A 230,686-nucleotide genomic window follows, 5' to 3' on the forward strand; every position below is an offset into this window, starting at 1 on the left:
GGGATGAACTGCAACCAGGGTGCAGAATCCGTAATCTGTTACCTTATGGCTTTAAATTCAATAAATAAACATTCGGATAGGGCATATGGCACACAATTCAAGCCAGCAATTGAAGAAGTTTTGCCCAAAAGAAAGAGCCTGCTATCAGCAAATCAGGTTGAGTGAGTGGGTGATATGGTAATCTGGAAAGACCACGGGGAACTGTTTGTAAGATATAAAAAGAATCCTATACTTACCGTTGAGGATTGGCCTTACCAGGCTAATTCGGTTTTTAATCCTGCAGCCGTAATAGTTGATGGTAAAACTTTATTACTTGTGCGTGTAGAAGACCACAGGGGTTTTTCTCACTTTACAATAGCCAGGAGCAATAACGGGGTAGATGGCTGGGAAATTGATACCGAGCCAACTTTTGCCCCGGATCCTGTAAACTATCCTGAAGAGATATACGGCATTGAGGACCCGCGTATAACTTACATAGATGAGATGGGAAAGTGGGCTGTAGCATATACGGCTTTTTCGGATTCCGGCCCCTTAACATCCCTTGCATTTACAGAAAATTTCCGTACCTTTGAAAGAATGGGGCCTACCATGCCTCCAGAAAACAAAGATGCTGCTATCTTTCCTGTAAAATTCAACAACAGGTGGGCAATGTTACACAGACCTGTATCAAATATTGCGGGTGCAAAAGCAAATATCTGGATTTCTTTTTCCCCGGATATGAAATACTGGGGAGAACATGAGGTTCTTCTGTATGCCAGAGAAGGAGGATGGTGGGATGCGCGTAAGATAGGTTTATCCCCGCAGCCGATCCGTGTGTCTGACGGATGGTTAATTATGTATCACGGGGTACGCCAGACAACATCCAAAGCTAGTTACCGCCTTGGGATGGCTCTTCTTGACCCTGAAGATCCCAGGAAAGTGCTCCACAGGTCAGAAGGCTGGGTTTTCGGGCCTCGTGAACTCTATGAGCGCAGTGGAGATGTTAATGATGTTGTTTTCCCCTGCGGATGGGTCCTGGTAGGTGATGAGATCCGTATTTATTATGGAAGTGCAGATACCTCTGTATCCCTGGCAACCGCAAAAGTTTGTGATGTCCTGAATTATATCCATCAATGCCCTGAGGAGCAGTGCCCTGAAGATTACTGCAGATTTTTTGAAGAGCACAAGCATGTTACACCATGAGTAAAAGTTGGAGAATTGGGAGCATATGAATAATAAAATACTGGGGGGATCTTTGTCAGAATTGCTATGTTATCTCCGATTGCCTGGAGCACACCGCCTAAAAAGTACGGTCCGTGGGAGTCAATGGTATCCTTATTAACTGAAGGACTGGTAAAAAGGGGTATTGACGTTACACTTTTTGCAACAGCTGATTCGCACACTGCAGGCAAGCTTCATGCAGTGTGCCCGAGACCATACGAAGAGGATAAAAGCATTCTTGTGAAAGTGTACGAAGGCCTGCATATCTCAGAAGTTTTTGAAAGGGCAAATGAATTTGATATAATCCACAATCATTTTGATTATCTACCTCTTACTTACAGTAAGCTTGTGGACACGCCTGTCGTAACGACCATACACGGCTTTTCTTCGCGAAAAATTCTGCCTGTCTATAAAAAGTACAATAACAGTACCTTTTATGTCTCCATAAGTGACGCCTACAGGTGTAATGAACTGGATTATATAGCAACGGTTCGGCATGGAATAGATACCGAGACTTTTCCTTTTAATGACAGACCAGAGGATTATCTTCTTTTTATATCACGCATTCACAGAGATAAAGGCACAAAAGAAGCAATAGAGGTTGCAAAAAGGTCAGGAATGAAGTTAAGAATGGCTGGCTTTATTGCTGACCCTGAATACTTTAAAAAAGAAGTCGAGCCCCATATAGATAACGAACAGATAATTTACGAGGGGCACGTATTCCAGGTGCGCAAAAAAGAGCTTCTATCAAACGCCCGTGCTCTTTTGCATATGATCAATTATGAAGAAGCCTTCGGGCTCGGTGTGGTTGAAGCCCTTACCTGCGGGACGCCTGTAATTGCAGTAAACAAAGGTGCAATGCCTGAACTGATTATGGACGGAGAGACCGGATTCCTTGTAAGCGGCGTAGATGAAGCTGTAAATGCTGTACAGAAGCTTGGTTCCATTTCCCGCAAAAAATGCAGGGAAAGTGTGGAAAAACGCTTCTCCGTTGACAGAATGGTAGAGGATTACATTAAAGTATACGAAACAATCCTAGAAAAACGCAAGCGTGAAGAAAAAAGACCCTGGGGCTTCTATGAAATACTTACCGAAAGACCGGGATATAAGGTCAAACGTATAACTGTCCTGCCTCAGGAAGAAATCTCACTTCAGCGTCATGCCCATAGAAACGAGCACTGGTACATAGTTAGTGGCGAAGGGCTTGTAACTAAAAACAGCGATCAGATAAGGGTACTTACCGGAGATTCGGTTGACCTGCCGGTAAATGAGATACACCGTGTTAGTAATATAGGTGGCCAGAACCTGGTATTCATTGAGATTGCACAGGGAGATTATATGGGAGAAGACGATATCGAAAGGTTTGAAGACAAATACGGGAGAGCATAAAAAAGCTTATCCGAATTTATTATTCGGACCTATTTCGACTAAAACCTTAATAAGCTAACTACGATTCAGAGTTGATAATAACTTTATAGCTAAGGCAATGATACTTATCTGAACTCCAGATCAACCCGAGTATCAAAGTATCAGAGCCTTTTTTCAGTTTGATTCTTGTTTATTTCTTTTCCTTTTTTCTTTTCCTTTTTTCCAGTTCCATCAGGTTTTCAGGAAGGACATTCGGAGTCTTCATATGCCTGTCTGACCTGGACTGCAACATCTTTACCCAGCCTTTCGGATACATTTTCTACGAAGAGAACGAAATAATCAAAAGGTATGCAGCCCAGGCTTTCTTCTCCTGACAGAATGAGCCTGATAAGGTATTCAAGGTCATATCTGGACAGCAACTTGATCCTTCTCAGGAAATCGTCTGCATCTTTTGAGTAATGGTTTGCCAGAGGTGGAAGGATAGAACGGTAATTAACTCCTGACCCTGAACATAGATACCCTTCGCACTCCGGAGCAACCGTCTTTAAGATTCCGATATCTGTTTCTGAAAGTATTCTTGCCATTATGATCACCACATTTAAGCAAAATCTGGTTTTATGAGATATTCCTGAACAAAAGATGATCTATGTTTCTGCTATTTAATAGATGAGGCTGCGGAGCTTTCTGTTTCTCCTGCCGGCTTTGACGCTTAAAGGTTAGAATATCTTTATTCATTCTGTTTCAGCAAGAATGGATCTGAATAAAGGAATAAGAGGGGGAACATCCTGCTGTACAGTATCCCATAAAATTATCAGATCTACGCCAAAATAGCCATGAATTAGCCTGTCTCGCATGGTAGCCATATCTCTCCATGGAATAAAACTGTATTTCTCTCTCATCTCAAGGGGCAAATTTTTAGATGCTTCCCCTATGATTTCTATGGCTCTGATCACAGCATATTGTGTTTTTCTATCGTTGACAAACTGGTCATAGGAGTATTCGGCGGTGAAATCCTCAATATCGAGCAGAGCACTAAGTATATCTTCTATATAGTCTCCCGTTTCCCTGCTTTTCATATCTCGACTACCTCTGAAAGAACACGTCTACCTATTCTGGGTTTCAGGGCAGTTTTTGATACAAGATCAACCTTGACCCCTAGCTCATCCGATAATTCATTCTCAAGCCTGGCATAACCCAATAGTGTGATGGACCCATTAAACTCCACCAGAATATCCAGATCGCTTGATGGACTCTGCTCTCCCCGGACATATGAACCAAAAACTCCCATATATTTAATAGGGTATTTTTTTTTCAATTCCGGAAGAATTTCCTGCAGTTTTTTGATATATATGTCAACGTCATGCTGGTTCTGCAGTCTCATAGTATTTTGAATTTATGGACGTTTGTATATAAATTAATGGTTGAGGATCCTTCATCCTTTTAACCAGTAAGTAAATCTCTTAAAAACACGCTTAATTATTTATTTTTTTATTAGGGAAGCTCTAAAGAATTTATATGAGTGTCTTGGAAAGAGAAGAAGATGAAAATTAATTTTTGAGAAGTCCATAATTTTCTTATTATTCTCGATTCTCTTCCTTTTAGTCCTGCTCATCAAGTGTATAGCTCTAAAGTGAATTAGTCCTCTTGAGCGAAGCGAAAAGGACAGCGCACTGCAGAGCCGCAACTCTGCTGGCGAAGAAAAACTCGGAAAGAGAAATTAGGGCTTTATAGTTCAAGCCTCATGAGGTCTTCTGCAAGGATAATTTCGCCTTCAACATAGTCCTTGAGGCGGTGTATTGCTTCTTTTTCGTGCCCTCTCATTTCGGGGTAGAAGTGGGTGAGGCAGATACTTCCTATCTCGTTGTTATAGTCCTCAAGCATTTCAGCCAGAGTACTTGGAGTTGTATGATTTGTTACTTTTGTACCGGCAGGGAATGAACACTCGTGAATAAGAAGGTCAGCTTCAACTGCCAGGTCCATTATATCCCTACAGGGTGCAGTATCTCCTGAGTATACGAATTCTCCGTCTTCTGCAGTCACGCGGTATGCGAGAGTAGGAACACTGTGGTCAGTAGCTGCGCAGGTTATTTCGCAGTCAAATCCCTCAGGCGTGAATTCCTTCCCCGGTGAGAGCTCTATAACGTCCACATCAACTCCATCCAGGATATACTCGTAAGCCCCAAGCACCCTCGAAAACCAGTCTTCTGTCCCGTCGGGCCCATAGACCCTCATATCAGTCTTTCCTCTAAGCCAGTTAGCCTTCAGGAGGGGGATCAGGTCAGCTACATGGTCAAGGTGAAGGTGTGAAAGAAGTACGGTATCAACATTCGTATGTGAGACTCCGGCGTCGGGAAAACGGCTCAGAACGCCGCTTCCGCAGTCAATAAGCAGAGGTTTTTCCTCAAGACTGACAAGTACTCCGGACTGTACCCGACCCTTCTGAGGGATCGCAACTCCAGTGCCAAGAAATGTAATCTCCATAGGGTAAAGAATAAACTTTAAATATTTTAACTTTATTTAAAGCATGTCCGCGTAACAAACTTTTTGCGGCTCAAAACCAGCCAGCTTTTTTCCAGGCGCGAGGGTTGCCCAGCCAGGCCAAAGGCGTCGGACTTAAGATCCGATATCGAAGGATTTCGTGGGTTCGAATCCCACCCCTCGCATCTGTTTCTAGGGTTATAGATATAAGGAAAAAAAGCAACGCATGTGTAAGATTTCTGCACAACCTCTAATTTTAAGAATTTGCCTTAACAAAAAAACTACGATTTTCATAAACTGGATTTAATAAAAAAATCAAATTTTAGTATGTTGTTTTATGAGAGTTTTGCACAACAATTGATTTTTTAGATTTTGTTTAACTTATTTGTTGTTTAACTCAAAAATACAAATTATTTATATCCATTTATTTGAATAATTATCTCGAATTTTTTTTGTATCTATTTGTGTAAAATAAGTGGTTATCAAAAGTAACCTTTCAAAAGATTTCCTGTGCAGATTGTTTTGTTATTTATCACTTGATTTTATTTCAATAATAATGTAAGGGCACAAGAGAAGGAGTAATTTTCTTTAGGCAAATTTTAGTATATGTCCCAAAAAATAGCAGTTAAAGTAAATATAAATAGCATGTTTATTGAAAATAAGTAAAAATTAATATATAAGTTTAATCTTTGAATAAATATATGAATTCTAACCTAGAAACTTTAAAAAGAATAAAAAATAAAATTTGTGTTCTTCACTATTCTTCTTCTGACATGAAAAAGCATCCAGTGAAAATATCTGCCATCACATTATCAGAATATGGTAATGATGAAGCTATAACTTATTCAAGAGCATCTAAAACAGAAGAAGAAATTCTCTCTGCTTTTTTTAAATACGTTGAAGATAATCCAGACAAAATTTATGTTGGTTGGAATTTAAAGAACATTTCGTATGGAACACAGGTTCTTGAAAGAAGATATAAGGAGTTACTAGGAAAAGAACCTCCGATAATTAAGAACGTTTTTGACTTAGATGGAATTATAGAAGAAAGATACGGCAAAAAATACATTGGGCATGAGCCTCAAGGGAAATTGTACAACTTGTTAAGTTTAAATAATGTATCTTGTATTTATTTTTTACAAGGAAAAACTGAGGCTGAATTATACGAAAAAAATGACTTTCGGGAAATAGAAATGTCAAATTCCTGCAAAGTTTTAGGAATAAAAAAAATATTAGAGTTAATATTTGACAATAAACTTAAAACAAACGCAAGTTTATTATGGAAAATAAATTACAAAATTGATAACAGTCAGTTTTTAAAATTCGTAGGATTTTTCTTTGCAGTTGCAGGTTTTTTTATTAGTTTTTTTGGATTAATACTAACCCTATATGCAATGTATAAATAAGCTTCTTACCTTTATTTTCATTGTACAACTTAAGGTTAATTTTTTTGATTTTTTTGTTTTTAACAAATTTCAGTCAAAAGACGGGTTTTCATGATAAAGCGGTTCCAGTTAATATTAATGCTTACTTTATATTTTTTAATAAATTTAAGTTTAATTTTTTAATTTTCTATCAAATTTATGCATCACCGCCTTTTTCCTAAAATGCCTTAAATCTAAATAGATATTGTTATTATAACCTGATTTATATAACATTCAAAATTTTTGTACTTTATTTTAAGGATAATGTATAAGTATTATTTTTCAAAATTTTCTCCTTAAAATAAAAGTTTTTTAATAAATAACCTAGATTTTAGGATGTTATTATAATCTCTTACATTTTTTGAAGATATTCTAAATGCTTTTTAATTCATATATTTTTTAAAAACGTCCTTATTCTTGGATTCAAACTATTTAGGAATGTTTTTAAAGAAAAAAATTAAACTTTAGAGCTGTATGTGGAGAGAGGATTTAAAACAACATATTAAACCTATAATTCTCGAAGTTATTATAGGAATTTTTCTAATATTAGTCTCTGTTTTTGTAATTGAGTCATATAACGATAACCTAGAAACAAAACAGGAAATTGATTATCGTTTTGATCAAGCAAATCTTTTTTCCAATACCAAACAACTTGAAAAAGCAATTGAACAATATAACGATATTCTTAAAATATCATATAAAAAATTTCCTTCCGATTATGCAAGGGCTCAAAGTAATCTTGGGCATATATATCAGGATTTAGCTGAGGTTAGAGATAAGGAAAATAATGCTCAAAATGCTATTAACGCATATCAAAAAGCTCTAGAAGTATATACAGTTGAGAAATGTCCTTATAACTATGCACATACTCAAAATCGTCTTGGGAATGCATATAGATGTTTGGCTGAGGTTAGGGATCAAGAAGCAAATGCTCAGAATGCTGTTGATGCATACCAAAAAGCTCTAGAAATATACACGTTAGATAATTATCCACTTGACTACGCCATGGTACAAAATAATCTTGGAAATGCATATATACGTTTAGCTGAAGTCAGAGATAGGAGCAGTAATGTACAAAATGCTATTGATTCCTTTCAAAAAGCTCTAGAAATATACACGTTAGATAATTATCCACTTGACTATGCCATGGTTCAAAGTAATCTTGGAAATGCATATCTGTACTCAGCTGAGGTTAGAGACAAGGAAAAAAATGCTCAAAATGCTATTAATGCATACCAAAAAGCTCTAGAAGTATATACAGTTGAGCAATATCCAGTTGATTATGCGGGGTCTCAAAGCAATCTCGGATATGCATATTCTATTTTGGCTGAGGTTAGAGACAAGGAAAAAAATGCTCAAAAAGCTATTAATGCATACCAAAAAGCTCTAGAAATATATACAGTTGAGAAATTTCCAATTGATTATGCCATGGTTCAAAATCATCTTGGGAATGCATTCGGGTGTTTGGCTGAAGTAAGGGATTATGAGAATAATTCTCTAAATGCTATTAATGCTTTTCAAAAAGCTCTAGAAATATATACTTTAGATAATTATCCACTTGACTATGCCATGGTTCAAAGTAATCTTGGCGACGAATATAGGTGTTTGGCTGAGGTTAGAGATCAAGAATCAAATGCTCAAAATGCTATTTATACTTGTCAAAAAGCTCTAGAAGTATATACAATTGATAAATATCCACTTGACTTTGCAAATACTCAAAATCATCTTGGAAATGCATATAGATGTTTAGCTGAGGTTAGAGATACGGAAAATAATGCTCAAAATGCTATTAATGCATACCAAAAAGCTCTAGAAATCTTTACAATTGAGGAATATCCACTTGACTATGCACATATTCAACATAATCTTGGGAATGCATATAGATGTTTAGCTGAGGTTAGAGACAAGGAAACAAACGGTCAAAAAGCTATTAATGCATACCAAAAAGCTCTAGAAATCTTTACAATTGAGGAATATCCACTTGACTATGCAGAAACTCAAAAGGATCTTGAAACAGCAAAAGGATTTTTTCTTTAAAGATAATTAAGACGTTAGGTATGTTGATTGTTATTTTTTATTTAAGAGTAAAAATATATTATATTTTTCATTTTTTGGCGTTGAAATTTAACTTTTTGTTTTTTTATTTTTCTTATATATTTTATATCGCTTTTACTAATTCCTTTTTTATATTTTTTCGGGTGTTATTGTTAAAGCTTTCTGTTTAATTTCTTCCATATTAACAAAAGTCTGTGACTTGATTATATTCAAAAGGCTGATCTTCAATATTATTAGCTTCCTTTCCAATGTAGATCAGCCCAACAACCCAAACCTGTTTTCTCCCTAAGACTCCAATATCATCCTAGAATGTGTGCTTAAAATTTTGGGTGAGTAAAAACAAAATTAAAACAATAAAACTGCTATAAATTAAAGTATTTTTAGGTTTAAGTGTTCTTCTAACCTTCTTTTATGGTTGTAATAATTAGTTATAAGTTCTGTGGTTTTACATGACGAAAAATAGCTGGGTTTATAAAAGAACACCTTAAGTACTGAGGAAAATATTTTACCGTTTTGGGTTAGATCTAATGATCTCATGGCTTGAGTGCATATTCAAGGTCTTTAAGTTGCTTTTCTATTAGACTTGGAGTTAACTCAAATGTAGGAGGAGGGCGCACTTCAATTTCAAATTGGCTACCTTTGAAATGTTGAATATTGGGTGATGATAAAATAAAAAGTAATATTAGAGTTAGAAACGTTAACTGGGTTGTATTTTCTTTCCAATCGATTGCAGAAAAAAAACTACTCGCGAAAAGCTCGCCAATTTGAGCTGGTAATAAAAGTCCAATTAAAGAAAGTGTAAGTATTATAAATGTAACCCCCTTGAAGAAACGGTTTGTTGGAGAGTACAACCACCATTTCCAAATTGAAGGTCTTATTTTACTATTCCAAATATTATCTAGAGTATCACTAGCCAATTTCTCTATTTTCTTATCTGGAGTTAAACTTTTGCATTTCTTAAGATAATCAATTGCTGTAAAGTAATCATTAATTTTGTAGTAAAAGCATCCTAGAAAATAATAGTTATAAGCTGTAATTGTTGACCTTTCCAATTTGGTTAATAGTGGGTTTATCTTTTCTACCAACTTTACCGTTGATTTCTCGCTCATATCAAAGTAAATTGCAATTTTCTTTATAAGTTTTAGTAAATATATGCCCAAAATTTTTAATCTGCGAGGAACTATCTTTATGTTTGTACTATATTTTTGAGAATAGTAGATATCTACCTTTTCAAGTTCTCTTATGATTGCAAGTATCATATCTTGGTATTTTTTTTCATCCGATGCAAGTTCTGATTCTGCCATTAAATATTTTGCATAAGAATGCCACAGAAGGTATCTTGGGTTTCTTAAATTAACAGAAATAGCTTTTTTAAAATACTCCATTGAAGTGGCATAATCATGTTCTTCAATTTTGATCTTGCCCTTTATACACAAAGAGGCATCATTTTTTTTATCTATTAACAGGGCATTTTCTGCATATTTGGAAGCATTTATTAGATCTCCAAACATCAAATAATATTCAGCTAAAATATAAGATATTTCAGCATCTTGAGGGCTAAGATTTAAGGCTTGTTCTAATACTTGCAAACATTCAGTGTATTCTTTGGCAAAATAAAGGGCTACACCTTTACTTATCCATGCACGAGTATTTTTCGGGGAAAAGGCTATTACTTCATCATATGCTTTTAATGCACGACTGTAAATTCCTAAATAAGTCAGTAAATTGCCTTTGTTAATCCACGCATCCACATTTTCTGGATCAATTTCTATTGCTTTCTTATATGCTTCTAAAGACTTTTCGTATTCTCTCCAGGTCCACAAAATCCAAGCTTTATTAATCCAATCATTTACTTTTTTCGGCTCAATTGTTATTATCTTTTCACGGGCTTCCGAATAACCCTTATACTCTCCCCCCATACTTAATAAAATACGTTCTTTATTGATCCATGCATCTATATTTTCAGGTTCAATTTCGTTTACCTTTCTATATGCTTCCAATGCTTCTTTACATCTTTTAAGATTTTTTAGAATATTTCCTCTTTTAAGCCACAGATCTGCATTTTTGGGTTCAATTGATATTGCTTTATCAAAAGCTTCAAGAGCATCTTCATATCTTTTAAGATAATATAGAGCATTCCCTTTTTTAGACCATACATCTTCATTTTCTGGGTCAATTTCTATCGCTTTATTAAAATCTTCAAGAGCTTTATTATACTCCTTGAGATGAATTAAAACGTGACCTTTATTGACCCATGCTTTTGCATTTTCAGGCTCAATCTTTGTTACCTTTTCAACAGCTTCTAGTGCCTCATTGTATCTTTCAAGGTTATCTAAAATGGCCCCTTTGTTAACCCATGCTTTAGAATTTTCTGGCTCAATTCTTATTGCCTTTTCGTATGCCTCTAAAGCCTCTTCACACCTTCTAAGATAAATTAGAACAATTCCTCTCTGAAGCCAATTATCTACAATTTCGGGGTTTATTTCTATTGACTTATCAATGACTTCTAGAGCCTCTTCGTATCTTTTAAGATCAATAAGAGCACTTCCTTTATTTGTCAAAGGTACCAAATTATCTGGGTCAATTTTTATTGCTTTTTCATACGCCTCAAGAGCCTCTTCATACTTTTTCAGCTCAAAAAGAACATATCCTTTATTGATCCATACATCTACATTTTCTGGGTCTATTTCTATTGCTTTGCTAAAAGCTTTTAGAGCCTCTTCACGCCTTCTAAGAAATATTAGAACAGTTCCTCTCTTAAACCAAGCACCTGCATTTTCAGGTTCAATTAATATTACTTTGTCAAAAGCTTCCAAAGCTTCTTTATATCTTTCAAGGTAAATCAGCGCATATCCTTTATTGAACCAAGCTTTTGCATTTTCTGGCTCAATCAATAGTAACTCGTCAAAAGCTTCCAGTGCTTCTTTATACCTCTTAAGTTCGTTGAGGATATTCCCTTTATTAAACCATGCATCTACATTTTCAGGTTCAATTTCTATTACCTTTATGTATGCAGTTAGGGACTCATCAAACTTTTTGATATGGCTGAGAACAGATCCTTTATAAATCCATGCATTTATATTTTCAGGTTCAGTTTCGATTACCTTTCCATATGCTTCCAGAGATTCCTTATATCTTTTAAGATAAAATAAAACATTTCCTCTATGTATCCGTGCATCTGCATTTTCCGGATCTATTTCTATTGCTTTGTCAAAAGCTTCTAGAGCCTCTTTATATCTTTTAAATTCATATAGAAAATTTCCTTTATAAAGCCAAACAGTTACATTTTCTGAATCTATTTTTGTTGCTTCATCAAAAACTTCAAAAGCCTCATTATATCTTTTTAGAGTACTTAAAATAATCCCTTTCTGTAGATGCAAGTTTACATTTCTTGGTTCAATTTCTGTTTGCTTTTCAATTACGTTAAGAAATTCTTCAAACTTTTTAAGAGAGAGTAGAATTTTCCCTTTACTAGCCAATATTTCTTTATTTTCAGGATCAATTTCTATCGCTTTGTCAAATGCTTCCAGAGCTTTTTCGTATCTTCGAAGGTCTTCTAGAATACACCCTTTATTGATCCATGTTCGTACATTTTCAGGGTCAATTTTTATTGCCTCTTCATACGCTTCAAGAGCTTCTTCATACCTTTTGAGATAAAAAAGAACATACCCTTTATTGTTCCATATATCTACATTTTCTGGGTCTATTTCTATTGCTTTGCTAAAAGCTTTTAAAGCCTCTTCTAATCTTTTAAGGTATATTAGAACAATCCCTTTTTTGAACCATATCTCCGAATTTTTAGGCTCAATTAATAGTGCTTTTTCAATTGCTTCAAGAGATTCTCTATACTCCATCTGAAGTAACAATATATCTGCTCTATTAATCCATGTAGTTACGGTTTCTGGTTCATCATAGTCCATATAACTATTTTAGTTAAAATTAATAGATATCAAACTTTCGAAATTTAGTTTTTAGCTCGTGATAAACATCAGATGATTAAAACTAAACTCTATATAATTTTTAATTATAGATAGTTAACATTTTATGGGAAAAAGAAAACTTATTCCTTGAATTTTCTCTTTTTTACGTTATATTGTCTAAAATATAATATATAGTCGAATTTGGAAGAGAACTAACAAGATATAAATATCGTTGTTTAACTTCAATGTTGTTTAACTCAAAATTAGGAAATTCTTGGTTTTAACGCTTATTCCATTTACAAACTGTTCTTTTTGATTACAAGAATTCATGAATAACTTGTCTTGAATTTTTTGGAAAAACAATTCTTTAAAAAATGTTAAAAAGCTTTGAAAAAAAACATTTATTTTTCGCTAACTCCCTTAACTTTAGAACTTAAAACTTTTAAACCTTAACCTGCCCCCCAGAAACTAAGTTTTCCCAAGCTTTAACTCTCTCTAAAACATGGCTGTTGAGCGTGAAAGGCTTATCATTTTTGGCATTTTGCTTCATGTAATGTAAAGTTCCTTTGGAAAAACCTAGTTTTTTCCAATCAACATAAGAAATGTTAAGGATTTTTTGCCTTATTTCTTGAGAATCAACCCTAAAAACCCCAAACTCAGGATTAACAAATTCAAGTCTTTTGGTTTTTCCTGTTAAATAATGGCTTAACTCCCTGGTTTTTAAAAGTAAAACAGACCCCCAGGTTGTTTGTTTATTATCATAACTCACAGTTTTGTTTAACATATTAGAAAACTCATTAACTATTTTTTTGGCCCCAGAGCTTCTTAATTTTAAATTATAACTGTCAGTTATAATAAAATCTTTCTTATCCATCGTGTTATTTTCTATTAGGTTGATAACAGCCAGATCCACAAGGAATCTAAAAGGCTCCTGAAGGTCATAGGCTAAACTGTTCTTGCTAGGGTTCATTTCGTGTAAAAACCCTACATGAGGATCTAACCCGACTGAATTAATGGCTCTCAAGCATTCAGCTTCAAGCAAAGCATAGCCATAATTAAGCATGGTGTTTACCATATCTCCTGAACCCATAGGCCTTCTATACTGATCTATTCTTGAACAGAACTCATACTTTTCTGGGATTGCTTTTGAAAACTCATTCCAGTATCTCCAGGCCAAACCCCCTTCAACTCCCATAATTTCTTTAACGGCCTTGACTCTTTCTAATTTTTTGAGTTCATCTGATACATCAAAATTAATTTCGGGATATCTTAATTTAAGATAATCAAGGACTGCCTGAGATTTTTTAAATTTGGCTTCGATGAACTTTTTTGCGATCTCAACCCTTTTTTCCTGATCTTCAAAAGCATGGTACTGAGCGAATTTTGTTTTCACATTGGTACTTTCAGGAGGAAGCATTGTTGTCAAAAGCTTACCATCCCAATTAAGAATGGAAATCTGAACATTGTGCTTAATCAGCCATCGAATAGCATCTAAGGTAAGATTTCCTTTTCTGCCATAAATGATAATACTATCAATGTCTATCCTTTTTGGAAAGAAAACATATTCTTTAGGCTCTTCACATGTTGAGGACCTGCCTTCTTTAATGTAAAGCTTACCCCCATCAACACGCATATCTATGCCATACCCATCCAATAACAGAAGTTTCATTTTTAACCCCCCATGTCTTTGTATTGGGCCAAAAAATTTAAGCATTTTTACTTTATTTTTTATCCCAATATTTTTTGAGCCCACCCATATTTGGTTTTTCGCCTGTCTCGCAAGGTCCAGACTTAAAAAGTTCATCCATTTCTTTTTGTGTTTCAGGTACCTCCTCGGCCCAGTCTCTAAGGTCAGCAAGAATATCTGCGGTTTCTGTGTCTCCTTCTCTTCTCAGACTATTTTCCAAGTTAAATAATTTTATTTTTGATTTTTTAATGACCTTAGCTGTAGTCCAATCAAAATAGTCATTTTTAAATTCTGATAAATTACCTACTTCACAATCTTTAATCAACTGTTCAATAACAGCATTATCATCATAATCTCCAAGAAGCCGGATAGCGTAAGTTCTTATCATTGTATGTTTTTTATGTCCTTCAGGATATCTTTCTAATACTTTCTTTAATTTTTCCACCAAATCCTCTTTATTTTGTGGTTTAATTTCCTTTTTCGTAATATATTCATGAAGAATACGCAAAAAACCTTCAACTAATTCAGCATCTTCAGTATCTAATTTCGATGCCAAAGCATCAAGTTGATTTGGAAGCAAAATATATCTTTTGCAACGGTTTATTTCACGTAAAATCATTTTTTTATCAAGATCATCCCCTTTAATGTGACTATCAATTATCTTATCTAATTCGCCATCCCTCTCGATAGTTTCTTTTAGAACAAGGTATTTGGCTCGGCCATCTTTTTTCTGTCCATCTGTGATCTTTATCCCATACTTTTTGAGTTGCTTTTCTGTTAAAGCGGCAATTATACCGTCTTTTTTTAACTTTTGAATTCTTCTCTGAATTGTTCTCTTACCTTTCTTGTTCTCTTCATTCACCTTGAAATCTATTTCCTTACTCTCACTTTTCTTAGAATCTTCTTTTACGATTCCGTTATTCTCGGCGTTTGTATCTTCATTAAACTTTTTATCTTCTTTACTCTCACGCTTCTTTGGGCCCTCTCTTGCAAAATTGGCAATAATCTCTATAGACTGCACATAGGGCCTTCCCCTCATGAAATTTACAATTTGAGTGTCAGTATCTGCGTCATTTTCGTTCATTATTTGCCTTCTATATAAATGAATGATGTCATAATTGATGTATAATTAGATGACATCGTATATATAACATTTTACCTTTTTAGTAGTTGATGACTAAGAAAAAAACCAAACACAGAATTGTGATAACAATTCCTCCTTACCTTAAGAGGAAACTTGCACAGAAAGCAGAAGAATTCGGTTGCTCTCAAGCTGAAGTCCTGAGAACTTCTTTTATCAGGCTCCTGGAGGCTGATAAATGAGTCGGCCAAGGTTCTCCAAAGACCATAGAACATACGGTGGATGGAAGAAAGCACAGCCCAGAGATTCAAAGTATGCTAAGGAAATCATCCGAAAACATGAGTATTTTCCTGACAGAAGCCTGAGTCAGCTTAGAAAAGCCAGGATAGAAGATTATGAATTAAGCAAACGTGCTTGGGACAGTCTTTCAGATCAGGAGAAGACAGATAGGCTACTATCTCTCGAAGTTTTAAGGGGACTGCGAAAAGGAGAAAACCTTTCTTCTGTACTTGAAAAAATGGGCTTAAGAACAGAATTTGCACTCAAACATCTTGGAAAGAACCTGTACAAATCAGGAGGAACTTGGAAGGTTACAAAAACAGATTCAATTCAGGCAGAAATGAGGATCTATTCCACTGAAGGCCTGATAAGTATTGTAACGGCTAATTCAAAGGATAGATCCTTACTCGCTCAATATCCTAACAGGGTAACTAGAGCGTTAAAAAACAATGATCCTTCAATACTTGACAAATTCAAAGATTTAAAAATCATTGATGCTAACGGCAAAGAACATAGGTTTGAAACAGATCTCCAGGCCCTTTATGAGATCATGGAAGCTCAAGAAGAGCCCGAATTTCAGGAACTTTATGTACACTAAATAGGTGAAAACATGAGTAAAGAAATTTATCAAAAATGTGTAAGAGAAGATATAAGGAATGGAATATCGGTTCCTCGTTGTGTAATGTGTGGAGAAGAAGATCAAGTTGTATTAGAGAAACATCACAATTTTACAAGAAATGCTTCCGAAGAGATAGTATTACTCTGTAAAAACTGTCATGCCAAAATCACCAACGAACAAAACAAAGTAAGCCCTAAATCCAGGTCAACAGATGCTTCATATCTTGAAAAGATTGCTTATCAGCTAGTTACCATTGGAGCCATGTTAAGGGATACTGGAAAACAGTTAATCAAAATTGGCCACGAGTTGATACATTATGTCCAAAATTGTAGTTCGAAGCTTTACTAAAAAAGTTAAAAAGCCTAAGGGACCTAAAATTTATGGACCTCTAAAACATTCAAGAATAATGGCCTTTGACACTGAAACTGTACCAGACGAAAAACAAAATCTTAAAATTGGGTCCTTTAAGATTTCGCAGGATGGCTATTATTACAAGGGCTTATTTTATGATCCTTCTGCTTTGAATGAAAGGGAAATAAGCATTATAGAAAAATACGCTAGGGAGCACGATATAGATCTTTATCTCAGGGATGAGTTTGTAGACAATGTATTCTATCCAGAAGTATTCTCGAACCATACTCTCTGTATAGGATTTAACTTACCTTTTGACCTTAGCAGGATAGCAAAAAGATCAGGAGATTCAAGAGGAAGAAATAGGGGAGGATTTACCCTCTCCCTTTCAGATAACCCTTTCAATCCATCCATAAAAATCAAAAAGCTTGGAGAAGCCTACAGCTTCAGTTTTTCAAGAACCAAGCAGAACAAAGGAGAGAATTATTTCAAAGGGTACTTCCTCGATGTTCAAAATTTTGCTGAAGTTCTCCTTAAAGAAGATCGGATTTCTCTGGAAGAAGCTGCAAAGAGGCTTAACACTCCTACACAGAAGATGAAAGGGGTTGAGCATGGAAAAGTCACTGAAAAATACATTGAGTACAACATTATAGACGTTCAAGTTACTTGTGAAGTATATGAGGCACTTGTTAAGGAGCTTGAGGTTTATCAGATTGACATACCTCCAACGGAAATCTATAGCTCTGCTTCCATTGGAAAACATGCTCTTGAGCAGTTAGGAGTAAAACCATTCCGGGAAATTAACCCAGACTTTCCGGAGCAAGTTATTGGACATATAATGACCTCTTATATTGGGGGAAGAACTGAATGTAAGATCAGAAAAGTACCAACAAAGGTTACAGTTCTTGATTTTACAAGCATGTATCCTACAGTTATAATGTTAATGGGAATCTGGAAATATATCACAGCTGAAAGTTTGGAGATCCAGGAGGTTACAGACGAAACCATAGAGCTCCTTTCAAACCTGAAACTTTCAGACCTACAGAATCAGGATATATGGAAAAAACTTGTAGTCATGGTTAAAATTCAACCAGATGAAGATATTTTGCCTGTTAGGAGGGACTACAAAGAGGATAATTCAGTGTATAACGTAGGAGTGAATTATCTAACTTCCAGTTATGAAATGTGGTATTCGTTGCCTGATATTGTAGGGTCCTATCTTTTGACTGGTAAGGTTCCCAAGATCATAGAAGCTGTGAAATTTGTTCCTGAAGGAGTACAGAAGGAATTAAGGAAATCCAAGATTCTTGGAACTGATATTGATCCAAAAAAAGATAATGCTGTCCAGATCCTTGTAGAAGAAAGGCAGAAGATTAAGGAGAAATTAAAGAGTATAGATAAAAATCACCCTGAGTATCAGCATTTATCGAGCAGAGCCCAGGCTATGAAGATCCTTGTAAATGCTCTAGGCTATGGCATCTTCATTGAGCTTAATCCCGAAGATCAAAAAAGTGATCTTGAGGTTTATGGGCTTAAGAAATTTGTTACTAAGGAAAACAGATATGAAGAGCCAGGGAAGTATTTTCATCCTCTTCTCGGAGCTATGATAACTTCAGGAGCCAGGCTTTTCTTAACAATGGCTGAAGCCAGATTAAAAGAGCTTGGAACTATTCACGCTTACATGGATACTGATTCGGTGTTCGTGCCTCCTGAAAAAGCTCAAAAGATTGTGGATTTCTTTCAGCCACTTAACCCATATAGTGTCAATATTCCATTACTTAAGCCTGAAAAAGAAAATCTCTGGTTTTATGGGATCTCTTCTAAAAGATATGCTCTGTACTATTATGAGAATGAGAAAATTAGCTTTATGGAAAAAAGATCTTACATGCTTCATGGGCTTGGACATTTAACAAACCCTTTCCATAAAGTAGTTAAGGATTGGCATGGTGAAATCTGGCAAGATATACTTAAACTGCATTATGGTCAAACAACTGAAGATGACATTGAAGAGAAGTATTCTAGCTTTTCTGCAATCTCTCAGCTTACAGTTACCACTTCCAATGTATTGAGAAAATTCAAGAAACTGAATAAGGGAAAGCCCTGGAAAGAGCAGATTAAGCCTTTTAACTTCTGCCTTGTAGGCACTCACGCATTTGAAGAAAATGGTAAGGTCGTCAAGCCTTTAGCCCCTTTCACTAAAAATTCTCAGAAGATAGTACATGAACCATTTATTGATTATGAAACAGGAAAAATCAAACAAGGTTCCCAGTATTTTAAGGCTCTAAGTAGAACCATCTTACAGTATATTGAGCATCCAGAAAGCAAATTTGATGGTGATATTGGAGTTTTAGAGAGAAAACACATTCAGGCTACTGGTCTGATCTACATTGGAAAGGAAGCCAATAATATTGAGGATCAACCTTTGGATGTAACTAAGCCACAGGTTTTCAACAATATGGAAGAGGTTAAGGAGGCAATTCTACCAATAACCCCTGAAGAAGCCAGAAAGAAAGGAGTTAAGCATAGGAGTACATTGAAGAGGGTGAAAGATAGGATTAAGAAAAAGGGAACTATAAATTTGAAAACAAAAGCGGTAAAGAAACTTCTGAATGCTAAATAAATTAGTTAATATCCGGATTTAAAAACAAAACAAATTAAATTAGAGAAATCAGGTACAATATGCGAAGGGTAATATAATCCCTTCAAATTTTTATCAAATAGCAAATTCTATCTAAACTATGCCAAAAGTTATAAGCCTATCACTATTTAAACCGATAGAATTAATGGAGTAATTCAATAAAATGTCTATACAAGATGTGGCTAGAGAGCAAATAGAAACCACCAAAAAGGTTTATCTTCTAAGTCCTGAACGTATGTTTTCCGAATATAACGGTGAAAAAGAAAATGTAAAAAATTATAATGGACGCCAGTTACTTGAAATGATTCAAAATGCAGAAGATGCGGCCATTGAAGCAAAAGGAGAGAAGAAGGTACTAATTAAACTTCAAGAAAACCAACTAACCATAGCAAATACAGGTTATCCTTTTTCAAATGACGGCTTGATTTCCATTTTCCATAGTCATCTTAGTCCAAAACAGGCACAAAAAGATCAAATTGGGAATAAAGGTTTAGGGTTTAGGTCTATTTTAAGTTGGGCGAATAAAGTAACCATTAAAAGCCACGATTTATGTGTAGCATTTTCGAAGGAGTACAGCAAAAAAGTTTTAGATGACTTGTTAAGAAATCCTGAGTTTGCAAATAAATGTAATAAATTTAATGAGCGAACTAAGGAAGCACCAATTCCTACTTTAGCTTGTCCGGAAGTAATTACAGCTGACACCAACAAATATGTAGCCTATTCAGAATTTGACACCATCATCCAAATAGATTTGAAAGAAACAGCTCTAAAAGAAGTAAATCAACAAATTGAAAAAGATATAGATGGAGAAGTATTGATATTTCTGAATCATCTTGAAAGAATAGAATTGAATATTAACGGCGCTATCACAATATATGATAAAAAGATTTTTGGTTCGTTGGTTAGACTTACAACAATAAAAAACAGCGACACACCAATTATACGGTTTTGGAATATTAACACACAAAGTGGCAAGTTTGAAGACTTAGATAGAGATTACCAATTAAGTGTAGCGTGGAAAGATGAACTGGATGATAAAAAGGATATTGTTTACTCTTACTTCCGAACTAAAGTCCCATTTCATTTTTCAGGCATATTACACGGCACATTTGACTTAAATGCTGATCGTAATGACATTATCACTGATGAAGAAGGGTACAATCAAAGATTAATAGATTTAATACCCGATTTAATAGCAGATACGGCTGAAAAAATCGCAAAAAAAGAAACACAAGTAAATTATAAGGCAAGAAGTTTTACGATTTTCGAAAATAATGCTTTACCAAAAATTATACAGGAATCAGGCTTTGAAAATAAACTCAAAGATGCACTATATACTAAAGAAATATTTCCAACCATTTCCAATAAGTATATTTCATTAAAGGATAAGCCTGTATATTTCGAGTACGGCCATGACGTTTTCGCAAAACTCCTCCCAAAAGATGTTTTTCCAAACATACTAGTATTCTGCAACGAAGAAAAAATTAGGAAATACTTGCCTAAATTTAAAAATGATACCCATGCCTTTCAATCATTATGCAGTGCAATATCTGCAAAAAGAAAAGAGTATTCAATGGAAGAAAATGCTTTATTAATTAAGGTATTTACTGAACTTTTTGATACAGTTAAAGACAGTGATTCATGCTTATTTTTTGATTCGGAGTTTAATCCATTACCATTTAATAATAATATTTTCTTACCTCCTAAAGGAAATGAATATGTGTTGCCACCAGAGATTGGCATTCAAATAATTCATCCTGAGCTTGCCAAAAAATTGGAAAAGGCGTTAGTAGCTAATAGTTATGAATCGTTATCATCTAAACTCTATAAGTTTCAAATAAAAACATTTGATTTCACTACAACTGTTAAGCTATTGATAAGTCATTACTATTCCAAAAATCCCAATAAAGCGGAAATTGAAGACATAAAAAAACTAAACCAAATCATTTTTAGGTTATATCAAAGAGAAAAGTCACAATCAACAAATTGGCAAGGACCAGTAGTTCCGTTAATTAATAAAAATAATAAAATTGAACTTGCTAACAAGCTGTATTTTGGAAAAGAATATGGAAATATCACGACAGAAGCAATTTATAATTACAATAAAAGTAAGTTAGTTAATTCGCCAAAAGGATATGGGATTGATGAGAGTGACTTCAAAACATGGAATTTTTATTTGAAATGGCTTGGAGTTGCTGAGTTTCCACGAAAAATACAAGTAGAAGGTACAGAAGAATTTGCTGAATATGCCATGAAGCATTATAATTTTAAAGACCCAATAGACGGTCAATACTTTAAGGATTTTAGTGAATTTAAAAATAATCTAACCTTATATTCTGAAATAAAGGTCACTAGTGTTGATGACTTAGATTTAATTTTAATAAATAACAGTAGCGAAAATATACTTTCATGGTTAAATTCAGACAGTGAATTATTGAGACAGATTGACAAAGATGAAGAGAGTCCGACAAGTAAAATTTCCTTCTTTTTATACAGAAAGATAAACATTAGGATCCTCCAAGGGCTTAAATTTAGAAATTTCTTAAAATGGAAACTGTCAAATACTGCCTGGTTAAACACAAAAAGTGGAGTTAAACAATCTCCTCGCTTATGCACTACATCGGCTACTATAGCAGATGAACTTAGCCCATTCATTGAAAAACCTAATGTTGATTTTGATGCTACAATCTTTAGAGGCAATAAGATCAGACGTGACAAAATAGATTATCTGTTGAACTTGGTAGGAGTCAATAAAACTATCTCTTCATTCTCAACAAATACACTTTACTCAATTTTATTAAAACTTCCTGAAAATGATCCAGAAGGAAAAAAAGCAAAGTCTTTCTATCGGGAGTTATCGGCAAATTATGAAGAGAAGAATTTGGATACCACCGATGATGAGTATAAAAATTTTTTATCAAGAGGTCTGGTCTTTTGTAAAAAGGAAGGAAAAAATAGTTACGAAAAAGCAAGTAATGTATTTTACGTAAATAACAAAAGGTACGGCGAAAGTATTACAAAACAATTCTTCACCCTTGAAGCTGATCGCAGAAGAGGGATAAGAAAGATTGAAAAAATCTTTGGTGTGAAGCCGCTTAAAGGTTTAGAATTAAATTTAACTGGTCAACCAAACTTTCACAACTTGAATAGCAGATTTGAACAGGAAATTGAAGCATTTAAGCCTTATGTGTATATTTATAGGCAACATTTAGATAGTACAAGAAGAGAAAAAAATCTTATAAAAGATGTGAAGTTTAAATTAGTAAACACATTAAATATCTCATTAGAGCTAGAAAATAAAAGTTTGGAGATTAAGTTATCAGATTATGAATATTTTTACCAACATGACACTAATACTTTTTTTATAAAAACTCCCATATATTTGGATACAGAAAAGGAACTAAAAAATGATATAAACTTTTGCTCTGCTATAGCTGAAGCATTTTCAGCCTTGATTGATGTAGATGCACAAAGACAGCAAATAAGAGAGCTGTTTTCAAACTCCTCAACTAACAGGGATGACATTATCCGTGAAGAATTTGATGACAGGCATCTTGAAAAACTAATATCAGCTAAAGATAAGCTAGGCATAACAAATGATACAAAATGGAATTTTTGGAAGTCTTTTGTAAAATGCTTCCCTTCTAAAAAAATTAATCTATCATGTGACGCTGACGAAATTTTGTTAGAAGAGTTAAAACGCCTTTTCCCCGACAATAGCGAACAAATAATTATAGCAATGGATAAGATTAACTATGATAACTATAACGAAGAAAAATCGTTACGTTTAATAATCGAACTATTGAAAAAAACCGGTTTATCCATTGATGATTTTAATGAATATGTTTATCCTTCGATTGATATTTCTGAAATATATGAGCTCGATTTTAAAAGGATAAAAGATAGCAAGAAAAAAGAATTTAAGCAAGTTTTTTATTCAAGTTTTATAGACTCTGAAAAAGACAAAATGGAATTTTTAGACGGAATAAATAAATACGATTCAATTAAAGGGTACTCTAGAAACACAATTGATTATAATGTTGAAGAAGACCTAGTTTCAAGAGTGAAAGATCTATTTCAGCTCGATTTGCTTAATGTAAAATCTGATTTAGATATCGAATCTATATATTTTAACAATAAAACTAAATACGAAAAAAGAGTTGAGGAAGAGCAAATTTCTAAAGAGCTTGGTAGTCGCTTTCTCTATGAAAATTCAAATTTAGAAAGCTTACTATATTTTAAAGACGAAATCGAGAACCTGATAATACGTCTTAAAGAATGGACTCCAGTATCTAGCAGTACTAGTTCATCTAAGAGCAATAATGGATTGGAAAAAAATAATAGTTTAATAATTGGTGATACTACCTTTCTTTATAACGATTATTGTGAGTTATCTCATCAATTAAAAACTGGTTTCGACAATGGCAATTTTCAAATAAATCTCTCAAAAGTTGAGATTAAAAAAGCTGATATTTCTGATCGAAAAAATGGAAAAGGCAATTATTTAATGAATTATTCCAAAACCACCAAAAAGCAAAAAGAAGGCCTAGGTTTTTTGGGTGAATTCTTGGTCTATAATTACCTCCGCAAAACAATAAGCATTAAGGAAAATGTCAAATGGGTTTCCGAGTATGCAAAAGTAGCCGAAATAAATTTGGATGGAAAAGATGGTAAAGGATATGATATTGAATATATACCAGATGGTGAAGAATACCCAAAATATGTAGAGGTCAAAGTAGTAGGAAAGGACAACGCTTTTCATATTACTTCAACTGAAATTATAGAAGGGGAGAAACTGGGAGGACGTTATGAAATATTTATGGTTAGAAACATAACCGATCATGAAAATATTTCGATTGAAGTTATTCAAGGCCCATTTGATTATAAAGGTCAAGAAAGCTTTAATGATAATAAACTATTCACGGTACTAAATGACAGCTTTATATTGAAATTTGAAAAAACAGATGAAAATAACAAGAAAATCTTATCATCTTCATTTAAGTAAATTTATATGTAATTTTAAAATTTAGCATTATACTAGAATAAACACTTAGAAAATTGTGCTGTAAGTTTATTACAAATACATACTAAAAGTTTAACTTATTTTTAGTCAGATTGTATAACGATTTATCATGTTACTTTACCAAAACGTAATATTACTTTTTTATAGTCTATAAAAAAATTAATTTTTCATTAAAATACCATAACAAAAAAAATGCTTTTTGGTTGAGGCTACTTTAGGATAGAATTGGTTGTGCGTTATTTATACAAAATAGCGTTGCTTTTTTTCCTTATATCTATAACCCCGCATCTGTTTCTAAAATCCTGTTTCTTTATAGATAACATCAAGTCAATACTCCTTTAGTGAGTAATTCCAAAACCAGATTTTTTAATTAGTGGTTTTGTATACTGCAGTGCATTAGATCACGTTTATCAGCTATGAACGAAATAGTATGACAATATTTAACCAAATTCTTTTAGTATGTAATAGGAAAAATTTTAGTGTTATGTTATTTCCTCAATATTCACAAAAATCAATGTCATTTGGCTTTTGTATCCAAAAAAATTACAGACTTTGCATCATAAAATATAGTATCTTTATGTGCTAAATTACCAGAAAAGGTTGAGTTTATTAAATGACTAATATTAACTCTTTCATGAGGTCATTTTAATCTGATTAGTTCAAATGCAAAAAAATGCGTTTTATCCAGTACCACCCGTAACAATAAACTCAAGATATAATCAGGAAGACTAGTGAATAGTTAGACTAATCAGATAATTTGGCAACAGACGGGAGTAACCAAGTGGTTAACGGTGTGCGACTCAAAATCTTATTGCGCAGGCGTTAAGGGATTAGAATTCCTTCTCCCGCACCAAAACATAATAATCTTTTCTATTACTGTCTATTCTGCTTTTTGCTCAATATCTCATATCCTATTTGGGTATATTCTAGCCAAATTCTGATCAATTTCTGTATTAATTACTTCATATGTTTGAGGCCTCAATTTTAATTTCTTATGAATTCAAAGATTCTAAATTGAAACTAAGTTTTGAAGACTGAGAACAGAAGAACCAAGGACAAATATATATGGATTTTCAGATATTTTCACATTAAATTACTCTCTAGAGATTCCTCATTATAAAAAAATATTGATTTTTGTTTTAAAGTGGATACATTTCCAAAATTTCTAAATACCAGTTGATCAAACCTCAATCGGTAAGTTCTCCCTTATAACCCACTTCTTCAAATGCCGCAGCTCAGAAGAAACATAAAAAGCTGAAAAATAACTAAGTTTTTTCACCATACTTATTGTAATAAATATTTATTGGTAGCTATATCTTATTTTAAGAAAGTTATAAGTTAAAGTTGAATAAATTAAGCTTTAAAACTCTTTCTTTTCTGTTCAATTTTGTTATATAAATTAGCTAATTTATTTTCATCACTCTTTTTTAATATTAACAAGTTCATAGGTTGTATGTGAATTTATAGGAGTCTCCCGATAGAGCTTTTCTAATCCAATTTCTTCATACAGATCAGAATAATCTGTTTTTACTATTTCCTTTGTGTCGTATTCTGATTTGACTAAAAATCCACCTTTTAGGTCTACCCAACTCTCCCCCAATGTATTTCCAGTTGTGTTTACATAAATAGTTTTATTTAAGGCCATTGTTGCCGTATTTAATGTGAAATTTGTATCACTTTTGATACCGATACAATCAAAATATTTTGCATCGAGATAAATTGTTTTTAGACCTAAACATTCGTACTTAGTCACATAAGTCAAATTATAATTAGTTGATCCTTCATCTGATGTATAATTACCAAATTTATCAAGAGCTGTTATCCAAGTATCATCTTTTTTAATTTCTTTCTCAGGGTATGTCAATGTGTTTGGTAACTCTGAATGTATTATTGGTATCGTCGAGTTTTTAGAGCTTAATTCCATAGAACTTCCATGAGATGTCATGTTTATATAATAGGAATCTTCAGTTTTATTTCCATTTATCGTGGCAGTTGATATTGCTTGAATAGTGATATGGTTTTTTCCAACATCTGAAACTAAAATGTCTATGTTTTCTGAGATTGTATTTTTTGGCTTTTCGATTGAAGATACGCTTTTGTAGTTGAATTTGTCACCTTTCTCAAAGTTATATGTTAGATTATAACTAGTTTGTGGGCTTTTTTGAGTATTAACAGTGTAAGCAGCTCCCACTAACGATATTAGAATTACTACTGCGAGTACAAAGATTTTTAAGTTCATAAACATCACATCGATATCATAGATTTTAAATGCTTAATATAATCTAATGTAAAAACTATAAGCACTGCAAGACCCAATACCGCAAAATACTGGTTTTGTATGAGAATTGCCTGCACAAAAACTGCTAAAACAATACATAAACCAGCCGCAAATCGTAGTATAGGCAGATCTTTTTTTGCACGCATTTTGATAGACGAAAATAATGCTGCAAAGCTCATCAATATGATAGCAGTAGAGTAATTGCTTTTATATATAAGAAAGTCTAATATACCAAATGACATCAGTAAAAAAGAAAGAATGAGGCAAATATTACCCCATTTTTTCATATTAACCCTCGTATTTTGTACATTATCAACTTTTGGCATAGATTTCACCCATTATCTGCAAATATTGTTATACGAGTTACAAGCGGTAGAATATCCTGCTGCACAGGCACAATCATAGCAAGGGCATAAAGCTATAGTTGCTGCAGCTACTATGCAGGCTACGCAAGTGGCTCCCATAGTAAGAACTCCCGAGCTTACACAAACTCCAGTACAACCAATGCCACCGCCTACAATTATTGCAAGACATTCAGCACATGACCAAGCTCCTGTCACTACTAATGTCTCGTCAGTCTTCGTATTGTAGGCATAACTTATCTCTTTAGTCTCGTAATTAGATGATTCAAATTGAAGTGTAACAACCTGAATATCAGTTACAGACCCATCTTTTAATGTTACAGGTAAAGTATACGCTTCGATGTTTTTTTGCTTAAATCCTTCTTTTTCCAATTCTTCTCTATATTTTTTGACTTGGTCATTTTCTTGAGCTGTCTTAATCAGTTTATCCTTATCTTCGTTTGTTAGTTCTACAGGCTTCCCAACACTTGAGTCATTCCCACAACTTGTTCCTGGTGGGCACGCTAACACAGGCATAGTCAATACCATACCTATAATAAGAGTTGTCATGACAAGCCCGCTTATTCTTTTAGCTTTGCTATTTAATGTCACCTAGTATCACCTCTAATTCGTTTAAGAGGCAAGAAGCAAATATTTAAATAATTTTTAGATTATATGTTTCTTGCCTCTTGGCATGTGGAGTTTAAACTTAGTTTTGGTTTCAGAAGAGATTGTTTAACTCCACAGATAAATTTAACACCACATCATATAAAACTTTCTTATGTTTGGCTTAAATGAACTGTTCAAGAGTTTTTCCAAACTCATGACTATTCTCCAATCTTTAAACATCGAGAAGTTTGCCAATAAAATTATATAGTTGATTTTACCTTAACAGGTTTAACTAGTGGATGCTTTTTTCCTAAAAAAGAAATATGTTCTACAGTCAATTTAAAGCATTATCCAGAAACCAAGTAATATAAGCACAAATCCGCTGATTTTCTTCAGATACACTTTATATGAACGGATCTGTTTGGACAAAGTATAGCCCCCTATCATGCCAATCCCAATAAAAGGCGTCAATACACCTCCGCTGAAAGCAAGCAATAGAGCCAGATCATTAACCGTCCCGTTTGTAATAGTCTTGTTGAGCAGCACAAGGAGCATTGGAGCAGTGCAGGGAACTTTTACAAACGAAAACAATATCCCAAGAAAGAAAACTCCACTCAGAGTGCCTGCATACTTCCTGGCAGAACTCTGAAAATAATTATCCAGAACTAGAGGAGATTTTAAGACCCCCAGAAGGTTTAAGCCAATGAGAATTACAACGATGCCTGTAACAAAAGAAAAGCTTTCCAAATCGGGAATTGACTTTCGGAATGAAAGCAGACATAAGCCCAATAATAAGTAAGAACCCACCAGCCCTAATCCAAACACTGTTGAACGTACCATTCCACTTTTCGCACTATTGCTCGTCCCTGCAGTAAAGCTTAAAAGAAATCCAAGTATGGCCATCAGGCAGGGTGAAAAACCTGCAAAAAGTCCGAGAGAATAGGCAAATGGCAAATTCAGGTTTGTGTTTATATACTCGATTTCCTGTTCTTTTCTCGTTACCTCTTCTGTAGTATATTCAGTAATATTTTCCTCTTCCACAAGATATTCATCAATTAAAGTTTTTAACTTTTCTTCAGTAATTTCTTCTTTGGGAATTTTTGTTTCATTGTTTATCACAATAGCCGGGACTTCAAGAAAACCATATTTATTCCATTGATTAAAACCATCAGCAGTACTAGTTTCGGTTTCTGATATAACAATAGTATTATTATATTGAGCTTCTATTCGATCGACAATTGGATCGGTTATCTCGCAATCATGGCAACCTTTTTGATGAAAGTATTGGATTGAGATAGGTTCTGCGCAGGCTATTGGTATAGAAAAGATAACTAGCCAAGAAATGCACATAATACATATTATATCAGGTACAGCCTTCATAATAATCTCCCTAAGTTATACTTTTTACCCCTGACCACTTATTTTGACAATCTAGGTGCCTCAACTGTCTCACTTTTTTGCAATAAACCAAAATCCAAAAAATCTACTTATAATATAAACTAAATATTTCTATATGCCAACAGCATTCTGCCAACAGCGTCTAAAACATTAAACAGTTTCCGAATAGATTCCTAAGTTTATTTTCTCTTTACCTTTAAATGTAGTTTTAATTTTTTCAAAAATTAAGTATTCTCTTCAAATTCTAGGGTGATTTTTTCAACCTGAAAAATATGCAACGTTTTGTAATACCGCTAGAACGTTGAACACGTCGTACAAGACTGTTTTTAGACTTAATCGAATCTTAAATTTTCAGCAAATATGTGAAATTTACTTCTACCATACAAGTTGAGGTAGTGGTTGCGAGTAATTGAAAAACATATACATAAACACTCTCTGTATTTTTCATAACAATGGATATACTTGATTTTTTCTGAATTTATCAATAACTCAAGTACATCCAACAATTTGAAGAGGATATAAATTTAACAATTACTTAGCCACTTAATTAATAAACAAAATACTATTACTTGTCTTAATTTATTGAGATGTTCGTCCTTATATAAATAAGTTTCATTAATTAATATAATTTAGTCTCTTGTTTGTATTTGATTTCTTTAAGGTCTTCAAGGTATTTTACACAACATAAGTAGTTTTCAGTTTACATTTTCATCATTCTTTAAATGATCATTTATTTTTCTTCTGCGTTTTCAAAGTCTACAATAAATTTCCCAGTTTTTAGATCAATGACCCATAAAACCTTAGTTTTTCCTTTTGTAACATCAATCCCCCTAAGAAATAATAAATTCCTTGGAACAGTTGTTACAAAGGAATTTGAATTACCTCTTTTAGAGAGTGAGGTTTTTATTTTCATTTTATTTTTCTGTGTTTCTCTCCTATACTTTTTTACGGGAAATTTATAATTTCATGTTAAACACTACTAATTATTTTTTACTTAAAAACCTCAACAAACTAACAGGAAAAATTCAAAAACGCTGTCTTCAAAGCTTCAATGTTTAGAAGATACTTCAAATGAATGTACGAACAATACAAATATATAAATACAGACATTGACTAAATATTTACTATGACGTTTGTGAAAAAGATAACATGCGCTTTAATAGCTATGCTTATGGCTACTCTCTGGTCAGGTTGTGTTGAATCGGCTGAAGAGGTTACCAGTGAATCTGAAGACATAACCATAGGAGCACTTTTACCTCTTACAGGAAGCGTTGCCTCTATCGGAGAAGCAAGCCAGACGGCACTTGAAGTATCAGCTGAGGATATCAATGGCTATTTCTCAGGACTTGGTTCCGGAAAAAACGTAAAAATAATTATAAAGGATACAGAAAGTGACTCTGAGACGGCTCTGGAACAACTCAAAGAACTTGACGAAATGGGGATAAAGATCGTTATCGGCCCGCAGTCAAGCAATGAAGCGGAAGCTGTCCTGGATTATGCAACCCGGAATGGCATCATCCTTCTTAGTACTGCATCAACAGCTCCATCTTTAGCGGTCTCTGACGATAATCTGTTCAGACTTGTACCTGACGACACCAACCAGGGAATTGTTCTGGCAAGACTGATGACAAATGAAGGAATCGGTACTGTAATCCCTATGTACAGGAGTGATATATGGGGCAAAGGACTTGCTGATGAAGTCGAGAAGAGTTTTGAGGCTCTTAACGGTACTGTGCTTGATGGAGTCAAATATGAATCCGAAAATGCAAACCTTTCCGCAGAAGTAGAGGAACTCAATGAAAAAGTAATAGCAGCCACTTCGGAAAATGATAAGGAGTCCGTTGCTGTGCTTCTCTGTTCCTATGGAGAAGTAACAGAGATCTTTGATTTAGCCCGGAACTATCCTGCCCTGTCAAAAGTCAGCTGGTATGGCACTGACGGTATGGCGCTGAACAGAGGACTGATCAACGATGATAATGCAGCCAGTTTTGCTGCAGTAATCAGTGTCAAGGCGCCAATATACGGATACGTGGGAGAAAATGATATATATCAGGCTGTTGGACCCAGAATCGAAGAAAGGCTTGGAAGGCTTCCTGAGTCTTACGCATTGACAGCTTATGACGCTCTCTGGATAGCTACATTTGTTGATCTGGATGCCATTCCGGATAATGATGAAAGCTTAAAAATGGCAGTGAATACTCTTACAGACACATATCATGGAATTAGCGGATGGACAATACTCAATGAGAACGGAGACAGAAAATACTGGGACTATGACATCTGGACAGTCACTGAGGAAAATGGAAGTTACCAGTGGAAAAAAGATGAAAGGGTTATTATGCGAGATGAAAAACTGATATTTATTCAATAAATGGTGTGTGTTCGCACCATCAATTATATTTTTATTGCCCGCCTTTTTGGCGTCCTCTTCGTGTCTCAGGGATTGATATTTATTCTTGAAGGAATTATCAGAAATAATCTGGCACTTTCTTTTAGAAACGACTGACGTTCTGCTGCTGGTATAGTCCTGATTCTTTTTGGTTCTATCATATATCCGATTCTGGGATACTTCCTGGGCCATATTTACCCAAGTTCTTCGATTTTTGGTCTTCCCTGCCCGACAACTATCTTCACCATCGGTGCCCTCCTACTTGCCAGCAAACAGCCCAGATATTATGCAGCGGTAATTCCTCTGTTGTGGACAGCGATCGGTTTTCTGGCCGCGGTATCTCTGGGTGTAATGGAAGACACATCTTTACTCATAGCTGGGTTGATCGGGATTGGCGGTATTATGTTCAGACGGGAAAAGATAGCTGAAGTTAAGGAATCTATTTGAAGATTTTACTCAAGTAGATCTCTTTTCTTCAGGTCTAGTCCCAGGAACAATCTGTCATGTCCCTGCCCGTACTCATTCTTTCGGTATTCTACAAATTCAAATCCAAATTTATCACAATAAATATGACGAGCCCGTAAATTACTTGGATCAACAGTTAAAGTAACAATGGATAATCCATTCTTTTTAAGATGGAGCAGGGATTGCAATAATAGATAAGATCCGTATCCTTTTCCCTGGCTCTCTCCCTCTACTGCTATCTCAACCATATAAGCAAGTCCGGGATTGTCCCACGCCCTCATGAATATAGCAAAGCCCTTCAAGGAATTACTTTCGAAGAGACCGAAAGCCTGTCCGAATCGAATAAAAGGCACCAGTGACCAGTTACTAAGTAAGTTCTCATTGAAGGCATCACAATCGATTTTAAACATTGCCTCTATATTTTCTTCACTTTTCTGGATTAATTTAACCTTAAGTTTCTGCTCGTCTATGTCACTAATAAATCCAACTCCTCCATTATTAGGAAATTGTTCAAAAGGTTAGATTTTATTTAAATTACTCATAAAACATTTTCAAAAAGCCTGTTAAACTTCCAGAGTGCGTGATAAATTACTGTAGTTCTATTAATCAGAAAATTATCCTTCAAATTTGATGATGTTATACAAGTTATATTTGCCTTATCCCCTACATTTATACCATATCTGTCGGATAGACCTCCGTTTATTTCCAGAACATAACTGGCATTTTTCCCGGGATCAAAAGATGGGCAATAACCCGAAGTACATGGCTGAGCATTTCTTTCAATATAGACAATGTCCCGGCTTGAGTTTATCCAGATAATATCCAGAGGTATCAGGGTGTTTTTCATCCAGAAATGGTGAACTCCTTCTTCTTCAAAAAAAAATAACATCCCTTTGTCAGGATCGAGATGTTCACGGTTCATGAGTCCATACTGTCTCTGAGATTGATTTGCTGCAATTTCGACTGAGAAGCAACTATCCTTAATACAAACCTGACCAGATTCAGTACTCTTAACTTCAGTAGTACTCTGTCCCGGTAACCCTGCTCCAACGCTGACCACAAATAAAAGGATCAGAAATGCAATCAAAATCCATTGCTTATCTATCTGTATCGTCGTATCCTTTCGCTCCCCTAAATTAATTACAAAAAATCTAAACAACTAGTTCTTTCTGCAAAATAGGAAGTTTTTCTTCAGTTCTATGTGGTAGAAACTAATAAAAGACCAATCACGATAATTCACAATTTGGCTTTCTTGAGCATCTTCTAACATTTCCTTTTTAAATGCTGAAAACGATGCCTACCTATAAAAGTGATGTGTATAACGATGATAGTCAAAGATTTGTCCTAAAAGAGTAACAATATATTCCATGTCTCGTTCTATTCCCGTGTACACCACCCTCAAAGACTGGATTCTACATGAAGCGATTCCTTTCTCTATCGATTCGTCCGAAACCTTCGACACCTCCGTAGACAGGGTCATAGCCTCACTTGATGATTCAGTGGAATTGCTTGGCTTTGGAGAAGCACTCCACGGCAGCGAGGACATTCTTATACTTCGCAACCGGCTCTTCCAGCGCCTGGTGGAGAAGCATGGCTACAGCGCCATTGCAATTGAGAGCAGTTTCCCCAGGGCGCATATAGTAAACGAGTATGTGAACGGTCGAGGGCCGGAATCTTATGAAGCTGTGCAGGATACAGGATTTAGCCACGGCTTCGGCCGACTCGACGCTAATCGAGAACTCGTGGAGTGGATGCAGGAGTACAATATCGATCCTTCCCATCAGGTCAAACTCCAGTTCTATGGCTTTGATAGTCCGACTGAAATGACCGGTACAGATAGTCCACGCCAAGTCCTGCATTTTGTTCTCGATTACCTCACCTCAATTGATAGTGCCAGTAGCCAGGAGTATCGCGAACGTATAGACTCGTTTCTTGGAAAGGACTCTGATTGGGAGAACCCCGCTGCAATGACCGACCCGACTAAATCAATAGGTCTGTCACCAGCTGCAACTGCTTTGCGAATTGAGACTGAGAACCTTATTTCAGAACTATGCGTTCGCCGTCCCGAACTGGTGGCTAAAAGTAACAAAAACCGCTATCTGGAAGCTGTGCATTATGCAACGGTCGCACGGCAATTACTTAACTATCATGCCGCATTGGCAAGAAATTCAGAGCTGGGTAAAAGGCTTGTCGAGGGTCTTGGCCTTCGGGACCTTATGATGGCAGATAATCTGGCGTACATGGTGGCCCGTGAGCATAACCGAGGGAAAGTGCTGGCTTTTGCTCACAACAGCCACCTACAGCTTGAAAAGGCACAATGGGAACCACAGTGGGAATTAAGCACTTACGTATTAACATGGTGGCCTGCAGGAGCACATCTCCAGGAGATGCTCGGCTCTCGCTATGTCGTTATCGGTTCGGCAGTGGGAATTTCTGATGCCAATGGAATTGGTCAGCCCGAAGCCGGCACCCTTGAGAAGCTGTTAACTGCAGCACCGGGTCCTGTGAGGTTCATTCCAACTCATAAAGGCAGAGGGCTGCCAAGTTCGGAAATCGTAGCGCTTCCTACTCGCTCGAGCAGTATGAAGAATCCGACCTACTTTGCATTAACTCCTCAAAGCATCACTGATTTCGACTGGCTGGTTGTCCTGGATTCAACGAAATATACCCGCGGTGGACAGTCACTGCAATAATGAGATCCTAAACCCAGGCAGTAACACTCTCCAACGTTCTGACAGCCGTAAGTAACTCAGGAATTCGGGCCGATTGGACGAACGATCGAAACCGGACCTCGGTGGCTCTATTGAAATCCTTCCCAAAATTTCATGCTGAGACGCTCCGAAGTCTGAGACGCTCCGAAGTATCTGTACTCCTCACCAATCGGTGCCAGATTCTCGCAACGCTTCAGGATAATAGTCCAAAACATTTCTCAACATAGCCAGAATAGCCATAGTTGAATATCTTTTTGACAAACTCTCTGATCAATAACCTTTCCATACTTATTTATCTTAAATAGAACTTATACTTCTTCCGAAACGAATCTTGAAAAGTAGACTTTAGAAAGTCCAAATCTACTCAAAAAAAGGTAAAATTAGATAGTGGGATCAGTTATCCCTACCATCTAACTGCAACTTATTCAAATTCAGTTTATTTTCTTCTATACAGGAACACTCCAAGCAGCCCGAGAATACAGTAAATCATTTCGAAACCAGGTAGACCTGTTTTATTATCAGAAGTTGAATTGACTTCGGATTCTGTACCGTTTTTATCATCCTGTGTTTCAGGTTTAGGTGTAATTCCGTCTTTTATTTGGCCTATTTCATTTTCTGTCATCTTACCTGTTATTGCAAAGAATGAATAACCCGGGACGCTGGATTTGAAATACAGATATTTATTGTCTTCTCCTGAAAGGCTTGCTGGCAGCTTCTCCCATGTTTTGTTGCTGTACCTGTTTAGAGTGATTGAATCCTTATCTATGTTTTTATCCTTGATCCATGCTTTTTCAACCTTGAAGCCGATTACCGGGTTTTCAATATTCGCGGACGTTGCAAACCCACTGTTTCCTACCCAGACATTGAAGTACTTGTAGACAACTCCATCAGACAGGTTGGAGACAAGAGTAGATTTATTTTTTAACTGCTCAACAATGGTCGTGGTCTTTCCAACAGTCTTCTTAGCGTCAAAGCCTACAGACACAACGCATGTTGCGTTCTTTGTGAAATCAAACTGTACAGCCTTACCGTTTGTGATAGATACCTGTGAAAGCTCCTTTACTTCAACGTTTCTTGCAGGTTCAGGAGAACCTCCGCCACCACCGCCGCCACCGTTGCTTCCTCCGCTGCTCTTCCGGTCTGCGATTATCTGAGCAGTTGTTGAATTTTCACCGTTTGCATTTTTTGCGGTCAGTTTAACTGTATAAGTTCCAGCTGATGAGTATTCATGAGTTGGATTCTGATCGGTTGAACTCGCTCCATCCCCAAAGTCCCAGGTCCAGCTGGTTGCGTATTGCGAAAGGTCAGTAAAGGTAACTGAGAGAGGAGCATCGCCGCGTGTAACACTCATACTGAAGTTCGCTACAGGAAGCACATTACTTTCGTTAAGTACGGTTATTGTAGCAGTTGTTGAAGTCGTGCTGTTCAGGTTGCTTACCGTCAGGTTAACTGTATAACTTCCTGCTGCAGAATAAGTATGCTTTGGACTCTGCTCGGTTGAATTATATCCGTCTCCGAAGTCCCATAACCAGGATGTTGGTGTCGGAAGTCCGGTTGATGCATCCGTGAACGCTACATCAAGCGGCGCAAGACCGGTTGTCAGATTACTGGTGAAATTAGCAACTGGAGGTGTCGATTGAATGACCGTAATTGTTTTAGTGATCGATTGGTTGGAAACGTCATTTGTTACCGTTAAATTAACCGTATAAGTTCCTGGTGTTGTGTATTTATGAACAACATTTGCAGTACTGCTGTTAGAACCGTCACCAAAATCGAGCAGTTGAATGGTGTGGTTGACACTATAATCCGCAAAAGTCACATTTTCCCCTGTATATACATTATCTGAAGAAACTGTGAAATTTGCAATTACATTAGAAAACCTGCCGGATGGAACCCAGGACGAATTACCCAGCTCTCCCATGAGATAGAATGTTCCGTTCTTCTGGTTGGTATAATTCAGAATTGATTCCAGTCTTGAGACTGAAGTTTGATATTCTCCGGGAGAATCTGAAGAATTAATCGCATGTCCGTATAATATTAATACATAATCATTATCTATTGCATAATCAATTCCATATTGTATAGACTCAAGACTAACATTAGACCGATCATCTATTTCAACACCATATACAACTCGAGCATCGTCCCACTTGTAATAAGCGTTTGAGGCATTTACATTCACTGTTTCGAAATTCGTCGATCTGAGTGTCCTGAAATATGGAGCCAGTAACGAATCAGTAGTTTCACTTCTACTTGAATAGGGATATGCAAAGGAATAAACCGGATAACCATAACCGGTTATCTCTACGATGTTAGGGAATATTTCCTGGTTCAGCCACTCTTCAGAAGTGCTATTGTTTAGAAATGCAATTGAGTCTGTGTGATTGTACCCGTGCGCAGCTATTTCCCATCCGGCATTGTGCAGTGCAGCCAGTTGAGCTTTTGTGCTATCTGAACTCTCATTTAATGTGTTTACATTTATAGTACAAACAGCATTATACTGCTGGAACTTTGTTAGATTCAGATAACACGGCTCAATGCTTCCTACATCGTCCCATGATAGAGCAATGCCTCCTTTATCAGTAGCTGCATGAGCATTACCAGCCAGACTAATTATTAGTAAGAGAAATAATCCATATTTTGCATATGGTTTAAATTTGTAAAGTTTCATCGTGATCAAACCTCTCTAATGAGATAAATTAACCGTTTTTCCCTTAATTACTGATTTTAAAAACCTCCTTTTTTCAATTATCGCGCAATGGAATTTATTTTGACTAACAGAGCAAAGATATTCATTCTGTAGTTCATTATAACTCAAACATTATTATCCTCCGAGTATGTACTGATATAGACCCCGTTTTTGTACTTTGATATGTTTAAAAAAATGCTCCTTTAACCAGAATATTATTCTGAAAATGTACGTACAGTCTGGTCTTGAGAGGCAATTTAACCACAAAAGAATAGTGCTTATTAGACAGAATATTATGACTTTCTAATATTTATAGTTAAGTTAGCAACGTATAAATCATATTTATGGCGTGTTGACGAGAAATCAGCTTAAAAAAACAATATGGATGCAAGTGTAAGCGTTCATGTTTAACCGCATGATAGCTTTAGAATGTATAATGTTCTCAGCACGGAGAAAACGGAAAGACACGGAAAAACACGGAAAAACTTTCCCTGTACTATTGTGCCCACATATATACGAAAAAAAGGTAAAATTAGATAGTGGGATCAGTTATCCCTACCATCTAACTACAACTTATTCAAATTCAGTTTATTTTCTTCTATACAGGAACACTCCAAGCAGCCCGAGAATACAGTAAATCATTTCGAAACCAGGCGTAATTTTACTATCCCCATCCGGTTCAATTCCTGGTTCCGTATTATCTTGTTCCTGTGTTCCCGAGTTAGGTGTTGCTTCTCCTGTATGGCTTTCATCTTCTTCGTTTGATGTCATCTTACCTGTTATTGCAAAGAATGAATAACCCGGGACGCTGGATTTGAAATACAGATATTTATTGTCTTCTCCTGAAAGGCTTGCTGGCAGTTTCTCCCATGTTTTGTTGCTGTACCTGTTGAGAGTGATTGAATCCTTGTCTATGTTTTTATCCTTGATCCATGCTTTTTCAACCTTGAAGCAGAGGGCTGGGTTTTCAATATTCGCGGACGTTGCAAACCCACTGTTTCCTACCCAGACATTGAAGTACTTGTAGACAACTCCATCAGACAGGTTGGAGACAAGAGTAGATTTATTTTTTAACTGCTCAACAATGGTCGTGGTCTTTCCAACAGTCTTCTTAGCGTCAAAGCCTACAGACACAACGCATGTTGCGTTCTTTGTGAAATCAAACTGTACAGCCTTACCGTTTGTGATAGATACCTGTGAAAGTTCCTTTACTTCAACGTTTCTTGCAGGTTCAGGAGAACCTCCGCCACCACCGCCACCACCGTTGCTGCTTCCTCCGCTGCTCTTCCGGTCTGCGATTATCTGAGCAGTTGTTGAATTTTCACCGTTTGCATTTTTTGCGGTCAGTTTAACTGTATAAGTTCCAGCTGATGAGTATTCATGAGTTGGATTCTGATCGGTTGAACTCGCTCCATCCCCAAAGTCCCAGGTCCAGCTGGTTGCGTATTGCGAAAGGTCAGTAAAGGTAACTGAGAGAGGAGCATCGCCGCGTGTAACACTCATACTGAAGTTCGCTACAGGAAGCACATTACTTTCGTTAAGTACGGTTATTGTAGCAGTTGTTGAAGTCGTGCTGTTCAGGTTGCTTACCGTCAGGTTAACTGTATAACTTCCTGCTGCAGAATAAGTATGCTTTGGACTCTGCTCGGTTGAATTATATCCGTCTCCGAAGTCCCATAACCAGGATGTTGGTGTCGGAAGTCCGGTTGATGCATCCGTGAACGCTACATCAAGCGGCGCAAGACCGGTTGTCAGATTACTGGTGAAATTAGCAACTGGAGGTGTCGATTGAATGACCGTGATTGTTTTAGTGATCGATTGGTTGGAAACGTCATTTGTTACCGTTAAATTAACCGTATAAGTTCCTGGTGTTGTGTATTTATGAACAACATTTGCAGTACTGCTGTTAGAACCGTCACCAAAATCGAGCAGTTGAATGGTGTGGTTGACACTATAATCCGCAAAAGTCACATTTTCCCCTGTATATACATTATCTGAAGAAACTGTGAAATTTGCAATTACATTAGAAAACCTGCCGGATGGAACCCAGGACGAATTTCCAAGATCTCCCATGAGATAGAATGTTCCGTTCTTCTGGTTGGTATAATTCAGAATTGATTCCAGCCTTGATGTTGAAGTTTGATATTCCCCGGTAACATTTGAAGTAATTGCATGCCCGTATAACACCAATACGTACCCATGTTGCATCGCGTAATCAATTCCGTATTTTATGGACTCAAGACTAACATTGGACTGGTCATCTATTTCAACACCATAAACAACTCGAGCATCGTCCCACTTGTAATAAGCGTTTGATTCATTTACATTTACTGTTTCGAAATTCGTCGACCTGAGTGTCCTGAAATATGGAGCCAGTAACGAATCGGTAGTTTCGTTTCTACTTGAATAGGGATATGCCAGGGAATAAACCGGATAACCATAACCGGTTATTTCTGCGATGTTAGGGAATATTTCCTGGTTCAGCCACTCTTCAGAAGTGCTATTATTTAGAAACTCAATAGAATTTAAGTGATTGTACCCGTGCCCAGCTATTTCCCATCCGGCATTGTGCAGTGCGCTCAGGTTATCTGTTGTACCTTGCCCCCAGGCACTCAAATTATTTATATTCATAGTACAGCTGGCATTATACGTCTGGAACGTTGCTAGATTTTCATAACATGGACCAATATTTTGCACGTCATCCCATGATAAAGCAACACCTCCGGTTCGACCCGTAGTAACTATAATTGTTTTAGTTATCGAGTGGCTGTGAATGCCATTTGTTACCGTTAAAACAGCATTATAGGTTCCTGGTGTTGCATATGTATGAGTGACATTTGCACTAGTGCTGCTAGTACCATCTCCGAAATCTAAAAATTCAGAAGTCTGGTTGATGCTGTAACCTACAAAAGTCACATCTCCTCCTGCAACAATAGTATCTGCAGAAATTGTGAAATTTGCAGTCACATTAGAGGTTGCGGAGGACCAGGACGAATTACCTAGGTCTCCCAGGAGATAGAAGTCTCCGCCCTGTGCTTTGGTATAACTTAGAATTTCTTCCAGTTTCGAGGTTGAAGTCTGATATTCGGCGGGTGTACCTGAGGTAATTACATGCCCATATAACAGCAGTACATATTCATTAGCTATTGCGTAATCAATTCCAGCTTTTATGGACTCCAGACTAACATTGGACTGGTCATCTATTTCAACAGCATACAGAACTTGAGTATCGTCCCACTTGTAATAAGCGTCTGGTGTGTCATTTACATTCTGTCCGTCCATAGTTTCGAATTCCGACGATCTAAGTGTCCGGAAGTATTGAGCCAATAATGCATCAGTATTATTATCTCTACTTCCGTAAGGATATGCAAAGGAATAAACTGAAAAACCTAAAGCATTTAGTGCGTCGATGTTCGAAATTATTTCCTGGTTCAACCACACATCAGAAGTGTAATTGTTTAGATATGCAACTGAATCTTCGTGATTATGCCCATGTGCAGCTACTTCCCATCCAGCAGAATGCAGTGCACTCAGGTTATCTTTTGTACCCTGCCCAAAGGTACTTAGATCATTTGAATTTATATTGATAGTACACGTAGCATTATACTCCTTAAATAGTTCCAAATTTTGATAACACGGATCAACACTTAATACATCGTCCCATGATAGGGCGATACCTCCTGTATGACCCGTAGCTGCATTAGCAGTACCAGCCAGACCAATTAACAGAATGAAGAATAATCCATATTTTGCACATGATTTGAATTTATAAAATTTCATTGTGATCAGACCTTCTTAAAGAAGGCATTTAATGCCTTCTTTTTCCTAAACAAGCAATTTAAATGCCTTTTTCAAATTTAACATAAAGAAGTTCTACTTTGATTAGTGGGGTAAAATATTTTTTATGTACTTAGTTACGACTCGAACATCATTATCCTCCGAATATGTCTGGTATGAACCCCGTTTTTGGAATTTTTCATGTTTCAAAAATACTCTTTTAACCAGAATCGTAGATTTCAAAATGTACGTACAGTCTGGTTTTGAGAGGCAATTTAATTTATAACAGAAGAATGTTAATTAAACAGAACATATTACTACATTCTAATATTTATAGTTAAGTCATTTGAATTTATGTTGAATTCAAAATAATTATATTTACAAACTGATATTATTTTGAGTTTAAGCGTTCATGCTTAAGCCGCATGACAGCTATGTTGTTATAATGCACAACCGTTGCCTGCACGGAACTACTGAAGAGAAACGAAAAAATTGTCTCTGTACCATATGGTCATAAAGTAAGAAAAATTAACTTTATCAAGAAATTTAAAGATAAAAGTGTCAATAAATTCTAAAAATAAAAAATTAGTGGTATAAGTCATAAAGAAACCTGGCACCAAAATAAAAGTAGAAGAGTTATAATTTTGGAGTTTTGCTTCATACTATGAATATCTCCAGAATAACCTGGCTTGTTCCAGTCAAATACAAAAAAGACTTTGAGAATGTGAAAACTTAAATTAACCAGGAAAAAATTCAAGAGATTAGACAGCAGGGATCAGTTATCCCTACCATCTAACTGCAGTTCGTTCAGTTTATCTTCTTCCACATTCAGTTTATTTTCTTCTATACAGGAACACTCCAAGCAGCCCGAGAATACAATAAATCATTTCGAAGCCCGGAGCACGTGTTCTTCTCACAGAAGTTCTGTTAGCTTCTGCTTCAGTATCATTTTTATCTTCCTGAGTCTCAGGTTTAGATGTTATTGCATCTTCTGTCGTCTTACCTGTTATTGCAAAGAATGAATAACCTGAGACGCTGGATTTGAAATACAGATACTTGTCGTCTTCCCTTGAAAAGTTTGTTGGCTGCTTTTCCCAGGTTTTGTTATTGTATCTGTTAAGGGTGATTGAATCCTTGTTTATCTTATTATCCTGGACCCAGGATTTTTCAACTTTGAAGCAGAGCGCAGGGTTGTCAATATTCTCGGATGTTGCAAACCCGCTATTTCCAACCCAGACATTGAAGTATTTATAGACCTTTCCTTCAGGCAGTCCGGAAACAAGTGTAGACTTATTCTTCAACTGTTCAGCAATAGCTGTTGTCCTGCCAGCAGTCTTTTTAGCATTGAAACTAATACACACGACACATGTTGCGTTCTTTGTGAAATCAAACTGAGCAGCTTTGCCGTTTGTAATGAAAGCCTGCGAAAGTTCCTTTACTTCAACATTCCCTGCAGGTTCAGGAGAACCCCCACCGCCGCCGCCGTTGCTGCTTCCTCCGCTGCTCTTCCTGTTTACAACTATCGTATCAGTTTTTGAATTTTCGCCGTTTGCATTGGTTACGGTCAGTTTAACTGTATAAGTTCCAGCCGATGAGTAGACATGTGTTGGACTCGGTTCATCTGAAGTCGTTCCATCCCCAAAGTCCCATGACCAGGATGTTGGAACTCCGGTTGATGTATCTGTAAATGCTACATTCAACGGTGCAACTCCAGTTGTGGGATTACTGGTGAAACTAGCTACTGGAGGTATCGGGTCAGTAACCGTAATTGTTTTAGTGATCGATTGGTTGGAAACGTCATTTGATACCGTTAAATTAGCGATATAAGTTCCTGGTACTGAATATGTATGAGTAACGTTTACAGTACTGCTGTTATAACCATCACCAAAATCTAGCAGTTCACTGGTCTGGTTTACGCTGTAATCCGCAAAAGTCACATTTCCCCCCGTTAACACTGTATCTGAAGAAACTGTGAAGTTTGCAGTCACATTAGAAAATCTACCAGGTCTTACCCAGGCGGAATCACCCAGCTCTCCCATGAGATAGAATGTTCCGTTCTTCTGGTTGGTATAATTCAGAATTGATTCCAGTCTTGAGGTTGAAGTTTGATAAGGTCCGGTAACATTTGAAGTAATAGCATGCCCGTATAAAACCAGTACGTACTCATTAGCTATTGCATAATCAATTCCATATTGTATAGATTCAAGGGTAATACCAGTCTGGTCATCTATTTCAACAGCATATACAAGTTGAGTGTCGTTCCACTTGTAATAAGCGGCTGACTCGTTTACATTCACCGTTTCGAAGGCCGTCGCTCTAAGTGTTTGGAAGTATGGAGCCAGTAGTGCATCAGTAGTTTCATTCCTTAACGAGTAAGGATATGCAAAGGAATAAATCGGATAACCATAACCGGTTATTTCTACTATGTTAGGGAATATTTCCTGGTCAAGCCACTCGTCAGGAGTGCTATTGTTTAGAAATTCAGTTGAATTTTTATGGTTGTGCCCATGTGCAGCTATTTCCCATCCAGCTTTATGCAGTTCATTCAATGCAGTTCTTGTACTATTTGGGCTCTCACTTACTGAGTTTATATATATAGTGCATGTAGCATTATGCTGCTGGAACATTGTTAGGTTTTCATAACATGGCTCAATATTTCCTATATCGTCCCAGCATAGAGCAATACCTCCTGTGTGATTCGTAGCTGCACTAGCGGTGCCAGCCAGACTAATTACCAGTATGAGAAATAATCCATATTTTGCATATAGTTTAAGTTTATGAAATTTCATCGTTATCATGCCTCCTCAATGAAGACAATATTGAATGTCTTCTTCTTAAACAATAATTTAAAAACCTCCTTTTTTTCAATTTAATAACAGAACTTCTTCTTTTTGCGGATAAGACAGGATTTTCCTTTTTCATTTTGCAGCAGTCTCATTATTATCCTCCTAGTATGTATTTATATGAACCCCGTTTTTGGACTTTGATATGTTCAAGGTTGCTCCTTTAACCAGAACACTTAACCTAAAAAATAAACAAAGCCTGATTCTGGAAACAATCCACCTGTAAAAAGTATCAATTTATTAAGCAGAATATATTACAACGTTCTAATATTTATAACTAAGTTGTCTGGACTTATGACAGGTTGTATATGCCAGCATACAGCCTTATTGCAGTGCTAACCATATTGCCTCTTGCCAATTTACTCTATAAAAATTCAAGGCAGGTTCTCTATAAAATATCTTCTCCCTGGTGCCGGTTCGATGGGAGGGATCCTTTCCTGCTCTCAGGCCCGGTTGTGATCTGGCTCACCCCTTTATGTACCAGAAACGGGCTCACAGGATAATTCTCAAATTAAGGGGACTTATTAAAAAAGATCAGGGAAACACTATTAAAGAAATATTTATAATTTTTGTTTCCCATCGTGTGAATCTGCTCTTTTGTTTTCACACTCAGGATTAAAATATCAGATTATCTGTTTTTTTCCTGCAGGGTGATGGGCTAACTTACTTACCTTTAAGAGTAAGAGGAAATTTAAGTTATATTGATCAGGATTTATCTCTTGTGAGAAACAACTCCAGAAGGTGAATTAAACTCCGTTCTTGACGTAGGCTGCGGAACAGGGCGGCAGGCTGTGAATGTCTCGGAGATTATAGGGCATTTCGGGAAGCTCACAGGTATTGACCCTTCCTCATATCGTATTGAATTTGCGCGGAAAAAGTTTGGTGAAGACTCCACCGGAAGCGTCCGTTTTTTTGTGGGACAGGTTGAGGATCTTATTGCCGTTCCGGACAATTCAATCAATCATTCATATTTTTGTTCCTCATTCCACTGGGTTGACGACAAGAAAACCGCCCTCAATGAGATATACCGTGTACGATAGGAGATTACTGAAGAATTCGTGAAGGTAGAGGCCCCGACAGGTGTCTATTTTGAAAACATTATGCTGTTTGCGATTGCAACAAAACCAAACGAAAGGATGTAAACCAATGGCTGAGCTTTTTCTCAAAGTTTTGATGCGCTGGCAGCTGATCCATAAATTTTAACTGGCAGAATCTTAAAATCTAACATCTTAACCCGAATAGGTCCCATAAAACCGGTCTTTCTCAGGTCCTAACTCATTCCAAAACTTTGTTGGTAAGGACGAAAAACTTATCACTTTTGGCGTTTTGCTTCGTGTAGGTAAGTCCACCTAGAAAACCCCATTTTTTCTAATAAAAGCATTCTGAATTTTCCCTGATTTTTAAGAATCGTCCCTTAAAAACCCAGACTCGAATTAATAATATCCACTTTTTTGTTTCTACTTTTAAATTGTGAACTGATTCTCAGTTTAATATGTAATACTAAATATAATTAAAGCATAATTTAACGTAAACACCGAAAGTACCATAAACCAGGCCTAACCGGATCAACAGGTTGCTGAAAACTTATGATAAAATCAGGTGGCTCTTTTTTCTATAAGGGATATCGATGCACTATCGGCGCTGTAATCTCACTAAAAGGATTGCCTTATATGGTCACAGTTTCTCATATATTTCATCGGGGAGAAGGAGATCATTTGACTGTGGATGGAATGAAAGTTGCCGTTACAAGCATTCTGAAACCTTTTGATTTAGCTTTGATAGAACTTCCTTCTAACTGCATGTTTCAGATCACAGAGCTTGGCAGTGCATCTGAGCTGGAGCAAGCTTTGCTTGTCAATGATATTCGTGCTATCAAATGCAGGGTAGTTAATGCCGGGACTTCATTGCTTTTCCTGGGCTTCCAGTGCTATAATATGCCAGAACCCGGAGATAGCGGTTCCCCTATCCTGCAGTCAGGGAAGGTAATAGGGCTTATATCCTCGATAACAATGGACAATTGCATGGGAACTGCAATTTCGTCCAGCGTTATCCGCAGTATGGAGGATTACGAAGATAAGAACAAAGACGAAACAAATAAAGTTCTTTTAAGGAAACAAAAATCTTTTAAAGAGACAAAGCTTTATAAAGGAATAAAGTCTCTTTTAAGGTTCTCCAATAATCTGCAGCACGATTTTTCTTACTATTTCAATCCTGTCAAAGTTTAGTATAAGAATACATTAAAAAAGATTGGAGAAAAGCCCAAAGGAATTATGTTTCTTTCCCGTGCCCCCCCGAACACAGGAACTAATATCTTCTAGGCAATTCTTATTCGCACCATTAACGGTTATTCAATCGTTAGTCCTCACCCATTTCCTTTCTAAATTCAATGAAATCTCTCTCGACCTCTTCTAGTTCGTGTTCCATTTTATACCCCCATTTTCAGTTGTGATAAAACTTACGCAGTGGAACTGAGATTAGATTTTCTCTATCTCTCCCAATTCAAATTATAATACTACTATGGTTACTTAAAATTAATTCTACAAAAAATTGCATAGTATCAAAACATCCCTTTGTATTAAAAGTTTCAAAGCCGATGTCGAACTCTGTATGAGAAGATTACTCGAAAGGAAGAAACTATAATTGTGAGTTCATCCTAAAACTTGATTTAACATCGTTATTGCTGCTAAGATCATAACTCCCAGGTATGATATTTCTTTGATTTCATATCTTGGAAATACCTTTTTGCATGATTCTATCCAGCTAGAAAAACTTTCTATTGCACTTTTCTTTTTGAATTCGCCCCAATCTACCTTTATTGGTCTCCCCCTCTTCTTTTTCTTTCTATTTCTTGTGTTTACTGGTATATTGGACTTTATTCCTCTTCTTCGATTAATCTGGTAAACTTTAAAGGACATAACTCCTGAGCTTAACATCCACGACCCAATGCTTTTTCTGGTGGTTTTAGCCGAGATTCCAAACGGATTAAAGTCAGGTACTAAAGAAAAATTGAAAACGAAGTAGAGTAGTTTTTTGGAACTACATCAATTCAAAAACATAGAAAAGTCAGGTTACATGCAGCCCTTACATTTTGAACAATCGCCGCAGGTTGTAGTTTCCGTATAATCGCCACCTGTGATTTTAAATATACATTCAGATATACTATATTCAGTTGCTCGCATACCGTCATCTATGGTTACGGAATCCTCACCAAAGAACAGTTTTACTGGCACTTTTTCATAATCTTCCATCAAACCCGGTTTCAGCTTCGGGAAGATGATTTTCCTTTCACCGTTGCTTTTCTTGACAGAAATGATGTCAAAGGTAGCAAGAGAGGTTAACCTGCCGTTTCTGTCAAAGCCCAGGGAGTTTTTATCCGCATCGATGCCCAGTGCATTTGCATCATACACATTAATCGAGCCAATGGGAGTTTCAACAGGAACTGGTTTTGCCGGTTCTACGGACTCTATGCTTCCATCTTCAAAAAGTTTGAATCCTGTTCGAATGGGAATTTTTCCTGCAGGAGTATTAATTGTAATTGTTTCGGTAGGCCACAGGATCAGGCTTCTGACTTTTCCTCCCGGATAAAAGCGCAACCCGATTATTTTTACATTGAAACTCCCGAACGGGAACGTAAAATCATATTTCTGTGCCAGAGCCCCTTCATCTTCTTCCGACCAGAAACCGCTGATTTGCCCGTTTAGGGGAAACAAACTATTGAGCGAACCGTCTTCAAAAAAAGTTACCAGTTCGGCAGGGAATGTTCCTATTGATGTGTTTACTTCAGTTTGCTGCTCTAAAGAAATGCTTTTAACTTTTCCGTTTTTATAGAAGGACAGAGCTTTTAACTGTTTTCTTCTGATTCCTGGATCTCCGTACTGCGGAACAAAGTCACCGTATTTTGTGTGGATCAAGTTGTAATCATTAAGCTTGCACTCATTCAGTTCGCCGTTATCATATGTAGTAAAGCTCGTTATTCCTTTGATTCCGCTTAGTTCAACAGTTGACATTGTTATCATTCCTGATTGAAAAATAGATTCAGTTCTTAATTTTAACTCAAAAATTTACTTTAACCCAAGTTCTCTACTTTTTACTCGATGCTGAAAGAAATACTGAATATTAATAATAAAAATCTAATTGCATGTCATTAAATTTCTGGGATATACCATATATTAATGCTCCCTTCCTAATTTCGTTCGTCTGCGCGATACTTTCACATATGCAGCTCCTGCTCAGGAAAAATAATTTTTTTGAATGTTTATAGAGATCACCCCAAAATTAGCTTTATCTTCACATCAGTAAAGTTTCATAATTATCTTCATAATCGAAAACTCAATTGTCTATTTAGAATTTGAAATTTAGAGAAGTAATTTTGAATTTCAGGATAAACTCATAGAGCTCATAGTAGCTTAATGTAAATATTTTCTAGGAGTCTTTTAATTTTTATCAGATTTTCATTTACTGGCTTTGCAAAAATCTGTTCCTGGTAGACGTGATAATTAGTAAAATAAATATATCAATAAAACCATAACTTAATAATTAAATTATTTCAGTTGACAGATCATACTAAATCATATAAAATCGTCAGTCAAGACTCGCAATGCATATATTACTCCATAAGTGGAGGAAAAGCCATCATAATAGGGTTAGAATAAGTAATTGTGATAATTTTGGGTTATAAATTTTTATTTCTAGCGAAATAGACCAGAAAAATAAATCGGGACTAAAGGAGGGAAACTATGACCAGAAAAACAGATGAAGTTATGTGTCCAAATCCAAAATGCGGATATTATCTTAAAGCAGAAGGAAAAGCCATAATAAAACGTGGAAAGTACAAAACCGGACATCAGAGATACTATTGTAAACACTGCAATAAGTTTTTTATGGATACAATAGGCACGGCTGTATATCGTAAACATCTGCCTAAAGAAGAAATTAGGCTTATATATCGACTTTTTCTCGAAAAAAATGGGATTAGAAGCATTGAACGGATAACAGGGCATCACAGAGATACCATAAGCAATCTGTTAAAAGATACAGTGAAAAATGAAAAAACAGAAGAATATCTGATCAATCAAATTGGACTGACAGCTGAAGAATGCGAGAAATTGTGGGCACTTTTAGAAGTAAAGAGAAATTCTTCCCGAAAGTCTCCTTAAAATGAAAAGACAGTATACATAAATAATTTATGTAATTCAATCCATCCAGAAGTCCTGTTCTATTACATTCTTTTTTAATTTTTTGTGGTTAAAGCACAAAGATTTGCCAAAGTAATAAGTATTTTATATAGGGCCATATATCCATTATGGAACTTATGCATCCTATAAAACAGGAAGATGTCCGATAAACAGTTATGGGGAGTCGTTGTATGTAAAGTGGTTTACTTTGCACCACTGATTCTCAGCTAATCATCGCAGACACTCAAGAAGCCGGAGTGCTTTGGTTACATGTGCGCTAAAGTATTCCTAACTGAAGTGCATGAGGTTTCGAAACTTAACATTACTAAAACACAAAATAAAACAGATCAAACCAGATAATTTTTAGGTGTAATATGTAAATAAAGGGTCAAAAATACAAAAAGGAGTTGGAAATATGAGTAAAAGCACATTCTTGAGGGCAATGTCCCTATTTTTAGGGGTACTGCTTTACCTGGGGTCGATACCAGCTGCATTTGCTCAAACAGAATCAGCTAGTACCTCGACTTCAAATGAAACCATAATACATGAAATAAGTCCCGGCTATTATGACTTGTACCTGCAGCAGGGGGAAAGCAGTAGCTTTAGTATAACTTTCACAAATAATGGTAAGAAAGCTCTTGAAATAGAACCAAAAGTTGTACCCATATGTTGCAGTTATGACTTTGACGAAAACTGGATAACCATATCCCCGGCAAACGTGGAGGTAGGACGAGGTGCAGAGCAGGAATTTACCGTTGAAGTTAATATTCCTGAGGATGCGGATGGTGGGAGTTATGAAACCTACATAGCTTTTACAGACGATGTAGACCTTTACTCCCAGTTTATCAATGGAATGTACCTTTACATTACGGTCCCGACTTATCAAAAAATAGAGCTTCAAACATATTACATCTCTGATTCCGTTGAGGCTGGAATAGAATATGAGTACACGGTAAAAATCAAAAACGTAGCAGCCAAAAATATAACTATCGACCCAAAGGTAACCGAAAATTACTACGATAGCTCTTTTGATGAATTTGATATTGATGACAAAATAGAAATCATTGCACCGTCAACATTAGAACCGGGTCAAATTGCTAATATGACTATCCGGGTTTCTGTTCCGGAGGATGCAACAGGAACTTACGATGGATATATTGACATGAACGTTAATGGGAACGATAATGACGGAAATGAGCCGCAACTGGAGCTTTACTTGACGGTTCTACAGCAGCCTTCAGTTCCTTATGTGAAAACCTTCAGTACCAAGACTGCCGACCCCATAACAATTGAAGTCTCAACTTATGTGTATAGCTCGGATTCATGGTTGCGTATTCCACCTCAAGATGAAATCCCATCGTTTGAATTGAATCTGAAGTTTGATTCCAGTCCTGTTGATATGAGCCCTGTAAAAACAACGCAAAGAGGCAATGTAGGTATTGGGTGGAATTATTTCCCAACCTGGTCAGAAGAAGATGGCGTAATCTATCAAAATTACGACAGGTATTATATTGAAAGGTATACAGTACCCGGAGCGATCGGAGATTGGGAACTTGAAATCCTTCCTAGAAACGCAGAAACTTTTGAATACTCGATAACTGTTGGAAACTCAAATTAAAAAGTAACAGGTTAAAGGGAGATTACAAAAAGCTAGCAGGATCTGATTTTCTTTCTTCCAGAGTCCTGTTACCCGTTTTTGGATTTTCTATTTCTCTCTATTTAAGGGGGTAGGACTGTTATTATAAGTCTCCTGCCTGCATTTCTGTAATATAAGGATCATAAGCAGCCGTTGAGCGGCCTGAAACGCGTGCATTATAATAGTCTGCAGCAATTGAAGCCTGCTGCTCACGATTATAGTTACGAAAATGAGGTTTTGCACCAAGAACGTATCCGTATCCTTCTGTCGCTCGTGCATAAGATGCCTCGATCATATATCTTGAGCCGACATGCTCCATCTGTGATACATGGGCTAATTCATGAATAAGCCATTTCATGTTTTGATTCCCAGGAGCAGCCTTAATCCTTTTATTGAAGTTAATTGTACGAAAAGAGGTAATACCCATACCCGAACACTTATGTTTCTTTGCCCCCAACCAGGCAAACAGTGAATTTTCGTCTATGCGCACTTTTCGATAATTGATACTGTCACCAAATACCTTTCTGGCCTCCTGCTCTTCTACCTGGGTTAGCTTTCGAGTACCGGGTTTTACAGTCTGCCATAAAAAGTCCATAAACTCAGGAAAACTGCAGATGTCAAGAAGTTTTGCCATTATTCTGCCTATCAGGACAGTAAGGAACAGCAGACTCTCCCATAAACTTTTATGATAATACTTTCCTTTTTGCCCATTCCGAGTTGTTACACATTTCAAATCATCTCACCCATTTATTAGCTTTGTAAAGTCATAGTTTCAGTTCTTATAGTTTCCTCAGTTTGATATTACAGACTTCTTTCATCTTTATTCGGGTAGATAATAAATTCGGTAAGGCAGGGCAAATAAGTAAGTAAGAAATTGGAAAGAAAGGACGGAAAAGGCCAGCTCATAAGGGTAAGTGAAAATAAAAGAAGAGAAGGCAGTGTAAAGAACAGGAAAGGAAGAGAAGACAGGAAATCAAGAAATAAGACAGCAAGGGCGGAGTAAGAAAACGCCCGAAAGCACTTTGTTCCGACTGTAGCCCCCGATACAGTTGTCCCAGAGATACGCTCCCCCAAGCGCATTGACCCGAAACAGGAACGATGACTTTCGGGCAATTCTTTTACTTACTCATTCATACCCGTTACTCACTCGTTCTATCCGTTCACTCCTGGTTGCAAATATACAATTGACTCTTAATTATTTTAAATTAATTATATCAAAAATTACTCGCGAACGAAATATATTTTCACGCAAAATATTTCAAAACCAGAAATCGTGCTTGTTTACACGAAAAATTTGCGTAGAAGACTATTTGTATTCGAGTTTGATCGAATAAACAGGATAAGTTAAAATATTTTAGGAATTTGAATTTGAGAAATTAAAACAGAAAGTTTCGGCTACAGCACAAACAGAAAAATCACAAAAACTTACATTCAGGAAATTTTCTTTGAAAAACGCTTCAAAAAAGATATGAGGCATGCGGTTGTATACTTAGGTTGAGGGGAAATTAAAACAGCTTATTCCGGAGAACCTTTACAGGCAAAGGGTACGGTTCTAGTGAGAGTATAATTCCAGCCTTAATTTAGATTTACAGAATTATTGCATTTAATTTATTGCATAAATATTGAAACTACTGAGGGGCTAATATGATATTTGAGCGCATTAAGTCTGAAGGGCTGGCTCATCTTTCTTATTTCGTTGGTTCTGGAGATGAAGCCATTGTTATCGATCCTCGGAGAGACTGTCAGATCTATTCCGATCTTGCCAGAAGAGAGGGCATGAAAATTAAATATATTTTTGAAACGCATAGAAACGAAGACTATGTAATTGGCTCTCTGGAACTGAAGGAGCTTACAGATGCAGAGCTCTACCACGGGCAGGGAGTGGACTTCAAGTATGGAAATTTTGTTCGTGACGGGCAGGAGTTTGATTTTGGATCAATGAAGCTGGCTGCCCTGCATACTCCCGGACATACCGACGAAAGCATGTCCTATACTCTCGCTGATCCCGATGCAGGCAAAGAACCTTTAATGGTTTTCACAGGAGACGCCCTGTTTGTAGGCGAGGTAGGGAGAACCGATCTATATGGACCTGAAGAAGCTCCAAGGATGGCAGCAAATCTGTATGACAGTATTTTTAATAAAATTCTCCCACTGGGAGATAGGGTAATACTCTGCCCTGCCCATGGCGCGGGTTCGCTTTGCGGAGGGGCTATCTCCAAGCGGGAGTACAGTACCCTGGGCCTGGAGCGAATCCAGAGCCCTGCTCTGCAGAAGACTGACAAAGAAGAGTTTGTAAAGTTCAAGCTTGAAGAGAAACTCGAGTTTCCGCCTTACTTTGAGAAAATGGAGGAATATAACCTCCAGGGCCCTCCTTTGCTGAAGGGGCTGCCAGTGCCTGAAATGCTTTCTCCAGAAGAGTTCAGAACAAGAATGGAAAAGGGAGCTCTGGTCGTGGATACACGCATGTCCCACTCTTTCGGAGGAGCACATATAAAAGGTTCATATGGCATCTGGCTGAAAGGTCTGCCTTTCTTTGCCGGTTGGATTCTTCCCTACGATAAGCCCATACTTCTGGTACTTGAAGAAAAGGATCAGCTGGAAACTGCTGTAAGGTATCTGGTCAGAATCGGATATGACAATATAGCAGGCTTCCTGAACGGCGGAATTGCAGCATGGTACATGAAAGCCTTACCTGTAGACGGCTTGAATCTTATATCAGTCCAGAGTCTGAAAAAGAAAATCGAAAAGAGTGAGGAAATGATACTTCTGGACGTCAGAAGCGACGAAGAATGGGGCGAAGGACATATTGAAGGAGCAAAACACATATACGTCGGATATCTGGAAGAGAACCTGGATAAAGTTCCCAGAGGTTGTCCAATAGTTGTTTACTGCGACTCATCACGGCGTTCAAATATAGCGGCTTCGATTCTGAAAAAGAACGGGTATAACGAAGTATACAACGTCCTCGGGAGTATGACTGCATGGAAAAACGCAGGATATGAAATTGTAAAATAAACTAGCGTTTTAACCCAATTTATTTTTTTTGGTTTTCGAATTTAGAGTTTAGAAATCTTTATATCTCCTCTCTATTTTTTTATTAACCATGATATTACACGTTCCTCACATTCTTCTCCCGGAGGATAACTGGAAAGAATGGGCAGTGATTGCCTGTGACCAGCATACTCAGGACAGAGAGTACTGGAAAAGAGTAGAAGAATTTGTTGGAGATGCTCCATCTACTCTTAATTTAATTTACCCTGAAATCTATCTTCCCTTAGATGAAAATAGAGTAAATAATATTCATGAAGCAATGCACAATTACAGATCCATTCTTGTTAATCACGGACCCTGCTTTATTCTTGTAAAACGTTCTGTTTCAGGGAGTGAAAGGACAGGCCTGGTCGTTGCGGTTGACCTGAAAGGGTATGAATATAACGGGTCTGAATCTTTTATCCGGCCAACCGAAAAAACAATTAAAGAAAGGCTCCCTGCGAGGGTAAAAATAAGAGAAAACGCAGAACTGGAGCTTACCCACGTCCTTGTTTTATACGATGACCCTGACTTTTCCGTCCTTCCCAGAGACACGTCCGATCCTGTTTATGAAGGGAACAGGATTTATGATTTTGATTTGATGGAAGACGGCGGTCATATAAGAGGATTTAAGATCAGTGACGAAAAGACAATTGAGGAGATTTCGGAAAGAATTCAGGCACTTGGAACCCTTCTTGTCGGAGACGGAAATCACAGCCTTGCTGCAGCAAAAAGTTTCTGGGAGAAAATTAAAGAGACAGTCCCCGACAACCATCCGGCAAGATACGCACTTGTAGAACTCGTAAACGTTCACGATCCAGGGCTTACCTTTGAGCCTATCCACAGGCTTGTAAGAAGGGTCGATCCTGAGAAACTACTACAAAAATTCAGTGCAAGAATTGTAGAATCTCCAGTCGGAAATCCGACTGCTATTTCTTCTTTTTGTAATATTGAGGGCCATTCAATCGGCTTTATTACAAAAGACAGGCAGGGAATCCTTGTCTTTGATAACCCCGTGCATGACCTTGAGGTTGAAACTCTTGATGAGATTATTGACGATTATCTGGTTGAATACGAACATGACCCGGAAGTTGTTGAGAAACTTGGAAAAAAGCCTGAAAGTATTGGTTTTTTCCTTCCCTGCTTAAAAAGAAGTGAATTCTTTTCCCTTATAAAAAAGAAGGGGATTCTCCCGAGAAAATCCTTTTCTCTTGGAAAAGAAAACGAGAAAAGGTATTATATTGAAGCTAGAAGGATTATACAGTAATTCTTCCAGGCAATATTTTTTCCGATCGTTTCAGTAGTTTTTGTTTCCAATACTTTCATTCAGCCGTCAAGTACAAGCTGTTGCATTAAATTCAAGAGGATTTTAACAAAATTTTTAGGTTTTAAAGATTGTATTATCGTAACCATATAGCTGATTGCTTGAAAATAAATACTAAAGATATAAAAAGCTCTTTGGGAAAATCAATTTCTGCAAAAAAAAAGCTATTAAACACCTGTTTTTTTACTCAGGGCAAAAGAAACCTTATCAGAAATTTTGAGTTTTCTGAGATAGTTATAATCATTTTACTTTCGTTACGGCAGCTCTCAAATAGATATTTTCCCAGATCCAAAGTCTTCAACCAAAGCAAGTACTAACTTTTTTGAGACTCATGGATCTATAGTTCGTTACCGGAAATTTCAAAAACCACAATAATTAGTAATAGTATATTTGTCCTGGCATCTTCCAGGCAAATGCGGAAAAATCTCAGGGGAAGGAAAATTCTGCAATAACTGCGGAGCATCCATTACCCTCATAAAATGCCCGAATTGCGGAAATAAAGTATCTATTGGCACCAGGTTCTGCGAAGACTGCGGAACAAAACTGGTCTGAAATAATAGAAAAGGGGTCCAGTTTCATGCAGGTTTGCCCCTATCTTTTGATTTTTTGACGAATCTGCTATGAAAAAATATTCAAGTATTTTTGAATAAGAGGTTTTCTTGTTTTTATATTAACGAATATGCTACAGTTTCCTTTGATCATTTATTTAAGGTGTAATGAGCATATAATTCGCTCAATTATAGAAACCATGAATGTAATAAAAAGTAAGGAAATAAACTAATTAAGAAAGCATGATTTCAAAAAAAATATCTTAATTAAAACGTCAATTTGCCGAATTCGGGAGAGAAAATATCATTATATGTAAAAACGAGTTACTTTGACAGTCAAATTATAAATACCTTTAATCTAATAAACAATTTATCAGTTAAATGAACATTGGGGGAGTAAAATATGCCGGACTTGATCGGATTAGCAGTGGTATTTTTAATTTTAGCACTAGTTGCATACATTTTGGGCGCACGGGGAATTGCCGGTTTCTCTATGGAGATCGCAAAGTGGCTTGTTATAATCTTTGTTATACTTGCGATCATTTCGCTAATTTTGTGACGGTAATTTCCTGTAACAGTAGTGCTAAAAGACAATAAATGGGCATAAAACAGCTTTATGCCCGTCATTTTTATCTTAAGAATAAGAGTTTGTCTTGAGGATCAGAACCTGTTTTAAGGATCAGGAAAAAGAATAAATTAAAATATCAAATCAACTTTTTCTAATAAATATAATTTATGAATTGCATATATTCCTGAAATTTTTCAGAAGTTCGTCAAGTTTCTAAGTATCTGAGTTAAGTAATTATCAGATATTAAAAATGCATAGACATAAAATACTATTATAGATGTGAATACTCTATCAATAAACTAATAATTATTAAAACGAAAAAACGAACATAGTAGCTCAGGCAAAAAAATAGTTCATAATTTCTTGTTTTAAAAGCAGTTTTATTTTTTATCTTAATCCAAAGTATAATTCTTAATAATTTTTTTATCAATTATATTACTTCAAAATATATCTTTTTATTAATATTTATTTATATCAGTATACTTATATTGCATATTATAAGATTCTATTTAATTAATTAATTAATTAATTAATTAATTAATTAAAGTATCACCCATACTTTTCTAACTTAAGGAGGAATGAGAATAAAAAAAACGAATAACATTATTGGCAGCTATTTTCATCCTGATATCAGGCTCGGGTCTCGTGACTGCAGCTGAAATTTTGTCCAGCCGGGAGATTCGATACAGACCGCGGTGAACAACGCAACCTCAGGCGATGAAATTATACTACAACCTGGGACCTATACAGAAAATATTGTTATCAGTACAGGCAATCTGATGATCAGATCCAAGTCCGGAAACCCTGAAAATACAATCATCAAAGCCAAAAGCTCAAGTGCCAGTGTACTTTCCTTACAGGCAGATTCCATAAAAGTCAGCGGGCTTGAGATTACAGGAACAAAGTCAAGCTATGCAGGGATCAAGTTGTCCGGGTGCGGTAACTGCGTCATTGAGAACAATTTACTTTCTAACAATGGTTACGGAATTTATCTTCTGAGTTCTAAAGGAATCACCATCTCAAACAACGATATTACAAATAATAGTGATTTCGGGATTGTGCTTGCAACCTCAAACGATAATACAATCTCAGGCAACACAGCTTCCAGTAACAAAGGGCGTGGCATTCACCTGGGCACTTCTGATGGCAACACGGTCTCAGGTAACACAATCACCTTAAACGGCGTTAGCGGGCTTTATGTATGTCCAAGAAGTGATAATAATCTCGTTTTTGATAACTATTTTGTTAACACTGTTAATGGAGAAATTAAGAACGGGACAGGAAACGCATACAGTACTGCAAAAACCTCAGGTACGAACGTTGCAGGCGGCCCTTACATCGGTGGGAATTTCTGGGGAAAACCTGACGAAACCGGCTTTTCCGATACCGCAACAGATGCCGACGGAGATGGTATTGCCGATGTCGTGTACAGTTTCGAGAACAGTACTTATGCAGACTCTCTTCCTCTCGTATCTACCACCGAAAAAGCTAATGAAGAAACCAACGAAGAAACCAATGAAGAAACCAATGAAGAAACTACATCTGTGGTTCCGGTTGCAAACTTCGAAACCAATACCATCAGTGGCCCTGCTCCTCTGTCAGTTCAGTTTGCCGACCTATCGGAGAACGCTGAAGGAAGGGAATGGGACTTTGACAGTAACGGACAAATTGACTCTATTGACCAGAACGCGGTCTATGAATACACAACCCCAGGAACCTACATTGCCAAACTAACCGTAACCAATTCAAACGGCACTAATTCGAAAACTGCTACGATTACAGTTACGGAAACGAAAGAAGATAATTCCATTGACAATGTAAACGGCGAAAGTGAAGTTGCGGATGATAGTTCTGTAGACAGTGAAATCACAGATGATGGATCTGGAGACAAAGAAGACAGCAGTAGAAGCAGCGGAGGAAAAAGCCACAGAAGCGCAGGCGGCAGTGTTAGTGGTTCCCCTGAACCTGCAAGTAATATTGAGGTAAAAGAACTTTCCCAGGCCTTTATCACAAACGGCAAAGCTACTCAGTTTGAATTCCCAAGGAACGCAACATGTGTCGTTTATGTGAGCTTCGACTCAAAGAAGACTGCTGGCAAAACAACAACAATTGCCGAGCAGTTAAAAAACAAATCTACCCTTGTTTCCGATCTTCCTTCGGATAAAGTCTATAAGTCCTTTAATGTCTGGGTAGGAAACAGCGGGTATGCAAGCCTAAAGAATATTGAGAGTTCTGTCATCTGCTTTAAGGTTGAAAATGACTGGATGCAGGAAAGCATGGTAGACAACTCTTCCATTACCCTGAACAGATACGACGATGGAGAGTGGGAACAACTCCCTGTCACGGTACTGAAAGAAGATAACGAATTTACGTATTTCACGGCCGAAACAGCAGGCTTCTCTTTCTTTGCAATAACTGGCAAAGAAAGCGGTTTTTCGGAAAATGTAACTGAATCGGGTTCTGGTCCGGAAACTCGTTCCGTAGACATGAAGGATAAGGAAAGCACAGGGTTCACAGCTGAGATGTCAAAGCAGAGAAAAAGCACATACATCCATGGCTCTGAAGTGATTTCCGAAATTGCTGCCCTGTTTTCAGAATGGATTGAGTACATAAGAGATTGGGCGAAAGTTTGAGATTTTCTCCCACTTTTTATCCTTTTTTTCACTTCTTCCACTCCCTTTTTACATTATTTATTTTGACAAATAAGTATTTATATAATAATTCTAGTATAATAGTCTGCAATAGGGGAGCACTGTTTTGGAAATTTTCGCTTAAGATCAAAAGAATAATCATAATGATAAATTATGATGTTTTTGCGGTTTTTTTGCGTTAGTTTGCTTTTCAGGATAGATGCTTTTATCTTCTTGCCTTTATACAAAAAAGGCAAGAAAATAAGGTTCTTGAGCCCGAAATCTCTGACATGAGAAATAAGTTTAGAGATGTCCTAAAAAGGCAAATCAGACATTCTGGACTTAAAACCGTATTTTTTCGGCTTATTTTCGGAAACAAAGCCGAGATATAGCTCTAAGTTCAACTTCTGAGTGCCGGCTTAAATCTTCGGAGTCAGCCTTCTACCCGATCTTTAGAAAAGGACATTGTAAATGACTTTTCGCTCAGGTACCAGTTTGACCCGATTATGATAACAGGACATTAGTTCCAAAATGCTTATATACTTAGTCGAGCAGGTACTTCTAATAAAATTGAGGGAAACTTTCAATTAAATTTAATAAGTTGGGATTTCTCCGATTTTAAGAAAAACAATATCAAGATTACAAAAAGTACCCTGCTGCCTTCCAGTAGCCGTCAGGTATCCAACCTGCTGTGAATGTATTGAAGCAATGGCTCAAATCCCTAAGCAGCCGTTGTGCAAAAAAGGTAGCAGCTTTCAAAAACAGATTTACTCCAATCCATCGAAAACGGAAGAGTAGATATCCAATTAAAATCCGGTGAGCCAGACCCAAAGCCACCGGTATAAAACCCAAAACCCACCCTAGACCCAATTAAGGATCCGGCGGAAAACCTGACAGGGTCCTGCCAGGATCCGGCTTCGAATTCGGTTTCGATTCGAGCTCAATCCCGATTTGTTCCAACCAATCGGGACCCTACCAAGATTCAACCCAACCTACGGGGCACTACCTGAGAAGATCCACCCAACCCACAATTTCTCGGTACTGCCATGAAGTCCAGCTATTATTGAGTGCTCAGATACTCAACCACAAACAGAATCCCGCGGGAAATCCGTCCCGTGATTCTATCATACCCTACCTGGACTCCAGCCCCAATACAATCGAAGACCTACCTTTAATCCAACCCGAAAGGTCGTAAGCGAACCATGTCGATTGTTAAAGAGAAACCCCGGTTAGACCTTGTCCTGGCTCACCCTGGAGCAACTGGACAAGAATTCGAGCAAAAAGACAGACACAACGACGCACTCAAGACTTACAGCTGTTTTAAGGAATTTGAAACGGCAAACTTTGAAACCCGAAACCCTGAAATGAAATTGTTTATCCATCCCGGTACTTATTTCACTCCATCAAATGTCAGATCCCTATCTGGTAAGATATGCAAGGTTGAAGAATCAGGCTTATGTTTCCTGCAGACTGCAGAAAGAAACTATCAGAACTTTAACCTGCTAACCGAGAGTTATTCGTTCTTAACTGGCAGGGCATCAGAACTCTGTTCTTGCCCGGAAGCCCCGGAAAACAGAAATTAAGGTGGGGAGTCTCATGTCAGTTAACGAATCGATTAACCGGATAGTGGGCGGTTCCGGTGTAATACTTGCAGGAACCTTCCTCGGGATGCTTCTCGATATCCTGATTAAAAAAGTAATGACATCACACCTCTCGCCAGCCGACTTCGGCACATATTCCCTCGCACTTACAGTAATATCAATTTCAGGTGCAGTCGCAACTCTCGGACTTAATGAAGGAGTGCCCAGATATATTGCGTTCTTCAGGGGCAGGCAGGAGGAACAGAAGGTACATGAATTAATACTATCAGCTATACTTATGGGCATTATTGCAGGCCTGCTTGCGATTCTGGTTTCGCCTTCACTGTTCGAAAAACTGGCAGGAGAGGGATTTGATGCACAGGGCCAGATCCTGTCCATAGTTAAGATCCTGGTCTTTGCTATTCCGTTCACCATACTCCTGAACCTGACAGTAGCGATCTACAGAGGATTCGACCGTACGAATGTTAATATGTATTTCTATAACATCATAAGGCCGGTATCCCTGCTCGGATTTGCTTCAACGGCCGTATTCTTCGGTGCTTCTCTGAAAGGAGTCGTGTTTGCAGACCTGCTTTCAATGGTATTTACTTTCGGCATAATGTCGGTGTACTTTATAAAGAAACCGCCAGTTAAACCGGAACTGAAGTTTAAGTTCAGCGAACCAACCCGGCAGCTGATAAGGTACTCATTCCCGCTCCTGATAACTGCAACTCTGCTGAACCTCATGAGCTGGACAGATACCATAATGCTCGGCTATTTCAAGCCGGCTGAAGTTGTAGGGGTTTACAATGCAGTGTATCCTCTAGTAGGGTTCCTGTCCCTGGTAATAGCTTCCATGGGCTATGTGTATGTTCCTGTGGCATCAAAGCTATGGGGTCTGAACGAAACTCAACCGGTTGGTTCGATCTATGCGGTAATGACCAAATGGTGCTTCCTGCTTACATTCCCTATCTTTGCACTGATATTTGTGTATCCTGAGTTTCTTATTACGAAGCTCTACGGAGCGGAATATATAGGGGGTACCACTGCCCTGCGCGTCCTTGCCATGGGATTCATAGCAAACTCATATTTCGGATTCAACTACCACACTTTACTGGCATCCGGAGATTCTGACTTCCTGATGAAGTGTTCGGTTGCAAGTGCAGGAATTAACGTCGTAATTAATTTCACGCTTATACCTGACTATGGCATGGTAGGCGCGGCTATAGGGACTGCCGTATCTTATGCATCGATAGAAGTCTTAATGACCTTAAGAGCCTGGAAGAAGCAGAATATGCATCCTTTCACTTCTATGTACAGAAAGCTGACCCTGGTTTGTGTCATCTTGACTGCATTCATGCTCGCTATCAAGGAAGTAATTCCGCTTTCCGGTGCAGCCTGGGAATACGCAGTCTTCATCATTGCGTACTTTGCAATCGTTCATTATGCAAACATACTGGACAGAACTGAAGTAAGCATGATAGGAGAGATAAGAAAAACAATCCGGCAAAATGTCAGTGGCCACATTCCTCAGGCAATCAGGACACTTGCATCATAATTTGCCTGGACGTAAAACAACCGGCATATCTCTTTGAGATATGTCGAACCCCTATTTTTCACTCAATTTTTAAAATGAAAAACTGCATGTATCCAGATGCAGCCAAATTTCAGAGTGTTACCAGCCGTTTTCTTATTCTATTTCCACGGTTTTTTTCTCCCGATAGGTTAATCTTTGTTACTTGTTAACATACTACACATTATCATGGATTGCGAGTTAACTCGTTGATTCGACTGGAGATAAAAAAATGCTCGGAATTATTGATCCCCAGATCTGGATTGCATATATCCTGTGTTTTGTTAGCGCTCTTGGATGCATTGCATATGGCATTTTGATGTGGAATGCCGGTGCTGAAGAGGAGGTTGTGCAATAATGGTTGTAAGCACTCCTGTTCTCGGACTGGCGGTTCTGATCTACCTGATGGTGATATTTTACCTGGGATGGGTAGGATACAAAAAAACGAAAGACATAGACGACTACATGATTGCAGGGAGGAAGATTCATTCATACGTACTTGCCCTTTCTTATGGGGCAACTTTCATAAGCACGTCTGCAATAGTGGGGTTCGGCGGGGCAGCCGGAGTCCTCGGGATGGGGCTTTTGTGGCTCACATTCATGAACGTTTTTGTAGGGATATTCATCGCCTTCGTCATATTCGGGTCAAAAACCAGGCGTATGGGTTTAAATCTCAGGGCTGTGACTTTTCCGGAGTTAATGGGAAGACGCTTTGAATCAAGATTCATACAGGGCTTTTCAGGGATTCTGCTGGGTATATTCATGCCTCTTTATTCCGGAATAGTCCTCATAGGAGCTGCAAGGTTCCTTGAGACTACACTTGGAATTAATTATGATGTCGCGGTTTTAGTCTTTACAGTTATAATTGCAGCCTATGTGATAACAGGCGGTTTAATAGCTGTCATGTACACCGACGCACTTCAGGGAGCCCTAATGTTTGTAGGTATGGGAGTTTTAATGTTCCTGACCTACTCAAAACTTGGCGGCATTACGGAAGCACACAGAATGCTAACCGATATGGCTCCGCTTGTTCCGGAATCCCTTGTACAGGGAGGACACCTGGGGTGGACTGCGATGCCTGCGTTCGGTTCAACTCTGTGGTGGACCCTTGTCTCAACTCTTGTCCTGGGAGTTGGAATAGGAGTCCTTGCCCAGCCGCAACTTGCAGTCAGGTTCATGACGGTTAAGGATGACAGAGCCCTTAACAGGGCAGTCCTTGTAGGCGGGCCTTTCATTTTCATGATGACAGGAGTCGCGTTTACCGTAGGTGCGCTTTCAAATGCCTACTTCTATAAGACACAGAACCTGATCTCAATTGCAGTTGCAAAAGGAAATACCGACCTTATAATTCCCGAGTACATTAACAGCTCCATGCCTGACCTTTTTGTTATCCTTTTTATGCTTACCCTGCTTGCTGCCGCAATGTCTACATTGAGCTCACAGTTCCATACAATGGGCACGGCAATAGGACACGACTTTTACCGCGAGTACCTTATGAAAGGAAAATCCGGCAAAACCGTTACCATAACAAAACTGGGTATCGCAGTAACAATTCTTGCAAGTGTGATTCTTGCATATATGCTTCCGATAAGTATTATTGCAAGTGCCACAGCAATTTTCTTCGGGCTCTGTGCAGCAGCTTTCCTTCCGATGTATACAGGCGCCCTTTTCTGGAAGCGCATGACAAAAGAAGGAGCTATTGCAAGCCTTATTGTCGGGACGTTTAGCAGCCTTTTCTGGCTTGTTTTCGTGCACGCAAAAGAAGCCTCCCCTCTCGGTATCAGTCAGGCTCTTTTCGGAAAAGCTACCCTCCTGACCGGAACCTGGACTGTTATTGATCCCATACTTGTTGCAACTCCACTTGCTATACTAGCAGCCGTTGTTGTAAGCCTTGTAACCAGCCCTCCGTCAAATGAACATCTTGAAACCTGTTACGGAAAGAAGGCCATAAACAGATAAGAATACTGATAAAGGGGTACTGATTTAAGCAGGTAAGATTAGTACCGACTTTCATGGGCTGAATCACTTCAGACGTTCAGCCCATGAGCCTATTTTAAATAGTGAATGTTAAAGAACAGCTGTTTACTTTTTTTCGAGATATTTTTTAATTTCTGTTAAGTGGACTGCTCATTGGTCTTAGCTACCAGATATAATTAAAAGTTTTGAAAATAAAAAATTAAAACTGTATTAAAATAATTAATAAGTACTTTTTTTAGACATTCATGTCTAAAAAAAGAAAGATTTATATGCAGTGTAAGCGTATAGAACAGTGTTAAATAATTTACAGAATCATCAAGTATAAAAATAAGAGAGTTGAAAAGGGTGGGGACCATGAAAAGAAATAAGTTTTCAGGAACCAGAAAAAAGAAAACCAAATGTACAGCCTGTATAGAATTAATTTCTTCATCAAGAATATGCTCTTTTTCAAACATAAGGCAGAACAAACCAGTTTCAGAAAGGAAAAAGTCGATGATCACCGAAAATGAAGCTCTTGAAGCAGGATCTTCCATAAGTAAAATTTATGATAATGTAGTATGCAAAACTCCAGTATTTTTCTTTCCCTCTCTGATAAGAATAAGAGCTACTGATGGGGAAGGAAATACTATTGAAGTTACATATTAATCGACTAAGCGTCAGAAAGTGCTGTGAAGGATAAAAAGGCGAAATTAAAACCTTCATGGATTTTTACCCATGTTTATCTGCTTTTATGAGATTTCATCCGGTTAAACCAGTAAGAAATAAATAAAGAAACGAGAAACAGAACGGAACGTGAAGAAAAATAAGTTTATTTCTGTCTCAAAACTCTTTTTCAAAAACTCTTTTTCAAAAACTCTTTTTCAAAAACTCTTTTTTCTTCTTTTCATTTTATCTCTTCTTTTTTACCTGCCTCCATCCAGGCTGACAGGGTCTTTCCTGAAACGTAAAAATTAAAGAGTTTTTTCCGAAATTAAGTAGGTGTTTCTCAGGCAGAATGGTATATAATCTGATGAAATCCATTGCATATTTATTGATTTTTCCGACCGATACTTTATTTAAGTCTTGCAGAAAAGGATTTGGTAAAATTTTGATAAGAGCTATTTAATAAAATGGATATATAATATTGTAATTTGGGGGAGAACGTGAATTTGAAACATGTAAAAGATCTGGTCAAAGGGACAATAAAGGAGTGGATTGAAGATGATGCACAGGCTTACAGTGCTGCGCTGGCCTTTTATTTTGTGTTAAGCCTTCCGGCCCTTTTGTTGTTTTTAGTATATGTAGGAAGTATTTTCTTAATATCAGAAGAGATCCAGAATAATATAACAGACTATCTGCAGGGACCCGTTGATCAGAGCGTGATTGACATGATATCTGCAATTTTTGAAAATATTCCGGATTTCAGTTCCCTCTCAATAGGCGCATTAATTGGATTTTTGTTCCTTCTCTGGAGTGCAAGCAATATTTTCAGACAATTGAAAAATTTCCTTGAGAAAATCTGGAATATCAAGCCCGCTGAGTCCAATACTATTAAAGACTTTACAAAAGATGCAATTGTTTCCTTTTTTATAGTCATAGGTCTTGGAGGACTCCTTATACTTAGTATAATTATTGAAGGAGTTGTTTATGCAGTTTCAAGCATATTTCAGGGTTTTTTCCCTTTTTCGCCTTCTATTGCCCAGTATACAGGTTCCATAGCCAGCTTCCTGATCCTTGTGCTGTTTTTCATGCTTGTATACAGGGTGTTGCCCGATACAAAGCTTGATTTGAAGCCTGTTTTTATAGGATCACTCGTAACAGTAATTCTCATAACCATAGGCAAGTACGCAATGGGCCTTTATTTATCATATAGCAACCTTACAAGCATCTACGGGGCAATCGGGTCAATCATAGGGTTATTTCTTCTGATTTACTATTCTTCAATTATGATTACAATTGGTGCTGAGTTCACAAAAGTCTACTCTGAATCACGAACTTCTCCCTGAACCGGAAGGTTTGTCCAGCTGTAAATCTTCTCTTCAATCGAGGTCGAGATGGTTTTTTCGTATTCTCGATCATGTTTGTTTCTTTAGCATGCTTCAGCAAACCCCATCCCGAAATGAGTCTCTTTTCATGGTATAAGGTTTTGTGCATTTACAACGATAAGTGCTGTTTGTTTTCTCTTTACGCTTATTGTAATTTACCAAATCTTTTAAACATACTTTAGGGATTTATTTCTTTTCAACTTTTTCTTCCTTCAGCACCTTCTTTGCGATGATAAAGACTGCGAATGCAATTATAGCGAAATTTATCAACTCTGCCAGAAAAGCTCCCCAACTTATTACTATTGACCCGATCTCAAGGGTTGCTGTCTCCCAGCCCCCTCCAGGAACAAAAGGTGTGATAATCGGCATGATGACATTATCCACGAGTGACTTTACAAGAGCTGTGGATGCTATTCCCATGATAAAAGCAACTGCAAGGGGAATTACCTTGTATTCGTAAAGGAATTCTTTGAATTCGCTTAAAAGACCCATACTTTTCCACCGTATAAATGAAATAATATAAATTGTCGGAATAAGTTCTTAAAAAAATATGAAACAATGATCAGAAAAAAAAAATTGAAAATCAGTAACAAAAGCTAAAAACCAGAAGTAAATCTAAAATCAGGGTTAAAGTCAGAACAAACTCTTAAAAAAATCTGCCGTTTCCAGGGAAAAAACTATTTCTTAAGGAAGCCAGAAAGTTACTTTTTGCGTGGTTTGCATCTTCAGCCCTCATTCTGGCTTCAATCATCATCTGTTCTGCTTCTTTATTCCCTGATATATCCGAAATGATCCCATGATGCAGATAGTTTTTCCAGTCTCATCCATTACAAGACTTGCTGAAAGGTGGACATGAAACTCAGTTCTGTCTTTTCTCCTGCAGCTTAGTTCTCCTGCCCAGCTTCCTCTGGAGAAAAGTTCATTTATAACAAGAGTAATCGTCTTACCCGAAGTCCCCAAATCTCTGACTGATTTTCCAAGGACCTCCTCTTCATTGAAGAAGTCCCAGAGTTTCACGAAAGCCGAATTAACATAAGTAATATAGCCTTCAGGGTTGGCTATAGCTATGGCAGTGAGGGAAGAGTCCATAGCCACACTTCTGACCTTCATTTCTTCCTCTACTTTTTTGCGTTCAGTAATATCTTCCCCGGAACTCAGGGTTCCGATAATTCTGCCTTTTTTGTCCTTCAGAATGCTGTTATACCACCTGATTATACGTTCCTCGCCATTTCGGGTTAAAACAGGATTTTCAAAGTGTTCAAAAGACCCAAGGTTTCCGGAGATTAACTGTAAATAAACCTCTTTTGTTTCCTGCCTGCATTTCTCAGGTATGAAGGTATCAAACCAGTTTTTTCCAAGAATGTCCTTTTGATGATAACCAAGAAGCTCGGAACTTTTTTTGATTATAAGCGCAACTTTTTGTTCGGTATCAATAGCAATTATTATTGTCCCTGCAATATCCAAGTAATTCTGTACACGGTCCCTTTCATACTTTAGCATTTGTTCGGCTTTTTCGTTTTGTAAGATCAGCTACAATCGAAAATATAGCCTGTTTACCTTTGTATTCGATAAGCCACATACTCAGCTCTACAGGTAAAATAGCACCACTTTTACAGATAGCCATAACCTGTACTGCTGCCTGCCCATTCCGATACAGCTCTCTTACCTTCTCAGCAAAAACCTTTGAGGATTTCAAGATGATAAACTCAGTTGCTGTTTTATTTAGCAGTTCATCTCTTGAGTACCCCAATTTATCACACAGTATCTGGTTAGCTTCTAAAAAATTGCCTACCTGCTCATTGATAGCTACACCGTCAGTTGAGTTTTCGAAGATGGAATCAAAACTTCTTTCAGGAACTCTGGAAGAAATATCAGCTTTCTTTTGCCTGGTTATATCATCTATCTGGAAAACTACAAAATTAGGTCTGTTATCGGAATCTATTACAAGATATGGTGATACGCTTATCCATATCCTGTTTCCATCTTTTTTTAAGGAATCCATCAGCTCACACTCCAAAAGCAATTGGATTTAAAAAATAATATACAAGCCATTCTAATTTATATATAAATATTTTAACTGAACATAAATTTTATAATTTTATAATTTATATAAATTACGAAGTGTAAGTAAAGTTTTTATTATACTTCAGGATGCCAGCGCTCCATATGCTTTCTATGAGTTTCAAGATAGGCTCCTTTTTCATAAAACTGATCATAGAACTCAAGGTCAAGGTGATGTGCCTGAAGATAGGGCATGACAAAAATGCTCGGAACTGTGCCCGGAAACTTTCCGAAGCTGTCATAGATATACTGTGCCTGCAGGGCAACGCATTCCCTGAACTCTTCATTGTGCGGTACGGCGCTGCTCCTGACTGCCTTCGTATCTCTGTAATAACCAGGAGTGTCAGGATTGAAAGGCCCGCCTTTGCCGAACTTTCTTTCGGTAAGGGCGTCCACCGCCTTGCGCATGTCCCTATAATGAGGGGGAGTATAGCCTTCAAAAACTCCGGAAAGTCCGGTTGGATTAGGAAGGGCCCAGCGCTCATCGGAATCGTATCGGAAGCCGAGTCCGGGAACTTCGGAGTTTCCGCTTGCTCCCAGAACTGCAAAAGGATCCACACCGTTAAACATCCAGCCTCCAAGACCCATAGCCTGAAGCATTAGCATACCCGCATAGCAGGCAATAGAAAGCTCCGCAGTTACCTCGGATAAAGACCACATCTCAAGAAAACTTAAGGGCAAAGGATTTTCCGTATCAACGAGATTACCGAACTTCTCAAGCCCTTCTATTCTTTTCCCGTGTACATCATCATAAAAACAGACCCCGTTCTGCGTATAGTAGCAGATCCCAGCGAGTACGTGCTGGGCAAGATCTGCTACCGGAATTATCAGGGTTGTCCCCGGATGGTTGACTACCCAGGTATTGTGGGCTTCTACGTAAGGCGTCTCCGGAGGAAGTTTCAGCCTGCCCTCGGAAATCTTACGAATTCTTGCTCTGTGGGCTTTAATCAGGTCCTCTACATCAAAAGTTCCGCCTTCCGAACGTGTCGTCATTTCCGGGGCATCCCGGGTATCGAAAAAGTAAACTCCGGCATCGTCGGTAAAAAAAAGTTGACTCGTATGAAAGCCTGCCGCCGAGGGAAATGTTCGTCCTCCGGCACTGCAAGCATAATTCGAAAGAGCAGGTGCATACCTTTCCCCGCGCATTATCAGGTTATGCCAGCCTGTATTGCCTGCCGCTGCAGACAGGACTGCAATTTGCTCCCATTCCGTAAGAGGCAGAGGATCATGTTTTGATGTGTACTTAAAATAACCGTCCGGAATTGAAGCCCCCATAAAAAAACGGCGTGCTCTTCTCCCGAAAAGTGCGTCCATGAGCCTGAAATCAAGAGTGTCTGTAAAACCCGGTGGAATGTTTTCCATATCCATATTCGACTCCCCACTATAGAGTATGGAAAAAGTGTAAAAAAAAGTTACGTTACAATAAAGAAGGAATTTTCTCAGAGTTCTGGAGGTTTGATTTTTAAAAGATGACAGAAGATATAGAAAGGGGGTTTTAATGGGTACGACAAAAACAATGGGATTTTATGCTGCGACTTCGATAGATGTAGGGGCTATGGTTGGAGCAGGGATTTTTTCAATTTTCGTGCTATGCAGTAACTTTCCTGTCTCAGGGCTCAGCTAATATCTGGACCAATGCTTTTGCTACAGCAATAATTCTCATTTTTACGGCTATTAATTTTACAGGAGCAAAAGCCGTTGGAAAATCCGAGTTTTTCATTGTTTCAATAAAAGTCGGTGTTTTGCTGTTTTTTGCAGCAGCCGGTATTTTTTATATGAATCCAGGAAACCTCTCAATTTCTACCTGGCCAAGTTCCAAAAATATCTTTTTTGGGGCAGGAATGGTGTTTCTTGCATACCAGGGTTTTGGGTTGATAACCAATGCCGCAGAAGATATGGAAAACCCGGAGAAAACCCTTCTAAAAGCTCTTTATTTGAGTGTCATGCTCGTCATTTTCATTTATATATCCGTCAGCCTTGCAGTAACGGGAAATCTTTCAGTCACTGAGATTGAAAATTCAAAGGACTATGCCCTTGCAGCTGCTTCAAAGCCTTTCCTGGGGGCTATAGGTTTCAAAATAATGGCTTTAGCTGCTCTTTTTTCAACTTCTTCCGCAATTAATGCCGCACTCTACGGCGGTGCAAACATAAGCTATCTACTTGCAAAAAATGGTCAATTACCTTATTTTTTTGAAAGAAAAGTCTGGAACAGAAGCCCAGAAGGACTTTTTATTACATCAGGTCTTGTTATTCTCTGTGCAAATTTTCTTCAACTAGAAGGAATAGGTATGCTTGCCAGTGCTTCCATTATTCTTATTTACACAGCCGTTAACGTTTCTCACCTTCGGCTGTTAAAAGAAACCGGAGCAAAACCTTACATAGTATGGGCTGCTCTTCTCAGCAGCCTTGTTATCTTTGGCATCCTTATATACTATGAATATATGAACTCGAAGACAACACTTTCTCTACTAGGGTTTACTGTTTTTCTCTGTTTTGCTGCCGAATGGACTTATAGAAAATAATCCGGCAGAGTAATAAAAGAAAGGACAGGATGAATCGGAAAAGTGTAAAAAATGGAATTCTTAAAAATTGAATTAAAAAATAAAATAGGATTAAAAAAGAGAGTTCAAAATCAAAGTTTTTAACATTTCTTCTAACCTTCCTCTTTAATATCTTCTTAGACTACGATAATCCGAATTTTATTCTGTGAACCCACAGGTAAGCTAGAGACCATACAAGGAGTACAGGAAAACGGCTCTTCAGCATATAAAACATGGATAGGAAACCGAATTGTCCTGTTGTCAGATACTCCGAATAAACTAATCATCTGATCAGGATCAATCTTCTTTAAAAGCAGTTTCACTCTATGTACTCATCCCTCCTCGGAGAAAAAACTTCGATGGCTACGGAGTCTTCCAGAGCTTTGGCACTGTGAGTTATACCGCCAGGAATGTTCCATGAATCCCCAGGGCTCACTTCAAATGTTTCGCTGTCAAGAGTCAGGAGAATTTTTCCTGATACCAGATAGCCGGTCTGTTCATGGATATGATCATGAGAAGGAAGGGTACTTCCGCATCTCAAAAGGAATTCGGTCATCAGGGTATTTTCCCCGTAGACCACCGCTTTCATCCTGATTCCGGGAAGAAGTTCTCTATACCCGTTTGAATCGCTTTTGCAAAACATAAGAAATCCTCTACAATTTTTTCTAAAAATCAAATCAATAAGCTAGCTCTGGCAGAGTTTTTATCTGAAATTATCTCTTTTGTTATTTTAGAATTTCCGAGTTTGAGTTTAAACTTTGAATTTTATATTTTCAGATTAGCTTTGAAATGCATCTTTTTTTAGATAAGTGATACTTCTATGGTTGATCCGGTACGGTTTCATTGATCCAGTATGGTTTCTTGATAACATTTGACTGGAATACATTATAGCCATAATTTTATATAATAGCAGCTATTATTATTTATCAGGGCATCTGAAAAAACTCTTTTCATACCCAACAGCTTTTACACCCCCACTCCCAAACCACTCCAAACCTCAGATGCCCATTCCCCCACATTTTTACATACCACACTCTCTGGAGATTACTTACCAAAAAGATTATCTCTAAAAAAACCTTAATCTGTTGCATGCCTCTTATTTTTTTTCCTATCAGCACCGAAAGGCTGTGCTTAGTTCCTGCAAGTGTGAAACTTTATCTTCTGGAACTGCACGACCGTCAGGCTTTTGCTTCATCTCTCAAAGCTAATGTTCCGGCGGGATGGCCGCCTGATCAGATAACCCCTGAGGTAATCGAAGAATTCATAGGAAGGATGAAGACAAGAGACCGAAAAATTTGGAGTTTCTACTGGCTTCTACACCAGAAGGCTTCAGAATTGCCTGTCCTGATAGGAAGTGGAGGATTTCTTGCTCACGAAAACGGGACTCTTGAGATAGGATATTCCGTCCTTTCTGATTACCAGAATAAAGGGTATGCAACGGAAGCGGTCCGATCTATGCTGCATTGGGCTCTGTCCAGTCTTAAACAAGACTGCATTATAGCCAATACATACCCACACCTGAAGGCTTCGATTCGTGTACTGGAAAAAAACAGTTTTCTTTTTAAAGGAGACGGACCTGAAGAAGGAACAATAACTTATGAGTTTCGACGAAGAAATGGAAATCTCTGAACCATACCGAAGTTTTTACGGAGCTGTTGTAGCATCATATTGATTTTTGAATGTATGAGATAGTAACTGCATTAAAATCATAGGCACAGTACTACAGGATGCTGCGAAATTATTAAAATTTAAATTATTAAAATATAATTTATTAAAATAATTAGGGTACTTCTAGAAAAGGATGAAAAAGGCAGTGTAAACTTAATCATATATTTATAATTATTATATCCATATCGGGTATCTGAAAACCTCTTTTGAAGTACCCTACTTTCCTATCCCCAAATTATGACCTCAACGAAAAACAGATGCCCCTCTCCTTCAAACCGCGTTTTCTAATCACACATTCTTCGTAAAATATACTTTTTCTTAATAGTCCGTTTTTGCACTGCATATAACTGTCTTCATACGCTACTTATTTACAGTTTTTTCTATTATTTCCAGTCCTTCTTCTACCACAATACAATTCAGCTATTTTTTCCGTTCACGAAGCCAGCTATCTTTTTCGTTCATGAAACTGAAAAATAAATAGAGTGATAAGTAAACAGAATAATATATATAGACAATAATAACAAAATAAAAAAAACATACAAGTGCTTAACCAGAAGTAATAGATGTAACCAAAATTCTGGAACAGCTTATAAGGAGACGATAAATTGTCAGAAAATCCCTTGCAGGTTATAATGGATAAAGACCCTGAATTTTTCAAACTTCTCGAAAGTACTCGCAGACTTGCATTTTCAGAAGGTGGAATGCCAATGAAATACAAGTTCCTCATTGCAATGGCTCTGGATGCAGCTAATGGTGCAGTTGATGGGGTAAAAGTCCTTGCAGTTCAGGCGATGCAGGCAGGGGCTACAAAAGAAGAGGTTATGGAAGCAATAAGGATAGCCCAGTATATTTTTGGAGTTGGAAGCGTTTACACGGCTGCAAGAGCTCTTAACGATGTTTTATAAGCTCGATTTACAGACAGAGTTCAGGTAGAAAATTTTACCTGAACTTGCTTTTCCTAATTATTAGCATCCTGTTAAATTGCCAGTTCATTAATAGATGCGAGTCTTTGAGAGTTCATCAATCAGATTTTATCAATTATACTAACCAAGATCATCAATAATATTAGCATAACCAACTTTATTGTCTAATTTTATCTACCACTTACTTTTGCTGTCTTTATAATGATATTTGTGGAAAGTAAATAACGATAATTTCACTATTTTTATATGCGATGGAAGACTAAGTAACATAGGGAACAGGGCATCTGAGAAAACTCTTTTTCTCAATATATATCCCAAACTCATATCCACCTAAACTCAATCCCAAGAACCAGATGCCCTTCCCCCAATTTGAAAGGTCTGGCTAAAAATTAATTTTTTCATCGATCTATGAGTGATCAGTCAATCAAATATGAAGATTAATTGACCGATTAATCTAAAAAATAAGTAGTCAATTATAATTAAGCAGTAAATCATAGGCAATGTATCATACATAGTAGATCAAAAGATCGTTCCGGAAAGATAAAGCAGTTAAAAGTTGCAAGGAGAAAGAAAGATGCTTTACAGAAAGATGCCAAAGAATGGAGACGAACTCTCCGTACTGGGGTTCGGGTGTATGCGCCTGCCAGTAAAAGAAGACGGCACAATAGATGAAAGCAGGGCAATGAGCCAGGTACGTTATACAATCGATCACGGAGTAAACTACATAGACACTGCATGGCCTTACCATATGGGAGAAAGCGAACCTTTTGTAGGAAGGACTCTTGCTGATGGATATCGGGAAAAAGTTAAACTTGCTACAAAATTGCCCTCCTGGCTCATAGCGAGCAGAGAAGACATGGACCGGTACTTAAATGCCCAGCTTGAGAGGCTAAGGACAGATCATATAGACTACTATTTAGTCCACGGTCTCGCAGGAGAGGTATGGGACAAACTGGAAGCTCTTGGTGTGACCGATTTCCTTGATAAAGCAAAGGCTGATGGCCGTATTATCAACGCCGGCTTTTCTTTCCACGGGTCAATAGAGGACTTTAAACGGATTGTAGATGCATATCCCTGGACCTTCTGCCAGATCCAGTACAATTTCATGGACGAAAACCACCAGGCAGGAACTGAAGGGCTTAAGTATGCAGCTTCAAAGGACCTGGGTGTTATTGTCATGGAGCCTCTGCTCGGAGGCAATCTGGCAAGTCCGATACCTTCTGAAGTAGAGGAGATATGGAACGAAGCGGCGGTAAAACGCACGCCTGTAGAATGGGCACTCCGCTGGGTGTGGAACCATTCTGAGGTTACGGTTGTGCTCTCTGGCATGAATGAAGAGTCTCAGGTTGAAGAGAACCTGAAAATAGCAGATGAAGCCTATCCGAACTCTCTGACTGAAGCAGAAGTACAGCTTGTCAATAAAGTTGAGCAAAAATACCGTCAGCTCATGAAGATTGGCTGCACGGGTTGCAAGTATTGCATGCCCTGCCCTTCAGGAGTTGACGTCCCTGAATGCTTCAGTATTTACAATAACCTGCACATGTTCGGGAATGTGGAGGGGGCCAGATTCAAGTATGCAGTCACGATGAGCGGAATATTTACAAATACCGAACCAGGGGGATTTGCTTCTCAGTGCATTGAGTGCGGTCAATGTATGGAGAAATGTCCCCAGGGTCTGAAAATCCCTGAGCTTCTCAAAGCTGTGGTAGAAGAGCTGGAGGGACCTGACCTGGAGCAGAGGATAGCCATGGCTAAGCGGATCTTCAAGAAGGGTTAACTGCATAACAAAATCTAATAATCAATGCCAGTATATTATTAATCAGCTAATAAAAAATTAAAAACTTGATCAAAGCTGAAGGAAATCAGTGACTAAAATAATTAAGTCATTGTTCGGAACAAACGATAAAAATGAAAGAGAATAGAAAATTGAAGTAACGGCAAAAAATAATTTGTAAAAGCTGTTCTTCTTTCGTTTTTTTTGGTTTTTTAGATCAATTTGACAAGTGGATACCAATCATATCTCCGGAATACTATCGAAATAATGTTAGTCCAATGAGATAATTATTTATAGTAAGTATATCTAGTTTATATCAACGTACAATCAAAAAAGAACTTAATAGTGGGGAAAAAATATGAGAATAAGAGTGGTTAGTTCAAGAGAAGAAATCTTTACACTCAATCCTAATGAGCGTCTTGTTCACCTGGCTTTCAGGCCTTCAAATAAGGATATTTTTGGATTGGTAGAGACCTGTCCGAAGATTGAGGTAATTCAGTTACCCAAATCTTATATGGCTACAGTTTCAAAATCCATAGAAATGTTCCTGCAGATGCAACGAGTCCAGCTCCTGGAAGGAGATGTCTGGGGACACAGGAAAGACATAAACGAATACTACGCAATTCCCTCTTCAGTGATTGAAAAGATTAAGGAAATGAAAACCGAAGGTAAAGCAACTGAGGAAATTGAGAAAAAGGTTTCAAGGGAAAGCAAGCTTAACCCTGAAATGGTCGCTTATATCCTGAACAAGGAAGTCTCTGCCTGAATTCAAATGCAATAAAAATTTTAGTGGGTGTTTTGCTGGAGATTAGAGGATAGAAATGGGTTGCGTCTCCCGTTATCTAATCTCCAACTTAAATTTTGAGACTTTTTTCTAACATTCTATGAAATCGTCAAAATTAAAATTAAACCTCTGACAATTCTTTCTCACTATAGTATTAATCAGCTTGCAGGATTATAGATTTTATTATCCAATGTCATTTGAATTCCTGAAATATAAATACAGGAGAATTTCGGGAAAGAAGCAGGCAGATACTAAGTGGAAATGATCTTCTTTGGAAATTAAAGTTTTATTTATTCAAAGACTCCAGTAATTTCTTCACATAAAATGGATAATTTTTTTGAATAATCTTACTCTCTTGAATTATTTCTATATTTGCATGTTTTTTCATATGCTGTCGTCTACAGAAATATTAATGTATATTTTTCTATTGTAAACTCAGAAATGAAAAAAATGAAAGATAACAGCAGATTTCCATAGACATATTACGCCATTTTTATGCACATATTTTAAAAAAATAGCTGAGAGCATTGATTCTGAACTGAAAACCGTTATTCTAAATATATCCTATAATCTAATTTTGAAATAGGAATCTAATCTTGAGATGCTATTTTGAGAGATGTTAAAGGCGGAAATTGACAAAGTCTATTCATTTTTCAGTCAAAAATAAATCTGAAATTAGGTACTTTGACTGCCTGAGAATTAAAATCGGTCATTGTTACGAACTTTGGAGGACAAAAAGAGCACTTGCGGTTATCTCATAAGAGAAGGAGAAAAACAGGAAAAGGGGAAACAAGGGGGGAAATAAATACTCTATAGAAGGATGCCTGAGAATGGGGATGAACTTTCAATACTGGGTTTGGGGTGCATGAGGCTTCCTGTTAAAGACGGAAAGATTGATGGAAAGAGAGCAAAGAGCCAGGTCCGTCACTTAATCGATCACGGAGTAAATTACCTTGATACAGCCTGGACATATCATATGGGAGAAAACGAGCTATTTCTGGGAAGTGTTCTTGCTGACGGATACCGCGAAAAGGTCAAACTCGCAACAAAACTTCCTTCCTGGATAGTGAAAAGCAGGGAAGATATGGACAGGATTCTCGATGCCCAGCTTGAAAGGCTCAGGACAGATTATATAGATTACTATCTCCTGCACAATCTTACCGGAGCTTTATGGTATAAAATGAAAAGTCTCGGTGCACTGGGATTCCTTGATAGGGCAAAGGCTAATGGACGAGTCATAAATGCCGGTTTTTCTTTCCACGGCTCAGTTGAGGAGTTTAAGCTCATTGTCAATTCATATCCCTGGACTTTCTGCCAGATCCAGTACAACTTTCTGGACGAGAAGAACCAGGCTGGAACGGAAGGACTGGAATATGCCGCTTCAAAGGGACTGGGCATAATTGTTATGGAGCCTTTGCGCGGAGGTAAGCTCACCAGTCCGGTGCCTCCTGAAATAAAAGAGATCTGGAACGAAGCGGCGGTAAAACGCACACCTGCAGAATGGGCTCTCCGCTGGGTATGGAACCATCCGGAAGTTACTGCTGTGCTCTCCGGCATGAATGAAGAATCTCATATTGAAGAAAACCTGAAAATAGCAGATGAAGCCTATCCGAATTCTCTGAACGAAGAGGAACTCAGGCTTGTAAAAAGAGTGGAGCAGAAGTATAGAGATCTTATGAAAACAGGCTGTACAGGCTGCAGATACTGTATGCCCTGCCCTTCAGGAGTCGATATTCCGACCTGCTTTGAGGTATATGACAACCTGTACCTTTCAGGGAATGAAAAAGAAGCAAAACTCATGTATGCGGCAAAAGCAGGTGGAATAATAAGAGGAGATATACCTGGATATGCTTCGCGGTGCATGCAGTGCAAGGAGTGCCTTGAAAAATGCCCGCAGCACCTGGATATACCCGGCCTGCTTAAAGTTATTGCAGAGAAATTTGAAGGTCCTGATCTGGAAACATGGAAAGCCGCTGCAAGACAGACTTTCAGGGTAGACTGAATGTTAAGAAACAAGTAAAATTAAGGAACGATTAAATTTAAAATCCATTTAAAGTGCAGAAACCCTTAAAAAGCAGGGAAACAACTTAAAGCTGTAAGGTGATGGAAATGCTGTACAGAAAAATGTCAGGAAATAGAGACGAACTTTCTATATTAGGATTCGGATGCATGCGCCTTCCTCTCAAAGAAGGAAAAATAGACGAGGAAAGAGCCAGACAGCAGGTGCGCCATGCAATCGATCATGGAGTAAACTACATAGACACAGCATGGCCTTACCACATGGGAGAAAGTGAGCCTTTCGTAGGGAGAGCTCTTGCTGACGGATACCGCGAAAAGGTCAAACTCGCAACAAAACTTCCTTCCTGGACAGTGAAAAGCAGGGAAGATATGGACAGGATTCTCAATGCCCAGCTTGAGAAGCTCAGGACAGATCATATCGACTATTATCTTGTTCATGGGCTCGTGGGAGCATTATGGGATAAAATGGAAACGCTTGATGTTCTTGGTTTTCTTGACCAGGCAAAAGCTGACGGACGAGTCATAAATGCCGGTTTTTCTTTCCACGGCTCAGTTGAGGAGTTTAAGCTCATTGTCGATTCATATCCCTGGACTTTCTGCCAGATCCAGTACAACTTTCTGGACGAGAAGAACCAGGCTGGAACGGAAGGACTGGAATATGCCGCTTCAAAGGGACTGGGTGTAATCGTTATGGAGCCTTTGCGCGGAGGTAAGCTCACCAGTCCGGTGCCTCCTGAAATAAAAGAGATCTGGAACGAAGCGGCGGTAAAACGCACACCTGCAGAATGGGCTCTCCGCTGGGTATGGAACCATCCGGAAGTTACTGCTGTGCTCTCCGGCATGAATGAAGAATCTCATATTGAAGAAAACCTGAAAATAGCAGATGAAGCCTATCCGAATTCTCTGAACGAAGAGGAACTCAGGCTTGTAAAAAGAGTGGAGCAGAAGTATAGAGATCTTATGAAAACAGGCTGTACAGGCTGCAGATACTGTATGCCCTGCCCTTCAGGAGTCGATATTCCAGGCTGTTTTGAAATTTATGATAACTTTTACCTCTCAGGGAATGAAAAAGAAGCAAAACTCATGTATGCGGCAAAGCCCGGAGGAATAATAAGGGGCGATGTTCCGGGATATGCTTCTCAGTGCGTGCAGTGCGGGCAGTGTATTGAAAAATGTCCCCAGCATCTTGATATACCCTCAATCCTTAAAGCCGTTGCAGATGAATTTGAAGGAAAAGATTTCAAGGGATGGAGAGTTATGGCGAAAAGAGCTTTTGGGAAAGAGTAAAGACAAAGTAACTCTGCCACCAGTGTCTTTTTAGAACCCGGAATTTTTATTCAACCTGATCTCTGTGGCATTAAGCTTTCTAACCTTAATTTCCTTCTACCCGAATCAGTCGGGCTGATTTTTAAAGCCAGCTGTAGAGCTATTAGATATAACTAAAGCTAATACTACTATGGAACTACAATGAAAACTATAACTGAAAAATCAAGTTTTTTTATTCCAGTCTTTGTTTTTTGCAGATCCAACAGGGCTTTTTACTCAGCCTGCAAGAATTCTTGGGAATTGCCAGTTTTTAAATCCGCCTTATTTAGCACACCAGCTACAACTTTATAGAACAGTTTTGTCGGATAACGAGCAAAAAGGTACCAAGCAATAGAAAGTATAGATAAAATTTTATTCTTCAGATGCTATTATAGTATATCAGGAACACGGAGTAGATTCACAAAATAAGTTTGTGCTCAAAGAGAACTAAAAACGGATATAGAAATTTTTGCTATTTTTTAAAAAAGACAATGAACTTACTTTTCAGTACAGAGCAAGACAGAAAGCATCCACCTAGTCAATGAAAAAATTTTGATACTGCCTGAGGATGGAACTATAATGAGCTATTCAGGTACAGTTTTTGATACTACTGACAGAATAAAGTCGATGGGCTCAATAAGGCACAAGCTGGAGATCGAAGAAGTATTACTGGAAATCTCCAACATGTTTACCATTCCAGCCAATCTTGAAAAGGATATTAATCTGACACTCGAGAAAATAGGAGTTCTCTGCGGAGCTGGCAGGAGTTATATATTTCAGATCCGAGAAAACGGAAACATAATGGACAATACCCATGAATGGTGTGCTGAAGGTGTGGAACCTCAGAAAAACAACCTGCAAAACAATTCTTCCAACAGATGCCCCTGGTGGATGAAGAAACTTCATAATGACGAAATAATTCATATAACCGATGTTTCGGCTCTGCCTCCAGAAGCAGCAGCAGAAAAAGAGGTACTTGGGAAGCAGGGAATCAAATCCCTCATTGTTTTACCTTTTTACGCAGGTGGAAAGCTCGCAGGCTTCATGGGAATGGACAATGTAGTCAATACGGGAAACTGGGGAAAAGACAATATATCGATACTCAGGATAGCTGCAAACCTGATAGGCATGGGAATACAGCGCAGACAAGCTGAAAAAGCAATACATACAGGGGAAGAAATCTACAGATCCATGTTTCAGAACGCTGCTAATCTGATTACTCTGGTGGATGCAGCCGGGATTATTGTTGACTGCAATTCCAGGGTAGAGGAACTCCTTGGCTACAGGCAGGAGGAGTTTATAGGGCAGCCCATAAGCAGCTTCATATTTTCAGATTACCTGCAGAAGCTTCGAGAATCTTCAGAGGAGATAGAGAAGAGAGGTTTTTCCTTCAGTAAAGAGTGCAGAATGGTTCGAAAAGACGGGAAGCCTGTAGATGTTAACATCAATTCCTCGGGTTTAAAGGATGAAGAAGGAAACCATGCTCAGACGATCTACATAATAGAAGACATTACTGAACGCAAACAGGCTGAGAAGCTGATTAAAGAAAGTGAAAGCAGATACCGTTCTCTGTTTCAAAACAACGGCGCTGTAATAATGCTTATTGATCCTGATACGGGAGATATATGCGATGCAAATCCGGCTGCCTGTGCTTACTACGGATATACCAGAGAGAAGATGCTCAACCTGAATATTGCTGACATTAATATACTTCCAAAAGATCAAATCCTGGAAAAACTGGAACAGGCAAAGTTAAGGGATATGAATCACTTATTTTTCACTCACCGCCTATCAAACGGACAATTGCGGAATATTGAAAATTACAGTTATCCTATTCTGCTGAACGGGAAAATATTTCTGTATGCAATAGTTTCAGATATAACAGATACTAAAAAAATGCAGGACGAACTTGTTAGAGCAAAAATGGAAGCTGAAACTGCCAATAAAGCAAAAAGCGAATTTCTTGCAAGTATGAGCCACGAACTGAGAACACCACTGAATTCAATTATAGGTTTCTCAGATATGCTGCTCACCCAAAATTTCGGCCCGCTTAACGAAAAACAGGCAAAATATGTAAGAAACATCTCAGCTAGCGGGGTTCATCTCCTGAAACTGATAAACGATATACTGGATCTTTCAAAAGTTGAAGCCGGTAAAATGGAGCTCTATGTAGAGAAATTTTCAATATCCAGTTCAGTTTCTGAAGTTAAGACCTTATTAACACCTCTGGCATCAAAGAAAAATATTCAGATTCTGAACACGGTTGATGAAGAGCTTGCGACCATTAAAGCTGACAGGACAAAATTCAAGCAGATACTTTATAACCTCATTGATAATGCAATAAAGTTTACACCTGAAGGAGGTAACGTTACTATCGATGCCAGAATTGCAGAAGATGAAGCAGAAATTACTGTTAGGGATACAGGCATCGGAATATCTGAAGGAGAAGCTCGGAAAGTCTTTCAGCCTTTTATACAGCTCGATAACCCTGAATTAGGAGGCCAGGCAGGGACAGGGCTCGGGCTCTCCCTTGTCAAAAAATTTGTGGAAATGCATACAGGTAGAGTCTGGGTTGAAAGCAAGTCTGGTGAAGGAAGCAAGTTCTTTTTCACCATACCGCTTAGTTTAAACAATTAATTGCATAGTTTTTATCCCTGAGATAACCTGCCTCATGGGTTTTTTCGGGTTATTTCGGTTGTGGGTTATTCTGACCCATAATTTTCTTATATATTCACTGTTCACGGCTTCATGATTTTTTTGCCTATCGAAAAGGCTTTTCCGAGATTGCACCCGATGCTGTAATAGCTTCTGTTTCCTGTCCCGTATATAACGGGCTTAATCTTCTCAACATCAGGATTTCCGTTTTCATCGAGTACGGATTCTTCTACCTTGATGTCCACTATCTCCCCTACAAACATAGTGTGAAGCCCTACTTCAAGGCTGTGGAGAAGCCTGCACTCAAGGACAACAGGAAACTCTCCTATATATGGAGCAGGCACAAGCTCGCTTCTTACAGGTGTAAGACAGGCGCACTCGAACTTATCTTCATCCCTTCCACTTGCAATACCGAAGTAATCAGCCTCTTTTACAAAATCCTCAGAAGGAATACTTACAGTGAATGCCTTATTTTCAATAATGCCGGCATAGCTGTAGGTAGCCTTTCTTAAAGACACGCTAATACATGGAGGGTTCGAACAGCAGATCCCTGCCCACGCTACAGTCATTGCATTGGGTTTTCCGTTCATATCATAGGTACCGACAACCCAGGTAGGAGTCGGAAATGCAAGCGGTTTTGCTCCGATTGATTGTTTCATGGTTTAATCTTCTTTTCGATAAGGTTTATAATTTTCCGTATTATTTCCATTAATAAAGTTAAAAAGTAACTGATTTTATAACCATATTTAGAAAATATAGTTAGAAATAAGAAAGTTGATGAAGCTATCGGCTCAATATGGCAATGTTTGAATGTAGGATTGGGTGTAAAGATGCCCGTGAGGCTGACGCTGTCGAGTAGCCTGTGAAGCCTGCACTGTTTTCAGGATAAAAAGGTAAAGAAGTTGTTTTTAATTGAGTGTAGAGGCTTGTGTGAATGGTTGCAGGCAAGAAAGAAAAGAGGGGTTAAGAGGGGAGACTATTTGGGATAGTTGAGGGAGTTTGGAGTTGGATTTTTAGGGATTTTTTTGGTGTGAGTGGGGGGATAGAAGAGGCTGACACCTATGAAAGTGCATAGAAGGTCATTCAAGTACACTTTCAGTAAGCTAGTACATTTGAATGCACATTAAATATATATGAATCACCTTATATAAACTAGTCCAAATTATGCATTATATTGAGTCGTTAGAGGAGAAAGAAATGGAAGAACAAACAGAAAAATCCAAGATGGAAAAACTAACTGAAGAACTAAAAGAGATGGCTTTGACCCTTGGAGCCTTTAAAGTGGGCATTGCGACAACAGAAACTCTTGCAGGTGGCCCTCCTTCAACTGATCTTACATACGTGTTGCCAGGGGCAAAATCAGCAGTCGTTTTTGCTCTGGCTTTTGACCAGAACCTTATTGAACCTTACTTTAAAAAAATAGATCATAAATCTCTCGACACTAATAAGGTGCGGACCACTACCCTTGCAAACGGAGTAGCTCTCGAAATGGCAGGGTTTTTGCAGCAGTATGGTTACAAAGCTGTTCCCCAGCTGGCAAATTTTGTTTACCGTCAAGACTCGGAAAACTGGTTACTGGATATGCACCCTCCTATTTCCCACAGGTACCTTGCAGTCCGCTCTGGAATAGGGCATTTCGGATATTCAGGGAACATTATCACCAAGGAATATGGATCAGCAATTGTACTGGCGTCGGTAGTTACTGATGCAGAACTTATACCAACAGATCCCCTGCCAGAAGAAGAAAATTATTGTGATGAGTGCAAGATCTGCCTTGCTGTCTGTTCGTCTGAATACGTGGATCCGCTTGAGAAGGTTACAGTGACTCTTGGAGGAAAAGAGTTTAGCTACGGGAAGAGGAGAAGTAATAGCCGATGCTTCCTTGTCTGTGGTGGGCTTACAGGTTTAAACGCCTCGGGAAAGTGGTCCACCTGGTCTCCGGCTCGCTTTGAGATCCCAAAAAAAGATGAAGATTTTATTGCTGCGTTACCCAGTACCATCGAAGCATACTTAGAAAGGCCTAAAATTAAAGGTGGATTTTTTATATGCCTTATCCCGGGAAATAGAATGGAATATACATGTTCTAACTGCCACTTTGTTTGCCATCCTGATAAGGAAGTTAGGAAGGCACGTTATAAAATGCTCACTGACAGTGGCGTGATCATACAGGAACCTGATGGAACTCTTAAAGCGGTATCTCCAGAGGAGGCAAAAAAATATATCGAGTCCATGACTCCGGAAAGGAAAAAACTGTACGAATCGGTTCCGGAGGAGCAATCTGTATAAAACAAAATTCACTTTTTATATATAAAAGAAAATGAGAAATTTCACTAACAAAGTAATGAGAAAAACAGATTTTATTTATAGAAAGATAATAGGACTGAGTTTACCATATTCAGCGCAGAAGAAAAAGAAAATTAATAAGATTTATGCGATTGAACTGAATAATCAACTGTATTAAACCTTCAACTGTGTAAAACGTGACTTTAGCAGTTGTCCATAGCTCTTGATCTTGAACCTCTAGTGTGCAAGTTATAGCATGCTTTTGTAAATATAGATCTCTCTTATTTTTGCTCTTATGTGTCTTATCAGGGCACTATATGTTATGTCAACAATGCTTATCTTTGTAATGACAAATTAAATAGCCTACAAATAAGCCTTTAACAAAACCAATTAAACCAACTCCTACAACAACACCAAAAGCTATTTTTGCAGCTTTTTTGAATAGTCTTTTAACCCCATCCATCGATACACCTCGATTAATTTAATTTTCGATTTATTTTTCTTTATTTTTTATTACTCTTTTTTATTGCTCTTATATAATAATAGATGCGTAAGTATATTTTGCTTTGCTTAGTGTATTGATGAGATCTGCATCCTTTAAGGCGTATACCTACCATACACATATGCCTAGAAGCCACGTAATTTCCAGGGCTATCGCTCGTAGCCAACCGGATCAAACATATCCTGAAAGGCTTCACAGCATAATTAAAATGAGTAAAGCGAATACTTTAAACCTGCATTCTTTACTTCCTTTAGAGCCTTTCGACTATGTTTCCTCGTTGTGCCAGATCTGGCACATCGACATCAATATTCAGGTCTTCGGGATAATTGTGGAAGGCTGACGCGAACATACCCGTTGCTTGCAGCGGGGTGCGCCAGCGCAACTTTGATTCTTGCGCAGGTCTAGGGATAAACTTGATCTCGAATTTGGATGTAATTTAATGTGACGTGTTTTATCTACCCTGAAAGAAAGTAAAAAAATCATTCACAGCCTTTCCATGTTATATATGCTTCAACTATTTCCTGCCCTTCCAGAAATACAAGTCTGTTATCTTTACCGTATTCTTTTGCCTTTTCTTTGGAGAGAGCTTTTCCATTATAATTGTCCAGCATTTCGCAGACTACCATTGCAGGGGTAACGCCTGCCATATGGGCAAGGGCAATTGAAAGTTCGGTCTGCCCTTTGCGTTTATCCAGAAGCCCTTCGGCAGCTCTCAGGAGCGCCACGTGACCGGGAGTCCTGAACTCGTCTCCAAAACGAACTCTGTTTCCGGAAAGGCTTTTTTCTGTTATTTCTCCGATTTTCCGGATCGTAAGGGCTCTTTCATCATCAGGGATGCCTGTCCTGGTATTCCTGTGATTGACCCAGAGAGAAAAGGAAGAATGAGAATCGTATTTAAGATCGCCGTCCTTTTCTACCACTTCTCCAAGAACATCGCTGGTTTTGCTTGCTTCCCTGACGAGTTCTGCCATGAAAGGCAGTTTGAGTTGTTTGGATGCCACAGGGTCTACTGCCACGCAGATCAGACCGCCTGCATCTTTTCGCATCCATTTCACATCTTTAAAGGTGACCGCTTTTGCAGGGATCACAAGGTCAGTTTCTCCTTCCCTTGAATCCGAATCATAAATCTGGATCATCTTTCCGACCAGAAGTGCTTCCAGTGCCAGATTGATGTTTTCGTTTCTATACGTAAGACAATCGTAAACCGTATTTCCGTTCATTTTTGGCTCTCCATACCCTGTTTTTTTACCTGTACTACAACTCTGTCCCCATTGTTCAAATCCAGGGCATCCCTTAGCTTTACAGGTGCAATAATCTCAATCAAATCAACGGATAATGTGTTCTTTCAGGGGCCACTATAGCGGCCTCTATACCACCCACGACAACAAGATAGCATTTCCCGCCTCCGAATGTACGTCCTCCGTCATTGAAGCCTTCTATATAAATAACAGGCAGTTCCAGTAAGCGATTTCGAAGAATCAAACTGGTTTCCAAAAGCTTTACATTTAGAGTTCCAGAAAAAGAAGTGAAATGTAATTTTTCTTCAAATTGCCTTTTGTACCTGGGTATATTTACATAAAATTTCAGGATACAATACCTTATTGTTTCTCTTTCGCATCCTTTGTAAATTACATCTGCTATGTTATACAGGTCATTGCTGCATTTTGCGTGGTCTAGCTGAAGGTTTTTGAACTCATTTTATAACTTCATGCCTCTATTAATCATTTCAGTTTCTATATCTTCAAGCAAGGTTTTGAGATCAATCCTAACTTTGGTTAAATAAGAATCAGAAGTGTTTATAAATCCTTTATCAACTGCATGAGATATTCGTTCTAACATTTTTAGCCTTATATAGTTGAGGGTATTAGGGTCTGGAGGCCTAAAATGTTCAAATTCATTATCTCCCATTGTTTTTTAACTCCTCAGATTTTCAATGATTACAGGAACGCAACACATCACAATTTTTAAAAGAATCAAAGGGAGAATTTAGAGAGGTAGTCTTCTTTTGCACTACCTCTTTAAGTCCTCTTTTGTCTGAGAATTGCAGATTTCCCAGGCCGCATAATTTTAATCATTTTTGGTTATTGAAGTTTCGCTTAAAAGGTCCTTTAAATCCTTCGGGAGCTTAGAATGTTTTTCAGCTAGTGTTGAAACTATAAATTATCCATCCCCCGAAGAATACACAGAACCTTATAATCTCAAAATTATGATTTTTACAGAGCATAATTTAATTTTCGATCAGAGCAATTTCTTTCCTGCGCCAGGACCGGGAGCACACTGGAAGACCTCACTAATCTTGACTTCTATAAGGTTCTTTGCAGGAAGTCCGGGCTTTGCTGCATGCACAATTCCCTTCATTTTATCAAACTTCTCTCCGGAACTGATAATTTCCGCTTCGCCCTTTATCTGGAAGCAGCCGCCGGTTTCCGGCCCCCATACATAGACTGCAACATTCGGATTTTCTTCCAGGTTTACCAGGGATTTGACCATGAAATTGTCTACAATCCAGATTGTTTCATCATCCACAAGCTGGCAGAACCCAATAGGCACTACATTTGGAATTCCATCATTTGAAGCCGTAGCCACAGGAAAGATCTTTACCTTTGAAAAGGCAGTTTTCATCTCTTCGCTTAATTTTACTATAGTAATCACCATCAAGATGATTGCAGTATATATTAATATAGTTAAGCGTTAGAATTCTGTATCTAATTTTATTTGTGTATTTTAATGACCTTTCATTACACTGCCAACAAAGATTAGGATTTTTTGATTTTTTTTACGCTTTTAATCAATACTTACTTATATGTAAGTAAGTATTGATTATAATAAGAATAGATTTCAAGATGGCATTTCAAAATTCAAATAATTTGAGCTAAAATCTCATAACCTGTTGTAAGAGGTAGAATGAAATCTACGGTGCACAATAAAAGGAGTATCTTATGAATAGTGGTTATGAACAAATTTATGAAAGCCTTATACCCAAATTGAGCAAATGCGATTTTTTAGAAGTTGCCGAACGGCTTGGTCTGTCACTTCAGCCTGACGGTTCCCTATCTGTCAATTTTCTTGGCCGAGAATACGAGATTAGTTCCCGCGGTGTTAATCCGACGGACGGTAAACCGGTTAATGTCAACAACCGCAGTGTGCTGGCTTACTATACATTGTCCAAAGGCGTGGGCGAACCTGCATTTTCATTTGTACCGATTTCTTATCTTGCTGGCAAAGGAATAATACTCAGCACAGATATAAAATGGATAACCGATCCGCTCGGTAAAACATTCTGTGGTAATTATGCAACATTCAGCGAAACCTTGTGCAGATTTGGTGGGGTTTTTAACGGCAAGCTGAAATCGGGCGGCTATTCATGGCTTCTGAAAGCATTGCCAAAAATCCCTCTCCAAATTGTTTATTATGATGGAGATGATGAATTTCCTTGCGAAGTTCAGATTTTGTTAGATAAAAATGCTTCGCTCTTTATGGAGTTTGAATGTCTGGCTTTTTTAGAGGGATGCCTTGTAAGAGCGATGATTATGACCGCCCAAATGGGAAATATAGCCGGAGGGGTGTAAGTTCCCGCCTGTTTGAGTGTTGAATCCTCTGGAGGACTTTAAATTGAGTAATACCAGTCTATCAGCAAGTATCAAGAACAAAGCTCTGGAAATAGGGTATGATTTGTGTGGAATTACAACAGTGGACTTGATGGAGGAATATGCATCCCATCTTGATGAAAGAATCAGGAGTTTTCCTGAATCGCGTGCATTATATGAAAGCCTCTATCCCATGGCTTTTCCACAAAAAAGTATAGAGTGGATCAAATCAATTGTTGTTTGTGTAGGGAGATATGGGAAATACGGTATCCCTGAGGGACTTGATAACTATATAGGAAAGGCTTATCTGGTCGATGGAAGACTTAAACACTCAAAAGAATACTCTCGAAAACTTGAGTTCGAAACTTATTTGACTGAGTTAGGGCTTAAGACTGCTTATTCTATTGTCCCTGCTCGCTTGGCTGCAGTTAGTGCCGGTCTGGGGCGTATAGGCAAGAACAACTTCTTCTACACAGAAAAATATGGGTCCTGGGTCTTTATTGACACATGGGTGATCGACTCTGAAATGGAATATGATGAGCCTACACGTTCCTTAAATTGTCCTGAAGGCTGTAACAAATGTGTCGATTCCTGTCCTACTAGAGCTTTAAACAAGCCTTTATCAATGAATAGAGGAAAATGCATTGCTTAACTTACGAATGGGATGGACTTGCAGACTGAGGAATTAAAAACACAAATGGGAACTTGGATATATGGATGTGATGTCTGTCAGAACGTATGTCCGAAGAATAAAAACAAATGGGAAGAAAAGGAAGATTTTGCTGGTCTTTCCAATGTAACACAATATCTTTCACTGGAGAGTATATGGAGAATGGACAAAAACACTTTCCTTGAAATAATTCAGCCCAGATTCTGGTATATCGGACAGGATGGTTTATGGATATGGAAATGTAATGCTTTGAGAGCTATGGCTAATAGTGGAGACAAGAACTATCATAAATATATCAAAGAAGCTGTAAAAGAGCGTGATCACAACATTCGGAATATGGCGCTTTGGGCCTGCCAAAAACTTGGAATTTAATGTATGAAATGCAAATAGCAGCCTATCTCATCCGATAAATTGAGGAACTAATTTTTATATGGATGAGAACTATTCAATTACTTATTTACAGATCAATTACTTATTTACATGTACAAGTGTTGTTATGAAAGCTATAAACGAGACTAATCAACAGATACTCTACTATGCAAGGAATTTTTTGCAATGTAGGGGTTATAATGGGTTTAGTTACAAGGATATTTCTCAAAAATTGGGAATAAAGAATGCCGCAATTCATAATTATTATCCCAAAAAAGAAGATCTAGTTGCAGCCTTGCTCGAAGACAGCAGAAAGAACTTAGCTGCAAATATTGCTCAAATAGTGGAATCCGGAGGCTCAGCCCGTGAGCAGCTTCAATACTATTTTGATTACGCACTGAAGGAGTTTGATGAAGGCAAAAGTATCTGCCCTCCAGGCTCGGTGATACTTGATTTTGAAGAACTTCCGGAGAAGGTTAAAAAGCAAAATCTGTTGCTGCTGGATGATATCTTGACCTGGATTTCCAAAGTTCTTAAAACCGGTCTGGAACAGGGAGAGTTTAGTTTCTCCGATCCAGTTGAAGCACGTGCAGAATTGGTAGTTGAAGTCTTAATGGGTGCCAGGCAACTATCCAGTATTAAGGGGAGAAGAACGCTTGTTAGATCCATCTCTCTAATTAAATCCGATCTTGGGTGGAAAGATTGATTTTTTTTCCGAACTATCACTTACTTATATATAAGTAAGTATGCCATATTAATATAGTTAATTTATTGCTCAAAAAATCGAGGTTTTATAGTAAACATAAAGAGAGTACATTCTGAGGAGACATCTTATGCCTATCATGAGTATTATTTCATGCAAGATAATGCAGGATGAAATCGTTTGGATTCTTGAAAATGACTCTTCGATTAATGAGATTATTGTAGTTGAAAACGAAAATATCCGGGAATTTACAGAAAAGCTAAATAAAGTAAACCTTCAGTATAAAGTGTTCCCTCTAAAAGATATCTCCTCACTTCCCGAAATCAAAAGTGAATGCGAGAAATATACTGTTCTGATCCATCTAATGAAACTGGGCCTTCACAGTAATCCTAAAGAGTTGAAAAACAAAGTATATGAGATTATAAACATCCTTGCCCCTTTTTCTTCCGGAATTTTACTCTTTTACGGCTTGTGTGGAAATGTGATGGGAAATGTTGAAAAAGATTTTGAGGTTGATTCTCTCCCATGCACGGTTCGTATTCTTAAGGATAAGAATCACAGAATTGTAGATGACTGCATAGGAGCTACTGTGGGAGGGGTCAATAACTATCTAAGAATACTCAAAAGTGTTAGTGATGCTGGAACATATCTTTTCACTCCTATGTACAGCAAGGGCTGGAGGGAATTACTTCAACTGGATAGGCTAAATAGAGACCCAGCCAAAGCGTTGAAACTAATGAAAAAGACCCATGAAATGATCGGTTACAAGAGGGTTGCAAAGATTAATACCGGGCTTGAATATACTGAAAATTTCGATGCTTCTATTCGGGAATTTGCAGAATTATTTGATTTCGAAATCTTGGAATTTGATGACGGGAATCAGAAAATTTTTGAAGATTGTTATAACGAACTCAAAGTGGAAATAGGGGCGAATAAAAGTGATTGAACAACTTTTTGTATTCACATATGGGTAGTGAGCCTATGCCTGTACTTAGCATAATTGCTTGTGGAATGCTTGAAGACGAGCTAGTACATGTATTATCAAAAGACTGTGAACTTAAACAACTAATAACTGTGGAAAATCAGGATAATTCAGGTCTCCTTCACAAACTTAAGTTGAAAAATTGTGTTCCTAGAAGAGCTTTTCTGGATAGGGTTCCAATGCTTCTTAAAGATGAAGGCCGTCCTGATTTAAAAGCACCTGCAAAATTTCTGACATTATTTCCCTTTTTCAAAAGAATGCTTGAGAAAAGGAAACTAAGAGAAGAGAAAAAGGTAACTGTTGTAGTAAACCTTCTTAGCATGGGTTTGCACGCGAATCTTGAGACCTTGAAAACTGAGGTGTACAAAAACATTAGGGAAATGGCTCCTTTTTCTGACAGAATCCTGATTTTTTACGGTACCTGTGGGCATACATTTGGTAAAATGGAAGAAGACTTTGCAGAGCTTAGGTGTCCGCTTTCTTTTCTGAAGGATAAAAACGGAGAGATGATAGAAGACTGCATCAGTTTAGCTCTTGGAGGAAATGAGGCGTATGCCAGATGCATGCTCGAATTCAGAGGAATGGGCACAATTTATCTGACTCCTATGTGGGCTTCGAGCTGGAAGCGGCTGGAAAATAAAGCTAAGGGTCGAGATTTCAATAATAAGTATTTGAAAAACTCTCTTTATTGTACAGCTGCAAAAATAGATACCGGACTTGTGAATAATTCTGAATTTAATGCTAATGTTAAGGAATTTGCCTGTAAATTCGATATGAAAATTACTGACCTTAAGGGAAGTGTAGAAATTGCAGAACAATCTTATCTTGCTGCTCGAAACGCTGTAACTGGAAAATAACCAATTTGCTGATACTTCATTCCCTCAAGTCTTAAAAATTATATATGGTTAATTTCATAAATATAATTGGATAAATATTTATAAATTGCTAGGCATTAGGGATTTACCTATGATCACGTTTACGTCAATTCTATTAGACAACAGGATAAGATAAAAAGATTTAACATAACTATTAATGCCCTACTTTAAAGCAGGGTTGGGGAATTATTATATCTATTTTTAACCTGCCGGATAAGGATGAAACGGAGATCCAGATGCGAAAACGGATCGCTGAATTGGAAAAAGCCAATCAAGAGTTACGTGCCGAGAATATGGCACTGAACCGGGATATCTCCAAGCACAAAAGGGCTGAGGAGGGACTGTGCAAGAGTGAGCATCACTTCAGGCTGAAGCTTGAGGATAACCTCTCACCTACCAGGAAGGCAGAAAACCTTGAGCTGGCCGAAATTATTGATATTCAGGCAGTCCAGTCCATCATGGATGATTTTTATAAATTTGCTCACATTACCATGGCCTTACTTGATCTCAAAGGCAATGTTCTGATAGGTGTTGGATGGCAGGAGATCTGCACCGAGTTCCATAGGGTTCATCCCGAAACCTGCAGGCACTGCGTAGAAAGTGATACAAAGCTGTCCACAGGCGTTCTTCCGGGAGAGTTTAAGCTCTACAGGTGCAAAAACAACATGTGGGACATAGTAACTCCTATCATTGTTGCCGGCCAGCACATCGGCAATATCTTCTCAGGTCAGTTCTTTTTTGACGACGAGCTTCCGGACTACGAACTCTTCCTATCCCAGGCTAGAAAATATGGCTTTAATGAAGAGGAATACATAGCAGCTTTAGAAAAAGTTCCACGGCTGAGCAGAGAAACTGTTGAAAATAGCATGTCTTTCTTCATGAAACTTGCCAATATGCTCCCACAGCTAAGCCATAGTAACATCAAATTGGCCCAGTCGCTGGAGGAACGAGATATTCTGGTGGATAAACTGGAGAAAAACAGTGAAGATTTCGACCGGGCTCAGGCTGTGGGGAATATAGGAAGCTGGCGTCTGAATGTCTGTAAAAACGAATTAACATGGTCTGATGAGAATCATCGTATCTTCGGAATTCAAAAAGGCATTCCTTTGACCTACGAGACTTTTCTTTCAACGGTTCATCCGGATGACAGGGAATATGTCGACAAAGAATCTAAGGCAGGGTTAAAGGGTAAGCCATACGACATCGAACATCGCATTGTCGTAGACGGTAAGATCAAATGGGTGCGTGAAAAAGCATATCCTGAACTCGATAAAAATGGAGCACTTATCGGCGGTTTCGGCATAACGCAGGATATTACTGAACGCAAGCAGGCCGAGGATGCGTTGAGGGTTAGAGAAGAACGGTTGCGTCGCATGAGCCATGCCGGCCGTATCGGTCTCTATGAGTGGAACGCCGATCGAGAGCTAATCCATTTCAGCCGCGAGGCGTATGAGCTGTACGGGTGCGACCCGAAGTCCCCGATAACTTATGAAAAGTGGCTTGAGAGAGTACATCCGGACGACCGTAAGATGGTTGAGCGCGACATTGCAAAGGCACATAAGAATGCTCGTAATACTCCCGACATTTCTGCGCGGTTCGAGTTTCGTGTAATGCACGTCAATGGGACGGTTCTCTGGCTTGAAGCTATGTCGACGTATTATTTAGAAGGCGGCGACCTGATCGCACGGGGCGCCGTGCGCGACATCACCGAGCGTAAGCGGGCCGAGGAAGCCCTTATGAGAGCACACGACACTTTAGAAGAGAAAGTTAAGGAGCGTACAGCTGAGCTTGAGAAAGCTTATAATTCTTTGAAGGAAAGTGAAAGAAGTCTTGCTGAAGCTCAAAGTTTGGCTCATATTGGAAATTGGGACTGGAACCTTGTGACTGGTGAAGTTCACTGGTCTGGTGAGCTATATCGCATTTTTGGACGTACTCCACAAGAATTCGCCGCAACTTACGATGAGTTTTTAAGTTATGTACATTCCGAAGATCGAGACCTTGTTGATACTGCCCTTAAAAAAGCTTTTAATGGAGAACCTAGTGCAGGTGGTGACTATAGAATAGTTTTAGCTAACGGGGAAGAACGTAATGTCCATACATACGCCGAGGTTATTTTTGATGAGAAAAATTCCCCTATTCGAATAAAAGGAACAGTTCAGGATATTACTGAGCGTATCAAGGCAGATAAAGCACTGCGTGAGAGTGAAGCGCGCCTGCGCAGGTTTTATGAATCCAGTATCATCGGCGTCTTTTACTATAACCTGGATGGTTCGATCACCGATTCCAACGATAAATTGCTGGAGATAATCGGCTACACGCGCGAGGACTTGCAGGCCGGACTGATTAAATGGGATAAGATAACTCCACCGGAGTACCGACATTTGGATGAGTGCGCCACCGCGGAATTGAGAGCAACAGGCGTGAACACGCCCTATGAGAAGGAATACTTTCGCAAAGACGGCTCACGCATACCAATTATTATTGGGTCAGCTACCTTCGATCAGGAGCGTAATGAAGGCATAGCCTTTGTCCTTGACATTACAGAGAGGAAAAAGGCAGAGAAAGCCCTGGTAAACCTTGAGATTACCCGTAAAAAGGAAATACATCACAGGATTAAGAATAACCTGCAGGTCATCTCTTCCCTTCTTGACCTTCAGGCTGATAAGTTCGATAATCCGAAAGTTATTGAAGCCTTCCATGAAAGCCAGAATAGAGTAATATCCATGGCTCTTATCCATGAGGAACTGTACAAAGGTGAAGGAACCGATACACTGGACTTTTCAGAATACCTTCAAGAACTAGCTGAAAATCTTTTCCAGACTTACAGCCTTAACAGTAAAAATATCCAGCTGAACATAGATCTGGAGGAAAATACATTCTTTGATATGGACGTTGCTGTCCCACTAGGAATAATTGTCAATGAACTCGTTTCCAATTCTCTCAAACATGCATTTCCTGGCAGAGACAAAGGAGAAATCCAAATCGAACTCCGTAGAGAAGAAAAGGGAGAATACAAAAAGGAAGGCAGTAAAATTACCAATTTTATTCTGACAGTTTCAGACAATGGAGTAGGCATTCCTGAAATCATTGATATTGAAGATATTGATAGCCTTGGACTTCAGCTTGTAACTTCCCTTGTAGACCAACTAGATGGGGAACTTGAACTGAAAAGGAACAAGGGTACGGAATTCATTATAAGGTTCACAGTAACAGGAAAAAGTAATCAGGCATCAGCCCTGCAACAATCAATTGAATAATACTTAGAACTTATCCAGCCAGCATAATATGGCAGAAGCCACTTATTATTGAAACTGGGGCCTATGTGAGGCTAATGTAGAACCAAGCATAGCTATTTTTCACATTATCCTCACTTCCACACACATATGCCTAGAAGCCACTTACAATGTCCAGGGCTATCGATCGTAGTCAAATGGACCAAATATATCCCTGAAGGTTCCACGCATAATTAAAAAGAGGAAATGGATACTTTAAATATGTAGCCTTTAAGGTTCTCTCCTGCTGTGGTAGGAATAAATGTAGCAGAGCTATCGAATATAGGTAACAAGATATTTCATAAAATCAACGTTATTTTTTACAGTCGACTGTGATTCAAGGATGGCAACCAGTTTATTTAACCGGTTTATTTAATCAGTTTATTTAGTGATTATTATATATAATATCGACAATATAATCAAGGATACGTATCTGAAAGAAACACGTTATTAATTCAAAACTAACTGGTAGTTTTCTATTCTGCTAAGAATTGGTGAACACTCACTTTTCGGAAAACATCATTCTCAGCCAGGAGGAAAACAGAGGAGGTAAAAGTATCAGGTGAGTACAGGTTTTAAATTACTGAAAGTTGCCGTTTGAATCGGTTGTCACTGCTGTAATAGTACACTGTTACAAAGAGTTCTTTTAAAAGAGGTTAGACTGAGGTTGAACCAGTAAAATAGTAGGGGGGGCAAAGAATGAAAAGAATACATATATTAGGCGGTCTTTTAATGGGGTCCGCTTCTGGAGTTATTGCCGGTCTGATTGCAGGAATTATGTTGAAATATCTTTACGATAAATATGTTCATGAGGAACAAATACACAAAAAACTCAAATCCATTTCCATGAAGGGCCTTAAAAAACACGAAAAGTGCCTCATAATATAACCAAAAGCGTACACCTGAAAGGAAGACACTAAAAGAATACTCCATCCAAATTCAAAATTAACTGGTAGTTTCTCATCAAGTAGAGATGATAAGCACCAATTCTTCAACTATCATTGATTTTTCAGCCAGGCACAGAGTTACAAAGAATTCTCATAACTAATTTAAATAGGTCGAGTTAGTAAAGTATTGAGGGGGTATAGAACTGACAAAGAAACATTTATTTGGTGGCCTATTAATGGGATCAGCCGCTGGGATTGTTGGGGGCGTAGTTGCCGGAAATTACGCTGAACTGGGTCGAATTCGATGCACCTATCGACAGTTCAACTGTCACCAAAGAAACAGTTATAGTTAAAAGCTCAGTGTCTGACGAGCCCATAGATGGTTTCCTTGATGCAGGTAGCAGGATTCTGATGTTCCGACCTTATGGAAAGTATCCTGTAGAAAATGGCGGAGCCAAAGTGTCTATTACTCTGATAGGAACAGGTACCGGATCTGGAGCTATCACAGATACAAAAAGTGTTCTCCTGGATGGAGACAAAGATGGAAAAGCCGGTGGGGACTTCGAATATAAGTTCAACATTATGAGATGACAAAATTTCCTGTGAAAAACTTTTCAGTTCTTCTTTTTAATTCTTCTCTTTACTTTTTTTCATTCCATTTTTTTCATAAACCCGAATAACAACATCTTTCTCTATCACCAGTTTCAATTAACCGTCTCTATAGACCAGACCTTTAACCTTCAAACCGGAGAAATGATATTTATTTCTTTTATCGGAGTTTTCCCTGTAGAGCTACATATCAACTTTTCAATTATAGCCTTACTTCAGGAAGCTTGCCTTAATTTTCATGACATGTGCATTCCCTGTCTATGTGCATTCCCTGTCTATTTGATAATCATTGTAAGTTGTGAGCGGTCAAAAATAATTAAATATCTTATATAGTTGCCGTTATATATTATGCGAGATATAGAATAGATACAGGAGTGTTAATTGTATTCCTTTCCGGATGATATTAAAAAGAATTCTCCGGCCTGGAAATTTGGGGGTATTGGATTGTTAGGAAAATATGGTAAGCTGTTGCTAGGTGCATATATCCTGAGAAAACTAAAATCAGGTAATTCTCACGAAGTTTCAGGACCTGAAAAGAACGGATTGCTGAGCAAATATGGCAAAATAATTCTGGGTGCATATTTGATGAAGAAGCTCAGGAAAGGCAAATATTTCGGAACCAGAGAGCGCGAAGAAAGCACAGGGGGATTATTGCAAAAGTATGGAAAGTTAATGCTTACTACATATGCTGTGAAAAAGTTGCGATCAGGAAAATCTCATGAAGAGGTGGAACGATCTCAACAGTATACTGAACCGTCTGCGTGCGTCAGCTCATTTTTGTCATGTATAGCAAAGAAATACGGAAAATGGTTACTGAGCGCATACCTCATAAAGAGGTTTCACCACAGAGAACCAGAAGCCGAGGAAGTAGTTGAGACAGAGACATATGAGGAGGAGAAGGGACCATCGATGATTAACTTCAACAAAATAATAATTTGTACACTTGCCGGAGTTACTGCTGTATATGCAATTAAAAAGTACAGAGCTAAACACAGCGGGCATAAAATCGAAGTGGAATAAAACCAGAGAGGATGGATCCACAGATGCACGGAAAAAGAAACTGGTCTAAGATATTATTGGGGGCGTTTGCAGGAGTTGCATTTTTATATATTATCAAAAAATATATTCACAGAAGATCCCTTCCTGCAGCATTGACGTCTCTTCCAGTATCTTTCAAACACGGACCTACTCCTCCCAAAGTAAAAGCCATTTACCCTGACAGGCAGACTTTTGCCTACAGGTGTGACTCTCCTATATGGATTGAGTTCGATATGCCCATGAATAACGCAACGATTACGGAAGATACCGTAATAGTCAAAAGCTCCGCATCACCAGAACCTGTGGACGGGTTTCTGGATGCAGGATCCAGAATGCTCATGTTCCGTCCTTATAATGAATATCCTATGGACGAGTACGGGGCCGAGATAACAATAACTCTGCTTGGAAGTGAGACCGGATCTGGATTTATAATGGATGAAAGGGGAATTGCTCTGGACGGTGATAAAGATGGAAAAGCCGGAGGAGACTTTGTATATACTTACAGAATTGTAAGGTAAGATAGAAGGTGAAACATGACACCTGTTAGTCTTCTCTGCTTTCCCAAAAACGAGATAATTTCTCAATCGTTTTATTCACTAGTTTCTTTTCTTATCTATTCTTTTCTTTTTTATTATCTATCCTCTTCTTCTCATCTATTTTCTTATTCTCTTTATGATCTATTTTACCTATTCTCTTCATTCAGTACATCGCTATAGAGAACTTTTTTATTGATCTAACACAGATGCACTGTTAGTTATACACAGAGACCAAATCTAAACCCTAAATATAACTTATATTCCAATCAAAACTTTTTATCGGAGCAATTATGATCACTAAACAGCAGGTTCTTGAATTTTTGAAGGATTACGATCCCGAAAACATTACTATTGCAACAGTCTGTTCTCACTCAAGCCTCCAGATCTTTGACGGGGCGCGAAAAGAAGGTTTCAGGACTCTGGGGATCTGTGCTGACAAACCCCCCAAATTCTACGATGCATTCCCCAGAGCAAAGCCGGACGAGTACCTTATTGTTGAGAGTTATACGGATATAATGAACAGAGCTGAAGAGCTAAGAAAGAAAAACATTATTATAATCCCGCACAGTTCATTTATTTACTACCTTGGCAAGGAAAATTTCTCAGGAATGGCAGTGCCCACTTTCGGGAACCGAGCTGCGATTGAATGGGAATCAGACAGGGATAAAGAAAGTAAGTGGTTTCTCGGGGCAGGCATTCACATGCCTGGAAAAATCGATGATCCTCATGATATCAAAGGACCTGTAATGGTTGAGTACGAAGGAGCAAAAGGAGGAAAAGGCTTCTTTGTTGCAAGGAGTTACAAGGAATTCAACGAACTTGTAGACCGCACCCGGAAGTACGCAGTCCAGGAATTTATCAACGGGACCCGCTACGACCTTCACTACTTTTACTCCCCAATCCGAAACGAAGGATATACCCTGAGCAAAGGCAGCCTTGAACTCCTGAGCATGGACCGCAGGGTAGAGTCCAATGCAGATGAGATCTTCAGGCTTGGCTCTCCCGGCGAACTCATTGAAGCAGGAATCTGCCCGACATATGTACTCACAGGAAATGTACCTCTCGTAGCAAGAGAATCTCTCCTGTCCCGCATCTTTTCTCTCGGAGAACAGGTAGTCGAAGAGTCCCTTGCCCTTTTCGGCGGTATTACAGGAGCTTTCTGTATTGAAGCTGTTATCACGGACTCACTTGAAATCAAGGTCTTTGAACTTTCAAGCAGGATCGTATCAGGAACAAACTTTTATATTTCAGGCTCCCCCTACTCGGACTTGATGCAGAAAGACCTTTCCACCGGTCGGCGAATAGCTATTGAGATCAAAGAAGCAGCCAGGACAAACCAGCTGGATAAGATATTATCATGAAAAAATGAGTTAAAACTATTCAAAGAGTTAAGGCTGTTCAATGCCTCAAAAAATTGGTTTTTAGGAGTTGAAAAATAATTTTCCGGCTGGAAATGTAACCACCTAAATAATAACTACCTAAATAATCAAAATTCACTATAGAAATTTTTATTTTTTTCACACCTGCGGCATGCGGGCTTCAGGTCTGCCATATCCTCCTCCGCCCGGTGTTTCGATCACAAACACATCTCCACTTTTCAACTTTAACCCTTCACGTCCTCCAACTTCGGTAACCCTGCCATCCCTGAGGATAAGCATATTCTTTCCGCATTTTCCGGACATGCCGCCTTTGAGCCCGAAAGGAGGGAATTTCCTGTGACTTGAAAGGATAGCGGCATCCATGTCTTTCAGGAACCTGATCTTCCGGATAGCCCCATTCCCGCCCCTGAATTCGCCTTCTCCTCCGCTTCCCTGTCGGATGGAAAATTCTTCAAGCAAAACAGGAAACCTTGTCTCAAGGATTTCAGGGTCCGTGATTCTCGAGTTGGTCATGTGAGTATGGACAGCATCCGTTCCTGAGAATTCAGGGCCTGCACCTGCTCCTCCGCAGATAGTTTCATAGTACTGGAAATCAGCATTCCCGAATGTGAAATTGTTCATAGTACCCTGGGAAGCCGCAAGCGTGCCAAGAGCTCCGAAAAGGGCATCAACAATATATTGTGAGGTCTCAACATTGCCTGCCACAACAGCTGCAGGAGGTTCAGGCCTGAGCATGGAACCTTCCGGAATTATGATTTTGAGCGGCCTTAAACAGCCCGCATTAAGAGGAATATCACTTTTTACAAGTGTCCTGAACGCATAGAGAACAGCAGCCATGCAAACAGAAGCAGGGGCATTAAAATTATTTGAAAGCTGAGGAGAAGTGCCTGTAAAATCAATCCTTGCACTCCGGTTCTCTCTGTCGATTGTAACCTTCACTTTTATTGCATTTTCGTCATCAAGAGGATACGTAAATTCTCCATCCTCAAGCCTGTCAATAACCCGTCTGACAGCTTCTTCGGCATTGTCCTGCACATGTCCCATATAGGCTTCAACAATTTCAAGGGAAAATTCCTCAACCATCCTGTGCAGTTCCTGAAGCCCTTTTTCGTTTGCAGCTACCTGTGCCCTGATATCAGCCACATTCTGGTCAGGATTCCTTGCAGGATATTTACCCAAGCCAAGCCATGTTCTCAATCTTTCTTCGAGGAATATGCCGTTTTCAACTATTTTCATGCCCTCGCTGAGCACTCCTTCTTCTTCGATTCTCCTGCTTTCCGGAGGCATGGATCCCGGAGTAACCCCACCGATATCAGCATGATGGCCTCTTGAAGCAAGGTAAAAAAGAATCTCTCCCGACCCATCGGACATAGGAGTAACAACCGTAATATCCGGAAGATGGGTCCCTCCATGATATGGGGAATTGATGAGGTATACATCTCCTGCGTGCATACTCCTTGACTGCGCACGGATAAGGAATTTTACGCATTCTCCCATGGAACCAAGATGTACAGGGATATGAGGGGCGTTTGCTATCAGGTTTCCTTCCCTGTCGAAAATCGCGCAGGAAAAATCAAGTCTCTCTTTTATGTTTACAGAGTGGGCAGTGTTCTGCAACGTGTATCCCATCTGTTCGGCAACGGACATGAACCTGTTATTGAAAATCTCAAGCATTACTGGGTCGACATCTGTCCCTATGGCTGTTCTGGCAGGAAGCGGAGCTCTCCGGGTAAGCAGAATGTGATTTCGAGCAGTGATTTCTCCCTGCCAGCCAGGTTCGATTATGATTGTAGTGTTCTTTTCAATAAGAATTGCAGGCCAGCTTATGCAGGCTCCGGGTCCGAGGGTTTCAGTATTGAAGACAGGAGTCTCATGAGATTCTCCGTAGCTGTACATCCGAACCCTGGATACAGGAGGAATTTCTTGATTCTTGTTAAACTCAAGCAGGGGATCAGAAACTCTCTCTGTAATCCCCACAGTTTCTACAGAGACGGCTTCTACAACAATGGACTTGCCTTCCATTGTAAATCCGAAACGTTTTTTGTGGGCTTCCTCAAAGCCAGCCCTGAGGGATGCAACGCTATCTGCAAAGTCCACAGCCAGCTGCGTATCTGAGCCTGCATACCGCACATGTGCCCTGTGAAGCACATCGATGCAGACTTCCCTGACTCCCTGTTTAAGCATGGAAAGCCGCCCTTTAGCTTCAAGCCCTGTAAAAACTGACTTTAACTCTTTTACCAGCCCTTCTGACAGTTCAGCCCCAATATATTGCTCTTTTATCAGCCTCTGATCTGCAAGCCCCATGCCATATGCGGAAAGGACTCCGGCATAAGGATGAATGAAAATGCTTTTGACTCCAAGGGCATCTGCCACCCTGCATGCATGCTGAGCTCCTGCTCCTCCAAAGCAGCAGAGCGTATATTCTTTTACATTATACCCTCTCTGGACCGAGATTTTCTTAATCGCATTTGCCATATTCTCGACTGCTACGGAAAGAAAACCTTCTGCTGCCTGCTCAGGAGTTAGAAGATTCCCTTGTACAGAAGCCGTTTCAGCAAGCTCTTTGAATTTCCTGCGTACAACTTCGGAATCAAGAGGCTGGTCCGCTCCTGGACCAAAGATCTTTGGAAAAAATCCGGGCTGCAGTTTTCCAAGCATAACATTGCAGTCCGTAACAGTAAGAGGCCCACCTTTCCTGTAACATGCGGGGCCCGGGTCCGAACCTGCTGAATCGGGTCCGACCCTGAACCTGCCACCTTCGTAATGGAGAATCGAGCCCCCACCTGCTGCAACTGTATGGATGCGCATCATTGGAGAACGCAGGCGCACACCTGCAACCTCTGTTTCGAAGCTGCGTTCATATTCTCCGCTGTACTGGGCTACATCGGTAGATGTGCCCCCCATATCAAAAGTTATTATCTTTTTTGCCCCTGCTATCTCGGAGGTTGCAACTGCTCCAACTATTCCTCCGGCAGGTCCCGAAAGGATGCAGTCTTTACCCTGGAAAGCCCCCGAATCTATAAGCCCGCCATTGGACTGCATGAACATTAGCCTTAGCCCACCTGCTGGGCTATATTTCACTCCTTCTTCGCCCTCAGGGCTTTCGTGTGTTTTCCTTTCTGCTTCCCTACCTTTTTCTTGCAGGCTCTTTTCGATCATATCAACATACCTGCGCAGCACCGGAGAAAGATAAGCATCCACAACTGCAGTTTCCCCTCTACTCACGAATTTTATCAAGGGGCTTGCCTGATGAGACAGGGATACCTGTGTAAAACCGATCTCTCTGGCAAGCATGCCCAGCTTTAGCTCATGCTCAGGATATCGATAGGCGTGCATAAGGACGATTGCAGCCGAACGGATACCGGCTTTGAATGCCTCTTCCAGCTCTTTTTTAGCGTTTTCAAGGTCCAGGGGCACAAGCTCTTCTCCGTCTGCCCCATACCTGCCGGAGACTTCGATAATCCTCTCATAAAGCTGGTCAGGAAGTTCTATCTTCTGAGCAAAAATATCGGGACGGTTCTGATACCCTATCCTGAGAGAATCTCCAAAACCCCTTGTTATAACAAGAACAGTACGTTCTCCTTTTCTTTCAAGAAGGGCATTCGTGCCCACGGTTGTGCCCATTTTTATGGCTTCTACGTTTTCCGAAGGAAAAGATGTATTTTCAGAAAGCCCGAGTATCTGGCGGATCCCGTGCATGGCTGCATCTTCGTAATGAGAAGGGTCTTCGGAAAGGAGTTTGTGTGTGATCAGTTTTCCATCAGGGCTGCGGGCTACGATATCAGTAAACGTGCCTCCTCGGTCTATCCAGAACTGCCAGCGGGTTTTGAGGGACATGTAGAGAATAATTGTAGAGGTGGTATTAATTATTAATCGGAAAAATCTGAATGTAGCTTGATTTTCCATGCCTTATTTTCAAAAAGACTATGAAAAAATCGTATCTTTATAGGAAAATCCGAATAAAAAGAAAAAGCTTTTGGAGTTAAAATGTGAAGAAAAAGAAAGAGAATTGAAAATTTCTCTGATAAATTAAATGTGTAAAAAAGGAAGAGAGAAAAAATGATAGGGTAATGCAGCTTATCAGAGCGGCTTATGATAAGAGCTTTACAGGACTTAAATTGTTCTTTAAAAAGATAACATAACTATCACCTGAAACACTCCCATAATCTTCACAGAAACGGTGAGCATTACACTATCCCAGGGATGAATAAACATCATTTATGTATTGGAGGTGTGTAATGGCAGGAGATCAGTCAGCTTATACACGTGCTTTTGATGAATGGAAAGAAGCTAGATCAGTTATCTCCAGATTCGATGGATATCTGGATGGACTACGAAGGTATGGTTTTGTCTTCATCGCCACGTTGTTAGCTGCTAATTCAATTCAGATTTATTTTAATTTTAATAATTTTACTAAACTCTTTTTGTCTCTAATAACTATCGTATTTATCGTTAGTTTGTACCTTCTGGATACATACTATCGAAGAATAATTGAGGCTGCCTCAATTCGAGCAAGAATTCTTGAAACAGTCGTACTATTGGATATCGAGTTGAATGATATTATTTCTGATAAATTTGAGGAAGGGAAACTACAGGGTTATATCAAGAAAATTTATAACGGGTTCATTGTAATAGCGATGATAATTGGTGCAGTTGTTATTATTGCAGATCATGGTACTCCATCGAGTACGCTGGTAAATTCAAGCACTCAATCAACTACTCAAGTAAACTCGAGTGCTCTCTCAACTACTTTTGGAAGTTCAAGTACTCTTACAACCACATCAGTAATCCAGGATGCTTCATCAATTTCTTTAGTAACCTATATTCTTTTACTACTCTTAGCCGGAGCTTCAGGAGTATACATTATCAATTACTTATCGGACAAATTAGCTCTAAAATATCCGCGAGGAAGAAAGGAGGACTGGATAATTGATAACTTTTCATGTAAACAGGGAGATAAAGTAAGAATTACTGTCACAAACCTGGATAAAACTGAGATTAAGTTCAACGTTAATGAAGTTGTTTGCGAAATCATGGATAAAAAAGGTCTTTTTCATCAGATGAAAGCAGAAGTTAACATAGCAATTCCTTCTAATGGCAATTACTCATGGTTATGGGACACAACTTCTTTTGAAGGGATATGTAAAATCTGTCCGCGTGAGGGGAAGAATCCACTGAGACGTTCAGTATGTGTTCGTGAGAAAACTGAGCCCCAGAAAAACATTACAGACAAACACTAACGATATTAATGAAGACTAAGTAAACCTTTCAATAAATTGCATTGATTCCTCGATAGTTCTCTGCTTTACTCTTTTTTGTTTTTTCTCCAACTTCCAAAACCCAGTCTTTTGGGAAATATTTATACATTAGAGAGTGAAATAAATCTTCATGAAAAAATATCTGGGGATTATTGTCGATGCCGTTTCCAGGCGGCAGTTCAAAGGCGAGATTACCGTTGAGAACGGAAAGATCATTAGCATAAAAGAGAAAGAACATGATAACGAGCAGTACATCCTGCCAGGGCTCGTGGATGCCCATGTGCATATAGAAAGTTCCATGACCGTGCCTTCGGTTTTTGCCAGGATGGCTGTCGCAAAGGGTACGGTTGCAGTTGTCAGCGACCCTCATGAGATTGCAAATGTTATGGGGGAAGAAGGCATTGATTATATGCTCGAGGATTCAAAAAAAGCTCCGTTGAAGATCTTTTTTGGAGTACCATCGTGTGTGCCAGCTACACCTTTCGAATCTTCAGGAGCAGTCCTGGATGCAAATACTGTAGACCGGCTGCTGGAAAGGAAAGACCTGCATTACCTTTCCGAGATGATGAATTTCCCGGGAGTGATTTCAGGCTTCCCTGAAGTAATGGCAAAACTGGAATCTGCTAAAAAGTACGGTAAAGTTATAGATGGACATGCTCCCGGCTTGAGGGGAACCGACCTGCAGAAATACATAGAGGCAGGAATTTCTACAGATCATGAGTCTTTTACTTATGAAGAAGCGGTTGAAAAAATAAAGCTTGGGATGAAAATCCAAATCCGAGAAGGGAGTTCGGCAAGGAATTTCAAAACCCTTTACCGACTCATAGATGAATATCCAAGATCGGTTATGCTGTGCACGGACGACTCTCATCCGGATACTCTGATATTTGAAGGGCATATCGATAAACTGATCCGATGCGGGCAGGAAAAAGGACTTGACATCTATAACCTGATCATGGCAGCTGTGATCAACCCCGTAAAACACTACGGGCTCGATGTTGGGCTGCTTCGTGAGGGAGATCCTGCCAATTTCATTATCGTAGACGACCTGAGATCTTTCAATGTGCTGAGCACCTTTATCGACGGAGAATGTGTTTATGACAATGGAAAAGTTCTTTTCCCAATGGTAAAAGCTCCTGTAAAAAACGTATTCAATAGAAATAAAATTTCAATTGACGATGTGAAACTGGCTGTATCCCCTGAAGAGGCAACTCAGGATCAGAAAAAAATAACTGAGGAGCAGATGGAAAAAATCAGGGTAATAGTTGCCAGGGACGGAGAACTGGTCACTGGACAGGAACTGGCTCTCCCGAAGATGGAAAACGGCAATCTGGTTTCGGATCCTGCGCGGGATATTTTGAAGATGGTTGTCCTTAGCAGGTATGCGGATGACCCTGTTCAGATCGGTTTCATAAAGAACATAGGCCTGAAAAAAGGAGCTATTGCAAGCAGCATTGCCCACGACAGCCACAACATCATTGCAGTTGGAGCCACCGATAAGGATATAGTTGAAGCTGTTAACAGGCTGGTGGAGAATAAAGGTGGAATCGTTGTTGGAACCGCAGAACATCTACTTGATCTTCCACTTGAGGTTGCGGGCCTTATGAGTACGCTAAGTGGGGAAGAAGTAGCTTCACGATACCAGCTGTTGAATGAAGAAGCTAAAAAGCTGGGAACTTCTCTAAAGTCGCCTTTCATGACTCTTGCATTTATGTCGCTTCTGGTTATTCCTGAACTTAAACTGGGAGATAAGGGCCTCTTTGATGTGACAAAATTCGAATTTGTAGAGCTTTTCGCAGGGGAATAAGCAAAAGGAACAGGAGGCAGTGGCCTTTGACACAGTTTCCATAAAGAATGTTTCCATACAGAGTATATGGCTTCTGCATCCTGAAAGGTGCTTTTCTTTGTCAAGCTGCTTTTAAAACTCACTAAACATCATATTAAAAGTAAACTAATTTTTCTATTGACTGTTTGCTTATATTAATAAATGATAAGGTGCAATAATAAGTTGGGGTGAGTTATTATGTCTAATAGCATGAAAATAGCGGGTCTAATCTTAGCGACAACAGGAATTGCTTACGTTGTAAAAAAGATCATGCATAAGAAGGAACAGCGTTCTGGTTGGCATAAAATAAAAGTAGAAGAAAAAGAAGAAAAAAGAACTGGCTCAAGGTATGGTTCCAGTCCGGTTAAATATTAAATCGAATATATTTTATTTACTTTTTTTTACCTTTTTTACCTTTTTTATTTTTTTTATTTTTTTTACTTTTTTCATGATCCATAGGCTGGTGTTTAAACTTAAGTTTCATGGATCATGATTAATTGAAAGACAGTAATAACGAGAAAAACTTTAGAAAACTGATTGTCTTTTCTTTATACTTTTTCAGCCTTGTCTGTCCTTCTCGACAACTTTCAAAACATCAACATTTGAAGTTGTCTGAATCAAATAGAACTGCTTACTTACAGAGGCAGTAGCCTTTGATGCGGTTTCCATGCAGAGCATAAGGATTTTTACTGCGTCCTGGAAGGTGCTTTTCTTCATCCAGTGATCCTTAAAGCATTTATTGGCTACCTGCTTTGTGAACTCGTTTCCGAAAGCTATGAAATTGCTGCCCTTACCCTGTGAGGTGAGGGTAAGTTCCGAGTCCCTGAGTTCGGCAATTGCATAGTTTCCTGCCGCAGCGTACAGCCTTCTTTTTTTGACGACTCCGCCCTCAACTGAAGACACTTCTCCTACCAGGATACCGTCTCTCTCCGAGACTTTCTCCTTACAATCAGTAACTGCTATTTTGACCCCACACTCCTCTGCTTTCTTTGCCAGATCCTCGTCCGTAACTATTGCACCGTTGTAAAGCTCTTTTTCGAGTTTTTCCCTGTCGGGCTTTTCTCCTTCAAAAGTGATTTCCCGAAGATCTCCTGCCATGACTGCGCCGTTTTTTCCAATAAAAGCTATAACAAGGGTCATTTAAACTTGCTCCGGAACTATCTTTAAGAGATCTCTGTCTTTAAGACGTTTATGTCTCTTATTAGTTTTAGCTTTGTGAGAGGGTACTATATAACTCAGGACTATTTTCCTGTAAATCTATTTTCCTTTAAGTTTATTTTTTATCGGTTTCCAGGATCATTTCAATCAGGTACAACCTGATAAGAAATCTCTGTCGTTTTGAGGCTGCCTCTTTTCCTTTTTTTCTTTTTCTTCTTTGTCTGCAAGGCCGCTCTATTATTGATTTTCTTTCTTGTGTCAATTCCCTGAAGCCCGACTACAGAAGCCAGGATATAATATGGATTTTTCTTTTCACTCAGCCCTTTAAGGAGGCAATTTACCCTGATATCCTCAGGTATTATGAGCAAAAATCCTTATATAACCAAGGAGGCTGTAACAGTATGAAAGCTCCAGAGTTGGAAAAAGATCCTAATTTTGCGGTCGATGCAAGCGTTTTTTGCTTGTTTGTCAAAGACAGAAACAACTATAGCAACGCTATTGCTGGAGCGGTAGCCATTGTCCTGTACTTTGTGGCAGGACTCCAGCTCTTTGTAGGCGTAGCCTTGGAAGGCGCCGTCTATAGATTCGGGTTTCTGGCTTGGATATTCATCATTGTAGGGGTCATACAGGGGCTTATCGCCTTGTCATGGTCTTGGACATCATTGCCGAAAGGAAAAGCGAACGGCAGACCTACCTTGGATTCGAGGGCTTGCGATAAGATGGTTGACCCCGACGGCTCTGTACAGGGATTGCAGGGCACAACATGCCGGCCCTGCTGCGAAGCCCTGTAAGGATCTTACAGGCTGGTAGAAAAAAGAGTTAAGGTGTTGGCTACCATCACCAAACTTACATTAATGAATTTTATGATGGGCATTGTTTTCTAAAAGTAAGCGTTGAAAATGTTTATACTCTATGGACTCCTATAAGATGCTATGGCAGCGACAACAACAATTTGTATCGACCCTAACACTAAAAATATGCTCGACAGCTTGAAAGTATACAAAAATGGGTCTTATAACTCAGTCGTCGAGCGACTGATAAAAATGGCATATGATAACGATCCATTAACAGATGAAGAAATCGCAGGTATTGAAGAAAGTTTAGAAGATATTAAAGCAGGTAGAGTATATAGCGAAAAAGAAGCAAAAAAGATGTTGGACATCGATGATTAAATGTACTCTATTGAATACACTTCACGTGCAATAAAAGATATTAATAAGTTGCCATCTGATGTGAAAAAACGAATTTTCTATGCAATTAGTGAAATCAAAGAAGACCTTTATGAACATGTCGAGAAGCTAAAATTGTCTGCGAAAACACCTCTGTGAATGATATTACAACATCCACCATAGAGCTGCACTCCTAAGCCTCATAGATCGTGAGCTTGTATTTCTTAGCGGGATGTTCGGTCTGGATACATCCGTTTTCGGGTATCGTTCCTTCAATGACAATCTCATTTTCAGCAGCTTGCACCCATGCCAAAAATCCGCCCTCGATAAGCACCTATTTGGCTTTTCCCTAGGCTTCCAGCATTTCGAGGAACTTTGTCGCTGTGTTTCGCACACAACCGACCTATTTAGCTATCAAGGTTGTTGCTTTCGGGTTTTGGTCGAGGACACCTAAAAAGTCTTCTTTCTTGTATCTTTCAGTATACGCCATGATAACCTATCTGCTGCAATAACAGATATTCGTTTGTCATTGAATTCAATGTCAATATGATATTGTACAACACGTCTGTATAATGCGCGCACGCGTACTGAAGATCGAAAAAAAATCAAAAGATTAAACTACTTCCGGAGAATAAACATAAGAAGTCTTGATTAACTGAATTTGGCGAAGTAGCCATGCACGTCAATCGAATTGATGCATTCACCTTTTTCCCGGTAGTGAATCCTACACTGCCCATTCGGGAGAATAATCGGGCATGGCAAAATTACACTGTAATATAATAAAAGGACTGCTTGAATTAATCCATTCATATTTAGGGTTTTCAAACACTAATTTATAATGACCCGTAGGTAAAGAAGTCGTATTAAGAAAAACCAGATATTTACCAGAACCTATACTGTTACCGATTAGAGAATTATTAAGTTGTGTGCTTGAGTTGTTAGGATATAAAACAATAGAAGAAATGTCTTTTAAACCATCTAAGTCATCACGGAATAGAGTAACGGACAGTCCAATATTTGGACCACCTATTTTTACAGAGATCGGAACTCCTTCGCCCATTTTATATTTTGACTGCATATCAGTAGAAATTTACCACTGAAGCAGATTTTCGTTCGGGTGAATTACACCTGATACGCAGGCAAGAATAAGAAATGAATAGGCTCATGCCATAAATAATATAGATAATGTGAATAACGTCTTATATGCCTCATTTGTGCGTCCATAGATTTGATTGTGTCCCCTAAATTCAGCAGCAATTCCTAGTATAATAGTCAGAATTAGGAAAACAACAGATAGAGTGAATGATTCTTTTTCATTTGGTATGGGTAATCCAGATATCTGTAAAATAACTCCTGAAATAGCAAAGATTCCCGCAAGCCAAAATAAAGGAAATTGAAAGTCCCCGAAAAAAGCACGCACATTTTTCGAAGGGACTAATACCCAAAAAAGTTTCTTCCTAAAAGTGCACTGATCAAATGAAACGTTATAGCAGTCCCAATAATAAATATAAACGTAATAATGTAAACATACCATTTTTCTAAAAAAAGATAGCTCTACTCCGATAACGAATAGGTTTGGAGAAACATAATAAATTTATGTAAATATTCCAAATCAGAGATAGTCATAAATTCTCGGAGTCAGTTGAAGCTTTTTATTAATAGTTTTTTCGATATTTCTTGATCTATAGTTTGTCCTACTCCCTGGAACAGAGAACAAAAAATTTCTTTTCCAAGGTTCAGCGCATGGTCAAAAAAGTTATTTTTACACTAAAAAATAGGGAATTGCCCTAATTGCCTGTATAACGGGACAATATACAGAAAGAGGATAAACAAAAATACACTTAGTAATGGATTTATGGAACTCCGATAAATATACAGAATCAAAATTAGATTAAACATTGAGCAGCTTCTGAAGAGTATGGTAAATAAAGAATTGTAGTGGGAATCTTAGATATCTGAGATTTCACATTCTTGGTGATCTGAAGAATTCTTCATTTAATTAAAAATATTGAATTTCTTTTGTTGTCTTATATTGACCGTTCTTCTATCTCGATGGATTGTTGATTTGTATGTCCTTTATGCATTTTACGGTAGTCATAAAGTAGTGCGATGATGAAGATTACTACATACACGACGGTGTATATTGCTGATTTTGTTATCATTATCGCAATAATGAATGCAATGACTCCTAACCCATAAGACAGCCACTTAACTGACACTTCTAGTATTTTTGCTGGATCGTTTATTATTTGGTTTTCTTTCGTCTTTTTTGGACTTATTAGTTCGGAATGTGTTGAAAATGCATTTATGATGGATATTAAAAGACAGCTAGCAGCAGTCAAAAATAAAAATTTTAGGGAGATAGCGACTGTTAATTGTTTCAGATATGTGGTTGTGTAGGAGATATTATTGAATAAAGTGTTATTGAATTCTTCAAATTTGATAGTAGTAAGTGCATTTACCAAAAGACCAAGTAATAATCCCGCGAAGCCTACAACTGTTGTTGCATGATCTTTAATCGTATCTTGATCTGACATTTAATTTTTCAGCCTGTGGTTGGAGATTCTTGGTAGCAAATTTGAGGGAACACATTGTGGTACGCTAAGCGTAGCATAGCCTATGTTTATTGTCTACATAGAGGCAGCCATTTTACATGTTTAATTATGGTTAACTTATGCTCTGTACATAGCTTCTTCTATTTTTTGGTAGTGCTGCAATGGCACATTCTTTTCCATCAAACCATGCGCATTGGTCCGTGAGGCAGTTATCAAAACCGACTACTGCATTTCCACTGGTTCGTGGTCTCATAGGACATTTTTTGATGCTCACTTGTTTCAGCTCCTGTTTTATTTGCCTCGTGTCTTATGCTTTTTATTTTAGTCGTTCGCTTAAGAGCGCTTTTGTGGATTCTGTAAATTAGCTACAGTTTAGACCCTAAAATCATACGATTAAACTCTACTATTCTTATAACCACAATTTTTTTTCATCAATCCAAAATCACTAAGCACATTGCTTTACATACTTCAGATCATATAAAATTATCTATAGCAGTGTGAAAGTATTCTCGAATTCTCCTCCTAATGCAAGGAATAAAGATATTCAAGTAATATCGAAAAATATAACTTATACTGCTTTGTTTTGATAGAACGAAAAACATGGAAAGCGAAAAAAAAGAATTTAAGGGTTTAAAAAAACATACAGTTTGTACATTACCGCTGTTAAAAGATCAAAGAAAAGAATCTTTAGAGTACACCTTAACTTCAAATTCCGACTTCTCTAGCTCATTTCCTAGGACAACTCATCTATATAAATCTGACAAAGCCATATTAGAAGCGATTTATGAAAAAATTGGTGGAAGTTTTATATCTGCTAATGTTCTCCACGAATCGTCAGATTTAGGTTTAGTTTATAAAATTATAATTGAACATGAAAATGGATACACATTAGTCTTTGATGGGTTATACTTAAGAATTACAAAAATTTTGTCTGATGATCATTTCACTCTTCCTGATCTACTCCCACTAGCAGGTGAGCCGGTTATTGAATATAATATTATATCTTCTTTTGTAAATCAGTTTGTGAAGCCATTATATCCCGAAGCAGTACAATATAGCGTTCCGTATTCTTATTACACTATCGATGAAGTAGAGTTTAAAAAGATTAGCTTAACAAGAATAAATAATGAACAAGCAGTATTAATCTTAAATTATCCTAACTATTTTACTATAAGTCCATCAAATTCTGTGAAACAAGGAAAAAATTTTGGAGTTTATATTGGAGACGAAGACCGTATAAATCAAATGATTGCTCATGATTTCTTTATGGATTATGAAATCGAGCTATTCTCTAATTTTTTCCGTGAACAGCTTAATCACATGTTAAATTATCAAAAAGAGCTGAAAGACTGTTTTGATGGAGTATTTGAACCTATATGGAGAATCAATAATAAGAAAAAGAAATGGGATAGGATGAAAGAGATTCTGATTTCTTTGTATGAAATAATGGAATTAATCGAAAAAGGTCAACTCTGTTCAGAAGCCATACACAAAATAGTGGAGAATAAAACTGCCTTTTTTAACGTACCAAGACAAATTTGGTCTCATGGAGAAGAAATGGACATTGAAGAGAAAATACCTTACTCAACTGATCATTTTTTCGCAATTGAGGTGGAGAATAACGAATTAAAACAAAGCTCAAAGTCATCTATTAAGCCTTCCTACTCTGATAAAGTGGAGTCCTTACAAAGCCAATTAATTAAACTCAAAAACATTGCAAACGATTTATACAATAAAGAAAAAGATTTAGTGAGTATGTATCAAACCGAATTTGCCTTAGATTCTGTAAAAATAGCTTCTGTTGCTTTAATAGTATCTGCTACTGCCATATTGTTGACCCTTTTAGTATCAATTGATGACTTAAAATTAATAATAAATGGTTTCTCTTCTTCCTACTCTAATTCTACTATTTTCTAAAGCTATCAAAGTTCTCTTGCCAGTGTCCTCACAGTCATAACAGGGAGAAACTGTAAACGCACACTATTTGTGTACATGATGCGCCAGCGTGTGATTATATGCGCATGCATATATATTGCAGAAATCCGGGAAAGGAGCCTGAGAACAGGAAAGTGCCTGACCAATGGTATATAGATGTAATGGTTTTTCGATTTTAGCTCTCACTCTAAAAATAAGTGATAGAAGAAGCACAACCTTTGCTATCAGAGGTTGAGAATCAGCCAACATTACTAGGAATAAGGTCGGCTAATTCTCAACCCTATATTCTTCGAGATTTTGAAGATGTTGCTGTTTTTGTGTGGTGTTAGGGTAGTTTGGGGCTTTTTGGGAGATGTGACGAAGTGAAAGCGGACTTTTTGGGGATATTTTGGCAACATTGTAAAATGGAGTGATTTACCGCCCCGTAGGGGAAAGCGGGGAAATCGTACCAGCCTTGAAGTAATCTCACAGTCTTGAGGCTGTGAGTAGTTCAAGAATACTATAAGTCAATACAAGTATTGGCTTAGTGGATTTTATTTTGTGTTACTTTTAACTTTATAAAAATACAGAATATGACATCAATCGAGTACTCATATATATTATTTCTAGCCAGATCATCAAACTGACAATGGTCAAGGACTAGTTTCAGATTCAAAATTAGTTCGAAAATCGAATTGTTTGAGAATTTACACAGAAAACTTAGAGGAGTTAAGTAAAAGGAGTTTATGGAGTTTGGAAGTAGTTTTCCGATACCACCCGAACTCCATAAAGGTGCCCTATGAGGCACAATCAAATTAGCTTTGCTTTTATTTAAGGCCTAACTTGCCTGATTCTGCCTCCTAGGGTAATAATAACTTTAGGAGTGAAATAAATGAAAAATTATAAAAGAACACTAATAGGAACGTTGTTGTTAATCATATTTTTGGTAAATATGGTAGCTCCGGCGTCAGCATACTCATACAGTGGACATAAATGGAACGTAAATTATGTAGTTCCAAGCTAGACTCTTCAGTTCCAAGCTCTTGGTCAAGTCCTATAAAGGCAGCTACAACTGCATGGAATGATGTAGGTGCAGGATTCACCTTCAAATGGATGACAAGTGCAGCCGAAAACAGAATATATTGCGCCAATGATGGACTAGGAGTAATAGCTTTTTGTATTCCAACCCGTAGTAGTAGTGGTTATAATACACGTTATACAATGTATTTTAACACTTATTATTCTTGGTCAACCTCATCTGATGGAACGACTGGATGTTATGATGTGCAGAATATTGCTACTCATGAATTCGGGCATTGGTTAACTTTGGATGATTTAGCCGATCCTGCAGACTCTGAAAAAACGATGTATAAATATGCGTATACCAAAGAAACAAAGAAAAGAACTCTTCACTCTGACGATATAGCAGGTATTAACTATATTTACCCTTAAAAGATGATGACAATGAATAAGAACACAAAATATGGGATCTTTTTTTCCGGAGCATTTTCGTTGATAATATTAAGTGCTCTAGTATTTTCAGGCTCACTAGATAATATTAATCTCGTAAATAATCCATCATCAGATAATGCTAAACTTGTAATTAATGATAAACCTTTATATGGTGATTTCTGTGCTACACTCGAACCACTCAATGACACGGAATTAAGTAACAACTCTGATATGGTTGTCATAGGCACAGTTAAGGAGATACTTCCAAGCAAATGGAACTCTGCCGACGGTAAAAGACCTAATAATACTGATTCATTTAACTTGGAGTCACTTATCTATACTGATATCACCATAAATGTAGACAAATTTTTCAAAAGTTCATCATCATCCAGAGAGGTTACTGTGAGAGTGTATGGTGGAACAGTTGGAAATGATACCCTGGTAGTTGATTTTGAGCCGACGTTCCAACCTGGAGAAAAGGTTCTACTTTATTTGATGAAAGATGCTACTAAAGGTACTAGTAACATTGGACCAGAACATTTTAAAGTTACAGGACTTATGCAAGGTAAGTTTACATTAACTGATGATGGGAAAGCCGTAAGATTTGACAAAACTATCGGTCAGGATGAGTTGCTGAGCAAAATTAAAGAATGAATGTAACTCATAGTCTTTTTTTCGTAAAACAACATGAGATAAGAGGGTAATTTTGTAACTTCTAGTACTATCTAGCTTGAATAAATTACTCTCTATTGCTATTTTTCTCTGTTCTTTCTAGATTCTAATGATTTATAGACTCTGGTTTGATATTAATTGACTAGTCAATCAATTATAAATAGTTGAAACGATATCGGATCAGAACATGGCTAAGTTACAACAAAATGAATCTAACGGTAGTTGTTGGTTGATTATCCCTAAATCGATTGTCAAATCAAAGGGCTGGCATAAGGGCGACGAGTTCGTGGTCGCGGATATGCCGAATGGAATCAAATTCACATGTGGGGAAATTCAAACGAGCAAACCATCACACAAGCCATCACGCCCGCATATACCTGTAATTACATAGGATGAATTCTATGATAGTATATTCGACGAGGATGATGAAAAATGATGGAAACATTAAGCGGTATTAAGTTGATGGATTCTTTTGATCCACAGTTGATCGCAGGTTTTGACGAAATTTGGGATGCAGCGTTCCATTACAAGTGGCAGCCGATATATCAAAAGGATCTTCGGTTGCAGCAAAACTACGATTTCTTCAGGACTATCGTGCATAGAGTCCAGAGATATAATGAGAGTTATGATATGATGACAATTGTTGGTGACAGGGGTCTCGGAAAAGTCTCGGAAAATCTGCCTTCGGCTAGGGGCTGCGCAGGTCATAAATTACTACTACTGTAATGATCCAAAGGCTCAGTTCTCACTCGATCAGGTTTGTTTCGATGTGGATAGCTGGATTGAAACTCATCTAACTGCCTTAGCTTTGATCTTGCTTCCAGCAAGTCATCCAGATCCTCTGCCTCAAGAAAAGCTTTCAGCTCTGGACTCACTTCCACAGAAATAAAACCCATGCACTATATCCTCAAAATTTTATGCTCTAAATCTGCAAAAAACAGTTAGAGCTATCGGCATAGCAGCCATTTATTTTTTATAAGGATATAATATGTAATATATAGACTTTAATGTTAATTAATAATATAATTTTATATTCATTACACTTAAAATCTTTTTTATAGATATTATTGAATATGCTTTTACGTATTTTTCTATATATTTTATTAATACCTCACCCTCAAACAGTTTAAATATAATTGTCCATATAATTCAGATCAAGTATTACAACCTGATCTGAATTGCTGAAAACCAGATTTTTCCAAAAAACCAAATAGATCGAATGCAATACTTACATAGGGGGACCAGAATGGGCGCAATCACAGGAACTATAGAAACTCCAGAGAGTTTGTTCATTATTAAAGACTAGGAAATTATTATCAGGCAGAGTTGCAGTTCGGCAGAATTGCAAAGTAATCACAACAGTCTGCATTCATTTCTCTGTGATCAGGAGAATTTAGACTTTTTTACTTTTATAATTTATTTTTCTAAGAAACCGGGGAATTATTCTTCGAAAGGTGGTAGTTATAATGGCTAATCCCAGAAGAATAAGAAAAATAAGGAAGAGTATGCCAACCATTGAGGGGGCAGGGGTGCACCTGAAGAGAGCTTTCGGATTCCAGCATGTACCTGAGCTCGATCCTTTTTTATTGTTTGATGAGTTTCATTCGGAAAAACCTGAAGAGTACAGTATGGGATTTCCCAGGCATCCGCACCGCGGAATTGAAACTATTACTTATGTCCTGCAGGGGGAAGTAATGCATGAGGACAGCCTGGGAAACAGAGGTGTAATTCGGCCTGGCGAGGTGCAATGGATGACTGCTGGAAGTGGGATCATCCATCAGGAAATGCCACAGGGAGATGAAAGTGGGACTCTATGGGGTTTTCAACTCTGGGCTAATCTTCCGGCTTCTCACAAGATGATGGAACCACGCTACCAGGAAATCAAAAGCAGCCGGATACCTGAACTTCTCATGGAAAAAGGGCTGAAGGTAAGGATTATTTGCGGAGAAGTAAATGGGGTTGAAGGACCGGTACGGGAAATAGTAACCGATCCTGAGTATCTGGATGTGACAGTCCCGGCAGAGGAGAAATTTTTCCATATAGTAACTCAAGGTCATACTGTCTTTGCGTATGTAATAGCTGGCAGTGGTCATTTCGACAGAGAAAAAGACCCATGTGCCTTTGAGGTTGAAGGAGGGAGATACCTTCACCCTGCAGGGGACTGTATGATCGGTCCGGAAACCCTGGTTCTCTACGGAGACGGGGATTCGATTGAAGTGACTGCAGGGGAAAAAGGCGTGAGGTTTCTTCTCATATCTGGAAAGCCGATTGGTGAGCCTGTTGCCTGGTACGGACCTGTTGTTATGAATACAAAAGAAGAACTGAGAGTGGCTTTTGAAGAATACCGGCAAGGGTCGTTTACCAGACAACACGAGAGAAGAAAATAGATTTATTTCTGTTTCTTTTATAGTCCTATCTATATGGTAAGCGTGATCTTTCCCTGCCAAACTTCTGGAATTCCAGACGAATGAGGCAGACAAATCTTTATCAGGTTTTTAAATTCTTCCTTAATGGTTATAATAAGTTATGACTCCTGGTAATCTCGATTCTTGACTAAGGTCATTGAGATTTCTTTTCTGACAAAATCTTTAAATATTAACATATGTTATATAGATCTAACATATGTTAATTAAATCTAACTTAATGTTGTAAATACCTAATAATATGTTATAAATAAAGAACAGGGTTTGTCAGTGTGCGAAAGAATTGAATGAGGGTAAAAAGCATGGAAAAAATACACAGGTACAAACTGATCCTTGGACTAATCATTATGCTTGCGGGGATGTTTTCTGCAGCTTTCCTTGAGGTTAATGCATCAGTTTCAATTCTTCTGATCGTTATGGGGATGGTTATACTTGTTATGACAGCCTTCAGACTTTTCAGTCAAGGTGACTTGCCGGACAGAGATGAAAGAACAAAAAAGCTTGCAGCATACGGGATTACTTATTCCTGGCTCCTTACGCTTGTGCTGATCATGGTCCTTTACTGGGCTGAACTCTTAGATCTGGCTGAATTTACGGCTGAAGCAACCTTAGGTATATTGCTTTTCGTTATGGTTATCTCGGCAAATGTCTTCAGGTGGTATTTCATGCAAAAGGGTGATGTTGAGTAAAGATTTGCGGAGGATAACGGTGAAAACAAGGATCAAAGAGTTTCGGGCAAGGCATGACCTGACCCAGGAAGCTTTGGCAAATCTGGTAGGAGTTAGAAGAGAAACCATTGTTTTTCTTGAAAAAGGAAAGTACAATCCCTCTCTAAAACTTGCCTACCGAATTGCCAGAGAACTTGACACCACAATTGACGAGCTGTTCATCTTTGAGAACTCTGATCTCGAGTAAATTTCAAATAAATTGGAACTAGTCAGGAAAAAGCTGATAGCAGCTATTACTATATTTATAATTTCTGTCCAGAGTCTCAAACAATCGAAGAGCAGGGAATGACTAAGGATTCAAAAAGGGATAAAAGACGGTTTGTTTGAGGACCTGGCCAGGAAAACTTATAAAGAGTCAAAGAGTCGATTAAAAGTAGCATATAGAGTTTAAACAGCTGGAAAATCCATTTGAATTCATTATCCGAAGACAAATAGTCATTGACTGTCATTAAACGTTATTATCCAGCCTTCAGTTAACCAAATAGGAAGCAGTTGTATGATACTGAACAGAAAAACTAAAACTGGTACATTAATTACAATATTTTTACTTTACGGAGCAGCCTCTGTTTTTTTACTTTATGAAGCAGCCCCTCTTGTTCAGGCGCCTGCTGTAACAATGAAACCTCGCCAGAAATACTCCTCGAGAGCTATTTTTCGAAAGATCGTGGACTCAGCAGTTAAAATATAGCTCCTTTTAATCTGTGGCCTGAATTCATACAGGAACATTGTTACTTTAACTGCTCCAAACTTACTTTGTTCTTTTTAATTTCTTTTAAAGAGGACATAACTTTAAAAACAAAAATAAATAAACTTTTTAAACAACAGGTTATATTTACTAATCAAGTCTTTCAGGAGAAAACATGGAAAATACATTGATTGCCTTTCAAAATGTCTGGAAAACCTATCAGATGGGCGAAGTTCAGGTCAATGCTTTGAAGAATGTGAGCGTGAAACTTGGAAGAGGAGAATTTGCCGCAATAATCGGGCCTTCAGGGAGTGGAAAGTCTACGATGATGAACCTTGTAGGCTGTCTTGACATCCCTTCACAGGGCAAAATATTTCTGAAAGGAAAGGACATAGCACGGCTTCAGGAATCGGATCTTGCAGCCCTTAGAGGCAGGACAATCGGGTTCGTTTTTCAGCAATATAATCTGATTCCGGGGATGACAGCTCTTGAAAACGTTCTCTTGCCCCTTGAAATCCAGGAAACTGATGATAGGACTGCGGAGAAAAGGGCAAAAGAATTGCTTGACATTGTAGGGCTTTCTGACAAGCTGCAGAATAAACCTTCCCAGCTCTCGGGAGGACAGCAGCAAAGAGTTTCGATTGCTAGAGCCCTTGCGTGCGACCCTGAAATAATCCTTGCTGATGAGCCGACAGGAGCGCTTGACAGCATCACCGGAAAGGAGGTTATTTCAATCCTTTACAGGCTCTGGAAAGAGAAAGGCAAAACAGTAGTTATGGTCACCCATGATATGAATCTTGCAGGATATGCCAGCAGGCACATTCAGCTCAAGGACGGAGAAATGATAAGGGACGGACCGAATGAAGAACAGATCAGTCCTGAAATGTGTCTGGAAGATAGATGAATTTCAGAGAAAATTTCATGAAAAATTGAAATCAGTAGAGAAAAATAAATAATTTCATTTTAGTTTTCAAAAAAGTTTCTGAGAAATAAGTGTCTGGATAAAATTTTCAAAAAGAAAAGTGGCAAATTCAGGAATTTATAATTGAGGTATCCGAAATGGCTTTTAAGCAATTTGTTATTTTTATTTGCATTATTCTTCTATATCTGTTTTTGAGCAGTGGAAATGCCTTTGCTGCAACAACTCTTGATACAAACAGGAGTCTCGATAAAGGGATCAATGTTAACCTGCTCAACCAGGACCCTGACCCTGTGAAGCCCGGAGATGTGCTTGAAGTAAGAATTTCAATCGAGAACACAGGCTATAGTGATATAGAAAACTGTTATCTGGAAATCAAGCCAGAATATCCTTTCAGGGCTCTTTCGGGAGAAAAACTTACAGAGAATATAGGCACTCTGGGAAAACGCTCCGAAGATGATCGCAGAAGAATAGTGAAATTTAAACTCGGGATTGAAAATGATGTCAATGAAGGTAAATATCCCCTCAAAGTATACCTTTACTCAACAGATAACAAAAATAAGATCTCCCTTACCAGGGAACTCACAATAGATATTGACAGCGAATCAAATGCTGAAATAGAGTATATCAATGTCGAAAAACTGATACCCGGAGAGAAAACCAAACTTACTTTTGGAATAAAGAATGTAGGGAATTCTCCTCTCAAAAACTCAATGTTTTCCTGGGAATGTACAAATGATCTGATCCTGCCTGTAGGCTCCAGCAATGTCAAGCACATTAACCTTATTGATGTAGGAGAAACTGCCAATGTTAGTTTTGACGTTCTGACCAACGTGAATACAAAGCCTGGTCTTTACAAGCTGGATATGGTTCTCACCTATGACGATATCGAGGAACTCCAGACAATTACAGAAGGAGGCACTATAGAAAACCAGAAACGAAAGACAATCGAAAGCAAAGCAGGAATTTACATAGGAGGCACTACGGATTTCGATATCTCATTTATGGAAAAGAGTCCTGAAGGAGCTTACACGTTTTCGGTTTCCAATATAGGAAACAACGGTGCGAATTCAGTCAAAATTTCCGTCCCTCTGCAGGAAAACTGGACAATCACGGACGGAGGCAGCAATTCCGTAATTCTCGGGAACCTGCAAAAAGGGGATTATACGATTGCGGATTTCAACCTGAAACCGAAAACTCTTGGCCAGGAACTTCCAATAAAATTCGAAATAAGTTATACTTCCAGTGATGGAATGAGGCAGGTTGAAGAAAATGTACTCTCTCTTTATGCTTCTTCTACCCTACCGGTAAGTTCCAAAATGTCAGAAGAAAGCAGTGGATCAAGCTTATTCTCGTATAAACTTATAGTTCTGATCCTGCTCGGTGCTGCAGGCATTTTCATTTATAGAATCCGCCAGAAGAAAATTAAAGAAAAGAACGCTGAAGGAAACCTGACCGATGAAAACCAGATGGAAGAAGAGAAGATAGGCGAATAAATTTGAGCCCGGGTCTGTGGTTTCATGAAGCTGGCAAAGATATTGAAAATCGCCCTGAATATGGTCAAAGCCAATAAACTGAGGAGCTGGCTGACTATTATAGGGGTTATTATAGGTATTGCCTCGGTAATGGCAATCGTTACGACCGGGGAATATTTCCAGGAACAGGTGACTGAAACTCTGGAAGGGCTGGGAGGTGATACCATTACGATTGTGGCATCAACTCCTTTTGAAATATCATATGAAGAAGATGTGGAGTATGAAGATACGGGAGAAAGCACAGAGGGCTCGGCAGTAACCACAGAATCCGGAGGAGAATCTGAAAACTATACTTCTGACCCTTTAGAAGTTGAAACAGAGGCGGAACTCACAAGGATGGACGTATTTGTCCTGCGGAGCATTCCAGGTGTAGAATATGTAAATGTTAATGTTGAAGACGGGGCGGAATTGAAACTCGGAAGCGAGTCAACTTTTGTATGGGTTAAAGGTGTGGATCCGAATGTCTGGCCTGAGATCACAAAAAAGAAAGTAGGGGAAGGCAGAATGTTGACGCCCGGAGATAGGGCAGTTGTGGTCATTTCAAACGAACTCGCAAAAAACACTTTCGAGAAGGAAATCCGACTCAACCAGATGATTCTCCTCAATGGCAAGTCTTATCGGGTAATTGGGATACTGGCAAAGGACGGAGGGCTTCTAGGCGGGCTGGGAGGGCTTTTCGGAAGCAGCGTTTATATGCCATACCAAGAGGTATACTCTCTTCGGAACAATAATGATGAAGATGCTTCTGAAAGAGAACGGGATGTGTATAATAACATCGAATTAACTCTACATAAGGATGCAGACTATGATGCAACTCTTCATGAAATCGAGCGGAAATTGAGACTCTCGAGGAGGGTTACTGAAGATACTCAGGACTTTTATGTTAACTCCCCAAAAGAGGCAATTGAAAGTACGCGAAAACTGATTAACGGTCTTACAGCATTCCTCGCATTCATTGCAGGCATCTCTCTTCTTGTAGGCTCAACAGGGATCGCTAACACAATGTTTACCTCCGTGCTTGAGAAGACGAAGGAAATAGGGATTATGAAAGCCATAGGAGCAAAGAACAGCGATATCATGCTTATATTTCTCTGTAATGCCGCAATGATCAGCCTTGTAGGCGGAATAATAGGCATCCTTCTTGGCACAGCCGCAGTACAGCTGATTCTACTCCTGATTTCAATGAAAATGAACATTCCTTTTGAGTTTGCCCTCAGCCTGAAAGGCACCCTTATTGCAACTATGGTCTCCATAGTCGTGGGGCTGATTGCAGGCCTTGTGCCGGCAAAGAATGCATCCGAACTGAAACCGGTAGACGCCCTGAGGTACGAATGAGATTTAAGAGTGCAGTATCAGGTAGAAATAAAGAAATATATATTATTAGTCCATCTATATATAATAATATCAAAAACTCTATATAATCTAAAAAAGGTGTAGATAACGTTTTATATGGAGGGAAAAAAATGGATAGTATAAAATTATTTAAGCAGGTTACGGATGCAATTACTACAGTCATCCTTTACATACTCCTGCTCGCGTTAATTGTGGGGATGGCAAAAACCTTACTGGAGATTCGTTTCATCATTTTTGAGTCCCTTGAGAGCGGATTCAATAACATGGTAACGAGTGTGCTGACAGTTTTCATCGTTATTGACCTTTTCAAAGCTTTTGTTGACTACCACGAACACGACAGGATCAAGCTTACGGATATAACGGACGCCACAATTTTAATAGTCCTGCGTGAAATCGCTGTGGGCCTTTATTCCCAGAAGTTCGGGTATGAATTTATCCTGAGCCTTGCCGCACTGCTGCTCGTACTGGGCATAATGAGAGTGCTTGCTGTCAGATATTCACCTGCAGCAAAATCCCAGAGTCCAGCTCCTTTGAAGGAAGAAGGACAAACTTCGAAAACCGGCCTTACAACTCTGCTTGATCCGGTGCAAACGACCTGAAAGCAATTTAACCCTTGCCTGAAGGCAATATGTATTGCCTGAATTAATCTATTACGTGGAAATCTCTCAATAGTTTCTCACCTGCCCCTAAACAGCAGGATGAGAAACGTTACCTTTTTTCTTATTTGAAGAATCAGAAATTTAACTTTAAGGCGGGAAGTCCCCTTCCTCGGAGCGAAGCGACAGGTGGGGGATGAAAGCCGTCAACTTCCTCACGTTCTCTTGTTATTGATTCTGCTAACTTACTTGTATTATTAAGGCCATTATATAGTGCTGTATTGTCACCACAAGCTGAAGCGAGAACCAAGCAAGGCGGTTGGAAACAGGATATGGCAACTCCTGAAGGGATCGGGAGATAACGCCACTGAAAGGTGGAAGCTGTAAAGCATCTCAAGTATATCACGCTCATAGATTCCAATTCAAATTCCATCACCTGCGGAACGCGGGGAAGAGCCTGTATGACTTGTCGCCATTAGGCGGAGGGGTGACTCAGGAAGCTCCTCCCTCAAAACTCTGAGCTTCGCGAAGAGTTTAGGGAGGGGTAGTTCACGATGAGATAACTTTAGGCAAATTGACGAAAGATCTTCCGAAACAGAAGAGTTTTAAACGAGTTCCTGTACATAGACCTGCTCAATGAGAAAAATTATTCATGACTTGAGTTCAGGAACTTCACAAACTGTTAATGAACCGGTTATCCGAACCATATATAATTTTCTCCTTAATTCATACGGTTCTCAGGGCTGGTGGCCTTTAATCGAACTCCACGAAAGTGGTGGAACAAATCCTACAAAAACAGGCTCTGTCCAGGGATATCATCCCGGAGACTATACATATCCGCATACAGATAGTCAGCAATTTGAGATTATATGCGGAGCCATGCTTACGCAGAACACGAGCTGGCAGCAGGTTGAAAGAGCCCTGATAAACCTGAAAAAGATAGACTCTCTTTCTCCGGGAGGAATTCTCGACCTTGGTCCTGAAACCTTAAGAGAAGCTATAAGACCTGCAGGTTATTATAACCAGAAAGCCGTACGCCTCAAAACCCTTGCTGAATGGTTTCTGGAATTAAAAAGCAGAACGCCTGAAAGAGAAGAACTGCTCTCATTAAAAGGTGTGGGTCCTGAAACTGCAGATTCTATTCTGCTGTATGCCTTTAAACAGCCTTCATTCGTAGTTGACGCATATACCAGAAGGATCATAAGCAACCTTGGCCTGGCTGATGAGAAAACAAAATATTCTGAAATCAAGGCATTGTTTGAAGAGAATTTGCCGGAAGACATGATTGTATATCAGGAATATCATGCCCTTCTTGTAGAACATGCAAAGAGATATTATCAAAAGAAGATTAACTATTCCCGATGTCCGCTTTTAAAGATAGTCTTAGCCTGATGTCATCGAAAACTAAGAATTTTATGATCTGAAAATTGCTATGATTGAAAATTGTGACTCTATAGCCTGAAAATTCTTATCAATTAAAATTCTTGTCAATTAAAAGATTTTAAAGGGAATAAGAACTGGTTACCTGAGAAACTCCTATTGAAGTTCCCTCTGTATAGTGTTTCTTAATCCGACTTTAATACTGGTTTACGTGATCAGATAACTGTTCAGGCAGTTAAATGCCCTGTTCAATAATCAAATACTTGATCTAATCCAGATTTCATCACGCGTTGATCTATGCTTTCTTGTCTTTTTTCGGATGGGCAGTTTGTTCTTACAGAAGCTTTATTCCGTACCAATCGGAAATTTCTGCATCAAGAACGCCTTCATGGACCATCTTCTCGATCTCATTTTCGACCTGTCCGTAAGTGAACTTATAGTCATATGAGATCGCTGAGATCACATCCGGGCTATGGCAGAACCTGTCTGGAAATGCCTCTTTGAACATTGCCACGTTCTCGATAATTATATTTCTAAGTTTTTCCATTTCTATATCACCTTTTTTTATTTTTGATTTATAGATATCCTTAATTTTAGTTTGTTTCAGTTTGTTTCAGTTTGTTTCCTGTTTCTCTTCGAGTTTCCTGTTTCTCTTCGACATAGTATAGTTTGCATGGCCATTATAAATAGATATCCCAAATAGTAAATATATATCATACATATCTATATATTATGAGTAAAACAATGTTCTTATGTTTTCAATTAACACAGGCTTATATTTTGAATAATATAAATCACTCACGTTGAATATTTACTGAATAAACTTATATAAATTTTATGTTCAGTAGAGAAACCACGGGAAAAGTACCTGGAGGAAACAATTTATTAGAATAAATATAATATAAAAAAACAGGAGTAAAAACAAATAATAGCTGCAAGAACTTTTGCTCTATATACCCTTCTGAAGACGAATATCTTCAGTTAGAGATATTATTTTTGAAGATCATTGAAAATTGCAAGTTTTCTGGTCTGCGGGTTACTTTCGGGGAGAGAATTACTAGATGGAATATTCTACAAAAGAAGAAAAAATGGAGCAACTGACATTTCAGAACCCAAACCCTGTGCTTCGAGCCGGGGCTGATGGAGAGATCACCTATTCAAACCCGGCAGGTGAAACCCTGTTAAATAAATGGGATATTAAAGTCGGAGAAAAACTGCCTCATTCTATAGAAGATCTGATTAGGAGAGTAATTACCAGAAATGACCCTGAAAAAACGGAAATCAGAGTTGGAAAAAAAGTGTATCTACTAGCCTTCTATCCCGTACCTGAAAAAGAGTGTGTAAACATCTATGGGTATAACGTAAGCGGACATAAAAGGCTGGGAGAAAAGCTTCGTATAAAGGAAAAGCAGTATGATGCCCTCCATACAATCGGGAGAATGGCCCTTAAGTGTGAAAGTCTTCAGGCTTTTATGGATGAGAGTGTAAGACTGATTGCAAGAACCATGAATCTTGAGTTCTGCAAAATCCTTGAACTTACACCGGATGGAAATTTCCTCCTCAGAGCAGGGACCGGATGGAAACCTGACTTTGTCGGAAAAATGGAAGTGAAAGGGGGAAAATGGTCTCAGGCCGGGTACACAACTTTTTCGAAAGTGCCTGTAATCGTAAAGGATTTTGCGGAAGAGAGCCGTTTTGAAGCTCCTGAAATCCTGAAAGCACACAATATTACAAGCGGGATTACCGTTATTATAGGGAATGTAGAGAAACCATTCGGAGTACTTGGAGTCCATTCAACGAAGAAAAGGAAATTCACTGCGGATGAGACCTATTTTTTAAACTCTGTTGCCTTTGTAATTGCAGAGGTAATCGAACGCAGGCATGCGGAAGAAGAATTACGCCAGTATAAGGAAAAACTGGAAGAGCTTGTTAAAGAAAGGACTTCCGAACTTACAAAAACAAATGAACAACTATTCAACGAAATCTCTATCCGCAAACAGGTGGAACAGGACCTTCAAAATAGTATATATTTTCTTGAGACGTTCCTTGACACTATACCCTCTCCCGTATTTTATAGAAATCTTGAAGGCGTTTATCAGGGCTGCAATGAGATCTTTGCAAGACATATTCTGGGCCTTTCAAAAGAAGAAGTAATAGGGCACTCTATGTATGATTTTAGAGACCAGTACTCTGAAGAAACACTGAATAAATCCGTATATTACGACAGCATACTCCTGAAGGAAGGCAAAAGCCTGCCTCATGAATTGAAAATAAAGTGCGCAATAGACGGAAAGCTAAGAGATTTCCTTGTCCACAAAGCCATCTACAGCAATATAGCCGGAGAAGTGATCGGAATCGTAGGCATAATGCTTGATATTACGGAACGCAAAAAGGCAGAGAAAGCCCTTTTGAAAACCGAGGAAATCAGGAAAAAAGAAATCCACCACAGGATAAAAAATAATCTTCAGGTAATCTCATCCCTGCTCAGTCTCCAGGCCGATCATTTTAGTGACAGAAGAGTAAAAGAATCTTTCCATGATAGCCAGAACCGCGTGATATCAATGTCCCTGATTCATGAAGAGCTTTACAGGACTGGAGAAACAGGGGATGTGGAAACCTTTGATTTCAAGGCATACATTCAAAAACTGGCGAGTGAACTTTTCCGATCATATGTCGTGGGAAACAAGAATATTCACTTAAAGCTGGATATGGAAAGTGCATTTCTTGGAATGGATACCGGAATTCCTCTGGGTATTATTATCAATGAACTTGTATCCAACTCATTAAAGCATGCCTTTCCCACAGAAAGAGACGGAGAAGTCCAGATCAAGCTCCACAGACTGCACATTGATGAAAACAGGGAGAGCAACAGAGACCAGGACAGATGTGATGTCTCTGAGTTCTTGCTGATCGTCTCTGATAATGGAATAGGCCTTCCTGAGAATATTGATTTCAGGCATACCTCTTCTCTAGGGCTTCAACTCGTGAACATCCTTGTGGATCAGATTGAAGGCAATATCGAGCTTAAAAGAGGAAAAGGGACGGAATTCAGGATAAAATTCAGAGAAAAAACATGCTTTGAGAAGAAAGTTATATGAAAAGGTTTTCGGAATCAAATTGAGCAATGGAAACGTTCACGCAGACCTTATCGGTAACTGGAACCGTAAACTGTAATTTATGGAAATATTGTAATCTGAGGCATTATGCTGAGACATATTTTAACAAACACTATTGCAAAAATCAGTAAGGATATATTGACCGCAGCTTCTACCAACCGTCCCATAAAATAAGATAGAAACTCATAATACATAATATTTTTTATTTGACTGTTATTTAAACTTTTGTATTTATTTCTTTAACTTCTGTATTTATTTCTATATTTTTTTCCCTATGCTTTACTGGTTCTTACCTTCTTTTCTGTTCCCGTTTTTTATTAACACTGGAAGACCATAATTACTAAGCTGATATTATCCCGAAACAGCCAATAACGGAATTTCTTTCAGCTTTCTCTCCTTGCTCTGTACAGATCTGAATCCAGCTTGCCGGATAGATTTTGAGGGAAAAATATCCGCATGGGTCGAGAAGTGTTCTCTGGTTACTGAAAAATCACTTTTTGATTCACTTTGGATAGCGCTTCCTCCAGCCTGTCTGGCGGCCCTTCCCAAAGCGAAGCAAAAGAAAGAGAATAAAGAAGAGATTTGAAAATGATGAACGACTAATTCTTTCGATAGTATTCCCACGGGTTTTTCATGTTACTTTTACTTCTGGTTTGTATATGATCTTCACTTCTAGCTTCTATCTTTTTTGGAAATGGCCGCTCTCCTTCGTCGAGCGTGACAAAAATGGTTTCATACAGTGAATGAGGTTGTACGGGTCAGAATCCACAATCCAAAACTTGGAATCGGTTCTTGTTTTTTTTGAATATTGATTATTTAAGACTGGACAAATCGGAATTCTAATTTTTATTTTCCTATTATTTTCGCAGCTTCTGCAAGGTCTTCGGCAATCATCGTTCTTTTTGATTTCTCAATCAGGTAGTTCTGCCCGGTCTGCACATATGAAGGAAAAACCCTTTTCTCGTTGTAAAAAAACTGCCCCTTTCTGATTTTATACGTCGAACCCGAAGGAGTCGTGTTTTTGCCGGTGAGCCTCTTGCTGATGTAGTTAAAAGCCTTTATCGCAACGTCCCCCATCAGCATATATACCTCAACATCTGGAAACAGGGCAAGTTCCTTCTCAAGCACCAGAGAGCAGTTTTTTACCGTTTGTGCTGAAATTCCATACTGAGTTTTTGAACATTTAACTGCCGTTGTAAGATAGAACCCGAGATCCAGGATTTCCTGTATGCTGTTTACGGAAACTCCGGCATCACTGAACGCTTGCAGAGTGGTTTTCAGGTAAAATGGGTCTCCAGATGCATAAAAATAATCATGAGGATTCTCAGGAGAGGCTTCGGAAATCATAATTACTTTGACTTTTCCAGGATCAATTTCTACAGCAGGCACAAGATATCCACTGTTATTAATATCAGAACAGGGAAAGTTTTTACATTCAATACATTCAGCAGGCTTCATTTCAGATTCACCTCTTATCAGCTCACCGCCAGTCAGGAGCAAGCTTTGTTTTCCGGCGGATTATAAGGTTATGTTTAGCCTATCTTTTCAGGTAATTTCTACATGGAGCTATGGAGCAATGTAGGATATCAGGATTGTCCTGAATTTTCGAATTTTATATGTTCCTGTAGCACATAACATAAACGAAATTAATTTTTGAGGAGCGGTTAATTTAATCGGGTAGTCAAAGTCTTTTAAAAGTCCACTCAAAAACCCTGAATACACCGTTCGCAGTAAGCTGATGGTACTACAGGATTTTGAAGGTTGAAAATAACATACCAGCAGTATATTTAAAAGAGAAAACAGAAAAATAAACAGAGAAAACAGAAAAGCCAGGTTGAATGGGATTATAAACGGAATCAGAATTAAGATAGAAATAGAATCAGAATTAAGATAGAAATAGAATCAGAATTAAGATAGAAATAGAATCAGAATTAAGATAGAAATAGAATAGTAAAAGGGTTTTTGTGACCCATAAGGCCTGATCCACAATTTAATGTAGTTCTTTACTCAGTTAAGTTATGCTTATTTAAGTTATGCTCATTAAGTCATTACTCAGTTAAGTTACTACTTAGTCAAGTCATTACCTATTTAAGTTACATACTTTCTTCGTACGTCTTCTTCATAGATCTGGGACTGACCTTATGGATCAATTATAGTTATGATGCTAAAGGTATAAAAAAATAACGATAAAGAATTCTTCTTTTGGCAAGTAATAGTTCCGATAAACAGATCTGAGCTAAAAATGATGGCTAACCATGCCTGGATAGCCAGATTAATTTTAGAGGTATTAACAAGAGAGTATTAACACATTCCCAGAGCTTTAAGAAGCTTCTCTATATCTGCTTTGGAGCTCTCGACAAAGACTCCTCTTGTTCCCGAGATCATAACTGTCCAGTCACCGCCGCTGTACATCCAGTTATTCTGGGGCACCCACTTCATCCCATAGAGCTTTGTGTAAGCACTTGCCAGAGCATCAAACATCATATTCACAGCTCCGCAGAACTTAGCTGTCATCTGTGCCATTTCCTCAGGCATTCCGTCCCTGGCTTTATATTCCACAAGCTTTCCGTCGGGACTGAAAATCCCGGCTGCCATTACCCCTTCAAACTTCAGAAGCTCATCTAATGAAAGATTGCACTCTTTTCCGTTCATACATTTCTCCCCAACTAAATTCAGTATACTTTATGAGTTTTCGTTAAATCTTTAAATTTAACGTGTCTCACGTTTTTATTCTTTAAAGCATTACATTTCGGAGAAGCAATAGTTCCTTCAGACTTTATTTTTGCATAAAGGGACAAAAAAAGATTGACACAATATTATATAAATATATCAAATTAAAAAAAGAAAGTAGAAAACTCAAAAATCAATATTTTCTTTCAGTAGCAAAGAAGAATTTTAAGTTTATCACTTGAAGCTGGAAAAGGCTCAAAAGAATAAAGTAAGCTACAGGAAAGGTTTTTAATTTACAATATAAACTAAACCTCATGAAAAAGTAGCCTCTAAATCTAAAAATTCCAGAAAATGTAGCGCAGGGAGAAATAATTATGGAGAAAATAAAGCCGACAAAAAAAAGGGAGATGAAATCGAACCGGGAAGTTTGATAGGATATGTAGGAATGGTCCTGAATTCCGAGAAAATAGATAATTCCTGTCCGCTTTATATCCAGAAGCTGAAGAATAAAAACCCCAGTATGCCCCATTTTGAAATATGGGAGAATGAACCCATTTCCGTTCACAGAAACTATCTCGGAGGCAACTGGTTTGCCGAAGAAAAACCCGAAAAAAAAGAAAATTTACCCTAAAAAGCTGGAAGTTAATAGGAGATCATAGGAGGACAGATAAAATTTTGTTAAACCTTTAATAAATATATTTATACGGTTTACCTATATGTTTTTGGAATCTTTTCAGTTGTAAAGTGTATGCGTTTTAAAGAGTGATATAGAATATAAATATAGGAACATATTAAAATAATATTCTATCTATCGAATATGATATTAAATAGTCAATAAAATAGATAAGTAAGATACAGATGTACCTGGAAACAAATAGAGTAATAGATTGAATATATATTAAGATTTATATTCTAGAATATAAATATGATTCTCGTGTTGTAATGAAAATTCAATCTCGTGCTGACAGATCTATTTGCGTTCTTGCGTAAAAGATTCTATATAAAAGAAAGTCAGATTTTTCTTTATGCAGGAAGAAAATGAAAAAGATCTTACAGCTTATTGCGGGCTTTACTGTGCCGACTGTATCCATTTTCGTAATAAACACAGTGAACTTGCAGGTCAATTGAAAGAGTCACTTGAGGACGCAGATTTTCAAAGCTATGCGAATGTAAAAAGTCCTTTTGGTTCGGAGTTCCAGCACTATGATTCTTTCCTTATCGTGCTTGAAGCCCTTATGAACCACTCCTGCTCTGAAGGCTGCAGGAACTCAGGAGGGTACAGTACAGAACCCTGTCAGATAATTCCGTGCTGCAGGGAAAAAGGCTACGAGGGATGCTGGGAATGCGGGATTTTTGAAACATGTGAGAAATTCGAATCTTTAAAACCCCGCTGTGGAGCTTCGGTAATGCATAACCTGAGAGAAATCAGAGAAAATGGTTTTAAAGGCTGGAGCAAGCTCAGAAAACCAATTTATAACTGGCAGCAGGCATAACCGGAGAAATGTTAGAAGAAAAAATTCATACCGAATATGCCAGCAGGTAATTATCATAGATGACAATTTTCCTGCGCAAAACAGGTGATCTTTGACCTGAGCTTAATACAAAAAAGTATCTCTATGGTGTTCCTATGACAATTCCAAAAGGTGAAGTATCCAAAATAGATGAAAAAATCGAAGCATTCCAGAGCCTGCCAGTAATCAAAGGCTATTACCTCATTCTGGGTGGCGGAAAAATAGGCACTTATTTTCTTCAATATGCCCGAAAGAATGATTTTCCTTTCGTGCTTGTTATTGACAGGAACGAAAATGCGCCTGCTTCGGAAAAGGCCCAGGTTCTTAATACTGTAAACGAGCTTATAAATATCCTCAGGGAAAAAGCAGAAACTTCCCTAAAAGAAGAGACTCCCACACAACTTCTTCAGGCAGGAGGGAAGAGTAAAGAAGAAAATAAGGGACAGGAAACTAAGGAATCAAAAGCCTATTTCTACAGGATGGATATGCACAGCATTCCTTTTCTCCTCAGCTCCGGTATCCCTGAATATATCATCCCTGCCGTCCCCTGCCATGCGGCTGCGTATATGCTTGCAGATCTCCTGAAATTTCCAATGCAGGAGGCAGGGATAGAGGAAAAGTATGAAGAAAGCTATCTTGCAACAGCCAGCCCTGAAATAGATAATCCTGAAAAAAGCAGTTCAGGAGAGATCAAACCTGTAAATGAACTTTTAGTCAGACCTGAAGATTCAGAACTCATAGGGTTTTTTAAAACAATTTTATCGGTGTTTCCCGAAGATGTAATCGCAGGCAGTTACCCCGAGGACGGGATGCTGTTTTTTTCCTATGCAAGGGAAGGAGAAATATGTCTGGACGGATGCCCGGGACCAAGAGACAGGTGTCCAACCTTCGGGCGGAAAAAGCCGAAAACCATTACCGAATACACAGGGGAACTTGTCCATACCATTTCGGGCTGGGTCTTTGAGAGCCATCAGATGAAGCCTGGGATAGGTGGATTAAAGGGTGTAGAGTTCAAACAGAACATTCTGGAGATTATGGAGTTTGTAAGTAAGATTCAGGGAGATGAAAGGGAAAAAAAGCCTGAAAAAATCAAGGAGAGGGCTTTTTTTGTAGCTACTACTTGCACATGCCATGGAGTTTTGAACCTGTTTTATGTAACCTGAGTTTACTCCATAAATCAGTTTCTCATAAGCCGAATTCTTGATAGATCAGACTCAAATAGATCAGACTCAAATAAACCAAAAATACATCTGTCAGCAGCCCAGATACCTTTAGGGGAATTATATGGAAGCTTTTGTGGGTACAAGCGGCTGGTACTATGAGTGGAATAAAAAGAAAAGCCTTGACTGGTTCGTAGAAAACTCAGGTCTGAACTCTGTAGAGCTCAATGCAAGCTTTTACAGGTTTCCTTTTCCCAGCAACATAAAAAGCTGGAGCACGAAAGGTATGGGGCTCAGGTGGAGTGTAAAAGTCCACAGGTCTATAACCCACTGGCGCCAGTTCAGTGAGAGTGCACTTGATATCTGGGAGAACTTTCGGGGACTATTCGAACCTTTAGATCATCTTATTGATTTCTACCTTTTCCAGGCGCCGCCGAAGTTCAGTGAAGTTGAACGAGTCCTCGGGTTTGCGGAAGAAACAGGGCTTGGAGAAAGGTTTGCTCTGGAAATAAGGAACAAGGAGCTGCTTGGAAATGATGATATTTGTGCCGGGCTTCTGAAGAAGGTTACCCTGGTATCTGTAGACTCTCCTGATTTCATTAACCGCATATTCCCCGGAAAAATTGTTTATATGAGAATGCACGGAAGAGAAAGCTGGTACAGCTACAATTATTCTCAGGAAGAAATCGAAGAAACGGTCAGGAAAATAGATGAATTCGAGCGTGAAAGGACTTATATCTACTTCAATAATAACCACAACATGCTTGAAAATGCAAGAACGGCGTTAAAAACCTTTTCATATATGTAAACCCTGAAATTTACCTCTGTTTTTAAAAAATACTCTTTTTAAAGCTATGAATTTTGTGGCTTAGATGCTCTTGTTCTAATTTTTTTTGCAGTTCAATAAAAGTTCTGTTCTATTTGTTAACTTGCATTATGAATAAATTATTATATAAAGAAGTATATTTTAAGTTTGATCCGGATATCCCCCATGGTCAAAAGTGTAATGTCTCAAAATAAAAGTTTAATTTTTCTGGCATTGTAACTTGTGACAAAATAGATATTTGCCCGGAACTCCCTATATATAAAAAAGAAGTGAAATATATGTTCTGGAGTAAAGACGATATTGTCGAAAGGCTGAGCAAAATACCCAGAACGCTGGAAGATATCTCAATAGAGGTCTTTGAAGGCGTACCCCCTGCCAGTGACCTGGTATACAAAGCAGGCCTTTCAGAAGAACATTGTGCAGATGCATCCAGCGGCTGCAGAAACCCCCAAGCAAGCATAAGCGTAGAACAGGTGAGTATAGAAAAGGAAATTATGTATCCTTATGTAGATGGCTCCGTCTCTAATGAGTTTGCCGTCCACTCAGCTCAGCACCAGTTTATGCTGCCGTATGAGATCCTCGGCTATAATATCAGGAAAGAATACAGAATCTTTCAGCCAGAGGAGTTGAAAACAAAGTTCCCCGTAGCTTATAAACAGCTAATGGAAACAAAACAAGATTCCGGAGCCGAGAAACAGGAGCTTGATTCTGCTGACTGTTACCGCCTGGAAAACGAAAGCTTCCTGCAGTATATAAAAACTCCTAAAATAATCATTACCAACAACTACCGCCTGCATGCTTCATACGATGTGAGCGGAAAACATGTGTTTGCAGACGGAATAGGAGTTGTTCTCGGAGACCCCACACTCTACCATTATGTCACAGCTGTGCTTAACTCTTCAATAGCAAGGGCTCTTCCTGAAATCTGGAACCGGGAAAAAATGCAGAGGAATAACCATTTGAACTCAAAAATGCTGAAAAGGTTCCCGATTGAGTTTCCTAAAAAACAAATCACTGAGACTCTTATAAGCACAATCTGCAGATACCTGATCTATCTTAACAGGCAAAAACAGACAGCAAAGGAGTACTCTATACCCGGTTACCAGAATCTGATTGATTTCTACAAAAGAATTGCAGATCTTCTGATCCTGGATACTTATCTCACAGATGATCTTGATCCGAAACTTCTTGAGATCCTTGCGGAAAATATCACAGCTTCCGGAGAAGAATTCGAGTACAGTAACGACATAAATCTTTTGATAGGGTTGCAGGCAATAAAGAAAAACATCCTTGACTCTGCTGATTTCCGGAAATGCAGGTTCAACAATGAATTTACCAATATTCTGGCTACCCTGAAGAATAACGGCGTCTGGTAAGAGAAATCCTGATAAAAAGAAATAAGGAATTTGGTTTCAGGGATTTTAGTTTTTTTATTCCTTTTCCTTTTCAGTCAATCTTTTCCGGCCGATTTTTTCAGGGCGATTTTTCCCGGTCAATTATCTTTTTGATCATTTTCCCGGCAATCCTTTTTTTAATTACTTTTTCGTTTAATCCTTTTTCTAGTCACTTTTTCGTTTAATCCTTTTTCTAATCGTTTTTTCGGTTAATTCTCTTATCTAATCATCTTCAGACAATCATCCTTCAGTCTTGGGTGAATGCTCAGGGTAATCTTCCTGAGGAGCTGATAAAACACACGTTTCACGATTCTCTTCTGGCTCAAGGTTCTTAATTAACTCCAGAAACGTTTGCTTGCTCAGGTCCTCTTTTTACACGACAAATGAAACGTTGCTGTTTAACACTTCATTTCCTGCATACTCAGACCTTTTGCAGTGCATACAATTATAGGGTTATCTATGGTTTTAGGGGTTTTTCTTGAGAGTCCTTATAACTTCAAAACCCGAAATATCAGAGGCATGTTCAAGTCCAGAATTATAGCATCTGGAAGTTCTGTTAATGCCCTATCAATTGCCTCCTCTCCTCCATATGTCCTGCTGACAGCATAGCCTTCGCTTTCAATCGGAGAAAATATAAATTCGACCATAGCTTTTTCTTTAGGGAAATCTTTTTCTTCCGGATTTTCTGTCTGATATTCGGCTTCAGGTTCGGTTGTCTCTCCTGTGATAGAATGAGTTTCAAAAGGAGTTTCGGGAACATTCACATATTATTTTCACATGCTTCAGGTACTCTCATTTTTTCCTCGGCTTTTAGGATCTTTACAGGGACTTCAAAAGTAAAGGTAGAGCCTTTTTCCGGTTCGCTCTCAACCCATATTCTGCCTCCATGCATCTCTACGAATTTCTTGGAAAGAACAAGACCAAGACCGGTACCTTCGTATTTGCGGCTAAGGGCAGAATCAATCTGTTTAAAAGGTTTGAAAAGGTTTTTTATCACTTCTTTGGAAATTCCTATGCCTGTGTCGGATACAGCAACCCTGACTCCCTTTTCGGATATTGATCCCAGAACTTCAACAGAGCCGCCTACGGGAGTGAACTTTATTGCGTTGCTTACAAGATTATACATAATCTGCTTGAAACGCGTTCTGTCAGCATAAATAAAAAACCCAGATTCTACATTAAAATTTATTGAGATATTTTTCTTCAGGGCAAGAGGGAAGGTTATATTTTTAGTATCGGTAAAAATGTCTTGAAGGGAGAAATAATCAAGCTGAAGACCCATTTTCCCGGTTTCTATCCTAGAAAGATCCAGAATACTGTTTATGAGCAAAAGAAGATATTTTCCACTATTTGAGATATTTCCAAGAAACTTTTTGTTCAGTTCGTCAAATTCTCCTGTTGACCCTCCAAGCATGAGCTCAGAAAAGCCGATTATAGCAGTCAGAGGAGTGCGCAATTCATGGCTCATGGTCGCAAGGAACTCGTTCATTGTGCGGTTTGCCCCTTCGGCTGCAAGCTTTGCCTGCAGGAGTTCTTCTTCAGCTTGTTTGCGGTCCGAGAGATCGACGAAGCTTTCAACAAAATAACCTGTCCCTTCTATTGAGACAGGCACAACATTTCTGAGGATCGGTAAAGACTCTCCTGTCGCTTTAAAAAGTATACTTTCAGAAAGATCTCCAGCCTGGTCCAGAGGAAAGGCAGAGCATTTCTCTTCCCCGTCCTGGCAGATTAACTGATGGCAGACCATCCCGATAAGCTCCTTATCGGAATAACCTGTGGTTTTCAATGCTACCGGATTTGCATCAATTATTTTTCTGGAAGAGGCTTCGATAAGCAGGATACCGCAAAGTGTATTATCAAGGATGGTTTTGAGTCTTTCTTGACTCTCCTGCTCATACTTTTCTATTTTTTTCCGATAGGTAATGTCCTGGACTACTATCTGAACAATGTTATCTTTTCTGTCAACAAACGACAGGCTGACTTCAATATCAATAATTTCCCCTGTAGGCTTCTGATATCTCATTTCGAAATGAGAAGAATCCTGTTTGAAAGTCTCCTTAAGTGCCTGCTGAAATTCAGGAAGATATTCCGCGGGAACAAAAGACATTAGGGAGATACCAAGCGGACGTTTCTGTCCAAAACCAAAAATTTCGCAGCCTTTTCTATTAATATCCAGGACTTTTTTTCCATCTGAAATAATAACAGCATCACTGTACTGCTCAAAAAGAGCCATGTACATCCTGTCTTTTTCTTTAATATCGTTTTCTGCTTCCCTATAAAATGTGAGGGTATTTTCAAGCTCCATCCATCTCCTGACAGAAAAGATTCCCATTCCAAAAGACGTATATATAGAAAAAATAAGAAGAAGTTCCAAACCTTTGCTGTCATAAGTTTCAACAAATAATACGACAGATTCAAAAAGATCATAGTTAGAAGCTATCAGCGTAAATATAAAACCTGAGACCAGGATAAGTATCAGTTCGTTAGATCTTTTTGTGAACGGCGACTTTGAAATATTTTCCATCCACTCATCCCCTTAAAGAACCACAACCTGTTTAATCCTTCAAAATACCTGATTTCTGTTCATGCATGAATCTAATATTGATTTGAATTTGCCGATGTCAATTGGCTTTGAAATATATCCGCTACACCCTGCTTTTAAGAACCTGTCCTCATCTCCCTGCATGGCATGAGCCGTGAGGGCAATTACAGGCGTTCTCTGAATTTCAGGGATCTTCTTGATCTCTTTCAGGACTTCAAGCCCGTCAAATCCTGGCAACTGTATGTCCAGAAGTATGAGATCAAATCTGTTTTCTTTAGCAATTCTAAGAGCTTCAAACCCATCCCTGGCTTCTTTACTCTCATAGCCAGAAGTAGTGAGAAGGAACCTTATAAGTTCCATAATTACAGGACTATCCTCAACCACGAGTATATTTCCCATTTACATGACCCCTCAATCAGCGTATATAAGAGACTATCAAGAGACTGTCAGGAAATCTGACGAATACAGATGCCTCTGTAAGCTGACTTTTTCCGGACTCTGGAGTGATATCTGCAGTAGAGCTTCTGCAGTTCATGCAAAGGAACGGATATTTCTCAAGATACCAGAGTTAAAAAGCAAAAGTATTCTTGGCAGATCTGTTTAGACAATTGAATAAAGTACATTGTCGTTTTCCCCAAATTTAAAAACTTACCAGATGATAAGTTTGATATCGAATTCGTTTTCCCCAGATACGGCATAATTTAATAAAGTTTAAAAATTAAAGAGTAATTGTATTCCATACATATAAAAATTTTGTCTATTGCCAGGAAAAAGCCGGGTCGGTAGGTAAATAGATCTAGCTTTCTTAAAAAAGGAATAATATTTTCCAAAAAATAGAAGAATACCCGAAGAATGATAAGAGAATAACTGGAGATTGACTGAGAATTAAATAGGAAAAATATCTCAGACTGGACTTCAGGAATAAGGATGAGAAGCAACGAAGGATCGAGTTCATTAAAAAATATGAAAATTTTCCGGAGAATATACAAATAAATATTCAAAAGTCGAAGCAAAATGAAAGTATAAAATAAAAAATTAAGAATGAAAAATAAAAGGTAAAAAAATAAAGAGTAAAAAATTAGATTAAAGAAGAGAAGTTAAGAATCAACCTTTAGTTCCATATCTTCATTTCTCTTAGACCTCTGCTTTCTTAGATCTCTGCTTTCATAGGTCTTCTATTTTCTTAGATTCTCAGTTCTTCCTAGGATCTATTTTTCCTCATATTTTGTAATATCTAAATTATCCTGTAATACCCTAATATAGGATCAATCCGGTATTTACAATTAGAACTTCATTAAAGATCCTAATTCCATAAAAGATCTTATTATTCTGTTTTTCATTCAGGAGGGTAAGTTACGGCTGATCTCAGAAAAGATTCGGGAAAAGAGGAAATTTCTGCTGAAAGCGGTTTCATTGAAAATCATATGACTCTGTTTGAAAGATACAAGGAGCGATTAAAGGATCTGGACCCAGAACTGATTACAGCTGAAGACGAGATATCTTTAAAAGAAGCTTTCAGGCATGCAAAAGAGATTATGGAACCCAAGGGATTGATAAGCTGGTTTGTAACTGCCTCCGAGCCCTTCTACAGGGCTGCAGCCTGGGAAGTTCTTTTACCCATTTATAAAGAACTGCTTGATACTGCGGAAAGAGAACTCGGACCGGAAGCTCCAGAAACTGCATCTGCATTGAATGGGTTAGCAGGAATTTATCGTTACATGGGAAAGCATGAAGAAGCCCTGAAGTTATTTTCAAGAGCACTAAGCATCCGTGAAAAATCTGCAGGTTCGGAAAAAACGGAAACAGGGGACACTCTCAGTGAACTTGGAATTCTCTACTATGTCATGGACAGACAGGAAGAAGCTCTTTCATATTACACCAGAGCTCTTGAAATTCAGGAAAAGTTTCTGAATCCAGAGAACCTGGGAGCTGTCAGGACACTTAACAGGATAGCTTTTTACTATAAGGGAATGGAAAGGCCGGAAAAAGCGGAAGAGCTTTTCGTCCGTGCTCTCAGGTTGCTTGAAAAACTTGCGGAAAAGGAACCTGAGAACAGGAAAGTCATGGGTTATACTGCCGGCACTCTGAACAATCTTGGTGTCCTCCTTTCGGAAATGGGCAAACTTGAGGAAGCCGAGGAAACTTACGGGCAGGCACTTAAACTCCAGGAAAAGGTCTATGGAAAAGAACATCCGCAAATAGCCCAGACCTTAAATAACCTTGCCCTGCTATATTTTCAGACGACCAGGTACGAAAAAGCCCTTATTCTCTATACGCGCTCCCTTGAGATTATGGAAGATATGGGAAAGACCGAGCATACAGGCTTTGCAACAACCCTGAACAACCTTGCAGGGGTTTATGTCCAGAAAGGCAGGAACGAAAAAGCCCTTGAACTTTATACGCGAGCCCTCGAAATCCGGGAAAGGATTCTTGGGCCGGATAGTCCCGAAGTTGCCAAAACTTTAAACAACCTTGGAGAACTGTACAGAATCCTGGGCCAGCACAAAAAAGCTCTTCCCCTATACACTCGAGCCCTCAAGATTTATGAAAGTACACTCGGTCCCGCTCACCCCGATGTCGGTACAACCCTGAATAATCTCGCAGGCCTGCATGAAAGTATGGGAGAGTACGAAACTGCAATAGACCTTTACGAAAAAGCCCTCGATATAATCGAAAAAGAATACGGTCCCGACCACCCCTATTTCAAGATCACACGGAATAACCTGCTCGGCCTGTACGAGAAAATGGAAAGAAGCTGGAGGGGCTGAACTTTAAAAGGATTGGAGTTTTTGAGAGTAGAAATTGGGGGCAGAAATTATTGGGGGCAGAAATTAATAGATTGCAGGATAAGTTAATAGGTGAGATAAAACCCGGCAAGAGATAATAAAACCCAGGGAGTCAGATCCGTAAAGCCTGTACAGGCAATGAAAATTAACACTTAAAGACGAACCCGGAGAGGTTAAGTGTTGGGTTTTAAATCTGCCTGCTGGAGAACTCAGGCTGTCCTTACAGGAAACTTGAGGAGGAATTTTCTGGTTATAATTGACAGTGTAACATTGAGTGTCTGGGATCTGACCTTTCTTTTGTTCGTTTTTCTCTTTCTGTACGCCATAATCTACCCGCAATCTCAGCTCAAAAAAATTCGTATGCAGCGCGTAGCAAAAATAAAAGCTATGGAGAAGCGACACGGCTATAAGGTACTGACCATGATCCACAGGCGGGAGGCAATCTCCTATTTCGGGCTGCCTGCCTATCAGTTCATAGATGAAGAAGATGCCGAGCAAATCCTGAGCTGGATAAGGAAATACAGGAATTACCCGCTTGAGCTGATTCTTCATACTCCTGGAGGGCAGCTGCATGCTAGCATCCAGATTGCCCGTGCACTCAAAAACCACCCTGAAAAGACCCGCGTGCTTATTCCTCATTATTCCATGTCTGGAGGCACAATAATTGCGCTTGCAGCAGACGAAATCGTGATGGATAAAGATGCAGTTATCGGGCCTATCGACCCTCAGGTAGGAGACCTCATACGCGGGCTCTTTCCGGCACCTTCCTGGATCTATGCAGCAGAAACGAAAAAAGAAGCCGCTGAAGATTCGACCCTTGTTATGAGCGATATCTCGAGAAAAGCCCTAAAACTTACACGGAACGTTGCAAAAGAGCTCCTTCTAGGCAAAGTACAGGCTGGACCCGGAGGAGAGGACAGGCTTAATGAGGTTGTTGAAAGACTGGTCAGCGGGGAAATGATACACAGTACTCCCCTCTCAGCCAGGGAAGCAAAAGAGATCGGGCTTTCAGTGAATACCGACTTCCCTGAAGATGTGCATGATTTCATGCGGCTGTTCCGTCCCGTGAAAAGGACTGTAGAATATGTTGGATAAAAAATTGGATTCTATTTAACTGTTTAAGTCTTTAAAAAACGATCCCTGCTTTTTGATGATTCCTCATTTACTGGTTGATTTATACCAAAACTATGAGAAAATATCTCAGTTTTTCTCTCCTGAGCCGCACGGACCCGGATGGGTTTACAACCAGACAAAGAAAATCTGAAAACCAACATCATATTTTAAATGATAATTTAATGAAGAATACTTCCTGTTCCAGGAGAATATTTTTCTTTAACCTCATAAACCAGTTTCTAACCCATAACTACATGCTTCAAATGATTCAAAATATAAACCAAGTAAAGACGAATAATTGTTTTTCCCATTTTCAATTATGTAGAGTATTCTATGTAGAGTGTCCTATTGGGAAAGTTATGAGAGTTGAGAAAGTTATTTTTCCCGTATTTTATATACATTTTTTTAAAATAGTGAAGCTGCCAACTGAGTCATATTTTTTACGACAGTATAAGTTTTAAAAAGATTCTATTATTTAAATGTATCTCTTTATTTGTAAGAAATAAAGTCCTTTGATATCCTTTTTATACAGAATAAGTATTTATACGAGTATATCAGTTATACTATTGATAAAACATAATACCATTAGACAATAATATGATGGATGGTTTATCGGGGATAGAGTTAAGCCTTTGGATTGGGAGGAATCTCAGTTGAGAGAAATCTCAGTTAATAGTACAGCTCTTACAGCAGGTATTGGAGAATACTGAACTGGTAAGAGGATGTGGGTTACAAAATAGATATAAAAGCAAATTTTTGGAGTGGGATTTGATGACGCTTTCTAACCTGACTGAAGCTGAAAAAACGATATTAATGGATGAAACCGTTACCGATTTAAAACATTCATTAGAAACTGCTATTAAAAACTTACTTTCAGAGTATGAAAATGATCTTGAAACCAATCTTAACATTTCGAGAGTTGAGGTAAACTTTATTGTAAAACTGGACGGAATAGAGGTATGAAGTTTATCGCTTCCAGAATGCGAGGGTCATGGATACCCCTTTGAATCGGGGCTGAAGTGAACTTTCGCCGGCTTTTCTTCTTGTTTTTTAACTTGACACGACAGTGTTTCTTTCAGGCATCTACATTCTATATACATTCTATCATTTCTACACTAGTCAGGCAGTTTGCACTTTCCTTATCCAGATACTCAATTTACTGAGTTCCTGTTGTTTTATGAGAATCAGTAATTTCGTATTATCTAATCCAGACAACAAAACATTCAGTCAATATTATATAATATCGATAATGATAATTGATCTTGTTGGGAAAAAGTGTCAGATATTGAGAATCTGACAAACCATAGATCAGTTAATTCATCAGTTAATTCATCAGTTAATTCAAGTTAATTCGATTAACAGCATCACGTCAGATGGTTGACCAATCGTTATCTTCCGACCATTGTAAGGATTTGCGACCCTTGTAAGAATTATACTGAGAAAAGAGAAAAATGTAAAGCCAGGAACTGAGGCTGAAAGCCGGGTCTTGGACTTAGGGGGAAATTGTTATGAGTAAAACTGCACCTAAAACATATATCACCTCAGGACACAGTGCCTGCCCGGGCTGCTGTGATGTTTTCGTAGCAAAGTTCACACTTATGGGATCAGGTCCCAGATGCATTATCGTTAATCCGACTGGCTGCCTGGAAGTCACATCCACGCCTTTCCCGTTAACTTCCTGGCAGGTCCCCTGGATTCACTCCCTTTTTGAGAATGCCGGATCAGTAGCTTCAGGTATAGAGGCTGGCTTAAAAGCTCTTGGCAAAAAGAAAGACATAAAAGTAATAGCTATTGGAGGAGACGGCGCTACCATGGATATAGGATTTGGAGCCCTCTCAGGTGCGTTTGAGCGGGGTCATGATTTTACCTATATCTGTATGGACAATGAAGCCTATATGAACACCGGAGTCCAGCGCAGCAGCGGTACCCCTTTCGATGCAAGCACCACAACTACTCCCCCCGGAAAATTCTCTTTCGGGAACCCGCTTCCAAAAAAGGATATGATTGCCATTATGGCAGCCCACGGCTCCCCGTATGTAGCCACAACCTCAATCGGCTTCCCGAGAGACATGATACGTAAAGTCAAAAAAGCCACAGAAATAGTGGGCCCGACTTACATCCACGCCCATGCTCCCTGTACCACAGGCTGGGGCTTTGATACGTCCAAGACCCTGGAAATTGCCAAACTCGCAGTTGAAACCTGTCTCTGGCCCATGTACGAAATGGAAAACGGAGAAATCACACAGGTCAGAAAAATAAAGGACCCGAGACCTGTCGAGGAGTATCTGAGAACTCAGAAGCGTTTCAAGCATCTCTTCGTGATGGAAGGCGGAGAAGAAGAAATAAAGAAAATTCAGGCAATGGCTGACTGGAACATAAAACATTATGGGCTTCAATAACGTCTGATGTTTTGTGGTTCAATCGCCTCTAAGCTTTCTTAACCCTTGCGTTCTCTTCACTCAGCCCTGTCCAGACGACTCTATACCCAAGGTACTCGAGCACGGGATAATAGAGACTGCTGTCAAGCCCAAAATCCTCAAAGACTCTTACCGCATCGGCATACGTCTCTGCAGCGCCTGGTTTTTCAAGCTCAAGATTTATTCTCTCAAGCAGCTGCCTGTGGATTATATAATTTTCAAGAAGCACATAGCCCCTGTATTTTCCGGACTCTTTGTGCTTTTCGAACTCTTTTTGCACCCCGGATTTTTCAGATTCTCGGATTTCTGCAAACCTCTCTGCAAGCACTTTTTTTAAAGCCCCGGGCATAACTCCTTTCTCGGCTGCGATTTTTTCAAGACTGATAAGTTCTCCTGAAAGGGGAATTTCTATTTCATTCAGCCTGGATCTGTCTTCTGCAAGCCTTTTTTCCTCATACTTTCTAAGTATCTGTGTAACCTCGTTTGCAGGAATCTTCCTGTAAAAAAAAATCACATCCTGTGCAGGAAAATCCTTTTCGGAACACTTGAGTTTCCTGTTAATCAGGAGAATAACGGGTTCTTTTACATCTTTAAGTTTCTCTATTTTCTTTTTAAGGTAGTCAGGAGTCCAGAACCCGACAATTTCGGCATAAACCTTTATCCCGTTCTTCTGCAGAGAGAAATCCGGAACAAAAGCGAATCTTCCCGCTTTTAGAATTGTCGGTTCCCTTTTTGCCTCCCAGCCTCCGAAACTTAAGTTTGCAAACTGCTGCTCATAAGTGCTGTCATAGGCTTCATTTTCAGTATCTATCCCTGCTTCCTGAGTTTCGGTTTCCTTTTCTATAAATTCGGTCTCGTCCTCTACATCCGCTCCGGTTTTTATCCCATATCCTTCTTTGTCTTCAGCGAGCTGAAAATCTGGAGAAACTCTTTGAGGGTAGCTGGCTGCTTCAGGTATGAATCTGAAAGCTTCTTCAGAACTATCAAGAGCAAATTCTAGGACTCTCTTCCCTTGATAACCTTTGTACAGAATACCTGCCTTTAATTTCCAGCCTTTTGATTTAAGGAGAATCGGGAAGAGTTTTGCAAAAGAGTTTCCATACCGTTCCGACATTCTGAAAAGCGATGCCGGTCCGTCAAGGTGAAGGTGAACACTTTTCAACCTTTCAGTTTCTTTGGTTTCATCCGTTCTTTCGCTTTCTCTATTTTTGCCTTCTTTTTCCTGAGTATCCTCAAGGGAGTACATAAGCCCGGATCTGAGGATCTTCCAGAGAACTCTCTGGAAACTGCCTGTTATCCAGATATCCAGGTCCATAGCGCGGAAGAGCAGAGTCTGGGTCAGAGAGATATTATATTGCCTGAGAAGCTCGGCAGGGGTGGGCGGGCTGAACTCTTTAAGGATCTGATTTTCCTCAAGGTCTGCCCATAGAGCTTTTTCAAGATCGGAAACTGAAATAGAGAGATTTTTTGCGGCTTTTTGCAGCGCCTTTTGCCTTTCGGCAGGAAAAAGAGCCATGTCCTCGCAGGCTTCAAAGACAGCTTCCCTGGCTCTGGAAGGGTCAACAGCTGAAGAAGTCTCGACCACTGCCCTCCTTCCAAGGAGCTGCGAAAGGCCCCTGATGAAGCGGTAGTTCATCTCTTCGTAACCTTCAAGTTCTGCAAGAAGGTCACCATAAGTTTTTCCGACATGCTGCTCGAAGGTTTCTATAAGGAGCTTTGCAAGCTCAAGGTTTTCGGAGTCAAAAGCTGCATATGCAGGCCTGATCTTTCCTCCGGAAATGCGGGTTACAAGGAGGTCAGATGTTAGCATGGGAATTCTCCTTCCGGCGTTCAGAACTTTCTTTTCCTGTATCCTGATCTTTTACTTCTGCCGTCACTTTTTCCGCCTTCTCTTTTTCTATCTTTTTCCCCAGACTCCCGGCCGGACCTTTTCGGGAAGAGAAAGCCTCTTTTCTTCTCTTTGCCGTTCCCGTTTCCGTCGTTTCTTCGGCAATAATCTCATAGAGCACGGCTTCTTTTCCTTCTTTTTTCCTCAGGATCCTTCCAAGGCGCTGGACATATGCCCGTTTACTACCTGTCCCGCTTGCTATTATTCCTACATTTGCTTCCGGGACATCGATCCCTTCGTCAAGCACCTTTGAGGTAACGACAGCCCTGTACCTTCCCTGCCTGAACTTTTCGAGAATGGAGTTTCTTTCTTTTGAAGGAGTTCTGTAAGTGATCGCAGGAATAAGAAAAGTATTGGAAATCCGGTGCACAAGCCGGTTATGTTCCGTGAAGATGAATACTCTGTCTTCTCTGTGCTGCGCCAGGATTTCCCTCAATTTTTCAATTTTTGAGTCACTATTGAAGGCAAGGTCCCGTGCTGCATTTCTTGCGAGGAGGGCTTTTCTGGCTTCGGGATCTCTGCCACTTTTCATGACAAGTTTTTGAAAGTCCTGAGGACCTCTCATTATCATCCCGGTTTTTCTGAGATAATCAAGAAATATGGAATAATTCTGATCATGTTCTTTCTGTTCTTCGTCGGTGAGTGTTACAGCAACCCGTTTTATCGTATAAGGGGCAAGGTGCCCGCCTGCAAGTTCGGAAACCTTTTTCTCGTAAACTTTTCCCCCTACAAGCCTGTTAAGTTCGGTGTGCAGCCCGTCTTCCCTTTCGTATGTGGCTGTAAGTCCGAGCCTGCAGGGTGCTACGGAAAACTCGGCAATGCTCCTGTAGCCGGCTGCAGGCAGATGATGCACCTCATCAAAAATGATGAGACCGAACCTGTTTCCAAGGGTTTCGGCATGAATATAGGCAGAGTCATATGTGGAAACCGTTACTGGAAGAATTTTCTTTTCTCCCCCCCCAAGCTTTCCGATATCCATTGAAAAGGCTTCTTCAAGCTCTTTTTTCCACTGCTCAAGCAGATCAAGGGTCGGGACAACCACAAGGGCAGGAGTATTACAACCTGCAATTGCCCGGATACCGGTTAAAGTCTTTCCGCTTCCTGTTGGCAGGACAAGTACTCCCTTTTTCTCATTTTCTCCCCAGGAAATAAGAGCTTCTGCCTGATAGTCCCTCAATTTCAGTTTCTTTCCCGAAGCCTCGTAAGCTGCTGTAAGATCAGGACAGGGAAGGAGGTCAAGCACAGTATCTTCAAAATCGATTCCGGATTCTTTCAGATAATTAATAATATCTCTGTAATACATTGCAGGAGCCCGGAAGCTTCCGCTCCTTTCGTCCCACACTGAGTTCGGAACCCTGATATTGCCTTTTATGAGAATAGTTCCCTGCTTGAAGCTGATTTTGATCATTGTTTACTAAGAGTCTGGACATTATATATAATATTTCAGTTACCCTAATTGCGATTTGGGAGCCCGTCCTGAAGAAGGATATAATTTGATGACTACTTAGCTTCTTTGATGAGAAAGAGTTTTTCAAAAATATAGTTTCCACATCGGATTAGAGTCTGCATTCTGAGTAAATCCAATCCTATAATAGAGAAATTGATTTCAGGAAACAAGATTCTTATGTTCCTATCATTAACGAGACCGATTTTATTGATTACAGAGCTGGTACTTCAATGGATTCAAAAATATGTATAAGTTCCCACAATGTTCTGAAGGTGGATCATAAAGAGTATTTCACAGATCAGTCAACTTGGAGATAATAATTAACCTTTAAGTGGCGTGAATTTAAGCCTTGATAGATTAAAAATCAGGTAGAACATGTCTCTCACTGAAGCGCAGGAACTGTTTTCATTATTCTTTGCGATTTATTTCACTTTGATAATAGACCGCTCCCATCAAATGTATAAACCGTGGGATACATACAACGCCTAGAAAGGAAGAATTCACGATATTAAGCGTTTGCTAGTAGCATGGATTATTTTATTCGTTATACCGCTATTGCATTTTGGAATTTTGTTTATCCTTGTTGGATCATTTAATGTCAGATTTGATATGACGGTTCGCGGCGTCTCAGATGTTGTCTTAATAGGTCTTGGTTCATTTTTCGAATTTGGTTATTTCAGAATATACGAATCTTTTTTACATAGATATCCGGACTCTTTTTTCGTGGATGAAGAACGGATACAAATAGAGAGTGCAGGCAAAGTTCTCCCTGATTTTTGGGCTCATTTTATACCTGGAACCTTATATGTACTGCTATCTACTTTGATGATTCTGATAGCGATTTATTACTAACGGAATAGTTTTTGATTAAGAAAGTATACATGTGGGAATCTTTCCTGCATATTTTTGTATATTAATTTGTCTATCACCATGTGTGCGTCGAGAAACTCAGATAATAAGTATCAGCAAATCGGAAACCACGACGATTTTTCCTTTTCCAGGTATTCGGCTAGTTTGTCGAGAGACTCGTTCCAGCCAGCTTTAGCCAGGTCTCTATTTTCGCCTGCCGGGATACCGATATGCTGCAGGGTGAGCTTGGTCTTATCTTCATGTTCCTCAAATGTTACCGTCACCAGTAACTCTAAAGGCCAGTCTCCACTCATTCCGTAGTGCGAAGCCGGTACAACATTACCTTCTGCATCCGAAAATGAATCGGTATAGATAATTCGCTCCGGTTCGACGATTTCACGATAGACGCCTGTGCTCCAGTAATCCTCACCCTCGGGTGACCGCATTCAGTTTAGATAAGCGCCACCCACCCGAAAATCGATCTCTGAAACAGGCGACGTGAAACCTTTTGGTCCCCACCAGCGCTTTACACGCTCGGGATCTGTCCATGCCTTCCACACGAGCTCTCTTGGCGCATTGAAGATCTTTGTGATTACAAGCTCTTGCTCCCCAATATTCTGATTTTTGTTCGTCACTTATTGCTCGCCTCCGTTACTCTTTACTATAGTAAAATCCATTGGCGTCTGAAATTTTCAAAAAGTTGATACTTTACGACGATTCTGAGCTATCTATTGAAGCTGCTACAAGTCATCGAATAAGAAAATGATTAATGGATTAGCTTTTATTAGCTCCCGAATGAATTTCACGCCCAACCTTTCATTGTTCGTACATCCATGCGGCTGAAATTATGCCTTGCTCAAAAAGAGCTTTTGGAATTTTTTACAGCCACATTATAATTTAACTCAGTGAGTTGCTCGGTTTCCTCTGGTTCCTTGAGCGAGACAACTGTTAACTGTTTTTGAATTCCCCGTAGGCAGGCCCTTTCTTAATCAGCCTAAAGTATTCGTATAAATCTTAAATGACCCTAAATGCTCTTCTGGTTACCTACAGATATATCATTTAGTCCTTTACAATTATCCCGCAATAATTTCCCTTATTCAAATATATTTTCTAAAATTTATATTTACTTATAAGATTTAGTTAACATGATGTTTACTTATAATCTGACTAAAAAATAAGTTTAAGTCGATCTGATATTAAAGTCCATCTGATATTAATGCAGATAAAGAAAGACAAACACAAATAAAGAAAGACAAACACAAATAAAGAAAGACAAATAAAAAGATTTTAGAAGCGTCTAAGGCTAATCCCCGTCATTTTAATGGCGGGATACAGCCGTCAACTTAATATAATAACCTTTATTCAGGTAAAGTTTCATTATTCCTTAATATGCCTAAAGTAAATTGTTATAGAATCTATCCAACAAAATCACAAGTTACAAAGCTTAATTCTACTTTGGAACTATGTAGATGGGTCTGTAATGAAACTCTGGCATTAAAAAAGAACTAAAGGCTGGTATGATAGCATTACTTACCTGCAATCTGGATTTTCCTTAAACAACAACGTTTTGACCCTCTCCAAAATCAGAGATATAAAAATCAAACTACATAGACCACCTGGAGGTAATATCAAACGCTTAGCTATAAGGAGAACTTCAACACGAAAATGGTTTGTATCAATCCTTACTGATATTGAAACTTATCAACCGCTTGAAAAGTCAGATAAGTCAGCAGGCATTGATGTTGGAATTCTCTCATTTGCTACGTTATCAAATGAACTTATGTCCCCAATCCTAGATTCTACATTCAGGTAGAAAAAGATCTGTCAGAAAGACTCATAATTGTCCTTTCTGTGGTCTGTCTATTGACCGTGATCTTAATGCTTCCATTAATATTCTCAGACTGGGATTGCAGTCTGTTCGTAAAACCGATAGATGCCCATCATTTTAATGAGGGGAGCAGTCACTGTGAATTCGGATAACAAACCTTAAGGATTCCCTTAAGGTTTGGGAATGACAAGTCAGGCGAAGATTCAAATGACAGAATTTCATGAAATGAAACCTCAGGGAAAGGTTCTTTTGCCCAGGCCTCTGCCCCTCGAAGCCCTTTATCACAAATACGGGATTGAACGCAGCCATGCCGATAATGTAGCACGGAATGTTCTCGAACTTTTTGATGTCCTTGCTCCTGTCCATGGGCTTGGTCCTGAGTTCAGAAAACTTGTGGAAATAGCTGCCCTTGTCCATGACTCCGGAGTGGCTACGGACATGGAAAACCATCATAAGGCAGGGAGGGATATCCTGCTTCTGCACCCTCCTGCCAATCTACCTGAGAAACTATGGCAGGTTGTTGCCTGGACCGCTTTTCTTCACAAAAAGAAGATCGGAAAAAAGAAGCTCCATAAGCTTAACGAAAAAGAGTTTGGAAATATGCCTGAAGATCTCCAGGCCCTTACCCTGAAAGTAGCTGCCCTTGTGAGACTTGCCGATGCCCTGGACTACAGCCGGCTGGAAAGCAGGCTTGGGGAAGTCACTTTTGGAAAACAGAGAATCAGATTTGAGATTAAAGGCAACGGATCCGTAATCGATGCTGAAAGAATGCGTAAAAAAGGTGACTTGTGGCACCTTCTTTATAATACGAAACTTGACTTTGTGCCGGAAATAAAAAGGCGATGAAAGAAGATACGAAGCAGTAATGCGTCAGTATTATTCTAAATGTTCAGTATTATTCTAAAATTCTAAAATTCTAAAGGATTCTAAAGGATTCTAAAGGGTGGTAACCGTGGGTAATCTTATACTTGTCAGGCATGGGGAGCCCGGTTTGAAACCAGGGGACAGGCTCTCTGGCTGGATTGACATCCCGCTAAGCAGGAAAGGGATTGAAGAAGCTCTTGAATGTGCGACTGCACTTGCAAATATAGAGATAGACCTTGCTTTTGCCTCAAACCTTGTCCGAACACAGGAAACCCTTTGTATCATACTTTCAGGCCAGAAAAAGGCAGGGGTTTTTGTCCACGAAGAAACAGAAAATGAAGAGGGGCCGGAAAGGCTTGAATGGTATTCTTATCCCGATAAACTCGGTAAAGATCTTATTCCCATTTATACAACTCCTGCTTTGAACGAACGATATTATGGGAAACTGCAGGGCAGAAAAAAGCAGAAAATGGAAGAAAAGTACGGTGTAGAGAATGTTTCCCGCTGGCGCTGGGATTTTGAACCAGGGCCTCCAGAAGGAGAAAGCTTAAAAGCCGTCTACGAGCGCACAGTCCCCTTTTTCCGAAAAAAAGTTATGCCTGTCCTGGAAGATGGAAAAAACGTGCTTATCTGCGCCCACCAGAGCAGTTTGAGGGCTCTTGTTAAGTACATAGAGGGTATTTCCGATGAAGATATCAAGGAAGTAAGGTTTTCCACAGGCGAGCTTGCAATTTACCATTTCTCTGAAGGAAAACTTGTCAGGGAAAACGAAGAACTAGGACCTGAACTTAAAAGAAACATTTAAGTTTCTTTTCCATTTAATTTCTATTTTTTCGTCTTCTTTATTTTCCATTGTTTTATTTCTCTGCTTTCTCTTTAACCTTCTAGCTCGATTTTTATATCAGATTTAATTTGCTGGTGGTTACTTATTACTTCGCTGGTATTATTTCAATAGCGCACTTTTTCCAACTCCGGGCGGTCCACAGACTGTTATATTATTCCAGTCAAACTTCCACCTACTATCAAAAGAACTTTCGAATTCTATTGTATCGGAAACCCCGCCAGCCTGACTTCCCTACACAAAAGAAGAAAGAAACAAAAGACAGAAAAAGAGATACTTAATGAAAGTAACAAACAATGAAATAAACTAGAAAAATTTTCAGTTAGAGTTGTGATGTCTTCTTTGCATCTCTGCTTTCTATCAGATTATAACTTCTTCTAACTTCTAAATTGAGTTTGTCTCCTTTCTTTTTGTCTGCTAGGCTGCTCTCCTCCGTCGAGCGGGACAAAAAGGACAGCGGGCTGTTGCACTTACAGTGCAACTCCCAGAAAATCCGAGATTTCCTGTGATCCCGAAACGCAACTCAGGTCAGATATAGCCAAGCGGCAGAATATAAAGAGGTTCTTCGTTTGCAGGCAGTTTGAGGACCCTTTTTACTTCTTCATCGTCAAAAGCCCCTACAGCGCAGGTGCCTATCCCGAGTTCCATACCCAGCAGATAAACGTTCTGGGCTGCATGTCCGGCTTCCATATCTGCGTAACGGATGCCTCTTTTTCCGTATTTGCCTGTTATGCGCGGGTAGACTGCGGAGATTACAAGTGAAACTGCAGCTTTTCTGACCATGGGCTGAGAAAGAGCTGCTCCTGCCAGCTTATCTCTCATATCTCCTGAGACTTCCCGGGTAAGGGTGTGTTCTTCTGCAATATACCTGTAAATCCCTGGCTCAAGCCCGTTTCCCTCTCCTACAACAGCATGAATTTCAAGAGGATAAAGCGCACCTGCGGAAGGAGATGTTCTTAATCCATCTTTTGAGCTTATCCCCTGAGCTGCCCAAAGAAAACGGGAGATGATCAACTCTGGTAGTCCCTTTTCGGTGTATCTGCGCACTGACCTTCGTTTTGCAAGTAATTCCTCTATCCGACTTACACCTGAAACTCCAGGCTCAGGCAGCTTGATCTTCATCGGCAGGTCTGCATAATCTCTGGTTACCATGAATATACCCCCTTAGTTTTCCCTCAAATTTGATACTGCGTCTTAACCTAGTCTTATATTCGAATACCGTCAGATCAGGTTTTGTCAAACGATAAATTATAGATAGCTAATTTTATATCCCGCATCTAATAAAAAATCGCCTGCAATTAAAGACGTTTTCCAGAAAGATGGCATAAGCCACTTTGAGATCCTTCTAGGGCTTAAGAAGTTGACTTAAAATATAATTCAAGTATTGGTTAAGGTGAAGGCTGCCTAAAAATATCATCACTCAAAAAAGCATCTATTGAAAATCAGAAATCAAATTGCGGGCGGCCACCCCACCCTAAAGGATGGGGTATGCTTCGGGCCGCCCGCCCGGTTGTTCTGGTAATTAGAAATCATCAAGTCTTCTTTGCTTGGATCTCATGAACCTATGCAATCGAGACTCTTCACTCGGTTTTCCTTGCGATTCTTTAATGTAATGCTTAATTGTATCAGCAGTTACGTTTCCAACGGATCGATAGAACTTTCCACTTGACCATAGATTTCCACCCCAATATCGTTTTTTAAGATCAGGATGAAGCTTGAATAAGCTGTAAGAACTACCTCCTTTCAAATACTGAATTACCTCTGACAGAGAATTACTTGGATGAAATTCAAGAAACAAATGAACATGATCATCTACTACTTCCATTGCATGTATTTTGTAGCCATTTTTAGCACAAATTATACTGAGAATCAACTCGCAATCCTTTTTAATTCTCTTATTGTAGAATATATTGTATCGATACTTAGGCACCAACACGATGTGGTAAGTAATCTGACCATAGCCATGGCTAAAACTGCGTAATTCCAACTTATATCACATCCTAGCCAAAGGTGGCTGGCACCACCTCTGGTTATGGTGCCAAAAAAACCTTATTTTACAAAAAAAGTGAGGATTTAGATAATTAAAGTGAAAAAACGAAGAGGCGAGGGTTCACTTCATCCCCGACCTGAAGGACGGGGTATTCGTGACCCTCTGCGCTCCATTAGTAATAAAAAAGCTTTGTAAAAACAAAAAATTTACTCATACTTATCAATTAAATATTGTGCACTATATTTCGCAAAAAGTTCCAGGTTGTCAGGTTCTTCCTGCAAATGGGTATAAAATTTTTCCAGATCTACCTCAACATACATGTGTAGTATCCGGGCGTTTCAACCTTTCGCTTGAAATAATCCTTTCGCAGATATTAATCATGCAGGACAGTGAGACTTCCATATTCCTCTCAAGAGCAGCTCTGAGCATTTAATCGTTTTTTAATTCTTCAAGGTCATGGGGCTGGTATTTTCGGAGGAATCCTACATATTCCCCTAGCTGTTCAAGTTTGAAGTTGATCTCTTCTATCATGGGAATTCGCTTTCTGCAATTTTTCTAAGGCTCTCTCTTGCATGTCTTTTGATACGGTACTGCTCATCATAATACCTGGACATTATCCTCGTTTCAAAACGCACTCTTTCCCGCTCATCGGATTTCAAAATAATTCCGTTGCGTATGATGTTGAACGCCAAGAGTAGAGGAGAGTCATTTAGCACGACAAGGTCTACATTGTTTGTTTTAAGAAGGTCTCCAAGGTCAACTATCAGCCTCAACTGAAGATCAAAAGCTTCTTTTTTTGTCAGAGTATTGTCAAAAAGGACAGCAATATCTAGGACAGCAATATCTATATCACTCAGACAGTTAGCTTCCCCCCGAACAGTTGAACCAAACAGATAAGCAAGTATAACACTATCTACAACACGGACTAAATTATGTCGTAACAATAGGAGATTGGAAAATATGTTGTTGATAAACAATATTTGACCCTGAAAGGGTCATAGAGGTTTTCAAAGCGGTGGGAACTGGTGGAAAGTACGGAGCTTCCAAAAGGGCTAAAAATCATTAACCAATGGTTTGATGCCGGAGGAGGGCGTGTCCTTATTCTATATGATGTGAAGACTGTTCAGGGCTATATGACTTACAACTTCCCATTTATGAATAAATGGACCCGCCTGTGTGAAGCTCCATAATATTGTAAGACTCGATAAACCTTTCTAATTTATTTTATCTTCCTCTAATAATTTTTTCTGGATACAAAACCGATATGGCTATATATGACATCCAACACACATTAAATATATAAATAGTAACTTCAATCGGGATGAAAAACATGCTTTTGCTTGACATAACAACGTTTGAGCTTGAAGACAGTGTGAAGGTATTTAAGCGATGGGAACAGGTGGAAAGTAAAGGTTCTCCAAAAGGGCTGAAAGTTGTTAACCAGTGGTTTGATGCCGGAGGAGGGCGTATAATCACTGTGTATGATGTAGAGTCCATTAAAGATTATGTTACCTATAATTTCTCGTTCACCGACTTGTGCCATGTGGAAGTGTTCCCTGTCATAGGAGCTGAAGAGTTTAAAAAATTTGCATCAAAATGTATGAAAAATTTAGCATGAATAATTTAACTGCATAAAATTCTCCATAATATACTTACTCCCGCATGATTCCCGATCCATTTACCTGCCAACAATAAATAGAGCAGGTTATCCCGTTTTTATAAAGAGCTTCCAGGTAATTTTATTCGAATTTACTTATATTTTTTATGCACTTATCGGGTTTATGTCGATTCAATTTTTAATGTACACCTGTATCGTTAAATTTGAATATATTTATTTTTAACGACTCTTTTAGTAGTTATTTTTAAATATATCGGGTTTCAACTATAAAGTAACAAAAGTGCCTGCAAGAGATCTACACACAGAAGGAGAAAGAAATCATGCCTGAATCTTTATTTGTAGTGGGTGGAGAAGTCCGGCCTCCTTATTTCATAGGAAGAAAAAATGAAATTGAAAAAATGAAAGTGGACATAAGGACCCTGGCACAGAACAATGTTATCATAGGGCCGCGCAGAATAGGGAAAACTTCACTGCTCAAAAACCTTAAAATAAGTGTTGAAGGCGAAGTTCTCTTCGTTACTATCAATTGCAGGGAAATGACAGGTTTGAGTGATTTTTTCAGAGTGGTTACACGAGCTTTGCTTGCAGCATACGAAGAGAAACATCATGTTAAAGGGCTTGTGCAGAAATATTCTCAGGTATTCAGAGGAAAAATTACGGCTGCGTACAAATCACTTTCTGAGGTTGGAGGCAGTATCGAACACATAGGGAATATTTATCTCAGATTCCGGGAAAAAGACATTAACGAACAGGAACTGGTTACTGAGACTTTTGATTTCATCAGGAGATTCTCAGAAGAAAAGAAAGAACCGATAATTCTTGCTTTTGATGAGTTTCAGGAGTTAAGAAGATTTAACGGATATATTTTCAATACTTTAAAAAGCCAGATGGACAGCCAGCCTTCTATCAGGTATATTTTCTCAGGCTCTTCAGTATCCCTGTTGCATGAAGTATTTCTAAAGCCGGATTCTCCGCTGTACCTTATGGCTGCTAGAGTTCAACTTAAGCCCATAGAGGAGGAGCACGTCACAAAATATATAAGAGACCGTCTATTGACACAAAATATACAGATTACTGACGGAGCACTGAAAAGAATATATGCGTGTACTGGTGGTTTTCCTTTTTATTTTCAGAAAATCGGATTTATCCTGTATCAGAACTCAGTTCTAAAAAACAAAAATATCATTGACGAGGAAGAGGTTGAAAGTGCTTTTAACTCCATGTTAAATGAATTCGATAGTGAATTTGAGGCACGTTATGAATGGAAGTTCAGCGATCAGCAAAAAACAGTACTGAAATTTTTGTCCGGGGAGAAATACCGAAGATTAAGTGAAATTTCATCTGATATGCAGACACCTGCCTCATCGCTGACAACATCGATGAAAGATCTTTACAATACTATGACAATTGAAAAACCGGAAGAAGGAATGTACGGTATTCTGGACAATGTATTAAGAATCTGGATCAAGCGAAACATCCTTAATTCGTTCGGTGAGTAAATGCGAAAGTAGACAATCCTTATGCTTAATGCACATTTAGAGAATGTCTGGATAAGTGGTAGTAAAGGTATTGATGATATGATGTAAGGGATTAAAGGTATTGATGACATGATGTAAAGAATTATTCTTTAAGTTTATTCAATGGAAGAGTAAAGGTGAATATGCTTCCTTTTCCAATTTCACTTTGAACATTGATATTTCCATCATGTATTTTTACAAATTTTTTTACAATTGCCAGGCCTAAACCGGTTCCTTTGTATTCGCATGATAAAGAAGAATCTACTTGCTGGAACGGTTCAAACAGGAGTTTTTGATTCTCAGAAGAAATGCCAATACCATTGTCTATTACTGAAACTGATAAATCATCATTAATTATATCTGCTTTCAAACACACTTTCCCATTAGACGGGGTGAACTTGATAGCATTACTGATAAGATTATACAATATTTGCTTAAACATAGATTTGTCAGCATAAAGCAAATCTACTTCTTTACCAATTATAACCTCCAGGTCAATATTCTTTTCAATAGATAGGGGTGAAATAGTTTCCAGTACCTCGGAGATAGTTTCGGGGACTGCAAAACATTCAGGACGCGGCTCCATTTTTCTCGCTTCAATTTTTGATAGATCTAAAATGTCATTTATCAGATCAAGCAAATGTTTTCCGCTAGATTTTATATTTCTGACATATCTGGCTTGTTTTTCATTCAGTCCTCCGGACGATTCGGTGAGTAACAGATCAGAGTATCCGATAACTGAATTTAAGGGTGTTCTTAACTCATGACTCATTTTTGCAAGAAATTCACTTTTTGCTTTATTTGCATCTTCAGCTGCATTTTTTGCATTGGTAAGGTTTTGTTCGCTGTCCTTTAACATCTGCTCTATCTTTTTTTGATCAGTTACATCATCAACAGTCAATAACACCTTTGGCTGATTATCGGGATTTATAAAGGTGGTAGAAATTACTAAAAATCTTTTTAATAGCTGATTGTTTACTCTAATCGTAAGCTCGCCTTCTTTTTTGTAAACATTCTTTGAAGTCTGGAAAGTATGCATAACTGTAGTTCTAACAGGACAGCCCCCACAATTAGGATTCTTTCCACACCCTCTATTTTCAAAGGAATTTACACAGGAAAAAAGTTCTCCACCTAATAGCCCCAGTGAATATTCTTTTTGTATACCAAGAACTTCAGAAGTTGTCTGATTTATGTTTTCAATCTTTCCTTCCTGGTTTACAACTATCATTATAAGAGGTGCATTTTCAAAAATAGAGTAAAAAAGCTTCATATCCTCTGACAGGTTCTTTTGTATTGAAATTTCATGTTCAGTAGAGTTTTGACTGAGTTTTTCTGTTTTTTCCATTCAAACACCCTAACATCTGTTAGACTCAACTGCGCTGTAGAAATGATTTATCTTGCTTACTATAATAGACAGTTATCATATATTCATTCTTTTTGTCATATATAAATTCATAAAATAAAAAACAGTACTTAAAATTCTATTTCTCTTATGTTATATTTCGACTACCATTTATATATTATTTTGAATAATTTTCTAAATTTTAAAGACAGCAAAAATCTTATCTAATTAAGGCAACAGGGAAAAAATAAAACTTTGATTGGAAACTGGCTAATGATCCCTTTTCTCTCCAATTTTGTTTTCCGGAATAATTTTTCTCTGAAAGCCTTACTTGCCAGGGGCTTTTTTGTAGTCAGTTTTTATAACATTTTATTTATCTGTGAATTGATCTGTTGACCTTGATTTGTTAACCCATATAGATTCATTTATGGGCCAGCGCAAGTTTTACTCCTATTACGGTAAAAATGCCCGCTTTTCCCCAGTTAATATACTTCCCAATGCCCGGTCTCTGTACGATTTTATCTCCGATGGTCCCTGCAAAGACAGAGATTGTGGAAAAGATCAACCAGGACTGGATAAGGAACACTATTCCCAGGAATATCATCTGCATTGGGACACTTCCCGATTCCAGATTTACGAACTGAGGGAGGAAGGCAAGGAAGAAGAGAGCGACTTTAGGGTTCAGGACATTCATAAAAATCCCGCGCCTGTAAAGAGCGAAGGTATTGGTTTCCCGGACAGGGACAGAAGATACAAGCTCTCCGCTTTCCCTCAAAGCCTGCCAGGCAAGGTAAAGCAAATAGGCTGCTCCGGCATATTTTACGATTTCGAAAGCTAGGGCCGATTTATATATAAGGGCGGAAATCCCGAGTGCAGCTGCACTGGTATGAACGAGTATGCCTGTGCACAGACCTGTTGCTGTTGCAATCCCTGCCATTTTGCCCTGCGAAATGCTCTGGGTGAGCACGAATAAAATGTCGGGGCCCGGAAGAAATGTAAGGGCTGCGGAGGCTGCAATGAAATAGATTAACTGTGATTGTTCTATCAAATTTCTCACTTTTCCTTTTAAACCGTATTCAGAAGGTGAATTTTAGTGGACTTATTATAAAAGAATATATTTTTAAAGGTTTTATTTTAGAATTTCTTCTTCCAGCAAATCATAAAACCTATCCTTTGCTTCTCTCTCTATCCAGGGTTTATGTCCGCATTTTTCCAGTAAAATAAACCTGAAGTCCTCCAAAACTCCGGACAGAGGTTCTTCAACTCCTTTGAAGGGGTGGGGATCATAATCCCCATGAATTGCAACTACCGGACATGTGATTTTCGTCCCCAGTTTCAGCAATTCGCCGCTACTCCTTAAGTCGCTGGCTTCTTCCCATACACCTTTAAAGATCTCGTAACTGCATTCGATCGGTTCTTCTTCATGAGGGAGAGGGTCATAGGTGTCCGCTTTCGATATTAACATTCCAATTTTACAGAAGGCTTCGTTTCTGTTTTTAGCTGAAAGATTGTCAAGGGCCTCATTCAGGGAAAGGAAGTTTTCCAGGTCTTCTTTTCCGAGCCGGCTTATCCGGGTACTCATTATTTTTGTGGCATACTTCCCTTCGTAGGGACCACTTCCGATTAAAATCAGCTTTTTAACGAATTGGGGATGGAGAGATATAAAGATAAAACTGAGCATTGCACCCCAGGAAAATCCGATCAGGGTTACAGGCAGATCAGCATGTTCTTTCAGAATATCTCTTAGCTCTTCTACCTGATCTTCAAGGGTTGCTTTAGTCTGGAGAGGTTCAAGGACTCCAGTAATGGCTGAAAGTTCCTTCGCAACAGGAGCCATTTCTCCGGGGGCGCCGGGTCCTCCGTGAATAACGGCTACAGTAAAGGGCGGGCTTCCGTATTTTCTCAGATTTTCCATATCTGTACCAGATTTAAGCTTCTTTGGTTTAAAAGCAGATCGTTTTCAAATTTATTGATACTGAACTTTACTTTCGCAACTGTTATATACAACTCGGTTCCTTCGATAATCATCCGGTTAGTTACACATGTAACCATCTTCCCGACTGACAACAGCTATGACAACCGCTTAACGATTAATAATAACTTAAAATCGATAAAAGATTAAAGATTAATAACTGCTTAAAGATCGGTAATAATTTGAAGATTCATAATAATTTAAAAAACTTCCTTAATGGATAAAATAGAAAAAAGGATCCTGTTATGGCTTTTCAACTAAAAAGAAATGATAAAATAGATTCCAAAGTTAATAAAACAAATAGTGGAGATAATTTGAAGCGAAGTCTGAAAGGAACTGTGCCTCTTCTGGCCCTCCTTACAGCCTTTCCTCCTCTTTCCACGGACATGATCTTGCCGGCCATCCCCTCCCTTGCCGAAACCTGGGGCGTTTCCCTGTCAGTGATTAACTTGATCCTTGTCTGTTTCTTTGTGACTTACGGGTTTTTCCTGCTCTTTTACGGCCCGATTTCTGACAGATTAGGCCGCCGCCGCCCCCTCCTTTTCGGACTTGCGGTGTACATCGTGGCAAGCCTGCTCTGTGCCTTTGCGTCCAGCGCTTCCGTACTGATAGGTCTGCGAATACTGCAGGCTGCAGGAGCTGCTGCCAGTTCCTCAATCTCAATGGCCATTACCAAAGACATTTTCTCAGGACAGGAGAGAGAAAGGATTCTGGCTTACATTGCGGTTATAATGGCGCTTGCTCCGATGCTTGCTCCGGTAATTGGCGGTTGGGTCCTTGCAGATTTCTCATGGCACTGGATTTTCTTCGTTCAGGCACTTATGGGCTTAATAGGGATGATCGGAGTTCTTCGCTTTCCGGAGACTCTTCCAGAGGTATCCGATACTCCTCTTTCGCAGATAGCTCACACATACAGCCGACTGCTTCTAAATCCTTCTTACATAGTCATGGTCCTTGTCATGTCGGCAAGCCTTTTTCCCCTGTACAGTTATATCGCGGGTTCTTCTGACATCTACATCAATGGGTTTGGAATGACAGAGCAGAAATACAGTTACTTCTTTGCCTTCAATGCCATGGCTCTAATGGTCGGTTCCTTCTCCTGTCTCAGGTTGACGAAGAACATCAGTTCAAAGCACCTGATGACGGCCGGGTTTGCAGGAATCTTCCTTGGCGGGGTTATTCTCCTTCTCACCGGTCAGCATGGTCCATGGAGCTTTGCTCTTCCTATGTTCCTGATCACATTTTCCCTGGGTCTTAGCCGTCCTCCGAGCAATAACCTTGTGCTCGAACAGGTTGACCGGGATGCAGGTTCGGCTTCTTCCCTGCTGATCTTCAGTTACTTTACTCTCGGAGCTGTTGGCATGTGGTTTATCTCCCTGGAATGGGCGGATAAGATCCCTGTGCTCGGGGCAATCGCTTTCAGCTGCGGAGCTGTGGTGCTTGCAGCATGGTTTATTCTGCAGAAAAGAGGGATCAGGGGAACTGCCTGAACACCGGGTAAACGAAGAATCTTTATTTCTGTGTATAATACACAGATGAAAGAAAAAGGTGATCTTTCGAGTTATTTCGGAGTTTTGAAAGATGAGGAGCTTCTGGAAGGGTTGGAAGAAGACTCCAGGAAAATAAGGGAACTTTCGAGGCTCAGGATATGATCGTCCTTGACACCAGCTCCCTTATCGACTTTTTCAGGGACGTAGAAAAAACTCGGGAATTTATAGACGAAGACGTACAACTATTATTATAAATTACTACGAAATCTTTTCAAGGGCCAAACATAGAAAAGCCAGGAAAGAAGAGCAGTTTTTCAGAAGGTTCTTTTCCGAAATGTTGGTTTACTGACCTGTACTTTTTTAGAATTATGAAGATTTTTCAAACATGTTCCAAAAGAAACATAAATTATTTATCAAGTTAATATGCTTAATATAATGTTGTGAAAAGCTCCGATTTATTAACCTGTTTTTGTTTAATATTCGAGGCTTCACTCTTCAACAGACAGCATCACCTGTTTACTGATATTTTTCCGGAGTTGAAGATTTCATGAACAAGCAAAAAACCATACTGATATTATTATTGCTCCTCCCTCTTATTTTTGTGCTATATCTGTTTACCCCTTTCTTAATCATGGGTTTAATTGACAGTTCATGGTACTATTCTGAGGAGGAGGTTGATATCGGTACCATTGATTACAGCTCCGTACTTACGAAAGCAGAGAAAGCTGGTTATGAAATAGAAGGCTTCTGGCCCTGGCCCGGAAATTATTTGGGCTTTGAGCCCGGTGATGTGCAGGAGGTCCGGGAAAGTTTCGGAAGTGATATTCTTGTGCAGAATATAAGGCTCACTTATGATAAGAATTCCGAGCTTATGGTCTTCGTATGTGAAGAAGGATCTGAAACCAGGGCCGGAACCTGTGTTTCTATCTCAAACTTCAGTCACTCTGACCCCGGGTCATCTTTACAGCCATCGGAGTTTCCGGATGATTCCTGGATGCTTGAAAAGATCGGACTTCTCTTCAACCTGGATGAAAAAGCTTCGGAAAAGCATCTTGAAGCTTTGAAAAAAGCCGCACAGAACCAGACATGGGATGCTGAAATACAGGTGAATGAATCTCCGGATTTTCCTGCTGTATATGCCTATCTTATGGAAAACAGTGATGGTTCTGATTATGAATCAGGTATTGGTTTTAATGCATATCCTACAGAAGTCTTTTTAAAGGACGGAACTCGGATTGGTTCCGTAAAATACCTCATCCCGCAGGCAAAGATAATAACTTATGATAAGAAAAACATGTACATAGTTGAACTCGATGCCTCAGGAAAGGTCAAACTCGAGATCATAATGCCTATAGGAAGCAGCGGGGATACGATCCCTGAAGAAGAATACCGGGCGGTCTTCAGGACAATTTTTGAAGAACTGGGACTTTCTCCTGAAGCTGTGGATAGCTTTGAATTTTTTGCTAGCTCTTCAAGGATTTGGTGAAACCGGCTAATGATTAAAGTAGTTTCTTTGTTCCCCAAACTGTGTTTCGTCCAAATTGCTCCTCGGAATCACATGAAATCGGAGAGAGGATAGATAATAAATATTCTGACCCATACAGCGGCACTCGTTCACCCAACCTTTCTTGTCACGCTCGACGAAGGAGAGCGGCCTTGCAGATAAAGAAGAGAAAGAAAAGAGAGAAGCCAAAAATTAATCGCCAGAAGCGAGAATAATATATAAAGACAATCAAAATAAACTAGGTCCTGGAAAAATAACAATTAAAAGGGGCAAAAGCCTGAAAAGACCCAAATGAAGCAGGATTTATTAGACCTGAAAAATACTTTTCTCAAATCCACTTTATCATTTTGCTAATTTTTCAAACTTCTTCTCATTCTTCTTTTTGGGCAGGGCCGCCAGGCAAGCTGGCGGAAATTTTTGATATTATAGGAATTAAAAATAGGCGGTTTCCGGAAGTAAAGTAACTCAAGTTTCATTACTTTTACTTCTGTGCTTCTAAATCTCTTTGCCGCTTTACGAACCTGGCTCCCATTTCAAAGGCTTTCTCGCAGTCTTTCGGGAACACTTCTTTTCGCCTTTTTGCTTTTTCTTCGGGGTCAAACCGATCAGCAACGTATTTTGAGTAGTCATCAAACTGGTAGGTATCGGTGCTGTATAATGATTCGGAACATCCGAAGAGTCTTGCTGCAACTCTTTCATTCAACTCTACAAGCTTGTTAATTCCAAAAATTTCAAAGAGATCTTCTGTGACGTTCATTGTGTAGATGAAGCCAACAGGAATATTTTTCGGATAGAGCGATTGAGGGTCAGTTGAATAAACAAGATACTGGAAGAAAAAGCGCTCCATAAACGATCTCATCTCGCCTGTTACGTTTCCAAAATAAATTGGCGATCCAAGTATAACAGCATCGGCATCCTCAAGTTTCTCCAGCACAGGTGTCAGCCCATCCTTTACTGCACATTTTCCATAGCTTTTTCCACCTTTTAGTTTACAGGCAAAGCAGCTTATACATCCCTTGAAATCGAGGTCATAAAGATGAATCATCTCGGTTTCCGCACCCTCTGAGGCTGTACCTTCTAGAGCTTTTTCAAGCAGAGTTGCCGTGTTCCACTTTTTTCGTGGACTTCCGTTTATCGCTACTACTTTCATAGTTTCACCTCGTATCTCTCAATCTGTTTTACTTTCGGTCTCTCTTATTTTCAATCTCTCAGGACTTATTATAATTGACTATCAGAACTAGCTGCCAACTGTAGTCTTTACCTGTGTTTCTAGGGACATTTGATAAAAATTCATTAAAATAAAAATAGAATTTCTTTCACAATATTGATACAAAAATTTCACAACATTCGTGTAAAAAATCAGGGACGAGTAATTAAGGCTCTGATACTGCCATACTCGTTTCCTGTACCTGCTGGTGTTTAAATATTCTGTGCAGGCGTAAAGCAGTTTCCTGTATATGGAATCACCGGCCTTGGCAGATCAAGACCCAGTGCTTCTTTCAGGACTTCTTCAATTGTCTCTACAGGAACAAACTTAAGCTCGTTTCTTACTTCTTCGGGCACGTCCTCAAGATCTCTTTCATTTTCTTTTGGCAGGATTACTTTCTTTATGCCTGCTCTGTGGGCTGCAAGAACCTTCTCTTTTATGCCGCCTACTGGCATTACTGCACCGCTCAGGGTGATTTCTCCGGTCATGGCAAGTTTTGGGTCGACTGCTTTGCCGCTGATTAGGGATGTAAGAGCAGTAAAGAGAGTCACGCCTGCCGAAGGTCCGTCCTTTGGGGTTGCACCCGAGGGTACATGGATGTGAATGTCGCTTGCAATGAAGTCAAAACCGCTTCCAATGTTTGCAAGCCTTGACCTTGCCAGGCTCATAGAGATCTGTGCAGACTCTTTCATCACATCCCCGAGCTGCCCTGTAAGTGTAAGCTTTCCGGTTCCGGGCATGAATGTGCCTTCTATGAAGAGAATATCTCCTCCTACAGGAGTCCACGCAAGGCCGGTTACTACACCGGGCACATTCTCTTTTCTGGCTTCTTCCTGCCTGATTATCTCTTTTCCGAGGACTTCTTTGAGCATATCAGCTTTGACCACGTAAGGAAGGTCAGCCTTTCCTGACACAATCTTTTCGGATACAAACCTTGCAGTCTTTGCAAGCTGCTTTTTAAGCCCGCGGACTCCTGCTTCACGCGTATATTTATCGATGATCACCTTCAGGGCTTCATCTTCAATTTTGAGCTTATCAGCATCAAGGCCGTGGTCTTCCAGTATGCAGGGCAGCAGATGGTCCTTTGCAATTGCAAGTTTCTCGTTTTTGGTGTAGCCTGAGATCTCGATTGTCTCCATCCTGTCAAGAAGCGGCCAGGGGATACTTGCCAGTGAGTTGGCAGTGGCTATGAAGAGTACATCGGACAGGTCATACGAGACTTCCAGATAGTGATCCGAGAATGTGCTGTTCTGCTCAGGGTCAAGGACTTCCAGAAGGGCACTTGCCGGGTCTCCTGAATAGGAAGCTGAAAGCTTGTCGATCTCATCGAGGATGAAGACCGGGTTTTTAGTGCCTGCTTTTCTCATGCCCTGAATAATCCTTCCGGGTAGAGCTCCTACGTATGTTCTCCTGTGACCTCTGATTTCTGCTTCGTCCTTCACACCACCAAGGCTGATCCTGACATACTGCCTTCCAAGGGCATCTGCAATACTCTTCCCGAGGCTCGTTTTCCCGGTACCCGGAGGTCCTGTAAGGAGCAGAATCGAACCCTGCTTGTCGTGCTTAAGTTTCATTACCGCGAGGTGCTGGATTATCCTTTCCTTGACCTTTTCAAGCCCGTTGTGATTTTCTTCAAGCACACGGCGGGCTTCGGCAATATCTATGCTCTTCTTTTCTTCGGTTACCCAGGGAAGGTCGAGCATAAGATCCAGATAGTTTCTGATGACCGAGCTCTCAGGGTTATGGCTTCCTCCCATTTCGAGCTTCTTCAACTCTGAAAGTGCCTTCTTTTTTACATCTTCAGGCATTTTTGAGTTTTCAATTCTCTCCCTGTAATTTCCTTCTCCCGAAGCGGCATCGTCGCCTCCGTTAAGCTCTTCCTGAATCATCTTCAGCTGCTCACGCAGCATGGCTTCACGGTTCGACTTGGTTATCTTATCGGTAACTTTTTTTGCCATTTCCATCTGGAGATTGATATTTTCTTTCTGTTTCATCAGGATATCAAAAAACGCAAGATACCTTTCACGAACAGAAATTGTCTCCAGAAGGTCCTGCTTTTCTGCAAGTTTTATAGGCATATATGGCATGACATATCCAATGAGCTGGTCAATGGAGTCCATCTTCTCTATCGGCCTGGTAAACTGCTCAGAACCCTGGAAGCGGCTGCTTATCTCATGGATTGCCTTTTTTATGTTCTCCATCATCTCTGCCTGGATATCTTCATCAAGGTCAGGGATATCAAAAACAGGCTTAAATGCGGAATAGAACAATCCATTTTTCCGGTATACAGAGACTGCGTCTACTCTCTGGACAGCCTTTGCAATGACCATATATCCATCATCAGCAGGCTGCACATATGCGATTTTAAGCAGGTTTCCTATATTGTACAGACTGTCTTCCGATATCTCCGAAGGTTTCGTTCCGCTCTTTACTGTCAGCCCAATAGCATGTACGGACTCGGAGTTTTTCATTTCAGCTAACAGTATTTCTCCTGTGACTTTGTCAGCCAGGAATTTTGCCCGGCTCCGCGGGTAAACCACTATATCAAAGAGCGGCATTACAAGGCTTTCTCTGTTACCATAGGTTTGTTCTGAATACATTGTCAATCGTCTCAATTATTATCACGAATGTCATCCCGGTTATTCCGGCTATTTTTCAGTTGTCTCGTAGTCTCGGTTATTTCGATTATTCCGGTTTTCTTTCCGGTTTTTTCAGGCGCTTAATTTCAAACACCTGGCTTGAATTATTTAGTTTGAATTAACCTAACTATTTAGCCGACAAAAAAACCCGACAAAAAAAATCATTTTATTTTCTCAAGAATCCTGATCAGAGTCTCGATCTCTTTTTCATCCAGCGAATTTGCCATTTTTTCAATAACTCTTAACAAAGCGCTCTCTTCGGCCCGGGCTATTCTCTGCCCTTTTTCGGTCAGACGGATGTAAAAGATTCTGCCGTCCTCAGAGCATTTTTCTCTGTATACATACTCCATTTTGACAAATTTGTTGATCGTCTCTGTAATGGTCGGCTTCGAATTTTTTGTGATTTTTGCAAGCCTGCTGAATGTTATTTCCCCATGTTTATCTATGGCTTTCAGATATCCGATCTGCTTTACAGTGATATCCGATACCCCGCATTCAGAGAAGATCTCACAAGAGCACTCGCTTTTGATTTTGATCAGGTTTTCAAAGACTACGAACAAATGCTCTTTTTTCGCCGTCATCTGGATCTGGGTTGTTAGTTAGGTGTTACCTAATTAAATAGTTTTTGGTTAGGGGAAAGTTTGGTCAGGGTAGAAAGGTTAGCGGAGTTTTCATTATAGCGGTAATTATTTTCCATCATTTGATAGATTCAAGAAAAAAATGAGAAAACGAAAAGCTCAATTAACCTTCCTAAAAATAAATTCTTTCCCAGCCATCCTTTTTTTTCAATGTAACCCAATTTTTCAAGATAGAACAGATCACAGGCGTTAATGGTCTTGAATAGATAAACTGTATCAGTTCGTTTTCATGTAAAGCCGTAACGGACGAATGGACAGAACTCAATACGATAGGGACTACCGGAATTAAAGCCTGTTTGAGATGCCAAAAGGTCATCTATGATTCAGGAAGCCCGTTAAATCTTAGATTTAGCGGGTAGTTCACTCTGCAACCCTCCAGCCACCACAAATCAACTGATGAAAATTTATATCTCTGCTTCTCATACTCTTAGCATGATACCCTCTTTATTGAGTCCAAGGGAAATGCCTTCAATAGAAGGTATCCGAATCCCCCTGAATTTCTATATCGTGCTTAAAGAGCCTGTTCTTCTTGCTGGCATGTCCCGTCCGAGGAAGGCTACACCATGGGAGAAAATTGGTGAGGCTGGTTTTTCAAACGTAGTCTGTCTTAGCAGTTCAGAGGTTTGTTACAACCCCTATCCTCTAAAAGTGCTATTCTGTGCAGAACTGGAGGACCTTTATTTCGGTTATGACCCTGATGACCCTGAAAGAGAGGAGCGGCTTATCAGACAGGCAACTGATGCAATAAGAAAAAAGATGGATGAAGGAGAAGGAATTGTTGTCCACTGTTTGGGCGGGATAGGAAGGACAGGCACGGTTCTCGGATGTGTACTGAGGGACCTTGGTTTTTCGGTGAAAGAGATACTGGATTATCTTGATGAAATTAATATGCTGAGAGGCTTTGGAGGGTGGCCGGAGACTGAATGGCAGGGGGAAATGGTACGAAAATACCGATAAGACATTATAATAAGGAAGGATCAATCACTTCTATCAACCCTCCTCTTTAGTACAAAAATAAACTCTTTCCCAGCCTTCCTTTTCTCAACATAACCCAAGTTTTCAAGCTGGAACAGATCGCTTCTTGCAGTGGCATATGCAATGCTGTAAATGGTCACAATTTCCTTGATTGTGACGGGTTTTTCAGGCTGCTTCAAGAACTGTTTGAGGATTTCTGCCTGCCTTAAAGTAAGGTCCCCTGATTCGGTAATAATTTTTAGGGCTTGAGACTGTTCTTTTTGTTTTCTTTCCAGGTATTCCAGAGTGTCCTCAAGGGCTTTTTGTATGCAGTTGAGGTTGTATTTGATAAAGTATGTGAGATCTCCGAAATCATTCGAGGTCCGATCGGATTCGGTATAGAGGTAAGCATTTCGATACTGTTTTTTTGAATTATTTATCGCTCTTGAGACTGCCATGTACTCGAAAAGCCAGTAATTGTTTTTGAGAAGATACCAGTAGAAAAGAGCTCTTGCAGTCCTGCCGTTACCGTCGTTAAAGGGGTGGATGTATCCGATAAGGAAATGGATGATTATTCCCTTTATCACGGGATGAATGAAATCTTTATCCTTGCTGCTGACAAAATCGCACAATTCACTAACCAGCTTCGGAATTTCAGGATATTCAATAGGTTTGTGAAGTAGTGTCCCATCATGGGAATAAACCGCAATCTCATTTGTTTCTCTGAAACTGCCTTCGTATTCGGGTTTTTCAAGCGTTCCACCTGTAATCATCCTGTGGATTTCCAGAACTTTTTCAGGAGTAAGGGCTTCGTTTTTTAAATCCATTATATGCTTTACTGTAGCATAATTGTTTACAATCATTTTTTCATCTTTGTTTTTTGGCTTCCTGTCCTCCTGCAGCATCCTTTTTGCAACTTCTCTCGTAGTTGCTGCACCCTCAATCTGGCTTGAAGCTATTGCTTCTTCCATCAAGGAACTGATTATGTATTTCCTTCTATTGTCCTGTAAAGCTTCAAGGCTGCTTAGAAGATTTCCTGCTGCAGATTTATCGAGGATATGGAGTCTTTCATGAAATTCATCTATTAAGTTATACTTGAAAACCCAGTTCCCAAATTTTATGGATTTTGCTTTTAATTCTCTGGACACTTTCATCAGGTTCCATAATATTGCAGGATCAAGCGAAAGTTTTCTGTGTTTCAATTCTTCCCAGTGCAGATACCTTTCGTTGTATCTGTGGGTTAACTCTGCAGTTTGGCTATCATATAATAATTTTCCTGCTCCTTCCAGGGCTTTTTTTGAAAATTCAGGGACTTCCGGGAGTTTCATATTATCAGTTTCTATCAATTTGGTATTTTTTGATAGATATTGACAGTTTATTCCGTATATTTCTTTCTATCAATTTGATAGATTTTGATAGATATTGATAGTAAAATTGAGGATGGACGGCTTGACATCAGCCGATAAGAACGATTCAGAGAATAAATCAAAAATAGTATTCCATTATTCAATTTTCAAAAAGAGCATAGTGCATAGCTAAGTAAGCTGCTTTACTATAATCTTACCCTTCCCAGACTTTTACTACTTATTTCTCAGGCATTATACGCATCATAAAGCTGCCAGACCCAGATAATCAGCCATAATATAGTTCCGGTCCCGATAATATGCATGGCTCCTGTAACCGCAAAAGCTATCCAGATACAGAGTGCCTTGAAAAAGTGTCCCTTTATAAGCTGACCCAGACCGGGTACGAAAAAAGAAAATAGGGCGGGAACTCCATGTGTTCTTCTACAGTCCATAAAACTTACCTTTTTTAAGAACTTATCTTTCTGAGAACTTGTCTTTTTAAACACTTAATAAGAGAGCATATATAAATAATCTGACCTGGATGAAAATAATCTAATCTGGACTGTTTTTCTCCTTTAAATTTATTTCTTCTTCTTAATCTGTGCTCAGCCGATCTTAATTATAATTTTGAGGTTTTTGATTTCATTTTTGAATATTTTCTGGACATCAGGTTAATATGAATCAGTCCATATATATTCTCAGACATAAGGATTAGGTTCATAATTATAGATTGATAGTTATTTGGGGTAAAATTTTATGGGACTAAATAAAGAGATTAACCCTGATGAGGTTACTACGGAGTGGAACGATTCTTATCTTTTCAACAGCAGAGAAGATGCCTTAGAAGATCTTGGAAAGTTAAAAAAGAAATCTGAAGAAATAAGTCAGACTTTCCGACCGGAATTTGAAAGACTATCCGGGAAGGTTTTACTGGATTATCTGGAAACTGAAAAGGAGTTCTCAAGGTCTGTTGATGTCCTCTATATATACGCATATACTCAACTAAGTAAAAACGTGAATGACCAGTTCTTTAATTCTCTTCTCACAGAGTCTCAGGACCTGATTACAGAACACAAAATGGCCAGCGCATTTGCAACCGTGGAACTTACCTCGCTCAATAAAGAGGAGTGGGACAGGCTCTTTTTCGAAGAACCCGGACTTGAGGTATATCGGCCTTATCTTGAAGCAACATATATGAGGTTTATAGAGCACAGGCCAATGAATGAAGCCCAGGCTATATATCTTGCAGATATTGAAAATCAACGTATGAAACTGGAAACTGAAGCTGTTTCTGAAATTACTAATAAAGTCACGATGGCAGGAAGTATAACCCTTGAGAGTGGAGAGAAATTTCAGGTTAATTCCCAGTCTTACAATACTCTGCTTTCAACAGACCAGAACCGGGAAAACAGGAAAAGGTGTTATGATCAGAGGTTTTACCACCTGATAAATGAATCAGATTCTATGGCTTCTCTCTATTCTGAAAAAGCCCTACTTGACGACCTTATTGCAAGAGAGCTGAACTACAGGGACTCTTATGAATCCAACCTGTATGACCTTTATCTCACAAAGGATCAGGTTGACGACATGAGTACGGTTTTCAAGAAGAGAAAACACATATTTGAGAATTATAACGAGTTCAGGAGGAAAAAGCTCGGGCTTGAGAAGCTCAGGCCGTACGACCTTATGCTGCAGTTAACGGACCAACCCGGTAAAAACTATACTTACACAGATGCTTTACAGGAGGTCCAGAAATCCTATTCCGGGATGGATTCTCGTTTCAATGAGATTTTCTTAAAAATGGCAACCGGGAATTTCATAGATGTATATCCTGACCCTGAGCATGGAAAACAGCCCGGAGGTTACTGTTACGGACTCAGTGCCCTGAAGTCTCCTGCTCTGATTTTTATGAATTATAACGGCATTATCAGCGACCAGAAAACCCTTACTCACGAACTGGGGCACGGGATTAATTACTATCTGGTTGGTAATTCTGTAGACTACTTTTATTGTTCAGGTCAGATCTACGAAATGGAGATTCCGTCCACTTTCAATGAAGAACTCTTTGTTGATTATATAATTGAAAATTCCGATAAAGAAACAGCAGTTGCAGTGCTTGCCCAGCATATAGGCGAATATCAGAATTATTTTACCCGCCAGCCCATGATTACGGAATTCGAATATAAAGCACACCAGCTCTGCGCTGAGAAAAGTAGTAAAAATGGAACCGTTAGTGGAGCTGAACTTAACGCTCTCTGGACAGATCTCTCTAAAGAATACAGGAGCGAGTCCGTTGAATATTATACAGAAGATTCTGCGGAATGGACCTATATCAACCACATTTACCTGACAAATAACTACTATACTTTCAACTATGCGATTTCAAAAGCAATAACTCTCGCCCTTTTCAAACAATACAAAGAAAAACCTGAAATCTTCAACAAAAATTACATTGCCTACCTTTCTGCAGGCTCAACAATGCCTCCTGAAGAGAAACTCAAAAAATACTTCGGGATAGAGATTAACAGGCAGCTCTTTGAAGATGCTATGGATATCGTGGAGTTGAGGATCCAGGAGCTGAATAAACTGGAAAAAGAGACCAGTGGAGACCAGTGAAAATATATCCGATATCGTATCCGATTACTATTTCCGATTATATCTGAGCAATTTTACTTTACTCTGCTTATTTTGAACTTTTATTTAAGTTATTTCAGCCCTTTTTAATATTTTTTTCAGCCGTTGAATGAATCACGCATTTTCCATTGTAATTTTTCTATTGTAATTATGCATTATAGGCATCGTAAATCTGCGCAATCCAGACGACTATTCCCATCAAAAATCCAATTCCGATAACGCTCATGAATGCGCTGATCAGCAGGGCTGCCCAGACGCCAAACGCTTTGGATACCTGCCCTTTCACAAGTTGACCCAGACCAGGAATGAAGAAAGAGAACAGTGCGGGAACTCCATGTGTTCTTCTATGGCTCATAAACCTACCTCTCTTACTACCTTTTTATATAATTATATTATTAGCAAGTATGGATATAAATATCTCTTGACGACTCTCGACTGCGCAGTTACTTTTTAGCAAATTAAAATTACTTTTCAATCTTTCTTCGTTAATTTGTTTGATGTTTTAAACCTGGGTCAATGAATTTTTTATTGAAAATCAGGCTCTTTAAGCAGATATCTGCCTGAAAAGACTGTGCAGAGATATTGAACGGGTACATTTTACTCATCAAGTAAATCCAATCTTTATTATTTATTTTGAAATTACTCCATAGGATGTCTATATTTTTTAATAAAGCTGATCTAAAAAAACTGATGTAAAAGCTAACCTAAATATCGATATAAGTGTTCAGTTCTTTAGGGAACCCGTTGTTATTTATTCAAATTATATGCCGAAATTAATATATATGAAAATATTAAACCACTTATATAATCTTTGCTTCGGCTAAAAAAACGCAAAATTAAGGACCTGCACATCGTGAAGTATCAGTTACAGTCTAGATAGAGGATACCGAACGTTTAAATTTAAACATTAATATGGGAAATCAATAATGAATATAAATCTTTTAATGAAAGCTAACTCTTGAACAAGACTCTTAGCCTATTTCTCCCATGACAAGAATTATTTTTTTCGATGATAATTGACCACTCCATGATAATTTGCAGGTAATCCGGAGTATCTTTATGGAAAAGAAGGACAGTAAAAAGTCAGCACTGGGTCATTTAAAGACTTTATGGAAATCATTGCCAGAAGTCATAAAATTACTTGGTACAATCCTGAGTATAGCCATCGCTCTTAAGGTCCTGTTTCCTGCATCAACTGTAGGAATCGATTCTTTTGATGCCGGTCCTGAAGTTATCGAGCCAGGAGAGCTTTCCGTTCTGACATGGGAAGTGTCAGGGGCAACGAATATTACTATAGAACCTGATCTCGGAGCTGTAAACTCAAGCGGATCATTTTCCGTATCTCCTTCTGAAACAACAACTTACAAATTAATGGCTTCAGGAGACGGGGATGAAAAAATAGCCATGTGTACGGTTACGGTTGAAGAGGAGGATATGCTTATCAGTTCTTTTGATGCAAGTCCTGACTTAGTTAGACCAGGAGAAAGTGCTGTCCTGAATTGGCATGTTTCCGGGGTCTCAAACGTTACTATAGAGCCTGGTGTCGGAACTGTAGAGCCTACCGGTACATTGAATGTATCTCCTGCAGACACTACCTCATATAAGCTTACAGCTTCAAATGGTGATAAAGAAGACACAGCTTACTGTACGGTTACAGTTAAAGGAGATCTCCCATCTACGGAGGAAAATTCTTCATCTATGGAAGAAAATGTGATGCCTCAGACTGAAAGTCTGCCGGTTCAGGAAGAGGAGTCATCCTCTGATAACCTGCCTTCTGATAACCTGCCCTCTGAGGACTTGCCTTCTGAGAACTTGCCTTCTATCGTCTCTTTTAATGCAGACCCTGATGTCCTCGCGAAAGGAGAGAGTTCCAATTTAATCTGGAGTGTTTCCGAAGCTACGGAAGTTTCCATAGATCCAGGGATCGGGACTGCAGGTCTGAGTGGCAGCCAGAGATTATTCCCTGAAGAAACCACCACTTATACCCTGACAGCTACAAACGGAGCGGGCAGTGTCAGTGCTACCAAAGTCATATATGTGGAAGAACCTTCCATGCCGGCCTCTTCTGAGCCTGTCTCCACTCCGGAACAGATCTCCCCTACCAGCGGAGATGTATTCGATAACTCTGCGACACAGGCTGCACTAATATGGGAAACGGTTTCGGGTGCTGCAAACTACACGGTAGAAATTGACTCGTATGATTCAAACACGGGTCAGTGGCTTTCGGAATCTTCCGGGTCAGATGTAGTCTCCGGGATATCCGGAACCAGCTACTCTTTTGAGTTTCCGGAGGGCACAGACCAGTACCGCTGGCGAGTCTGGTCTGTAAGTTCGGAAGGCACGGAAAGCGGTAAAAGCGACTGGTGGACTTTCAGCACTCAGCTTAGCCTCAGCCCGGAAACTATGGATACTCCCTCCACGTAATTTCTTTTCCATGTTGCTGCAAGGTTTTTGAGTTAATAACCGGAAAATACCGGTTAGTTTCTTTTTTAACATCTCTTGTGAGTCTTTTTAGCATTTCTTTTTTGCTTTACATGTATCATCCTGCAGAACTTGAAATGAACGTAAAAAATAATTACAGGTTTGAAAAGGCTTATATTCTCAGGCTTGGAATACTCTGAGACCAGACAAATTTCTATATATTCCGATTTTTCATAAAATGCAGGTTTCAACAAAGCTAAACTTCGACAAAACCAGATTCCACAAAACCAAACCTATAGTAACTACGATTCGTAATTATGATCCGCAAAAAACAAACTGAAAAGACTTATGAATGGGACCCTCCGGCTCCTTCAACAGTCTATATCAAAATAAAGAACATCCCTTATGAAACCTTCAAAACGAGGATGAACCAGGGACTGGTCACTACTGAGCTTGACCAGATCAGGTACCGGCTTGAGAGGCACATCTACTGCTGCGGAGTTTGTTCTAAGTACATGAATGGATACTGTGTTATTACAAACAGGAAGGCTGAGCCAGGCTGGATCTGTAAGTCCTTCGTTCCAAAAGAGGAGTTTATATATCTTGACTCCAGGCCTGACCAGAAGGACTCAGTAGAATTCAGATACCTCTCTGAAACAGGACTTGAAAAAGAGAATATAGAAAGTGCAGGGAAAGATGAAAGAAGTCCGGAAAGTACAGGGACGAAAACTCTCTATGAAGAAGGAGTGACTCTTTACAGACAGGGAAGACTAAGACTTGCGATTCAGGTTTTTGACCGTGTGCTTGAAGAAAATCCCCAGGATTTCGCAGTCCTGTTTCATAAAGGAAATTCCCTGCTGAAACTCAAGCGTTATGAAGAGGCTCTTGAGACATTTGAGAGAGCTTCCGAAATTAACCCTGAAAATGCAGGACTCTGGACTAATCTCGGGTTTATTCTAACAAAACTTGAGCGATTCCGGGACGCGCTTGAGGCTTTCGAAAAGTCGATTTCTCTGAACCCTGTGCAGAAGAATGCATGGGAAGGTAAGGACGCAGTACTTGCCAGATTGCGCCTGTGTGAAGAAAAGCTTGGAGAATCCGAAGAGTCTCTGAAAAAAAACCCTGACAATCCGGATACTCTCTTTGAAAAAGGAAAACTCCATCTCAGGCTTGGAGAGCAGGAAAAAGCTATGCAGGCTTTTAGAAAAGCTCTTGAGATAAAACCTGAAAATGCCGAAGCCTGGCAGCTTCGTGGAAAAGTCCTCTTTAAGGCCGGTTCGGAAAAGGAGGCTCTGCATGCTTTTGAAAAGGCAGCCCACCTTAAGCCCGATTATGCAGAAGCCTGGTATGAAAAGGGTAACGTATTCCTTAAACTTGGAAACCTTAAAGGTGCAGAAAATGCTTTTAAGATTGCAGCCAGCCTCTGGGAGAGTAAAGGGATCAAAACAAAAGCAGAAAGTGCCCGTGAAAAAGTTAAAAGGCTGAACTCTAGAGAATTATAAACTTTTTTACAGATATGCATTCGTAACATAACGCCGCATCATCCTGTGGCTGTTGAAATAATAGGCAATCATACCTATCGAGTTATTTATCAGTTTAAACCATTCGTCTCTGCGGTCGTAATATGTGGGAACTATGATATAGTAGAGTTTGTTATAAAGGTCGTCAATTTCAGCGAGCCTTGCTTCTTCCCCGGTAATATGTTCTTCGGGCTGAGGGCCTATTGACCAGCCGGTTACCCCTTCGATCCATCCTTCAATCCACCAGCCATCAAGCACGCTGAAATTTACGACCCCGTTATGGGCAGCTTTCATGCCGCTCGTACCCGAAGCTTCATAAGGGCGAGTAGGGGTATTTAACCAGACATCAACTCCGGAAACCAGTTTCGCTGCCAGATCCATATCATAGTTTTCCAGAAAGACGATTTTTATTTCATTCCGGAGTGTTTCTATACTTTTAAAAATATCTCTTATAAGCTGTTTTCCAGCCTCATCATGCGGGTGGGCTTTTCCTGCAAAGATAAGCTGAACTCTGCCTCTCCTGTTTATTTTCCTAAGCCTTTCAAGGTCTGAGAGGATTAAGGTTGCCCGCTTATACGCTGTCATGCGCCTTGCAAAACCTATGGTCAGGGTTTCATAGTCCATGCCTGCCCCTGTTCTTTTGTTAACCTCATCTATAAGGTCTTTTTTTGCACTCCAGTGGGCTTCCCAGATTTCATCATCAGGGATTCCTCCTATTCTTACCAGGAGTTCGGGTTCGTTTGCCCATCCAGGCAGGTAGCGGTCAAAAAGCTGCCTGAAAGCAGGGCAGGTCCAGGTATAGGAGTGGATGCCGTTTGTTATTGCCTGGATTGAATATCCTGGAAAGAGTTCTCTTGAGACTCGACTGTGCCTTTTTGTAACTCCATTGACATACTCGGACAGGTTGAGGGCAAAAAGGCTTGTGTTAAAACGGTCTGCCCCTCCAAATCTTCTAAGGATATCCACATCATTTTTATCCCTAATCTGGTCTTCAATAAGCCCGTAATCGAACTTGTCATGCCCTGCTTCTACAGGCGTATGAGTGGTAAAAATACAGAGCTCCTTTACTTTAGCAGGATCTTTACCATTACGTTTCAAAAGCTCCAGAGCAAGCAAGCTTGAGTGCCCTTCATTCATGTGATATTTTCGGACCTTAAAGCCAAGTGCTTCAAGCATACGAACTCCCCCTATCCCGAGCACGATTTCCTGCTTGAGCCTGTATGTATGGTCGCCCCCATAAAGAAAATCCGTAATCCTGCGGTCATCCCATGAGTTCCCCTCTACATTGGTGTCGAGAAAAATAATAGGTACGCAGCCTCCGGTAAGGCTTTTGCAGTTGTAGTGCCATGCCTGAATTTTGACATCCCTGTCCTGAATTTTGACGCTCACTTCCTGCTGGAGCCGGGTCATCAAATTAGAAGGGTCCCACTCTTCAGTTTGTTCTGTCTGGGTCCCGAAGGCATCAAGGCTCTGCCTGAAATATCCTTTATTGCTAACCAAAGTTACTGCTACAAGAGGAATACTGAGGTCTGCAGCCGAGCGGATTGTATCGCCGGCGAGCACTCCAAGTCCTCCTGCATATGTCGGGATTTCATTGCGAAGTCCTATTTCCATAGAAAAATAAGCTATTTTCTGCCCTTTCAATACTCCCTGGAGATCGTTTTCCATATCAGTTAATCCCCCTGCCTTCTTTATCATTTAGCAGTAATGTTTAAAAATACTCAATTTTTTTAAATAATATTTATGAAGATGCCTCCTGATATATTAATTCTACCTTCCAAGTTGACTTCTCGAGTTAAATCAAGCTTAAAATAAACCAAAAAATTTCTTCGTAACCAGAGTTTTTTGATTCCTCGAATTGTATACTCTAAAAAATATATTCTCGATACTCTTAAAACCTAAAAGTAACCATCAATCAGATTAAGAAACACTCTCCACTGCCTACAAAACTTTAGATTAAACGTTTACCAGTAAAACATTTTTTAAGTATGATTTAAATAGCAAATATGAATATATTATTTAAGTGTATCTTATTCTGGTAGATATTAAATTAGTTGTGGACAATAAATAGGTGGAAGTAGATGCCTGAAGATGTTATATCTCATTCCTCTGGAGATTCTGAAGAAAAGAAGGTGGTTTCTTCCAGGTCTCTGGAGTCGCTTAAAGATCGGGCAACAAAAGACAGGAATCATGCGGTTAGACGTGAAGCTCTTCTCACACTTGCAAAAAACTATCGTGACAGTGAGGATATTTTTGATTTTATAAAAGATATAGCTATCAGTGATAGTCACTACTCGGTCCGAAAGACCGCCCTTAAGGAACTGACAAGTTCGTGGAAAGAAAGACCAGAAACTTTGTCCCTTGTTAGAGAAAGGGCTATTGAGGATGCAAATTACGAAGTAAGAAGGGCTGCTGTAAGAGAACTTGCAGAGAACTGGAAGAATATGCCTGAAATTATCGAGCTTCTAAGGGATTGGGCTGAGAATTCAAAAGATAAGTTTGTCCGGAGCACAGCTCTTCAGGAGCTTTCCGGGTGCTGGGGCAAAAACTGCTGCAGTCTGGATTTTATAACAGACAGGGTTGTAGAGGAGAAGGATGGTTTTGTCAGGGCTATTGCAGTCCATAGCATTGCAAAACACTGGTATGAGGAACCAAAGGTTCTTCAGCTGGTAATGGATAAAGCCGTGAACGACGAACATTATTCTGTAAGGAGTGTGGCTTTACAGGCACTGGCAGGAAAATGGTCCAGCAAGGAAAATATCCTTCCTTTTATAAAAGAAAGGGCAGTAAAGGATGCTCACTATTCTGTAAGGGGAGTTGCTATTCAGGAACTTGCAAATGGCTGGCATGACGTTCCTGAAATTCTGGAGTTTATCAGGGAAAGATGTGTTCGCGACGAGGATAATATGGTAAGAGGAACCGCGGTCAGTCTGCTTGCTTCCTTATGGCCTGAAGAACCAGGAGCCTTTGAGCTGATCATGGAAAAAGCTGTTTCTGATGAACATTATTCTGTCAGGAAAAACTCCATGGAAGAGCTTGTAAAAGGCTGGCACGAGAGGCCTGATACTCTCAGACTTGTAAGGGATAGACTGCTAAATGATGAAGATAACTTCGTAAGGATTACCGCAGTTCAGGAGCTTGCAAAAATCTGGCATACTGATCCGGGCACTCTTCCTCTTATTAAAGAGATAGCTCTTAAAGATAAAGATGAATTTGTAAGAGATGCAGCTGTCCGGGAGATCATAGATGGCTGGCAGGATAAAGACATTAAAAGTAAGTTTATGAAAAGATTCACTTGATATTTTTCCTTCTGTAAATCTTACCTGCGAAAAAACTTCACTCAAGTTTGATTTATATATTTTTCCCTCTGAATTTACTTTTTTCTATAAATTCCTGTGTTTAGAAATATCATGGTTTAAGCCTGATCAAGCCTCCTATGCATGATATTCTTGAAGATTCAAATCACAATCTTTTTAATTTATTGCGTGTTTCTATGTAGTTGTAGCAAAAAGACTAAATATGCGAAACTTTCTCCTAGCTTCCTGTAAAAGGTTTCGCGCGAGGACTAAAATGGCTAAAGCGGCTTCAAATTCGGCTAAAAACGGAAACGGCAGCAGGCAAAAACCCTGCAAATATCTTAATGAGATAGCTTTATGCAGTGCACTTGAGATGGCAAAAGAGCTGATCTCAGTAATAAACAAGGTTCCTGTTACTGTATTTCTGTGGCGTCCGGAAAAGTACTGGCCTGCAGAGTTTGTCTCTGAAAATGTAAAACAGTTCGGGTACACGGTAGAAGAGTTTACGTCAGGAAAGCTTCTCTACGGAAACATTGTGCATCCTGACGACCTGGAGAGGGTCGAAAGAGAGCTCTCAAGAAGGATTGAAGAAGATTACGTTGATTTTTCCCAGGAATACCGGATACTGACAAAATCAGGAGAAGTACGCTGGGTTGATGAGAGAACCTTTATCGAAGCCGATGAAAATGGAGTCGTAAAATACCTTAAAGGTATAATTCTGGATATTACCGAAAGAAAAAGAAAAGAGAAACTGCTCTATATCCAGAGGGATCTTGGAATTGCGCTGAGCACTTCGAATTACCTGGACGAAACCCTTGATCTCCTGCTTGACTCGTGCCTTCAGATAGATGAGATTAATGCCGGTGGTATCTATCTGGTTGATGAAGAGACCGGGGATATGAATCTTGCTATCTATCGTGGCCTCTCTCCTACTTTTATCGAGAATGCTTCTTATTACAGTGCAAATTCTCCAAATACCAAACTTGTTATGATAGGGCAGCCTGTCTACAAGCAGCACATAGATCTTCTTCTTACTTCTAAAGACGATGCACTTAGACAGGAAAACCTCAGAGCTACGGCAATAATTCCTGTAAAAAACGGAAAAAAGGTTATTGCTGCTTTTTATCTTGCCTCAAGAATGGAATATGAACTTTCGGACAGTGTGCGTACGGTTATTGAAACAATTGCAACCCAGTTCGGAGTTTTTATCTCCCGGATCAAGCTTGAAGAAAAACTCAAAGAGTGCGTGAAGAAACGAAAATCGTAACACTCCTTCTATCTCACTCCTTCTATTTTTTATTTAATTTTTCTCTCGTTTTAATTTCTTTTTCCTTTTTGGAAAAGTTATACTCCCTTTTCCTGATAATTGTGTCTGCAATTTAGCCCATTACCTTCTGATTTCTTATGGAAAAAGACTAAAACATGTACAGCCCTGGTAAACTTTGCAGGAAATTACTACGCAGGGATATTTTTTTGCGAGATCTGCAATTTATAAGTAAAATTTATTAATTTTGCCTCATAATTTGTATAGGGAAAGGATTGCAAATATCAGTAGATTATCAGTGGATTTTTTCCCCTAATCTCATTTAAAATAAGCTGGAAAATAATATCTGAATGGATCGATATGAGAAGACCTCACGAATGAGGTCTGACTGAAAATTATAACATTCTGGTGGGGAGTATGACAGAAGAGCTTAAAGATAAGATTCGTGATTACCTTGCAAAGCACTATTACCTGAACCTTGCAACCGTAAGCCCTCAGGGAAGCCCTATGGCTCATACAATGGCTTATGTTTCCGAAAACGAAATCGTATATCTGGCAACCAATAAAAACACCCGAAAGGTCCAGAATATCATGCAAAACCCGCAGGTAGCCTTTACCGTTGATGAGGATGATCCTGACTGGTTTGATATGCAGGCACTTCAGGTCGAAGGCAGGGCATCAATAGTTGCCGATGAGAATGAACTGCGTGAAGTCGGGGAGATCATGGCAGCCAAATTCCCTGTTATTGCAGATTTGCCGCCAGATCCGGATACTATCATGATAAAAATAGAACCCAGTCTAGTCTATTATCTGGACTACAGCATTGAGTTCGGGCACAGGGAAAGCGTGAATTTCTGAGTTATAAATGTTAAAAATATTTGTAAAAAAGTAACTCAATAAAAAATGTTTATAAGCTTCCTTCTCTTTTTTGATTTTCAAGTATTCAAGAATGCAAAAAAATGGTTTACAGATAAGATGATAAAGAAAGTCTTTACTTAAATCTCTTCTTTTTTATCTTCCTTTTCCTTTCTTATCCTGAACTTTTATTTTGTTGTCCGGTTGCTTAACTTCCTCAACTGGTTTCTTAGTTTTGTTGTTCGTTTCCTTATCAATCTTATCTCGTTTTGCTGCCTTCTGTTTCTTGGTTGCCAAGTTATAAACCTCTGGATAACTTTTTTACAAATTAACAATTATAAAGCAGTCTCGTACTATAAATAGGTTCATCTTTTATTCGGTCCATTCACGGATCATTCTTTTCTTTTTATCTTTTGTCTGGATTGTTCTGTCGAAAAGAAATTTAAGCAATATTATTTCCTCTTTTTTCTGTAAAATAGACAGAAGAAGCCGATAATTAAAACAAAGAACGCTGTAACGAGTAATTCTCCAGGTATTGCTTGAGTAGTCATTATAACAGAAGAACTTGAAACCGTAGACATACTACTCTTGATGATTGGAATAGCTAAATATTTTTCTAAAAGTTTCCGTTTTTGTTCTCTTAAAAATACTTCTAAACCCGGAAAAAGTTTTACTCTTCAGGATGAGCTCTAAAAATAAACAAAAATAACAAAGGTGATTGAGGACTATTCTTACAAGTCCTCAACTGTGCCGCCGTTGCATGAGGTCTGCCAGTTTTTGACCTTCTTTACACTGATCTTTATTGTTTTTGCAAGTTCTATAGGGTCTGCTTCGGCAAGGGCTTCCACGCTTGTAATCCCGGCTTCTTCAAGTTTTCCTGCGGTGGCTTTTCCCACGCCTTCGAGGTCTTTGATGGACTTGGGTTTTTCTTTTTTCGGCTGCTGTGCCTGCTCTTCCTGCTGGGCTTTTTGCCATTCTATGAAATTGCACTGCGGACAGCCGAGGTCCCAGGCTCGTTTTCCCTGATTGATTATGCGGATGTGGTGCAGGCCGTGAGTTTCGCAGAATTTATCGGTGACTATGATCTGTCCGCTCTTTGGCAGGGGCAGGGAGAAAGTGCAGTTGGGATAGTTGCTGCAGCCTATGAAACGGCTGCCCCTTTTAGAACGGCGGATCATGAGTTCGTTTCCGCATAAGGAGCAGTTACCTATGATTTTGTCTTCCCTGAGGCCTGCTTGAAGGGACTCTATAATATTATCCCTATTCTTGTCAAGTTCCGAAAAAACCTGCTTGAGCATCTCCCTGGACTCTTCAAGGACAGTGTCCTCCTGTATTTTGCCTTCTGCGATTTTGTCCATGTTTTCTTCGAGCAGTTTGGTCATATCCGGCTTTGTGATCGTGGGAGAATATTTTTCAAGGGTATCCATTACGGCAAACGAGGTGTTTGTGGGCTGAACCGGGTTTCCGTGGATATAAGCTCTGGAATAGAGCTTGCTGATAATCTCGTGCCGGGTGGCTTTTGTACCGAGCCCGAGCTCTTCCATTATATTGATTAACCTGCCCTGTCCGTAGCGGCCCGGAGGCTGGGTTTCTTTATCCAGCATCTCTTTCTTTATCACTTTTAATACGTCGCCTTCCTTTAGTTCGGGAAGCAGCCTGTCTTCAGGGGCGTTATACGGGTAGTACCAGCGCCAGCCGGGTTCGAGAAGCCTTGCTCCGTTTGCCCTGAACTCTTCTCCTTCGATGTCAAGTTTCAGGCGCATGGTTTCCCATATGCTGGGTCCTGCAAAGGTTGCAAAAAAGCGCCTGACCACAAGCTCGTAAACTTTCCATTCCTCTTCTTTGAGGTCAGCTTCCTTTGCCAGGGAAGCAGGAAAGATAGGTGGGTGGTCTGTGGTTTCTTTTTTCCCGCGCGTGGGGACAAGTTCGGCTTTCTCAAGCAGGGCGTTTGCGTATTCCCTGAAAGGTCCCTCTTTGAAAATCTCAATTTGAGCCCTGAGGTCAAGAGTTTCGGGATAAACAGTATTGTCTGTCCTTGGGTATGAAATGTACCCGTTCGTGTAAAGAGATTCAGCAATGCGCATGGCATTTGCAGGGCTGAGTCCTATTGAATTCGCCGCGCTGATAAAGCCTGTAGTATTAAAAGGAGTTGGGGGCTGGTCGGTCTTTGTCCCTTTCTCTATTTCCTTTAATTCCGCTTTTTTTCCCAGCTTCTTGAATACCTTTAAAGCTTCCTCTTTGTCCAGAAAACGGCGGGTGGAGTGCTGGGCTGAAAAAGTCTCCTTTGCCGCGTCTTCAAGTTCAACGTGGATTTCCCAGTAAGGGGTCGGGACAAAGATGTTTCTCTCCTTCTCCCTGTCAACTATAAGAGATAGGGTTGGGGACTGTACTCTTCCCACGGAAAGAAACATTTTCCCGAGCCTGCCTGCGGCAAGGGAAATATATCGGGTAAGGGCGGCTCCCCAGACAAGGTCAATTACCTGCCTGGAGTGACCTGCGTCTGCCAGGTTAAAATCAACGTTTGTAGGATTTGCGAATGCGGCTTCAATTGCTTTTGGAGTTATTGCGCTGTAACGGACCCTGTCGAAAGGAACATGTGGATTAACCTGTTTTAGAATGTTCAGAGCTTCAACTCCTATAAGTTCTCCTTCCCGGTCGTAGTCAGTTGCAATCGTGACTCTGTCTGCTTCTTTTCCAAGGCTCTTTAAAGCAGTCACTATCTTCCGGTTGATTGGGGTTGTTGTAATCTCGGCGTCTATCAGGGCTCTGGCGTCAACCTTCTGCCAGTTGTTGTACTCTTTTGGAAAATCTATCCCGACAATATGGCCGGAAAGCCCTACTACTGCAGTTTCCTGTCTGCTTTCGCCGGAACCAATTTCGTACCGGTATACGTCTACTCCGCTGACTCTTTCCTTTTTAGGACTTTTTGGAGCCAGAATCGCAGCTATCCTCCTCGCTGCTATATTTTTTTCCGTTACGATAAGATGCATTTAAAACTCCGATAATTTTTCTTACTTTTTATGGAGGTAAACTGGCGTACCCCAAAACTCTGCCAGTCTGAGTCGAAGCCTGCCTCCTAATTCTTGAACTTTCCTTTTGCAATGGCAACACAATGTATTTACCAATTGTTGTTTTTTTCCTCATAGTAGATATGGAAGATATCCACGGGACAACTGATGATTTGAAGCGTGCATATGACCGTCTTGATGAATCGAATGTTCAGACGTGAATAAACAATTACTCAAGCATTTTTTAATCTTCCTGCGGCGCGAAGGTTTGCGTAAAGCTATTTTCTCACTCTCTTGAATAATCTCAACATAGGAACTCGCCTTTGTCAAAGGTTACTGGACTTTGGAATAGACAAAACTCTAACCTAACTTACACAAGATGACTTTGATATGTTCCTCATTTACATGGAAGATGAACGTAATATCAAAAAAGGCGGTATTAAGGTATATATAGTTTTCTTGAAAAAGTTTTCAAAATGGGCTCTTGAAGACACTCCAAAATGGATCAGGGAGCTTAAACCCCCCGTATTGAAACCCGAATTCAACCTGCTGATATCCCTAACAAAAATGAATTTGATGAGATTCTTAACTCTATGACTCATCCCAGAGACAAAACTCTTATAGCGCTCATGGGAGACGGGATATTCAAAATCGGTGAACTTATATTCAAGTCAAAGAGATGCTGTTTTGATTGCTTTAGCAGAACACTTTGTTCGTGAGGAACAGCGAGAAAAAGAAAAAAAGATGGCAGAACTCTACTTCGTCCTTATCCAGCACAAAGAAGCTAGGGAGCTCCTGAAGGAAGTTTCACGGACCCCAAAAAAGAGCCGAAGCACTTACAAAGGCAGGTATAGCCCTGGTTGAAGCCGGGAGATATGAAGAAGCAAAAGAGTGTTTTGCAAAAGCTAAGGAACTTGAAAATAAGCAGAATCCCGATTCGAAGAATTCTAGATCCGAGAAAAAGGTACTTTTTGAGGAAAATTATCCATGTGAGTTTATACTCGAGTGAATAGATCGCTATAAATCAAAGGATTGGATAAATAGTCTAAATGTATCAAAACAACGCGTAAGTTTGAATTATACACCTCATACTTTTGTTTCGGGGGGAGTTATGAAGAGAAAGTTGGCTTCTGGTGGAATCACAACGGAGATGTTTAAAAATTCTATGAAGGGAATATATTCCACATCTGTAACTTCCAATACTATTGATGAATCTCCATTTGCTTACAAAGATTTTTCTGAAATAGAAGAATATCTAAAACAGACGGTGCGGATAACTAATGTCATTAAATCACTTGTGTTTTTGGTACTGAATTGTGTAATTTGCATACACTATCAATTTTATTATAGTTTTAAAAGGATTATTCTATATTTTTGCAAATATAGGTTTTAGCTTCCATGTAAGAGTTAATTGCTATCTTCATTGTTCCGTTAACATCGATAATCTTCATGTTAAATACTTTTGCAAAATCAGAAGCATTTCTATGAAAATTAACATCCTTATAGCTTTGATTATTAATCTTAAAAAGAAGACTATACATAGGAGAAGTTAGATATTTGCTGATCTTTTTATAAGATTCAGAAGACTTGTAATTAGTTTCATTCAGGTCGGAAAGCACCATTGGTGTTGCATATATAGCTCCTTTGCCATTTCCTGATAACATCGTTTTTGTGTAAATCTCGTTTCCTCCGAGTGCTACGCTTATACAGTCATCAACAATGTTTCTTTCTTCATCCCTCAGAAAATAAATAGGGCAATCAAGTTGCTGCAATTCAGCTTGCGCTTTTTCGGAACTAAAGCCACATTTTCCATAAAATAAAAGAATACCATTCGAAATCTTTGCCATTTCTCTGGCATTCAGATACACTTCGGATTGTAAAAGGTCAATATCAGAATGTAAATCTTTTCTAAGAAGATTCACAACAACAGTTAATCCTTGTTTCTTTTTAAGGAGTATAAAATCACACATTTTCTTACAGAAAGGAATATTCGCGAACTTCCTCGAGAGCTTCCCGAGTGGCTCTCTATTGATCTCCAATATAATAGGATACAACTTGTCAGATGGAAACATAAAAGGCTTAAGATTTTCAGACTTGAGTTTTTTTACAAGTCGGAAACTGTTTCTATTCTCTACTACAAACAGCCTTTTAATTTCAGGGTCTTTAGAGAGAACATATACTAATTCATCTTCAAGCATTTCACAGGCAACTACACTTAAGACCGGCATAATTATCTTTTATTAACAGTTCTCACATATTTCATCCTTTATCGAAAAATAACATTTTTTGAATATTTTCTGACTACCAATGATCTCAAAAGTACTATATCCAAACAATTTAGCATATTCTTCGATCTTTGCATCTATGTCCTTTACATATGTCAGACCTGTATTGACTTTTGCGACTCTTGAATATCCTGCCAGGTCATTGATCATTTTTGCCATTTTCAACGCCTTTTCAGGATTAGAATGAAGTTTATCTATGTTTAGAAGTTCTTTCCATGAGCTGGCATACATTGGTGTAAAGAAGAAAGCAGGCTCTTTACTATGGGTTTTAAGCAATTTGAGGTAGTTTGCACCACCGCCTACCGTTGCTCCGATGCAGTCATCTACAACTCTTTCATCATCCCTTAGTATCCGAACCGTACAACCGTCTTTTTCCAGGCAAAAATCTTCCTCCACATTGCCCAGAACGTTACCACAAAGACCGTAAAAAATGAGTAGCCCATTGGAGAATGGTATCATTTCCCTGATATTTTGATAGACTTCAGATTTCAATATTTTTGGTACTGCATGAAGCCCAAGTTCCATGAGGTTAACTACAACAGTGAGTTCATCCCTGTCGATATTATTAAGTATCTTTGGTAGCTTTTCGAACGGAATAATGTCATAATAGATGTGCTGTTCATCTAGTTTTTCTGTAAATTCGGAGATATTTCCATTTGCTACAATTAAAATTCTCTTTATTTGCAAATCGTTCGCAATAAGCCAAATTATTTCATCCTGAAGTATTTTACAGCCTAAGATACTCAAAACAGGCATCAAGAATCGCCTCCGGATTTATGTACTTACCAGTTTCATTTTTTTAGAGCAAAAAATTGATTTGATAATTAGAACCTATCTACCTACATATAGGTAGGTCATTGGTGGAAAAAAATCAATCCTTCCACCCAAGATCAGATTTGATTACGGAAATAGATCTGACAAGTGTTTTCCTACCCTGGATGCTAGATAATAGTCTGGCACCCATCAATGTTTCGACTACCAATTCCGCGCGTGCTTCGACAGGATCTGAAAAATTGAATTCTCCCTGTTCTAGGCCGGTTCTGAGAAGTTTGGAGATCCAATCCAGTATATCATGCAGTAGCAACAGATTTTGCTTTTTAACTTCCTCTGGAAGTTCTTCAAAATTAAGGATCACTGAGCCAGGAGGGCAAATACTTTTGCCTTCATCAAACTCCTTCAATGCATAATCGAAATAGTATTGAAGCTGCTCACGAGCAGACCCTCCAGATTCCACTATTTGGGCAATATTCTCGGCTAAGTTCTTTCTGCTCTCTTCAAGCAATGCAGCAACCAGATCTTCCTTTTTAGGATAGTAATGATGTATTGAAGAGTTTTTTATCCCCAGTTTCTGGGAAATATCTTTATAACTAAACCCATTATAACCTTGGCATTGCAAAAAGTGTCTTGCGTAATGGCGTATTTGTTGATTGGTCTGGTTCACATCTTTCATATGTATACACATGTTCCTTATAAATATTTGAATTGGGCTCCTTCACATATTTCTATTAAATTTTCCATACTTTAATTAATTCTCACATAATATCTCTACCTATATGTAGGTATCTATCTACATATAGGTAGATATTTTCATATAAGTATAACGGTTAAAATGTGGAAACAATCAAAAACCAGGATTTTCCAAACTTTAACCTTTTCCAATTCTTCCAATTTATTCGCTCTTTCCAGAACATGAGCATTAAGAGTAAATTACTTATCTGACCTGGCGTTCATATCTGAAAAAAGGAAAGGGATGTTATGCAAAGGCTCAATTAATTATTGATTATATACCACACTTCTTAAAATTGCCACTGCATACAACGTAGGAGTTCCCATCACTTCCTCTGACTGACCGGTAGTATGTGGTCTTGTAGTACAAATTAGCGTGTACAGGATTTGTATATACATACTCCTCCCACCCGGTGCCGTTCTCCAGTGCTCCGGTAACGATTTCATCACGGAAAGGTTTACCGGTGACATCTGTCTTCCCTTTTAAATTAGTACCGACTAACAGGATATTGTCTGCGTGGGCGACCATTGTCACATTCGCATCATACACGAAGGCATAGAGGCCCGGATTCTCAGGATCACGATACGGTGCTTCACCTGCGTTGATGCGATGGAACGTGTCGGTAGCGTTCTTCTCAATTGCCGTGGCAGTGATGTTCACAAGTGCGATCACTGCTTCATCGGTGAATGTCTGCTGGGCACAGCTGACACCGAGATCCTGATAGACAATCCGTTCGTAGTCGCTGACTCCCTGCTCATCTTTCTGATCTCGTAATGTATCCAGAGCCTGCTGGAAGGATTGAACAACGGAGTCGGGGACGTCTTTACTAAAAGCATAGTAAGTATCCTGGGCTTGTAATTCATACACGACCATGTAGCTGTTATAGTTCCCGGTCGCCTGTTCAGCAAAGTAATTGCCTGAGGCCTCGGGACATGCCCAGAGATCGATTTCACCGCTATCCAGTGCGGCAATGATTGCGTATACATCGCTTTCGGTCACTATCTGGCTCTGGTTCACACCAATATCGAGCAGATACCGAATCGCAACATCGTCAGTGATCACCCCTATACGGTAACCCTTCAGGTCTTCAGGACCTTTTATACTGATTTCTCGGTCCGGTCTGGCAAACAGAACCTTTCGGTTAGTATAGACAGGTCCGGCCCATTTGAATAAATCCTCACGTTCGGGAGTTCTTGCCATACTGAAGAGAACTGTACCATTTCCGGTGAGAGCCGCCTGATATCCTTCGGTCCAGGGGACGAGGTGTATCTCCTCTTGAGATACTTTATTCCCCATTTTTTCAGTTATTGCCTCTAGCAGGTCAACAGAGAGCCCCTTCACAGTTCCATTTTCCTGATAATTATAGGGAGGAAGTTGTTCAGTGTAATATGTCAAACTGGTCAATTCAAGGGTACTATTCGTATCTGCAGATTCAACTTCGCGTTCAGAGAGGCATCCGGCAGTCATAATTAGAGCACCAGTGAGTGCTATACTAAGGAAAAGATACGTATATCGCAAGAAGGATGACATAAATATTATAAACTGTCTGTATATAAGTAAATGTTCATTCGGCCAACTTTAAAATTAAACGCCCTCTTTATATTCATATGATCGTTCTCTCGTTATTTATACTTGAATCTGGCCTCTACTTAATAAAAAAATCATGATTGAGAGGGGAGGTTTTTGTTCCTCCCGATTGCGAGGGGTGGAATATGCATTTGGGACAAATTTGCGAAAATTCTAATTTTCACAATAGATGCCAGGAAACTTTGCAGAATTCTGAAAAAGTATTATAGTGTTTGTTGTAGCTGCATACTGCTGTGACTTGGTGGCCAGGTTGAAAATTGAGATGAGTATATTTCTATGATTGAAAATATTTTGGCTATGATGATAGCAGAAAAACAAAAAAATGGGAAGTGTTTAACTTTATATTTGGAGTTAAAAGATGGAAAACAAATTTCTAGTCATAATGTTGAGGATTACCAACTTACTTCCAGCCCATCAGGAATTCCTCAATACTTCAAACAAAAAATACCTATTTCCAGGTCAAAGGAATTGTTTAAAAATAATTAGAAAAGGGTCGGAATTTAAGAAAAAAGGATTTCCTTTCATGTATTGGCAGTTGGGGAAATACGGGAGGCTTCGTATCCGACCCTTTACGTCTTATTTATATCAAGCTATATGCACTTGATATTTACTATAATACTTCCATAACATATATACTTTGTGATTAAATTTAGACAGTACTGAAAATAAGTGTTACTTAGCTATTAAGGATGAGGTTAGTCAAGAAAAAAAATTCATTTTTCAATCTTTAAGGGTATGCTTAAAAAAGTTATAGAAAAGGATTGGAATTAAGAGGAAAGGGTTTTTCCTCTCAATTTCAGAGATTGTGGAATGACAGGGGATTAAATCCAATCAACTCTTATATTCATCCCATTTTTCGAGCTATGAATAGTTATTATAAACTATTTAACTTAAAAATATATAATTTATAAGGACGTTTTGAACCAATAGTACATATTCTCAAAAATGTTCTTCTGGCTATTATAAGATTTTTTAATAAGTAAGTTATTGTATTCTATAGTCAGTTTCAAAAGTTAATACACTCTCCCTTCTTTAAAACATCTATTTTCTCTTAATGAAGTTGATCTTATTTTAATAGTTCCAAATTACTTCCAGCCAGCTTGACTGTTTCTAGAAGTTCTAGCAGGAATCCTGAAGGAGAATTACAGGATTACAGAGGCTTGCTGCAGGGAGCTTGCTAAGCTTACCCGAGAGGATTCAGCTTGAGCTTGATATGTACTGTCCAGACAGAAAGAGACTTTATTTTATGGACCCTGAAGAACCTAAAGTTGCATAAAAAAGTAAGTGTTTTGTAATTTTTCGTTCCCGTGAACTATGTAAGATCATTAAAATGTATTACAAGATATCAAAAGCTCATTGTTTTAAAAAAATTCAATTCTACCTTAGGATAACTGAGGAAATTCAGAAGTTGCCTGCAAAGCAGGCAACTGAGTAAGTCCTATATGTTTTGCCTTATTCATCTTCACTCTTCCGATTACTTCTGATCAAAATTTTATCTCTCCTGTTTTTTCGTGTAATAGATCCAAAGAAGGATGCAAATAATTCCCAAGGCAATGAGGCTTATAACAAGTATTGGTTTTTTCTCAGCTGGTTTTTCTAACTGAGTTTGAGTTTTGTTAATGTTTTTATCGGGTACATTTATTGTATCGGGTACATTTATTGTATCTTTCTCCGGTTCTTTTTCGAACTCTCCTTCAGGATTGTTTTCTTCTTGAATGTTCCCTCCGGTTGTGTCATCTAGAGTTTTGATGGGCTTCAGTGTAACCAGACGAGGATTATCTGAGTGGCTTGAAGAAGAATGCCATTTCTTGAGAGTTATGATTTTTGAAGTGTCCCCTATTGTTATTTTGTAATCCCCTTCAGGCATCTTACTGGTATCATATTCATATCTAAAGTTTCCTTCCGAATCAGCAGTGATTTTTTGGCAAGCGGTAATCCTGAGCTTTACATTAGATTCTTCTTCCAAAGCGTCTCCATACATTTCAACTCTATAAGTCAAAGGAGGTACTCTTGATTGAGAAACAGTAGCGACTCCGTCAATAGCATTTTTGCTAAGAGTAAACCCTACAATTTTTTTTACCTTGATGTTCAGGTTTTTCACTTGCTCAGCCCTTACAGTGAAGAGGTTATTATTTCCTTTAGGAATTTTAACTTCCTTGACAGTATACTCATATTCTCCTTTAGATGCGATCACGTTTTTCTCATATGAAACTTCTGCTGTAAGTTCTTGATTAGGGTTGGCATTTCCGGTTATCACTAAATTATCACCAAGGTAGGGGTTTGAAGGGACAACATTCCATTCCCCAGCCGTAGCTGTAAGAGAGAAAAACAACAAAGTCAGTATAGATGCTAAGATAATAGCTGCAGAATTTAGCAGTTTTTTTGATGCGGAAAGAGATTTCATCTTTTCTTGCATGAAAAACAACTCCACTTTATAGATTTTTTTAAAAATTTGTTAAAAATCTCCTAATTATTTAATTCAGATAAAACTGAATAACTGACCACCTTTTCGAAAATTTAATGTAACTTCCAAATTCGAGTTTTGAGACGTAATTCTGAATTTTGCAATCAGTTCATTAACTGATTTTGGGTAGGCTAAATCGTAACTGTTTTCGCTAGTTAATTTTTATCTTTTTTAAATTTTGGAGTTTAAAAGTTACGTGAAAATTTTCTGAATTACCTTTTTACCTCACTTTTCACAGATGTCTATTCAATTTTCACAAGTCTTGATGCCATTGTTTTGTCTGATAACTCCATAGTTATCCAAACTTGTGGTTTTGAAATTTCTCTCACGTAAACTGTGTGAATAATCTAATAGTGTACAATATATTTTAACTTTTCTACAAAGTGCCAAATATTTCTATAAATATCTTTTATATAATTTTTTTAAAATTAGTTTTGAGTTCATCCCAAAACCCAGTTTTAATATCAATTATCAGAATTATTCTGGATTGCTTTCATAAGTAGAAGCTCTATTGGTCACTTAGAATATGAGATCCAAAGAAGCAAATTCTGAATTTTGGGATCGACTCTAGAAATAGATGCGACTCACTAAAAAATTTAAACTGACAGTACAGGTATGCAAAACGATAAAAAACACTGTCATAATATTGATATGTTCAATAAAACTAATGTTCGCCTTATTCTTCATTTTTTAGAAATATCTTATTCGATTAAAAAACGTATATATACATTAAAAGCCAATGTTTACTGGGGGGAGAACTTACTATAGAAATTAAGTTTGGGATCTTTGTTTCTTCCGTTTGTGTTTAAAACGTTGTTAAATTCGGTTCTCCTTCATATCTTCATGTAAAATACATATTTCACAAGACAGTTTTTTTAATTTACTAGAAAAGTTTTTTAATAAGGAAAGCGTTCTGTTATAGAGACCAGTTTTAAAAATGAATACTTCCTGTTTTCTTGAAATATCTTTCGCCTTCTTTTTAGTGAGAATAGTCTTTATCCTTAATAACTTTCAATTGTTTTCAGCTAGCTTGACTATTTTTTATATATCTAAAGATGTTTTAATTTCCTGTATTAAACATATAGCACATGGACAAATCCCAGTTTAACTAGGATTTCCAACCCTTTGTTGGTAATTTATACATTTCGTTTGAGTTTCCTTTTGCAATATAAATGGATCAAATTCTGAAATTCTGCTATCCGTAACTAAAATCAGGCCCAAATATTCGGGATTTATCCTGCTTTTACTCTTATCGGGGTTCTTTCTCAGGTTCAAGTTTACACTCCGGATCTCAGGACTTTTAGCTTTTAGTTTTTATCTGATTTTGGGTTTTTATCGACCTTCAATAAGCGCAAAAGCAAGTTCTACAGCTTCCTGCGGACTTTTTACCCTTTGTGTACCTTCTATTTCCCATTTACAGTCAAGAACAAACACAGGCTTTCCCATTTTTAACCCAAGAGCGATTTCCGAAAGCGTCCCGTATTCTCCGGAAACTGCAATCAGAGCATCCGAAGACTGGGCTATAAGAGCATTTCTGGCATGCCCCATTCCGCTGAGAATGACCGTATCCACCCACGGATTTGCATCCTCTCTGCATGTCCCTGGCAAAATTCCTATGGTCGTTCCACCTTCCAGTTTTGCTCCACAGGCTGCAGCTTCCATTACCCCCCCAAGGCCTCCGCAGACAAGGACAGCTCCCCTTTTTGCAATCTCTTTTCCCACAGCTTCGGCAAGAGTTCTGGTCTCACTGCTGCATGCTCCGGCTCCTATGACCCCTATCTGCTTTCTTACTTGCGGTTTCACTATCTATAACTCCTTTCAGACCTGCTATTTGAGATCCGGTTAGTCTGCATCCATTAATTCTGGTAGTTTCGGTATAATTGTCTCTCTAATTGCCTTTCTATGTGAGATGTTTTTACATGGAGATGTCCTTACAGGTATCTTCAGATATAATGGCTCTGGATTTCCACAATTTCAGTACTGTTTTTTGCGGTTGCGTATTCCTCAAGAGGCTCCCTGTTCAATTCAAGAAAGCTGTGCCCCCAGTTAAATTTGGACATGACTTTTTCAGCCTGCTCTTTGTAACCTAAGATGTACAGTGCTGCTGCAAAAGCTTCTGCAGAGTTTAGTTTAAAAGGCCTTCCGAAGTTCACCGGATTGCCTGCAAGCATGTAAGGAAGGGCTCTGTGTTCCAGATTCAGCTTTTCCAGCTCAGGAAAAACCCTCTCTACTTCTTCCCAGGAACAGTCGAGCACAATAATTCCTTTTTTGGGGTCATCAGCTGGTGAGAGAGCCTTTTCTGCCATAGGGTCGAGCAAAATTGCTGATCTGGGCAGCTTTGAGATCTTATCGTAAAGACGGGCAAGTTCAAAACGTGCCATTTTTCTTCCTGTGCACTTTTTCGGGTCACACTGCCCGGCATGGTAGATGTAAAGGGGAATATCCCGGCTCTTTGTCGGATTCATCATTGATCCTCTGGAATGTGGGATTTATATGTTTTACGTCTTTGCGTCTTTTATACTCGATCTCCCCAGATCTGTTATAGAATTCAGAGTTTCAAAATCCTGGATTGAAGAAAATAACATAGATATCTCCACGATCGTCCTGAAAAGGTCTCATGACAGATCCTGGACTTCATTTGCAACGGAGATAACCGGAGAAGATGAGGGATACTTATTCTTTGAGGCTGAAGCTCGGACTTCTCCAGGTATGCATTTATGGAAACAAAAATGACTAGACTACTACAAAAAAGATTCTGATGTGGAGTTCACTAAAAGAGGTTCAGGTCGAAGAAAACTGTGAACTACCCCTCCCTGAAATCCTCGCCTTGCGGCTCGGTTTCGAGGGATGAGCTTCCTACGAGTACATTCTATCATCAACTTTGACTCTAAGAGTCGCAATTCTTCAAGAAGCCTGTTTGTCGTAGATTTCCGATATTACTACCGAAAGCTCGTCCACAGAGCATTTTGTTATAGAAACGATTTCCCTTAATTTTTCTAAACTCAACAATATTACTTTTTAATTTCTTCTCTCAAATGCGCCAGGCAAGCTTACAGAGTTCTGAATAAATGAATCTTTTTTGAGACATAATAATAAGTTACTTTATATCTTATTATTTGTATATAATTAATCATATCACTGCTTCATCAGGTTAATGTGGAGATTTGGTATCGGTCTTGGTACTGATATTTATCTTGAGATCAAGATTAAAATTAAGATTAAAATTAAGATTAAAATCAGGATTAAAATTGAAATTGAAATTGAGATCCAAAAAGAACCCTGTTAACATACTGCAGTGATAGATGAATAGTTTATTTCGGCCGGTGTCATTCAGGGCTTTCAATTATGGAAAAGATGTATTCAATCAGCATCTTTTATGATGAGATTATCTGGAACTTATTAAGGATAAGCTGTACAGACGTGAGTTTCATCAAGTACTGCCCGGAAAGAAGAAAGCACTCTTCTTTGTGGAGGGGAAAGAAGTATCTTCTTTTCGATTCCGGCTATTTCTAAGTGTGCCTCAAATTATCCGAAAACAGGAAGTTTCGGCTCAAGATGATTGATATCCCTTAGCCTTGCTTACGCCTGTATTCGGGTAGCGGAGAGTCCCGATTGAGACACTAAAAAGTTAGGGAGGTAGACTATATGGAACAACCAGTTGAGGTTACTGAACAACCAGTTGATGCTGAGAGCGAGGTAGGGTATGAACCGCTGGAGGCACCCTGGTGGGTAGTTTTTCTGGAGGGAGTTATCGCTATTCTTGTTGGCTTATTCTTGATATACAGCCCTGCAGTAACAACTATCTTTCTCGTCCAGATCCTGGGCATTTTCTGGCTGGCAGGAGGAATTCTTTCCGTTCTGGGGGCGTTTATATTTTCGGGGAGTCGATTATGGAAACTGCTTGGAGGTGTCCTGTCCATTATTGCAGGAATCCTCATACTGACTTATCCTATTTACAGTCCTTTAGTTGTACTCACTCTCTTCGTTATTTTCATAGGAGTCTGGGCTATAATCACAGGTGCTGTAAGACTTATCGGGGGACTTAAAGGAGAAGGATGGGGTACGGGAATCCTTGGTATCCTTACTATAATCCTCGGTCTTCTCCTTCTAACCAACACTCTGGCAGGAGCCCTTGCTCTACCGTGGGTATTCGGTTTTTTCCTCATTATCGGGGGCATTGGAGCAGTCATCGGGGGACTGAGAATGAGAACCTGAAGAAGGAGTTTTTCGAGACAAAAATAAGGAGACAAGAATATGGATAGACCTATCGGTGTTACCATTCTGGCCGCTCTGGCTGTACTGCTGGCAGTTTTAAACGGTATTGCAACGCTTCGTTTTCTTGGATTTTTACCCTTCATAGGACCTCTGGATATACGTATTTTCAACCTCTGGTACGCTCTACTGTACGGTCTGATGACCTACATCTGGGTATGGGTAGCTAAGATGCTCTGGGAGGTAAATCCGCAGGGCTGGATGTTTCTGGCTGTTATCGCGGTATTTAATCTCTGTCTGGATTTTGTGATTCTGGTTACCGGGGGTTCATGGTTTGACGTTAATTTCTCAGTAATTATTAACGCCCTTATCCTCATCTATGTCATGCTTCCGGGGGTGAGAGAAGCTTTCGGGACAGATTAAACATATTTGACCAGGAAGAGATTGGGAGCTGGAAACAATTGGTGTCTCCACAATACCTCATCCTGCTCCTGCTGACCAGTTTTTTGGCAGGAGTCATGGTTCTTCGTGGATATTTGTTTTGCTCTTTATTATCGGGGGAATTAGGTAGTGATAGGAGAACTAAAAATGCGAACCTGAAGGATTTTGCAGAGCAGATTATCCTGAGAAATTCAAAACTCGGGTTTGGAACGAAGTAGTCTGACAATAATACTATTGCGCTGCATTCAGAATTTTCGATCTTATCAAAATACGGGAGAAGTGATGTATGGATAGACCTATCGGTGTCACTATTCTGACCGCTCTGGCTGTGGTTCTGGCATTCATAAATGCTATTGCAATGCTCCGGTTTCTTGGATTTTTACCCTCTCTGGGGGTTCTGGATATCCGAATTTTTAATTTCTGGTATGCCTTATTGTACGGTCTGCTCGCCTATATATGGGCGTGGGTGGCTTATATGCTCTGGCAGGTAGACCGGCAGGCCTGGTTTTTCCTGGCTGTTATCACGATATTCAACCTGTGCCTGAGTTTTGTGGTGCTGGTTACAGGTGGTTCATGGTATGACATAAATTTTACAGTTATCGTGAGTGCTCTTATCCTCATCTATGTCATGCTACCAGGAACCAGGGAAGCGTTCGGGATCGATTAAGGAGTAGCGGTGCCACTGGCAGCGGATTATGGTTTTCAGAGTGATGAAAAAAGGCTCCTGCTCTCCAGATTTATTTATCTGGAGGGCAGCCTGCCTGCAGCTGGATAACAGGATCTTCCTTACCGCAGGTATTGCGCCTTATCCCCAGTTATAGGAGGTGGTAACGTAGAGAGAAAGACTGTACTTGCTGCACTCGTACTTGCGATGTTTATTCTCGTTATTGACACGACAATTATGAATGTTTCAATTTCGGCACTTATCGAGGAATTTAATACGAATGTTGCCACTGTCCAGGCTGCCATTACACTCTATGCCCTTGTAATGGCGTCATTTATGATCACAGGAGGAAAGATCGGAGATATTATTGGCAGAAAAAAAGCATTCAGGATAGGGCTGGTCATCTACGGTACCGGTTCTCTCCTGACATCAATCAGCCCGACAATGGCTGTACTATTTATAGGCTGGTCGATCCTTGAAGGGTTTGGGGCAACCCTTGTCATGCCTGCTATCCAGACGCTTGTAACCTCAAATTATAGTGGAAAGGACCGTGCCCTTGCTTACGGCATAATAGGAGGAATTGTTGCAGGCGCAATTGCCCTCGGGCCCATTATAGGAGGCTGGCTGACAACCTGGTACACCTGGAGGCTAGCCTTTGCCGGGGAAGTGGTGATCGTGATTATTGTTCTGCTGTTAAGCCGGTATATCCTTGATGCGCCTCTTGAGACTGAAGAAAAACCCAGGCTGGATGTAGTCGGCACGATACTCTCTGCACTTGGGATGGGACTTATTGTTTTTGGCATACTACTGGCAGGGACCTATGGCTGGTGGAAGGCACGTCAACCCTTTTACATAGGAGGAATTGAAATTTCCCCGTTCGGCCTTTCTCCTACTCCGGTGTTTATTTTAGCAGGAATCATTATCCTGCTGTGCTTTGCTCTCTGGGAACGTCATGTCATTACCCGGGGGAAGATGCCACTGATAAGGCTCGACGTGCTCAGGGACCGCGGAGTTACCTCAGGCATTTTTGTCCAGATGGTTCAGACCCTTCTTTTTGGAGGCTTTCTATTCAGCATGGCTCTCTTCTTTCAGATCGCACTGGGCCTCAACGCGATGCAGACAGGCTTTCTCTACCTCCCTCTATCCATACCGCTTTTAATTGCTTCGCTTGCAGCATCCCGGTTATCTGCCCGCATAGCTCCAAAGCTCATTATCCAGATTGGGCTACTCGTACTTATTGCAGGGCTCTTGCTGGCTATCGCAACCATTAATGTAGAGGTTAAAGGGCTTGGCCTGCTGACCGGGTTTGCCTTAATAGGTATAGGTGGAGGAGTTATAGCTTCCCAGGTAATGAATCTCGTCCTTTCCCAGGTGGTTCCTGAAAGAACAAGCGAGACAGCTGCCCTTATGAGTGCTTCCCAGAACCTGGGCATGTCTATCGGGACTGCCCTGATGGGCTCCCTTGTTATTGCGGGACTGGTTGTAGGAGCCACTGCCTTCATCGATGACAGTGCTGTTATTCCGGAAGATCTCAAACCCTCGGTGGTATCAGCAGTAGAGGAGAATGCCCGTTTTTTGAGCGATGAGGAACTGCAGGCTGTCCTGAAAGATGCCCCTCCTGACCTTACACAGGAGATCTTGAGGATCAACGAAACCGCCCGCATTCATGGAATAAGAGCTTCCCTCTGGGGGCTGGTGATTTTTGCAATATTCGGCATGATAGTCTCGATCTTCCTGCCGCCTGAAATTCTGGTCTCTAAAGAAGAATGAAAAGGAGTTCAAAAAGGTGGGTGCAAAGTCCGATCTCTGTGGCTGCCGGCATAGCCGGTGCCACGAGCTATCACTTAAACACACAAGTGACTTTCGGAAGTTCGACAGGTCTTGAACATTCGATACAAGGAATAATACAGGGAATCAAACTATGGCAACCAGAACTGAAGATAGGGCAGACAGAATAGAAGAATTGCTGGACATCCTGAGGGTCCCGCCCGGCAAGAAAATCGACCTCAGGAAGGATTACGATCCCGGCTTCACCGGCAAATGGATGAAAAAAGAAGAGGCTGAAAAAACCCTGGCTGAAGGCATCCAGATACTTGCCGGGATGCAGGACAAGCTCTGGGCTCAGAACCAGTATGCTGTGCTCATGATCCTTCAGGCCCTCGATGCAGCCGGCAAGGACGGTACTATCAAACACGTCATGTCTGGAGTCAACCCTCAGGGGGTCGATGTCCACAGTTTCAAAGGACCTTCAAGTGAGGAACTGGATCACGATTATCTATGGCGCAACTTCAAGGCTCTGCCTTCTCGCGGCCGCATCGGAATTTTCAATCGCTCCTACTATGAAGAAGTCCTTGTCGTGCGTGTGCATCCCGAGTTCCTGGCCAGCCAGCAACTCCCGCCCGCGTTGAAAGATGAACGTATCTGGAGGCGGCGTTTCGAGGAGATCAACAATTTCGAGAAGTACCTGGTTGACAACGGTATCATTGTCGTCAAGATATTCCTCTATGTGTCCAAAGAGGCTCAGAAGGAGCGTTTCCTGGAAAGGGCGATGATGCCGGAGAAGAACTGGAAGTTCTCAGCAGCCGACATGAAAGAGAGGGCCTTCTGGGATGATTATATCGACGCTTACGAAGACATGTTCAACCACACAAGTACTGAGTGGGCTCCCTGGCACATCGTGCCTGCCGATCACAAGTGGTTTACACGTCTTGCTGTTGCGGCCGTGCTCTACAACACGATGGAGAACCTCAACCTGGCCTATCCTACTATCAGCGAACAGCAGAAACAGGCGTTGCTTGTGGCTAAGAAAGAGCTCGAGAATGAAGACGGCGGTTCGAAGGATAAATCCGTAGTAAAGGCCAAAGCGAAGGAAGCTGCCTATCCAGAAATTCTGGATGCAAGCGAGGTTACCAGGGACGAAACTAAGAAGAGAGACAGGAAAAAAGGCAAGAAGAACAGGTAAAACCGCGCTGGAAAGCAGGGCTACTTGCAACCAGAGGGAATTAAAGCCCTGATATTTTTCGAACTCAAGGAGAAGAAGAATGTCATCCCAATCCGATCAAACCACATCTCCGGGTCCGGCACAAACGGCATCGGACGTCAAATGGTATGCACTTGCGCCGGCAGAAGTTGCAAACCGCCTCCAGGTCGATCCGGCCAGGGGCCTGAGCTCGGCAGAGGCTCAGCAGCGCTTGCAGCAGTATGGCCCGAATTACCTTGCCGAGAAAAAGAAGGAACCAGGCTGGCAGGCCTTTCTGCGCCAGTACCGGGACCTCATGCAGATAATCCTGCTGGTAGCTGCAGTTGTCAACCAGCTCTTCACCGGAGAATGGGGAACCACCATGGTACTGGTGAGCCTTACTGTCTTCAATGCAGTTCTTGGTCTGCGCGGAGAGGCAAGAGCCGAGGCCAGCCTAGCGGCGCTGGCAAGCAAGATGAAGAATATTGCCCGTGTGCGCCGGGACGGCGAGGCAAAGGAGATCGAGGCTGAGGGACTGGTGCCCGGCGATATCGTGTTGATGGAGGCAGGCAACGTTGTCCCTGCAGATGGCCGTCTGTTCATGACAGCCACGATGGAGATTGAGGAGGCTGCCCTCACCGGCGAGAGCATTGCCACGCTGAAGGATACTGCTGCCATTACCAGGCCCGAGGTTCCCCTGGGAGACCGGGTGAACATGGCATTTATGAATACATCCGTCACCCGCGGCCGTGGAGAGATGATCGTCACTACCACAGGCATGGGCACCGAGATGGGACATATCGCCAACCTGCTCAATAAGACAGAGGCGGACAAGACGCCTTTGCAGAAGCAACTCGACCGGCTGACGATGGCCATTGCGGCACTGGCCGGTCTTGCCTTCATCCTGATGGTCATCCTGGGACTGCGCAATGGACAGGCGCTGGACGCCATCTTCATCGCAGGTGTAGCGCTGGCAATCTCGGCCATCCCGACCGGCCTGCCTGCTGTGGTCACCACTATGTACTCCATGGGCACGCGGGCGCTGGCAGCTCAGAATGCTATTGTTAAACGGCTTCCATCTGTGGAGACACTGGGCTCGGTCTCAGCCATCTGCTCCGACAAGACCGGCACGCTGACGCTTAACAAGATGACAGCGCGCGAGTTCAGCGTCCCTGGCCAGAACCGCTACAGAGTGACCGGCGAAGGCTACAGCACGAAGGGGCAGTTGCAGCATTCCGGAGGAGCCAGGATCGATATCGATGCAGTATTGCTGCCGATGGCTCTGTGCGCCGACGCCCGCCTTGACGGCGAAGAATTGATTGGCGACCCGACCGAAGGCGCACTTATTGTGCTGGCCGAAAAGGGTGGCATCAGTGTAGAAGGCGCTCGCCATATGTACCCGCGTGTGGCCGAAGTACCATTTGACTCCGACTATAAGTTCATGGCCACGTTCCACAATATGAAAAACGAGCAGGGAAAGCCTACGGTGCGCTGTTTCGTCAAGGGTGCGCCCGATGTGCTGATTGAACGTGCGGGTTCTTACTGGTTGCCGGATGGCGAGAGTCATCCAATCACAGACGATAATCGCCATCTGGCGCTCCAGGAAAACGACCGGATGGCCGAAGCGGGAGAGCGTGTTATGGTGGTCGCCCGCCGTGACTTCGATCCGGCTACCTTTGATCCGAAGGGCAATCTTCTCGACCTGGTGAAGGATCTCACCCTCCTGGCTATGGTCGGCATCGTCGACCCCCCTCGGGCCGAGGCAAAGGATGCCATTGCCAAATGCCACAGTGCTGGCATACAGGTGCGCATGATCACAGGCGACCATGCGGTGACTGCCGCCGCTATTGGTGACGAGCTGGGAATCGAGGGTGAGGCCTTGACAGGGTCTCAATTTGCCGCCATTCCTGATGAGCAGTTGAAGCAACAACTGGACCAGATAGGTGTGGTTGCCCGTGTGGCACCTGAGGACAAAATCCGACTGGTGACGCTGCTCCAGCAGAAGAAGAACATAGTGTCCATGACCGGAGATGGAGTCAACGATGCCCCTGCGCTAAAAAAAGCCGACATCGGCGTGGCCATGGGCATCACCGGCACCGAAGTCTCCAAAGGTGCTGCGGTGATGATCCTGACCGACGATAACTTCGCCACTATCGTTAAGGCGATAGAGTATGGCCGTCATATCTACAATAACCTGTTCAACTACGTCCGCTTCCAGATGACGCAGCTGGTGGCGTTTATCGCTTCCTACCTGCTGGCCGCACTGTTTATTGTGCTGGGAGGTGCGCCGTTTACGCCTCTCGTTGTCCTGTTTTTGAATTTCCTCATCACAGTCCCTGTAGCCATCGCGCTAGGATTCGATAAACCGGCCCAGGATCTGATGGAGAGAAGGCCAAGACCGCTGGAGCAACCCATCCTTTCTCCGTCACAATGGGTGCGTATTGCTTTCATCGGGGTCCTGACAGCTATCGCCACAGTCTATCTGGAGTCTATTTACGAGGCGGAAGGCGCGGCAACGGCGGCCACCGTGGGCTTTGTGGCTTTTGCCCTCCTCAGCATCGCCATGGGACTCAGCGCTCGCAGCGAGACTGCCACCGCTTTCAACCGGGATATTTTGCATGATCGAAACCAGGTACTCTTCTATGGTGTGGCATTGTTGGTAACTATCCTGGCTACCGAGCTTCACTTACTGCAGCGCGTCCTGGACCTGACCCCGCTGAGCGGGAGACAGTGGTTGATATGCATCGTCGCTGCCATCGCCCTACTGCTCGTTGACGAGGTTATCAAGGTCTTCCTGCGCAGCCGCCGCAGCCATAGTGCGGCACCTCCTGCTGTTGCAGTGCCAACCCCGGCATAAACGAACGGAATTTAGAGCAGTGGCTCGAAAATGCTTCATTGCTTGCAGCGTGGTGCACCAGCGCAACTTTAATTCTTATATATTTATATTAACAGGAAAAGATATAATATGAAATTTGTAATTACCGATGTAATATTAGTTTTTAGATAGAACACAAAAGAAGATCCGAATATGGCCGGATTAACCGCAATTTAATAACTTTGGCTTTAAACTGGAAGATTTTTATTTCATTTTATATTGAGGCTGTCAACTGTTAGTGAAATCACTAAAAAATTTTGACATCGTAAAAATGTCAAAAATCTTGAGTTCAAAATGGGGAAGAATCAGCTTAGTGGGGGAATTAGTTGAATAAACAATACTTGTCAGGTTTTACAATTCTTATTGCGTTTCTCATAATTGCTCCTAGCATTGCAGTAGCAGTACCTGAGACTGATTATACTATTTCAGCTGGGTATCAAAATGTTACGCCCTATGTTGCTAGTGAGATACTTGATCAAAAATGTGTGTTCATTTTGGATGTTCGTACCTCTGCTGAATACAAGCACGGGCATATTGAAGGAGCAAAACTGATCCCATTAAAAAATGTGCCAGCATATGATCCTGTTAATTTATCCGATAGCCAGCTATTGCCGAATAGAATGGGTGAATTACCAAAAAATAAAGATATGAAAGTACTTGTTTATTGTAAAGCAGGAAATAGAGGTGCCGCTGCAAGCCAGTTGATAGCAGACGCGGGTTACAAAAGAGTATATAACGTTCAGGGTGGTATCAATTCATGGGTAAATGCAGGGTGTCCAATTGTAGTTGACCCTACAGAATGGACAGCCAGTTATCCTTCTAGTCTATGACACAACAAAGGTATTTAAGTCGAATAAATAATCAGATCGTTAACAGGTGCCTTTTCCAATAAGGCACTCTTTTAACACCTGAATACTAAGAACCTGTAATCGAATGTTCAGCATTGTCGTCTCGAGCGTTCTGCTTCCGGAAGTTTTGATCTCTTTATAAGCCCGTTTATTCAAGAACTATATAATATTGAGGATGAAAAAATATATATCTATAGTTTTTACAGTAAAGTTGATGAGATCTTCCCTGATCACAGTTTTATTGTCTTCCGAGAAAAGGACAGATCTGCTTCTATTCCTAAAAGAGAAGCCCAGAACCATAGAAGAAATCAACTCCGAACTTGACACCAACTCCGTTGCTACCCTGCCCCAGCTTAAAAGGCTGAAAGAAAACGGGCTCGTAGTCCAGGAGGACAGGGTATATAATCTCTCCCTTCTGGGGAAAATCCTTGTTCGAAGAATGGAATCTCTTGTAAAAGCTTTCAGGCTACTTGAGGACAATTACGATTACTGGTCAGGTGTTAAGCCAGGGGGAGCCCCACTTGTTCTTTTTAAGTTAATGGAAGAACTTATGACATTGATACCTGACAGCTGTCAGGGAGAAGATGCTTCTTCGGCATACCGGGAAATGTCTGAGACTTTTTGCAGCTCGAAACGAGTTCTCCTTATCATTTCACATCACGATCTGAGCTATCTGGACATCTGTGCGGAAAACGCAAAAAAAGGGCTGAAAGTATCGATAATATTTACCCAACCTGTATTTGAAAAGTTTACAGAAGAATTTAAAAAAGAACTTGATACCCTGCTTCTTCTCGAAAATGTTGAAATATATGTACTGAGTGAGTGTGTTAATCCCCCCACAATTGCTGTAACTGATACAATGGTTCTTACCTGCTTTTGTACCGGTAAAAATGACGGGAGTGAGAACAATACCATGGTCAGTTTTGGAGAAAAAGCCGTTTACTGGGGTAAGGAAACCTTTGAGTATTTCAGGGCACTGGCCAAACCTCTGGCGTCCGCTGTTAAATCAGGTACTTCTTCCAGATCGGAGGAGCAATTCTGAGCAAAAGGATAAACAATGAATGGCTCAAAATAATAGCTCTTGGCTAGTCAATAATAACGAGGTTAAAAATAACGAGGTTAAAAAGTAAAACAAAAAAAATAAAAAACCAAAAATGAGATTAGCGGAAGTATCTTTAGATCTCGATTAACAGGTCCAGTGCAGCCTGAAATAACCTAACTCGAGTCCGGAAGACTGAAATTCCTGAAAAATCGATTACTGCTCAGGGATTTAGTTTTGCTTATCCAGCTTTTCAAGCACTTTTTCAGCTTTTTCTCTTACCTCTGTAAAAATATCTTTTCCTTTTGAATCAATCCCTACAATTAGCGGCCCGAACTCCTTAACCCTGAGCACCCAGACAGCTTCAGGCATTCCAAGGTCAAGCCAGTGGACAGTTTTTACCTCTTTGATTAATTCTGCGGCAAGGGCTGCGCAGCCTCCTGTATATGCAAGGTAGACGCACCTGTTTTTCAATGCATCTGCAACACCTTTCATTCCGCCTTTTCCAATAATTGCCCGAATTTCATGGGTTTTCAGGATAGGAGGAGTCATTTTTGACATTCTGCCACTGGTTGTGGGGCCTGCTGATACTACTTCCCAGTCGGATTCGGTCTGCTGCATAAGGGGGCCGCAGTGATAGATAACTGCCCCTTCAAGAGAGAAAGGAAGTTTTTCTCCTTTTTCTTCCATCTCAAGAATCCTGGCGTGGGCTTCATCCCTGGCTGTCAGGATTTCTCCTGAGATATAAACAATATCTCCGGCATTGAGTTTCTCAATGTCCTCTCTCTTCAGCGGGGTCTGCAGATGATATTCCATTATTTTTCCTCCCCGAATACAATCGAAGCATGCCTGTTTGCCCAGCACTGGATATTTACTGCAACCGGAAGAGAAGCGGTATGGCAGTGAGCGGTTTTTACGTGTACGGCAAGGGCGGTTGTGCTGCCTCCAAGTCCCATACAGCCGATTCCAAGAGAGTTTACCGCGTCCAGGATTCCCTTCTCAAACTCGTTCATAGGGGTATCAAGAGGCTCAAGCAGGGCTTCTTTTGCAAGCCTGGCTGCTTTGTCAAAAGAGCCTCCTATCCCTAATCCCAGAGTCAGGGGAGGACAGGGCATACCTCCGGCATTTATCACGGTCTCAAGTACAAAATTTTTGATACTGCCTGCTTCAGTCGGGTTAAACATCCGAAGGGCGCTCATATTTTCCGAACCTGCCCCCTTTGGGGCAACAGTGACTTTTAGTTGCTTTCCGGGCACAAATTTCCAGTGAATATCCGGGATTCCTGCTCCTGTATTGTCCCCACTGTTTTTTCGGGTCAGAGGGTCAACTGCATTGGGGCGAAGCGGAATTTCCATGGTAGCGAGGGTAACCGCATTTCTTATCGCGGCCTCAAGGTCAAAACCTGGCTGAAACTCAGTTCCGAGCTCGGCAAAAAAGATCATGATGCCTGTATCCTGGCACATGGGGACTCCATGATTTTTAGCAATCTCGATGTTTTTCAGGATTGCCCGTAGCTGGGATTTTGCAACCTCATTTTCTTCTCTGGCTTCAGCTTTCCTTAGCGCATCCACCACATCATCAGGAAGCTCGATTTCTGCTTTTCGCAGGAGGTCTGCAACAGACCGGATAAAGTTTTCACGACTGATTTTTGAAGACAAAAGACCACCAGAATGGTTAAAATGAATTGATAATAGTTAGAAGATAAACGTAAGGTAAATAGAAAATAAACGCAGGCGGGAAGTTTTCATTTCCGAACGCCTGTCGAATAGATTCTGGACCTTCTGAGAACTGGGCTCTTTAATTAAATATATTTTTGTCCCCTGCGTGTTCCAGGACAGCTTTATTTCAGGATGGGTCTTATTTTGTCTTTGCGTCCTTACTTTTACTTTTGCAGGTCTGCAACCGGAGGCTTTACACCAACACGTTTCTCAGGATATGCTATCCTGCTCCTCTTGCAGATAAAAGACTCTTCCAGGTTGGATGCCATCTGCTGCGCGAGCCCTGCAGGGATGCCCATAATCATCAGCTCAGGAGGCAGCCAGGGATTCCCTGTTGGGTCGGCAGGTCCCACAAAAGCCGAGTCTTTTGGCGCATTTTCTGCCATGCCTGCCGGAAAAGCGATCATCGTAGCACAGACGGGTCCTCCGGGTATTATCGTCCTGTAAAAGGGATCAGAGTTATTGAATTGGGCAAGCCCGCAGAGGTTTCTGATCTGTTCACTACCTGCAAACAGGATAAATGCTCTGACGGTTTCAGGTGAAACTTCATCAGTACACGGTGCAATAACCGTGTATTTGCCGTGGGGAGTAATTTTTCCTGCGCGTTCTTTCTGTTCATCGAACAGTTCAGGAGTTGCCTTCAGGTGTTCGGCTGCACCCCCATGAAAATCTGGTGTACCCACAGTAACGAAGTATTTTAGCTTTGGATGCGGTTCAGCAAGCCCCATCCATACCAGTCCGCCTGCACAGCACTGTTCGTGACCAGCCTCAACATAGAGAGGAGGTGTTTCTTTAAAGAGGGAGGAAGTGTAAACCGCCTTTGCCACACAGCGGTCTATTTTGTACGATGGTGCTGCACCCTGCGGGACTTCATCCGTGGCATAGACACAGAGAGGGCGCAGTTGCAGCCTTCCGGCTTCGGCAAACTTTTTTCCCAGCTCCTCTTCAACATTCAACATTGCAGTTTTCCTCATGGCACCACCTTTAGAATATTACCTTGTAAACCCTGTTCTTTGATCTGGCCGCCCCAGTAGTCTTACTCTTTGAGCCAGCCTTTTTCCAGCCAGTAATCGCAGTTGTGCGTCCAATGATCTTTATTGGCAAGGATGACATATTTGAAGTGATCTCTCCATGTTTCTTTTGTTAAGCTGGATACGATGCTTCCTGACCCCTATAATCCGCAGGCATTGAATAGATATTCTTATGCTCTGAATAACCCCGTGTTATGTTTTTTACGAGGTAGAAAGAACGAAAATATTGTAAACAGCAACAAATCGGTATAGAAAGGCCTCGTCCAAGTCCTTGGAACGTGGCCTTTTTACGGCTAGAGAATTATTTGCTTAAATTACATAAAATACCATATCTACATGCCTTGAGTAGATAAAAATGATGCTGCCTTGAGCTGGCGGGGCCTTGGCGGACATTCATCCATGCTGGGCGAGGATATCATTCTCCATTTTGAGTTGCTGAAGCTCCTTGCGCAGCTTGCTTAATTCCTGTTCCTCCGGGGTTCTTTTATAATTGTTAAAGAAATGGATCGACACCTGCTTATAGCACCATCTATAAAAATAGCGTTATTAAAAAGGTTAACAATATGAAAACCATTCCTGCCATTGCTACAAACAAACCTAACGGGATTTTTCTGCCTGCAAAACTATTAGTTAATGCCCCTTTCTTTGGACATACAGCAATGCATTTTTGGCAGTTAAAACATTCAGCCGATATTACCTTCTTCATTTTATGCACCTCTAGATTTGAGGGACAGTTCTTTGTACATAACTTGCAATTGATGCACTTATCTTCGCATCGGACGATACCACTGGGGCTAAACCGACCTGCAACTCCGGCGACAGCACCCTGTATGCAGATATATTTGCAGAAGAAATTATCAATAAAGAATGAGCCAATAATTGTTACAAACATCAACATAATACTTATCCAGGCTAATCCAGGCAATATTATGCTATATTGCTCAAACACATCGTCAACACTGACTTGTAGCAGAAACTTGCCGCTTGCAATGGATAATACTGCAAAACCTGTAAGTATGATATATTTCACTGCTCTAAGATATTTATCGAGTGTTGCAGGAACTGTAGCCCTTTTTTTTAAAATTTTGAATCCTATATATCCAATACCCCTTTGCAGCGCCCCCACCATGCACAAAAAACCACAAAAGCTTCTTTTGAAGATAATGGCAAACAAAATAAATATTATTAGAACTTCCATAATGACTGCATTTTCGAAAGTCTCCTCAATAAGGAAACTAAAAACAAACGGGAATATTATTAGAATAAAAGGAATGGCCGTTTTTGCTAATTTCTTAGTATTAATATTCATTACATGACCTCCGTATATTTGGTTTGGTTTACATCTACCGAATTAAAATCTTCACAAAAATACCTCCTGTTTATTTATGTGATAATAATGAGCTGATCCCAAAACTCAAAAAAATACTTCTTTGAATCTTGGTTTTGAGAGGAACAATCGAACTACTGATCAGGAAAATAGTTATGAGCATCTCCCAATATGGGAGTAAAAATGGGTTTTGGGATAGGCTCTAAATATATTTTGTCCCCTGCGTGTTCCAGGACAGCTTTATTTCAGGATGGGTCTTATTTTGTCTTTGCGTCCTTACTTTTACTTTTGCAGGTCTGCAATCGGAGGCTTTACACCAACACGTTTCTCAGGATATGCTATCCTGCTCCTCTTGCAGATAAAAGACTCTTCCAGGTTGGATGCCATCTGCTGCGCGAGCCCTGCAGGGATGCCCATAATCATCAGCTCAGGAGGCAGCCAGGGATTCCCTGTTGGGTCGGCAGGTCCCACAAAAGCCGAGTCTTTTGGCGCATTTTCTGCCATGCCTGCCGGAAAAGCGATCATCGTAGCACAGACGGGTCCTCCGGGTATTATCGTCCTGTAAAAGGGATCAGAGTTATTGAATTGGGCAAGCCCGCAGAGGTTTCTGATCTGTTCACTACCTGCAAACAGGATAAATGCTCTGACGGTTTCAGGTGAAACTTCATCAGTACACGGTGCAATAACTGTGTATTTGCTATGGGGAGTAATTTTTCCTGCGCGTTCTTTCTGTTCATCGAACAGTTCAGGAGTTGCCTTCAGGTGTTCGGCAGCACCACCACGGAAGTCCGGAGTGCCAACAGTTACGAAGTACTTCAGTTTCGGGTGCGGTTCAGCAAGTCCCATCCATACCATTCCGCCGATACAACACTGTTCATGTCCTGCCTCAACATAGAGAGGAGGTGTCTCTTTAAAGAGGGCGGAAGCGTATATCGCCTTTGCAACACAGCGGTCTACAGTATACGATGGTACTGCACTCTGCGGGACTTCATCCGTGGCATAGACACAGAGAGGGCGCAGTTGCAGCCTTCCGGCTTCAATGAGCTTTTTCCCCAGCTCTTCAACGCTTAACATTGCAGTTTCTCTCATGGCATCACCTTTAGAACCTTACCTTGAAAATCCTGCTCTTTGATCTGGCCGCCTCAGTAGTCTTACTCTTTGAGCCAGCCCTTTTCCAGCCAGTAATCGCAGTTGTGCGTCCAATGATCTTTATTGGCAAGGATGACATATTTGAAGTGATCTCTCCATGCCTGGTGTGCAGCCTCCTGTTCTGGATATGATCTTTTTTCTTTTATCGCTTCAACAAGATCTTTTCCCATCTCACGCGATTTTTCAATGGCTGCTTCCATTGCTTCAGGACCCCTTGCTACGGAACAGCCTGCTCCTCCGATAGTTTTGCCTCCGCAGTGTAACATAAAGTTGTCCATAATGGCAAGGACAAAATCAAGCTCATCACTACCTGCAGTTGTTAAGGAAAGGCTGTACTTCCCATCAAAGAGCTGCTCATGAATAACAAGCGGGCTTCTGTCAAACACTGTTTTGAGCTGGGCTGTTACATTTGTTATGTAGTTAGGGCTGCTCCAGATTATCCCGTCCGCTTCAAGCAGCTTTTCCAGCACGCCGTTATAGTCGTCTTTTATTGAGCATACGCCTGTTTCCTGGCACTTGTTGCATGCTGTGCAGTATTTGATCTTCAGTTTCGCAACGTCAATAGATTCGACTTCGGCTCCTCCTTTTGCGGCTCCTTCCAGGGCTGCGTCCAGCAGTTTTAAGGTGTTGCTGTTTTTGCCTCTCGGACTTGATGATATCCCTACTATTTTCATAGTTATCCTCTCTTTATATTTGGAAATTAACAACAAGTTATTTTTCTCAAGTCTTTATATTAATTTTGTAACTTATACAGGGTTATTGGTGACTTGAGTTAACTTACCATATGGTTAATACCGATTGATGTTTCGACATTGAAATAAGCTGTTTGATGTAATAAAATAAATAAAAAAGAGATTTCTATGTCAGATAACTGCTAATTTATTCGTTCCATATGCCGTTAAATATGCTTGCCTGGTAAGACGCAATCGACACATTTGGGATCCATATAGCTATTGTATTGTCTATGTCCAGAACTTCGTCTTCTACTTTTGAGAACATCATCAACAGTTCTTTGTCATCTATTATTACAAATTTTGAAAATGATGGCCCGGATATTTTAGTTTCGGGTATAACTGAAGACAATGTTTTAATTATTTCCAGTTCACCTTCTTTTAATTTTATACTCTGTCTGGATATGGCACGTACGTTTAGCCCTTTTTTCTTAGCATATGATAATTCCGTTTTGAGCCGTTCAATTTCATTTGCAGAGTAAAGGGCTCCTAAAAGCATTATGTCTCTTTCAGCTCTTCTTATCATATCAAGTGTTTTTGCCGTGATATTATCCATTCCTCTTAAAAGCCAAACTTTAGGAATTTCTTTATCCATTAATTTATCGTACAGCATGGACAATTGGTTTGATACATCGTCAACCTCAGAATTAAAAGCGGCTTTTTTCTCTTCGAGTATATCTCTGGGGTATTTAGGAGTATAAGTAATAGGTCTTGTATGTTCGACTGTTATCCATTTCTCGGTTTTAAGCCTTTTCAGGACATCATATATCTTCGTACGAGGGACTTCCGATTCAGCAGCAAGCTCGGTTGCATCGCTCGGACCCAGCGAAACAAGCGTTACATAAACCCTTGCCCCGTAATATGTTAACCCTAACTTTTGTAATGTCACTAACATTTTTTCATCGAGCAGCATATTCTATAATTACCACCTTTATCCTTAATACTGATAAAAAAACATCACAAGCTTATTTACACCAATTTTGAAGCCATAATAGAGGGCGAAACAAGGGAACTGGAAAATTAAATGGAACTTGCTCTATTAGGTTCGGGAGCAGTTTTTACTCCAGTTAGTAGTTTTATGCAGCACTATAAGCAACGTGATTGTAGTGATAAACTTTAACGACTTCTGGCTGGCTTGAGCCTTGAAAAGCTCACGCTTCCTTATAGCCCCATATCTTCAAAGATACATCGACCATGAGGTCAATCAGGGATTCTTCACTCTTAATAGTAGATAGGGAGTAGATTATGTCGCAGAAGATAATACCTTTTACAGCAATCCCCCAGTTCATAAGGACGTCCAGAGGATCTTTATTGCCTATCTCAACACCATTGAAACGGCAGAAAAATTCGGACACGGCTTTGTAGTATTCGTTTTTAAAATCCATATTTTTGACTTCTTCCACGATCTCGCTGTCGAGTAGTGCAGTCATAATCAAAGCTTTTGTCAAAGAAATATTGTCTTTGGTGTATTGTTGCATATTTTCTATTACATTCCTCATGTAGCCCGGGAAATCATTAAAATCGATATTTTCGGGCTGCTTTGTCATAAGTAGCTCATCGGTATACCGGTAACCAATCTCCTTAAGGATGTCAAACTTGCCGCCCGGGAAATATTTGTAAATCAGTCCTATGCTCACACCGCCAGCCTCAGCTATGTCCCGGATAGTCACATTTTCATAACCTTTTGTCTCTATCAGCATGCATGTGGCATCCTGGATAGAGATAATTTTCGCCTTTTTGTCCCGCTTGACACTCTTCTGATCGTCCTGAACAGTCTTTTTAGCTGGCATATGGAATCACCTAAGTGAACATTGTTCATAAGCTTTATTAATAAGCTGTATTCATTAAATCTTAGTAAACTTATGCATGCTCAGAAAAATAATTAAAAGTCTTTGAGATCAAAAAATCATTCTGTTATCGAATCGGGGAAAAAAGACCATGAAAGCCTTACTTCTCATACTTGTTTTATTTCTTATATCGGTCCTCCCGGCCTCTGCAGCAAATACCTCCCAGGTCGAAGGAACAGGTCCAGCCCGCATAGTTGAACTTTATAGTGATATCAAATCCTTTGATGTAACAGTTTACTCAACCCAGCCCGAAGAGAACCTGACCATTGAGGCTTCTCTGGTTAGACCCGGAAGAGGGACTGAAGAGGTTATTGCTTCACAGGAATTCTTAACTGGCAGTTTGCCTGCAGATACAAGAGTCACGAAAGTTGGCTTCTGGGAAATAAGGAACGCCGAACGCGGGGCTTACACTCTAAAAATACGGCTTCTGGAGCAGGGTCAGGTACTTTCGGAATCAGAATACGATTTTGTTTACGGCAGCAATTCCGCTTCCAGACTTCAGGTCAATGACCTTGTCCCTAACTCCGAAGGGATCACTGTCGTACTCTCGCCCAATCAGGCTTCACTTTTTGATATCGAGTATATGCTCGTAGACGGGCATGATATTATTTACAGGGCAAGAACCGAAAAAGAGTCTCTAACCAGCATCCCGGAAGCCTTTTCTGCATCCTGGGGTTCCCTCCTCGAAAACAACAAAGAGTATACAGGAAGAGTAAAAGTCCAGGTCTATTCCCCTAATCGAGGGTTTGTAGCTTCAACAGAGAATTTCACTGCCAGAGACGATGCAGAAATTACCGATATCTATGAAGATGAAACCGGAGCAAGTGCAACTGTTTTAGGGCGTTCCCAGGTACCTTTTGAAGGAAGCCTGGTTTTCTCGGTACATAAAGTGCAGGAAACTTCAGGGCGCGGCAGTTCCGTATTTGTCGAATCCGCCAGGGAGAAAGTCCCGGTGCTGTTGAATGATGATGACGAGACCGTTGAAGTTGCCTGGAGAGAAAGGCTCACTGAAGGAGTCTACAGGCTTGAGATTGAACTTATCGGCAACGATGGAGACATTATCGAACGCAGGGAAACTATTATTGAGTCTGACCTTTCCCCCTCGAATACAAGTAATGTAAGCTCTGGTGCAGGGAACGAAGCCTCAGACGAAAACGGTGGAAATGGCACTCCAGGTTTTTCGATTGTTGCCGGAGTTGCAGGGCTTGCAATGGTTTTCGCCCTTTTCAGAAAGCTACACTAAAACACGTTTGCGTAAAAAATCTGTTTATATCATATAGATGCACCGATCGGGAAAAAATCAGAATAAAACTCAAGAAATCAAAATAAAACCAAAAAAGCCGTGAATCCCATGCGCTATGAACTCTTTATTGCCCTCAGACAGATTCGGGCAAGAAAATTCCAGACTCTCCTTTCTGTAGGAGCGATAGCTCTCGCTGTAATGGTACTCACGTTTTCCCAGGCTCTTACGGTAGGTTTTATAGGGGAGCTTTACGACACTACCGTGAATAAACTCCCTCATGTTTCGGTCTCTCCGCAGGAAGGTGAAGATTACATCTACCTCTACAGGACTCTTGTGGAAAGGATTAGCTCAATAGAAGGCGTTACTGCAGTTTCCCCTTTCCTGACTGGGCAGGCTTCTTTCAGGTTCAAGGACAATTCCCTCAATGCCGAGCTTAAAGGTGTTGTTCCTTTACAGGAGAGTGAGATCAGCTCTATTGAAGAAGACATGGTTGAAGGCAGTTTTCGGGAACTCGAGTATTCAAGAAATACGATAGTTATCGGCTCAAAGCTTGCGGAAAAACTTGAAGTTAACCTGGGCGACTCCGTAGATGTGTCTTTTCCGAACGCAAATCCTCTTTCTCTCAGAGTTGTGGGGATCTTTCATACCGGGTCTCCTCTGGACGAGTCTCTTACATATACTTCTCTGGACACTGCCCAGGAATTCTATGACGTTCCGGATGTGGTTAGCGGGGTTTCGGTCCGGCTCAGCGATTTTAATAGGGATCGGGAAGTTGCAACCAAGATTGAAGAACTCGGATATAATGCAAGGGGCTGGACTGAAACAAATCCTGAAATCCTGCGTTACATTGCTATAGAGACAACTTCAGGCAACATTATATACGGGCTTATTATTGTCATAGCCTCTTTTGGTGTGGTCAGTACCCTGAACCTTTCGGTTATCGGAGCAACAGGCCAGATAGGTATGCTCCGCGCTATGGGCGCCTCGGTCTCAAGCATCCAGAGGATCTTTATCCTCCAGAGCGGGATTCTCGGCCTTCTGGGCGCCCTTGTCGGTACTTTTACAGGAGTCATGCTAGCCCTGGCAACAGGACAGTATGAGATTCCGGCAACTCAAACCGATGCCTACGGTGGTATTACCTCTATCCCGATTGTTGTACGTCCTCAGGATATTGCGTTCATTGTTGTCGCTGTTTTCCTGCTGAACCTGATCACAGGAGTTTATCCTGCACGACAGGCAGCGAAGCTGGACCCGGTGAAGGCCATTAGTTCAAAGTGAGTACAGTTGTAACACTATTTCATAGCTTATTTCATAATCGCCGCTGACTAAAACCCAAATATGTATTCATCTAGGAGCTTACTCAGATGTATGAACTGAAAATCGCTTTGAGGCAGGTATTATCCAGAAAAAGACAGACCCTTTTTGCCATACTTGCCGTTGCCCTGGCAGTAGCCGTAATCACTGTGATGATGGCGATGCTCACTGGTTTTCAGGATGAGCTTGTTACAGCAAGCATAGAAAATAACCCTCATATCGTCATCAGTCCTCATGACGAAGAAGAAGAGTTCATCCATCTTTACAGGTATACCTCAGCCCGAATTGCTGAAAAAGAAGGAATTATAGCCGTATCCCCAAAATATCTGGGTCAGGCGGCTCTGGAATATCGGGACAATGCCGAAGGTGTTTCCCTCCAGGGAGTTGACCCTGCAGCCGAAGAGAGTGTTATGAGGGTGAGCGAGGATGTTGTAGAAGGAGACCTCATGTCCCTTGTCTACACAAGGTACGGGATCCTGCTCGGAGATAAGCTTGCGGAAAATCTTGAAGTCCATGTAGGAGACAGGGTAGATGCTGTTTTTCCGGGCTCTCAAACAACCTCGTTCAAAGTTGTGGGCCTGATCCATACCGGGACTGCCGCAGATGAGGTAACAGCTTATGCAAGGCTGGACTCTGTGCAAGACTTTTTCAATGAACCCGGAGTTGTGAGCACTATAGGAGTCAGGGTTGCAGATCCCTACCAGGCAGATGTCATTGCAGACTCGATTGAAAGAGAAACCGGGCTTGATGCCGTAAGCTGGAGCGAAGCCAATGCCGAAATTCTCAGTCTCCTGGAAACCCAGATGATCTTTGTAAATATTTTCTATCTTCTGATCTACGGAATTGCAGGCTTTGGGATTGCAAATACCCTTATCACCATCGTTGCCCAGAGAACAAGGGAAATAGGTATCCTGAAAGCGATGGGGACTTCTCAAAAGAGCATAATGGTGGTCTTTATTTTCCAGTCCATGATCCTCGGAGCCATAGGTCTGATACTTGGTACGATTCTCGGTTACGTTGTGACCGTTGGTCTGCAGAGTTATGAAATAGAGGTACCTCAGGAGATGTATTTCGGGCTTCAGACTCTTCCTCTTGAGGTCGAACCGCTTAACTTTGTATATGCGGCTTTCTTTGCATTTGTCATCAATATCCTCTCAGGAATTTACCCTGCGCGGAAAGCTGCAAAACTCGACCCTGTAAAAGCAATTGAAAGCGCATGATATATACAGCCCGCATACAGCCTGCTTTCTGCAGGTGTGAAAAAGACTATACTTTTTAATTTCCGCTTAATTTTTTCATGAAACAGGTATATTCGCTTAAAATTTCAATAATTCTAATGAGGCATCGGAAAGTATGACAGAAAAAAGCCCAATTATAGAGCTTAAGAACCTGACCAAAGTTTACGAAAATGGAGTGGAATTTCGAGCACTCGACAATGTAAGCCTGGAAATTGAGAGAGGGGAATTCGTAGCAATTGTCGGACCGTCGGGTTCAGGTAAAAGTACACTTATGCACTTAATAGGCCTGCTGGCCACTCCGAGTTCAGGCACTCTCTTGATAGACAGAAATGATGTAACAAGAATGTCGGACAAAGAACTTTCCGAGACGAGAAACAAGACACTTGGTTTTGTCTTCCAATATCATCATCTGCTTCCGGATTTCACAGCCCTGGAGAATGTAATGATGCCACTTTTGATTTCTGGAAAAAACAGGAAAGAAGCAACGGAAATTGCCGAAAAGCTTCTGAAAGAGGTAGGGCTTGAGGACAGGATGGATCACAGGCCAAGTGAACTTTCAGGAGGGCAGAATCAGAGGGTTGCAATAGCAAGAGCACTGAGCTGTTCTCCTGCAATCGTGCTCGGGGACGAACCTACAGGCAATCTTGATACAAAAACAGGTGACATGATCTATGAATTGCTCAGGCAGCTGAACAGGGAATATAATCAGACGTTTATCGTAGTTACTCATAGTGAGGATCTGGCCTCAAAAGCTGACAGAATTATCAGGCTTGTGGATGGGAAAATTACGGTTCAGTAAGGAGAAAACACGGGGCACGCAAAAGAAAAAACATCTCCCCATCCCTATAGATTTTTTCGATTTCGTGCACTTTTCTGGCACTCCGGCAGCGCGGAAGTTTCTCCTTGCTCTGCAGACCTGCAAGTTGCTTGTCGTATGTCATATAACCATACAATAAAAATACAAAGGCATCGTGGAAGACAGCAGGAGCATTCCGTAATTGTGTGTAGCTGATAGGTCTACATATAAACCGGTTATTAATCTTTTAACTAAATTTTGATAAAAAATGCCCGTTTTATATATCCAGAGAGATTGGCATGTATTAGCTAGTTTTAAACCTGATAAACAGTTAGTGATGTCCTGAAATAGCATTGGGAAAAATTCTGATTTTATTATAAAATCATATGATTTATTAATACGTTTTAATAAATTATTAATACTAAGAACTTTAACTTGTATTCAAATGTTTTAACGATCTTCCGGGTGTTTTTTTGTGCAGTGCCATGACGGTGAGTACGCCTAGCATGCTCTAAACGCCCGGTTCGAGGAGTCTGGTATGGACAAACTGATTCTAATGGTAAAGGGCCACGAAATATGGCTGGAAAAGACGTTGATGAAAGACGATGACGTAGAGATCGGGCTATATTTCGGCCACATGATGAAGCCGGACGGCTGCCCCGAAATAGCGAAGGTCTCTCCGTCTGTATACGCACCGGATGGCGAGAAGATCTCTGCCGTCCTGGCGGCGAAAAATGAAGCCATCGAGCTGAAGTTCAAAGTGGACGGTCCCGGCTGCTACACGGTCGTGGCCGACCTTTCGCCTGAGATATATTCGAACACAAAAAAGGAAGGCTTCAAAGCCGGTGCTAAAAAAATGTACAATGATGCGGTCTACGCCGGGGCATGGCACCAGATGGCAAAAGCATTCGTGACCATCGGGGAAAATGGAGAATTCAATGCCGGGCACACAACAGGCATCCTGGACATCTTTCCGGGCGAAATTACTGCCAGGGTGGGTACACCGCTGGCACTTACGGTCTTCTATGAAGGTAAAAAGCTCGAGGGCGCCGAAGTAAAGGCGGTATCGAAAAAAGAAGGAAAGGAAATGGCAGTCCTGGTCACGGATAAGGACGGCATCGTCAATGTGCCCATTACCGAGGAAGGCAAATGGATGTTTCTGGTCAGGCACCGGGATGAGTCCAAGGGCATCGAGGACGAGTTTGATGAAATGGTCTTCGTGACCACATATACGCTGGAAGCCGTGAAATAAGCCTAAGAGAAGCTTTTTTGGAGACACGGGCAAGATGAAAAAGATCGTCATAACAGGAAAGGGCGGCGTTGGCAAGACCACAATTATTGCCACATTGTCGCGACTCCTATCCCGGGACAGCTACCGGGTAATGATAATTGACACCGACCCCAGCATGAATCTGGCTATGTCCATGGGCGTCCCTTTATCGGACGTGCTGACTCTTGCAGCCCATAAGACCGAAATAAGGGTCAATACGGACATGGACGATGATGGCGAAGATAATCATCATTCAGGTAAAATCGATTTCGAGGACGTCCTCAAAGATTTTACCGTGAAGACGTCCGATGAGGTTCGGCTCATCGTTATGGGCACAATACCATTCGGAGGTGCCGGATGTATCTGCTCTTCTGTTGCCATGGTCAAGCTGCTGGTCGAGCACCTAGCCGCAAATGGCAGTGAGTATGATTTCGTCATCGTAGACTCCCAGGCCGGGTCGGAAATACTGGGCAGAGGGTTAGCGGCGAACTACGATTATAACGTTGTCGTGACAGAGGCCTTCCCAAAAGCTATCGATGTCGCTAAACACGTCATGAAACTAGCTGCCGACCTCAAGGTGAAGCGGCAGCTCGTAGTCGTAAACAAGACAGCGAACGGGATTGATGCTGAAAAAGTTGCAAATGCACTTGGCATCGACGGGCATGACATCTTCACTGTCAGGCATGATAAAAAAGTCCTGGAAGCGGATAACAATGTCGTCCAGCTGCTGGACATGGAGCCGGATAGCGTGGTTATCGACGACATTCGAAAGATAAAGGATGCCGTTTGCTTTTGAAATTACTATTTGTGAGGATTATAATGTGCGAATTTAAGGTATACCTGGAAGAATCGGGCCAGAGGAAGGAGATCACAAAAAACATTGTAAAGGCAAAGCTCAAGGAAGGAAAGGTTGTGCTGATGGGCTCGGCCGGCAACATCATGAAAATAGATGCTGACAAAATCCTTGTCGTTGACACTCTCATGCAGGAGCTGATCCTGGGAAAGGACTGACTTTCCCGGTACCCTATGTGTTTAAAAACAGGGCTAAAGAGCATGTCGTACAATTTCTCATGCCATTAACTACCTGCCTGTGTAAACCTATCCCAACTTACAGAAGATAATTCCGTTTCCAAGCTGGTCATCGGCAGTGTCATGGACATTACCGATACTTCATTTTTTTGACTATGGCTTCGGCAACCTGAAACGGATGTTGTCCCATTATGGGCTGGACAAGTTTGACAAGAACGGAGACTTAATCCCTTCACTGGCTGAATCCCGGAAGAATACTGACTTGAAAAGATGGGTTTTTTCACTTGAGAGATAATGCTAAGTGGCATGATGGATATTGTTCGGCCTTACAACAGAAACATAAGGTCTGGACGTATAACGCTTAATATGACGTTATATGCCCGGATACATTTTATAAGACAGTCTCTTAAAGAAACACGCTTCAGTTTAAACCTAAAATTTTTATTTGATTTTTATTTTACTGTACCATAGACCAGATGGGTTGGACGATCGTAGGAATATCTTAAGTGCCATGAAAGATGTTTTTTTTGTACTTTTCTGATATGCCTGAGGTCGATTATTTTTATGTCCTTAACTTCAAATTCAGAAAGATATTCAACTATCTTTTTTGAGCTAACTCCGTCCCCGTTAGGAATTCTTTCTCGTAAACTCTTAGAATAGTGTGTTTTAGAAAAATTTGCACCGTATCTTAAAAACTGGTGCAGAGCCAGCATTTTTCGGCTCAATTTTTGAGCTGCGTTCTTTGGTGCCCATTCTCCGTCAATGATAATTATCTTCCCTCCAGGTTTTGTCGCTTTAATCCAACCCATAATAGCTTTTTCCGGATTCGGTAAAGTCCAAAGAAGGTAACGGCAAATTACGCAGTCAAAAATATTTTCATCAAAGGGAAGATTTTCAGCGTCGCATTCCATTAGTTTTATAGAAAGGTTTAGACGTTTAGTCTTTTCTTTGGCCACCGCAAGCATATCTTTACTAAAATCAACACCTGTGACATTATGCCCCAGTTCTGCCAGAAGAGAAGCGATGAAACCTGTACCCGTGCCGACGTCAAGGATGTCTTTTTTTTCCTCACCTATAACCTTACCAAGCTCTTTTTTCCAGCATGCCTTTTCTTCTTCGCTGTTAAGACCAGGACTCTGGTCATAATATTTGCTGCTACTACTCCAGTAGTTTTTTACTCTTTCCTTAACAGGATCTATTTCGATATTGTTCGCACCCATACTGTACCACTACCATAGTTATTAATCTGTGGAAGATTTACAGAGGCACTTCCGTTTCCATAACTGTTTTTATTGAGTTTAATGGGATGATCTACGGTATATCATCTTCAATTTTCCAAGCGTATAGGGGCTTGCGGGTTATCCAACACTATCTGCATTTTCGAGATTACACTACTCTTTTAATTCAAGTATCCAGGTTCCACTATAATCAATGGGCATGAACCTTTCATGGAATTCCTTTATTCCGGCTTCCGGGTCTATATCCTTAAAGTCTTCTGGATAGAACCATTTGGCGAAAGCCTGTAAAGCAGCATAATTATATATTCTGAAGCAGCACCCGTGGAAGACCCCGTATACATTCTCATTCTGCACGGTTTCCAGTGTGTTCCACCCTGGACGATTCAGATATCCTCTAAGTAACTCTCTGGAATTGTCTTCATTGGTATAGTATCCCAACCTCAGAGAATTGGGAGCTGCCGGCCAGTTCGCACCGCTAATGATTATAATATCAGGATCCTGGTCCAGTAAAAATTCGGGATTAATAGTAGGCATCTGCTCAGAAAAATTTTCGGCGATGTTACTCCCGCCGGATCTGTTGATAAGCTCGCCCCACCCAACATTGCTATAGCTGTTCCCGTAGGTATCCGGACCTTTCCAACCGCACTCGACATAGACTGTTGGTTTTTGCCTGGTGATTTTTGTGATTCGTGAGTAGACGATGTTTGTCTGATCATTATAAAAATTTGCGATATCATTTGCTCTTTTTTCTTCTCCCAGCAGTTTACCCATCAAAAGTACACTTTTCGGAGGGTTTTCAAGAGGCTTAGCCCAAAAATCAATCACTATAACCGGTATTCCAGCCTGCTCAAGCTTTTTAATGTCTTCTTTAGCTTTTTCATAATCCCAGAGAGGGATAGTGACCAAGTCAGGATTTAACGAAACCACTTTTTCTACACTAAATGTACCTTTGGAGATAGAGCCAACATCGGGTATATTTTCTATTTCTGGATATTTTTCTTTAAACTTATCATAGGTATCTTTATCGGTATCCTTTATATCAGGGCCCCAGCCAACTATTTTTCTAGAAAAGTCTTCTCCTTCGATAGCAGCAAATTCATGGAGGTCTCTAGAACTCCCGAGAATTACTCTTTCGACAGGCACTTTAAGTGATACGCTTCTACCTGCTAAATCTGTCACTGTTATTATATTATTTTCTGTCAATTTCTCGGAAGAACCGGATAGTAAAAATATGCCGGCAGCTGATATAATAATTATAAAAGTTAGAGCGGTTACAATTGAGCTATTTTTATTCATATCCATGCCTCTTTCGCTTCAGGTATAAGCTTCAATTGTATTAATATATAGTCATTATGTAATACAATACTCGAATATCTTTGATTTTTCTTTTATTTTTTAACATTATACAGAAAATAATATGATTTATTATTATTTTTTGATCATTTAATGTTCATTCGCAAATTTATATTGAAATGTCATTTCAGGCCACAGATCGCATAATAGTCATACTTGTAGGTGACCTTATACCTGAAAGGCATATGCTTTTTCTGAATTCTCACGAGATCGTTTAGCCCCATCGAGTGCACATTTTTAAGCCCGGCTTTTTCCATGTATTCCCGGGCCTTATCCAAAGACACCCCTTTTGCGTTAGGCAGCATGGCATTCATTTCCGCAGTATAGCTGTCTTTAGAGATATCGTTTCTTTCGACTATAAGTATCATAAGATTACCGATCTTTCTTCTCAAGCGCGTCTCAAGGCTACCATTACCCCATATGCCATCTATGACGACTACTTTTCCCCCAGGCTTCAGTACATTTCGCCAGCTTTCAAGGGCTTTTTCCGGATTCGGCAGCGTCCAGAGTACGTGTCGGGTTACGACTGCATCAAATTTTCCCTTGTCGAAGGGGAGATTCTCTGCGTCGCCTATCCTAAATTCGATACTGCCGGGAGCCTTTGACTTTGCCACCGCGAGCATTTTCTCGGATAGGTCGATACCCGTCACCTCATGCCCCATGTCCGCCAGCATTCGGCTCATCTCGCCTGTGCCGCAGCCAACATCCAGAACGGTTAGCTCTTCTCCGGGGATGACTTGCCTGAAAAGTGCCTTCCAGGCTGCTGCCTCTTCCTCGCTCTTTACTCCGTGGCCATGATATGTATCATAGCGCTGCGATGAATAGTCCCATCGCTTCGTGATCTCTTCCTTGATTTTGTTCTCATTAATTGACATTTTTATACCTCGGATCTTATCCGTTTTTAGCCGCGATACCCTGGACCATAAAAATCGGGTGATCATTTGCATATTTTAAATACCAGGGTAGTCTCTTTCGCTGCATATCCCGAATTATCTTCAAATCGGTAACGGCGATATCAGTTAAGTCGGCCTTAGATACATATTCCATGACCTGCTTTTTCTCGACCCCATGCGGATTAGGGAGGCCGACACTGACCTCCTTCTTATAATCGTAGGTGAAAGGATTTTTTCCATTTTTTATAAATCGGTAGATGTGGTAATTTGCTGCGGATATAAGGGGAAGTAAACCTTTTGTAACCCACTTCCCGTCAATGATGACAATTTTACCGCCCGGCTTCACGACCCTTACCCATTCCTTTACCGCTTTTTCCGGATGTGGCAGCGTCCAGAGCACGTACCGGGCTGTGACACAATCAAAAGTCTCATCCTCGAAGCTAAGGTTCTCGACATCCCCGTCCATAAATCGGATGTTTGCTCCCTTTTCCAGGGCTTTTTTCCGGGCCACGTCCATCATTCCTTCGCTAAAGTCGACCGCTGTCACTCCATGGCCTAGCTCTGCCAGGTACATGGCGATTATTCCGGTACCGCTGCCGACGTCCAGGATGTTTTTAGGGCTCTGGCCGATCGCGCCTGATAATAGCTCTTTCCACATCTGGTTTTCATCGTCCCCTCCGCTCCCTGGTGCCGTATCGTAGAACTTGCTCCCGTAATCCCAGTATTTCTTTACTCCTTCTTTGGTTCTGTCGAGTTCTAGCTTTCCTGATTCCATCATGATCATCCCGTTATGGCCTTTTTTATCCCGCATTTTCGCGTCGAATTAATTGGTATGACTTGCGGTATGCCCTCACCGTCGAGCGTTACTCTTGCATTGACCCCGTATACTTCCCGGATCATCGCTTCGGTTATCACGGAAGCCGGGCTTCCTGCCGCCACGATCTTACCTCCGTTCATCAATATGACGTTGCCTGCATATCGGGCCGCCAGGTTGAGGTCGTGCAATGCTACTATCGTCGTCATATCGTTCTCTTCCGTGATGTTCCGGATCACGTCAAAAAGCTCGAGCTGCCGCTGGAGGTCCAGTGAGTTCGTAGGCTCGTCCATGAGAAGCACTCCGGGCTTTCGGATGATCGACTGAGCAATGGATACCATTTGCTTCTGTCCGCCGCTGAGCTCGTTCATTTGCCGCATCGCCAGGTCTTCGATCCCGAGCTTTTCAAGAGTATCCATAGATGCGGACAGGTCCTCGTCCTTGATCCTCCAGCCAAGCGAGCTTAGCTTTCCCATCAATGTTGCCTCCAGCACCGTCATGACCGCGCTTGTAGATGATTCCTGGGGAAGGTAGCTGATAGCTTTTATGACCTCGTCCTTCTGATATGCTTTCAGGTCTTTTCCATTGAGGATTATCGATCCTTCGGCCTTGAGTATCCCGCACATGCATTTTAGCAAGGTAGATTTTCCGGCCGCGTTCGGGCCTATGATCGCGGTGATCATAGGCTCGGCGACCATGCTTACGTTTTTTAATACCGGATTGGAATTATATCCGAACTTGAGGTTTTTGATTTCCAGCTTCACCAGTATCCCCTCTTTTTAGATAGCAGGAGCCAGATGAAAAACGGAATTCCGATCAGTGACGTGAGTATCCCTATGGGAAATATGATCCCAGGGACGATGGCTTTGCTGAAGATTGAAGCGGTAGAGAGTATAAACGCTCCGGACAGGGCTGAAAAAGGTAAAAAGTACCGGTGATCCTCGCCCACGAGCATCCGTGCTATGTGTGGCGCCACAAGGCCGATGAACCCGATAGTGCCCACGAACGCCACCGCCGTGGCCGTAAGAACCGAAACCAGGATCAGTCCCTTTATTCTCATCCTTTCGACATTCACGCCAAGACTTCTTGCCTTATCGTCGCCCAGCCTGAGAGCGGTGAGTTTCCAGACATCCATGGCCAGCAGCGGTATAACCACCAGAACGATCCCCACAGTGATGCCCAGAGTGGTCCAGTTGGCCCTGGTCAGACTGCCGAAAAGCCAGAAAACGATGGCCTGGACCTGCTCCGGGTTTGCCGTGTATTGCAGGAGCGCCAGAAGAGAGTCGAACAGGAACAGCACAGCGATGCCGGTAAGAACGATAGTCTCGGAGGTGGCCTGCTTGAACCTGGCAATACCATATATTGCCATGCAACTGATTAGCGAGAACACGAATGCGTTGATCGGAACGAATAAGGTATCCGCAAATGGCAGCACTCCCACCCCGAGCACGATGGCCAGTGCGGCACCGAACCCGGCGGCTGCGGATATGCCAAGTGTATATGGGCTAGCCAGGGGGTTATCGAGGATAGTTTGCATATTCGCACCGGCGAGGCCTAAAGTTATTCCTATCACGATTGCCATGAGGGCGCCGGGTAGGCGGTAGGTCCAAACGATGACCTGAACCGATCGCTCGCTGTAAGCAGGGAATAATATTGTCGAAATAACCTCACTTGTCGATAAAGACGCCGGTCCTGTCATAACGTCAATAATAAAAGTGAGGACGATCGCCACCAAGATCGAGAGGAGAAAAAGATATTTCTTCCTCGTGATTCCCCTGTACGCCGTTTTTGCCTTAACGTTCATCCTAAGCGCTGCCCCTCAAGTCCGCGTTTGTTAATAATGGCTGTACATGAACGTCCCGCCGTATTCAACGGGCATGAACTTTTCATGGTACTCCCGGATGGTAGCATCAGGGTCGATATCCTTGAACTCCTCCGGATAGAACCACTTCGCAAAAGCTTCCAGCGCCACGAAATTATAGATGCTGAAGCAGTATCCGTGATAAATACCGTAAACCTTGCGGTTCTTGACAGCGTTAATCGTGTCCCATCCGGGGCGTGCAATATATGCATCAATTGTATTTCTCGTATCTGCGGCGGTTGAGGTATATCCCATCCTGATCGATCCCGGTGTGGACCAGTTCCGGCCGGTCAGTATTATGATATTCGGGTTCTGGTTGATGAGGTACTCGGGGCTGATTGCTTTGCTGGTATTTCCTAATAAAGGCTCGGCAATGTTATCTCCACCTGCCTTCTTTACGATCGATCCCCATGCCACGTCGCCCTCGGTTATGCCATATGTTTCTGGGCCATTGTATCCGGTCTCTATATATACACTGGGCTTCAGTCCGGCGTTTTTCGCCAGGCGCGAATAAACCGCGTCGACATGTTGATCATAAAAATCGACGATATCCTTCGCTCTTTGTTCTTTGCCCAGGATCTGGCCAAGCAGCAGCATGCTCTTCGTGGAGTTGGTCATCGGATCCATGTAGAAATCCACGAAGACTACCGGGATGCCTGCCTGTTCCAGCCTGATCAGGGCTTCTTTTGTCGCGTCCCCGCACCACATGAATTCCCAGTTGTGCATGATGACGACGTCCGGGTTCAACGCGATCACCTTTTCAACGCTGAATGTGCTGTCGTCGAGGGAACCTACATTGGGAACATCGGCCAGCTTCGGATATTTTTCCACGAATTTCACATATCCGTCACCTGCATAGTCCTTGAAATCATTATCCCACCCTACAATCTTATCGGCAATGGCCTTCCCATCTATAGCGGCCAGTTCCTGGGTTTTTGACGATTCCATCAGGACAATCCGTTCTACCGGTGCCTTTACAGTAACCGATCTCCCCTGCATATCCGTAACGGTGACCGTGTTCGTCTGGTCTCCTGTGCCGCCTTTTGTAACACAGCCGGAGGCCGTAAAGACCGTAAAAATAACCAGTACGACCGCAAGGATTGAGAACGTTGTTAATCTATCGCGCATGCTAACCTCTCTCATTCAAATTATACCGAAACCGGACCACTTTCATATGCTGGCATGAAACCACGTTTGTACCCTATTGGATTGTAGCCTGTAGAAGCCCGCGTTTAGCGGGAAAGACATCCGCCGTAATTATTTTATGGGCTTATACTTATCCAAAAATGCAAGTGTCTATTGTAAGAGCTCGTTACCCAGTATCACAATCATTGAAGATCCAGTAACGATACAGCACTCAATAGGGTTTTAATGTATTAATAATTTATTAAATAGTGTTATTTTGTATCTTTTATTATAAAATTAATAGTACAAATAATTGTAATTTTTAGATATCGTGTTATCCCAACCCTCTCAATGATATTTTCTACTGATAAGGAATACAACAGGTTTTGGGATTAGCTCTAGTAATGAATTATAGAGGATTCTAATATCTGATTGAAAAATAAATTTAAATCTGTAAGAAATGGGTAACATTAAATATTAAATTCATATTAATTATTATCAATAATGCTAAAAGTAGTAATATTTAGTAAAAAATTATGGAAGTATCACATGAAAAAAATAAACGTTACTGGAGTATTTGTAATTCTGATACTTGCGGTACTGATCAGCTGTGTCGCATTTTCCGGATGCACCGAATCGTCTGGATCATCCAGTGCATCTGATGCATCCGGTACATCCGAAAACAATGTGGAAAAAGGTAACAGTGCTAAGAATACTCAGCAACAACTGGTTGTTGGAGAAGTATGGGGGCTGGGGGGTGTTGATCCGGGTCTACATAGCTATGATTTGAATAACTTCCTGGTAAGCGAAGGATTGACATCCATTTCTCCTGATTACAAACTTCTACCGGCTATAGCAGATTCCTGGGAATATGTAGAAAACAGTACCTGGAGGTTTTACTTAAATGAAAATGTTGAGTTCCACGACGGCAGTAAAGTCACTGCAAATGACGTAAAAACTGCCCTTGACAGAAGTATGAAACTCAACCCGGACCTGCAGGGTAGCCTGAATATTAAAGAGGTCAAAGTCGTGGATGACAGTACAGTGGATATCATCACTAACACTGTCGATGCCTCTCTTCCTGGCAGGATGGCCTACGGAGCTGCCGGGATCTACAAAAATAACGAGGGTGCAGAAGGCACAATTTCAACTCCGATATGTACCGGTCCCTTTAAGGTTGTCAGTTATGATAAGGCAGCTGATACGCTAAAACTCGTAAAGAACGAAAATTACAGGGACGGCGCTCCAAAGTTAGATTCAGTCGTGATCAAGTTCGGTATTGGTGAGCCAAACACACGAGAAATGGCAGTCGAGAAGGGGGAAGTCGATTTTACTACGGAACCCACTCTGGGATCAACAAAAAGGCTTGAGAGCAACAAGAACCTCAATGTCACAATACATCCTCTCTGCCAGGGGTACAAGCTGAAGTTCGGGGACGTTTCAAAGGCACCGTATGACGATGTAAGAGTAAGGAGAGCTATAGCTTATGCCATTGACAGGCAAAAAATAGTAGATAATATCCTTCTGGGAAGAGCCGCGGTATCCGACGGGAACGGACTGACACCAGGTATCGAGTGGAGAAATAATGACTTAACAGGCTATGCCTACGATGTCCAGAGAGCAAAAGGGCTGCTTGAAGAAGCAGGATGGAAAGATACTGACGGAGATGGAATAGTAGACAAGGAAGGACAGAAGTTCAAGATCACACTCTACACATGGCCCCAGAGACCAGCGCTGCCGCCCCTTGCACAGGCTACCCAATCAATGCTTAAAGACATCGGTATAGAGTCTGAGGTAAGGATAATGGAATGGGATGCTATCAGCGACAGAAAAAAGGAATGGGGCATGATATGGGTTGCTGGCGGAGATACATGCATGATGATTCCGGACCCCAGCTACTACATTGAAGGAAACTTCTATTCCGAAAAGAATGACTACAATTACAGCAACCCCAATGTTGATGCGCTTATAATGAAAGGAAGGACTATCTTTGATAAGGAGGAAAGATATGATGCATATAGGGAAGTGCAGAGAATCGTTTATGACGAAGACTGTGCCCAGGTGCACATTGCCTATCACTACCTGATGGTAGTCACGGATAAGAATGTAAAAGGCTACATACCTAACCCGGCTCACCATGATTACTGCATCAACAAAGACATGTACATCGAATAAGTCTGTCACATAAAGCCTGTGTTACCTAACACGGGCTCTTTTTTTATGCTGGAGAGTGGTGAAATGCTGGAGATCATCTTAAAACGAACAGGTATGTTTATTCTTGTAGTCATTGCCTCTACTGCGCTTGTATTTTTCCTGCTTCACAGCCTGCCCGGAGAGAGTGCGGAGGTCATGGCCAAATACATTTTTCTGGGAAACGTCGAACTTACTCCCTCAAATGAGGCAATAGATATAATAAAAGACAAATATGACCTGGAGAAACCCCTTTCCTCCCAATATGCCACCTGGGTCTGGAACGCGATACACGGAAATCTGGGGAAATCATATCAGACAAATGACCCGGTAACTGAGGAAATCCTGATAAGGTTGCCTGCAACCATAACACTTGCTTTCGTCAGTATCCTTCTTTCCCTGGTCATAGGAATACCTGCAGGTATTATTGCTGCCGTGAAA

At 40.0% G+C, this 230,686-nt stretch carries 199 protein-coding genes, 1 tRNA gene and 3 pseudogenes (2 of these 203 cut by a window edge); 119 read left to right on the forward strand and 84 right to left on the reverse strand.

All coding sequences use genetic code 11. From position 1 onward, the window contains the following. The 3 genes from MSHOH_RS11955 to MSHOH_RS11965 all read left to right on the forward strand — a co-directional run. A protein-coding gene (locus tag MSHOH_RS11955) for a glycosyltransferase family 4 protein (RefSeq protein ID WP_048139910.1) crosses the window boundary here: on the forward strand, window positions 1-165 show its end. The gene continues 2,217 nt to the left of window position 1, outside the view; 165 of the gene's 2,382 nt are visible here — the last part of the coding sequence; the start codon falls outside the window, past its left edge; its stop codon occupies window positions 163-165. 9 nt (window positions 166-174) lie between these two features. Further along, window positions 175-1,182, forward strand: a complete 1,008-nt coding sequence (locus tag MSHOH_RS11960; RefSeq protein ID WP_048143425.1) for a glycoside hydrolase family 130 protein — start codon at window positions 175-177, stop codon at window positions 1,180-1,182. A gap of 66 nt (window positions 1,183-1,248) precedes the next feature. Beyond that, window positions 1,249-2,589, forward strand: coding sequence for a glycosyltransferase (locus MSHOH_RS11965; RefSeq protein ID WP_048139912.1), 1,341 nt, complete (start codon window positions 1,249-1,251; stop codon window positions 2,587-2,589). Between the two features lie 218 nt (window positions 2,590-2,807). Here the strand turns inward: MSHOH_RS11965 and MSHOH_RS11970 are convergent, their stop codons facing one another. The 4 genes from MSHOH_RS11970 to MSHOH_RS11985 all read right to left on the reverse strand — a co-directional run bounded on the left by MSHOH_RS11970 (window position 2,808) and on the right by MSHOH_RS11985 (window position 5,049). After that, the gene (locus tag MSHOH_RS11970) at window positions 2,808-3,152 is read right to left on the reverse strand and encodes a hypothetical protein (protein ID WP_048139914.1); all 345 of its coding nucleotides are present in this window, start codon (window positions 3,150-3,152) and stop codon (window positions 2,808-2,810) included. A gap of 147 nt (window positions 3,153-3,299) precedes the next feature. Then, window positions 3,300-3,644 (reverse strand): HepT-like ribonuclease domain-containing protein, encoded by a 345-nt coding sequence (locus tag MSHOH_RS11975; protein ID WP_048139916.1) that lies wholly within the window; start codon window positions 3,642-3,644, stop codon window positions 3,300-3,302. Further along, window positions 3,641-3,949, reverse strand: a complete 309-nt coding sequence (locus tag MSHOH_RS11980) for a nucleotidyltransferase family protein (RefSeq protein ID WP_048139918.1) — start codon at window positions 3,947-3,949, stop codon at window positions 3,641-3,643. Before MSHOH_RS11980 ends, MSHOH_RS11975 begins: the two co-directional genes overlap by 4 nt. A 344-nt stretch (window positions 3,950-4,293) precedes the next feature. Further along, window positions 4,294-5,049: an MBL fold metallo-hydrolase gene (locus MSHOH_RS11985; protein WP_048139920.1), complete on the reverse strand. Its 756-nt coding sequence runs from the start codon at window positions 5,047-5,049 to the stop codon at window positions 4,294-4,296. Between the two features lie 97 nt (window positions 5,050-5,146). On the opposite strand from MSHOH_RS11985, the gene MSHOH_RS11990 reads away from it, so the two are divergent. From MSHOH_RS11990 to MSHOH_RS12000, 3 genes are all read left to right on the forward strand, one after another. After that, window positions 5,147-5,231, forward strand: a tRNA-Leu gene (locus MSHOH_RS11990). Between the two features lie 516 nt (window positions 5,232-5,747). Beyond that, entirely contained in the window at window positions 5,748-6,452 is a 705-nt protein-coding gene (locus MSHOH_RS11995) for a hypothetical protein (protein ID WP_158024142.1), read from the forward strand. 492 nt (window positions 6,453-6,944) lie between these two features. Then, window positions 6,945-8,507, forward strand: coding sequence for a tetratricopeptide repeat protein (locus MSHOH_RS12000; protein ID WP_052730838.1), 1,563 nt, complete (start codon window positions 6,945-6,947; stop codon window positions 8,505-8,507). A 551-nt stretch (window positions 8,508-9,058) separates the two neighbouring features. Here the strand turns inward: MSHOH_RS12000 and MSHOH_RS12005 are convergent. From MSHOH_RS12005 to MSHOH_RS12015, 3 genes are all read right to left on the reverse strand, one after another. Then, window positions 9,059-12,445 carry a tetratricopeptide repeat protein gene (locus MSHOH_RS12005; protein WP_048139924.1) on the reverse strand — a complete coding sequence of 1,129 codons (3,387 nt, stop codon included), beginning with the start codon at window positions 12,443-12,445 and terminating at the stop codon, window positions 9,059-9,061. A 442-nt stretch (window positions 12,446-12,887) separates the two neighbouring features. Then, window positions 12,888-14,114: a CRISPR-associated endonuclease Cas1 gene (gene cas1 / locus MSHOH_RS12010; RefSeq protein WP_048143427.1), complete on the reverse strand. Its 1,227-nt coding sequence runs from the start codon at window positions 14,112-14,114 to the stop codon at window positions 12,888-12,890. Between the two features lie 52 nt (window positions 14,115-14,166). Continuing rightward, on the reverse strand, window positions 14,167-15,216 hold the full coding sequence (locus MSHOH_RS12015; RefSeq protein ID WP_048139925.1) for a hypothetical protein: 1,050 nt from the start codon (window positions 15,214-15,216) through the stop codon (window positions 14,167-14,169). Window positions 15,217-15,305: 89 nt separating this feature from the next. Between MSHOH_RS12015 and MSHOH_RS24675 the strand changes: the two genes are divergently transcribed. The 5 genes from MSHOH_RS24675 to MSHOH_RS12035 all read left to right on the forward strand — a co-directional run bounded on the left by MSHOH_RS24675 (window position 15,306) and on the right by MSHOH_RS12035 (window position 24,105). After that, the gene (locus tag MSHOH_RS24675) at window positions 15,306-15,455 is read left to right on the forward strand and encodes a hypothetical protein (RefSeq protein WP_204245310.1); all 150 of its coding nucleotides are present in this window, start codon (window positions 15,306-15,308) and stop codon (window positions 15,453-15,455) included. Further along, on the forward strand, window positions 15,452-16,090 hold the full coding sequence (locus MSHOH_RS12020; protein WP_048139927.1) for a hypothetical protein: 639 nt from the start codon (window positions 15,452-15,454) through the stop codon (window positions 16,088-16,090). The genes MSHOH_RS24675 and MSHOH_RS12020 overlap by 4 nt, the downstream gene beginning before the upstream one ends. Before the next feature lie 12 nt (window positions 16,091-16,102). Continuing rightward, window positions 16,103-16,459 carry a hypothetical protein gene (locus MSHOH_RS12025; RefSeq protein ID WP_048139929.1) on the forward strand — a complete coding sequence of 119 codons (357 nt, stop codon included), beginning with the start codon at window positions 16,103-16,105 and terminating at the stop codon, window positions 16,457-16,459. Beyond that, window positions 16,428-19,082, forward strand: a complete 2,655-nt coding sequence (locus tag MSHOH_RS12030; RefSeq protein WP_048139930.1) for a DNA polymerase — start codon at window positions 16,428-16,430, stop codon at window positions 19,080-19,082. Before MSHOH_RS12025 ends, MSHOH_RS12030 begins: the two co-directional genes overlap by 32 nt. A 181-nt stretch (window positions 19,083-19,263) precedes the next feature. After that, a complete protein-coding gene (locus MSHOH_RS12035) occupies window positions 19,264-24,105 on the forward strand; it encodes a DUF3883 domain-containing protein (protein ID WP_048139932.1) in 4,842 nt (1,613 codons plus the stop codon). Window positions 24,106-25,540: 1,435 nt separating this feature from the next. On the opposite strand, the gene MSHOH_RS12040 is transcribed toward MSHOH_RS12035, so the two are convergent. From MSHOH_RS12040 to MSHOH_RS12060, 5 genes are all read right to left on the reverse strand, one after another. Further along, a complete protein-coding gene (locus MSHOH_RS12040) occupies window positions 25,541-26,362 on the reverse strand; it encodes a hypothetical protein (protein WP_158024143.1) in 822 nt (273 codons plus the stop codon). A gap of 5 nt (window positions 26,363-26,367) precedes the next feature. Then, window positions 26,368-26,727, reverse strand: a complete 360-nt coding sequence (locus MSHOH_RS12045; RefSeq protein ID WP_048139935.1) for a hypothetical protein — start codon at window positions 26,725-26,727, stop codon at window positions 26,368-26,370. A 12-nt stretch (window positions 26,728-26,739) separates the two neighbouring features. Beyond that, on the reverse strand, window positions 26,740-27,354 hold the full coding sequence (locus MSHOH_RS12050) for a hypothetical protein (protein ID WP_052730840.1): 615 nt from the start codon (window positions 27,352-27,354) through the stop codon (window positions 26,740-26,742). A gap of 336 nt (window positions 27,355-27,690) precedes the next feature. Then, the gene (locus MSHOH_RS12055) at window positions 27,691-28,731 is read right to left on the reverse strand and encodes a cytochrome c biogenesis CcdA family protein (RefSeq protein ID WP_048139937.1); all 1,041 of its coding nucleotides are present in this window, start codon (window positions 28,729-28,731) and stop codon (window positions 27,691-27,693) included. Window positions 28,732-29,479: 748 nt separating this feature from the next. Then, window positions 29,480-29,662, reverse strand: a complete 183-nt coding sequence (locus tag MSHOH_RS12060) for a hypothetical protein (protein WP_048139939.1) — start codon at window positions 29,660-29,662, stop codon at window positions 29,480-29,482. Between the two features lie 213 nt (window positions 29,663-29,875). Here MSHOH_RS12060 and MSHOH_RS12065 point away from each other — a divergent pair, with 213 nt between their 5' ends. Both MSHOH_RS12065 and MSHOH_RS25235 read left to right on the forward strand, forming a co-directional pair. Continuing rightward, entirely contained in the window at window positions 29,876-31,120 is a 1,245-nt protein-coding gene (locus MSHOH_RS12065) for an ABC transporter substrate-binding protein (protein ID WP_239450945.1), read from the forward strand. A gap of 150 nt (window positions 31,121-31,270) precedes the next feature. Then, entirely contained in the window at window positions 31,271-31,585 is a 315-nt protein-coding gene (locus MSHOH_RS25235) for a DUF6064 family protein (protein ID WP_332882051.1), read from the forward strand. Window positions 31,586-31,590: 5 nt separating this feature from the next. Here MSHOH_RS25235 and MSHOH_RS12070 read toward each other — a convergent pair whose 3' ends face one another. Together MSHOH_RS12070 and MSHOH_RS12075 are read right to left on the reverse strand one after the other, a co-directional pair. Continuing rightward, entirely contained in the window at window positions 31,591-32,013 is a 423-nt protein-coding gene (locus MSHOH_RS12070; RefSeq protein WP_048139941.1) for a GNAT family N-acetyltransferase, read from the reverse strand. A 128-nt stretch (window positions 32,014-32,141) separates the two neighbouring features. Continuing rightward, complete coding sequence (locus MSHOH_RS12075) at window positions 32,142-32,663, reverse strand: DUF192 domain-containing protein (RefSeq protein ID WP_162197633.1); 522 nt, start codon at window positions 32,661-32,663, stop codon at window positions 32,142-32,144. Window positions 32,664-32,970: 307 nt separating this feature from the next. Here MSHOH_RS12075 and MSHOH_RS12080 point away from each other — a divergent pair, with 307 nt between their 5' ends. Continuing rightward, window positions 32,971-34,296 (forward strand): erythromycin esterase family protein, encoded by a 1,326-nt coding sequence (locus MSHOH_RS12080; protein ID WP_052730842.1) that lies wholly within the window; start codon window positions 32,971-32,973, stop codon window positions 34,294-34,296. Window positions 34,297-34,750: 454 nt separating this feature from the next. Here the strand turns inward: MSHOH_RS12080 and MSHOH_RS12085 are convergent, their stop codons facing one another. The 3 genes from MSHOH_RS12085 to MSHOH_RS12095 all read right to left on the reverse strand — a co-directional run bounded on the left by MSHOH_RS12085 (window position 34,751) and on the right by MSHOH_RS12095 (window position 43,569). Continuing rightward, complete coding sequence (locus MSHOH_RS12085; protein ID WP_048139943.1) at window positions 34,751-36,985, reverse strand: PGF-pre-PGF domain-containing protein; 2,235 nt, start codon at window positions 36,983-36,985, stop codon at window positions 34,751-34,753. A gap of 606 nt (window positions 36,986-37,591) precedes the next feature. After that, window positions 37,592-40,783 carry a PGF-pre-PGF domain-containing protein gene (locus MSHOH_RS22190; RefSeq protein ID WP_082089340.1) on the reverse strand — a complete coding sequence of 1,064 codons (3,192 nt, stop codon included), beginning with the start codon at window positions 40,781-40,783 and terminating at the stop codon, window positions 37,592-37,594. 830 nt (window positions 40,784-41,613) lie between these two features. After that, window positions 41,614-43,569, reverse strand: coding sequence for a PGF-pre-PGF domain-containing protein (locus tag MSHOH_RS12095; protein ID WP_048139945.1), 1,956 nt, complete (start codon window positions 43,567-43,569; stop codon window positions 41,614-41,616). 362 nt (window positions 43,570-43,931) lie between these two features. Between MSHOH_RS12095 and MSHOH_RS12100 the strand changes: the two genes are divergently transcribed. The 3 genes and pseudogenes from MSHOH_RS12100 (at window position 43,932) to MSHOH_RS12110 (ending at window position 45,848) form a co-directional block, all read left to right on the forward strand. Further along, window positions 43,932-44,126, forward strand: a complete 195-nt coding sequence (locus MSHOH_RS12100) for a hypothetical protein (RefSeq protein WP_048139947.1) — start codon at window positions 43,932-43,934, stop codon at window positions 44,124-44,126. A 258-nt stretch (window positions 44,127-44,384) separates the two neighbouring features. Next, window positions 44,385-44,663: pseudogene (locus tag MSHOH_RS12105) on the forward strand (class I SAM-dependent methyltransferase); the annotation flags it as partial. Window positions 44,664-45,344: 681 nt separating this feature from the next. Next, window positions 45,345-45,848, forward strand: a complete 504-nt coding sequence (locus MSHOH_RS12110) for a trypsin-like serine peptidase (RefSeq protein ID WP_239450946.1) — start codon at window positions 45,345-45,347, stop codon at window positions 45,846-45,848. Window positions 45,849-46,271: 423 nt separating this feature from the next. Here the strand turns inward: MSHOH_RS12110 and MSHOH_RS24680 are convergent, their stop codons facing one another. Next, entirely contained in the window at window positions 46,272-46,538 is a 267-nt protein-coding gene (locus MSHOH_RS24680) for a transposase (protein WP_052730845.1), read from the reverse strand. A gap of 153 nt (window positions 46,539-46,691) precedes the next feature. Continuing rightward, on the reverse strand, window positions 46,692-47,630 hold the full coding sequence (locus MSHOH_RS12120; RefSeq protein WP_048139949.1) for a hypothetical protein: 939 nt from the start codon (window positions 47,628-47,630) through the stop codon (window positions 46,692-46,694). A gap of 729 nt (window positions 47,631-48,359) precedes the next feature. Between MSHOH_RS12120 and MSHOH_RS12125 the strand changes: the two genes are divergently transcribed. Both MSHOH_RS12125 and MSHOH_RS12130 read left to right on the forward strand, forming a co-directional pair. Next, the gene (locus MSHOH_RS12125; protein WP_048139951.1) at window positions 48,360-48,779 is read left to right on the forward strand and encodes an IS1/IS1595 family N-terminal zinc-binding domain-containing protein; all 420 of its coding nucleotides are present in this window, start codon (window positions 48,360-48,362) and stop codon (window positions 48,777-48,779) included. 433 nt (window positions 48,780-49,212) lie between these two features. Next, window positions 49,213-50,415 (forward strand): COG1470 family protein, encoded by a 1,203-nt coding sequence (locus tag MSHOH_RS12130; RefSeq protein WP_048139953.1) that lies wholly within the window; start codon window positions 49,213-49,215, stop codon window positions 50,413-50,415. Window positions 50,416-50,536: 121 nt separating this feature from the next. On the opposite strand, the gene MSHOH_RS12135 is transcribed toward MSHOH_RS12130, so the two are convergent. Further along, window positions 50,537-51,166, reverse strand: coding sequence for a hypothetical protein (locus tag MSHOH_RS12135; protein WP_082089341.1), 630 nt, complete (start codon window positions 51,164-51,166; stop codon window positions 50,537-50,539). A gap of 141 nt (window positions 51,167-51,307) precedes the next feature. Between MSHOH_RS12135 and MSHOH_RS25685 the strand changes: the two genes are divergently transcribed. From MSHOH_RS25685 to MSHOH_RS12185, 12 genes are all read left to right on the forward strand, one after another. Next, window positions 51,308-51,436 carry a hypothetical protein gene (locus MSHOH_RS25685; RefSeq protein WP_275425530.1) on the forward strand — a complete coding sequence of 43 codons (129 nt, stop codon included), beginning with the start codon at window positions 51,308-51,310 and terminating at the stop codon, window positions 51,434-51,436. A 641-nt stretch (window positions 51,437-52,077) separates the two neighbouring features. Beyond that, window positions 52,078-53,448: an MBL fold metallo-hydrolase gene (locus tag MSHOH_RS12140; RefSeq protein ID WP_048139954.1), complete on the forward strand. Its 1,371-nt coding sequence runs from the start codon at window positions 52,078-52,080 to the stop codon at window positions 53,446-53,448. A gap of 88 nt (window positions 53,449-53,536) precedes the next feature. Then, window positions 53,537-54,730 carry a DUF1015 domain-containing protein gene (locus MSHOH_RS12145; RefSeq protein WP_048139956.1) on the forward strand — a complete coding sequence of 398 codons (1,194 nt, stop codon included), beginning with the start codon at window positions 53,537-53,539 and terminating at the stop codon, window positions 54,728-54,730. 447 nt (window positions 54,731-55,177) lie between these two features. Then, complete coding sequence (locus tag MSHOH_RS25240; RefSeq protein ID WP_239450947.1) at window positions 55,178-55,339, forward strand: double zinc ribbon domain-containing protein; 162 nt, start codon at window positions 55,178-55,180, stop codon at window positions 55,337-55,339. A gap of 399 nt (window positions 55,340-55,738) precedes the next feature. Continuing rightward, complete coding sequence (locus MSHOH_RS22850) at window positions 55,739-55,894, forward strand: DUF1328 domain-containing protein (protein WP_048139958.1); 156 nt, start codon at window positions 55,739-55,741, stop codon at window positions 55,892-55,894. Between the two features lie 704 nt (window positions 55,895-56,598). Then, window positions 56,599-58,536, forward strand: coding sequence for a PGF-pre-PGF domain-containing protein (locus tag MSHOH_RS12155; protein ID WP_052730847.1), 1,938 nt, complete (start codon window positions 56,599-56,601; stop codon window positions 58,534-58,536). Between the two features lie 1,199 nt (window positions 58,537-59,735). Next, on the forward strand, window positions 59,736-60,116 hold the full coding sequence (locus MSHOH_RS12165) for a hypothetical protein (protein ID WP_048139962.1): 381 nt from the start codon (window positions 59,736-59,738) through the stop codon (window positions 60,114-60,116). Between the two features lie 13 nt (window positions 60,117-60,129). After that, window positions 60,130-61,671: a flippase gene (locus tag MSHOH_RS12170; RefSeq protein WP_048139964.1), complete on the forward strand. Its 1,542-nt coding sequence runs from the start codon at window positions 60,130-60,132 to the stop codon at window positions 61,669-61,671. A 247-nt stretch (window positions 61,672-61,918) separates the two neighbouring features. Next, the gene (locus MSHOH_RS25690; protein WP_269851987.1) at window positions 61,919-62,044 is read left to right on the forward strand and encodes a symporter small accessory protein; all 126 of its coding nucleotides are present in this window, start codon (window positions 61,919-61,921) and stop codon (window positions 62,042-62,044) included. Further along, window positions 62,044-63,645, forward strand: a complete 1,602-nt coding sequence (locus MSHOH_RS12175; RefSeq protein WP_048139966.1) for a sodium:solute symporter family protein — start codon at window positions 62,044-62,046, stop codon at window positions 63,643-63,645. The genes MSHOH_RS25690 and MSHOH_RS12175 overlap by 1 nt, the downstream gene beginning before the upstream one ends. 372 nt (window positions 63,646-64,017) lie before the next feature. Then, window positions 64,018-64,308: a hypothetical protein gene (locus MSHOH_RS12180; protein ID WP_048139968.1), complete on the forward strand. Its 291-nt coding sequence runs from the start codon at window positions 64,018-64,020 to the stop codon at window positions 64,306-64,308. Between the two features lie 503 nt (window positions 64,309-64,811). Next, complete coding sequence (locus MSHOH_RS12185; protein ID WP_394297752.1) at window positions 64,812-65,648, forward strand: YihY/virulence factor BrkB family protein; 837 nt, start codon at window positions 64,812-64,814, stop codon at window positions 65,646-65,648. Between the two features lie 225 nt (window positions 65,649-65,873). Here MSHOH_RS12185 and MSHOH_RS12190 read toward each other — a convergent pair whose 3' ends face one another. The 4 genes from MSHOH_RS12190 to MSHOH_RS12205 all read right to left on the reverse strand — a co-directional run bounded on the left by MSHOH_RS12190 (window position 65,874) and on the right by MSHOH_RS12205 (window position 69,116). Further along, on the reverse strand, window positions 65,874-66,179 hold the full coding sequence (locus MSHOH_RS12190) for a large conductance mechanosensitive channel protein MscL (protein ID WP_048139972.1): 306 nt from the start codon (window positions 66,177-66,179) through the stop codon (window positions 65,874-65,876). Window positions 66,180-66,437: 258 nt separating this feature from the next. Then, complete coding sequence (locus MSHOH_RS12195; RefSeq protein ID WP_048139974.1) at window positions 66,438-67,187, reverse strand: PAS domain-containing protein; 750 nt, start codon at window positions 67,185-67,187, stop codon at window positions 66,438-66,440. Continuing rightward, the gene (locus MSHOH_RS12200) at window positions 67,174-67,689 is read right to left on the reverse strand and encodes a PAS domain-containing protein (protein ID WP_048139976.1); all 516 of its coding nucleotides are present in this window, start codon (window positions 67,687-67,689) and stop codon (window positions 67,174-67,176) included. Before MSHOH_RS12200 ends, MSHOH_RS12195 begins: the two co-directional genes overlap by 14 nt. A gap of 137 nt (window positions 67,690-67,826) precedes the next feature. Beyond that, on the reverse strand, window positions 67,827-69,116 hold the full coding sequence (locus MSHOH_RS12205) for a hypothetical protein (RefSeq protein ID WP_048139978.1): 1,290 nt from the start codon (window positions 69,114-69,116) through the stop codon (window positions 67,827-67,829). Between the two features lie 130 nt (window positions 69,117-69,246). Here MSHOH_RS12205 and MSHOH_RS25695 point away from each other — a divergent pair, with 130 nt between their 5' ends. Beyond that, window positions 69,247-69,372: a hypothetical protein gene (locus MSHOH_RS25695; protein WP_275425531.1), complete on the forward strand. Its 126-nt coding sequence runs from the start codon at window positions 69,247-69,249 to the stop codon at window positions 69,370-69,372. Between the two features lies 1 nt (window position 69,373). After that, entirely contained in the window at window positions 69,374-70,270 is an 897-nt protein-coding gene (locus MSHOH_RS12210) for an APC family permease (RefSeq protein WP_239451381.1), read from the forward strand. Between the two features lie 337 nt (window positions 70,271-70,607). On the opposite strand, the gene MSHOH_RS12215 is transcribed toward MSHOH_RS12210, so the two are convergent. Beyond that, window positions 70,608-70,931 carry a cupin domain-containing protein gene (locus tag MSHOH_RS12215; protein WP_048139980.1) on the reverse strand — a complete coding sequence of 108 codons (324 nt, stop codon included), beginning with the start codon at window positions 70,929-70,931 and terminating at the stop codon, window positions 70,608-70,610. A 446-nt stretch (window positions 70,932-71,377) separates the two neighbouring features. Between MSHOH_RS12215 and MSHOH_RS12220 the strand changes: the two genes are divergently transcribed. The 7 genes from MSHOH_RS12220 (at window position 71,378) to MSHOH_RS22195 (ending at window position 81,398) form a co-directional block, all read left to right on the forward strand. Further along, complete coding sequence (locus MSHOH_RS12220) at window positions 71,378-71,917, forward strand: GNAT family N-acetyltransferase (protein WP_048139982.1); 540 nt, start codon at window positions 71,378-71,380, stop codon at window positions 71,915-71,917. Window positions 71,918-72,561: 644 nt separating this feature from the next. Further along, window positions 72,562-72,861, forward strand: coding sequence for a carboxymuconolactone decarboxylase family protein (locus MSHOH_RS12225; RefSeq protein ID WP_239450948.1), 300 nt, complete (start codon window positions 72,562-72,564; stop codon window positions 72,859-72,861). Between the two features lie 592 nt (window positions 72,862-73,453). Continuing rightward, window positions 73,454-74,656: an aldo/keto reductase gene (locus MSHOH_RS12230; RefSeq protein WP_048139985.1), complete on the forward strand. Its 1,203-nt coding sequence runs from the start codon at window positions 73,454-73,456 to the stop codon at window positions 74,654-74,656. Between the two features lie 355 nt (window positions 74,657-75,011). Then, window positions 75,012-75,419, forward strand: a complete 408-nt coding sequence (locus MSHOH_RS12235) for a DUF1699 family protein (RefSeq protein ID WP_048139987.1) — start codon at window positions 75,012-75,014, stop codon at window positions 75,417-75,419. 823 nt (window positions 75,420-76,242) lie between these two features. Continuing rightward, entirely contained in the window at window positions 76,243-77,439 is a 1,197-nt protein-coding gene (locus MSHOH_RS12240) for an aldo/keto reductase (protein WP_048139989.1), read from the forward strand. Window positions 77,440-77,546: 107 nt separating this feature from the next. Continuing rightward, window positions 77,547-78,743 (forward strand): aldo/keto reductase, encoded by a 1,197-nt coding sequence (locus MSHOH_RS12245; protein WP_048143440.1) that lies wholly within the window; start codon window positions 77,547-77,549, stop codon window positions 78,741-78,743. Window positions 78,744-79,340: 597 nt separating this feature from the next. After that, window positions 79,341-81,398 carry a sensor histidine kinase gene (locus MSHOH_RS22195; protein ID WP_052730849.1) on the forward strand — a complete coding sequence of 686 codons (2,058 nt, stop codon included), beginning with the start codon at window positions 79,341-79,343 and terminating at the stop codon, window positions 81,396-81,398. A 101-nt stretch (window positions 81,399-81,499) separates the two neighbouring features. Here the strand turns inward: MSHOH_RS22195 and MSHOH_RS12255 are convergent, their stop codons facing one another. Then, a complete protein-coding gene (locus tag MSHOH_RS12255) occupies window positions 81,500-82,075 on the reverse strand; it encodes a flavin reductase family protein (protein ID WP_048139991.1) in 576 nt (191 codons plus the stop codon). A gap of 538 nt (window positions 82,076-82,613) precedes the next feature. Between MSHOH_RS12255 and MSHOH_RS12260 the strand changes: the two genes are divergently transcribed. Next, the gene (locus MSHOH_RS12260) at window positions 82,614-83,702 is read left to right on the forward strand and encodes an epoxyqueuosine reductase (protein WP_048139993.1); all 1,089 of its coding nucleotides are present in this window, start codon (window positions 82,614-82,616) and stop codon (window positions 83,700-83,702) included. 322 nt (window positions 83,703-84,024) lie between these two features. Here the strand turns inward: MSHOH_RS12260 and MSHOH_RS23815 are convergent, their stop codons facing one another. Continuing rightward, a complete protein-coding gene (locus MSHOH_RS23815; protein ID WP_158024147.1) occupies window positions 84,025-84,162 on the reverse strand; it encodes a hypothetical protein in 138 nt (45 codons plus the stop codon). 118 nt (window positions 84,163-84,280) lie between these two features. Here MSHOH_RS23815 and MSHOH_RS23820 point away from each other — a divergent pair, with 118 nt between their 5' ends. Then, on the forward strand, window positions 84,281-84,541 hold the full coding sequence (locus tag MSHOH_RS23820; RefSeq protein WP_158024148.1) for a hypothetical protein: 261 nt from the start codon (window positions 84,281-84,283) through the stop codon (window positions 84,539-84,541). A gap of 139 nt (window positions 84,542-84,680) precedes the next feature. On the opposite strand, the gene ribB is transcribed toward MSHOH_RS23820, so the two are convergent. The 4 genes and pseudogenes from ribB to MSHOH_RS12280 form a co-directional block, all read right to left on the reverse strand. After that, window positions 84,681-85,421 (reverse strand): 3,4-dihydroxy-2-butanone-4-phosphate synthase, encoded by a 741-nt coding sequence (gene ribB, locus MSHOH_RS12265; protein WP_048139995.1) that lies wholly within the window; start codon window positions 85,419-85,421, stop codon window positions 84,681-84,683. Beyond that, window positions 85,418-85,851 (reverse strand): annotated as a pseudogene (locus tag MSHOH_RS25880) (DUF120 domain-containing protein). Before MSHOH_RS25880 ends, ribB begins: the two are co-directional and overlap by 4 nt. Before the next feature lie 48 nt (window positions 85,852-85,899). Further along, entirely contained in the window at window positions 85,900-86,109 is a 210-nt protein-coding gene (locus MSHOH_RS12275; RefSeq protein WP_048139997.1) for a hypothetical protein, read from the reverse strand. Window positions 86,110-86,439: 330 nt separating this feature from the next. After that, window positions 86,440-86,844, reverse strand: a complete 405-nt coding sequence (locus MSHOH_RS12280; protein ID WP_048143442.1) for a pyridoxamine 5'-phosphate oxidase family protein — start codon at window positions 86,842-86,844, stop codon at window positions 86,440-86,442. Window positions 86,845-87,140: 296 nt separating this feature from the next. On the opposite strand from MSHOH_RS12280, the gene MSHOH_RS12285 reads away from it, so the two are divergent. From MSHOH_RS12285 to MSHOH_RS12335, 12 genes are all read left to right on the forward strand, one after another. Then, window positions 87,141-87,770, forward strand: a complete 630-nt coding sequence (locus tag MSHOH_RS12285) for a DUF3786 domain-containing protein (RefSeq protein ID WP_048139999.1) — start codon at window positions 87,141-87,143, stop codon at window positions 87,768-87,770. A 43-nt stretch (window positions 87,771-87,813) separates the two neighbouring features. Beyond that, complete coding sequence (locus MSHOH_RS22200; RefSeq protein ID WP_052730850.1) at window positions 87,814-88,440, forward strand: epoxyqueuosine reductase; 627 nt, start codon at window positions 87,814-87,816, stop codon at window positions 88,438-88,440. An 18-nt stretch (window positions 88,441-88,458) separates the two neighbouring features. Continuing rightward, entirely contained in the window at window positions 88,459-88,830 is a 372-nt protein-coding gene (locus MSHOH_RS22205) for an epoxyqueuosine reductase family protein (protein WP_158024149.1), read from the forward strand. A gap of 58 nt (window positions 88,831-88,888) precedes the next feature. Further along, a complete protein-coding gene (locus MSHOH_RS12295; RefSeq protein ID WP_239450949.1) occupies window positions 88,889-89,533 on the forward strand; it encodes a TetR/AcrR family transcriptional regulator in 645 nt (214 codons plus the stop codon). Window positions 89,534-89,660: 127 nt separating this feature from the next. Next, entirely contained in the window at window positions 89,661-90,476 is an 816-nt protein-coding gene (locus tag MSHOH_RS12300; protein WP_048140001.1) for a DUF1638 domain-containing protein, read from the forward strand. A gap of 20 nt (window positions 90,477-90,496) precedes the next feature. Further along, entirely contained in the window at window positions 90,497-91,369 is an 873-nt protein-coding gene (locus MSHOH_RS12305) for a DUF1638 domain-containing protein (protein ID WP_239450950.1), read from the forward strand. A 254-nt stretch (window positions 91,370-91,623) separates the two neighbouring features. Then, the gene (locus MSHOH_RS12310; protein WP_048140004.1) at window positions 91,624-94,644 is read left to right on the forward strand and encodes a PocR ligand-binding domain-containing protein; all 3,021 of its coding nucleotides are present in this window, start codon (window positions 91,624-91,626) and stop codon (window positions 94,642-94,644) included. Window positions 94,645-95,358: 714 nt separating this feature from the next. After that, on the forward strand, window positions 95,359-95,547 hold the full coding sequence (locus MSHOH_RS12315; RefSeq protein ID WP_048140006.1) for a hypothetical protein: 189 nt from the start codon (window positions 95,359-95,361) through the stop codon (window positions 95,545-95,547). Window positions 95,548-95,816: 269 nt separating this feature from the next. Next, window positions 95,817-96,137, forward strand: a complete 321-nt coding sequence (locus tag MSHOH_RS12320; protein WP_052730852.1) for a hypothetical protein — start codon at window positions 95,817-95,819, stop codon at window positions 96,135-96,137. A 462-nt stretch (window positions 96,138-96,599) separates the two neighbouring features. Further along, entirely contained in the window at window positions 96,600-97,175 is a 576-nt protein-coding gene (locus MSHOH_RS12325; protein ID WP_048143445.1) for a hypothetical protein, read from the forward strand. 131 nt (window positions 97,176-97,306) lie between these two features. Continuing rightward, window positions 97,307-97,711, forward strand: coding sequence for an Ig-like domain-containing protein (locus tag MSHOH_RS12330; protein ID WP_239450951.1), 405 nt, complete (start codon window positions 97,307-97,309; stop codon window positions 97,709-97,711). Between the two features lie 308 nt (window positions 97,712-98,019). Next, a complete protein-coding gene (locus MSHOH_RS12335; RefSeq protein ID WP_048140011.1) occupies window positions 98,020-99,090 on the forward strand; it encodes a formate--phosphoribosylaminoimidazolecarboxamide ligase in 1,071 nt (356 codons plus the stop codon). A 156-nt stretch (window positions 99,091-99,246) separates the two neighbouring features. On the opposite strand, the gene MSHOH_RS12340 is transcribed toward MSHOH_RS12335, so the two are convergent. Beyond that, on the reverse strand, window positions 99,247-102,945 hold the full coding sequence (locus MSHOH_RS12340; protein ID WP_048143446.1) for a hydantoinase B/oxoprolinase family protein: 3,699 nt from the start codon (window positions 102,943-102,945) through the stop codon (window positions 99,247-99,249). Between the two features lie 401 nt (window positions 102,946-103,346). Between MSHOH_RS12340 and MSHOH_RS12345 the strand changes: the two genes are divergently transcribed. From MSHOH_RS12345 to MSHOH_RS24690, 3 genes are all read left to right on the forward strand, one after another. After that, window positions 103,347-104,348 carry a cupredoxin domain-containing protein gene (locus MSHOH_RS12345; protein ID WP_048140013.1) on the forward strand — a complete coding sequence of 334 codons (1,002 nt, stop codon included), beginning with the start codon at window positions 103,347-103,349 and terminating at the stop codon, window positions 104,346-104,348. Window positions 104,349-104,496: 148 nt separating this feature from the next. Continuing rightward, a complete protein-coding gene (ade, locus tag MSHOH_RS12350) occupies window positions 104,497-106,173 on the forward strand; it encodes an adenine deaminase (protein WP_048140015.1) in 1,677 nt (558 codons plus the stop codon). 216 nt (window positions 106,174-106,389) lie between these two features. Then, window positions 106,390-106,566, forward strand: a complete 177-nt coding sequence (locus MSHOH_RS24690) for a hypothetical protein (protein ID WP_204245311.1) — start codon at window positions 106,390-106,392, stop codon at window positions 106,564-106,566. Window positions 106,567-106,749: 183 nt separating this feature from the next. Here MSHOH_RS24690 and MSHOH_RS12355 read toward each other — a convergent pair whose 3' ends face one another. Together MSHOH_RS12355 and MSHOH_RS12360 are read right to left on the reverse strand one after the other, a co-directional pair. Next, window positions 106,750-107,331 carry a DUF2121 domain-containing protein gene (locus MSHOH_RS12355; protein WP_048140017.1) on the reverse strand — a complete coding sequence of 194 codons (582 nt, stop codon included), beginning with the start codon at window positions 107,329-107,331 and terminating at the stop codon, window positions 106,750-106,752. Between the two features lie 161 nt (window positions 107,332-107,492). Further along, entirely contained in the window at window positions 107,493-107,717 is a 225-nt protein-coding gene (locus MSHOH_RS12360; RefSeq protein WP_048140019.1) for a hypothetical protein, read from the reverse strand. A 33-nt stretch (window positions 107,718-107,750) separates the two neighbouring features. On the opposite strand from MSHOH_RS12360, the gene MSHOH_RS12365 reads away from it, so the two are divergent. From MSHOH_RS12365 to MSHOH_RS24350, 3 genes are all read left to right on the forward strand, one after another. Further along, window positions 107,751-108,140, forward strand: coding sequence for a hypothetical protein (locus MSHOH_RS12365; protein ID WP_048140021.1), 390 nt, complete (start codon window positions 107,751-107,753; stop codon window positions 108,138-108,140). Between the two features lie 141 nt (window positions 108,141-108,281). Further along, window positions 108,282-108,521, forward strand: coding sequence for a DUF7557 family protein (locus MSHOH_RS12370; RefSeq protein WP_048140023.1), 240 nt, complete (start codon window positions 108,282-108,284; stop codon window positions 108,519-108,521). After that, complete coding sequence (locus MSHOH_RS24350) at window positions 108,522-108,677, forward strand: type II toxin-antitoxin system RelE family toxin (RefSeq protein WP_162197634.1); 156 nt, start codon at window positions 108,522-108,524, stop codon at window positions 108,675-108,677. A gap of 565 nt (window positions 108,678-109,242) precedes the next feature. On the opposite strand, the gene MSHOH_RS12375 is transcribed toward MSHOH_RS24350, so the two are convergent. From MSHOH_RS12375 to MSHOH_RS23825, 3 genes are all read right to left on the reverse strand, one after another. After that, window positions 109,243-109,578, reverse strand: a complete 336-nt coding sequence (locus MSHOH_RS12375) for a hypothetical protein (protein ID WP_158024150.1) — start codon at window positions 109,576-109,578, stop codon at window positions 109,243-109,245. 967 nt (window positions 109,579-110,545) lie between these two features. Continuing rightward, entirely contained in the window at window positions 110,546-111,055 is a 510-nt protein-coding gene (locus MSHOH_RS12385) for a hypothetical protein (protein ID WP_048140028.1), read from the reverse strand. Between the two features lie 130 nt (window positions 111,056-111,185). Then, on the reverse strand, window positions 111,186-111,326 hold the full coding sequence (locus MSHOH_RS23825) for a hypothetical protein (protein ID WP_158024151.1): 141 nt from the start codon (window positions 111,324-111,326) through the stop codon (window positions 111,186-111,188). A 347-nt stretch (window positions 111,327-111,673) separates the two neighbouring features. Between MSHOH_RS23825 and MSHOH_RS12390 the strand changes: the two genes are divergently transcribed. The 12 genes from MSHOH_RS12390 (at window position 111,674) to MSHOH_RS12460 (ending at window position 124,742) form a co-directional block, all read left to right on the forward strand. Continuing rightward, a complete protein-coding gene (locus tag MSHOH_RS12390) occupies window positions 111,674-112,990 on the forward strand; it encodes a hypothetical protein (protein WP_048140030.1) in 1,317 nt (438 codons plus the stop codon). A 990-nt stretch (window positions 112,991-113,980) separates the two neighbouring features. Then, a complete protein-coding gene (locus MSHOH_RS12395; protein WP_048140031.1) occupies window positions 113,981-114,439 on the forward strand; it encodes a matrixin family metalloprotease in 459 nt (152 codons plus the stop codon). A gap of 12 nt (window positions 114,440-114,451) precedes the next feature. Continuing rightward, on the forward strand, window positions 114,452-115,093 hold the full coding sequence (locus MSHOH_RS12400) for a hypothetical protein (protein ID WP_239450952.1): 642 nt from the start codon (window positions 114,452-114,454) through the stop codon (window positions 115,091-115,093). A 453-nt stretch (window positions 115,094-115,546) separates the two neighbouring features. After that, on the forward strand, window positions 115,547-115,837 hold the full coding sequence (locus tag MSHOH_RS12410; RefSeq protein WP_158024152.1) for a hypothetical protein: 291 nt from the start codon (window positions 115,547-115,549) through the stop codon (window positions 115,835-115,837). A gap of 740 nt (window positions 115,838-116,577) precedes the next feature. After that, on the forward strand, window positions 116,578-117,498 hold the full coding sequence (locus MSHOH_RS12420; protein ID WP_048140039.1) for a pirin family protein: 921 nt from the start codon (window positions 116,578-116,580) through the stop codon (window positions 117,496-117,498). Between the two features lie 338 nt (window positions 117,499-117,836). Further along, window positions 117,837-118,223, forward strand: a complete 387-nt coding sequence (locus MSHOH_RS12425; RefSeq protein WP_048140041.1) for a hypothetical protein — start codon at window positions 117,837-117,839, stop codon at window positions 118,221-118,223. Window positions 118,224-118,242: 19 nt separating this feature from the next. Then, window positions 118,243-118,449 (forward strand): helix-turn-helix transcriptional regulator, encoded by a 207-nt coding sequence (locus tag MSHOH_RS12430; RefSeq protein WP_048140043.1) that lies wholly within the window; start codon window positions 118,243-118,245, stop codon window positions 118,447-118,449. Window positions 118,450-119,122: 673 nt separating this feature from the next. Then, window positions 119,123-119,851 (forward strand): ABC transporter ATP-binding protein, encoded by a 729-nt coding sequence (locus MSHOH_RS12440; RefSeq protein WP_048140047.1) that lies wholly within the window; start codon window positions 119,123-119,125, stop codon window positions 119,849-119,851. A gap of 209 nt (window positions 119,852-120,060) precedes the next feature. Further along, window positions 120,061-121,362, forward strand: a complete 1,302-nt coding sequence (locus tag MSHOH_RS12445; RefSeq protein WP_239450953.1) for a COG1361 S-layer family protein — start codon at window positions 120,061-120,063, stop codon at window positions 121,360-121,362. A 24-nt stretch (window positions 121,363-121,386) separates the two neighbouring features. Next, window positions 121,387-122,736 carry an ABC transporter permease gene (locus MSHOH_RS12450; RefSeq protein WP_048140051.1) on the forward strand — a complete coding sequence of 450 codons (1,350 nt, stop codon included), beginning with the start codon at window positions 121,387-121,389 and terminating at the stop codon, window positions 122,734-122,736. Between the two features lie 128 nt (window positions 122,737-122,864). Continuing rightward, window positions 122,865-123,353 carry a phosphate-starvation-inducible PsiE family protein gene (locus MSHOH_RS12455; RefSeq protein WP_048140053.1) on the forward strand — a complete coding sequence of 163 codons (489 nt, stop codon included), beginning with the start codon at window positions 122,865-122,867 and terminating at the stop codon, window positions 123,351-123,353. 633 nt (window positions 123,354-123,986) lie between these two features. After that, window positions 123,987-124,742 carry an endonuclease III domain-containing protein gene (locus tag MSHOH_RS12460; RefSeq protein WP_048140055.1) on the forward strand — a complete coding sequence of 252 codons (756 nt, stop codon included), beginning with the start codon at window positions 123,987-123,989 and terminating at the stop codon, window positions 124,740-124,742. A gap of 322 nt (window positions 124,743-125,064) precedes the next feature. Here the strand turns inward: MSHOH_RS12460 and MSHOH_RS12465 are convergent, their stop codons facing one another. Further along, a complete protein-coding gene (locus tag MSHOH_RS12465) occupies window positions 125,065-125,277 on the reverse strand; it encodes a hypothetical protein (protein ID WP_048140057.1) in 213 nt (70 codons plus the stop codon). Between the two features lie 514 nt (window positions 125,278-125,791). Here MSHOH_RS12465 and MSHOH_RS12470 point away from each other — a divergent pair. Continuing rightward, window positions 125,792-127,828, forward strand: a complete 2,037-nt coding sequence (locus MSHOH_RS12470; protein ID WP_239450954.1) for a histidine kinase dimerization/phosphoacceptor domain -containing protein — start codon at window positions 125,792-125,794, stop codon at window positions 127,826-127,828. Between the two features lie 864 nt (window positions 127,829-128,692). Here MSHOH_RS12470 and MSHOH_RS12480 read toward each other — a convergent pair. Beyond that, window positions 128,693-129,304, reverse strand: coding sequence for a uracil-DNA glycosylase family protein (locus MSHOH_RS12480; protein WP_239450955.1), 612 nt, complete (start codon window positions 129,302-129,304; stop codon window positions 128,693-128,695). An 843-nt stretch (window positions 129,305-130,147) separates the two neighbouring features. Further along, a complete protein-coding gene (locus MSHOH_RS12485; protein WP_048140060.1) occupies window positions 130,148-130,498 on the reverse strand; it encodes a DUF2173 family protein in 351 nt (116 codons plus the stop codon). A gap of 463 nt (window positions 130,499-130,961) precedes the next feature. Here MSHOH_RS12485 and MSHOH_RS12490 point away from each other — a divergent pair, with 463 nt between their 5' ends. The 5 genes from MSHOH_RS12490 (at window position 130,962) to MSHOH_RS12510 (ending at window position 135,389) form a co-directional block, all read left to right on the forward strand. After that, on the forward strand, window positions 130,962-131,147 hold the full coding sequence (locus MSHOH_RS12490; protein ID WP_239450956.1) for a hypothetical protein: 186 nt from the start codon (window positions 130,962-130,964) through the stop codon (window positions 131,145-131,147). A gap of 394 nt (window positions 131,148-131,541) precedes the next feature. Then, window positions 131,542-132,009: a DUF3795 domain-containing protein gene (locus tag MSHOH_RS12495; protein ID WP_048140062.1), complete on the forward strand. Its 468-nt coding sequence runs from the start codon at window positions 131,542-131,544 to the stop codon at window positions 132,007-132,009. Between the two features lie 134 nt (window positions 132,010-132,143). Beyond that, window positions 132,144-133,190, forward strand: a complete 1,047-nt coding sequence (locus MSHOH_RS12500; protein WP_048140064.1) for a Rossmann-fold NAD(P)-binding domain-containing protein — start codon at window positions 132,144-132,146, stop codon at window positions 133,188-133,190. A 121-nt stretch (window positions 133,191-133,311) separates the two neighbouring features. After that, entirely contained in the window at window positions 133,312-133,995 is a 684-nt protein-coding gene (locus tag MSHOH_RS12505) for a DUF72 domain-containing protein (RefSeq protein WP_048140066.1), read from the forward strand. 296 nt (window positions 133,996-134,291) lie between these two features. Continuing rightward, window positions 134,292-135,389, forward strand: a complete 1,098-nt coding sequence (locus MSHOH_RS12510) for a hypothetical protein (RefSeq protein WP_048140067.1) — start codon at window positions 134,292-134,294, stop codon at window positions 135,387-135,389. Between the two features lie 506 nt (window positions 135,390-135,895). Here the strand turns inward: MSHOH_RS12510 and MSHOH_RS22210 are convergent. Genes MSHOH_RS22210 through MSHOH_RS12520 form a run of 3 tightly spaced genes read right to left on the reverse strand, consistent with a single transcriptional unit; the run spans window position 135,896 to window position 138,348 of the window. After that, on the reverse strand, window positions 135,896-136,171 hold the full coding sequence (locus MSHOH_RS22210) for a response regulator transcription factor (protein ID WP_052730853.1): 276 nt from the start codon (window positions 136,169-136,171) through the stop codon (window positions 135,896-135,898). Then, window positions 136,168-137,931: a PAS domain-containing sensor histidine kinase gene (locus MSHOH_RS12515; RefSeq protein ID WP_082089344.1), complete on the reverse strand. Its 1,764-nt coding sequence runs from the start codon at window positions 137,929-137,931 to the stop codon at window positions 136,168-136,170. The genes MSHOH_RS22210 and MSHOH_RS12515 overlap by 4 nt, the downstream gene beginning before the upstream one ends. A gap of 39 nt (window positions 137,932-137,970) precedes the next feature. Next, window positions 137,971-138,348 (reverse strand): response regulator, encoded by a 378-nt coding sequence (locus tag MSHOH_RS12520; protein WP_048140069.1) that lies wholly within the window; start codon window positions 138,346-138,348, stop codon window positions 137,971-137,973. A 1,025-nt stretch (window positions 138,349-139,373) separates the two neighbouring features. Here MSHOH_RS12520 and MSHOH_RS12530 point away from each other — a divergent pair. The 4 genes from MSHOH_RS12530 to MSHOH_RS12545 all read left to right on the forward strand — a co-directional run bounded on the left by MSHOH_RS12530 (window position 139,374) and on the right by MSHOH_RS12545 (window position 144,247). Continuing rightward, window positions 139,374-140,717, forward strand: coding sequence for a tetratricopeptide repeat protein (locus MSHOH_RS12530; RefSeq protein ID WP_082089345.1), 1,344 nt, complete (start codon window positions 139,374-139,376; stop codon window positions 140,715-140,717). A gap of 198 nt (window positions 140,718-140,915) precedes the next feature. Beyond that, entirely contained in the window at window positions 140,916-141,830 is a 915-nt protein-coding gene (locus tag MSHOH_RS12535) for an SDH family Clp fold serine proteinase (protein WP_239450957.1), read from the forward strand. 789 nt (window positions 141,831-142,619) lie between these two features. Further along, window positions 142,620-142,811 carry a hypothetical protein gene (locus tag MSHOH_RS12540; protein ID WP_048140073.1) on the forward strand — a complete coding sequence of 64 codons (192 nt, stop codon included), beginning with the start codon at window positions 142,620-142,622 and terminating at the stop codon, window positions 142,809-142,811. A 545-nt stretch (window positions 142,812-143,356) separates the two neighbouring features. Continuing rightward, window positions 143,357-144,247 (forward strand): thiamine pyrophosphate-dependent enzyme, encoded by an 891-nt coding sequence (locus tag MSHOH_RS12545; RefSeq protein WP_048140074.1) that lies wholly within the window; start codon window positions 143,357-143,359, stop codon window positions 144,245-144,247. A 28-nt stretch (window positions 144,248-144,275) separates the two neighbouring features. Here the strand turns inward: MSHOH_RS12545 and MSHOH_RS12550 are convergent, their stop codons facing one another. The 3 genes and pseudogenes from MSHOH_RS12550 to MSHOH_RS24695 form a co-directional block, all read right to left on the reverse strand. After that, complete coding sequence (locus MSHOH_RS12550; protein ID WP_048140076.1) at window positions 144,276-146,075, reverse strand: DUF790 family protein; 1,800 nt, start codon at window positions 146,073-146,075, stop codon at window positions 144,276-144,278. After that, complete coding sequence (locus MSHOH_RS12555; protein ID WP_048140078.1) at window positions 146,062-147,561, reverse strand: DEAD/DEAH box helicase; 1,500 nt, start codon at window positions 147,559-147,561, stop codon at window positions 146,062-146,064. The genes MSHOH_RS12550 and MSHOH_RS12555 overlap by 14 nt, the downstream gene beginning before the upstream one ends. Window positions 147,562-148,562: 1,001 nt before the next feature. After that, window positions 148,563-149,084 (reverse strand): annotated as a pseudogene (locus MSHOH_RS24695) (SRPBCC family protein). 754 nt (window positions 149,085-149,838) lie between these two features. Here MSHOH_RS24695 and MSHOH_RS26045 point away from each other — a divergent pair. The 4 genes from MSHOH_RS26045 to MSHOH_RS12575 all read left to right on the forward strand — a co-directional run bounded on the left by MSHOH_RS26045 (window position 149,839) and on the right by MSHOH_RS12575 (window position 151,946). Further along, window positions 149,839-149,958 carry a helix-turn-helix domain-containing protein gene (locus tag MSHOH_RS26045; RefSeq protein WP_394297753.1) on the forward strand — a complete coding sequence of 40 codons (120 nt, stop codon included), beginning with the start codon at window positions 149,839-149,841 and terminating at the stop codon, window positions 149,956-149,958. Between the two features lie 347 nt (window positions 149,959-150,305). Further along, the gene (locus MSHOH_RS26140) at window positions 150,306-150,398 is read left to right on the forward strand and encodes a hypothetical protein (protein ID WP_449405457.1); all 93 of its coding nucleotides are present in this window, start codon (window positions 150,306-150,308) and stop codon (window positions 150,396-150,398) included. 86 nt (window positions 150,399-150,484) lie between these two features. Further along, window positions 150,485-151,123, forward strand: a complete 639-nt coding sequence (locus MSHOH_RS12570; RefSeq protein WP_048140082.1) for an HD domain-containing protein — start codon at window positions 150,485-150,487, stop codon at window positions 151,121-151,123. Between the two features lie 106 nt (window positions 151,124-151,229). Further along, the gene (locus tag MSHOH_RS12575; RefSeq protein WP_239450958.1) at window positions 151,230-151,946 is read left to right on the forward strand and encodes a histidine phosphatase family protein; all 717 of its coding nucleotides are present in this window, start codon (window positions 151,230-151,232) and stop codon (window positions 151,944-151,946) included. Window positions 151,947-152,510: 564 nt separating this feature from the next. Here MSHOH_RS12575 and MSHOH_RS12580 read toward each other — a convergent pair. The 3 genes from MSHOH_RS12580 to mntA form a co-directional block, all read right to left on the reverse strand. Then, window positions 152,511-153,134, reverse strand: coding sequence for a SagB/ThcOx family dehydrogenase (locus MSHOH_RS12580; protein ID WP_204245314.1), 624 nt, complete (start codon window positions 153,132-153,134; stop codon window positions 152,511-152,513). Window positions 153,135-153,504: 370 nt separating this feature from the next. After that, the gene (tnpA, locus tag MSHOH_RS12585) at window positions 153,505-153,969 is read right to left on the reverse strand and encodes an IS200/IS605 family transposase (RefSeq protein WP_048137183.1); all 465 of its coding nucleotides are present in this window, start codon (window positions 153,967-153,969) and stop codon (window positions 153,505-153,507) included. Window positions 153,970-154,499: 530 nt separating this feature from the next. Continuing rightward, entirely contained in the window at window positions 154,500-154,916 is a 417-nt protein-coding gene (gene mntA, locus MSHOH_RS12595; protein ID WP_239450959.1) for a type VII toxin-antitoxin system MntA family adenylyltransferase antitoxin, read from the reverse strand. Window positions 154,917-154,997: 81 nt separating this feature from the next. Here mntA and MSHOH_RS23830 point away from each other — a divergent pair, with 81 nt between their 5' ends. From MSHOH_RS23830 to MSHOH_RS12605, 3 genes are all read left to right on the forward strand, one after another. Beyond that, on the forward strand, window positions 154,998-155,162 hold the full coding sequence (locus MSHOH_RS23830; RefSeq protein WP_158024153.1) for a hypothetical protein: 165 nt from the start codon (window positions 154,998-155,000) through the stop codon (window positions 155,160-155,162). A gap of 140 nt (window positions 155,163-155,302) precedes the next feature. Further along, the gene (locus tag MSHOH_RS12600; RefSeq protein ID WP_052730854.1) at window positions 155,303-155,590 is read left to right on the forward strand and encodes a DUF3303 domain-containing protein; all 288 of its coding nucleotides are present in this window, start codon (window positions 155,303-155,305) and stop codon (window positions 155,588-155,590) included. A gap of 320 nt (window positions 155,591-155,910) precedes the next feature. Continuing rightward, window positions 155,911-157,089: an AAA family ATPase gene (locus MSHOH_RS12605; protein ID WP_048140086.1), complete on the forward strand. Its 1,179-nt coding sequence runs from the start codon at window positions 155,911-155,913 to the stop codon at window positions 157,087-157,089. A gap of 121 nt (window positions 157,090-157,210) precedes the next feature. Here MSHOH_RS12605 and MSHOH_RS22215 read toward each other — a convergent pair whose 3' ends face one another. The 3 genes from MSHOH_RS22215 to MSHOH_RS12620 all read right to left on the reverse strand — a co-directional run bounded on the left by MSHOH_RS22215 (window position 157,211) and on the right by MSHOH_RS12620 (window position 160,364). Further along, window positions 157,211-158,452 (reverse strand): PAS domain-containing sensor histidine kinase, encoded by a 1,242-nt coding sequence (locus MSHOH_RS22215; RefSeq protein ID WP_052730855.1) that lies wholly within the window; start codon window positions 158,450-158,452, stop codon window positions 157,211-157,213. 418 nt (window positions 158,453-158,870) lie between these two features. Further along, complete coding sequence (locus MSHOH_RS12615) at window positions 158,871-159,506, reverse strand: LysE family translocator (RefSeq protein ID WP_048140089.1); 636 nt, start codon at window positions 159,504-159,506, stop codon at window positions 158,871-158,873. Window positions 159,507-159,578: 72 nt separating this feature from the next. Beyond that, a complete protein-coding gene (locus MSHOH_RS12620; protein WP_048140090.1) occupies window positions 159,579-160,364 on the reverse strand; it encodes an alpha/beta fold hydrolase in 786 nt (261 codons plus the stop codon). Between the two features lie 371 nt (window positions 160,365-160,735). On the opposite strand from MSHOH_RS12620, the gene MSHOH_RS12625 reads away from it, so the two are divergent. Beyond that, a complete protein-coding gene (locus MSHOH_RS12625) occupies window positions 160,736-161,911 on the forward strand; it encodes a multidrug effflux MFS transporter (RefSeq protein WP_239450960.1) in 1,176 nt (391 codons plus the stop codon). Window positions 161,912-162,458: 547 nt separating this feature from the next. Further along, window positions 162,459-163,397, forward strand: coding sequence for a hypothetical protein (locus tag MSHOH_RS12630; protein WP_048140092.1), 939 nt, complete (start codon window positions 162,459-162,461; stop codon window positions 163,395-163,397). A gap of 499 nt (window positions 163,398-163,896) precedes the next feature. Here the strand turns inward: MSHOH_RS12630 and MSHOH_RS12635 are convergent, their stop codons facing one another. From MSHOH_RS12635 to MSHOH_RS12645, 3 genes are all read right to left on the reverse strand, one after another. Then, a complete protein-coding gene (locus tag MSHOH_RS12635) occupies window positions 163,897-164,565 on the reverse strand; it encodes a flavodoxin family protein (protein WP_048140094.1) in 669 nt (222 codons plus the stop codon). A gap of 269 nt (window positions 164,566-164,834) precedes the next feature. After that, complete coding sequence (gene lon, locus MSHOH_RS12640; RefSeq protein WP_048140096.1) at window positions 164,835-167,222, reverse strand: endopeptidase La; 2,388 nt, start codon at window positions 167,220-167,222, stop codon at window positions 164,835-164,837. 200 nt (window positions 167,223-167,422) lie between these two features. Beyond that, window positions 167,423-167,842 carry a MarR family winged helix-turn-helix transcriptional regulator gene (locus MSHOH_RS12645; RefSeq protein ID WP_048140098.1) on the reverse strand — a complete coding sequence of 140 codons (420 nt, stop codon included), beginning with the start codon at window positions 167,840-167,842 and terminating at the stop codon, window positions 167,423-167,425. Window positions 167,843-168,331: 489 nt separating this feature from the next. Here MSHOH_RS12645 and MSHOH_RS12650 point away from each other — a divergent pair, with 489 nt between their 5' ends. Beyond that, window positions 168,332-168,856: a protein-tyrosine phosphatase family protein gene (locus MSHOH_RS12650; protein WP_239450961.1), complete on the forward strand. Its 525-nt coding sequence runs from the start codon at window positions 168,332-168,334 to the stop codon at window positions 168,854-168,856. A 20-nt stretch (window positions 168,857-168,876) separates the two neighbouring features. On the opposite strand, the gene MSHOH_RS12655 is transcribed toward MSHOH_RS12650, so the two are convergent. Together MSHOH_RS12655 and MSHOH_RS12660 are read right to left on the reverse strand one after the other, a co-directional pair. Continuing rightward, window positions 168,877-170,181, reverse strand: coding sequence for a Fic family protein (locus tag MSHOH_RS12655; RefSeq protein WP_048143458.1), 1,305 nt, complete (start codon window positions 170,179-170,181; stop codon window positions 168,877-168,879). Window positions 170,182-170,444: 263 nt separating this feature from the next. Next, entirely contained in the window at window positions 170,445-170,651 is a 207-nt protein-coding gene (locus tag MSHOH_RS12660) for a hypothetical protein (RefSeq protein WP_048143459.1), read from the reverse strand. Window positions 170,652-170,955: 304 nt separating this feature from the next. Here MSHOH_RS12660 and MSHOH_RS12665 point away from each other — a divergent pair, with 304 nt between their 5' ends. Next, entirely contained in the window at window positions 170,956-172,815 is a 1,860-nt protein-coding gene (locus MSHOH_RS12665) for a M3 family oligoendopeptidase (protein WP_048140103.1), read from the forward strand. Between the two features lie 166 nt (window positions 172,816-172,981). On the opposite strand, the gene MSHOH_RS12670 is transcribed toward MSHOH_RS12665, so the two are convergent. Further along, a complete protein-coding gene (locus MSHOH_RS12670; protein WP_048140105.1) occupies window positions 172,982-173,188 on the reverse strand; it encodes a hypothetical protein in 207 nt (68 codons plus the stop codon). Window positions 173,189-173,892: 704 nt separating this feature from the next. On the opposite strand from MSHOH_RS12670, the gene MSHOH_RS12675 reads away from it, so the two are divergent. Together MSHOH_RS12675 and MSHOH_RS12680 are read left to right on the forward strand one after the other, a co-directional pair. After that, entirely contained in the window at window positions 173,893-175,257 is a 1,365-nt protein-coding gene (locus MSHOH_RS12675; protein ID WP_048140106.1) for a hypothetical protein, read from the forward strand. Between the two features lie 314 nt (window positions 175,258-175,571). Continuing rightward, a complete protein-coding gene (locus tag MSHOH_RS12680; protein ID WP_048140108.1) occupies window positions 175,572-176,756 on the forward strand; it encodes a tetratricopeptide repeat protein in 1,185 nt (394 codons plus the stop codon). Between the two features lie 6 nt (window positions 176,757-176,762). Here the strand turns inward: MSHOH_RS12680 and glgP are convergent, their stop codons facing one another. Beyond that, on the reverse strand, window positions 176,763-178,442 hold the full coding sequence (gene glgP, locus MSHOH_RS12685; RefSeq protein ID WP_048140110.1) for an alpha-glucan family phosphorylase: 1,680 nt from the start codon (window positions 178,440-178,442) through the stop codon (window positions 176,763-176,765). A 413-nt stretch (window positions 178,443-178,855) separates the two neighbouring features. Here glgP and MSHOH_RS12690 point away from each other — a divergent pair, with 413 nt between their 5' ends. The 3 genes from MSHOH_RS12690 (at window position 178,856) to MSHOH_RS12700 (ending at window position 182,192) form a co-directional block, all read left to right on the forward strand. Beyond that, window positions 178,856-180,073, forward strand: coding sequence for a HEAT repeat domain-containing protein (locus MSHOH_RS12690; protein ID WP_048140112.1), 1,218 nt, complete (start codon window positions 178,856-178,858; stop codon window positions 180,071-180,073). 271 nt (window positions 180,074-180,344) lie between these two features. After that, window positions 180,345-181,337, forward strand: a complete 993-nt coding sequence (locus MSHOH_RS12695; protein ID WP_048140113.1) for a GAF domain-containing protein — start codon at window positions 180,345-180,347, stop codon at window positions 181,335-181,337. 414 nt (window positions 181,338-181,751) lie between these two features. Next, window positions 181,752-182,192 (forward strand): pyridoxamine 5'-phosphate oxidase family protein, encoded by a 441-nt coding sequence (locus MSHOH_RS12700; RefSeq protein WP_048140115.1) that lies wholly within the window; start codon window positions 181,752-181,754, stop codon window positions 182,190-182,192. A 153-nt stretch (window positions 182,193-182,345) separates the two neighbouring features. On the opposite strand, the gene MSHOH_RS23835 is transcribed toward MSHOH_RS12700, so the two are convergent. After that, on the reverse strand, window positions 182,346-182,486 hold the full coding sequence (locus MSHOH_RS23835; protein ID WP_158024154.1) for a hypothetical protein: 141 nt from the start codon (window positions 182,484-182,486) through the stop codon (window positions 182,346-182,348). Between the two features lie 434 nt (window positions 182,487-182,920). Then, window positions 182,921-185,179 (reverse strand): DNA topoisomerase I, encoded by a 2,259-nt coding sequence (locus tag MSHOH_RS12705; RefSeq protein ID WP_048140117.1) that lies wholly within the window; start codon window positions 185,177-185,179, stop codon window positions 182,921-182,923. A 408-nt stretch (window positions 185,180-185,587) separates the two neighbouring features. Here MSHOH_RS12705 and MSHOH_RS12710 point away from each other — a divergent pair, with 408 nt between their 5' ends. Beyond that, window positions 185,588-185,794 carry a hypothetical protein gene (locus MSHOH_RS12710; RefSeq protein ID WP_048140119.1) on the forward strand — a complete coding sequence of 69 codons (207 nt, stop codon included), beginning with the start codon at window positions 185,588-185,590 and terminating at the stop codon, window positions 185,792-185,794. Between the two features lie 90 nt (window positions 185,795-185,884). Then, complete coding sequence (locus MSHOH_RS23840; protein ID WP_158024155.1) at window positions 185,885-186,061, forward strand: hypothetical protein; 177 nt, start codon at window positions 185,885-185,887, stop codon at window positions 186,059-186,061. A gap of 497 nt (window positions 186,062-186,558) precedes the next feature. Here MSHOH_RS23840 and MSHOH_RS12720 read toward each other — a convergent pair whose 3' ends face one another. The 4 genes from MSHOH_RS12720 to MSHOH_RS12735 all read right to left on the reverse strand — a co-directional run bounded on the left by MSHOH_RS12720 (window position 186,559) and on the right by MSHOH_RS12735 (window position 190,456). Continuing rightward, window positions 186,559-187,395 carry a DUF1638 domain-containing protein gene (locus tag MSHOH_RS12720; RefSeq protein ID WP_158024156.1) on the reverse strand — a complete coding sequence of 279 codons (837 nt, stop codon included), beginning with the start codon at window positions 187,393-187,395 and terminating at the stop codon, window positions 186,559-186,561. A gap of 42 nt (window positions 187,396-187,437) precedes the next feature. After that, the gene (locus MSHOH_RS12725) at window positions 187,438-188,238 is read right to left on the reverse strand and encodes a DUF1638 domain-containing protein (RefSeq protein ID WP_048140124.1); all 801 of its coding nucleotides are present in this window, start codon (window positions 188,236-188,238) and stop codon (window positions 187,438-187,440) included. Between the two features lie 115 nt (window positions 188,239-188,353). Then, window positions 188,354-188,932 (reverse strand): TetR/AcrR family transcriptional regulator, encoded by a 579-nt coding sequence (locus tag MSHOH_RS12730; protein ID WP_048140126.1) that lies wholly within the window; start codon window positions 188,930-188,932, stop codon window positions 188,354-188,356. 330 nt (window positions 188,933-189,262) lie between these two features. Next, complete coding sequence (locus tag MSHOH_RS12735; protein ID WP_052730857.1) at window positions 189,263-190,456, reverse strand: transporter substrate-binding domain-containing protein; 1,194 nt, start codon at window positions 190,454-190,456, stop codon at window positions 189,263-189,265. Window positions 190,457-190,852: 396 nt separating this feature from the next. Here MSHOH_RS12735 and MSHOH_RS12740 point away from each other — a divergent pair, with 396 nt between their 5' ends. After that, on the forward strand, window positions 190,853-191,062 hold the full coding sequence (locus tag MSHOH_RS12740) for a hypothetical protein (RefSeq protein WP_048140130.1): 210 nt from the start codon (window positions 190,853-190,855) through the stop codon (window positions 191,060-191,062). A 1,006-nt stretch (window positions 191,063-192,068) separates the two neighbouring features. Here MSHOH_RS12740 and MSHOH_RS22220 read toward each other — a convergent pair. The 3 genes from MSHOH_RS22220 to MSHOH_RS12760 form a co-directional block, all read right to left on the reverse strand. After that, a complete protein-coding gene (locus tag MSHOH_RS22220; protein WP_052730858.1) occupies window positions 192,069-192,992 on the reverse strand; it encodes a hypothetical protein in 924 nt (307 codons plus the stop codon). Window positions 192,993-194,372: 1,380 nt separating this feature from the next. Beyond that, window positions 194,373-194,843 carry a TIGR00725 family protein gene (locus MSHOH_RS12755; protein ID WP_048140131.1) on the reverse strand — a complete coding sequence of 157 codons (471 nt, stop codon included), beginning with the start codon at window positions 194,841-194,843 and terminating at the stop codon, window positions 194,373-194,375. 140 nt (window positions 194,844-194,983) lie between these two features. After that, entirely contained in the window at window positions 194,984-195,505 is a 522-nt protein-coding gene (locus MSHOH_RS12760; RefSeq protein WP_048140133.1) for a DUF367 family protein, read from the reverse strand. A 28-nt stretch (window positions 195,506-195,533) separates the two neighbouring features. Between MSHOH_RS12760 and MSHOH_RS12765 the strand changes: the two genes are divergently transcribed. The 9 genes from MSHOH_RS12765 (at window position 195,534) to MSHOH_RS12805 (ending at window position 206,081) form a co-directional block, all read left to right on the forward strand. Beyond that, complete coding sequence (locus MSHOH_RS12765) at window positions 195,534-195,773, forward strand: PGF-pre-PGF domain-containing protein (protein WP_048140135.1); 240 nt, start codon at window positions 195,534-195,536, stop codon at window positions 195,771-195,773. A gap of 912 nt (window positions 195,774-196,685) precedes the next feature. Beyond that, window positions 196,686-197,255 (forward strand): HdeD family acid-resistance protein, encoded by a 570-nt coding sequence (locus tag MSHOH_RS12770; RefSeq protein WP_048140137.1) that lies wholly within the window; start codon window positions 196,686-196,688, stop codon window positions 197,253-197,255. 39 nt (window positions 197,256-197,294) lie between these two features. Next, window positions 197,295-197,675, forward strand: a complete 381-nt coding sequence (locus MSHOH_RS12775; RefSeq protein WP_048140139.1) for a hypothetical protein — start codon at window positions 197,295-197,297, stop codon at window positions 197,673-197,675. Between the two features lie 304 nt (window positions 197,676-197,979). After that, a complete protein-coding gene (locus tag MSHOH_RS12780) occupies window positions 197,980-198,360 on the forward strand; it encodes a hypothetical protein (protein ID WP_048140141.1) in 381 nt (126 codons plus the stop codon). 204 nt (window positions 198,361-198,564) lie between these two features. Beyond that, window positions 198,565-200,127 (forward strand): MFS transporter, encoded by a 1,563-nt coding sequence (locus MSHOH_RS12785; RefSeq protein WP_048140143.1) that lies wholly within the window; start codon window positions 198,565-198,567, stop codon window positions 200,125-200,127. 151 nt (window positions 200,128-200,278) lie between these two features. After that, window positions 200,279-201,319, forward strand: coding sequence for a polyphosphate kinase 2 family protein (locus MSHOH_RS12790; RefSeq protein WP_048140145.1), 1,041 nt, complete (start codon window positions 200,279-200,281; stop codon window positions 201,317-201,319). A 79-nt stretch (window positions 201,320-201,398) separates the two neighbouring features. Beyond that, the gene (locus MSHOH_RS12795) at window positions 201,399-204,173 is read left to right on the forward strand and encodes a cation-translocating P-type ATPase (RefSeq protein ID WP_048140146.1); all 2,775 of its coding nucleotides are present in this window, start codon (window positions 201,399-201,401) and stop codon (window positions 204,171-204,173) included. 344 nt (window positions 204,174-204,517) lie between these two features. After that, window positions 204,518-205,021, forward strand: a complete 504-nt coding sequence (locus tag MSHOH_RS12800) for a rhodanese-like domain-containing protein (RefSeq protein WP_048140148.1) — start codon at window positions 204,518-204,520, stop codon at window positions 205,019-205,021. A gap of 232 nt (window positions 205,022-205,253) precedes the next feature. After that, complete coding sequence (locus MSHOH_RS12805) at window positions 205,254-206,081, forward strand: helix-turn-helix transcriptional regulator (protein WP_239450962.1); 828 nt, start codon at window positions 205,254-205,256, stop codon at window positions 206,079-206,081. A gap of 228 nt (window positions 206,082-206,309) precedes the next feature. Here MSHOH_RS12805 and MSHOH_RS12810 read toward each other — a convergent pair whose 3' ends face one another. The 8 genes from MSHOH_RS12810 to MSHOH_RS12845 form a co-directional block, all read right to left on the reverse strand. Next, on the reverse strand, window positions 206,310-206,894 hold the full coding sequence (locus MSHOH_RS12810; protein WP_048140149.1) for a FumA C-terminus/TtdB family hydratase beta subunit: 585 nt from the start codon (window positions 206,892-206,894) through the stop codon (window positions 206,310-206,312). Continuing rightward, entirely contained in the window at window positions 206,894-207,736 is an 843-nt protein-coding gene (locus tag MSHOH_RS12815) for a fumarate hydratase (protein WP_048140152.1), read from the reverse strand. Before MSHOH_RS12815 ends, MSHOH_RS12810 begins: the two co-directional genes overlap by 1 nt. A 224-nt stretch (window positions 207,737-207,960) precedes the next feature. After that, window positions 207,961-208,770, reverse strand: a complete 810-nt coding sequence (locus MSHOH_RS12820; RefSeq protein WP_048140154.1) for a DUF169 domain-containing protein — start codon at window positions 208,768-208,770, stop codon at window positions 207,961-207,963. Between the two features lie 586 nt (window positions 208,771-209,356). Beyond that, the gene (locus MSHOH_RS12825; protein WP_052730859.1) at window positions 209,357-210,136 is read right to left on the reverse strand and encodes a 4Fe-4S binding protein; all 780 of its coding nucleotides are present in this window, start codon (window positions 210,134-210,136) and stop codon (window positions 209,357-209,359) included. A gap of 300 nt (window positions 210,137-210,436) precedes the next feature. Further along, entirely contained in the window at window positions 210,437-211,243 is an 807-nt protein-coding gene (locus MSHOH_RS12830; RefSeq protein WP_048140155.1) for a DUF169 domain-containing protein, read from the reverse strand. Between the two features lie 62 nt (window positions 211,244-211,305). Further along, on the reverse strand, window positions 211,306-211,977 hold the full coding sequence (locus tag MSHOH_RS12835; RefSeq protein ID WP_048140157.1) for a flavodoxin family protein: 672 nt from the start codon (window positions 211,975-211,977) through the stop codon (window positions 211,306-211,308). A gap of 205 nt (window positions 211,978-212,182) precedes the next feature. Beyond that, entirely contained in the window at window positions 212,183-212,947 is a 765-nt protein-coding gene (locus MSHOH_RS12840) for a TrmB family transcriptional regulator (protein ID WP_048140159.1), read from the reverse strand. A gap of 238 nt (window positions 212,948-213,185) precedes the next feature. Beyond that, the gene (locus MSHOH_RS12845) at window positions 213,186-213,824 is read right to left on the reverse strand and encodes a TetR/AcrR family transcriptional regulator (RefSeq protein WP_048140161.1); all 639 of its coding nucleotides are present in this window, start codon (window positions 213,822-213,824) and stop codon (window positions 213,186-213,188) included. Between the two features lie 148 nt (window positions 213,825-213,972). Here MSHOH_RS12845 and MSHOH_RS12850 point away from each other — a divergent pair, with 148 nt between their 5' ends. From MSHOH_RS12850 to MSHOH_RS12865, 4 genes are all read left to right on the forward strand, one after another. Further along, window positions 213,973-215,124, forward strand: a complete 1,152-nt coding sequence (locus tag MSHOH_RS12850; protein ID WP_048140163.1) for a hypothetical protein — start codon at window positions 213,973-213,975, stop codon at window positions 215,122-215,124. Between the two features lie 108 nt (window positions 215,125-215,232). Continuing rightward, window positions 215,233-216,402 (forward strand): ABC transporter permease, encoded by a 1,170-nt coding sequence (locus MSHOH_RS12855; RefSeq protein ID WP_048140165.1) that lies wholly within the window; start codon window positions 215,233-215,235, stop codon window positions 216,400-216,402. 86 nt (window positions 216,403-216,488) lie between these two features. Next, window positions 216,489-217,658, forward strand: coding sequence for an ABC transporter permease (locus MSHOH_RS12860; protein WP_048140167.1), 1,170 nt, complete (start codon window positions 216,489-216,491; stop codon window positions 217,656-217,658). 133 nt (window positions 217,659-217,791) lie between these two features. Further along, a complete protein-coding gene (locus MSHOH_RS12865) occupies window positions 217,792-218,475 on the forward strand; it encodes an ABC transporter ATP-binding protein (RefSeq protein ID WP_048140168.1) in 684 nt (227 codons plus the stop codon). Here the strand turns inward: MSHOH_RS12865 and MSHOH_RS24355 are convergent. Next, window positions 218,462-218,617 (reverse strand): hypothetical protein, encoded by a 156-nt coding sequence (locus tag MSHOH_RS24355; protein WP_162197635.1) that lies wholly within the window; start codon window positions 218,615-218,617, stop codon window positions 218,462-218,464. The genes MSHOH_RS12865 and MSHOH_RS24355 overlap by 14 nt on opposite strands. A 411-nt stretch (window positions 218,618-219,028) precedes the next feature. Here MSHOH_RS24355 and MSHOH_RS12870 point away from each other — a divergent pair, with 411 nt between their 5' ends. The 3 genes from MSHOH_RS12870 to MSHOH_RS12880 are packed head-to-tail and all read left to right on the forward strand — an operon-like array spanning window position 219,029 to window position 220,753. Further along, window positions 219,029-219,724, forward strand: a complete 696-nt coding sequence (locus tag MSHOH_RS12870) for a DUF4198 domain-containing protein (protein ID WP_275425585.1) — start codon at window positions 219,029-219,031, stop codon at window positions 219,722-219,724. Between the two features lie 34 nt (window positions 219,725-219,758). Next, window positions 219,759-220,538 carry an ATP-binding protein gene (locus tag MSHOH_RS12875; protein ID WP_048140172.1) on the forward strand — a complete coding sequence of 260 codons (780 nt, stop codon included), beginning with the start codon at window positions 219,759-219,761 and terminating at the stop codon, window positions 220,536-220,538. 23 nt (window positions 220,539-220,561) lie between these two features. Further along, entirely contained in the window at window positions 220,562-220,753 is a 192-nt protein-coding gene (locus tag MSHOH_RS12880) for a CooT family nickel-binding protein (RefSeq protein ID WP_048140174.1), read from the forward strand. A 470-nt stretch (window positions 220,754-221,223) separates the two neighbouring features. Here the strand turns inward: MSHOH_RS12880 and MSHOH_RS12885 are convergent, their stop codons facing one another. From MSHOH_RS12885 to MSHOH_RS12915, 7 genes are all read right to left on the reverse strand, one after another. Then, the gene (locus tag MSHOH_RS12885) at window positions 221,224-221,991 is read right to left on the reverse strand and encodes a class I SAM-dependent methyltransferase (RefSeq protein ID WP_048140176.1); all 768 of its coding nucleotides are present in this window, start codon (window positions 221,989-221,991) and stop codon (window positions 221,224-221,226) included. A 171-nt stretch (window positions 221,992-222,162) separates the two neighbouring features. Beyond that, window positions 222,163-223,305 (reverse strand): ABC transporter substrate-binding protein, encoded by a 1,143-nt coding sequence (locus MSHOH_RS12890; RefSeq protein ID WP_048140178.1) that lies wholly within the window; start codon window positions 223,303-223,305, stop codon window positions 222,163-222,165. Window positions 223,306-223,484: 179 nt separating this feature from the next. Then, window positions 223,485-224,237, reverse strand: coding sequence for a class I SAM-dependent methyltransferase (locus MSHOH_RS12895; RefSeq protein ID WP_048140180.1), 753 nt, complete (start codon window positions 224,235-224,237; stop codon window positions 223,485-223,487). Between the two features lie 16 nt (window positions 224,238-224,253). Next, window positions 224,254-225,039: a class I SAM-dependent methyltransferase gene (locus MSHOH_RS12900; RefSeq protein WP_052730860.1), complete on the reverse strand. Its 786-nt coding sequence runs from the start codon at window positions 225,037-225,039 to the stop codon at window positions 224,254-224,256. Continuing rightward, the gene (locus MSHOH_RS12905; protein WP_048140183.1) at window positions 225,036-225,833 is read right to left on the reverse strand and encodes an ABC transporter ATP-binding protein; all 798 of its coding nucleotides are present in this window, start codon (window positions 225,831-225,833) and stop codon (window positions 225,036-225,038) included. The genes MSHOH_RS12900 and MSHOH_RS12905 overlap by 4 nt, the downstream gene beginning before the upstream one ends. Further along, window positions 225,830-226,873 (reverse strand): FecCD family ABC transporter permease, encoded by a 1,044-nt coding sequence (locus MSHOH_RS12910; protein ID WP_048140185.1) that lies wholly within the window; start codon window positions 226,871-226,873, stop codon window positions 225,830-225,832. The genes MSHOH_RS12905 and MSHOH_RS12910 overlap by 4 nt, the downstream gene beginning before the upstream one ends. A 30-nt stretch (window positions 226,874-226,903) precedes the next feature. Beyond that, window positions 226,904-228,058 carry an ABC transporter substrate-binding protein gene (locus MSHOH_RS12915; protein ID WP_048140187.1) on the reverse strand — a complete coding sequence of 385 codons (1,155 nt, stop codon included), beginning with the start codon at window positions 228,056-228,058 and terminating at the stop codon, window positions 226,904-226,906. A 546-nt stretch (window positions 228,059-228,604) separates the two neighbouring features. Here MSHOH_RS12915 and MSHOH_RS12920 point away from each other — a divergent pair. Together MSHOH_RS12920 and MSHOH_RS12925 are read left to right on the forward strand one after the other, a co-directional pair. Further along, entirely contained in the window at window positions 228,605-230,230 is a 1,626-nt protein-coding gene (locus MSHOH_RS12920) for an ABC transporter substrate-binding protein (protein WP_048140189.1), read from the forward strand. A 63-nt stretch (window positions 230,231-230,293) separates the two neighbouring features. Further along, window positions 230,294-230,686, forward strand: the 5' portion of a protein-coding gene (locus MSHOH_RS12925) for an ABC transporter permease (protein ID WP_048143461.1). The gene runs 558 nt beyond the window's last position; the window shows 393 of its 951 coding nt (coding positions 1-393); it begins with the start codon at window positions 230,294-230,296; the stop codon falls past the right edge of the window.

It is taken from the genome of Methanosarcina horonobensis HB-1 = JCM 15518 (assembly GCF_000970285.1).
In the GTDB taxonomy this organism is placed as follows: domain Archaea; phylum Halobacteriota; class Methanosarcinia; order Methanosarcinales; family Methanosarcinaceae; genus Methanosarcina; species Methanosarcina horonobensis.

Excerpts from the sequence above, each read along its gene's own strand:
- MSHOH_RS11960 (WP_048143425.1), top strand. The coding sequence starts at position 175 with ATGGTAATCTGGAAAGACCACGGGGAACTGTTTGTAAGATATAAAAAG.
- MSHOH_RS11965 (WP_048139912.1), top strand. The coding sequence starts at position 1,249 with ATGTTATCTCCGATTGCCTGGAGCACACCGCCTAAAAAGTACGGTCCG.
- MSHOH_RS11970 (WP_048139914.1), bottom strand. The coding sequence starts at position 3,152 with ATGGCAAGAATACTTTCAGAAACAGATATCGGAATCTTAAAGACGGTT.
- MSHOH_RS11975 (WP_048139916.1), bottom strand. The coding sequence starts at position 3,644 with ATGAAAAGCAGGGAAACGGGAGACTATATAGAAGATATACTTAGTGCT.
- MSHOH_RS11980 (WP_048139918.1), bottom strand. The coding sequence starts at position 3,949 with ATGAGACTGCAGAACCAGCATGACGTTGACATATATATCAAAAAACTG.
- MSHOH_RS11985 (WP_048139920.1), bottom strand. The coding sequence starts at position 5,049 with ATGGAGATTACATTTCTTGGCACTGGAGTTGCGATCCCTCAGAAGGGT.
- MSHOH_RS11995 (WP_158024142.1), top strand. The coding sequence starts at position 5,748 with ATGAATTCTAACCTAGAAACTTTAAAAAGAATAAAAAATAAAATTTGT.
- MSHOH_RS12000 (WP_052730838.1), top strand. The coding sequence starts at position 6,945 with ATGTGGAGAGAGGATTTAAAACAACATATTAAACCTATAATTCTCGAA.
- MSHOH_RS12005 (WP_048139924.1), bottom strand. The coding sequence starts at position 12,445 with ATGGACTATGATGAACCAGAAACCGTAACTACATGGATTAATAGAGCA.
- cas1 (WP_048143427.1), bottom strand. The coding sequence starts at position 14,114 with ATGAAACTTCTGTTATTGGATGGGTATGGCATAGATATGCGTGTTGAT.
- MSHOH_RS12015 (WP_048139925.1), bottom strand. The coding sequence starts at position 15,216 with ATGAACGAAAATGACGCAGATACTGACACTCAAATTGTAAATTTCATG.
- MSHOH_RS24675 (WP_204245310.1), top strand. The coding sequence starts at position 15,306 with ATGACTAAGAAAAAAACCAAACACAGAATTGTGATAACAATTCCTCCT.
- MSHOH_RS12020 (WP_048139927.1), top strand. The coding sequence starts at position 15,452 with ATGAGTCGGCCAAGGTTCTCCAAAGACCATAGAACATACGGTGGATGG.
- MSHOH_RS12025 (WP_048139929.1), top strand. The coding sequence starts at position 16,103 with ATGAGTAAAGAAATTTATCAAAAATGTGTAAGAGAAGATATAAGGAAT.
- MSHOH_RS12030 (WP_048139930.1), top strand. The coding sequence starts at position 16,428 with ATGTCCAAAATTGTAGTTCGAAGCTTTACTAAAAAAGTTAAAAAGCCT.
- MSHOH_RS12035 (WP_048139932.1), top strand. The coding sequence starts at position 19,264 with ATGTCTATACAAGATGTGGCTAGAGAGCAAATAGAAACCACCAAAAAG.
- MSHOH_RS12040 (WP_158024143.1), bottom strand. The coding sequence starts at position 26,362 with ATGAACTTAAAAATCTTTGTACTCGCAGTAGTAATTCTAATATCGTTA.
- MSHOH_RS12045 (WP_048139935.1), bottom strand. The coding sequence starts at position 26,727 with ATGCCAAAAGTTGATAATGTACAAAATACGAGGGTTAATATGAAAAAA.
- MSHOH_RS12055 (WP_048139937.1), bottom strand. The coding sequence starts at position 28,731 with ATGAAGGCTGTACCTGATATAATATGTATTATGTGCATTTCTTGGCTA.
- MSHOH_RS12060 (WP_048139939.1), bottom strand. The coding sequence starts at position 29,662 with ATGAAAATAAAAACCTCACTCTCTAAAAGAGGTAATTCAAATTCCTTT.
- MSHOH_RS12065 (WP_239450945.1), top strand. The coding sequence starts at position 29,876 with ATGACGTTTGTGAAAAAGATAACATGCGCTTTAATAGCTATGCTTATG.
- MSHOH_RS12070 (WP_048139941.1), bottom strand. The coding sequence starts at position 32,013 with ATGTTTAAAATCGATTGTGATGCCTTCAATGAGAACTTACTTAGTAAC.
- MSHOH_RS12080 (WP_052730842.1), top strand. The coding sequence starts at position 32,971 with ATGTCTCGTTCTATTCCCGTGTACACCACCCTCAAAGACTGGATTCTA.
- MSHOH_RS12085 (WP_048139943.1), bottom strand. The coding sequence starts at position 36,985 with ATGAAACTTTACAAATTTAAACCATATGCAAAATATGGATTATTTCTC.
- MSHOH_RS22190 (WP_082089340.1), bottom strand. The coding sequence starts at position 40,783 with ATGAAATTTTATAAATTCAAATCATGTGCAAAATATGGATTATTCTTC.
- MSHOH_RS12095 (WP_048139945.1), bottom strand. The coding sequence starts at position 43,569 with ATGAAATTTCATAAACTTAAACTATATGCAAAATATGGATTATTTCTC.
- MSHOH_RS12100 (WP_048139947.1), top strand. The coding sequence starts at position 43,932 with ATGCCAGCATACAGCCTTATTGCAGTGCTAACCATATTGCCTCTTGCC.
- MSHOH_RS24680 (WP_052730845.1), bottom strand. The coding sequence starts at position 46,538 with ATGTCCTTTAAAGTTTACCAGATTAATCGAAGAAGAGGAATAAAGTCC.
- MSHOH_RS12120 (WP_048139949.1), bottom strand. The coding sequence starts at position 47,630 with ATGTCAACTGTTGAACTAAGCGGAATCAAAGGAATAACGAGCTTTACT.
- MSHOH_RS12125 (WP_048139951.1), top strand. The coding sequence starts at position 48,360 with ATGACCAGAAAAACAGATGAAGTTATGTGTCCAAATCCAAAATGCGGA.
- MSHOH_RS12130 (WP_048139953.1), top strand. The coding sequence starts at position 49,213 with ATGAGTAAAAGCACATTCTTGAGGGCAATGTCCCTATTTTTAGGGGTA.
- MSHOH_RS12140 (WP_048139954.1), top strand. The coding sequence starts at position 52,078 with ATGATATTTGAGCGCATTAAGTCTGAAGGGCTGGCTCATCTTTCTTAT.
- MSHOH_RS12145 (WP_048139956.1), top strand. The coding sequence starts at position 53,537 with ATGATATTACACGTTCCTCACATTCTTCTCCCGGAGGATAACTGGAAA.
- MSHOH_RS22850 (WP_048139958.1), top strand. The coding sequence starts at position 55,739 with ATGCCGGACTTGATCGGATTAGCAGTGGTATTTTTAATTTTAGCACTA.
- MSHOH_RS12165 (WP_048139962.1), top strand. The coding sequence starts at position 59,736 with ATGTCGATTGTTAAAGAGAAACCCCGGTTAGACCTTGTCCTGGCTCAC.
- MSHOH_RS12170 (WP_048139964.1), top strand. The coding sequence starts at position 60,130 with ATGTCAGTTAACGAATCGATTAACCGGATAGTGGGCGGTTCCGGTGTA.
- MSHOH_RS25690 (WP_269851987.1), top strand. The coding sequence starts at position 61,919 with ATGCTCGGAATTATTGATCCCCAGATCTGGATTGCATATATCCTGTGT.
- MSHOH_RS12175 (WP_048139966.1), top strand. The coding sequence starts at position 62,044 with ATGGTTGTAAGCACTCCTGTTCTCGGACTGGCGGTTCTGATCTACCTG.
- MSHOH_RS12180 (WP_048139968.1), top strand. The coding sequence starts at position 64,018 with ATGAAAAGAAATAAGTTTTCAGGAACCAGAAAAAAGAAAACCAAATGT.
- MSHOH_RS12190 (WP_048139972.1), bottom strand. The coding sequence starts at position 66,179 with ATGGGTCTTTTAAGCGAATTCAAAGAATTCCTTTACGAATACAAGGTA.
- MSHOH_RS12195 (WP_048139974.1), bottom strand. The coding sequence starts at position 67,187 with ATGCTAAAGTATGAAAGGGACCGTGTACAGAATTACTTGGATATTGCA.
- MSHOH_RS12200 (WP_048139976.1), bottom strand. The coding sequence starts at position 67,689 with ATGGATTCCTTAAAAAAAGATGGAAACAGGATATGGATAAGCGTATCA.
- MSHOH_RS12205 (WP_048139978.1), bottom strand. The coding sequence starts at position 69,116 with ATGGATATGGAAAACATTCCACCGGGTTTTACAGACACTCTTGATTTC.
- MSHOH_RS25695 (WP_275425531.1), top strand. The coding sequence starts at position 69,247 with ATGGGTACGACAAAAACAATGGGATTTTATGCTGCGACTTCGATAGAT.
- MSHOH_RS12215 (WP_048139980.1), bottom strand. The coding sequence starts at position 70,931 with ATGTTTTGCAAAAGCGATTCAAACGGGTATAGAGAACTTCTTCCCGGA.
- MSHOH_RS12220 (WP_048139982.1), top strand. The coding sequence starts at position 71,378 with ATGCCTCTTATTTTTTTTCCTATCAGCACCGAAAGGCTGTGCTTAGTT.
- MSHOH_RS12230 (WP_048139985.1), top strand. The coding sequence starts at position 73,454 with ATGCTTTACAGAAAGATGCCAAAGAATGGAGACGAACTCTCCGTACTG.
- MSHOH_RS12235 (WP_048139987.1), top strand. The coding sequence starts at position 75,012 with ATGAGAATAAGAGTGGTTAGTTCAAGAGAAGAAATCTTTACACTCAAT.
- MSHOH_RS12245 (WP_048143440.1), top strand. The coding sequence starts at position 77,547 with ATGCTGTACAGAAAAATGTCAGGAAATAGAGACGAACTTTCTATATTA.
- MSHOH_RS22195 (WP_052730849.1), top strand. The coding sequence starts at position 79,341 with ATGAGCTATTCAGGTACAGTTTTTGATACTACTGACAGAATAAAGTCG.
- MSHOH_RS12255 (WP_048139991.1), bottom strand. The coding sequence starts at position 82,075 with ATGAAACAATCAATCGGAGCAAAACCGCTTGCATTTCCGACTCCTACC.
- MSHOH_RS12260 (WP_048139993.1), top strand. The coding sequence starts at position 82,614 with ATGGAAGAACAAACAGAAAAATCCAAGATGGAAAAACTAACTGAAGAA.
- MSHOH_RS23815 (WP_158024147.1), bottom strand. The coding sequence starts at position 84,162 with ATGGATGGGGTTAAAAGACTATTCAAAAAAGCTGCAAAAATAGCTTTT.
- MSHOH_RS23820 (WP_158024148.1), top strand. The coding sequence starts at position 84,281 with ATGAGATCTGCATCCTTTAAGGCGTATACCTACCATACACATATGCCT.
- ribB (WP_048139995.1), bottom strand. The coding sequence starts at position 85,421 with ATGAACGGAAATACGGTTTACGATTGTCTTACGTATAGAAACGAAAAC.
- MSHOH_RS12275 (WP_048139997.1), bottom strand. The coding sequence starts at position 86,109 with ATGGGAGATAATGAATTTGAACATTTTAGGCCTCCAGACCCTAATACC.
- MSHOH_RS12285 (WP_048139999.1), top strand. The coding sequence starts at position 87,141 with ATGAATAGTGGTTATGAACAAATTTATGAAAGCCTTATACCCAAATTG.
- MSHOH_RS12295 (WP_239450949.1), top strand. The coding sequence starts at position 88,889 with ATGGATGAGAACTATTCAATTACTTATTTACAGATCAATTACTTATTT.
- MSHOH_RS12300 (WP_048140001.1), top strand. The coding sequence starts at position 89,661 with ATGCCTATCATGAGTATTATTTCATGCAAGATAATGCAGGATGAAATC.
- MSHOH_RS12305 (WP_239450950.1), top strand. The coding sequence starts at position 90,497 with ATGGGTAGTGAGCCTATGCCTGTACTTAGCATAATTGCTTGTGGAATG.
- MSHOH_RS12310 (WP_048140004.1), top strand. The coding sequence starts at position 91,624 with ATGCGAAAACGGATCGCTGAATTGGAAAAAGCCAATCAAGAGTTACGT.
- MSHOH_RS12315 (WP_048140006.1), top strand. The coding sequence starts at position 95,359 with ATGAAAAGAATACATATATTAGGCGGTCTTTTAATGGGGTCCGCTTCT.
- MSHOH_RS12335 (WP_048140011.1), top strand. The coding sequence starts at position 98,020 with ATGATCACTAAACAGCAGGTTCTTGAATTTTTGAAGGATTACGATCCC.
- MSHOH_RS12340 (WP_048143446.1), bottom strand. The coding sequence starts at position 102,945 with ATGTCCCTCAAAACCCGCTGGCAGTTCTGGATAGACCGAGGAGGCACG.
- MSHOH_RS12345 (WP_048140013.1), top strand. The coding sequence starts at position 103,347 with ATGGCAGGAGATCAGTCAGCTTATACACGTGCTTTTGATGAATGGAAA.
- ade (WP_048140015.1), top strand. The coding sequence starts at position 104,497 with ATGAAAAAATATCTGGGGATTATTGTCGATGCCGTTTCCAGGCGGCAG.
- MSHOH_RS24690 (WP_204245311.1), top strand. The coding sequence starts at position 106,390 with ATGTCTAATAGCATGAAAATAGCGGGTCTAATCTTAGCGACAACAGGA.
- MSHOH_RS12355 (WP_048140017.1), bottom strand. The coding sequence starts at position 107,331 with ATGACCCTTGTTATAGCTTTTATTGGAAAAAACGGCGCAGTCATGGCA.
- MSHOH_RS12365 (WP_048140021.1), top strand. The coding sequence starts at position 107,751 with ATGAAAGCTCCAGAGTTGGAAAAAGATCCTAATTTTGCGGTCGATGCA.
- MSHOH_RS12370 (WP_048140023.1), top strand. The coding sequence starts at position 108,282 with ATGGCAGCGACAACAACAATTTGTATCGACCCTAACACTAAAAATATG.
- MSHOH_RS24350 (WP_162197634.1), top strand. The coding sequence starts at position 108,522 with ATGTACTCTATTGAATACACTTCACGTGCAATAAAAGATATTAATAAG.
- MSHOH_RS12375 (WP_158024150.1), bottom strand. The coding sequence starts at position 109,578 with ATGGGCGAAGGAGTTCCGATCTCTGTAAAAATAGGTGGTCCAAATATT.
- MSHOH_RS12385 (WP_048140028.1), bottom strand. The coding sequence starts at position 111,055 with ATGTCAGATCAAGATACGATTAAAGATCATGCAACAACAGTTGTAGGC.
- MSHOH_RS23825 (WP_158024151.1), bottom strand. The coding sequence starts at position 111,326 with ATGAGACCACGAACCAGTGGAAATGCAGTAGTCGGTTTTGATAACTGC.
- MSHOH_RS12390 (WP_048140030.1), top strand. The coding sequence starts at position 111,674 with ATGGAAAGCGAAAAAAAAGAATTTAAGGGTTTAAAAAAACATACAGTT.
- MSHOH_RS12395 (WP_048140031.1), top strand. The coding sequence starts at position 113,981 with ATGGAACGTAAATTATGTAGTTCCAAGCTAGACTCTTCAGTTCCAAGC.
- MSHOH_RS12400 (WP_239450952.1), top strand. The coding sequence starts at position 114,452 with ATGAATAAGAACACAAAATATGGGATCTTTTTTTCCGGAGCATTTTCG.
- MSHOH_RS12410 (WP_158024152.1), top strand. The coding sequence starts at position 115,547 with ATGGAAACATTAAGCGGTATTAAGTTGATGGATTCTTTTGATCCACAG.
- MSHOH_RS12420 (WP_048140039.1), top strand. The coding sequence starts at position 116,578 with ATGGCTAATCCCAGAAGAATAAGAAAAATAAGGAAGAGTATGCCAACC.
- MSHOH_RS12425 (WP_048140041.1), top strand. The coding sequence starts at position 117,837 with ATGGAAAAAATACACAGGTACAAACTGATCCTTGGACTAATCATTATG.
- MSHOH_RS12440 (WP_048140047.1), top strand. The coding sequence starts at position 119,123 with ATGGAAAATACATTGATTGCCTTTCAAAATGTCTGGAAAACCTATCAG.
- MSHOH_RS12450 (WP_048140051.1), top strand. The coding sequence starts at position 121,387 with ATGAAGCTGGCAAAGATATTGAAAATCGCCCTGAATATGGTCAAAGCC.
- MSHOH_RS12455 (WP_048140053.1), top strand. The coding sequence starts at position 122,865 with ATGGATAGTATAAAATTATTTAAGCAGGTTACGGATGCAATTACTACA.
- MSHOH_RS12460 (WP_048140055.1), top strand. The coding sequence starts at position 123,987 with ATGAGAAAAATTATTCATGACTTGAGTTCAGGAACTTCACAAACTGTT.
- MSHOH_RS12465 (WP_048140057.1), bottom strand. The coding sequence starts at position 125,277 with ATGGAAAAACTTAGAAATATAATTATCGAGAACGTGGCAATGTTCAAA.
- MSHOH_RS12470 (WP_239450954.1), top strand. The coding sequence starts at position 125,792 with ATGGAATATTCTACAAAAGAAGAAAAAATGGAGCAACTGACATTTCAG.
- MSHOH_RS12480 (WP_239450955.1), bottom strand. The coding sequence starts at position 129,304 with ATGAAGCCTGCTGAATGTATTGAATGTAAAAACTTTCCCTGTTCTGAT.
- MSHOH_RS12485 (WP_048140060.1), bottom strand. The coding sequence starts at position 130,498 with ATGAACGGAAAAGAGTGCAATCTTTCATTAGATGAGCTTCTGAAGTTT.
- MSHOH_RS12490 (WP_239450956.1), top strand. The coding sequence starts at position 130,962 with ATGGTCCTGAATTCCGAGAAAATAGATAATTCCTGTCCGCTTTATATC.
- MSHOH_RS12495 (WP_048140062.1), top strand. The coding sequence starts at position 131,542 with ATGCAGGAAGAAAATGAAAAAGATCTTACAGCTTATTGCGGGCTTTAC.
- MSHOH_RS12500 (WP_048140064.1), top strand. The coding sequence starts at position 132,144 with ATGACAATTCCAAAAGGTGAAGTATCCAAAATAGATGAAAAAATCGAA.
- MSHOH_RS12505 (WP_048140066.1), top strand. The coding sequence starts at position 133,312 with ATGGAAGCTTTTGTGGGTACAAGCGGCTGGTACTATGAGTGGAATAAA.
- MSHOH_RS12510 (WP_048140067.1), top strand. The coding sequence starts at position 134,292 with ATGTTCTGGAGTAAAGACGATATTGTCGAAAGGCTGAGCAAAATACCC.
- MSHOH_RS12515 (WP_082089344.1), bottom strand. The coding sequence starts at position 137,931 with ATGGAAAATATTTCAAAGTCGCCGTTCACAAAAAGATCTAACGAACTG.
- MSHOH_RS12520 (WP_048140069.1), bottom strand. The coding sequence starts at position 138,348 with ATGGGAAATATACTCGTGGTTGAGGATAGTCCTGTAATTATGGAACTT.
- MSHOH_RS12530 (WP_082089345.1), top strand. The coding sequence starts at position 139,374 with ATGACTCTGTTTGAAAGATACAAGGAGCGATTAAAGGATCTGGACCCA.
- MSHOH_RS12540 (WP_048140073.1), top strand. The coding sequence starts at position 142,620 with ATGACGCTTTCTAACCTGACTGAAGCTGAAAAAACGATATTAATGGAT.
- MSHOH_RS12545 (WP_048140074.1), top strand. The coding sequence starts at position 143,357 with ATGAGTAAAACTGCACCTAAAACATATATCACCTCAGGACACAGTGCC.
- MSHOH_RS12550 (WP_048140076.1), bottom strand. The coding sequence starts at position 146,075 with ATGCTAACATCTGACCTCCTTGTAACCCGCATTTCCGGAGGAAAGATC.
- MSHOH_RS12555 (WP_048140078.1), bottom strand. The coding sequence starts at position 147,561 with ATGATCAAAATCAGCTTCAAGCAGGGAACTATTCTCATAAAAGGCAAT.
- MSHOH_RS26045 (WP_394297753.1), top strand. The coding sequence starts at position 149,839 with ATGCCTAAAGTAAATTGTTATAGAATCTATCCAACAAAATCACAAGTT.
- MSHOH_RS12570 (WP_048140082.1), top strand. The coding sequence starts at position 150,485 with ATGACAGAATTTCATGAAATGAAACCTCAGGGAAAGGTTCTTTTGCCC.
- MSHOH_RS12580 (WP_204245314.1), bottom strand. The coding sequence starts at position 153,134 with ATGGTAACCAGAGATTATGCAGACCTGCCGATGAAGATCAAGCTGCCT.
- MSHOH_RS12600 (WP_052730854.1), top strand. The coding sequence starts at position 155,303 with ATGCTTTTGCTTGACATAACAACGTTTGAGCTTGAAGACAGTGTGAAG.
- MSHOH_RS12605 (WP_048140086.1), top strand. The coding sequence starts at position 155,911 with ATGCCTGAATCTTTATTTGTAGTGGGTGGAGAAGTCCGGCCTCCTTAT.
- MSHOH_RS22215 (WP_052730855.1), bottom strand. The coding sequence starts at position 158,452 with ATGGAAAAAACAGAAAAACTCAGTCAAAACTCTACTGAACATGAAATT.
- MSHOH_RS12620 (WP_048140090.1), bottom strand. The coding sequence starts at position 160,364 with ATGGAAAATCTGAGAAAATACGGAAGCCCGCCCTTTACTGTAGCCGTT.
- MSHOH_RS12630 (WP_048140092.1), top strand. The coding sequence starts at position 162,459 with ATGAACAAGCAAAAAACCATACTGATATTATTATTGCTCCTCCCTCTT.
- MSHOH_RS12635 (WP_048140094.1), bottom strand. The coding sequence starts at position 164,565 with ATGAAAGTAGTAGCGATAAACGGAAGTCCACGAAAAAAGTGGAACACG.
- lon (WP_048140096.1), bottom strand. The coding sequence starts at position 167,222 with ATGTATTCAGAACAAACCTATGGTAACAGAGAAAGCCTTGTAATGCCG.
- MSHOH_RS12645 (WP_048140098.1), bottom strand. The coding sequence starts at position 167,842 with ATGACGGCGAAAAAAGAGCATTTGTTCGTAGTCTTTGAAAACCTGATC.
- MSHOH_RS12650 (WP_239450961.1), top strand. The coding sequence starts at position 168,332 with ATGATACCCTCTTTATTGAGTCCAAGGGAAATGCCTTCAATAGAAGGT.
- MSHOH_RS12655 (WP_048143458.1), bottom strand. The coding sequence starts at position 170,181 with ATGAAACTCCCGGAAGTCCCTGAATTTTCAAAAAAAGCCCTGGAAGGA.
- MSHOH_RS12660 (WP_048143459.1), bottom strand. The coding sequence starts at position 170,651 with ATGGACTGTAGAAGAACACATGGAGTTCCCGCCCTATTTTCTTTTTTC.
- MSHOH_RS12665 (WP_048140103.1), top strand. The coding sequence starts at position 170,956 with ATGGGACTAAATAAAGAGATTAACCCTGATGAGGTTACTACGGAGTGG.
- MSHOH_RS12670 (WP_048140105.1), bottom strand. The coding sequence starts at position 173,188 with ATGAGCCATAGAAGAACACATGGAGTTCCCGCACTGTTCTCTTTCTTC.
- MSHOH_RS12675 (WP_048140106.1), top strand. The coding sequence starts at position 173,893 with ATGGAAAAGAAGGACAGTAAAAAGTCAGCACTGGGTCATTTAAAGACT.
- MSHOH_RS12680 (WP_048140108.1), top strand. The coding sequence starts at position 175,572 with ATGATCCGCAAAAAACAAACTGAAAAGACTTATGAATGGGACCCTCCG.
- glgP (WP_048140110.1), bottom strand. The coding sequence starts at position 178,442 with ATGGAAAACGATCTCCAGGGAGTATTGAAAGGGCAGAAAATAGCTTAT.
- MSHOH_RS12690 (WP_048140112.1), top strand. The coding sequence starts at position 178,856 with ATGCCTGAAGATGTTATATCTCATTCCTCTGGAGATTCTGAAGAAAAG.
- MSHOH_RS12695 (WP_048140113.1), top strand. The coding sequence starts at position 180,345 with ATGGCTAAAGCGGCTTCAAATTCGGCTAAAAACGGAAACGGCAGCAGG.
- MSHOH_RS12700 (WP_048140115.1), top strand. The coding sequence starts at position 181,752 with ATGACAGAAGAGCTTAAAGATAAGATTCGTGATTACCTTGCAAAGCAC.
- MSHOH_RS12705 (WP_048140117.1), bottom strand. The coding sequence starts at position 185,179 with ATGCATCTTATCGTAACGGAAAAAAATATAGCAGCGAGGAGGATAGCT.
- MSHOH_RS12710 (WP_048140119.1), top strand. The coding sequence starts at position 185,588 with ATGTTCCTCATTTACATGGAAGATGAACGTAATATCAAAAAAGGCGGT.
- MSHOH_RS12720 (WP_158024156.1), bottom strand. The coding sequence starts at position 187,395 with ATGCTTGAAGATGAATTAGTATATGTTCTCTCTAAAGACCCTGAAATT.
- MSHOH_RS12725 (WP_048140124.1), bottom strand. The coding sequence starts at position 188,238 with ATGCCTGTTTTGAGTATCTTAGGCTGTAAAATACTTCAGGATGAAATA.
- MSHOH_RS12730 (WP_048140126.1), bottom strand. The coding sequence starts at position 188,932 with ATGAAAGATGTGAACCAGACCAATCAACAAATACGCCATTACGCAAGA.
- MSHOH_RS12735 (WP_052730857.1), bottom strand. The coding sequence starts at position 190,456 with ATGACTGCCGGATGCCTCTCTGAACGCGAAGTTGAATCTGCAGATACG.
- MSHOH_RS12740 (WP_048140130.1), top strand. The coding sequence starts at position 190,853 with ATGATTGAAAATATTTTGGCTATGATGATAGCAGAAAAACAAAAAAAT.
- MSHOH_RS22220 (WP_052730858.1), bottom strand. The coding sequence starts at position 192,992 with ATGCAAGAAAAGATGAAATCTCTTTCCGCATCAAAAAAACTGCTAAAT.
- MSHOH_RS12760 (WP_048140133.1), bottom strand. The coding sequence starts at position 195,505 with ATGAATCCGACAAAGAGCCGGGATATTCCCCTTTACATCTACCATGCC.
- MSHOH_RS12765 (WP_048140135.1), top strand. The coding sequence starts at position 195,534 with ATGTTTTACGTCTTTGCGTCTTTTATACTCGATCTCCCCAGATCTGTT.
- MSHOH_RS12770 (WP_048140137.1), top strand. The coding sequence starts at position 196,686 with ATGGAACAACCAGTTGAGGTTACTGAACAACCAGTTGATGCTGAGAGC.
- MSHOH_RS12775 (WP_048140139.1), top strand. The coding sequence starts at position 197,295 with ATGGATAGACCTATCGGTGTTACCATTCTGGCCGCTCTGGCTGTACTG.
- MSHOH_RS12780 (WP_048140141.1), top strand. The coding sequence starts at position 197,980 with ATGGATAGACCTATCGGTGTCACTATTCTGACCGCTCTGGCTGTGGTT.
- MSHOH_RS12785 (WP_048140143.1), top strand. The coding sequence starts at position 198,565 with ATGTTTATTCTCGTTATTGACACGACAATTATGAATGTTTCAATTTCG.
- MSHOH_RS12790 (WP_048140145.1), top strand. The coding sequence starts at position 200,279 with ATGGCAACCAGAACTGAAGATAGGGCAGACAGAATAGAAGAATTGCTG.
- MSHOH_RS12795 (WP_048140146.1), top strand. The coding sequence starts at position 201,399 with ATGTCATCCCAATCCGATCAAACCACATCTCCGGGTCCGGCACAAACG.
- MSHOH_RS12805 (WP_239450962.1), top strand. The coding sequence starts at position 205,254 with ATGAGATCTTCCCTGATCACAGTTTTATTGTCTTCCGAGAAAAGGACA.
- MSHOH_RS12810 (WP_048140149.1), bottom strand. The coding sequence starts at position 206,894 with ATGGAATATCATCTGCAGACCCCGCTGAAGAGAGAGGACATTGAGAAA.
- MSHOH_RS12820 (WP_048140154.1), bottom strand. The coding sequence starts at position 208,770 with ATGAGGAAAACTGCAATGTTGAATGTTGAAGAGGAGCTGGGAAAAAAG.
- MSHOH_RS12825 (WP_052730859.1), bottom strand. The coding sequence starts at position 210,136 with ATGAATATTAATACTAAGAAATTAGCAAAAACGGCCATTCCTTTTATT.
- MSHOH_RS12830 (WP_048140155.1), bottom strand. The coding sequence starts at position 211,243 with ATGAGAGAAACTGCAATGTTAAGCGTTGAAGAGCTGGGGAAAAAGCTC.
- MSHOH_RS12835 (WP_048140157.1), bottom strand. The coding sequence starts at position 211,977 with ATGAAAATAGTAGGGATATCATCAAGTCCGAGAGGCAAAAACAGCAAC.
- MSHOH_RS12840 (WP_048140159.1), bottom strand. The coding sequence starts at position 212,947 with ATGCTGCTCGATGAAAAAATGTTAGTGACATTACAAAAGTTAGGGTTA.
- MSHOH_RS12845 (WP_048140161.1), bottom strand. The coding sequence starts at position 213,824 with ATGCCAGCTAAAAAGACTGTTCAGGACGATCAGAAGAGTGTCAAGCGG.
- MSHOH_RS12850 (WP_048140163.1), top strand. The coding sequence starts at position 213,973 with ATGAAAGCCTTACTTCTCATACTTGTTTTATTTCTTATATCGGTCCTC.
- MSHOH_RS12855 (WP_048140165.1), top strand. The coding sequence starts at position 215,233 with ATGCGCTATGAACTCTTTATTGCCCTCAGACAGATTCGGGCAAGAAAA.
- MSHOH_RS12860 (WP_048140167.1), top strand. The coding sequence starts at position 216,489 with ATGTATGAACTGAAAATCGCTTTGAGGCAGGTATTATCCAGAAAAAGA.
- MSHOH_RS12865 (WP_048140168.1), top strand. The coding sequence starts at position 217,792 with ATGACAGAAAAAAGCCCAATTATAGAGCTTAAGAACCTGACCAAAGTT.
- MSHOH_RS24355 (WP_162197635.1), bottom strand. The coding sequence starts at position 218,617 with ATGACATACGACAAGCAACTTGCAGGTCTGCAGAGCAAGGAGAAACTT.
- MSHOH_RS12870 (WP_275425585.1), top strand. The coding sequence starts at position 219,029 with ATGGTAAAGGGCCACGAAATATGGCTGGAAAAGACGTTGATGAAAGAC.
- MSHOH_RS12875 (WP_048140172.1), top strand. The coding sequence starts at position 219,759 with ATGAAAAAGATCGTCATAACAGGAAAGGGCGGCGTTGGCAAGACCACA.
- MSHOH_RS12880 (WP_048140174.1), top strand. The coding sequence starts at position 220,562 with ATGTGCGAATTTAAGGTATACCTGGAAGAATCGGGCCAGAGGAAGGAG.
- MSHOH_RS12885 (WP_048140176.1), bottom strand. The coding sequence starts at position 221,991 with ATGGGTGCGAACAATATCGAAATAGATCCTGTTAAGGAAAGAGTAAAA.
- MSHOH_RS12890 (WP_048140178.1), bottom strand. The coding sequence starts at position 223,305 with ATGAATAAAAATAGCTCAATTGTAACCGCTCTAACTTTTATAATTATT.
- MSHOH_RS12895 (WP_048140180.1), bottom strand. The coding sequence starts at position 224,237 with ATGTCAATTAATGAGAACAAAATCAAGGAAGAGATCACGAAGCGATGG.
- MSHOH_RS12900 (WP_052730860.1), bottom strand. The coding sequence starts at position 225,039 with ATGATCATGATGGAATCAGGAAAGCTAGAACTCGACAGAACCAAAGAA.
- MSHOH_RS12910 (WP_048140185.1), bottom strand. The coding sequence starts at position 226,873 with ATGAACGTTAAGGCAAAAACGGCGTACAGGGGAATCACGAGGAAGAAA.
- MSHOH_RS12915 (WP_048140187.1), bottom strand. The coding sequence starts at position 228,058 with ATGCGCGATAGATTAACAACGTTCTCAATCCTTGCGGTCGTACTGGTT.
- MSHOH_RS12920 (WP_048140189.1), top strand. The coding sequence starts at position 228,605 with ATGAAAAAAATAAACGTTACTGGAGTATTTGTAATTCTGATACTTGCG.